The following is a 225,341-nucleotide window of genomic DNA, read 5'->3' on the forward strand; positions in this document are numbered from 1 at the left end:
CTCGGCGCGCTTGGCCGACATCTGGCGCTTGTCGCTGGCGGCGAACAGGCGCTGGCGGTGCAGCTCGCGCAGGTTCTGCGCGGTGCGGGCGCGCGACTCGGCCCATTGCAGCACCGGCACCACCTCGGTGGCCAGGCGCTCGCGCTCCTTGAGCCGCAGCTGGTACTGCTGATAGCTGTTGACGCGGTTGGCCAGGTCCGAGAGCTGGGCCTGGGTGTGCGAGAGCTCGTGCGCGGCCTGCTCGACCTCCTTGAGCAGGCTTTGCTGGTGGCTGCGTGCCTGGTCGTAGCGGTCCAGCACCTCCTGGTCGCCGAAGACCTCGAACACCAGGCGCAGCAGCTCCTTGGGCGAGAGCTCGCACAGCCGGTCGGTCTGGCCCTGCTCCAGCGCCAGCACGCGGCCGATCGCGCGGGTCAGGCCGGCGGCCTCCAGGCGGCGCTTCCAGGCCTCGATGCCCAGCCAGTCCTTCTCGGCCTTCTCGGCCAGCGCCTCGATCTCGTGCACGCCGTCCAGCATCACATAGCGACGCTGCCAGTCGCCGCCGTGGCGCTCGATGCGGCAGGCCAGCGTCACCTGGTCGGAGTACAGCAGCGAGCTGGCGAAGGGGCGCGAGCTGTTCTGGCGGCCGCGCGCGCGGTTGTCCACCAGCGCGCGCAGCCAGGCCGTCTCGGCATTGGCGTGGCGCGCATAGGTCTTGTACGTGCGGCCGCCCGAGCACTCCAGGCCCAGCAGGGTGCGCATCGCGTCGAGCAGCGTGGTCTTGCCCGAGCCATTGGGGCCGGCAATCGTGATGATGGCGCCGTCCAGCGGCATCGAGACGCGCTGGCAGTAGTCCCAGTGCAGCAGTTCCAGAGATTGCAGATGAAACATAGATGGGGTCAGGTCTCGCTGTCGAGTTCGGCTTGTTCGCCGGCCTGCAGCCGGGCGACCAGGGGCGCGGCGGCCGGGTCGGTCGAGCGGGCCAGCACATCGGCGAGCGCGCCGTCGAGGATGCGCGGCGCCAGCGTGTCGTAGTCCAGCAGCAGGTCCAGCAGCGGGCCTTCGGCGATGTCCTCGCCGCGGCGGATGATGAAGCCGTTGCGCTCCAAGAGCTTCAGGTTGGAGTCCAGCCGCATCTTCTTGCCCAGCTGGTTGCCGAAATCGGCCAAGAGGCTGCGGTAGGACACGGTGGGCGAGACGCTGGCGGCCAGCGGCAGCGGCTTGTCGGTGGCGAAGAACTCGCCCTGCCCTTCCTCCTTGGCCTCGGCCCGCGCCACCTGGCGCTGGCGCTTGGGCAGCACGATCAGCGACCACAGCACGATCAGCAGCGCGACGCCGTCGCGCGGCAGGTCCAGATTGTTATTGGCCGCCAGGCCGGTCTCGCCGAACACCGAGACCTCGGCCGGGCGCAGCATCGCGACGCTGATATGGTCGGCATAGAGGTTGTCGATCACCTTCAGCCCGACCTGGGCCAGCCGGTCGCCCAGGGCGGCCCACAGCTCGGTGTCGATCAGCGCACGGCGCACCAGCGCATGGTTGCGGGGCAGCCAGCGGCGCGCGATCAATTGCGCCGCCAGGTGGGCGGCATCATCCAGGGCTTGGCTCATGAGGAAGAGGCTTCTTTCGGGGAATCGGGGGCCGGGTTGTAGAGCACGCCGCGGCTCATCCACTTGACGAATTCATCGCTGGTCTCGCCCTGCTCGGCCGACCAGCGCACGCGCCAGGGCTGGCGCGCCATATCGCCGGTGGCGCCGCTGAGGTGCTGGGCCTGCGGGTCGCCCAGCAGCGGCAGCAGCTGGGCGCGGTAGGCGCTGCGCGCATAGCTGCCGCCCAGCACGGCCGGGGCCACGTCCTGCTCCAGCGCCTGGCCCGGCTCGCCGGCGGCCAGCCAGCGGGTCAGCAAGGCCTGCAGCTCGCCCATCTCGGGCGGCAGGCTCAGCACCGCCAGCTGGCCCGGCGGGGCGGCCTGGCCCGGCGGCAGCGGCTCCAGCTCCTTGGGCTTGGGCCGGTCGCGCTCGAACTCGGCCTCGGCCAGGTCCAACAGCTCGTGCTGGGACACCAGCACCGGGTGCACCGGCCGCGAGAGCGCGCCCAGCGACAGGTTTTCGAGGAAGGGCACGTTCTGCAGCCAGCGCCGCACATCGGTGGTCGTGATGCCGGTGGAGCCCAGGGTGACGCGCTGGCGGTCGGCCTGCTGCAGCGCGCGGTTGAACTGGCTGGCCATCGCCAGCAGCCGCGCCTGGGCCAGGCCCAGCTCGCGCGCCAGCCGTTCCAGCCGCGCATTGCCGTCGGCCTCGGCCTGCTCGATGATGGCCTTCAGCGCCTCGCTGGCCCGCTCGACCAGCTTCAGCGCGCGCTCGAAGCGCTGGCGCGCGCGCCGCAGATGGAATTCCGAGCCGCTGGCGATCGCATCGGCGAACTCGTCGTAAAGCCGCGAGAGCTGGGCCTGCAGATGGTGCAGCTGGGCCGGGTCCAGGGTGCCCATCTGGTGGGCACCGGCCACATTCGCCAGCAAGGCCGCCAGGTCGGCGTCCTGCTCGGCCGCCTGCGTCAGCGGCGACAGCAGGCCCAGCAGGCGCTGCGCCAGCGGCGTCACGCTGTATTGCTGGTTCGAGCCGTCCCAGGCCAGCAGCTCGGCCTCGCGCAGGCGCTTGAGCACCAGCTCCAGCGCCTCTTCGCGCAAGCTGTGGAAATGGCGGTTCAGCGTGTCGCGCGCCACGCGCGACTCTGGCAGCGCCATCAGCTCCATGAACACCCAGACCCGCAGGCGCACCAGGGCCGCCGGCCCATGGCACAGCGCCCGCAGCGCGGCCAGCAGGCCCTCGTTGCGCTCCAGCTGCCACCACAGCAGCGCCTCGGTCGGCGCGGATCCCTCGCGGAAATAGTCTTCGAAGCGCAGCTCGACGGTGTCGTCGGCGGCGCTTGCCTCGTGATCGGTCATGGCGGGATTATCCCAGGGCCAGCAGCGGCCTCCTCCGCCACCTCCTCCAGCACCCAGTCGACGAAGGCCCGCACCGCCGGATGCTCGGCCAGTTCGTCGCGGCAGGCCAGCCACATGGTCTTGTGCCCGTCCGCGCCGCCGGTGCGGCCGGCCCGCGCGGCGGGCTCCTGCGCCAGCGCCCGCAGCGCACCGTCGCGCAGCCAGGGCGCCACCAGCGAGCGCCGCACCCAGGCCACGCCCAGGCCCAGCAGCGCGGCCTGCACCAGCAGCAGCGCGTCATTGAAGCCCGGCCCCTCGGCCGGCGGCAGGCGCGCGGCCGTTGCCGGGCCGGCTGCGGAAGCCTCAGCGCCCTCATCGTCGCAGCGCTGCAGGCGCAGCGGCCAGGGCTCCGACAGCAGGCGCAGACGCTCGCCGGCCGGCCACAGCGCCGGCTCTGCGCCATGGCGGGCCAACCAATCCGGCGTGGCCACGGCCACCACCGCGTCGCTCCACAGCGGCCAGCAGCGCAGGCCCGCGCGCTCGAACTGGCCGAAGCGCAGCGCCACCGCGCTGTGCAGCGGCGGCAGGCTCTGCATCGCATAACCGGTGTGCAGGGTCAACTGCAGCTGCGGCTGCCGCGCGAGCAGACGCGGCAGCCGCGGCAGCAGCCAGGTCGCGGCCAGCGAGGGCAGCGTGAACAGGGCCAGCGGCTCGGAACGCGGCGAAAGGACAGCCGCCGGATCCGGCGCTGCGCGGCCGCCCGGCGACGGGCCCAGCCGGTGCAGCTGGGCCAGGGGTTCGGCCAGGCGCTGGCGCAGCGCCTCGCCGGCCGCGCTCAGGCTCAGTTTGGGACCGCTGCGCTCGAACAGCGGCAGGCCGTGCCAGTGCTCCACGGCCTGCACCGCCCGGCTGATCGCGCTGTGGCTCAGATGGCGCTCGGTGGCGGCGCGGGTGAAGCTGCCCAGGCGCGCGGCCGCCTCGAAGGCCTGCAGCGCGCTCAGCGGCGGCAGCGAACGGCCGGGCAAGGAGGTCGAAGACCTTGGCGACTCGGACGTCTTTGTGGTGGAGGGTTTGCGGGCAGGCATGGGTGGCATTGTGCATATGACGCACGATCACCGCGCTTCCAATCCGTTTTTCATGCGACTTACTCACAGAAAGAATCCGCCCCATGAAACCTTCCGAATGGCTGCTGGCCGCCTTCGTCGCCGCGATCTGGGGCCTGAATTTTTCCTTCATCAAGCTTGGCGTCGCCCACATCGACCCGCTGCTGCTGGCGGCGCTGCGCTTTGCGCTGGCGGCCTTCCCGCTGCTGCTGTGGGTCGCCCGGCCGGCCATCGCCTGGCGCTGGCTGATCGCCTATGGCCTGGCCTTCGGTGTCGGCACCTGGGGCGGGGTGAGCTGGGCGCTGCGCTCCGGGCTGGCGCCGGGGCTGGCGGCCTGGCTGCTGCAAAGCAGCGCCTTCCTGACACCGCTGCTGGCCTGGCTGTGGCTGGGCGAAGCCCTGAGCCGGCGCCAGCGCCAGGGCGCGCTGGTCGCCGGCCTGGGCTTCGTCCTCGTGCTGCTGTCCTCGGCCGGGCCGGGCAGCACGGCGCTAGGCCTGGCCCTGATGCTGCTGGCGGCCGCCAGCCTGAGTCTGGCCAATGTGATCGTGCGGCGCTCGGGTGCCCGGGCCATGCTGGCGCTGATGGTCTGGTCCAGCCTGTTCGCGGCCCCGGCGCTGCTCGCCCTGGCCGTCGCCACCCAGGGTCTGGCGCCGCTGCAGGCGCTGCCGGCCCAGCTGCTGTCACAACCGATCGCCCTGCTCTCGCTGGCCTTCCAGGTCTACCCCAGCACGCTGTTCGGCTACTGGGTCTGGAACACCCTGATCGCCCGCCACGGTGCCGGCACGGTGGCGCCGGTGGCCCTGCTGGTGCCGGTGTTCGCGCTGGCGTTCTCGGCGCTGATCTTCGGCACCCGACCCGGCCCGGGCCAGAGCCTCGGCATGGCGCTGATTGCCGTCGGCCTGGTGCTGGCCGCGACGCGGTGGCGCTGGCCAGGTACGGCCGGCAGGCTGGCCGGTGCGCCGCCTCAGCCCTGATCCCAGCCCAGCTCCGCGGCCTCGGCCACCAGTTGCAGCATCTTCGCGCGGTCCAGCGCCGTCCCTTCGCGCAGTTCCAGCGTCGCCATCTGGTATTTGCCGCCTGGCCTCAGCCGCGGCTCGATATGGCGCAAGCGCTGACCCTGCCAGAAGCCGAACAGCAGGCGCTGCGGCTCGATGCGTATCAGCAGCACCGGCTCATCGGCTGCATTGAAGTAGACGAGGTGGCCCCACTTCAGCCGCTCCTGCAGCTGCGGGGCGCTCTCGTGCACCACCGCGCGCAGCGCTTCGGCATAGACGCGCTGCCAGCTGCCGGCTTGATGGCAGGCGATGTACTCGTCGGGCGTTTTGGCGGCAGTCAAGATCATCGGCGTCATGCTCCGATCCCCCTCCATCAATCCGTCTTGGCTTCGTCCTTCTTGCCCACCAGGCTCTGGAACCAGCCCAGATACTGCTTTCTGAAGCTCAGCGGCGGGTGGAGCGGGTCGAGCAGCGCATTGCCCGGGGTCTGGCCGGCCTGCGCATCGCTCGAATGCTCGCGCATCTCGTCGTCGAAGCGCTTGATCCCGCCCTCGGCACCGACGTTCTTGGCCGAATGCAGATCGGCCTTGATCTCGAACAGCTTACTGATCAGAGGCAAGGACAGCCCGGCCGCCAGCAGCGTGCCCACCAAGCCGCCCACCGGACCGCCCACAAAAGCCCCCAGCGGCCCCAGGCTGAGCAGGCTAGCCGCACTGACGCCGGTCACCGCCGCGTTCAGATAGCCACCACCGGCCGCCATCTCGCCGGCAAAGCCCGCAGCGCCACCCAGAACGCCGCCCAGCAAACCACCCAAGGGCCCCAGCGACAAGGTCGCGAGCCCGCTGGCACCCAGCATCGCGGCCGTCATGCTGCCCAGCGGCAGCTGTTCCGATCCGCCAAAACGGGTGTCGAAGGTCTTGTAGTGCGACAACTCATGTCCGACGGTGAAATTCAGCTGATCCTCATCCTTGCCTCTGAGCAAGCTGCCTTCGATCGACACATCGTTGCCGCTGGCGTTATTGCCGCGGCCTTCGGCATCGTAGAAATTGAGCTGGGCGGGGTCGATGCCCATGCGCTCGGCAATCGCCTGCAAGCGGCGCAAGTCCTCGCCCTCGAATTTCTTCCCTTTGCGAACACATTGGGCCACCGCCTGCACCGTGCTGCCGGGCGCCGGCTGCCGCAGCCGCGCCATCTGCCGCGCTTGCGCGGCCACACGCGGGCCGGCTGCCGGCCTCGGCTCGCTGCGGTCTTGATGAAAAGTGCGAGCTCCCCGCACTGCTGCGGCCGGCTGCATAGGGGCATGGGGGCTGGCAGAGACGGGGCGTCGGGACGCATGCATGGGCGGATTCTGAGCAGCCTCGCCCGCCTCGTCCATCAGCAATTTGCTGATCCACGCCGCAGCCGAGATGCGCTGGGGTGCCGCCCCGCCGCTGCTATCCTTCCGCGATGAATTCGCCCGACCACCACAATTCCCAGCTCAGCACCGACAACATCCACGCCGACCGCCGCTTCGGCGTCGAACATGGCGGCGTGCACAAACCCATCCACACCTCGGTGCAGTACGGCTTCGAGCGCGTCGAGGACCTGATCGGCGTGTTCCAGGGCACGCTCAAGGGCGGCTTCAACTACGCCCGCCAGGGCACGCCGACCACGGCCGCGCTGGAGGCCAAGATCACCGGGCTGGAGCAAGGGATTGGCACGGTGAGCTTCGCCACCGGCATGGCGGCGATCACCGCGATCTTCATGACACTGCTGCGCGCCGGCGATCACATCGTCTCCAGCCGCTATGTGTTCGGCAACACCAACAGCCTGCTCGGCACGATGGAGGATCTGGGCGTGGCGGTCAGCAAGGTCGACGCCGGCTCGGTGGCCGCCGTCGAGGCCGCACTGCGGCCCGAGACCCGCCTGGTCTTTGTCGAGACCGTCTCGAATCCCGGCACGCTGATTCCGGATCTCGAAGGCATAGGCGCGCTGTGCCGCGAACGCGGCCTGGTCTATGTGGTCGACAACACCATCACCTCGCCGGCCCTGTTCCGCCCGGCCGCCGTGGGCGCCAGCCTGGTGATCAACTCGCTGACCAAGACCATTGCCGGCCATGGCGACGCGCTGGGCGGCGCGGTCACCGACACCGGGCTGTTCGACTGGCAGGCCTATCCCCATATCTTCCCCGCCTACCGCAAGGGCGACCCCAGGCAATGGGGCTTGCAGCAGATCCGCAAAAAGGGCCTGCGCGATATGGGCGGCACGCTGTCCTCGGACAACGCCCACCGCATCAGCGTCGGCGCCGAGACCCTGAGCCTGCGCGTGCGCCAGAGCAGCGCCACCGCGCTGGCACTGGCGCAATGGCTGCAAGCCCATCCCAAGATCGCCGCCGTGCACTACCCGGGCCTGGCCTCGCACCCGCAGCACGAGCGCGCGGCGCGGCTCTTCAAGGCCGGCTCCTGGCTGCTGAGCTTCGAGCTGCGCGACACGGCCGCGCTCAACGAGGTGCTGAACCGCCTGCGGCTGCCGATCAAGGCCACCGGCCTGGGCGACACCCGCACGCTGATCATCCCGGTCGCGCCGACCATCTTCTGGGAAGCCGGCGCCGCCGTGCGTGCCGAGATGGGCATTGCCGACGGGCTGGTGCGGCTCTCGGTGGGCCTGGAGGACGAGGCCGACCTGATCGCCGACTTTGCGCAGGCGCTGGGCTGAGACTGTGGCAGGCCTGCGCCGCATCCCGCTCCTCGCCGCCCTGCTGCTGGCCGCCTGCGCCCACCCGCCGGCGCCGCAGACCGCGACGATGAGCTTCTTCGTCACCAGCCTCGGCCCGGGCCGGGGTGCGGATCTGGGCGGCTTGGAAGGGGCCGATGCGCATTGCCAGGCGCTGGCCACGGCGGTGGGTGCGGGCCAGCGGAGCTGGCGTGCCTATCTGAGCCAGCAGTCCAATAAGCAGCAGCCCAGCATCGATGCGCGCGACCGCATCGGTACCGGCCCCTGGCACAACGCGCGCGGCGAGCTGATCGCCGCCAACCTCGATGAGTTGCATGGCGCGGGCAACCGCATCGGCCGCGACACCGCGCTGTCCGAGCGCGGTCAGCCCACCCCGGGCCGCTGGCACGACATCCTGACCGGCACCCGTGCGGACGGCACCGCCCCCTCGCCGCTGGACCCCGACCTAACCTGCAAGAACTGGACGAGTGCGGCCGATGACGGCGCCGCCCTGGTCGGCCACCACGACCGCGCCAGCGCGATCAAGGAGTCCTGGGCCACCTCCTGGCTGTCGGCCCACCAGAGCCGCGGCTGCAGCGCGGCCAAGCTCTCGGAGCTGGGCAGCGGCGGGCTGTTCTACTGCTTCGCCAAATAGGCGGGCGACAGCAAAAGTCCGCCAAGCCTCAGACCGTCTCGCCCAGATGGGCCAGCGCTCTGGCGCGAACCCGCGCTCGTGCACGCTCAAGCTCAGCCAGTTCGGCCTGCAGCGTCTCGGCCGCCACCTCGTCGCCAAGCCGGCCCTGGCAGGCCAGCGCCGTGCGCAGCGCCAGCAGACGCAGGCTGGAGCCCGGCTGGGCGCCATCGGGAGCCAGCAGGGGCTGCAGCAGGGACATGGCCTCCGAGGGTCGGTCGCGCCGCAGCAGCAGATCCGCCAGCGCCGCCTCGGCGGACATCTGGTAGTAGCGAGTGCCCTGCTCCTCGGCCAGCGCCAGGCAGTGGCGCAGCAACGGCTCGGCATCGTCCAGACGACCCGCGAGCGACAGCAGATCACCCAGATTGAGCATCAGGACCATGCGGCGGTAGGCCCCCAGCCGTTGGTCGTCCAGAAAGCCGAGCACATGGCTGGCATGTCGCTGCGCACAGGCCTGCGCCGCGCGGATCGCATCAGCCTGTGGCGCGCCGGCCGCCAGTTCAGCATGGGCGCTGACGACAGCGCTGAACAGATTGGCATAAGCCTGGTGCAGCGCCTCGGGCAGTCCCGACTCACGCGCCAGCGACAGCGCTTGCATATGCAGCATTTCGGCTTCGTCAAACTGACCCAGACGTGCATGGACATGGGCCGCGCAACTCAAGGCGCCGGGCAAGGCCTGATGCTGGGCCGGGTCGTCCTGTGCCAAGGCCAGGCCCCGTAGCGCGTGTGGCAGGGCTGCGTCCGCCAGTCCCAGCTCCGACAGCGCGAAAGCCGCGAAGCCCAGGGCCCGGATGCATTGGCGCCGCAGCGCAGCGAGGTCGGCGGCCAGCCCGGCCGCTTGCAGCGCCGGCCGGGTGACGCCGGACAGATCGCCCTGGCGCCAGCAGGCGGTGGCCTGCAGCAGCAAGGCTTCGACGCGCTGTGCTTCACTGAGATCGCGCCGCGCCAGCAAGGCGTCGAGCTGGTCCTGCAGGCGCTGCCAATGCTGGTCCTGCAGGCTGCTCTGCGCCCGCGCCAGCCACTCGGCCGCGCTGTCGCCGTCGGCGGAATCGGGCGCGCTGCGGGGATCCATGGAGCCGAGCGTAGCATCGGCGGCCGTGCCGCTGACCTCGCCGCCCGCACAATCATCACGATGAAAACCCTGCTGCTGCGCATGGCCATCATCATGGTTCAGCCGGCGCGCGGACCCAGACCGGAAGAAATAGAGGAAGGCTGGCAAGTGAAGTTGCTTGCAATTAAATCGCACACGATTTAATATTCATCCATGGCACGCAACACCACTTCTTCCACCGCAGTCATCAAGTCGACGCCGCAGCAACAGCCCAAGGCCGTGCTGCTGGACCAGCAGCTGTGCTTCGCGCTGTACTCGACGATGCTGAGCTTCAACAAGGTCTATCGCGAGTTGCTGAAGACACTGGACCTGACCTATCCGCAATACCTGGTGATGCTGGTGCTGTGGGAACGCGATGGCCTGACCGTCGGCGAGATCAGCGAGCGGGTGTTCCTGGAGTCACCAACGCTGACCCCGCTGCTCAAGCGCCTGCAGGCCGCCGGCCTGATCGACCGGGCCCGTTCGGCCGCCGATGAACGCCAAGTGCTGATCACGCTGACCGAGCCAGGCCGGGCGCTGCAGGCCAAGGCACAGGCGATCCCGCAATGCATCGCGACGGCCGCCGACACGCCGCTCGCCGAGATCAACGAGATGCGCGACCGGCTGCTGGCGCTGCGCGGCCGCATGCTCAGGGCCGGCGGCTGAGCCCGGCCACCCGACTTTTCTTCTTTCTCTCTCACGCCAGACACCACGGACGAAGCTGAACGATCCGAACTCACAACAAATACATCGCACACGATTTAATTTCCAACAATCAATAACTCCTCCCTGCCCCCTCCTCACCCACCACACCAAGGAATTGCCATGAAAGCCCTCGCCAAGCAACTGATCGCCCTGTCCACGCTGAGCCTCGCCGCTGGTGCCGCACTCGCAGCCGGCACGCCGCCGGCTGCGGCCCAGCCCAGCGGCAGCTATGTCACGACCCAGCAAGGCGTGCAGCTGTACTACAAGGACTGGGGTCCGCGCAACGGCCAGCCCGTCGTGTTCAGCCACGGCTGGCCGCTGAACTCGGACAGCTGGGAAGCGCAGATGCTGTTCCTGGCCGACCAGGGTTACCGCGTGATCGCCCATGACCGCCGTGGCCATGGCCGCTCCAGCCAGCCCTGGGAAGGCAATGACATGGACCACTACGCCGACGATCTGGCTGCCGTCATCAACGCGGTGGATCTGAAGGGCAAGAAAGCCGTGCTGGTGGGTTTCTCCACCGGCGGCGGCGAGGTGGCCCGCTATATCGGCCGCCATGGCACGGGCAAGGTCGCCAAGGCGGTGCTGGTCAGCGCCGTGCCGCCGCTGATGCTGAAGACGGCGGCCAATCCCGGCGGTCTGCCGATCGAGGTGTTCGACGGCATCCGCGCCGCGCAGACGGCCAACCGCGCCCAGCTCTACAAAGACATCCCGACCGGCCCCTTCTACGGTTTCAACCGCCCCGGCGCCAAGGTATCGCAAGGCCTGATCGACAACTGGTGGCTGCAAGGCATGCAAGGCGGCCACAAGAACACCTATGACTCGATCAAGGCCTTCTCGGAAACCGACTTCACCGCCGATCTGAAAAAGTTCGATGTACCGACCCTGGTGATCCATGGCGACGACGACCAGATCGTGCCGATCGACGCTTCCGGCCGCGCCTCGGCCAAGCTGGTCAAGAACGCCCAGCTGATCGTCTACCCGGGCGCACCGCACGGCCTGACTGACACCCACAAGGATCGCGTCAACCAGGACCTGCTGAACTTCATCAGGAACTGAGGCTTCAAGGCGAGTCCGGCGAGCCGGCGCCGCGCTTTTTGCGGGCGCCGGCCTTCTTCTCGGCAGCAGCCTCCTGCCCCTGCACCCAGTCCAGAAACTCCGAGTACCACAGCCTTGAGTTCTGCGGCTTCAGCACCCAGTGGTTCTCGTCGGGGAACCACAGCAGCCGGGCATCGACACCGCGCGCCTTCAGGGTGTTGTAGTAGGCCAGGCCGTTGCAGTCGGGCACGCGGAAGTCGCGAGCACCGTGTATCACCAGCGTGGGCGTTTGCATCTGCTGCGCGAAGCTGGCCGGGCTTTGCGCGAGCACGCGGGGCAGGTCTTGCCAGTACAGCGCGCCGAGATCGCGCGGACGCTCCGGGTAGGAGTCGGCGCTGAAGGTCGCGATGCGGTCGAACACGCCGGCATGACAGACATAGCTGCGGTAGCGGCCGGGCTTGATGTGGCCGTTCATCCACGCGACCATGAAGCCGCCATAGCTGCCGCCGGTGGCCGACAGGCGCTTCGCATCGGCCCAGGGCTGGGCCAGCAGCCAGTCGCTGCCGGCCTCGATGTCCTGCAGCTCCAGCTGACCCTGGCGGCCCATGATGCTGTTGCGGAACTCGAAGCCGAAACCGCTGGAGCCGTGGTAGTTGACCTGGGCCACGACATGGCCGCGCGAGGCCAGCACATGGGGGTTCCAGCGGTAGCCGAAGGTATCGCCGGCAGCCGCGAACGGGCCGCCGTGGATGACCTGCATCAGCCCGTGCTTGCGGCGCGGATGGAAGTCCACCGGCAGGGTCAGCCACATCTGCACTGGCTCGCCGAGCGCGCCGCTGATCTGAACCTCGCGCAGCTCGCCAAGCTTGCGGCGGGCCAGCAGCGCGTCATTGAAGCGATCCAGGCGCTGCGGCGGCTCGCTACTGCCCGAGAGCCGGCGCGCATGCAGGCGCACCGGATGATGGGCGCTGTCGCTGGCCGTGAGCAGCAAATCACCGGCCACATCGAAACCCTGCACCCAGCCACCCTCGGCAACGACACCAGGCGCGCCACCGGCCAGCGGCTGACGCCACAGATGGCAGCGGCCGCGCTGCTGGGCCGTGAACAGCAGCGCGGCACCGTCCCCGGTCCAGCGCAGCGGCGCGTCGACATGCAGGTCCAGGCCCGACTCATCGTTGGCGATCAGGCGCCAGCCCGGTTTGGCGCGGCCGCCGCAATCGACCACGGCCAGCTGGGCCAGCGCCTTGTGGCTGCGGCCGATATGGGCGGCGGTGAAGGCCAGCGCCCGGCCATCGGGCCGGTAGCGCGGCGCGCCGAAGTCCCAGGCCGGGTCGTCGGCCAGGGCCCTGACCCGTCGGCTGGCGATCTCGATCTCGGCCAGGGCCTGGCGGTTGCCCAGCAGCTGGACGGTGGCCGGGTCATGGGCGAAGGCGATGCGGCGGCCATCGGGACTCGCGTCATAGACCTCGTTACCGCCGGCATCGCGGGGCAGCTCCAGGCCCGTGCCCTCGAACAGATCGCTGATGCGGCCGCTGCCGACATCGAGAAGCAGCAGGTGCAGCACCCGGCCCATCGGCAGGTTGTCGTCCCAGTAGCGGTAATAGGCCTCGCTGGTCGCGTAGCCGCTCTCCTTGCGCTCGCTGACCTCGGTCTTGTAGCGGCGGGCCTGGGCGGCGGCACCTTTCAGCTCGGGCCAGACCCAGGCGGCAAAGACGATGCGCCGGCCGTCGGCCAGCCACTTGAAGGACTCAATGCCCGGCGCGAAATTGCTGATGCGGCGGGCCTCGCCGCCGTCGGCGTCGATCAGATAAAGCTGCGGGCTCAGGTCTTTGCTGCCCTGCTGCTCGCGGCGGGCCAGGAAGGCGATCTGCCCGCCGCTGGGCGACCAGGCGGGCGCGCCGTCCTTTTCGCCGCAATGGGTCAGTGCGCGCGGCGGGGCGCTCGCGTCGGTGGGCATCAGCCAGAGCTGGCTGCTGGACTTGTTCGCGTCCATATCGCTGCGGGTGACGCTGCAGACCAGGCGGCGGCCATCGGGCGCGAGCGATGGCGCCCCGATGCGCTCGAAGCGCCAGAGGTCGTCGACGCTCAGCGCCGGCTGAGTTGCGGAGAGTCTGAGCGCGGGGGGTTTGGGCATCCCTGCAGTGTCGCAAACCCTGGCGGCCGGCGCTGGCGTTGCCGAGGGATGACAGTGCGATCCGTGGATCAGGTCGCCGATCGACCGCCGCAGCGATGCGGCAGCCTGGCGGTCAGCAACTGTTCGTTTTTGCAACGAAGCATTGCGACAAGGCCTGACTTCACTGACTATTGGCCGTCAAACACGATCGCGAGATTTCGGCTTCAGGGAGGCGACGTGCAAGGATGGAGCGCAAGCTCGGCGCGCGCGAACGCGCCTGCAGCGGCCGCTGGCCCCGGTGACGAGGCCACGGCCTTTCTGCTGAACCAGCCCGCCGGGCGCGCAGAGCGCCGGCGGGCGCTGGCCGTGCTGCTGGTCTCGCTGGTCTTGTTCTGCGTGGTGGCGCCACAGGCCAAGCTGAAGCTACCAGCGGTCGTGGCCTTCATGCCGATCTATGAGTCGGCCCTCGTGATCATCGATCTGATCACGGCGGTGCTGCTGTTCGGCCAGTACCGCATCCTGCGCTCACCCGCCCTGCTGCTGCTGGGCAGCGGCTATCTGTTCAGCCTGCTGCTGACGGTCGGGCATGGGCTGACCTTTCCCGGCATGTTCACGCCCACCGGTCTGCTGGGCGCGGGGCCACAGAGCACGGCCTGGATCTATATGTTCTGGCACAGCGGTTTTCCGCTGTTCGTGCTGGGCTATGCGCTGCTCAAGCGCGCCGCGCCGCTGCCCTCGCCTGCCTATGGCCGCATGGCCCTCGCGGTGCCGCTGCTGGCCACACTGGTGGCGCTGGGCCTGATCGCGCTGGCGACAGCCGGGCAGGCGGCGCTACCGGCCATCATGAGCGGCAACCAGTACACCGCAGCGATGCGGGGCACGGTAGCCAGCGTCTGGCTATTCAGCCTGGTGGCCCTGCTGGTGCTGTCGCGGCAGCGGCCTTACACGGTGCTGGACCTGTGGCTGGTGGTGGTGCTGAGCGCCTGGCTGTTCGATATCGCCTTGTCGGCCATGTTCAACGGCGGCCGCTACGATCTGGGCTTCTATGCCGGCCGCATCTTCGGCCTGCTCGCCTGCGGCGTGGTGCTGCTGGAGCTACTGCTGGAGAACGGCATGCTCTACGCCCGCCTGGTCCAGGCGCATCAGGACGAACACCGCAAAAGCGTCGAACTTGCCGCCGCTCGCGACGCGGCCCAGGCCGCCACGGCGGCCAAGAGCCTGTTCCTGGCCAGCATGAGCCACGAGATCCGCACGCCGATGAATGCCATCATCGGACTGACCCATCTGGTGCTCGAGACCGATCTGCGGGCGCGCCAGCGCGATCTGCTAAGCAAGGTACAGACATCGTCCCGGGCCCTGCTGACCCTGCTCAACGACATTCTCGACTACTCGAAGATCGAGGCCGGCAAGGTGGTGCTCGAACGCGAGGAGTTCAGCCCCGAGGAGACGATAGAGAATGTCGGCCATCTGTTCTCGGCCCGCATCGAAGAGGCCGGCCTGGAGCTGTTCTTCGAGATCGGCGAGGACATCCCGCAGCGCCTGTGCGGCGATGCGCTGCGTCTGACCCAGGTGCTGAACAATCTGGTCGGCAATGCGATCAAGTTCACCGCCCGCGGCGAGATCGTGATCGGCGCCGAACTGGTCTCGCGCAGCGAGACCCAGATCCAGATCCAATTCAGCGTGCGTGACACCGGCATCGGTCTGCCCAAGGCCCAGGCCGAGCGCCTGTTCCAGGCCTTCGAGCAGGCCGACAGCAGCGTCACCCGCCGCTACGGCGGCACCGGCCTGGGCCTGGCGATCTGCAAGCGCCTGGTGGTATTGATGGGTGGCGATATCTGGGTGCGCAGCACGCCCGGTGAAGGCAGCTGCTTCAGTTTCACGGCCAATTTCGAGCCGGCCAGCGAGGCCGCCGAGCGCATCGACCTGCACCGCATCCACGGCATGCGCACGCTGATCGTCGACAGCCAGCCCACCGCGCGATTGATACTGCAGCAGATCTTGCAAAGCTGGCGTTTCCAGGTAGGCACCGCTTCATTCACCGACGACGCGCTGTTGAAGCTGCGCCGCACCGACCGCCGGGCCCCCTACGAGTTGCTGCTGCTCGACTGGAAGACCGCCGGCCTCGAGCTGGTGCAGCAGGCACGACAGATCGCGGGCGAGCATGGCGGCCGACCACTGGCGGTGCTGATCATGGTCGGCGCCCAGCAGCGCGAGCAGATGCTGGAGGAGATCGACGGCGACGCGGCCGGCATCGGCATCGTGCTGAAGCCGGTCACGCACTCGCGGCTGTTCGAGGCGGTACTCGAATTGCAGCATGGCCAGACGGCACCGCCGCCGGCCCAGGGCATCGGGGAGTCGAGTTTTGCAGAGCTGCTGCGGCCGCTGCGCGGCGCGCGCGTGCTGCTGGCCGAGGACAATCTGGTCAACCAGCAGGTGGCCTGTGCCTTCCTGGAGCTGGGAGGTCTGGAGGTCACGGTGGCCAACAACGGCGAGGAGGCCGTTGACTGGATCAAGCGAGCGGCCTTCGACATCGTGCTGATGGACATGCAGATGCCGGATATGGACGGTATCCAGGCCACGCGCGTGATCCGCAGCCTGCCGCAGGCGGCCCGTCTGCCCATCATTGCGATGACGGCCGCCGCACTGGACGAGGACAAGCAGGAGTGCCTGGCCGCCGGCATGAATGCCCACGTCTCCAAACCCATCGACCCGCGCCAACTTGCGCGCACGCTGCTGGATTGGGTACCGCCGCTGGACCATGACCAGCAAGACCGGGCCGGTGGCCGATGAGCAGGCATCGCTGCGCAAACAACACTCGCGCCGGCCCCGCCGGCCTCATGCCGCCCGGCCATGGTAATTTCGCCCCTGCGCGGACGCTGGCGCGTCCACCTGGGGCATGAATCAATGATGCTGAACACTCGGAATCTGGTCTTGGCCTGTGCAGCGATGGGCTTGCTGGCGCTCGGCCTAGTCGGCTGGCAGCTGACCCAGCGCCCGCTCGCCACGCCAGGCAGCAGCAGCGATTCGGGTCTCGTGACCCCGGCGCCGGCCCGGCCTGCGGTCGACCCGCCGGCCACGAGCGCGACACCCGCATTGCCTCCAGTGCCGCCCGCATCTGCGACGATGGCCGCAGAGACAAACGCCCCAGCCCCGAAGACACCGAACACCCCGACCGCCGCCAAAGCCGCGCCCCCGGCCCCCCCGCGCACGGCCGCCACGGCAAGCCCGGCGATCAAGCACCGGGTCGCCGCCCAGGCCACGCGGCCGCCCATCCTGCCCAACGAGGTGGACAGTGTGGTGGCCAAGACCTTGGGGCCGAAGGCGCTGGCTCGCTACTTTTATATGGAGCCGCTGGCACGCCGCTTCGTCGCCAGCGTCGACAAGCTGGGCGAGAAGCAGCCACCAACCTCGCAATGGCTGCTGCGACCGGCCCGTGGCGAGCTGCGGCTGAGCCCTGCCCGCAAGGCTCAGGACGGCCGTGTGATCGCCGCCGCCAACAGCCAGCGCTATGCAGACTTCCTGCGCTGGTTCGAGCGCACGGACAACGCCCGCCTGCTCTCGCTGTATGCCCGCATGTATCCGCTGCTGCAGCAGACCTATGTGGAGCTGGGCCATCCAGAGGGCTATTTCAATGACAGGCTGATCGCGGTGATTGACCAGATGCTGGCCACGCCGCTGCAAAAGAGCGCGCTCAGGGTCAAGCCGGCCAGTCCCGAGACCCTGGCCGCCGCCGCGCGCACGCCGACCACGCCGCGCTACGAGATCGCCGATCCGGCACTGGAGGCGCTGAGCACCGGGCAGAAGATGATGCTGCGCATCGGCCCGGCTCAGGCGGCGCGGCTCAAGATCAAGCTCAAGAGCTTGCGCGCCGGTCTGCTGCGGCTGGGGCGCTGAATGCCGAGCTGGCGCGTCCTCGCCCTGCTGCTGGCCGCCCTGCTGCTGCAGGCCTGCAGCACGGTCAAGCTGGCCTACAACCAGGCGCCCACGCTGTTGTACTGGCGCCTGGACAGCTATCTGGACTTCAACGACGAACAGGCGCCGCAAGTGCGCGAAAGCCTTCAACGCCTGCAGCTACGGCATCGGCGCGAGCAGCTGCCGCGCTATGCAGAGCTGCTGCAGCGCGTGCGGCCCCTGCTGGCCGAGCCGATCGCGGCCGAGCAGGCCTGCGCCATCGTCGAGCAGGGGCGCAGCCTGCTGGGCGAGCTGGCCGAGCCAGCGCTGGATACGCTGGCGTGGCTGGCCGGCGATCTGAGCGCCGAGCAGCTCAGGCATCTGGAGCGCAAGCAGAGCACCGCCAATCTCGAGTGGAAGCAGAAGTGGGTGGACATTCCGGCCGAGCAGCTGGCGAGCCTGCGCTACGAGCAGGTGCTGTCGCGCAGCGAGATGCTGTACGGCAGCCTGGACGAGGCGCAGAAGAACGCGATCCGCGCCGGGCTGGCGTCGGCGGTGTTCGATCCGCAGCGCAGCTATGCCGAGCGGCTGCGCCGCCAGCAGGATCTGCTGCAGCAGTTGCGCCGCATCAAGACCGAGCAGCTCGCCCCCGAGCCGGCGCGCGCACTGCTGCGGGCCTGGCTGCAGCGCGTGACGGTCTCGCCCGACCCGGCCTACCAGCGCTACCAGCAGGCGCAGATCCGCGAGGGCTGCAACACCTTCGCACGGCTGCACAGCGCCACGACACCGGCTCAGCGGGCCCGGGCGCAGCAGACGCTGAAGAGCTACGAAGACGACTTCCGGCAGCTGGCCGCAGCAGCCTGAGACGGCCTCATGAGCCCTGTTTGGGGCTCGCCGAATCGATGCTGCTTCCGTATGCTCGCGCCAGCAGGTCAACAGGGAGCATGCAGATGGCCACTCGCCCCGGCTACAACAGCGCACAGCTGGCAATCGAACTCGACGGCAAGGTCGCCGGCCCGGTGCAAAGCCTGCAAATGCCCGCCTACCGGCTCGAACCGGTGGTCGCACCGATAGGCCCGGACCGCCGGCCGGCGCTGGGCAATAACACCCATATCGAGCCGATGCAGGCCGAGTTCGAACCGCTGCAGGCGCAGGCCCTGCTCGATTGGGCGCTCTCGCTGCCCGAGCACAGGCCTGCCGAGTTGGCCGGCGCCGCGCTGGTGCTGGACCAGAACGGCAAGCTGCAGCGCCGGGTCGAATGGCGCGAGGGCCTGCTGACCGAGCTGCGGCTGCCCATGCTGGACGCGACGTCCAAGCAGCGCTTTGGCATCGGCATCAGCTGGCAGCCCGGCAGCGTGGTCTATGCGAAGCCGGACGGCTCGGCCAGGCTGCCCGCCAGTCCGCGCGGCAAGGGGCCGACGCTGGCCAACTTCCGCGTCTCGGGCCTGCCCTTCGACGCCAGCTTCATCACCCGCGTCGGGTTGCCGACGGTGACGAGCAAGATAGTCGAGGACGGCTTCGGCAGTTTCCGCCCTCCCCGTCCCAGCTATAAGCGCATCGATCTGGGCGAGCTGACCCTGGAGTTCTCGGCGCGCTCGCGCGACGCGGTGCTGGCCTGGGTGCAGAAGATCATCGACGACGGCCGCATCCTCGAGGAGGAGTATCTGGACATCGTCATCGACCTGCTCGATGCGGCGATGAAGAAGGTGCTGCTGAGCCTGCGCCTGTCGGGCTGCGGCCTGCTGGCCTATGAGGAAGCCCGGCTGGAGAGCATGGCCGACCAAGCAGCGACCGTGACGCTGCGCCTGAGCATCAGCGAGCTGCAGCTCAAGCTCGGCAGCTGAGCCGGCGGTTCAGCCCAGACACTGCCCGCTGCGCCGCTCGGTGGCCGGCAGGGCCAAGCCGGGCAGTTCCAGCGCATAGTGCAGCGACAGCAGCTGCCAGCCTTCCGGGCCGAGCTGCCACTGCATGCTGTTGACACCGCTGTAGTCGGGCCGGGCCTGGGCCGGATCGCGGCGGGTCTCGACCACGCTATAGACCTGGGCATGGGCGCCATAGCGGCGCTGCTCGCGGTGGATCTCGCACTCATGCATGGCCGGCCCCGGCCGGGGTTTCAGCAGGGCCAGAAACTGCGGCGCCGACCAGGCGCGCGTCTCGGTGCTGGCGGCGCGCAGGGTCTGGCCGAACACCATGGCCTGCGGATGCAGCAAGGCGCTCATGCGAGCGACATCGGCGCCCTGGTCCACACCGTGGCCGAAAGCGCGCCACAGCGCGCCGACCTGGGCGTCCAGCGCCGCCTGGCTGTGGGCCTGCGCGGCCGGGCCCAGCGCGGCCAGCACCGCCGGCCAGCTGACCCGGTACATATGGGCCAGGCCTGGGGCGCCGCCAGCCAGCGGCCGGGTCGAGGCAAACAGCAGCCACTGGCCGTCGGCGCTGACCGAGGGGGTGAACTCGAAATCGGGCCCGTTGATCGGCGCCGGCAGGCGCAGCGCCGGGCCGAAGCCGGCGCCGACCCGCTCGGCCAGGTAGAGATCGCCACCCGCGCTGCCGGCGCGGCGGCTCCACCACAGCGCATGACGGCCGTCCGGCGTCAGGCTGAAGTCGCTGTTGAGTTCGCCCTCGTTGATCGGCGCCGGCAGGGCCACGGGCGCGGCGCTGCCGGACTCGACCGCATAAACACTCAGCTTGGCCGGCCCGCCGGCGCGGTAGGAGGCGAAGTACAGGCGCTCGCCATAGCGCTCCGGGCCCAGCTCATAGGCCGGGCTCTGCCAGGCCTCGGCCAGCCGGGTCGGCGGGCCGGCCCAGCGGCCATCGACCAGGGAGACCTCGTACAGATCGAGCTGGCCCAGCGCAGCGCCGGCGCCTTGCGTCGGCCGGTCCGAGACAAAGCTCAGGGTCTTGCCGTCGGCGCTCAGATGGGGGTCGGAGTCGCGCCAGCGCGGGTCGGCAAACGGCAGGGGCTCGGCGGCCCGCCAGCGCTCCCCGTCGCGCTTTTGGGTGTAGATCTGCGAGTCCTTGAAGCCGGCGGCCGAGCGGGCGAACACGCGGGTGTCGCCGCGCTCCTGCAGGTTGTAGGCCTGCAGTCCGCTGCTGCCCAGATCGCCCAGATCGATGATCTCGACGCTCAGCGTCTGGGCCTGTGCGCCGGCCAGCGCCAGCCAGGAGGACAACACAAGGAAGGCGTAGCGTGACATCGGGATGATCAGAGAGTGGGCCAGCGCGCGATGCTAGCCAGGGCCGCAGGCTCGACCGGCGCCATCCGACCAAGCCCGGCCGGCGTCGGACGAAGCGGGCTATCGCACCGACGAAAGCGTCTTGGCCGTCGCCGCCGGCGTGGCCAGGCAGCCCAGCCCCGCCAGCGTGGCCTCCACCGCCTGGTCCAGCGGCGTGTGCGGCTCATGGCCCAGCACCGCGAGCAGTCGGGCGTTGCTCATGCGCACCGGCTGCCGCCACAGATAGCGCATCTCGCGCAGCTCGCGCAGAAGGCCGACGAAGGGGGTGGCCAGCGCGACCAGCCACCAGGGGAAGGCGCGCAGCTGGGGTGCGGCGCCGCCGTGCCGGACCACCGCCGCGCGGATCGCTTCACCCATCTGCCGGCCGTCGGCGTCCCAGTGGCCGGCCATATGGAAGCTGGCGAACGCCGGCAACTCGGCGCGGCGCTGCAGCAGCTCGACCATGGTCGCCGCAACATCGGGCACATAAGACCATTGGTGACCGACACCCGTAGCACCCGGCAGACTGACGGTTGTGACCGTACGGCCTGGCTTGACCAGCCCCTGCGCGAACCAGCTGTTGCCGACCCTGGGACCGAAGAAATCGCCGGCCCGCACGATGATGACGCGACAGCGCCCACCCTCGGCAGCCGCCTGCAGCCGCCGCTCCAGCTCGACACGGATCGCGCCCTTGCGCGTCTGGGGCCGCTGCGGTGCATCCTCGGCCAGCAGCGGGAAGGCATCAGGGCCGTAGTTGTAGACGGTGCCCGGCAGCACGATGGTGGCGCCCTGGGCCTGGGCGGCGGCGATGGTGTTGTCCAGCATCGGCAGCACCAGCTCGGCCCAGCGGCGGTAACCGGGCGGATTGACCGCATGGACGATCACCGCGCAGCCCTGCGCGGCGGCCATCACGTCCTCGCGCTTCATCGCATCGCCGCGCAGCCAGGTGATGCCATCGCGCTGCTCGGTGGCCTGGGCCGCACCGCGCTGCAGCGCCCGCACCTGCCAGCCCCGGTTGCGCAGCTGGCGTGCGACCTCGCCGCCGATGCCACCGCTGGCACCCAGCACCAGCACCGTGTTGTCGTTCCTGCTCTTTGCCATGCCCATCTCCTGAAAACCTGTTGCGATGGCCACAGTCTCGGCGGCCCTGCGCTTTAATGGAATTAGCGAACACAAGCGAGCGGCTATACATTTATGTATGGATCAAGAGATTGGCTGGGAGCTCTACCGGACTTATCTGAGCGTGCTGCAGCAGGGCTCGCTGTCGGGCGCGGCACGGGCGCTGGGCATCGCCCAGCCCACCGTCGGCCGGCACGTCGAGGCGCTGGAAAAAGCCCTGGGCCTGCCGCTGTTCACCCGCTCGCAGCTGGGCCTGCAGCCCACCGAGGCGGCGCTGGCGCTGCGGCCCCATGCCGAGGCGATGAGCAGCCATGCGGCGGCGCTGCAGCGCGCGGCGGCCAGCCAGGGGGTGGAAGGCGGCATCCAGGGCACGGTGCGCATCACGGCCAGCGAGGTGATGGGTGTCGAGGTGCTGCCGCCGATACTGGCGCGGCTGCAGACGCAGCACCCGGCGCTGACCATCGAGCTGCTGCTGAGCAACCAGCTGCAGGACCTGCTGCAGCGCGAGGCCGATATCGCGGTGCGCATGACCGCACCGCAGCAGGCCCAGCTGATCGCGCGCCGGGTCGCCCCGGTGGAGTTGGGCCTGCATGCCCATCCGCGCTATCTGGACGCCCAGGGCACACCGGGCTCGCTGGCCGAGCTGGCCCGGCACCGGCTGATCGGTTTCGATGTCGAGACGCCCTTTGTGCGCGCGGCCCGCAAAAGCATCGGCATTCCCTGGCAGCGCGAGGCCTTCCGGCTGCGCAGCGACAACGATCTGGCCCAGCTGGCGCTGATACGGGCCGGTGCCGGCATCGGCATCTGTCAGGTGGCACTGGCCCGGCGCGAGCCGGCGCTGCAGCGGCTGCTGCCCGATCAGCTGTCTTTTGTGCTGGAGACCTGGGTCGCGATGCACGAGGACCTGCGCGCGAGCCCGGCCTGCAAGCTCACCTTCGAAGCGCTATGCCAGGGCCTGGCGCCGCCTGTGCAATCTCCTGCGCCGCCGCATTGAGCAGCTCGCGCAGCCAGCGCTGGCCGGGGTCCAGCTCGTGGCGCGCATGCCAGAACCTGGCCGATCGCGATGCCGACCAGCTCGAAGGGCAGCTCGCGGCTGGCCAGCTGGGGCGAGAAGCCGGCGGCCGGCACAAAGCTGCTGGGCAGCACGGTCAGCAGATCGCTCTGGCGCACCGTCAGGCCGGCGGTGAAATAGCTGTTGACCGTCATCACGACCTCGCGCTCGCGGCCGATCAGGGCCAGCGCGTCGTCGACAAAGCCGCGCGCGCGGCCGGCGAAGCTGACGCGCAGATGCTGGGCCTGGCAATAGGCGTCCAGGGTCAGCGCGCCCGGCGCGGCCAGCGGGTGGTCCCCGCGCATCACGCAGAGGTACTCGGTCGCATACAGCGGCGCCAGCCGTATCAGCTCGGCCTCGCCCTGGGCCGCCAGCAGGCCCGGCAGCTCGGGGAAGAAACCGACCGCCACATCGGCCCGGCCCTGCTCCAGCATCTCGCGCGGGTCGCGCGAGGTCAGCGGCACGATGCGCAGCGCCACCCGGATGCCCTCGCGCTGGAAGCGCTTGGCCAGGGCCGGCACGAACAGCGCGGCCGTCGCGTCGGCCATCGCCAAGGTGAAGGCGCTGCCCGGCTCGCGGGGGTCGAAGGCCTGGGGTTCGAAGGCGCGCTGCAGATGGCCCAGCGCGGTGCGCACGATGGGCCATAGCACCTCGGCATGCTCGGTCGGCACCATGCCCGAGGAGGTCGGGATGAACAGCTCCTCGTTGGTGGCCTCGCGCAGCCGGCGCAGCGCATTGCTGACCGCCGGCTGGGTGATGGCCAGCCGGGCGGCGGCCCGGGTCACATTGCGCTCCTCCATCACCACATCGAATACCCGCAACAGGTTCAGATCGAGGGTGCGGAAGTTCAGGGGGCGTGGATTCGACATGTCCGGATGCTAAATCCATCACGGGCCATTCGCGCCAGTGATACCGCGATTCGGATTCGCAATTGGCGGCCTCTACGTAAAAACCGCAATATTCGCTCCATGGATACGGAGCGCTTGTGCTCCCTCCATACGCAAGAAGGGAAACACCATGTCCACCACCAGCCTCAACCTGCCGCTTCATGTGATGCCGTCCGACGTCGCCCGCGCCCACAGCGCCCAGGCTTCCGGTGCCCGCCTGATCGCGGCCGGATCGGCGGTGTGGCGCTTCCTGAGCGCCATCGGCGAAGCCCGCGGTCGCCAGACCATCGAAGAGCTGATCAAGAGCACCGAGATCACCCGTCCCGAGCTGTCGGCCGCGCTGCGCCGCGCCAACAACGGCAACTGGTCCTGAAGCGACAAGGGCGGCGCTAGACTGGCTGCATGCGCAGCCCGTTGCCCCGCCCTGCCGCCTCCGGGCCACTGGAGGCTTGAACCATGGCCTACGGCGCCATGGTCGGCACCGCCAGCTACCGCTTCGCCGATCTGCGCGAGCTGCTGGCCAAGGCCTCGCCGGAGCGCTCGGGCGACCAGCTGGCCGGCATCGCCGCCGAGAGCGCCCGCGAACGGGTCGCCGCCCGCTTTGCGCTGGCCGACCTGCCCTTGACACGCTTCCTCAGCGAAGCCGTGATCCCCTATGAACAGGACCAGCTGAGCCGGCTGATCATCGACGGCCACGACGCGGCCGCGCTGGCCCCCATCGCCCATCTGACGGTCGGCGGCCTGCGCGACTGGCTGCTGTCCGACGCCGCCACGCCCGAGGTGCTGGCGGCCCTGGCCCCGGGACTGACGCCCGAGATGGTCGCGGCGGTCAGCAAGCTGATGCGCAACCAGGACCTGATCCTGGTGGCCAGCCGCTGCCGGGTCGTCACCCGCTTTCGCTCGACCCTGGGCCTGCCCGGCCATCTGGCGGTGCGGCTGCAGCCCAACCACCCGACCGACAGCCCCGCCGGCATTGCCGCCAGCATCCTCGACGGGCTGATGCACGGCGCCGGCGATGCGGTGATAGGCATCAATCCGGCCGCCGACAGCGTGCCGGCGCTGTGCCGGCTGCTGCACCAGCTCGACGAGCTGATCCAGCGCCACCAGATCCCCACCCAGAGCTGTGTGTTGAGCCATGTCAGCAACACGCTGCAGGCGATCACGCTGGGCGCGCCGGTGGATCTGGTGTTCCAGTCGATCGGCGGCAGCGAGGCCTGCAACCGCAGCTTTGGCGTCGACATCGCCCTGCTCGACGAGGCCCATGCAGCCGCCCGCGCGCTGGCGCGCGGCACGGTCGGCGACAACCTGATGTACTTCGAGACCGGCCAGGGCAGCGCGCTGTCTGCCGCGGCCCATCACGGCGTCGACCAGCAGACGCTGGAGACCCGCGCCTACGGGCTGGCACGGCGCTACCGGCCGCTCCTGGTCAACACCGTGGTCGGCTTCATCGGGCCCGAGTACCTGTTTGATGGCAAGCAGATCATCCGCGCCGGCCTGGAGGACCATTGCTGCGGCAAGCTGCTGGGCCTGCCCATGGGCTGCGACATCTGCTACACCAACCATGCCGAGGCCGACCAGGACGATATGGACAATCTGCTGGTGCTGCTGGCCAGTGCCGGTGTGAACTTCATCATGGGCGTGCCAGGCGCCGACGATGTGATGCTGAACTACCAGAGCAGCTCCTTCCACGACGCCCTGTTCCTGCGCCGCCTGCTCGGGCTCAAGCGCGCGCCGGAGTTCGAGGCCTGGCTGCAGCGCATGGGCATCAGCGGCAGCGACGGCGCGCTGCTGGCGCCGACCGCGCACCCGCGCCTGATGCCTCCACAGGGCTGGGCATGAACGGGGACGACGAGCCCTGGGCCGAGCTGCGCCGCCACACGCCGGCCCGCATCGCGCTGGGCCGCAGCGGCAGCAGCCAGCGCACCGCCGACTGGCTGCGCTTCGCGGCCGACCATGCCCAGGCCCGCGATGCCGTGCATCTGCCGCTGGACGAGGCCGTGCTGCGGGCCGGTCTGATCGAGGATGGCTGGCCCGCGCCGCTGCTCGTGCACAGCCGCGCCGGCACACGCGCCGAGTATCTGCGCCGGCCCGATCTGGGCCGCCGGCTCGACGCGGCCGATGCCGCCGCGCTGCATGCACGCGCCGACGCGTCGGTCGAGCTGGCCCTGATGCTGGGCGATGGTCTGTCGGCGGCCGCGCTGCAAGCCCATGCCCGCCCGCTGCTGCGGGCGCTGCGCGAGGCCCTGGCGCAGCGGCTGAGCATCGCGCCCCCGGTGCTGGCCCTGCAGGCCCGTGTCGCGCTGGGCGACGAGATCGGCGCGCTGCTGCAGGCCAAACTGGTGCTGGTGCTGATCGGCGAGCGGCCGGGCCTGAGCTCGCCCGACAGCCTGGGCGCCTATCTGACCCATGGGCCAGCGGTCGGCCGCCACGACGCGCAGCGCAACTGCGTCAGCAATATCCGCCCGGCGGGTCTGGCGCCGGCGCTGGCGGCTCAGCGCCTGGCCTGGCTGATCCAGGCCTCGCTGCGGCGCGGCCTCAGCGGCATCGCGCTGAAGGACGATAGCGAGGCGGCGCTGATCGCGGGTCAGCCATAAAGGCCGTCAGCTCGGCTCCCGCGTGATCGCGCTCGCGCTCACGACCCGGTTGCGGCCGCTGCGCTTGGCTTCGTAGAGCGCCTCATCGGCCTGGCCATAGGCGGCATCGAAGCTGCTGCCGCGCGGCAGACAGGCCACGCCGAAACTGGCACTCACCGCATGGCCACCCGGCAGGCCGAAGTCGTGGCCGGCCACCTTGCGGCGCAGACGCTCGGCCAGCGCGACCGCCGCCTCGCAGCCATCATCGCGCAGCAGCACCGTGAACTCCTCGCCGCCGACCCGGCCGATATCGGCACCGGGCGGCACCTCGGCCTGCAGACAGGCGACCACGCCGCGCAGCACCGCATCGCCGGTCGGGTGGCCAAAGCCGTCGTTGACGCGCTTGAAGTGGTCGATGTCCAGCACGATCAGCGCCACACCATGCTGTGTCAGATAGCGGTTGGCGCGCTCGATGATGGCCGCGCGATTCAGCACACCGGTCAGCGAGTCGTGGGTGGCGCGGTACTCCAGCTCGCCGGCCAGCTCATGCAGGCGCTGGTTGAGCCGGTTCATCTCCAGCTCCTCGCGGTCGCTGCGGCGCACCAGCCGGCGCGTCTCGCGCAGCAGCCGCTCATAGGCCAGGATCAGCTCGCCCAGGGCCTGGTGGTGCCAGGCCCGCTCGTCGGCATAGGCATCGCGGGCCGCCGCCAGCGCGCGGATCTCCAGCTCGAACAGATCGTCCTCGGGCTGCGGCATGCGGTACATCATCGTCGTCGCGCCCAGCTGCTGACGCGCGTTCACACCGTGCCCACCGGCTGCATCACGAACGCGATGGCCGGGAAGTCATCGACCAGTTCCTGGCCGAATTCGTGGATGGTGTCGTCCTCGGCGTCGTGGAACCAGTGCAGAGTCACCCGGTTGCCGCCGGCCTCCACCGCTTCGGCCAGCGCCTCGATGATGTTGAACAGCATCTTGGTGCTGGAGCTGTTGAAGTAGGCCAGCGCGATATTGACGGTGATGGTGCGCTGCTTGCAGGAGCCCAGGTAGGCGCGCAGCTGGCGGATGATGTCGCCGTAGAAGGCGGCCGCGTTCTCGGGATAGGACTCGCCGCGCAGGCTCAGCACGCCCTCGTCGAAGCGGAAGTCCACCTCGGGCGAGCTGGGGCTGGCGGCGATATAGAGGGTGTTCTCCATGCCTGGGTTCTCGTGGTGGGGAATGGAAGCGGGCATCAGATGACCGCCCGCAGGGAGAGGACCAGGGTGTCGGGCCGCTCGTCCAGGGCTTCGATGCTGAAGGCCAGCGGCTCGCTGGCATCGCGTGCCATGGTCAGGAAACCCATGCCCGCGCCCTTGCTGCCCTCGGGCGTCTCGGCGCGCAGGCCGTCGCGGTAGGCCTTCTTGATCTCGTCCAGGGTCATGCTGCGCAGGCGCTCCAGCTTCTCGCGCAGCGCCTCGGCCACGCCGGCCTCGACCGGGTTGGCGCACAGCAGCAGGTAGCGGCCGTCGCGCTCGCTGATGCAGACCGAGCCGTGGCGCAGCTCGCGCTCGGTCTGGCTGCCGGGGGTCAGCGCGTCGGCCGAGTAGTGGATGATGTTCTGCGCCATCTCGATGAAGGAGGAGAACAGCTTGCGCCGTGTCGGCCCATCGACGCCGCTGACCTCCAGCTGCAGCTTCACCGCCTCGGCCATCGCCGCGATGATGTTCTGCGAGAAGTAGCCGACGTAGTAGAAGATCACCCGGTGGCGCTGCGCCAGGTCGAAGAAGGCTCCGTACTCTTGCACGATGGGAGCGGGGGAAGACATGATGACAAGGACTCCTAGACGCGGAAACAGAAGAAGCTGAGGTCGTCGCGGCGGTGGTGCGGGCCTTGCCAGGCCTGCAGCGCGTCCAGCAGCGCACGGTTGATGTCGGCAGCGGGCCGTTCGCGCTGCGCCAGCAGCAGCTCGCGGATGCGGCGCTTGCCGAAGGCGATGGCCTTGGGGCCGCCGATCTGGTCGATCAGGCCGTCGGTGGTGACGAAGACCAGGCTGCCGGGCTGCAGCGGCACGCAGCGGTTGGTCCAGGCGAAGTCGATATCGCTGTCCACATAGCCGACGCCCTTGCGCTCGCCATCGATCATCTCGACGCCGGCCTGGCCCGGGTTCAGCAGGAACAGCGCGGTCTTGGCACCGGCGAAATGCAGGCTGCGCGTGCCGGCGTCGAACCAGAAGCAGGCCGCGTCCATGCCGTCATCCGAGCCGGGCGTCTCATCCTGGCCGTCCATCTGGCCCAGCATCTGCTTGATGCTGCGGTTGACGCTGGCCAGCAGCCGCGCCGGGTCGCGCGGGCCATGCTGCTCGATCGCCTTGGACAGCGTGATCGAGGCGATCAAGGTCATGAAGGCACCGGGCACGCCGTGGCCGGTGCAGTCGGCCACGGTCGCGAACCAGCCTTCGGGCATCGCGCTGAACTGGTAGAAATCTCCGCCCACCACATCGCGCGGCTCCCACACCAGGTCGGCGTCCAGCCGGGTCTGGGCCAGGGCCTCGCGCGAGGTGCGCAGCATCGAGCGCTGGATCACGCTGGCGTACTCGATGCTGTGCATGATCTGGCGGTTGCGCGCCTCCTGCATATCGGCGACCACGCGCATCAGCGGCAGGCCCTGGCCGACCCCGGCGAAAACGCCGTCGCGGGTGATGATGAAGCCGTCGGTCAGCGCCTTCTCGCCGAAGGCCACGGCACGCTGGGTCAGCTCCTCGATGGCCATGCCGGCGTCCACCACCAGCGGCTCCTTGTCCATGAAGGCGATGCAGCTCTTGCGGTTGTAGAGCTCCCGATGAAAGGGCTTGCTCATCTGCGAGAGAAAGATATTGCGGTTGATCAGCCCGATCGGCTGACCGCCCTCCACCACCGGCAAGCTCATCAGCTCGCGGTGCCGGGTGAACACCTCCATCACCTGCTCGTTGTTCTGATCGGTGCCAATGGCCGGCACGTCGATGCACAGATCGCCGGCACTGGGCTGGCGGAATCTGGGGCGGCAGTCTTGCAGATAGGAGGCGGCAGCGGCGTCGGGCATGGCGGGCGCAGAGAAGCACAAGCCCGGGATGCTAGGCAGAGCAGATCACATGGCTGTGACAACTCGTCACAAACTCGGCGCTACTCGCCGCAAGCCGCACTTGCGTGACCAATGTCGCAGCCCGGCCGCCCGGCTGCGGCGCCCGCGCAACGCTTCAGTGCAGCGCCGACAGGAACTGCTTGAGCTCGGGCGTTTGCGGCGCACCGAAGATCGCCTCGGGCGGTCCCATCTCGTGGATGCGGCCGGCATGCATGAAGACCACGCGATCGGCCACCTTGCGCGCGAAGTTCATCTCGTGCGTGACCATCAGCAAAGTCATGCCCTCGTCGGCCAGGCTCTCGACCACGCGCAGCACCTCGCCGACCAGCTCCGGGTCCAGCGCCGAGGTGATCTCGTCGCACAAGAGGATGCTGGGCTGCATCGCCAGCGCGCGCGCAATCGCGACACGCTGCTGCTGGCCACCGGAGAGCTGGTCCGGGAAGGCCTCGAACTTCTCGGCCAGGCCGACCCGCTCCAGCAGCTGGCGGGCCTGACGCTCGCCCTCGGCCGTGCCCTGCTTCTTGACCAGGCTGGGCGCCAGCATCACATTGCGGCCCACGCTGAGATGCGGGAACAGATTGAAGCTCTGAAAGATCATGCCCACATGCTGGCGCAGCTCGCGCATCGCGCGCGCATTGCCATGCAACAGCGGCAGGCCGTCGACCAGCAGCTCGCCCTGCTGGAACTCCTCCAGCCCGTTGACACAGCGCAGCAGCGTGCTCTTGCCCGAGCCGCTCTTGCCGATGATGGCGATCACCTCGCCGGGCTCGACCTCCAGATCGATGCCCTTGAGTACCTCGTTGGCGCCGTAGGACTTGCGCAGCGCGCGGATGCTGGCGGCGGGGGTGTGATCAGTGCTTGTTGACATTCAATTTCCTCTCCAGCGAGCGGGCATAGAAGCTCACCGGGAAACACAGCGAGAAGTACATCAGCGCGACGCAGCTGTAGACCAGAAAGGGCTGGAAGGTGGCATTGCTGATCATCGTGCCGGCCTTGGTCAGCTCGACAAAGCCGATCACCGAGGCCAGCGCCGTGCCCTTGATGACCTGGACCAGAAAGCCCACCGTCGGCGCGATCGCCATGCGGCCGGCCTGCGGCAGCACGATGTGGCGCAGCTGCTCGCCAAAGCTCATCGCCAGGCTTTGCGCCGCCTCCCACTGCCCCTTGGGCACGGCACGCACGCAGCCCTGCCAGATCTCGGCCAGGAAGGCGCTGGTGTAAAGCGTCAGCGCCAGCGCGGCAGCCGTCCAGACCGAGGTCTCGAAGCCCAGCAGCGCCATGCCGAAATAGGCCAGGAAGAGCTGCATCAGCAAGGGCGTGCCCTGGAACAGCTGCACATAGCCGCCCACCAGGGCCTGGGCGCCGGGCCAGCGCGCGGTGCGCGCCACCAGCAGCGCCAGGCCCACCAGGCCGCCGCCGACAAAGGCAATCAGCGACAGCACGACGGTCCAGCGCAAGGCCATCAGCAGATTGCGGACGATGTCCCACAGACTGAACTCAACCACGGCGATGTCCTCCAAAAAGGAAACGTGGCCCCAGCCAGTTCAGCAGGCTGCGCAGCGCGATGGCCAGCAGCAGATAGATGGCGGTGGCGACGATGAAGGACTCGAAGGCGCGGAAGTTGCGGCTCTGGATCAGGTTGGCGGCGTAGCTCAGCTCCTCGGTGGCGATCTGGCCGCAGACGGCCGAGCCCAGCATCACGATGATGATCTGGCTCACCATCGAGGGCCAGACCCGGCGCAGCGCCGGCGGGAGCAGCACATGGAGGAAGACCTGGGCCCGGCTCAGCGCCAGGCTCAGCCCGGCCTCGGTCTGACCGCGCGAGGTCGACGCGATGCCGCCGCGCACGATCTCGCCGGCGTAGGCGCCCAGATTGACCACCATCGCGATCACCGAGGCGGTCTCCGGCGTCAGCTTGACGCCCATCGCCGGCAGGCCGAAGAACACAAAGAAGAGCTGGACGATGAAGGGCGTGTTGCGGATCGCCTCCACATAGCCGGTCGCCAGCCAGCGCAGCGGCGCCGGCCCGTCCAGCCGCGCCCAGGCGCAGGCCACGCCCAGACCCACGCCCAGCAGCGCCGCGATCGTGGTCAGGCCCAGGGTCCAGGCCACCCCGGTCAGCAGCAGCCGCCATTCGGCCAGCACGGCCAGGAAGTCAAACGTGATCACAGCGGCAGATCACCGGCGCCACGGCCCAGCCACTTCTTGGACAGGGCCTCGATGCTGCCGTCCTTCTTGGCCGTCGCGATGATCTCGTTGACCTTCGCCAGCAAGGCGTCCTCGCCCTTGGCCACGCCGATGAAGCAGGGGCTGTCCTTGAGCAGCAGCTTGTACTCGGCGCCCAGCTGCGGATTGCGCTGCGCCATCAGACCGGCGGCCGAGGCGCTGGTCGCGATCAGCTGGGTCTGGCCGGCCACATAGGCGGCCACCGTCGCGTTATTGTCCTCGAAGCGCTTGATCTGCAGGCTGGCCGGCGCCACCTTGCCCAGCTCCTGGTCTTCCATCGCGCCGCGCGTCACCGCGACGGTCTTGCCGGCCAGATCCTCCCAGCTCTTGACCGCCATGGCCTTGGGGCCGAACACGGCCTGGTAGAAGGGCGCATAGGCGGCGCTGAAATTGATCACCTTCTCGCGCTCCGGGTTCTTGCCCAGGGTCGAGATCACCAGATCGGCCTTCTTGGTCTGCAGATAGGGAATGCGATTGGCGCTGGTGACCGGCACCAGCTCGAGCTTGACGCCCAGCTTGGCGGCGATCAGCCGGGCCATCTCGATGTCCAGGCCTTGCGGCGCCATATCGGTGCCGACGAAGCCGTAGGGCGGGTAGTCGGTCGGGACCGCGATATTGATCTGCTTCTTGGCCAGGATGCCGTCCAGCGCGGTCTGCGCCTGGGCCGACAATGCACCAAAAAGTGTCGCGAGGGCCAGGCTGGTGTGCAAAAAGGGGCGGCGTTGCATGCAATGGACTCCGGGTTGGTGATGACTGTCACAAGCTTGTGCAAAACCCATGCCACGGCTTTGGATTTTTTGAACGCTGTGATCAATCGCCGCCAGCCTCCGGCGCCGCCGCAAGGCCCACACTGAAGCCATGGCCTCAACCCGACTTCCCACCTACTTCCTGTCCCATGGCGGCGGCCCCTGGCCCTATATGGACGGCCCCTTCCGCGAGAACTTCCATCAGCTGGAGGCCTCGCTGAAGGCCATCCCGGCCGAGCTGGGCAGCAAGCCTCGCGCGGTGCTGATGATCTCCGGGCACTGGGAGGCGCAGCAGTTCAGCCTGATGGCGGCCGAGCGGCCGACCATGGTCTATGACTACGGCGGCTTCCCGGCGCACACCTATTCGATCCGCTACCCGGCACCGGGCGACCCGGCGCTGGCCAGGCAGGTCAAGGCCTTGATCGAGCAGGCCGGCCTGCCCAGCGCGCTGGACGCGCAGCGCGGCTTCGACCATGGCGCGTTCACGACCCTGTTCCCGATGTACCCCGAGGCCGGCGTGCCCGTGGTGCAGCTGTCCATGCTGCAGGGCTACGACCCGGCCATCCATCTGGCGCTGGGCCGGGCGCTGGCGCCGCTGCGCGACGAGGGCGTGCTGATCATCGGCAGCGGGCTGAGCTATCACAATCTGCGCGCCTTCGGCCCGGCGGCCAGGACGGCCTCGGGCCAGTTCGACGCCTGGCTGCAGCAGACCCTGTTGCAGACCCCGCCGGCCGAGCGCAGCGCGCTGCTGACGCAGTGGAGCGCGGCGCCGGCGGCCCGCCAGGCCCATCCGCGCGAGGATCACCTGATCCCGCTGATGGTGGCGGTCGGCGCCGCCGAGCAAGAAGCCGGCGCGCTGATCTATCACGAGAGCGCCTTCATGGGCGGCGTCACCGCCTCGAGCTTCCGCTTCGGCGCCCTGCCCGGCTGAAGCCGGGCTCAGGCCAGCGAGCGCTGCATGAAGCGGGCCTCGGGCCCGAAGCTGGCCAGCTTGGCGGCCAGCGTGGCCGAGAGCTGCTGCAGCGAGGCATAACCCTGGCGCTGCCAGAAGGTCTCGGCCCCCTGCACGGCCACCAGGCCCAGGGTCTTCAGGCCCAGATCGCCGGCCCGGCGCTCCAGATGCTCGACCAGGCGGCGCGCCAGCCCCAGCGAGCGGCCGGCCGGCGCCACGGCCAGGTCGTGCAGATACAGCAGGCGCGGCTCGGCCGGCAGCTGCAGGCTTTGCGCATTCAGCGCCGGCAGGCTGTCATGGCACAGCGGCAGGCCCACCAGATAGGCCAGTGGCTGCTCGCCGCGCCAGGCCATCCAGCAGGTCCGGTAAGGCTCGGCGGCGCGCAGCTTGGCCGCGAAGGCCTGCGCATCTTCCAGAAAATCGGCGCCATAGCACTGCGCCTGCAGGGCCAGCACCGACGGCACATCGGCCGCCGACAGCGGGCGCAGAACAATCTCAGACATTGAAGAGAACCAGTAACTGCCCGCTAAGCGGCGTGAAGATCAGCACAAAGCCCAGCACATTGACGATCACCGTCAGCCAGAACAGGCGTAGGAACTCCGGCTTGTTGGATTTGTGGCGCAGGATGTGCTGGGCCAGCAGCGCACCGGGCCAGCCGCAGGCCAGGGCCAGGCCATGCAGCGTGCCCTCGGCAACCCGCCACTGGTTCAGGCGCGCGGCCCGCTTGTCGCCGGCGTAGACGATGAAGGTCGCCAGGCTCATCGCCAGATAGGCACCCCACAGCGCACGCGGCAGCTCGAAGGCCAGCTGGCAGATCAGCACCAGCGCCGCAAAGCCCGGCACCAGCCACAGGCTCAGGCCACGCCGGGCCTCGCGCCGCGAGCGCTCGCGCTCCAGCGCGGTCGGTCCGGCCGGGGCCGCCGGCTTGGGCTCCAGGCTTTGCACCTTCAGCGCGCGCGGCTTGCCCTGGGCGTCCTCGCCCGGCTGATAGCTCAGGCGTTCGCCAACAAACGGCCGGCGTGCGCGCAGCCCAAAGGCCTTGATATGGACGAAGAGCTTGGCCCCCCCGGCGTCCGGGGCGATGAAGCCATAGCCCTTGGCGTCGTCCCACTGGATCAGTTTTCCGTTCGCTCGCATCACGCTGTCATTAAAAAAGCCCGCTGACGCGGGCTCTTGCCTTGCGGGAGTCTAGCTCCGTTCAGCGGCCAAAACCGCTGCGGCGCGGTGCGCCGGCCGGCGGGCCGTTGCGCTTGGCACCCGGGCCGCCGGGACCGCGGCGATCGCCACCGAAGGAGGGACGCTCACTGAAGCCGGCGCCACCACGCGGCTCGAAATTGCCACCGCTACGGGGGGCAAAGTCGCGGGCGGTGAAGTTCGGCTTGTTGCCGAAGCTGGGCTTGCCGCCAAAGGCCGGCTTGTCGCCATAGCTCGGGCGGTCGCCACGCGGAGCGAAGTTGCGGTCGGCATTGTTGCCACGGAACTCGCCGCGCGGCTCGAAGCCTTCCGAACGCGGGGCCGCATCGCGGTGCTGGAAGGGCTTGCCGCCTTCACGGGCGAACGAGGGCTTGGGGCCGTCACGATGGAAGGGCTTGCCACCACCAAAGGTCTTGCCGCCGCCACCGAACTTGTTGCCCCAGGCCGGGCGGGCGCCACGGTCCTCGAAACCACCACCGGCACCGGCCGGACGCGGCGGGAAGATGCGCGGTTCTTGCGTCTTCGGCTCCAGGCCGGCGATCTGCGCCACCGGGATGGTCTGGGTCGTGAACTGCTGAATGCGGCGGATCATCGACACATCGTCACGCACGGCCAGCGTCACGGCCAGGCCGGCGCGGCCGGCACGGCCGGTACGGCCGATGCGGTGCACATAGTCCTCAGCCTTCATCGGCAGACCGTAGTTGATCACGTGGGTGATGGTCGGCACGTCGATGCCGCGGGCGGCGACATCGGTGGCCACCAGCACGCGCACTTCGCGACGGCGCAGCGCCATCAGCACGCGGTTGCGACGGCCTTGCGGCATGCCGCCGTGCAGCGGCGCGACCGAGTGGCCGATCTCCTGCAGGCGCTCGGCCAGCCAGTCGGCGTCGCGCTGGGTCGAGGTGAACACCACGGCCTGGTCCAGCTCGGGCTCGGCCAGGATGGCCTCCAGCAGCTGATCCTTGTGGTTGTTGTTGTCGGCCCAGTGCAGGCGCTGGGTGATGTTCTCGTGGGTGTCGGTGTGCGAGGCGACATCGACGCGCAGCGGGTCACGCAGCAGGTCATGGGCCAGGCGGCCGACGTGGCCGGCGAAGGTGGCGCTGTACATCACGGTCTGGCGGGCCGCCGGGATGCGCTCGGCGATCACCTTGATGTCGTCGATGAAGCCCATGTCCAGCATGCGGTCGGCTTCGTCGAGCACCAGCATCTCGACATTGTCGAGCACGGCCTTGCCGGACTGCAGATGGTCCAGCAGACGGCCGGGGGTGGCGATCAGGATGTCCAGCGGGCCGGACAGCTGCTTGATCTGCAGCGCGTAAGGCATGCCGCCCAGCACGGTCGACAGCTTCAGGCCCGGCACATGGCGGCCGTAGGTCTGGGCGGCCTTGGCCACTTGCATGGCCAGTTCGCGGGTCGGGGTCAGCACCAGGATGCGGGGGCCGAAGATCTTGCCCTTTTCACGGCGGGTGTTGTTGTCACCGCGGGTGTCCAGGATCTTCTGCAGCGCCGGCAGGATGAAGGAGGCGGTCTTGCCCGAGCCGGTGCGCGAGGACACCATCAGGTCCTGGCCGTTGAGGCCCGGCGGGATCGCCTGGGCTTGCACTTCGGTCGCGGTTTCGTAGCCGGAGTCTTTCACGGCGCGCAACAGGGACTCGTGCAGGCCTAGATTTTCAAAGCTCATATCTTCTTTCAACAAAGCCGTGCCCTGCCCCGGTCTTGGCGGGACAACAGCACGCGCCTGCCGCGCCAAATCAATAGGGCGCGGTCAAGCCAGTAAAGTCGCTGGGAGAAAGCTCGCGTCGCACACCTTTTTTTCGCGCGGCTCAACAAGAAATGAGCCAGGCCTGGTGCGGCGCCGGGGAACAGTCATAGCGACGGCATCGCCGCCGACCGAACCCGAAGGGTGCTCAGCGCGTCGCATGAAGCCCGGTGGCGATCACCGGATACGGCCTGAACGTGGTCAGAGGAGACGAACGAACCGTTGCAGACAGCGCTGCAACGAAGCCGCGACTATAGCACGCTAGGGAAAATACTAGCAAGCGCGGCTTGACTATTTGTTGGCGGGGCGGCGGTTCGCGTGAAGATCACACGCCGCCCCGCGCCATCACATCAGCTCGATCAAGGCCACCAGCGCCTGCATGAAGCGCTGCAAGGCCTCGCCACCGAGCAGCTGCAGGCTGAGGTCGCCGTCCAGACCGCAGGCCGGCATTTCCGGCCAGCTGTCCTGCAGCGCCAGCATCGCGCTCTCGATGCCGCCCTGGGCGAGCAGCTGCAGCAGCGGCAGGCCATGGGTCTCCTCGCCGGCCACCAGGCCCAGGCGCTGCTCCAGCAAGGCCTCGCCCCAAGGCAGTTCCAGACTGATCAGGCCGACGCCGCTCACGCGCAGATCCAGGCCGGCGCCGGCCGCATCGCTGCACAGCAGCAGCGGGCTGCGTGAGTCCTCGCGCCAGCGCGCCGCCTGCGAGCGGCGTTCGGCCAGGCCGGTGGCGGCCGACAGCTGCACACAGGGCAGACCGGCGGCCTGCAGCCGCGCGGCCAGCAGGGCCAGACCATCATCCCACTGGCTGCAGACCACCAGCTTGCTCACCGCCCCGGCCAACAGTTCGCGCGCCAGCGCCAGCACCGCCTCCAGACGCGGCGCCGGCCCCTCGGCGGCCGCGTCGGCCAGCGCCGGGCTGATCGCCAGACGGCGCAGCGCCTGCAAGCCGCGCAGCAGCTGGAGCTGCTCCGCATCGGCCAGATAGGCACTGCGCTGCCAGCGCGCGACGCTGCGACGCAGCGGCGCCAGCAGCGCGGCCTGCAAGCCTTGCTGCTGCGCACTCAAGGGCTGGGCCCGCAGCTGCACCAGCGCCGGCGGCAACGCCAGCTCGCTGCCGGCACGGCTGAGCATCACCCGCTCCAGGCTTTGCGCCAGCCGAGCCGGTGCGGCCAGGGCCAGCAGCTGACCCTGGGCATCGTGGCGCAGATGACGCTCATGCAGGGCCGCCAGCGCACCGCTGCGGTTGTGGTCGAGCAGCTCGACCAAGCGCAGCAGGGTGGCTGGCTGCTCCTGCGGCAGCTGGCTGGCCAGCAACAGCAGGAAACCTTCCGGCAGCTGCTGCAGCCGGGCCACCGCGCCCTCGCCCAGGCGCTGGGCCTCGTCGACGATGACCAGCTCGGGCGCCCAGGCCTGCAGCGGGGCCAGGTCTTGCTCGAGCGCGCCCAGGGCGGCGATCTTGATCTCGGCCGGCGCCTGCCATTGCTGGGCCCGCTGCGCGGCATCGCCCCACACCAGGCTCGCGCTGCGCATGCTCAGCGACTGCGCCTCCGCGAGCCAGCGGCTCTGGGCCGACTCGGCGCACAGCAGCAGCACACGTTCGACGCCGAAATGGCGCTGCATCAGCTCGGCCGCAGCCAGACCGGTCGGCTGCATGCCCAGCTGCAGATCGTCGGCCACCAGGGCCCGGCCGGCACAGGCCGCGAACAGGGCGGCTTCCAGCTGATGCTGGGGCAGCGGCAGTTTCAGGAGGCTGCGCAGGTCTGGGCTGGCCATGCCTTGCTGATAGGCCTCGGCCAAGCGCAGCATGCGCTGGCGGGCGTCGCGGCCCTCGGCCAGCTGAATCCACACCGCATCGTCGACACGCAGCTCATGCCCATGTTGGGCGGCCAGTGCCAGCAGGCCCGGCAAGGCATCGCCCTGCTGATCCTGCGGCAGCGCGATCAAGGCCTCGGCGGCCTGGCGCAGCGCAGCCGGGCAGTGGCGGCCGGCATGCCAGTGCAGCTGGCGACGCAGCCCGTACTGCAACCACAGCTCGCTGTGCTCGGTCTGCCAGCCCTCGACCAGCGCGGCCTGGCCCTCGGCATCGTCCTGGAGGGCCAGCAGCGCAAAGCCCAGATGCTCGCAGCTGCCGTGCTGGGCATAGCCCGCGCAGCTGCAGCTGGCCGCCGACACCCCGCCGCCACGCAGCAACACCTGCCAGCGCTGGCCGGTGGCCAGCAGCTCGACCTGCAGCGGGCTGCCGAACCAGGGGCCTTGGCGATGCAATGCAAAGCGGGCCGGCAGGGCCGGCGGCGGTGCAACAGGCGCGGGCGCTGCAGGCTTGCGGGCCACCGGCTTGGCCGCTGCCTTCTTCTTGGCGACGGGCTTGATCGCCTCCACGACCGGCTCGGGCGCCACGGGCGGCTTGGCCACTGATTTTTTGGCCGCAGGCGTCGCCGCGACCTTCTTGGCTGGCGCAGCCTTTTTTGCCGGAGCGCTCACCGCGGGCTCGACTGCGGCGGCCTTCTTGACGGCGGCCTTTTTGACAGCGACCTTTTTTGCCGGTTCCTTCTTTGCGGCCGCTTTCTTTGCGGGCGCAGCCTTGGCCGCAGGCTTCTTGGCCGCAACGGGCGCCGGCACCGGTTCGGCCTTCTTGACCGTCTTCTCAGCGGCCGCCTTCGCAACCGCCTTCACGGTCTTGGTCGCGGCTTTGCCGGCCGTTTTGACCGGCGCGGCCGGCGTCTTCTTCGCAGCCGGCTTCTTCTCGATGGCTGCGGCTTTCTCAACCGTTTTCACGGCTGTGGTGGTCTTCTTGGCAGCTGTCTTGCCGGCAGCGGTTGCCGCCGTCTTCTTAACCGGCGCCGTCTCGGCAACAACAGGGGTGGCGGCGCTCGCGGTGCGGCGCGTCTTCGGTGGCGTGGCCATGGCTATGAATGAGGTTCAGGGTTGGACGGCAGAGCTGCCATCGTGATCGGGACGGAGCATGCGCGCCGGGCACCAGCCGCGCAAGCTGTTGAAGAAAGCCAGCGCCTGGGCGCGGGCCAGATCGGTCTTGAGCAGCCGGGCTTCATGCAGACGGCCCTGCTGCAGCAGTTCTTCGCGCAGCACGCCGGGCAGCAGCCCGGCCGCCAGGCGCGGCGTCAGCCAGCGGCCATCGAGCTGCAGCGCGATATTGCCGAAGGTGCATTCGGTGAGCTCGCCGTCGGCATTCCACAGCAGCATATCGAAGGCCTCGGCCGGCTTGACCGCCGCAAAGGCCTCATAGGCCTCGCGGCGGGTGGTCTTGTGCTGCAGGAATTCGGCGCCCGGGCCATCGGTCGTGATAGCCGACGCCGCCAAGGCCAGCGTCACCGGCAGCGCTGTCGGCGCCAGCGGGGCGATCTCGGTGACGACACGCCCCTGCGCATCGCTGCTCAGCCGCACCCGCCACTGGCCTTGGCCATGGCTCTCGGCCAGCCGGGCCAGTGCCTCGCGCACCGCGCCCTGCGACAGCCGCAGGCCGAAGTGCTGGGCCGTTCGCTGCAGACGGGCCAGATGGCCGGCCTGGCGGGGATAGTCGCCCTCGGACAGCAGCAGGGTTTCGAGCGCCGCGATCGGGCGCTGGGCGCGCAGCAGGAAGCGGGTCTTGGCGCGCCACTCGGCCACCTCGGCGGCCGGCTGCGAATCCAGCGTGATGCCGCTGCCGATGCCGCATTGCAAGGTGCCGTCGGGCCGCTGCTCGACCGTGCGGATAGGCACATTGAAGGTGGCCGCCCCGCCCGGCTGCAGCAGGCCCAGCGCGCCGCAGTACCAGCCGCGTGCCTCGGGCTCCAGCTCGGCAATGATCTGCATCGCCCGCACCTTGGGCGCGCCGGTGACGCTGCCGCAGGGGAACAGTGCCGCAAACAGCTCGGACAGCTTCAGGCCCGGGCGGCTGACGGCGGTGACCGTCGAGGTCATCTGCCAGACGGTCGGCAGACCGTGCAGCTCGAACAGACGCGGCACCCGCACCGAGCCCAGGCTCGCGACCCGGCTCAGATCGTTGCGCAGCAGGTCGACGATCATCAGGTTCTCGGCGCGTTCCTTCTCGCTGGTGCGCAGATAGGCTTGCGCGGCCTCGTCGCTGGCGCGGTCATGGCCGCGCGGCGCCGTGCCCTTCATCGGCTGGGCCCCGAGCAGCCAGGTGTGGCGGGTATCGGGCAGCGGCCGCCAGTCGAAGAACAGCTCGGGCGAGACACTGGCCACGCCCTGCCCGCTCGCGCCGCGCAGGAACAGCGAGAAGCCGCCCGGCTGGGCCGCATGCAGGGCCAGGAACAAGTCAGCCAGATCAACGCCCTCCGCCAGCGCGGCGTTCAGGCGGGTCGTCAGATTGACCTGGTAGCAATCGCCGCTGCGTATCCATTCGCGGATGCGCTCGATATCGGCACGCGAGCGGGCGTCGTCCTGGCGGTCCAGCCAGTCGCCGCAGAGTCGCCCCGCAGCGCCGGCCTCGGGCCAGGGCCGGGGCGCTTCGGTGTACACGGCGAACTCGGCCAGCGGGCCACCCGCCGCATGGGTCTGTAGCGCGCCGTCAAGCGCGCCGGCCGCCTCGTAGCGCAGGCCGCCCAGCACCCAGGCGCCGGCGCGCGCGGCCGCATGGGCGGCGTCCAGCACCGCCGGCAGTTCGGCCGCGCTGGCGGCGCGCAGCCAGCGCTCGGGCGGGGCGTCAAAAGCGCCACGCAGACGTTCGCCGTCCTCTCGCGCCAAGGGGTGGCGCGGGAAGTCAAAAGCGGCCCAGAGCACGGAGCGCTCTCAGAGGCTCAGCAGATGCTCACGGTAATAGACCAGTTCGTCGATGGACTCGTGGATATCGGCCAGCGCGGTGTGCGCCTGGGCCTTCTTGAAGCCCTCGATGATGCCGGGCTTCCAGCGCCGCGCCAGCTCCTTCAGCGTCGACACATCCAGATTGCGGTAGTGGAAGAAGTCTTCCAGGCTGGGCATGTAGTTGGCCAGGAAGCGGCGGTCCTGGCAGATGCTGTTGCCGCACATCGGCGACTTGCCGGCCGGCACATACTGCTTCAGGAAGGCAATCACCTCGGCAGCGGCCTGCTCTTCGCTGACGGTCGAGGCCTTGACCCGGTCGATCAGGCCGCTCTTGCCGTGCGTGCCCTTGTTCCAGTTGTCCATCGCGTCCAGCGTCGCGTCGCTCTGGTGGATCGCGAACACCGGGCCCTCGACGCGGGTCGTCAGATTGGCATCGGTGACGACCACGGCCACCTCGATGATGCGGTCGCGGTCGGGGTAGAGACCGGTCATCTCGAGATCGATCCAGATCAGGTTTTGTTCGTGGCTGGCCAGGGTGGCGATATCACTCATTGGGATTCCTCGTCTTTGTCGGCGCATATTGTCGCAGCCCTACACTTCAGTCCATGTTCCCGTCCCAACTCCCTCCCATTCACCCGACCGCGCTGAGCCTGATCTTTGCCGCCGCGCTGCTGCTGTCGCTGGCGCTGAAGCTCTGGCTGTCGACCCGCCAGGTGCGCCATGTGATGCGGCACCGCGACCAGGTGCCGGCCGCCTTTGCCGCCACCGTGCCGCTGGCCGCGCATCAAAAGGCCGCCGACTACACGGTGGCGCGCAGCCGTTTCGGGCTGCTGGCGATGGCCTTCAATGCCGCCGTGCTGCTGGGCTGGACCCTGCTGGGCGGGCTGGACGCGCTGAATCTGCGGGTCTATGCATGGGTGGCGCCACACTGGGGCGGCATGGCCTACCAGCTGGCGCTGCTGCTGGCCTTCAGCGTGATCGGCGCACTGCTGGACCTGCCCTTCGAGCTTTACAACACCTTCCGCATCGAGCAGCGCTTCGGCTTCAACCGCATGAGCTGGCGGCTCTATCTGGCCGACGCCGCCAAGAGCGCGCTGGTCGGCGCGCTGATCGGCCTGCCGATCGCGGCGCTGATCCTGTGGCTGATGGGCGCGGCCGGCGGGCTGTGGTGGTTGTGGGCCTGGGGCGCCTGGATGGGCTTCAATCTGCTGATCCTGGTGCTCTACCCCACCGTGATCGCGCCGCTGTTCAACAAGTTCGAGCCGCTGGCCGATGAGGGGCTCCGCAGCCGGGTCGAGGGCCTGATGCAGCGCTGCGGCTTTGCGGCCAAGGGTCTGTTCGTGATGGACGGCAGCCGCCGCTCGGCCCATGGCAATGCCTATTTCACCGGCATCGGCGCGGCCAAGCGCGTGGTCTTCTTCGACACGCTGCTGCAGCGCCTCAGCGGTCCCGAGGTCGAGGCGGTGCTGGCCCATGAGCTGGGCCATTTCAAGCACAAGCATGTGCTCAAGCGCATGGTCCTGATGTTCGCCTTGAGCCTGGCCGGCTTTGCGCTGCTGGGCTGGCTGTCGCGCCAGCTGGGCTTCTATCTGGCCTTCGGCGTGCAGCCGAATCTGGCGGCGCCCAATGATGCGCTGGCCCTGCTGCTCTTCATGCTGGTGCTGCCGGTGTTCGGCTTCTTCTTCACGCCGCTGGCCAGCCGCCTGTCGCGCAAGGACGAGTTCCAGGCCGATGCCTATGCCTGCGCCCAGGCCAGCGGCGCCGATCTGGCCGCCGCGCTCTTGAAGCTGCACGAGGACAATGCCGGCACCTTGACGCCGGACCCGGTCTACGCGCGCTTTTACTACTCCCACCCGCCGGCCAGCGAACGCCTGGCCGCGCTGCAGACCCCATGACCATGAATCTTCTTCTTGCCCAATGCACGCCCCAGCGCGAGGCCCTGCCGCTCGAACAGCTGGCCGACTGGCTGGCGCAGACGCCCGGCTGGGCTGCCGACACCGAGCACAAGGTGATCGGGCGGCGCTTCGATTTTGAGAACTTCTACCAGACCATGGCCTTCGTCAACGCGGTGGCCGAGATCGCCCATGCGCAGGACCATCATCCGGAGATGATGGTCGGCTTCGATGCCTGCACCGTCAGCTTCAGCACCCATTCGGCGCAAGGCCTGACCCCCAACGATTTCATCTGCGCCGCTCAAGTGAGTGCCCTGCCCGAGGCCACGGCCGGATGAGCAAATTCAACGCGCTGGACCTCGGTCTGGTGGTGCGTGGCCATGGCCGGCACTACATCGTCGAAGACGCCGACGGCCGTCGCCTGGTCTGTCATCCGCGCGGCAAGAAGAGCGACTGCGTGGTCGGCGACCAGGTGCGCTGGGCACCGTCGGGCTCGGACGAGGGGGTGATCGAGGCCGTCGAGCCGCGCCGCAACCTGCTGTTCCGACAGGACGAGTGGAAGACCAAGAGCTTCGCCGCCAATCTCGATCAGCTGCTGATCCTGGTCGCGGTGGAGCCGGTGTTCAGCGAGAGCCAGCTGTGCCGCGCACTGATCGCGGCCGAGAGCGCCGGCATCGCGGTGCGCATCGCCTTGAACAAGACCGACCTGCCGGGCACCGAGCAGGCCCGCGAACGCCTGCTGCCCTACCGCGAGATGGGGCTGGAAGTGATGGAGGTGGCGCTGAAGGCCGACCCGGTCGGCTCCAGCGCCCTGCTCTCGCCCTGGCTGGAGGGCAAGCGCACCTTTGTGCTGGGGCCTAGCGGCACCGGCAAAAGCACGCTGATCAATCTCTTGATCCCCGATGCCAAGGCGCAGATCGGCGAGATCTCGCAGGCGCTGAATTCGGGCCGGCACACGACGACGACGACACAGTGGTACTGGGTCGACGCACAACGCCAGACCGCGCTGATCGACTCACCGGGCTTCCAGGAATTCGGCCTGCAGCAGATCACGGCCGAGCAGTTGCCGCTCTTGATGCCCGATCTGCGCAAGCATGCCGATCATTGCCGCTTCTACAACTGCACCCATCAGCATGAGCCCGACTGCGGTGTGCGTGCCGCAGCCGCAGCCGGCCTGATCAGCCCCTCGCGCTTTCGGATCTACGGCGAGATTCTGCAGGAGCTGGGCGCCAAGCGCTGGTAAGGCTCAGGGCTCCAGCCGCGGCTGCGAGGGCTTGACCTCGCGCACCTCGACATCGACGACCTCGCCCATGGTCCTGGCTGCGGTCCCACGGCGGAACTGCTGGCGCGCACGGGCAAAGCCCGAGACATCGATGACGGGCTTGCGGCCCCGCACCAGACTCCACAGCATCAGGCCCAGCATCGTCACCAGGGCCACGGCCATCAGGCCCAGCACCAGCACGACAGTGGCGACCGCGAGCAGCAGACGCAGGGCAAACGTAACAACAGCAGACAGCAAAACCTATCCTTTACGAAGTCAACCGCGGCCGACAAAGGGCATCTTCGTCGCCATCACGGTCATATTCTGCACATTGGCCTGCAGCGGCAGGCCGGCCATATAGAGCAGCGCGCTGGCCACATGGGCCACATCCATTGTCGCCTCGACGGCGATCTCGCCGTTGGCCTGGCGCACGCCCTGGGTCATAGGCCGCGCCATCTCGGTCAGCGCATTGCCGATGTCGAGCTGGCCGCAGGCGATGTCGAACGGCCGGCCGTCCAAGGACAGCGATTTGGTCAGCCCAGTGATCGCATGCTTGGTCGAGGTATAGGGGGCGGAATTGGGACGCGGCGCATGGGCCGAGATCGAGCCGTTGTTGATGATGCGGCCGCCCTGGGGCTGCTGGGCCTTCATCAGACGAAAAGCCGCCTGGGCGCAGAGAAAGCTGCCGGTCAGGTTGACATCGACCACCGCCTGCCATTGCTCGAACGGCAACTCGTCGATACAGACGCCGCGCGCGGACATGCCGGCGTTGTTGAACAGCAGATCGAGCCGACCGAAGGTTTCACGGATGCGCTCAAAGGCCTGGGCCACCGCCTGCGGCTGGCTGACATCGGTGGGCAGCAGCAGATAGCGCTCGGGCGCCGCCGCGGCGGTTTCCTCCAGCGCCTCCATACGCCGGCCCAGCAGGGCCACGCGGTAGCCGGCGCCGGCCAGGGCCTGGGCGCAGGCCCGGCCGATGCCGCTGCCGGCGCCGGTCACGGCGGCGAATTTTTGCGTTGGAGCTGTCATCGCGAAATCGATCAGGCTTGCGGGATTGCAGGGCCAGATGATGGCATCAATTGAAATCCGGTGCTGCCGGCGCCCTCAGGGATTGGCCAGCACACCCAGGCAGCGCGCCGCCTGCATCAGCTCATGATCGAGCGGCACCAGGCGGCTGGCCCCGGCCACATCGGCCAGGCTCACGGCCACACAGCGATCACCCTGCAGGGCCACCATCTGACCATGGCGGCGCTGCAGCACCAGCTGCGCCGCCTGCACGCCGAAGCGGGTGGCCAGCACCCGGTCGAAGGCGGTCGGTGCACCGCCGCGCTGCAGATGGCCCAGCAAGGTGTAGCGCAGCTCGGCCTCGGGGCCCAGGCGCGGGGCCAGGTCTTGCATCAGCCGCTGACCGACCGTCTCGCCCGCGCCCGCGCTCTCGCCTGCGGCGGCGAGCTTGACGCCCTCGGCCACGCAGACCAGCGCATAGCCCTGCTCGCGGCTGCGCCGCTCGCACAGCGCGGCCAGCGCCTGGCCGTCATAGCCGAGCTCGGGCAGCACGATGGCGTCGGCACCGCCGGCCAGTCCGCCCTCCAGCGCGATCCAGCCGGCATGCCGGCCCATGGTCTCCAGCACCATCACCCGGCCATGGCTGCGCGCCGTGGTGCCCAGCCGCCCCAGCGCGTCGGCCACCACCGCCACCGCGCTGTCAAAGCCGAAGCTGCGCTCGTTGTGCATCAAATCGTTGTCTATGGTCTTGGGCACGCCGACCACCGGCACGCCCAGACGCGCAAAGCGCTCGGCGATCGTCATCGTGCCATCGCCACCGACGGCCACCAGCACCTCGATGCCATGGCGCTGCAGGCAGTCCAGCGCCCGGGCCGAGCAGTCGGCACCGCCGGCGCCGAAATAGGCAAAGGGATCGGCGCGGTTGTGGCTGCCCAGCACGGTGCCGCCCTCGTTGATCAGGCCACGCAGCCGGGCGGCGTCGAGCGGCTGCACCCGATCTTCCAGCAGGCCCAGAAAACCCTGCCGTATGCCGCTGACGCGCACGTCGCCGGCCTCGGTCAGCGCCAGGGTCAGCGCCCGTATCACCGCGTTCAGGCCCGGGCAGTCGCCGCCACCGGTCAGAATTCCCACATGCATGTCATCACTCCCAGGAATGGGTCCATGCTGCCACGTCAGGCGCTACATTTGTAGCCGTAGCCCCGGAGACCCGCGAGTGACAGAGTTCAGCCCCATCAGACCCCTTCCCCCTGGCCAGCCTGCCGGCGCCGGCAAGCTGCTCTATATCGAGGACAACCCGGTCAATCAGCTGGTGGTGCAGGAGTTGGTGGCGCAGCGTCCGCTGCTGCAGTTGGTCTGCGAAGAGGATGGCGGCCGCGGTCTGGCGCGCGCACGGACCATGCAGCCGGACCTGATCCTGCTGGACATGCAACTGCCCGACTTCAATGGTTACGAGGTATTGCAGCAGCTGCGCGCCGACGCGCAGACCGCTGCCATCCCCTGCATCGCGCTGTCGGCCAATGCGATGCCCGAGGACATCCGGCGCGCCCGCGAGGCGGGCTTCACCGACTACTGGACCAAGCCGATCGACTTCAAGGCCTTTCTGAGCGGGCTGGACGCCCGCTTCGGCAAGGCTTGAACCCGCCCCCCGCCTGATCCGGGACGATCAGGCCGGCAACAGACCCCGGCCCCGCAACATCGGCGCCACCACCGCATCGCGGCCCCGGAAGGCGCGGTAGGCCTCGCGCGGCTCGCGGCTGTTGCCACTGGCGTAGATATGGTTCAGCAGGGCCTGCGCGACCTGGGGATCGAAGGGGCTGCCCGCCTCGACAAAGGCCTCGTAGCCATCGGCATCCAGCACCTCGGCCCACATATAGACGTAGTAGCCGGCGGCATAGCCGCTGCCGGCGAACAGGTGCTGGAAATGCGCCAGCCGGTGGTTCATGCCGATCGCGGCCGGCAGGCCGTAGGCCGCCATGGTCCGGGCCTCGAACTCGGTGATGTCCGGGCCCTGCTCGTCGGTCAGCGAATGCACGGCCATGTCGACCAGGGCGCTGGCGGTGTAGCGCACCGTCTCATAACCCTGGTTGAAGAGCTCGGCGGCCTTCAGCTTGGCCAGCAGCGCGTCAGGGATCACCGCGCCGGTCTGGTAGTGGCGGGCGTGCTTCTTCAGCACCTCGGGCTCGCTCATCCAGTGCTCGAACAGCTGCGAGGGCAGCTCGACGAAGTCGCGCAGCACCTGGGTGCCCGACAGGCGCTCGTACTCGACATTGGACAGCAGGCCGTGCAGGCCATGGCCGAACTCATGGAACAGCGTGCGGGCGTCGTCGAAGCTCAGCAGCGTCGGCTCACCGGGCGCGCCCTTGGCGAAGTTGTTGTTGTTCAGGATGACCGGGATCGCGCCGATCTCGTTGCGGGCCTGCCAGCGCAAGGCATTCATCCAGGCGCCGCTGCGCTTGGTGGCACGGGCGAAGTTGTCCTGCAAAAAGACGCCGCGCGGCGCGCCGTCGGCGCTCTGCACCTCGTAGACCTTGACATCGGCGTGATAGCCGGCGACCTCGGGCTTGGCGACGAAGCGCAGGCCGAACAGACGGCCGGCGCAATCGAACAGCGCCTGCACCATCGCATCCAGCGGGAAGTAGGGCTTGACCTCGGCCTCGTCGAGATCGTAGCGGGCCTTGCGCACCTTCTCGGCATAGAAGCGCCAGTCCCAGGCCTGCAGCTCGAAACGGTGGCCCATCGAGACCATCATGCCCTCCAGCAGCTCGCGCTCGGCCTGAGCCGCAGCCTTGGCCGGCTCCCAGACCTGGGTCAGCAGGCCTTGCACCGCCTCGCGTGTGCCGGCCATGGTGTCGGCCAGCGCATAGTCGGCATAGCAGGCATGGCCATGCAGGCGCGCCTGCTCGTTGCGCAGGCTCAGGATTTCCTGGGCCACCGCACGGTTGTCGGTCTCGCCGGCTTTCTCCCCGCGGCCGACCCAGGCGCGCCAGGCCTGCTCGCGCAGATCGCGGCGTTCGCTGAAGGTCAGGAAGGGCACGATGTGCGAGCGCGACAGGGTGATGGCATGAACGCCCTCACCCAGGCCACGATCGACGGCGGCCTGGCGCGCGGCGGCGCGCACGAAGTCCGGCAGACCGGCCAGTTCCTCATCCCCCTGCAGCAGCAGCTGGTAGCCGCTTTCGTCGGCCAGCACATTCTGCGCAAACAGCGTGTGCAGCTCGGCCAGGCGCTCGACCACCTGGGCATAGCGGCGCTGCGACTCGCCCTGCAGCTTGGCGCCGGCACGCACAAAGTCCAGATGCACACGCTCCAGCAGGCGCAGCTGCTCAGGCGCCAGGCCCAGGGCCTGGCGCTCGGCATGCAGCGCGTCCACGCGCTTGAACAGCTCGGCATGCATATAGACGGCATTGCCGTGCGCGGCCAGCGGGGCGGCCAGCGCACGCTGGGCGGCCTGCAGCTCGGGCGAGGTGGCCGAGGCGGCCAAGGTGTAGAACAGATGCTCGAGCCGGGTCAGCAGGCGGCCGCTGCGGTCGAACGCCGCCAGGGTGTTCTCGAAGCTCGGCGTGGCGCTCTGCTGGGCGATCGCATCAAGCTCGGCGCGGTGCTCGGCCAGCGCCGCCTCGAAGGCCGGCGCGAAATGCGCGGCCTCGATCCGGGCAAAAGGCGGCAGGCCGTAGGGGGTGTTCCAGTCTTGCAGCAGGGGGTTGCTCATGCCTTGTCTCACTGTGATGACGGCAGGGGTGGCGCCGCCATGGTGTTGTTGGGGTGGCGCGATTGTAGAAACGGCGCCAGCCCGGTGGGGGTGGCGCCGTTCAAAGACCGTGCGGTCCGGTGACTTTTTTACTTCAAGCCCAGTTCCTTCTTGACGGCGATCTCGTCGGCCTCGTCATAAGGCTTCTTGCTGCAGTCTTCCTTCCAGTCGTCGACCTTGTCCAGATGCGCTTCGGCGCGGGCCTGCAGGGCCTGGGTGTCGGCATTGTGCTTCTCGACCTTGGCATCGAAGGCCTTGGCGTCGGCGCTGTACTTGGTTTTGCTGGCGTTGAAGGCGTCGATCTTGGCGTCGTGCGCGGCCGCCTTGGCCTTGTAGTCGGCCAGCACCTTCTCGGCGTCCGGGCGTTCCATCTTCGGCAGCTGGGCCTTGATCACTTCCTGGCCCTTGATCAGCTCTTCGCGTTCGGCCTTCAGCTCGGCGCCGGTAGCGGTCAGCGCCGCGCCCTGCTGGGTCAGCTCTTCCTTGGACTTGACCATCTCGGCACGCTCCTGGGCATTCGCGGCCTGGGCGGCCTTGATCTCCTTGGCGTCGGTCTCGTTCTTGTCGAAGGTCGTCAGGCAGGCGCGCAACTCGTCGCGCGTCATCAGCTTCTGCTTGGGTTTTTCGACGACGGGGCGGCTGACCTTGTTGTTCTTCGGGTCGACCTTGGCGTTCGGATTGGCCGTCTGGGCCAGCGCCAGCGCGGGCAGCAGGGCGGCGACGCAGGCGGAAAGCAGGAATCGTTTCATGGCAGGACTCTTCAGCGCGGGGGGTGAACACAGCGGCACCGGCTCGGCGGCGCCAGGGCGGCATCATGCCATGCTGGGCAACAAGCCCGATAATCCGCCGCTTTGCCGCTCCCGAGACTCCCGCCATGGCGCTCAAAGCCACCATTCACAAAGCTCTTGTGCAGATCGCCGACATGGACCGCCATGTCTACGGCGACCACAACCTGACGATTGCGCGCCATCCTTCGGAGACCGACGAGCGCATGATGATCCGCGTGCTGGCCTTCGCGCTGCACACGCCGGCCGATGATCTGAACGGCCGGCTCGAGTTCACCAAGGGCCTGTCCGATGTCGATGAGCCCGACCTCTGGCAGCTCAGTCTGACCGGCGAGGTCCTGCACTGGATCGACCTGGGCCAGCCCGATGACCGCCGCCTGATGAAGGCCCATGGCAAGGCCAACAAGGTCACGGTGATCGGCTTTGCCAGCAGCACGCCGGTCTGGTGGGCCGGCATCGAGAACAAGCTGACGCGCGCGCCGCGCCTGTCGGTCTGGCAGATCCCCTACGAACAGTCGCAGGCCCTGGCCCGGCTGGCCGAGCGCAGCATGCAGCTGCAGGTCAGCGTGCAGGACAGCGGCATCTATGTCTCGACCGCGCAAGCCTCGGTCGAGATCACCCCGATCGCCTTGAAGGTGGCCACCGAATGAAGGCACTGCTGTTAGCCTGCGGGCTTGTTCTGACTTCCTTGCACACCATGGCACAAGACACGGACCCCTACCAATGGCTTGAAGAGGTGCAGGGCGAGCGCGCGCTGGCCTGGGTGCGCGAGCGCAATGCCCAGAGCCTGAAGACGCTGCAGGCGCGGCCCGAGTACGCCGGCATCCGCCGCGATCTGCTCGATGTGCTGAACGCCAAGGACCGCATCCCCTTCGTCAGCCGCAAGGGCGACTGGCTCTACAACCTCTGGCAGGACGAGCAGCACAAGCGCGGCCTGTGGCGCCGCACCAGCTTGGCCGAGTACCGCAAGCCCGAGCCCAAGTGGGAGACCGTGCTGGACCTCGACGCGCTGGGCCAGGCCGAGGGCGAGAGCTGGGTGTTTGCCGGCGCCAGCTGCCTGGCGCCGGACTACCGGCGCTGCCTGCTGTCGCTGTCGCGCGGTGGCGCCGATGCCCGTGTGGTGCGCGAGTTCGACCTGGTCGACAAGCGCTTCGTGGCCGGCGGCTTCACGCTTCCCGAGGCCAAGAGCCAGGTCGAGTGGATCGATGCCGACACGATTTACGTCGGCACCGACTTCGGCCCCGGCTCGCTGACCGACTCGGGCTATGTGCGCATCATCAAGCGCTGGAAGCGCGGCACGCCGCTGAGCGAGGCCAGGACCGTGTTCGAGGGGGTGGCCAAGGATGTGGCGGTGTCGGTCAATGTCGACCAGACACCGGGCCATCCCCGCACCCTGTTCACCCGCGCGTTGGATTTCTACAACCAGCGCAGCTTCCTGCTGCAGCGCGAGGACAAGCTGCTCGCGCTGGACCTGCCCAGCGATGTGCAGGAGCAGTTCTGGGGCGCGCGACTGATCCTGAGCCTGCGCAGCGACTGGAGCGTCGGTGGCCAGACCTACCCGGCCGGCGCGCTGCTGCTGACCGACGCGGCCGCCTATCTGCGCGGCGAGCGGCGCTTCCAGACCCTGTTCACGCCGACCCCGACGCGCTCGCTGGCCGGCTACAGCCTGACCCGCTCGCACCTGATCCTGAACATCTCGGACCAGGTGGCCAGCCGCCTGGAGGAATGGGACTTTTCCGGCGAGCAGCCCAAGCACCGCCCCGTGCAGGCGCCCTTCCCCGGCACGCTGAGCCTGGCCAGCCTCTACGACAGCGAGCTACCCAAGGACGAACTGGGCGACCGCTACTTGCTGAACTACGCCGACTTCCTGACCCCCGACACCCTGTTCTTGGCCCGGGCCGGCAGCGATGCACGTGAGGCGCTGAAGAGCCGCGAGCCCAAGTTCAAGTCCGAGGGCATGCGGGCCGAGCAGTTCTTCGCCAAGAGCCGCGACGGCACCGAGGTGCCCTACTTCGTGATCTGGCCGGCCGACGCCAAGGCCGACGGCAAGAACCCGACCCTGCTTTACGGCTACGGCGGCTTCGAGGTGTCTATGCAGCCCTGGTACTCGGGCGGCTTCGGCCGCGCCTGGTACGGCAAGGGCGGCGTGCTGGTGCTGGCCAATATCCGCGGCGGCGGCGAGTTCGGCCCGACCTGGCACCAGGCCGCCACCAAGGCCAACAAGCAGCGCAGCTACGACGATTTCATCGCGGTGGCCGAGGACCTGATCGCACGCAAGATCAGCAGCCCGCGCCATCTGGGCATCATGGGCGGCAGCAATGGCGGCCTGCTGGTCGGTGCCACGTTTGTGCAGCGCCCCGAGCTGTTCAATGCGGTGGTCTGCCAGGTGCCGCTGCTGGACATGCGCCGCTACCACACGCTGCTGGCCGGCGCCTCCTGGATGGCCGAGTACGGCAACCCGGACGATGCGGCCGAGTGGGCCTTCATCTCGAAGTACAGCCCCTACCAGAACGTCAAGCCGGGCGCGAAGTACCCCAAGGTCTTGTTCACAACCTCGACCCGCGACGACCGCGTCCACCCCGGCCATGCGCGCAAGATGGCGGCGCTGATGCAGGCCCAGGGCCATGAGCTGCTGTATTACGAGAACATCGAGGGCGGCCACGGCGGCGCGGCCGACAACGAGCAGCGCGCCACCTTGCAGGCGCTGGAATACAGCTATCTGTGGCAGCAACTGGGGCGCTGATGAGCATGCTGGATATTCGTCACGAGGAGCGCGCCCAGCGCTTCGAAGCCCGGGTCGACGGGCTGAGCTGCGAAGTCGACTATCTGCGCGAAGGTGAGCGGCTGATCATCACGCACACCGGCACCGATGCGGCGCTGCGCGGCCGCGGCCTGGCCGGCCAGATGGTGGCCCATGTGCTGGCCTGGCTGGCGCCGCAAGGCCTGCAGCTGGTGCCGGCCTGCAGCTATGTGCAGACCTATCTGGCCCGACATCCGCAGTGGCAGCGGCTGTGCGAGCCGGCCGCCGTGCAGGCGGTCTTGAACTTCTGGTTCGGTGCGCTCGGTTCGGCCGAGGAGGGCCAGGTCCGCAGCGTCTGGTTCCAGAAGAACGAGGCCTTCGATGCCGAGATCGTCCAGCGCTTCGGCGCGACGCTGCAGGCGGCCCAGCAAGGCGGGCTGAGCCACTGGCAAGCGACGCCGCTGGGCCGGCTGGCCCTGATCGTCGTGCTGGACCAGTTCAGCCGCAATGCATTCCGGGGTCAGGCCGCCGCCTTTGCCGGCGATGCGCTGGCGCTGCAGCAGGCCCTGGGCCTGCTGGACAGCCCGGCCTATGCCCGCCTGAGCAGCCTGCAGCGCTGGTTCGTGTTGATGCCGCTGGAGCATGCCGAGGACCTGGCCCTGCAGCAGCGCTGCGTGCGCGAGTTCGAGGCCTTGGCGGCCGACGATGGCCGCCTGGCCGGCGCGCTGGACTATGCGCAGCGCCATCTGGACGTCATCGCCCGCTTCGGCCGCTTCCCGCATCGCAATGCGGCGCTGGGCCGCAGCAGCACCGCCGCCGAGCAGGACTATCTGGCCCAGCCCGGCGCCGGTTTCTGAGCCCGCTCAGGCCCGCTCCTTCTCCTGCAGCAGCCGCCACATCACCTTGCCCGAGCCGGACTTGGGCAGGCTGGCGACGAACTCGACCAGGCGCGGCACCTTGTAGGCCGCCATATGCACGCGCGCCCAGCCGATGAGGTCCTCGGCCGTCGTGCCCTCGGCGCCGGCGCGCAGCACCACCACGGCCTTGACGGTCTCGCCGCGGTAGGCGTCGCGGGCCGCGATGATGCAGGCCTCCTGCACGGCCGGGTGCTTGTAGAGCAGCATCTCGACCTCGGAGGGCCAGACCTTGTAACCGCTGGCGTTGATCATGCGCTTGAGCCGGTCGGTGATGAAGAAATAGCCCTCCTCGTCCATGCGGCCCAGATCGCCGGTGCGAAAGAAGCGCTTGCCGTCGATCTCGACAAAGGCCGCCGCCGTCGCCTCGGGCTGGCGCCAATAGCCCTTGAACACCATAGGCCCGTGGCTGATGATCTCGCCGACCTCGCCGAGAGGCATCTCCTCCAGCGTCACCGGATCCACCACCCGCGAATCGACACCGAAGATCGGAATGCCCAGGCATTGCAGCTTGGCCCGCTCGGGCGGGTTGGCATGGGTGGGCGCGGCGGTCTCGGTCAGGCCGTAGCCTTCGGCAAAGGTCAGGCCGAACTCGTCGCGCAGCCGCTCGGCCACCGCCTGCGGCATCGCCGCTCCACCGCCGCTCAGATAGACCAGGCTGGTGAGATCGAAGCTCTGGTAATTGGGGCTGCCGAACAGATCGATGATCATGGTCGGGATGCAGGTCCAGTGCGTGACCTGGTGGCGCGAGATCAGCCGCCCGGCCAGCTCACGGTCCCAGCGCGGCATGATCACCAGGCTCATGCCCTGGTAGATCGGGCCCAGCACGCCGTACAGCAGGCCGGTGATGTGGAACATCGGCACCACGGCCAAGCCCACCGACTCGGGCGAGGCATAGCCCCAGAGCCCGCCGCCGCAGGCATTGGCCATCAGCGTGCGGTTGCTGTGCATGCAGCCCTTGGGCAGGCCGGTCGTGCCCGAGGTGTAGGGCAGCAGGGCCAGGTCGTCGGGGCCGGCGCTGTGCGGCCCCGGCACCAGGCCGGCCGCCAGCGCCTCGGTCCAGCGCGTCACGCCGGCAGGCGGGGTCGGGTCAGCCATCAGCCATTGCTGCAGGGCCGGGGCCAGCGCCAGTTCGGCGTCGACACCGGCCTCGGGCAAGGCCTCGGCATAGCGAGTCACCAGCATGGCCTGCAGACGCTTGGCCGGCGGCAAGGCGGCGTTGGCCGCATCGACCACGGCGGCCAGGTCGGCGCTGCAGATCACGACCCGGGTCTCCGGATCGCTGATGTAGTGGCCGAACTCCTCGGCCCGGTTCATCGGATTGACCGGCACGACCACCGCATCGGCCCGGTTGATCGCGTAGAACGCGATCAGGAACTGCGGGCAGTTCTGCATGAACAGCGCGACGCGATCACCTTTGCCCACACCCTGGGCCTGCAGCCAGCCGGCCAGCGCCTCGGCCTGGCGCCTGAGTTCCGCATAAGTCATCGAGCGGCCGCAGAAGAGGGTCGCGGCCTTGTCGGGGTAGCGGGTCGCCGCCACCTCCAGATTGAACCAGAGCGAGGTCCGGGGAATCTCCAGCCGGCACGGCAGGCGCCGTGGCCATGACAGATGCTGGTGGGTGTGGGGCGCGGGCGGATCGGCGGCGGTCATCGGGAAGTCTCCATCGGCGGGTCGAGCGCATCTTGTCGCGCCCGGGCCGGCGGGCTTGTCACCCGAGCGACAAGCGCGCCGCTGATGTGCGGCACATCCACTCGCGGGGGTGCCAACAAGCGCGGCCATCGCGCATCAATAGAATGCCGGGCAACGCCTATGAAGCGCAACAGCTATGGCCCGGGCTCGCACGGGCGCCACATCTGCACTGATCTGCACTGGAGTGCCATGTCTTGCCCCATCTCTGTGAGCCGTCGCGACTGGCTGTGTAGCGCCGCCGCTGCGGCGTTCGCCGGCGCCGCCCAGTCCAGCACCGAGGACAAGGTGCTGCTGAGCATAGGCGGCAAGCTCGGCCGCCCCGACCGGGACGGGCGTGCGCTGTTCGACATGAAACGGCTGCAGGGTTTTCCGCAGCACAGCCTGACGCAGAAGACGCCCTGGTATGCCGGCCCGCGCAAGTTCAGCGGCCCGCTGCTGCGCGAGGTGCTGGCCGCCGCCGGGGCCCAGGGCCAGAGCATCGAGGCCATCGCCATCAATGACTACAAGGTGACGATCCCGATGGACGACGTCAGGCAGCATGATGTGATGCTGGCGCTGCTAATGGACGACCGGCCGATGCCGCTGCGCGACAAGGGCCCGCTGTTCATCATCTACCCCTTCGACAGCGATCCCCGCCTGCGCACGAGCATCTACTACGCCCGCTGCGCCTGGCAACTCAAGGCGCTGGAAATCCGTTGAGCGCGGCCGCCACCGTCCCGCGCAGGCAGCGCCGGCTGCGCCTGCTGCTGGCCTCGATGGGTGTGCTGCTGGTGATGGCCTTCGGCGCCGTCGGCCTGCTGCAGTCGCGCCAGTTCGAGCTGCTCAACACCACCAGCCGCTACCAGGGCGACTATCTGGTCTGGAGCCTGTTTCAGTTCGAGGTCGAGTACCTGAAGCTGCGCCTGGCGCTGACCCAGGCGCGGCAGGACCGCAGCCCCGAGGCGGCCGAGCAGGCGGCGCAGCGCTACGAGATCTTCGTCAGCCGGCTCAGCCTGATCGAGGGCGAGTACGCGGCCAAGGTGCTCAGCGCCAACCCCGACTACCAGCGCACCCTGGAGCGCACCAAGGCCTTCGTGCAATGGGCCGATGCGCTGCCGCTGAACGCGGCGCTGATCCAGCAGCAGGCGCCGAGCATGCAGCAGCTGCTTGATCGCATGGACGGCCTGGCCGATGCGATCCGCGAGCTGTCGCTGACGGCCTCACACCATGTGGCCAACCAGGTCAGCGGCCGCCATGAGATGGTGCGCTCGCAAAGCAGCCTGAGCCTGTGGCTGACCGCGCTGCAATGCCTGCTGTCGCTGGGCGTGGCCCTGATCGTGATCCGCCAGTTCCGCAGCCTGGACCGCCATGGCCGCGAGCAGGAGGCGCTGGCCGAGACCCTGCGCCAGGCGCGCCAGGAGGCCGAGGCCGGCAGCCGCGCCAAGAGCATCTTCCTGGCCAATATGAGCCATGAGCTGCGCACACCGATGCATGGACTCATGGGCATGCTGAGCCTGCTGCAGGATGGCCAGCTGCAACCCGCCCAGCGCGAGCAACTGCAGGCCGCCCATGAGTCGGCCCGCCATCTGCTGGCCATCCTCAACGACGTGCTCGATGTCTCGAAGATGGAGGCCGGTGGCATCACGATACAGCCCGAGCCGATGCAACCGGCCCGGCTGGTGCAGGAGCTGGAGGAACTGCTGTGGCCGCAGGCCAGCGCCAAGGGGCTGGATCTGAACCTGCGCCTGGACGCCGAGGTGCCGGCCTGGGTCAGCGCCGACCCGACGCGGCTGCGCCAGATCCTGTTGAACCTGCTCAGCAATGCGATCAAGTTCTCCGAGCGGGGTCGGGTCGGCCTGCGCGTCAGCAGCACGGCCGAGGCCCTGGTCTTCGAGGTCAGCGATACCGGCCTGGGCATGGACGCCGCCACCCAGGCCAAGCTGTTTCAGCGCTTCAGCCAGGGCGATCAGACGCGCTCGCGCCGTTTCGGCGGCACCGGCCTCGGCCTGGAGATCTCCCGCAATCTGGCCCGGGCCATGGGCGGCGATATCGAGGTACGCAGCGAACCCGGCCGCGGATCGGTGTTCACGGCCCGGCTGCCGCTGCCGCCCTGCCCGGCTGCGGCCGAGGCGCCCGCGCCGCCCCCGGCCGCCATGGCCGCGCCGGCACGACGGCTGCGCATCCTGGTCGCCGAAGACCACCTGACCAATCGCAGCTTCCTCGAAGCGGTGCTGGAGCGGCTGGGGCATGCGGCGGTGTTCTGTGAGAACGGCTTCGATGCGCTGCAGCAGCTCAAGGCCGCCGACTTCGATCTGGTGCTGATGGACCTGCACATGCCGATGATGGACGGCTACCAGGCCGCCCGGGCGATGCGTGAGTTGCCCGGGTCGAAGTCACGCACCCGCATCATCGCGCTGTCGGCCGATGCCTTCGAGGAGTCGCGCGAGCGCGCGCTGCAGGCCGGCATGGATGGCTTCCTGGCCAAGCCGGTCGGCATCGCCGCGCTGGCCGCCCTGCTCGACGAGGAGGCGCGCGCGCTGCCGACAGCGCCGGCGCTACCGGACACCGGCTTCGATGACAGCGTGCTGCTGGAGCTGCGCCGCAGCCTGCCGCCAACCAAGATCGCGCCGCTCTACCAGACCTTTGTGCGCGGGGTGCCGGCCAGCCTGCAGCGCCTGCAGGCGGCCGGCGCGGACGTCGCCCTGCTGCGCGCGGAGGCCCATGCCTTGAAGGGCGCCAGCGCCAGCCTGGGCCTGATCAGCGTGACTGCGGCCGCGCGCGAGCTGGAGCTGCTGGCCAAGTCGGGCAGTGCCGATGCATCGGCCTTGCAGAGGGCGGTTCAGGCCCTGCTGAGCGCCATGCAGCGCAGCGCCGAGCTGTGTGCCCGGCGCGGCCTGGGCTGAATCAAAGCAGGATGGGCTCCGGCTCCAGCCGGATGCCGAAGCGGCCGTAGACGCTCTCCTGGATCGCGCGCGCCAGCGTCACGACCTCGGCCCCGCGCGCCTGGCCGCGATTGACCAGCACCAGGGCCTGGCGCTCGTAGACCGCCGCATCGCCGACCGACTTGCCCTTCCAGCCACAGGCGTCGATCAGCCAGCCCGCCGCCAGCTTGACCGTGCCATCGGGCATCGGGTAGTGGACGATGCCGGGGTCGCGGCCGATGATGTCACGGCACTGCTCTTCGCTGACCACCGGGTTCTTGAAGAAGCTGCCGGCATTGCCGATGCGGGCCGGGTCGGGCAGCTTGGCGCTGCGAATCTCGCAAACCCAGTCGAAGATCTGGCGGGCGCTGGGCGCGCTGATGCCGGTCTCGGCCACCTTGCGCTGCAGATCCAGATAGTCGATATGCGGATGCCAGGGTTTGGGGCAGCGCAGTCTGACCTTGGTGATGACGCTTTTGCCGGCCAGGCCACCAAAGCCGGTTTGCTTGAACACGCTGTCGCGGTAGCCGAAGCGGCAGACCGAGGCCGGCAGGTGCACGGCACGGCCGGTCACCAGGTCCACCGCATCGAGGCTGTCGAAGCGATCCTTCAGCTCGATGCCATAGGCGCCGATGTTCTGGACCGGCGCGGCGCCGACCGTGCCGGGGATCAGGGCCAGGTTCTCCAGCCCCGGATAACCCTGCTCGATAGACCAGCGCACCAGCTCATGCCAGGGCACGCCGGCGCCAGCCTCGATAATCCAGGCATCATCCCGTTCTTCCAGCAGGCGCAAACCAGGAATCTCGATCTTCAGCACCACGGCCTCGATATCGCGCGTCAGCACCATATTGCTGCCGCCGCCCAGCACGAACTTGGGCGAGCGGCCCAGGCTGGGGTGGTCCACCACGCGGCGCACATCGGCTTCCGAGCGGATGCGCACCAGCTGGCGGGCCACAGCCGGCAGGCCGAAGCTGTTGTAAGGCTTCAGATTGACGTCACGCTCCAGCAGCCATGCCGGTGCGGTCGGCCCGTTAGGGGGATTTACAGCTTGTTCCTGCATGGCAGAATTTTCACCGATCGAGAGGCCGAACCCGGCCCCTCACCCCAACAGCAGACAAATAAACATGCCCAGCTTTGATACCGTCCTCGAACCCGATATGGTCAAGATCAAGAATGGCGTCGACAACAGCGCCAAGGAGATCGCGACACGCTTCGATTTCAAGGGCACCGGCGCCCGCATCGAACTGAAGGACAAGGACAAGGAAATCCAGGCCTTTGGCGACAGCGAGTTCCAGCTCGAACAGATCGAGGCCGTGCTCTACGCCAAGCTGACCAAGCAGGATGTGGTCATCAGCTTCCTCGACAAGGCCGAGAAGATCGAGAAGCTCGGCGGCGACAAGGTCAAGCAGGTCTACAAGATCAAGGACGGCATCGAGTCCGAGCTGGCCAAGAAGATCGTCGCCGCCGTCAAGAAGAGTGCGCTGAAGGTGCAGGCCTCGATCCAGGGCGACACCGTGCGCATCACCGGCAAGAACCGCGACGATCTGCAGGTCGCGATCGCGATGCTGAAGAAGGACATGGCCGACACGCCGCTGTCCTACAACAACTTCCGGGACTGAACGCGTGCCGCCGCCCCGCGCCGCCGCCCTGTTCGCCCTGGTGCTGATGGTCGGCGCGGCCTGGGGCCAGAGCGTCAGCTTCAACGGCAGCCTGGGCGCCCAATCGGCCCTGCTGCTGATCGACGGCGAGGCGCGCACCGTGGCGCTGGGCCAGAGCGTGCGCGGCGTCAAGCTGCTGGCGCTGGAGGACGGTCGCGCCACCGTCGAGTTCGGCGGCCGGCGCCAGACCCTGGTGCTGGGCGCCTCCCCCGGCCGCATCGGTGACGGCAAGGCCGCCACGGGCGCGGGCCGGCAGATCGTGCTGGCCTCGGGGCCCGGTGGGCATTTCGTCGCCCAGGGCAGCATCAACGGCCAGACCACGCAGTTCCTGGTCGATACCGGCGCCACCAATGTTGCGATCGCCCAGAGCGAGGCCGAACGCTTGGGCCTGAAGTTCCGCGAAGGCCGCCGCGTGATGACACAGACCGCCAACGGCACGGTGCCGGCCCATCTGCTGCAACTCGCCTCGGTGCGCGTCGGCGAGGTCGAGGTGCGCAATGTCGACGCCATCATCCTGCCCGGCCAGATGAGCCATGTGCTGCTGGGCAACAGCTTTCTGACGCGCTTTCAGATGCGCAGGGAGAATGATGTCATGACGCTGGAGTTGCGTTACTGAGGGCCCCCTCGCCTGCGGGTGGGATCAGGCGGGCGAGGCATTGGCGGAACGTATGATTACCACGATGCGTCAGCCAACGATTGCCCCCATGCCTTGTGCCAGTCAGACCCGGTCCCGCTCCAGTCAGCGATGGCCGCAGCGCCGACTTGCCGGCCTGCTGCTTGCAGGTCTGAGTCTGGTTTCCCAATCCTGCCTGGCCAACGCTGGCAAAGCTGCCGCCTTCTACGAAGATGCCCTGAGCCGCTACCAGCGCAAGGACATGGCCGGCGCCATCATCCAGCTGAAGAATGCCTTGCAGCAGGACAAGAATCTGCTGCCGGTGCAGGTGCTGCTGGGGCGGGCTTTGCTGGCCAACGGCGATGCGGCCGGCGCCGAGATCGCCTTCGGCGAGGCCTTGCGCCTGGGTGTGGACCGCAGCGAAATCGCCCTGGCACTGGCTCAATCGCTGGCGGCCCAAGGCAAGCCTGGCCAGGTGCTGGAGCGAACCGAACTCAAGCCTGACGGCCTGCCTCCGGCACTGCGGCAGAGAATGCTCCTGCAGTACGCCTCGGCCCATGCCGACCGGGGTGATATCCGCGCCGCTTTCATGGTGCTGGAAGAGGCGCGCGGCATCGACCGGAACAATCTCGAGGTCTGGTTACTGGAGGTGCCGCTGCGCGTGCGGGCGCGGCAACTCGATGAAGCCCTGAAAGTGGCCGAGGGCGCCGTGCGCCTGGGACCCAATTCGGCCGAAGCACACTATCAGAAAGGCACGGTTTTCCACGCTCGCGGAGATATCGCGGCTGCCATGGCAGCGTACGACCAAGCACTGCGGGTCGACGCCGCGCACATCGATGCCCGCCTGGCACGGGTCGGCGTGCAGATCGACCAGGGCCGTCGCAAGGAAGCGGCCATCGATCTGGGCAAGCTGCTGGAACTGGCGCCCGAGGATCCGCGCGGCCTCTACCTGAAGGCCCTGCTGGCACGCAGCAGCGGCGATATCGCCGCATCCAACGCCGCCCTCAACCGTGTCACATCGCTGCTCGACCCGGTGCCGATCGAATTCATCCGCTACCGCCCGCAGATCCTGATGCTCAATGGGCTGGCGCACTTCGCGCTCAACGAGTATCTGAAGGCCCTGCCCTATCTGGAGGCTGCACACCGGGCGATGGGGCCTAGCCCGCTGGTCAAGCTGCTGGCACAGATCTACATCGACGAGAACAAGCCCGAGCGTGCTGCCGAGGTGCTGGAGCCCTATCTGCGTGCCCAGCCTGCCGACAGTCAGGCCCTGGCCATGTATGCCTCGGTGCTGGTTTCACAAGGGCGCCATGCCAAGGCGACCTCGATGATGCAGGACGCCCTGCGTGGCAACGATTCGGCCGAGTTCAGGACCGTCTTGGGCCTGGGACTGCTGCAGAGCGGCCAAACGGCCAGCGGTCTTGCCGAGCTCGAAGCCGCATTGAAGAAGGATCCACGCCAGTTGCAAGCCGGCATGGCACTGGTCAGTCGCCATCTGGGCAGCAGGCAATTCAAGAAGGCGGGCCAGATCGCCGACCAATTGGTCAAGCACCACCCGAAGAACCCCAGCGTCTGGACGCTGTCGGGCATCGCCAAGCAGCGCGCCGGTGACTTTGCCGGCGCACGCACCGCCTATCAGAAGGCCCTGAGTTTGGACGCGGAGCTTCTGGAGCCGAGATTGGGGCTGGCACGGGTGGAGCTGGCCTCGGGCAAGCTGACCGAGGCTGACGCACAACTCAAGACCTTGCTGAAGGCCGACGAGCGCAATGCCGACGTGCTCTTCGAAATGGCAACCCTGTCGGAACTGAGGCGCCAGCCCGAAGACGCCTTGCGCTGGCTGGAGCGGTCGGTCGAGGGCAATGGCCCCGGCGCCTTGAAGGCCCAGCACGCGCTGGTCGCCTGGCATCTGCGGGCCGGTGATGCCGCAGCCGCCTTGGCGGCCGCCAAGCGCCTGCTGGGTCGCACGCCCGACGACGTCAAGGCCCTGAACGCCTACGCCCAGGCTCAGTTCCTGGGCGGCGATATTCCCGGCATGCGCAGCACCCTGACGACGGCCGCGCGCAAGGCCGGCTTCGATAGCGGCCTGCTCTTGAGCGTGGCCGAGCTGCAAATGACGGCCAACGACCCCAATGCTGCCGTCTACACGCTGGAGAAAGTGCTGTCTACCGAGCCTCAGTCGACGCGGGCGCTGGCCATGAACTCCAGCGCCGAATTGCTACGGGGAGATCTCGTCAAGGCCGAGAAGAGCGCCCGCCAGGTCCTGCAACTGCAGCCCCGTGCGGCGATCGGTCACAACCTGATGGCCGACATTCATATGGCCCGCGAGCAGCCCGGCCCGGCACAGGAATCCTTGCGTCGCGCCCTGGAGCTCCAGCCCAATAGCACCCATCTGCTGCGGCTGTTCCGTGTGCTCGCGGCACAGGATGGCGGCAAACCCGCGATCCAGCTCGCCGAGCAATGGCTGAAAAGCAAGCCCGGGGACCTGGTCGTGCGCAAGGCACTGGGCGATGCCCAGGCGCGCACCGGCGACTTTGCTGCAGCGCAACGGTCTTATGAGGCGGCCTTGAAATTGAGGCCCGAAGACGCAGAAGTCTTGAACAACCTGGCCAATGTGCAGTTGCGCCTGGATCAGCCGGCGGCAGCGGTCAAGACCGCCGAAGCGGCGCTGCAGCAAGCGCCCCGCAATCCGCTGGTCATTGACACGGCCGGTTGGGCCTATCACCGCCTCGGGCAGAACGAGCGGGCGCTTCAGCTGCTGCGGGATGCCCGTCTGCGCGAGCCGGACAACCCCGAGATCCGCTACCACTTGGGCGTGGTGCTTGCCGCGCTGGGTCGAAAAGCAGAAGCCCGTGAGGAGCTCCAGATGGCGCTCAAGGGCTCGCTCTCGGCCGACATCCGCGCCGCAGCCCTGCCGCTGCTCCAAACCCTCAAATGAGGGGGCACTTGACTGTCAAAAAAGCTTACATTCCTGCCATGGGAAACCCAGGCACCGACGCTAAGTGCCTGTCAAACCTCAGAATCGTGTGCTTGGCCTGTTTTTTGCTCTACGTCAGCCATGATTCTTTTTCAAGCTGATTGCGTTCCGGAGACATCTATGACGGCAAAAAAACCTCTGAAATGCCTGGCCTTGCTCGCCTTGCTTGGCGCCGGCTTTGCCGCACCGGCATTTGCAGCGGACTCCTGGACATGGAAAGCCAGCACCTGCACGCAGACTGCCAGCGGGAGCACGGTTGCAGGCCCCAACGGCAATGTCAGCAATATCGGCAATGCCTATGGCTGCGGCGCCACCTCGGGCGTTGTTGTCAACAACGCAACCCTGACCGGCTGGTCGACTACCGGATTCAGCGGCGCGAGCAGCTCAAGCTACGACAAGGCTTCGGTGCGCAGGTATGACGGCGTCGAGTTCGGCATCGTCAACGACTACAACGAAACCAGCAGTGGCGGTCAGCACTCGGTGGACAACAACACCCATACCGACTCTCTGCTGATCAAGTTCGATTCGGCGGTCGCGCTGAACGCATTGAACATCGGCTGGCGCACGAACGACGCCGACATCACCATCCTGCGCTATGTCGGCGCCGATGCCCCGAACATCCAGGGCAAGACCACGGCCGACATCAAGGCCGACATTCTTGACGGCAACGGCCAAGGCTGGGAATTGGTGGCCAATGTCTTTGATCTGGCCGTATCGACCAACACCAACAGTCCCAGCGCGACCTTCAATAACAATGCGGACGCCAGCAAGAACAAGAGTTCCAGCTGGTGGCTGATCAGTGCCTTCAATTCGAATCTGGGCGGAGTGGCCGGCGACGGTAACAAGGATTACTTCAAGCTGTTCTCCTTTGCTGGCGCTGGCAAGCAGGAGCCGTCGACCGGCATTCCGGAGCCGGCGTCGCTGGCATTGGCAGCGGCGGCCTTGCTGGCCCTGCGTGTGTCACGGCGCTCCTCACGAGCCTGAGCCAAGCACCCCAAACAAAGCGCCTCTTGCAGGCGCTTTGTTCGTTTTGGACCGCCCAGCGGGGTTTTGTCCCTGCCGAGACAGCTGTAAATCGAACGCTCGTGCTAAAAAGCAGCAAGTATTCGAGGAGACAGCATGGACCTGAACTTCACCCCCGAGGAACTGGCCTTCCGGGCCGAGATCCGGCAATGGGTGGCCGAGAACCTGCCCAAGGACATCAGCCACAAGGTGCACAACGCCTTGCGACTGTCCAAGGACGATATGCAGCGCTGGGCCAAGATTCTTGGCAAGAAGGGTTGGCATGGCTGGGCCTGGCCAAAGCAGTTCGGCGGGCCGGGCTGGAATGCCGTGCAGCGCCATCTGTTCGAGGAGGAATGCGCGCTGGCCGGAGCGCCACGAGTCGTCCCCTTCGGCCCGGTGATGGTGGCGCCGGTCATCATGGCTTTCGGCTCGCCCGAGCAGCAGCAACGCCATCTGCCCGGCATCATGAGCGGCGAGGTCTGGTGGAGCCAGGGTTATAGCGAACCGGGTTCGGGGTCGGATCTGGCCTCGGTCAAATGCAGGGCCGAGCGCCAGGGTGACAAGTACCTCGTCAACGGCCAGAAGACCTGGACCACGCTGGGCCAGTACGGCGACTGGATCTTCTGCCTGGTGCGCACCGACACCTCGGTCAAACCCCAGGCCGGCATCAGCTTTTTGCTGATCGACATGAAGTCGCCCGGGGTCACCGTGCGGCCCATCATCATGCTGGACGGCGAGCATGAGGTGAACGAGGTGTTTTTCGACAATGTCGAGGTGCCCGCCGAGAACCTGGTCGGCGAGGAGAACAAGGGCTGGACCTATGCCAAGTACCTGCTGGCCCATGAGCGCACCAATATCGCCGATGTGAACCGCGCCAAGCGTGAACTCGAGCGCCTCAAGCGCATCGCCAAGAGCGAAGGTATGTTCGAGGACCAGCGCTTTCGCGACCACATCGCACTGCTGGAGGTCGACATCGTCGCGCTGGAGATGATGGTGCTGCGGGTGCTGTCGGCCGAGAAGAGTGGCAAGCAAAGCCTGGATGTCGCCGGCCTGCTGAAGATCCGCGGCAGCGAGATCCAGCAACGCTATACCGAGCTGATGATGCTGGCGGCCGGGCCTTTCGCCCTGCCCTTCATCCAGGAAGCGATGGAGGCCGGCTGGCAGGGCGACCATATCGGCGCCGCCCATTGCGCGCCGCTGGCCAGCCACTACTTCAACTATCGCAAGACCACCATCTACGGCGGCTCCAACGAAGTGCAGCGCAATATCGTCGCCCAGACGGTGCTCGGCTGAAAGAAAGGACAGAAGATCATGGATTTCGACTTCAATGAAGACCAGGAATCGCTGCGCGACGCCGTGCGCCGCTGGGTCGACAAGGACTATGACTTCGCTCGCCGCCACGCCAGCGTCAAGGCCGGCGGGTTTTCCAGGCCAGCCTGGGAGGGCCTGGTCGGCCTGGGCCTGAGCGCCTTGGCCGTACCCGAGGCGCAGGGCGGCATGGGTTTCGGTCCGGTCGAGGCCATGGTGGTGATGGAAGAGCTGGGCCGCGGCATCGTGATGGAGCCCTATGCCCAGGCTGCGCTGATCGCGCCGGCCGTGCTCGCCCACGCACCGGCCGAGCTACAAGCGGCCTGGTTGCCCAAGATCGCTGGCGGCGAGGCCCTGATCGTGATGGCTCATCAGGAGCGTGGCGCCCGCTACCGCTTCGATCAGCCAAGCACCCGCGCCGACGGTCTGCACCTGTCGGGCGCCAAAAGTCTGGTGCCGGCCGGTGACCAGGCCGATGCCTTCATCGTCCCGGCGCTGAGCCAGGGGGACCTGGCCCTCTACCTGGTTGAACGCAGCGCGGCCGGCGTCTCGACCCGCCCCTACAGCCTGCAGGACGGCTCGCGCGCCGCCGATCTGACGCTCATCAACACACCCGCCACGCTGCTGGTCGGCCCCGAGCAGGGCCTGGCCATGCTGGAGCAGGCCATCGATATCGGCATCGCCGCGCTGTGCGCCGAAGGCGTCGGCGCGATGGAGAAGCTGGTCGCGATCACGGCCGAGTACCTGAACACGCGCAAGCAGTTCGGCGTCGTGATCAGCAGCTTCCAGGCCCTGCGCCATCGCATGGCCGATGTGAAGATGCAGCTGGAGCTGGCGCGCTCGATGAGCTATTTCGCGACGCTGAAGCTGGGCGACGAGCCCGCCTCGCGGCGCCGGGCGCTGTCGCAGGCCAAGCTGCAGCTGGGCCAGTCCCTGCGCTTCGTCGGCCAGCAATGCATCCAGCTGCATGGCGGCATCGGCGTCACCGACGAGTACATCGGCAGCCACTACTTCAAGCGCCTGACGACCATGGAAATGCAGTTCGGCGACAGCCTGCACCACCTCGGCGAGGTCAGCGCCCGCATGCAGGACACGGCGGGCGTCTTCGCCTGAGGCGGGCTGGCGGCCTGATGCCCGATTCCTCGATCTGCGATGTGGCCGGCCTGATGGTCGGCCACCATACCGACCACCGCCGCCCGACCGGCTGTACCGTCGTGCTATGCCCGCAAGGGGCCACCGCCGGCGTCGATGTGCGCGGCGCCGCGCCCGGCACCCGCGAGACCGATCTGCTGGCGCCCGAGAACACCGTGGACCGGGTTCATGGCCTGCTGCTGGCCGGCGGCAGCGCCTTCGGTCTGGACGCCGCCAGCGGCGTGATGCGCTGGCTGGCCGAGCGTGGCCACGGTGTCGCGGTGGGACCCGCGCGTGTGCCCATCGTGCCGGCCGCCGTGCTGTTTGATCTCTGGCTGGGCGATCCGGCGATCACCCCCGATGCGGCCTCGGGCTATGCGGCCTGCGAGGCCGCCAGCTCGCGAGCGCCGGCCGAGGGCTCGGTCGGCGCCGGCACCGGTGCCACGCTGGGCAAGCTGCGCGGTATTGCGCACGCGATGAAGGGCGGCATCGGCACGGCCTCGGTGACGGTCGGTGGCATCACCGTCGGCGCTCTGGTGGTGGTCAATGCGATCGGTGACATCATCGACCCGGCCAGCGGCCAGTTGATCGCCGGCGCGCGCGGCGACGACGGCAAGCCGCTGGGCATGCTGCAGGCGATGCTGCGCGGCGAGTTGCCCGCCGTGCCGCTCAGCGGCACGGCCACCACCCTGGGCATCGTCGCGACCGATGCCAGCCTGGACAAGGCAGCCGCCAAAAAGCTGGCCCAGATGGCACACGACGGCCTGGCCCGCACGATCAACCCGGTCCACACGGTCAGCGATGGCGATGTGATCTTCTCGCTGGCCACAGGCACGACGGGCGAACGCGGCGACCTCCGCCTGCTCGGGCCGCTGGCGGCCGAGGTCACCGCCCGCGCGGTCCTGCGCGCGGTGCGGGCCGCGACCGGCCTGCCCGGCCTGCCGGCTGTGGCCGAGCTGGCCGGATAATCGGCCCATGCGTCTGTCACAAATTCTATTTTCCCAAGGCTTCGGCACCCGCCGCCTGTGCGCCGGTCTGATCTACAACGGTGAGGTCAGCGTCAACGGCGAGCTCATCGAGGACGCCGATGCCGAATTCGAGACCGAGGGCCTGGAATTCGTCGTCAGCGGCAAGACCTGGCCCTTCTACGAGAAGGCCCTGATCCTGCTGAACAAGCCGGCCGGCTACGAGTGTTCCCAGAAGCCCAAGCACCATCCCAGCGTGATGACCCTGCTGCCCGGGCCGCTGCGCGAGCGCAATGTGCAGCCGGTCGGACGGCTCGACGAGGACACCACCGGCCTGCTGCTGCTGACCGATGACGGCAGCCTGATCCACAAGCTGACCAGCCCCAAGCACCATGTGCCCAAGATCTACGAAGCGCAGTGCAAGCACGAGGTGACGCCGGAGCAGGTCGCGCGGCTGCTGGCCGGCGTCGAACTGCATGAGCCGGATCCGGCGCCTGGCAAGCCCGCGCGCAAGGCCGAGCAGGCGCGCGCGGAAGGTGCCGAGGCCTTCGATACGGCGGCGGGCACCCACGGCCTGCGTCTGACCCTGATCGAAGGCAAGTACCACCAGGTCAAGCGCATGGTCGCGGCGGTCGGCAATCGGGTTGAGGCCCTGCACCGTCCGCAGTTCGGCGCGCTGACCTTGCCGGCCGATCTGAAGCCCGGCCAGTGGACCTGGGTCAGCAGCCCGAGCCTGATCACCCCCTGAGTTTCCCTAGGCTTTGCGGCGGCCGCACCACGCTTGCGGGTTCCTCCTAGGATGTTTGTCATCGGCGATCTGTAGAATCTAGGGATTGATGCGGCGAGCGCCTTGCTTGCCGCCACCCGTCCTAGAGCACCCAGCAAGGGTGCCGCGTCCTGGCTGTATGACACAGACGATCAGAGTGGAGCCCACGAGGGGCCGAGGGAATAACGAAGCGAGGGCCGACATCACCGCGCAGGTGGCGTCGGAGCGCCTCGCATCGCTGTACGAGATGACCATGGCCCCGACGCTGGCGGGCCTGCTGTTCAGCTGCTTCCCGGTCATTTTTCTGTGGCAGCACCTGCCCCGCCCGCTGCTGCTGGGCTGGCTGGCCGCGCGGCTCGCCATCGGCGGTCTGCGTTGCCTGGACGTGCTGCAGTTTCGCCGTGCGCGGCCGGCCTGCGGCGACAGTGCCCGCTGGCAGCTGCGCTATATGGTCCTGCTGGCGCTGGACGCGCTGAGCTGGGGGGCGATGGGCTGGCTCTTCCACAACCCGGCCGTGCCGGACCTGGACGGCATCATCCTGGCCTCAATGGTGGGGCTGGGCGCCGTCGGGCTGTTCTCGCTGGGCAGCGTCTGGCGCGCCCATCTGCTGTTCTCCGTGCTGGCCTTCGCGCCGCTGATGGCCTACCACCTGAGCCTGGGCACGCCGGCCGGCCTCTTCGTCAGCGCCGGCCTGGGGCTGTTCCTGGCCCTGACCCAGCTCGAGTCGCGCCGCGCCGAGGCCCGCAGCATCGAGCTGCTGCGCCTGCGCTTCGAGAACGCCTGGATCGCCGAGGAGCGCCAGCAGGCCCTGCAGTCGGCCGAACGCGACAGCAGCAGCAAGAGCCGCTTCGTTGCGGTGATGAGCCACGAGATCCGCACGCCGCTCAACGGCATCCTGGGCATGACCCAGCTGCTCGAGCGCTCGGCGCTCGACGCCCAGCAGCGCGAGCAGATCGATATCGTGCGCCGCTCGGGCCGCCATCTGCTGACCCTGGTCAACGACATCCTGGATCTGTCCCGCATCGAGTCGGGCAAGCTGGTGGTCGAGTCCGGCCCGGTGCTGCTGCGCGAGGCGGTCGACGATGTCTGCCGCCTGCTGTCGGGCAGCGCACGCGAGAAAGGCCTGGCCTTCGAGCTCAGCCTGAACCCGGCCCTGCCGGTCTGTGTGCAAGGCGATGCCGACCGCATCAAGCAGGTGCTGCACAACCTGGTCGGCAACGCGATCAAGTTCACCGAGCGCGGCCGGGTCGCGGTCGAGGTCAGCACGGTGCTGGACATGCGCGCCGGCACCCTCTTGCGCTTTGCGGTGCGCGACACCGGCGAAGGCATCGCACCCGACCAGATGGAGCGGGTCTTCGCGCCCTATGAGCAGGTGTTGCGGGGCGATGGCGCCGCGCCGCGCCGCCAGGAGGGCACCGGCCTGGGCCTGACGATCTCGCGCGAGCTGGCCCGCGCGATGGGCGGCGATCTGCGCTGTGCCTCGATGCCCGGTCAGGGTTCGGTGTTCGAGTTCACGCTGCCGCTGCAGGTCTGCGCGGCGCCCGAGAACAGCCAGCCGCCAGCCCCGACCGAGCTGCCGCAGCTGGCCGGCCGGGTGCTGCTGGTCGACGACAGCGCCGTCAATCTGCTGGTCGCCTCCAGCATGCTGGAGCGCTGCGGCCTGGTCGTCGATCAGGCCGAGAACGGCCTGCAGGCGCTGGAGCGGCTCAAGAGCGCCAACTACGACCTGGTGCTGATGGACTGCCAGATGCCCGAGCTCGACGGCTTCGAGACCACGCAGAGCTGGCGCGCCCATGAGCGGCGCCAGGGGCTGACCCGCCTGCCCATCGTCGCACTGACCGCCAGCGCGGTGAACAGCGACCGCGACCGCTGCCTCGAATGCGGCATGGACGACTACCTGGTCAAGCCCTTCGAACTGGATGACTTGGCGGCGATGGTGCAACGCCATCTGCGCGCGCCCGCTCTGGCCTAGGCCTGCGTAGATAATCCCTGGATGCATGTCTTTCGCGGCTTCCACCATCCCGGCATCGCGCCCGCCTGTGCGCTGACCATCGGCAATTTCGACGGCGTGCATCGCGGCCATCAGGCCATGCTGGCACTGCTGAAATCGGAAGCCCTGCATCGCGGTCTGCCGACCTGTGTGCTGACCTTCGAGCCGCATCCGCGCGACTTTTTCGCCGCCAAACTGGGCAAGCCCGAGCTCGCGCCGGCCCGTATCGCGCCGCTGCGCGACAAGCTCAGCGAGTTGGAGCGCTGCGGCATAGACCAGGTCGTCGTGCTGCGTTTCGATGCGTCGCTGGCCTCGCTGAGCGCGCAGGACTTCATCCAGCAGGTTCTGCAACAGGGCCTCGGCGCCAGGTACGTGCTGGTGGGCGACGATTTCCGCTTCGGTGCCAAGCGCCAGGGTGACTACGCCACGCTGGACGCGGCCGGCCAGCGCATGGGCTTCGATGTCGCCCGCATGATGAGCTACGAGGTTCATGGCCTGCGCGTGTCCAGCTCGGCGGTGCGCGAGGCGCTGAGCCAGGGCGATATGGAGGCGGTCGCCAGCCTGCTGGGCCGGCCCTACTCGATCTCGGGCCATATCGTGCATGGCAAGAAACTGGGCCGGATGCTGGGCGAATCGGCGGCCGGCGCGGCCGATGGTTTTCGCACGCTGAACCTGCGCTTTCCGCATGACAAGCCGGCCGCCAAAGGCATTTATGCGGTGCGCACCCATGGGCTGGCGCAGGGGCCGCTGGACGGCGTGGCCTCGCTGGGCGTGCGGCCGACCATCGAGCATGCCGGCCGGGTGCTGCTGGAAGTGCATTGCCTGGACTGGCCGGCCGAGCTGGGCTCCGACGGGGCCTACGGTAAACTCGTGCGCGTGGAACTCCTGCACAAACTGCGCGACGAAGCCCGCTACGAGGGGCTGGACGCCTTGACGGCCGCGATCCGTCAGGACGTGGACGAGGCGCGCGCCTACCTGGCGGGCCATGTGGCAACCCATGCCTCGCTGCGCCGCCAGACCACGCGCGACCGAATTTGAAGCGCTGAGCGCGCCCCCACCTCTCAGCCTGTGCCCCCCGGCACACCTCCGATTTGCAGGCTCACGCCTGCCCCTGACTGCCGCCTGCCATGACCGACGCCACCAAACCGGATTACCGCGCCACGCTGAACCTGCCCGACACCCCCTTCCCGATGCGCGGCGACCTGCCCAAGCGCGAGCCGGGCTGGGTCAAGAGCTGGGACGAGAAAGGCGTGTACAAGCGCCTGCGCGAGTCGCGCTGCGGCGCGCCCAAGTTCGTGCTGCACGACGGCCCGCCCTACGCCAACGGCCAGCTCCATGTCGGCCATGCGGCCAACAAGATCCTCAAGGACATGATCGTCAAGGCGCGCCAGCTGGCGGGCTTCGATGCCGCCTACATCCCCGGCTGGGACTGCCACGGCCTGCCGATCGAAAACCAGATCGAGAAGACCTTCGGCCGCGGCCTGCCGCGCGACGAGGTGCAGGCCAAGAGCCGCGCCTACGCGACCGAGCAGATCGACCAGCAGCGCACCGACTTCAAGCGTCTGGGCGTGCTGGGTGACTGGGAGAACCCGTACAAGACGATGAACTTCGCCAACGAGGCCGGCGAGATCCGCGTGCTGAAGCGCCTGTTCGAGCGCGGCTTCGTCTACCGCGGCTTGAAGCCCGTCTACTGGTGCTTCGACTGCGGCTCCTCGCTGGCCGAGTTCGAGATCGAGTACGCCGACAAGCAGAGCCCGGCCGTCGACGTGGCCTTCCTGAGCGCCGAGCCGGCCAAGCTGGCCGCCGCCTTCGGCCTGCCCTCGCTGGCCAAGGACGCCTTCACCGTCATCTGGACGACCACGCCCTGGACCATCCCGGCCAACCAGGCGCTGAATCTGAACCCCGAGCTGAGCTACGCCCTGGTCAACACGCCGCGCGGCATCTTCATGGTGGCCGAGGCCCTGGTCGAGAAATGCCTGGCGCGCTGGAAGCTCGAGGGCCAGGTGCTGGCCACGACGCTGGGCAAGCAGCTCGACCTGCTGAAGTTCAAACATCCGCTGGCCCATGTCGACGCCGGCTATGACCGCGAGAGCCCGATCTACCTGGCCGACTACGCCACCGCCGAGGACGGCACCGGCGTGGTCCATTCGGCGCCCGCCTACGGCCTCGATGACTTCAACTCCTGCGTCGCCCACGGACTGGCCTTCAAGGACATCCTGAACCCGGTGCAGGGCAATGGCACTTACGAGGCCGAGCTGCCGCTGTTCGGCGGTCAGCACATCTGGAAGGCCAATCCGCTGATCGCGCAAGCACTGGAAGACGCCGGCCGCCTGCTCTCGCACAGCAAGATCACCCACAGCTATCCGCACTGCTGGCGCCACAAGACGCCGGTGATCTACCGCGCGGCCGCACAGTGGTTTGTGCGCATGGACGAAGGCGACGGTGTCTTCACCGTCGACAAGGCGCCCAAGACACTGCGCCAGACGGCGCTTGAAGCGATCGCCGCGACAAGCTTCTATCCCGAGAACGGCCGCGCTCGTCTGCACGACATGATCGCCGGCCGGCCGGACTGGTGTATCTCGCGCCAGCGCAGCTGGGGCGTGCCGCTGCCGATCTTTCTGCACAAGGACAGCGGCCAGCCGCATCCGAACACGCTGGAGTTCATCGAGCGCGCCGCGCAGCTGGTGGAGACCGGTGGCGTCGAGGCCTGGTCCAAGCTGGACTCCGCCGACTGGCTGGGGGCCGAGGCCGAGCAATACAGCAAGGGCAGCGACATCCTCGACGTTTGGTTCGACTCCGGCTCGACCTTCCAGCATGTGCTCAAGGGCAGCCATGCCGGCGCGGCGCACGAGAGCGGCCCCGAGGCCGACCTCTATCTGGAAGGCCATGACCAGCATCGCGGCTGGTTCCACTCCTCGCTGCTGATCGCCAGTGCGCTATACGGCCGCGCGCCCTATCGCGGCCTGCTGACCCATGGCTTCACCGTCGACGGCAACGGCCGCAAGATGAGCAAGAGCCTGGGCAACTACATGCCGCTGGCCGAGTCGGCGCAGAAGTACGGCGGCGACATCCTGCGCCTGTGGTGCGCCTCGACCGACTACTCGGGCGACCTCGCCATCGACGACAAGATCCTCGCCCGCGTCGTCGATGCCTACCGCCGCATCCGCAACACCCTGCGCTTCCTGCTGGCCAACACCAGCGACTTCGATGCCAAGAAGGACGCGGTGCCGCTGGCGCAGCTGCTGGAAGTCGACCGCTATGCGCTGGCGCGCGCGGCCGAGCTGCAGGCCGAGATCCTGGCGCACTACGAGCGCTACGAGTTCCACCCGGTGGTGGCCAAGCTGCAGGTCTACTGCTCGGAAGACCTGGGCGGCTTCTACCTCGATGTGCTGAAGGACCGGCTCTACACCACCGCCCCCGGCAGCCTGGCGCGCCGCTCGGCACAGACCGCGCTGTGGCAGATCACCCAGGCCATGCTGCGCTGGATGGCGCCCTTCCTGAGCTTCACGGCCGAAGAAGCCTGGGCCATCTTCGACGGCGGCCATGCCGACGGTTCGATCTTCACCGAGACCTACTGGCAGTTCGAGGGCACAGACAGCAGCCTGATCGCCAAATGGGACCGCATCCATGCAATCCGCGATGCGGTCAACAAGGCCATCGAGGAGGTGCGTACCGCCGGCGGCGTCGGTTCCTCGCTGCAGGCCGAGGTCAGCCTGGGCGTCAACCCGCAAGACCTGGCCCTGCTGCAAAGCCTGGGCGAGGACCTGAAGTTCGTGCTGATCACCTCGGCTGCCAGCCTGGTGCCGGCCGATGAACTCAGCGTCGCGGTCACGCCGTCGAGCCAGGCCAAGTGCGAACGCTGCTGGCATTACCGCGACGATGTCGGCGCCAACCCGGCCCACCCGACGATCTGCGGCCGCTGCGACAGCAATCTCTACGGCACGGGCGAGCCGCGCAGCGTCGCCTAAGCAAGCAGAAGGGGCGCCGCGGCGCCCCTTCTTGTTTCCAGACCCCGGTCGGTCAGGGGAAGGCAGGGACGTTGGGCTCCAGGCCCTCGAAATGCGCCTCGGGATGGGTGCGCTCCAGCAGTTGCTCGATCTCGGTGACGCGCGAGCGCGGCACATCGACCATCAGCAGATACTGGCCGGCCTCGATGGCCTTGTCGAACCGCGTCAGCCGCCGGCTGGGGGTCGAGCTGCCTATCATGCTGGACGACCAGGTGCCCAGCACCGCGCCGATGCCGGCCAGCGCAATCACGATCAGGGCCGGCGGTGCGGTGCCGGCCAGCACATAGGCGCCGACGACGCCCAGGGCCGCACCGAGCCCGGCGCCCAGCAGCAGGCCGGTCTGGGCCGCCTCGACCAGGTCCGAGGTCTGCAGCACATTGGCCGCATGCAGGCCGCTCATATCGGCACCCTCACGGGCGACGAAATGGATATGCGGCTCGCTGATGCGGGCCAGCAAGAGCTCGTTCATGGTTTTGACCGCGCTGCCTTGATCCGGCAGCAGCCAGTAGATGCGTTTGCGCATAAGGACTCTCCTAGAGGCGTTTGAGTGCACGAGGTCGATGTCTGCGGCAGCAGGGCGCGTCGCATGGCACGGCCAGAGCTTTCTTCTACTCCTGTTTGCCGGCGCAATCAAGCCAGCGGCTACAGTAGCGGCCTGCATTCCCGCCCCGACCCACTCTTCATGACCAAGTCCTCTTCCTCGCCCCGCCTCATCCAATGGCTGGGCATCGCCCTGCTGATCATCGTGCTGGACCAGTTCAGCAAGACCCTGATCCTGGGCCATTTCCAGCTCGGCGACAGTCGCCATGTGACCGACTTCTTCAACGTCGTGCGGGTCCACAACACCGGCGCGGCCTTCAGCTTCCTGGCCGGCGCCTCGGGCTGGCAGCGCTGGTTCTTCGTTGGGCTGGGTGCGGTGGCCACCGTCTTCATCACCGTGATGCTGCGCCGCCACGGCCACCAGACCCTGTTTGCCTGGGCGCTGTCGCTGATCCTCGGCGGCGCGATCGGCAATGTGGTTGACCGCCTGCTGCACGGCTATGTGGTGGACTTCATCCAGCTGCACTGGGGCGGCTGGTACTTCCCGTCCTTCAACGTGGCCGACAGCGCGATCACGGTCGGCGCCGTGCTGCTGATCTGGGACGAGATCCGGCGCGTGCGCAAGGGCTAGCCCCGCTACACATCTGCTCGCGTCTGGCCTAGGCTCGCGCCATGAGCACCAGCGACGAGCCGGCCGAGACCTCGGCCTTTGACATCCAGCTGCGCACCCTGCGCTTTAGCGACCCGCTGCGCTGGCTGGCGGCCGGCTGGCGCGACTTCATCCGTGCCCCCGGCATCGGCCTGTTCTACGGCTTTTGCTTCATGGCCATGGGCTGGACCCTGCTGAAGGTCTACGAGCATGCGCCGGCCTACACGCTGGCGCTGTCGGCCGGCTTTTTGCTGATGGGGCCTTTTATGTGCCTGGGCCTGTACCAGGTCAGCATGCGGCTCGAGCGCGGCGAGCAGCCCGACTTTGCCGACTCCATCCTGGCGTGGGAAGCGCGACTGTCGCAGCTGGCGATCTTCGGCGGCGTGCTCTTGATCCTGGAAATGCTGTGGGGCCGCGCCGCGCTGGTGATCTTCGCGGTCAGCTTCGACGGCATGCCCGATCTGGCCGGCTCGCTGGCCAAGTTCCTCGACCCCGAGAATCTTGGTTTTGTCGTCACCTATCTGGGCGTCGGTGCGGTCTTCGCGGGCCTGATCTACGCGGTCAGCGTGGTCTCGATCCCGATGCTGCTGGACCGGCCGGTCGATGCGGTCACCGCCGGCCTGACCAGCCTGCGCCTGGTGCTGAGCCAGACCGGCGTGATGTTGCTGTGGGGCGGCCTGATCACCGTGCTGGTGCTGCTGGCCCTGCTGCCCTGGTTTGCCGGGCTGCTGGTGGTCGGGCCGGTGCTGGGCCATGCCAGCTGGCACGCCTACCGCGCCGCCGTGACGGACTGAACAAGCCGGCACAAATTCTTCATCTCCGCAGCATCCGGCTCACGCCACAATGGAGGGCGTTGCCCTCCTCCTCCGGCCCCTGCCGCCCATGCTTGATTTCTCCAGCTTGACGCATTACGACTGGCTCGATGTGCCCATGTGGGTCTTCGATCCCGAGCGCCAGCGCAATCTCTGGGCCAATGCAGCGGCGCTGAGCTTCTGGAAGGCCGAGAGTGCCGAGGAATTCCTGTCGCGCGACTTCTCCGACACCACGCCCATGGTGCGCGAGCGCCTGGCGGTCACCGCCGCCGACCACGCCCAGGACAAGATCGTGCGCGAGCAATGGACGCTCTACCCCAAGGGCCAGGCCACCACGGTGCTGCTGGTGTCGCGCGGTATTCGCACACCGGACCGACGCCAGGTGATGCTGTTCGCCGCCGACGCGCTGCCCACCGGGGTCGACAAAAGCATGTTGCGCGGTGTCGAGGCCTTGCAGCACACCTCGGTGCGCATCGCGATGTTCAGCCTGAAGGACGGCAGCGTGCTGATGCGCAACCCGGCCGCCGCCAGCTGCTTCGGGGGCCTGGCCGAGGAGCGCGGCAGCAAGGCCTTCATGGCGATGTTTCCCGAACCCGAGCTGGCGCGGCGCATCTTCGCCCAGGTGCAGCGTGGCCAAACCTTCAGCGCCGATCTGGAACTGCTGACCAGCAGCGGCCGACGCTGGCACGGCGTCGACGCCCGGCCGATGCGCGACCCGGTCACCGGTGAGCTGGTGATGCAGTTCAATGCCCGCGACATCGCCGATCTGAAGGCCTCGCAGGCCGCGCTGGAGGCCGCCCGCGAGGTGGCCGAGGCGGCCAGCCAGGCCAAGAGCAGCTTCCTGGCCAATATGAGCCATGAGATCCGCACGCCGATGAACGGCGTGCTGGGCCTGACCGAGTTGGTGCTGCAGACCGAGCTCAACGAGCGCCAGCGCAAATTCATCGAGCTGGCCCATACCTCGGCCAAGGGCTTGATGGTCATCATCAACGATCTGCTGGACGTCGCCAAGATCGAGGCCGGCCGCGTCGTCATCGACAGCCAGCCCTTCTCCTTGCACGACTGCCTGCGCGAGGCCCTGCATCCGTTGCTGCTGCATGCGCACGAGAAGAGCATCTCGCTGCATGCCAAGGTACAGCCGGGCGTGCCGCAGCGCGTGCTGGGCGACGCGCTGCGGCTGCGCCAGGTGCTGGTCAATCTGGTCGGGAATGCGCTGAAGTTCACCGAGAAGGGCGAGGTGCGGCTGGAGGTCCTGCGCCTGGACGAAGACAGCGCGCCGGCCCCGCTGCGCCTGCGCTTCTCGGTGCATGACACCGGCATCGGCATGACGCGCGAGCAGATCGCCCAAGTCTTCGACCCCTTCACCCAGGCCGACGGCAGCATCACCCGGCGCTACGGCGGCACCGGCCTGGGCCTGACCATCGTGCAGCGCCTGGTGGGCCTGATGGGCGGCCAGGTCGCGGTAGAGAGCCAGCCCGGCACCGGCTCCTGCTTCAGCTTTGAGCTGGCCATGGCCCGCCTGCCGACGCCCGAGTCGGCGGCCAGCTCACCCTCATCCCTACCCTCGCCCCTGCCCTCAGACCAGCAGCACGCCTGAGCCTATGGTCGTGCGGGCCTCGAGCTCGCGGTGCGCCTGCACCACATCAGCCAGCGCATAACGCTGCTCGACATGGATCTTCACCAGGCCGCTGCCGACGACCGAGAACAGATCATCGGCCATCGCCTGCGTGGCCTCGCGCGTGGCCAGGTGGGTGAACAGGGTCGGCCGGGTCACATAGAGCGAACCCTTGGCGGCCAACTGGCCCAGTTGCACCGGCGGCGCAAAGCCCGAGGCATTGCCGAAGCTCACCAGCAGGCCGAAGGTCGCCAGGCTGTTCAGCGAGCCCTCGAAGGTGTCCAGGCCCACCGAGTCGTAGACCACCTTGACGCCCTTGGCGCCGGTGATCTCGCGCACCCGCGCGGCGAAGTCCTCACGCCGGTAGTTGATCGCATGGCTCGCGCCCGAGGCCAACGCCAGCGCGCATTTCTCATCCGAGCCGGCCGTCGCGATCAGCTGCAGGCCCAGCGCCTTGGCCCATTGGCAGGCGATCAGACCGACACCGCCGGCGGCGGCATGGAAGAGCACGAAGTCGCCGGCCTGCAGACCGCCCTGCGGCAGGGTACGGCGCAGCAGGTATTGCGCGGTCAGGCCTTTGAGCATCATCGCGGCGCCGGTCTCGAACGAGATGGCGTCCGGCAATCGCACCACGCAGCGCGCCGGCATCACCCGCGCCGTGCAGTAGGCGCCGGGTGGCTGGCTGGCATAGGCGGCGCGGTCGCCAACGCTCAGATGCGTGACGCCCTCGCCCACCGCCTCGATGACACCGGCGCCCTCCATGCCCAGGCGGGCCGGCAGCGGCAGCGGGTAAGCGCCATTGCGGTGGTAGACGTCGATGTAGTTCAGGCCGCAGCCCTGATGGCGGATGCGGATCTCGCCGGGCCCGGGCTCGCCGACCTCGATATCGACCAGCTGCATCGCCTCCGGTGCACCAGGCTGCAGGATCTGGACGGCTTTTTCGCGACGGCTCATGCGCTCTCTCCTCAACGTCAATGGATGAATTCCGCTATCGTGCCAGCCTTTGCCCGATCTTGCCCGCGCCTCCCATGCTGACCCCGCGCCTTGCCCTGATGCTGACCCTGCCGCCGCTGCTGTGGGCCGGCAATGCCGTGGTCGGCCGGCTGATGGCCGGCAGCGTGCCACCCTTGCTGCTCAACGCGATGCGCTGGAGCCTGGTCTTTGTGCTGCTGCTGCCACTGGCCTGGCGGCTGCTCGCGCAGCCGCAGCAATGGCTGAGCCGCTGGCGCTATCTGGCGCTCAGCGGACTGCTGGGCATGGGCTGCTACAACGCGCTGCAGTACCAGGCGCTGCGCAGCTCCACAGCGCTGAACGTGACCCTGATCGCCGCCAGCATGCCGGTCTGGATGCTGGCCATCGGCGCGCTGGTCTTCAAGGTGCGGCCCAGCCGCTGGCAGATCGGCGGCGCGCTGCTGTCGCTGATCGGCGTGGCCTTTGTGATCGCGCGTGGCCAGCTCGCCAATCTGGCCCGGGTGCAGTTCGTGCCCGGCGATCTGCTGATGCTGCTGGCGGTGTTCTCCTGGGCGATCTACAGCTGGATGCTGGCGCGACCGCCGGCCCATCTACGGGGCGAGCAAAAGCCCGCCTGGAACTGGGCCGAAATCATGATGTCCCAGCTGATCTTCGGCCTCGGCTTCGCCGGGCTGATGGCCGGCGTCGAGCAGGGCTACACCGCGCAGCCCCTGGTCTGGGGGCCAGGTCTTGCGATGGCCCTGGTCTATGTCGCCATCGGCCCCTCGCTGATCGCCTATCGCTGCTGGGGCCAGGGCGTGGCCGAGGCCGGGCCGGCGATGGCCGCCTTCTTCGGCAATCTGACGCCGGTGTTCGCGGCGCTGATGTCTACCGCGCTGCTGGGCGAATGGCCGCAGTGGTACCACGGCGTCGCCTTCGCGCTGATCGCGGCGGGCATCGCGGTCTCGGGGCGGCGCTAAGCGGCGGTTAAGCGGCGGCTAAGCGGCGGATCGCCCCCCAAGCTAGAACCGCGCCGGCAGGCCTCGCCATGCCTAGAATCAGCAGCTGCAACTACAACGGGGGCTCTCGATGACAAAGCATAAATACTCGTGGCTGGCCTTGGCCTGCGGTCTGGCACTGGCGGTCCCGCTGCAGGGCCTGGCGCAGGAACTCGGCAAGGGCGGCTCCAAGGCCACCGGCGGCGTCGGCCCCGATGGCGCCCAGGGCGCCTCGGCCGAGCTGGAGAAATGCGAGGCCCCCAAGGGCACGATCGCGGTGGTCGAGCCGCAGTCGGCGCTGTCGGTGGCGCTGCAGCGCTATCAGCTGGGCTCGCCCACCAGCGTGATCCGCATGCTGATCCAGCAGTCCAACTGCTTCCAGGTGGTCGAGCGCGGCATGGCGATGCAGAACATGATGCAGGAGCGTGCATTGGCCCAGTCCGGCCAGTTGCAGGCCGACCAGAACATCGGCAAGGGCCAGATGGTGACGGCCGATTTCCTGGTCACGCCCAATGTGGTGTTCAGCGAGAACAATGCCGGCGGCATCGGTGGCGGCCTGCTGGGCGCCTTCGGCGGCAATGCCGGGCGACTGATCGGCGGCATCGTCGGCGGGCTCAAGTTCAAGCAGGCCCAGACCAGCCTGCTGCTGGCCGACTCGCGCTCCGGCATCCAGGTCGCGGCGGCCGAGGGCAGCGCCGAGAAGGCCGATTTCTCGCTGGGCGGCGCGCTGTTCGGCGGCGGTGGCGGCGCGGCGCTGGGCGGCTATTCCAACACCAATGAGGGCAAGGTCATCGTCGCCTCCTTCATCGACAACTGGAACAACATCGTCCGCTCGATCCGCAACAACCCGTCCTTGATACAGGCCCGCGCCGGCGAGGCCTCGCAGCGCAATGCCGCCACCAGCGTGCAGGCCGGCGCGGCGGCCGAGGGTGATGTGATGGTGCCCAAGATCGGCGGGGCCAAGGTGTTGCGCCAGCCGCGCGAGGGTGCGCCCGAGTTGCAGACCCTGGCACGCAGCGACGAGGTGCTCTACCTCGGCGAAGAGCGCGATGGCTTCCTGAAGGTGCAGTCGGGCAAGGGCGAGGGCTGGATCAAGAAGGTGCTCGTCAAGAAGCAGTAACGCCTCCGCCCGGCGATCAGGGGCGCAGCGTCAGCGTGTAGCGCGTCTGGCCGGGCAGGAAAGGCAAGGCCTGACCCTGCAGCCAGGCCTGGTGATCGGCCTGGTAGAACGGCGACAGCGGGTGGCCGGACTGGCCGGCCGGAACGCTCAGAATGCCCCGGGCCTCCTGGCCCGGCGCCACCACCATGCGCTGGGACTGGCCATGCACGCTCTGCTGCACCCGCGGCATATGGCGATCGCCGGCCAGCGGCGTGTCCGGCATGTCCAGCCAGGGGCCCAGCAGCGGCAGGGCCTGGCTCAGCGGATGCCTGATCGCGGCGCGGTTCTGCTCGCCCCAGTTGGCGTCGGCCAGCTGACGGCTGGGCGTGGCATCGAGGATTTTCTTGCGGCTGTCCAGCACCGCCTGCTCCAGCAGGGCCTGCCACGAGGCCTGCGCCTGCGGCAGCGTGTCGGCACGGCGCGCCTGCAGCAGGGCCCAGCCGGGCGTCTCGGGCGCCAGCTTCAGATCGCGCAGGCGCAGCTGGCGCGACTCCAGCAGGGCCGCCAGCGGCGCGAACAGCTGTTCCAGCACCTGCTCGCGCCAGCCGCGCAACAGCCGGTAGCCGACCGCATCCGGACTGGCCGCTGCGGCGCTGCGCTCGATGGCGGCGCGGTAGTCGGCCAGGCCATGCTGCTGCACGAACGCCGGCGTCAGCACCTCATCGAGCAGCAGCCGGCGCCAGCGCTGCAGGAACAGCGCGCGGTGGTCGAGCTGGATCGCATGCAAATCGGCCTCGCCCAGCTTGGGCTTGGCAAACAGGCCGTCGCGGATCTGCTGGCCGCGCGCGCCGAGGTCGTAACCGCCCTCGCCGATCAGGGCCAGGGCCGCACCGCCGACCGTGCGGGCATTGGCGGTCCAGAGCCGGCCTTCGGAAGGATCGACCAGCCGGGGCCAGGCGGCGTCGCCAGCGCCGAGGTAGCCACGCCAGCCCTGGCGGCCATCGCTCCAGTCCTGCGGCACATTCAGATCGTCCAGCTCGCGTTTGGGCAGCGCGCCAATCAGGGTCCAGCCGATGCGGCCGGCGGCATCGGCCACCAACAGGTTCTGCGCCGGCAGGCCGGCGCCCTGTGCCAGCTGCATGGCTTCGTCAACCGAGGCGGCGCGCTCCAGCCCCATCAGGCGCAGATTGAGGCCCTCGACATCATGAGCCACCCAGCGCAAGACATGGCCCTCGAAGGGCGCCGCCAGGCGCGGGCCCCAGATCGTTTCCTGCACCTCCTGCTCGACCGTCGCACCACCCGCCACCTCGATGCGCTCGAGATGGCGGCTCAGCGGCAGCTCGCCCTGCGGGCTTTGGTAATGGGTGCCGGCGGCGTTGAGCTTGAGCAGCACGACATCGGCCCAGTCGGCCGTGGCATTGGTGAAACCCCAGGCGACGGCGCCGTTGCTGCCGGCCACGATGGCCGGGGTGCCCGGCAGGCTGACGCCGCTGACCTGATGCGCCCTGCCAGCCTCGGTCCAGCGCAGCTGAGCCTTGAACCAGATCGCCGGCACGCGCAGGCCCAGGTGCATATCGTCGGCCAGAATGGCCGCACCATGCGGGCTCAGCGCGCCGCTGACGGCGAAGTTGTTGCTGCCGATGTCGCGGCTGTCCTGCAGCCCGCAGTCGCCCCGGCAAGCCAGTTTGGCGGCGCGCAGCGCCTCGGGCAGCGGCGTGGCCGGCACCGCCACCGGCTGCACACGGCTGCCGTCGATCGCGGCCTGCCAGTCGCTGCTGTGCTGGGTCAGGAAGGCATACCAGTCGGGGGGCACACTGTGCTTCAGCACGCCCATCGCCAGATCGTCGCGGCCCTGCGAGGACTGCAGATCCAGATACATGCTGTAGATCACCAGCAGCGAATCGGTGCTCTGCCAGGGCCGGGGCTGCTGGCGCAGGATCAGGTACTCGAAGGGCCGCGCGCCCATGGCGGCCAGGCCCTCGTTGACACCGGCCGTGTAGGCGTCGAGCAGGCTGCGCTGCTCGAGCGGCAGGGCCGCCAGCGCCACCGCGGCGCGGTGGCGGAAGCGGTGCAGCCGGCGTCCCTGGTCCAGCGGCAGCGCCTTGGCGCCGAACAGCGCGGCCAGCTCGCCGGCCGCGTTGCGCCGCATCAGGTCCATCTGGAAGAAGCGCTCCTGGGCATGGCTGTAGCCCAGGGCCCGCGCCGCGTCGGCGCGGTTGGCCGCACTGATGCTGAGGTAGCCGCGCTCGTCGCGTGTCAGCTGCACTGCGGCGCTGACCGCGCTGCGGGCCTCGCCCTCGTAGCTTGGCAGGCTGGCGCGCAAGGCCAGCCAGGCGGCCAGCGCGATCAGCAGCAGCAGGGCCAGCAGGCCCAGCAGCAGTCGGCGCAGCCAGCGCATCAGAAGGTGCCGGGGTAGGCGCCGCCGTCGAGCAGGATGTTCTGCCCGGTCAGATAGCCGGCCTGGGCGCTGCACAGCATCGCGCAGATCGCGCCGAACTCGGCGGCCGAACCGAAGCGCTGGGCCGGGATGGTGACGCGGCGCTTGGCCGCCATCTCCTCGGCCGAAACACCGCTCTTGGCCGCGCCGGCCACCATGGTCTTCTGCAGGCGCTCGGTATCGAAGGCGCCGGGCAGCAGATTGTTGATCGTCACATTGCGGCCGGCGATGCGGGCCTGGCGGGCGATGCCGGCGACAAAGCCGGTCAGGCCCGAGCGCGCGCCGTTGCTCAAGCCCAGCACATCGATCGGCGCCTTGACCGCGCCCGAGGTGATGTTGACGATGCGGCCGAAGCCGCGCTCGCCCATGCCGTCCACGGTGGCCTTGATGAGCTCGATCGGGGTCAGCATGTTCGCGTCCAGCGCGGCGATCCATTGCTCACGGCCCCAGTCGCGGAAATCGCCGGGCGGCGGGCCGCCGGCGTTGTTGACCAGGATGTCCACCTGCGGGCAGGCCGCCAGCGCGGCCGCGCGGCCCTCGGCGGTGGCGATGTCGCCGGCCACCGTGCGCACTTCGACGGCGGGGTTCAGTGCCCGCAGCGCCGCGGCCGTGGCCTCCAGCGTCTCGGCGCCGCGCGCCGTGATCACCACATTGACGCCCTCGCCCACCAGGGCCTCGGCGCAGCCGCGCCCCAATCCCTTGCTGGCCGCGCACACCAAGGCCCAGCGGCCATTCAGTCCGAAATCCATTGTGTTTTTCCTATCGCCATTTGGTCAGCAGCCAGACGCCACTCATCACCAGGACTGTACCGACCGCCACCCAGGGGGTGAAGGGTTCGCCGAGTATCCACACGCCCATCAGGATGGTGGACATCGGCCCGATCATGCCGGTCTGCGCCGCCATCGTCGCACCGATGCGCTCGATCGCCATCATCACCATCAGCACCGGCGCGAAAGTGCAGGCGGTGGCGTTCAGCAGCGACAGCCACAGCACCTCGGGAGCCAGGCTCGCCAGCGAGCCCAGCGGGCGCAAGAGCAGGAACTGCGCGATGCACAGCAGGCAGGCCACCGTGGTCGCCAGCCCGGTCAGGCGCAGCGCGCCCAGGCGCTTGACCTCCTCGCCGCTGTAGACCAGGTAGAGCGCATAGCTCAGCGCGCTGCCGAACACCAGGGCCGCGCCCAGCAGCACATCGCTGCCCTGCAACTGCAGCTCCTGGCCGAACACCAGCAGCACGCCGGAATAGCTGACCGCCAGCGCGATCAGCTGGCGGCCGGTGACCCGGCGCCGGAACAGCACCCAGCCCAGGAAGAGCACGATGGTCGGGTTCAGATAGAGGATCAGGCGCTCGAAGCTGGCGCTGATATAGGCCAGGCCGGCGAAGTCCAGAAAGCTCGCCAGGTAGTAGCCCGAGAAGCCCAGGCCCAGGATCACCAGCCAGTCGCGCCGGGTCAGCGGGGGTTTGCCGCGACCGGCCCACCAGCTCAGGACCAGGAACAGCGGCAGCGCGAACACCATGCGCAGCATGATCAGGGTCACCGCATCGACACCGTGGCGATAGGCCAGCTTGACGATGATGGCCTTGCCGGAGAACGCGATCGCGCCCAGCGAGGCCAGCAGCAGGCCGGGCCAAAGCAATGGGGCGGAGCGCGGCGCGGCGCGGCTGGCGGAACTATCGGACATCAGCCGCAGATTCTAGGGCCCCACCGCCTGCAACAAACGAAACGCAGTCAGCGGCGCGATGCAACGCCGCTGATACCGCGAGCGCCCAAAGTCCAAAGCTTGCTGACGAGGGCCTGCGCCGCAGCGCGGGGCACTTCAGCCTACCATCTGAAAGAGGCCAAAGCCATGACCGCGACCTTCACCGCAACCTTGCGACAGCTGCTCCAGCGCCGCTCGGCCAAGCCCGTGGGCCTCAGTGCTCCCCCGCCTCCTGAGCCCTGGGACAGCGCGGCTGTCGATGCCTGCGAAACCAGGCCGATGGTGTTCTTCGACAAGCACCCGGCAAACGGGTCGCGCGCCCCGCAGCAACGTCACTGATTTCGCCGAGGCCACCCCATGACAAAATTCTTGCGATCATGCTGCTTGCAGCCACCTTGCTCGCCTTGGCCCTGCAATCGGTGCCCCCCGTTACCGCCGCGGCGGTCTCGACGGCAGTGCCGAGCTCAACGGACGTTGCCCCGATGCCTGCCCCCGAGGAGCCGTTCGACACCACACCGATCAGTGCCGTCGAAACCGTGGGCGCCGCACGAGGCGATTGACTGTCTACCGGGCTGAGACCGGTAGCACCGGCTCAGCGCCAGAATTTGCCGTCCGGGCCGATGATGGCCAAGTCTGCATAGTCCAGGCCGGTGTGGTCCGTGCTGCTGAACTGCAGCTCCAGGCCGCCCAGATCGTATTTGCCGAGCCCGTCGAGCGCGCGCACCAGGCTGGCGCGGCTGAGGTCCTTGCCGGCCTTGCGCAGGCCGGCCACCAGCACCTTGGCGGCGGCGAAGCCCTCCAGATTGGAGGGGGTCAACTCGGCCAGGCCGGCGGCCTTGGCCAGTTCGTGGGCCTCGCGGATCATCGGCGTGTTCAGCGAGCGCTCGGACGGGAAGACCTGGCTGACGATGACGCCACGGCCGAGCTTGTCCAGCCGTTTGACGAAGCCTGCCGAGGCATTGTTGGACAGCGTCGCCACCTGCGCATTCGAGCCGGCGGCGCGCAGCGCCTGGATGCCCTCGACCACCGTGTCGCCCGAGCCGATGAAGAGCAAGGCCTGCACATCGGCCTTGGCCAGCTGCGCCATCAAGGGCACCAGATCCGGCTTGACGCGCGGGAACACCAGATGGGCGACCGCCTGCAGCTTGGCCACCTGCAGGCCCTTGAGCGCACCGGTGGCGGCATCGGCACCAAAGCTGTCATCGACCTGGGCCAGCGCGATGCGGCTGACCCCCATGCCGACCAGATGCTGGATCGCGCGCTCGGCCTCGCGCTGGTAGGTCGCGCGCACGTTGAAGACGTAAGGATTGACCGGCTTGTGCAGCAGCATCGCGCCGGTCGACGGCGCGACCAGGGCCAGCTTGTGCTCGGCCAGCAGCGGCAGGATGGCCTGGCTGTGCGGCGTGCCGCGGTTCAGGAACAGCGCGAGCACGCCCTGCTCGATCAGCTTCTTGGCGTTCTCGGCCGCCAGCGGCGGTTCGAACTTGTCGTCCAGCGAGATTAGCTCGATGCTCTGGCCATTGATGCCGCCGGCGGCATTGACCGAGTTCAGATAGAGCTTGGCGCCATCGGTCGTCTCCTTGACCCCGGCCGCCACCGGCCCGCTGAAACCGGCGGTCTGGCCGATCTTGATCTGGGCCCAGGCCCCGGCCGTCAGTCCCAGACCGCAGCACAGGGCTATCGCAACAGAACGCAGGCGCATGGGTGTCTCCCTTTTGATTGGGGGCGATTGTGGCAAAGCCGCTCGACATCCAGCCGCGCAAAAGCGGGCTAAATGTGAGCAATTGGTCACGCCGGCCAGTGGCGGGCCAGCAGCGGCGCCAGGTCTGGCTCCGCCTCGATGCGCCGCAGCAGCGCATGGAAATCGGGCCGCTGCTTCGCCAGATGCGCGCGCGCGCCCGACCAGCGCGACACCACCACGGCCATGAAGTCCAGCGCACCGGTGCGCTCGCCGTTCAAAAAGGGGGCGGCCGGAAACTGGTCGGCAAAGATCTCCCACTGCCGATGCAGCTGGGCGCGCGCGCCGCGCTGGATGCGCTCGCGGGTGTCGGCATCGGCCTCGGCACACACGCGTTCGGGAAAGTCGATCACACCGATGCTCGCATAGCAGTTGGCGGCGATGAAGACCAGGCCGCGCAGCGCCTGGGCCCGTGCCGCCGGCTCGCTCGGCAGCAGCCCGGCTTCGGGATGGACCAGGCCCAGATGGATCAGGATGGCGGCGCTCTCGCTGAGCACGCCGCCGTCCGGCAGCAGCAGGGTCGGGATCTGCAGCAGGGGATTGTGGCGGCGCAGCTCGGCCTGCTCGGAGTCGGGTTCCCAGGACGAGGCGCGGCGCAGCTGCCAGGGCTGGCCGATGCGCTCCAGCGCCATTTCTATCATCGCCGAGCCTGAGCCCGGGCTGCCGAACAAGGTGTACATGGGAGTGCTCTGGCTGCGTACCGACGCGGCCGAGCTTACCCGATCAGAGCCAGGCGCCCAGCAGCAAGGCTCCGCCCGAGCTCAGCAGCAGGGCCGGCGCCAGCCATAGCGGCCGCCAGGTCGCCAGCGCCACCACGGCCAGCGCGGCCAGGGTCAGCTGGGCGCCCCATTCGGTCCAGGCGATGCCGCTGTCCGGGCGCGGCCAGACGGTCAGCCACGAGAACGCGAACGCCAGCAGCGCCAGCGCACGCAAGCCGCGGCGCCAGGCCGGGCTCGGCGCCTGGCCCAGCGCGTCCTGATGGTGGCGCTCCATCGCCAGGCACAGCGCGGCGAACGCGGCCAGGCAGCACAGCAAGGGATGCAGCAGAAACAATGGCGATGACATCAGGCGCCCTCCATCTGGCCGGCGGGGCCAGGTCTTGCCCGGAGGGCCGCAGCCGGCCGGCACTTCCAGGCCAGGCAGCCCAGCAGCGCCGCGCCGCTCAGAAAGGCCAGATCGATGCCCAGCAGCATGCCGTCCGGCAGTGCGCGGGCATGCAGCACGTCGAGCAGCGGCAGGCCGGCAAAAGCCAGCGCGCCCAGCCCGAACACCAGGCGCCAGCCGCCACCCGCCATCGCGATCAGCAGGCTGGCGCCCCAGACCGCGAAGAACACCTTCAGCTCCGCATCGGGCCGCTGCGCCAGCCCCAGCGGCAGCAGCCGGTTGGCATAGCAGAAGCCCGCCATCGCCAGCGGCAGACCGGCGATGGCCGCGATATTCAGCAGCGCGACCAGGCGATGGCCGAAGCCCAGCCGGGCCGGCCCGCGGCGCTCGGCCTCGGCGCGGCGCTTGACGCACCACAGCACCAGGCCGGTCGCGATCATCGCGCTGCCCAGCAGGCCGAAGCCGAACAGCAGCCAGCGCAGCGGCAGGCCGGCAAAGCGGGCGATATGCAAGCCGTAGAGCACGCCATAGGTCTTGGCGGCCGGCGCATCGGTGTCGGCCAGGTGCAGGCGTGCGCCGCTGCCGGCATCGAAGACCTGGCGCGGGCTGCGGTACTGCAGCCGGTCGCCCTCATGGCGATTGAACTCCACCAGGGTCTGGCCGCCCTCGCGCAGCAGCGAGACCGCCTCGATGCGGCCATCGGGCCACTCGACCCGGGCCTGGCTCAGCAGCCGCTCCCAGGCGCCCTCCCCCAGCAGCGGCAGGGGCTCGGTCTCGCCCGGTTTCGGCGTCAGGCCGCGATTGCGCGGCAGCGGGTCGCCGGCCAGCTCGCTGAAGTAGGCGCCGCTGTTCTTGCCATAGGCCGCCGCGATGCCCGAGGGCATGTAGAGGCTGTGCAGTGTCATCAGCCCGCTGAAGGTGATCAGCAGATAAAAAGGCAGGGCCAGCACGCCGCTGACATTGTGGGCATCGAGCCAGGCCCGCTGGGCCGCTTTCGCGCCGGGCCGGAAGGTGAAAAAATCCTTGAAGAAGCGCCGGTGCGTGACGATGCCGCTGAGCAGCGCAACGAACATCAAGAGCGTCGCCAGCCCGACCAGCCAGCGCCCCTCCAGGATCCAGCGGCTTTGCTGGGCCGAGCGCAGCTCGAAATGGAAGCGGTAGAAAAACTCGCCGGCGCCGAAGGTGGCGCGCGCCTCGACCGGCGCGCCGCTGGCTGGGTCCAGCCAGCGCTGCTCGAACCTGGCACGCTGCCCCGGCTTGGCGGGATCGGGCGCCTCGCGCCAGCTTAGCGCGGCCACCGGCCGGCGCTCGTCCGGCAGGCTCAGGCGCCAGCTCTGCGCGGCCGGCGCCAGCCCGTGCAGGCTGGCCTCGGCGCGCGCCAGCGAGGCCGCGTCCAGCGGCTGGGCCGGGCCCAGCCCATGCAGCTCGGGCCGGCTCCAGTGGTTGAGCTCCAGCTTGAAGAAAGCCAGCGTGCCGCTCAGAAAAATCGCGAACAACAGCCAGCCCAGCACCAGGCCGGCCCAGGTGTGCAGCCAGGCCATGGCCTGGCGGAAGCCCTCTTTGGCACCATCGGCTCGCATGGTCAGAAGCGGTATGCGAGGGTGGCGTTGACGGTGCGGCGCTGGCCGTAGAAGCAGTCGCCGCGTGCCAGGCATTGGGTGATCTGCACCTTGTCGGCCAGGTTCACCGCATTCAGGCTCAGGCGCCAATCGCCCTGCTCATAGGCCAGCATCGCATCGAGCAGGGTCGAGGACGGCGTGTCGATCAGCGGCGTGCCGGACCAGGAGCCGCCGACATGGCGCAGCCCGGCGCCAGCGCTGAAGCCGCTGCGCCCGCCCAGGCTGAAGTGCTGGGTCAGCCAGACCGAGGCGCTGTGCTTGGCTATGCCCGCCACCGGCTGGCCTTGATCGGCGCCATTGCTGCGCGAGATCTTGGCGTCGGTATAGGCATAGCCCAGGGTCCAGTCCAGATGGCCGGCCAGGCTGCCGGCGCTCTCCAGCTCCAGGCCGCGCACCCGCACCTCGCCGAGCTGCAGGCTGTTCAGCGGATTGGCCGGGTCGGCGGTCTTGCGGTTGGTGTCGCGCAGATCGTAGACCGTGGCGCTGGCCGAGATGCGCCGCTCCAGCGGCTGCCATTTGACGCCGGCCTCCCATTGCTTGCCGACCTGGGGCTTGTACGGCGTGCCATAGGCATCGAGCCCGCCCAGCGGCTGGAAGGATTCGGAATAGCTCAGATAGGGCGACCAGCCGCCCTCACCCAGGTACAGCAGGCCGGCGCGGTGGCTGGTGGCCCGGTCCTCGGTCTTGGCGTCGCGCCGTCCGCTGTGGCTGTCGGTCTTGGCATGGTCGCGGCGCAGGCCCAGCACCGCGACCCAGCGCTCGTCGAACTTGGCATGGTCTTGCAGATACAGGCCCAGCTGCTGCTGGTCGACCGGCGGCGCCGCCGTGGTCGTGGTCGGTGCGGTGAAATTGCCATAGACCGGCCGGTAGGCATCGATGGCCGGCGCACGGGCCCGGAAGGCGCGCGAGGTGCTCCGGTTCTTCTGTGCGTCCAGCCCGATCAGGGTCGTGTGCTGCCAGCGGCCCAGCTGCAGCCGGCCCTCCAGCTGGGTGTCCAGCAAGGCCATCGTGCCACCGTTGAGGTTCCAGACCAGATCGCGCTCCAGCGTGCGGCCGTCGGTGTTGAAGACCGGCCGGCCGGTCGCGGTGAAGCTGGTGTAGATGGTGCGGTAGTCGACCGCGCTTTCGGTGTAGCGCAGGTTCTGGCGCAGGGTCCAGGTCTCGTTGAAGCGATGGCTGAACAGATAGGCGAGCGAGTCCTGGTCGCTGTCGTAGGCGTCCCAGCCGGGCTCGCTGATGAAGGTCGAGGTCGGGATCTGACCATGGGGCGGGTTGCCCAAGCGGGTGCCCTGCCAGGGGAAGAAACCGATCAGCGAGCCGCTCTTGTCGCGCTGGTGCAGCGCCTGCAGGGTCAGCGAGGTGGCGGCGCTGGGCTGCCAGCTCAGCGAGGGCGCCAGCACCAGGCGGTCATCGCCCACATGATCGACCTGGCTGCCGCTGTCACGCTTGACCGCCACCAGCCGGTAGGTCCATTGCCCGGCGGCGTCGATGGCGCCGCTCAGGTCGGCCGCGATCTGCCGGCGCTCGAAGCTGCCCAGCTGAAGCTGCACTTCGCGTCGCGTCTGGGCCTGCGGGCGCTTGGACACCAGATTCAGCACCCCGCCGATGCTGCCCTGGCCGTACAGCACCGAGGCCGGTCCGCGCACCAGCTCGACCCGCTCCAGCGTGTAGGGGTCGGGTCTTGCCGTGTTGTAGGTGCCGTAGCTGCGCAGCAGCCCGTCCTGGTACTGGCTGACGCTGCCGCCGCGCGCGGTGAAGGAGTCGACCCGGCTGTCGAAATAGGACGAGACGATGCCGGCCGCATAGGCGGTGGTCTGGCGCAGCGTGGTCGCGCCCTGGGCCTCGATCCGGTCGGCCGTGATCACCGAGATCGCCTGTGGCGTCTCGATCAGCGGCGTGTCGGTCTTGCTGGCGCTGCTGGCACGGCGCGCGACGAAGCCGCTGACCGGGCCGCTGGCGCTCTCCTTGCTGCCCTGCACGCGCACGACCGGCAAGGTGTTGGTCTCGGCGGGCTCGCTGGTCTCGGGTTTGGCCTGGGCCCAGGCGGCCTGCGCCAGCAGCGCGGCCAGGGGCAGCAGACGGGGAATGGTGTGGGTGTTCATGGTGAGCGGGTTGTTTTGATTCAAAGCCAGCGCGGCAGCAGCACCGCCGCGCCCAGCGGCAAGGCCGGGCCCAGGGTCCAGGCCCAGGCGCGCAGCGCGCTGCGACAGGCAAAGGCCGTCATGAAGGCGCAGGCATAGGCAATGAAGGCCAGCATCACGCCGCCGACCGTGGCCTCGCTGCGCGCGATGCCCAGCGCCGGCAGATAGACGGCGCAGACGGCCGCGACCGCAGCGGCCTGCAGATAGCCGCCGCCCAGCGCGGCCAGCGCGCGGGAGGCGACGCCGACGCGGTAGCGCCAGCTGACCAGGGTCTTGGCCATCGCCTCAGAAGCGACCGCGCAGTGTCAGCATCACGCTGCGCGGGTCGCCGTAGTTGGGATAGTCGAGATTGGCCCAGTAGCTCTCGTCCAGCGCATTGCGCAGCGACAGGCCCAGGCTCAGCCGGTCATTGAGACGGTAGCTGGCATGCAGATTGACCAGGGCATAGGCCTTCTGCTCCACCGTCACCGCGCCCAGCGTCGGATGCGGGATGTTGTAGCCGGTGATCTGGCTCTGCCAGTTGAGGCCACCACCAACGGTCAGGCGTTCCCAGGCGCCGGGCAGGCGGTAGCTGGTGGACAGCTGCAGCTCGTGCTTGGGCAGGTTGGCATAGATCAGGTCGTTCTTGTGGCGCGTGATCTTGGTTTGCGAGAGCCCGGCATTGAGGGTCCAGCCGGGGCTCAGCTGGCCGGCCACATCGAACTCGAAGCCGTGGCTCTTGGTGCCGTTGACGCCGATCTGCGGATAGCTGCCGTCGGGCAGTTTGAAGCTGTCGGGCATCGACATATCGCGCACCGCGTAGTTGTCCTGCTGGGCTTCGAAGACGGCGAAGGACAGGTTCAGGCGCTTGTCCAGCAGCTCGGCCTTGATCCCCATCTCCTTGCTGGAGCCCAGCACCGGCGCCAGCAGGTTGTCGGTCTTGTCGCGCGCGTTCTGCGGCTTGAAGATGTCGGTGTAGCTGGCGTAGAGCGAGAACTCGCTGTTCAGGTCGTAGACCAGGCCGATATAGGGCGTGACCTCATCGCTGATCTTGTAGGCGCCGGTGGTGGCCGTGTAGCGGCCGCTGGTGTTGTAGGCGTCGGTCCGGGTTTCCCAGTCGTTCAGCCTTGCGCCGGTGATCAGCGCCAGATCGTCGCGCAGCCGCCAGCGCGCCGACGCGAACAGGCCCAACTGCTCGGTCGTGCCGATGCGCGAGGCGCCGGTGCGGCCGTAGGTCGGCACCGGTGCCGAGCCGTCCCAGGTGTAGATATTCGGGATCGCATAGCTCCAGCCGGCCACCGAGCTGAGCGTCGGCGTGTTCGTCTCGGTCTTGAAGTAGCTCGCGCCCAGCATCAGCTCATGCTGACGGCCGAACAAGGCGAACCGGCCATTGGCATAGATGTCCAGGCTGTCGCGCGTTTCCTTGCTCTCGCCGACGCCGGCCAGCAGGCGCAGACCGGCACCGGTGACCGGATCGGGATAGCCGTCGCCATAGGTGCGCAGGCTCATCGAATCGCCCTTGCTGCGGTTGTAGATGGCCTTCAGCGTCCAGTCGGCGCCCAGGCGCTGATCCAGGGTCGCATAGGTGGTACCCGACTGGCGCGACCAGCGGGTCCAGCTCGGCGAGAAGCTGGTCGAATGCGGCAGCCTGGCCAGCGAGCCATCGGCGGCAAAGCGGGGAATCGTGCCCCAGATCGGCGCCTCGGGCACGTTGTCCTGGTTCTGGTTGCCGAGTTGCACCGTGGTGCCGGGTAGCAGATCGGCCTCGACCACGCCCAGATAGCTGGTCTTGCGCTCGCTGTAGCGGTCGCGGAAGCTGTCGCGCTGCTGCAGCGCGGTGACGAAGCGGCTGCGCACCCGGCCATCGGCCGTCAGCGGCAGGTTCAGATCGCCCTCCAGGCGGCGCTGGTTCCAGGACCCCAGGCTCGCGGCCACCGAGGCCTCGAAGCCGCGCTGGGCGCGCTTGCGCAGCATATTGACCGTGGCCGAGGGATTGCCGGCGCCGCTGAGCAGGCCGTTGGCGCCGCGCAGGACCTCGATGCGCTCGTACAGCGCGGTGTCGTACTCCTGGTTGGTGCCGCCGCTATAGGTCGGCACGCCGTCGACCTGGAAGTCGGTGATCTGGAAGCCGCGCGCATAGTAGAGCGGGCGCTGCGTGTCGTAGAAGGTCACATTGATGCCGGTGACGTTCTGCAGCACCGCATCGATGCTGGTCAGCGACTCGAGCTCGATGCGCTCGCGGTCGATGATGCTGAGCGACTGCGGCGTCTCGCGCGCGCTCAGGCCCAGCTTGCCGGTGGCGGCCGTCAGGGTCTTGCGAGCACCGTTCACGACGACCTTCTCGAGCTTGCGGCCGCCCTGGCCCGCTTCGGTATCGGCATCGGTATCAGCGGCGCGGGCCGCGCCCAGCGACAACAGGGCCAGGCTCAGGGCCACAACGACGGTTTTCTTTTTGTGATCAGGGTAGGACATCGGGACAGGATTTCAGGAAGATCGGTCGCGCAGCCGGCAAGGCTGCGCCAGCGCGCCCGGCGGGCGCGTGCTGCACAAAGGGTCGGTGGGCTTACTTCGCCGGCGTCGCGGCCGGCGGCAGCGGCGGCGACTCCAGGCCTTGCGGCAGGCTGAAGCTCAGCGTGGTCACATAGACGCCGACATCGAATTTCTGGCCGGCGCGCTCGACACCGCCCTTGTCGGTGTGCTTGGCCTCCAGCGCGTAGGCGCTCTTCCACGGCAGACCGACGCTCAGCACGCCGCTCTTGTCGGCCTGCACCTCGCGCGACCAGCCCGACGCGGCCACCACCTCGACCTTGGCCTCCGGCAGCGGCTGGCCCTTGTAGAAGACCTGGAACTGGCCCGGCTGGCCGGTCGGCACCAGGTCCAGGGTCAGCTGGGGGGCGCGGGCCGCGAAGTCGCCGACCCAGCGGGCCGCCGGCACCCAGACATGGCGCTCGATCTTGTCGCCCTGCTTGCGCTCCCAGGACGGATAAGCCAGCTCCTGCGCGATCAGCGACTCGCCGGGGATGGCCCGGGCAGCGATCGCAAAGCCATTGGCCTGCTTGCTCAGCGCGGCCGGCTGCTCGCCCTTGGCAGTGATCAGGCTGGCGGTGGGCTGAACGAATTTGTCCAGCATGCCCGGCGAGGTCTCGCGCAGATTGTCGGCAAACTCGCCCAGATACAGGCGGGCGCCGGCGGCGTCCTGCTCGATCCAGATCTGGTGGGCCTGGGCGCCGGCGGCAGCGGCCAGCAGGACGGTGGCCAGCAAGGCCTTGCGCTTGTTGATGCTCAACATCGGTGAGGACTCCTCGATTACGAAAGACAGGGCCCGGCCGGCCTGCGATGGGCAGGGGCGGCATGGGCGGGCATCCGGGAGAGCTGGCGGGCCGTGAACACGGCGGCTGGCGGGCACGAGCCCGGGCTGCGCTCGGCAGCCGGGTCGGCGGGCATGGGTTTATTCGCGCAAATGCGAATGATTATTATTGTAAAGCGCCAGAGCAGAAATCACAATCGGCTTGGGGCCGGCGTTGCCATCAGGCTGCAGCCGGCCACCCCGGCCCGAGCAAGCGCTGCAGCAACTCGCCCACCGAGCGGATCTCCCGGCCGAAGGGCAGCGCGCCGACGCCGCGGAAGAACAAGCCCTTGGCCAGGTCGCCACGCAGCGCGGCGGCCAGCTGGTTGTCGATGCAGAACTGGCCCCAGCCCGGCAGCCCGTCGCGCAGCCCGCATTGGGCCAGGCAGTCGAAGGCCTTGGTGCAGCGGCTCTTGGCATGGGCCACCGCCTGCAGGCGCGGCTCGGCGCGCAGATAGTTCTTCAGCCAGGGCGTGGCGACCGCGCGCGCCGGCAGGCCGGCCACGCTGGTGAACTCCAGCATCTCGTCCTCGCCGGCCTCGGCCAGCACGCGCTTGAACCCGGGATGGGCATCGCACTCCTGGGTGACCGCGAAGGGTGTGCCCAGCTGCACGCCGGCCGCGCCCAGGCCCTGCAGGCGCCGGATGTCGGCATGGCTGCGCACGCCGCCGGCCGCGATCAGCGGGATCCGGCCGGCCAGGCCGGCCTTCTCGAAGAAGGCCAGGCACTCGGGAATGGCACGCTCGAAGTCGAAGCGCGGATCGTTCAGATCCGCCACCCGGGCCGCGCCCAGATGGCCGCCGGCCAGGCGCGGATGCTCGATCACGATGGCGTCCGGCAGGCGCTTCTTGCGCTCCCATTTCTTGACGATCAGCTGCACGCCGCGCGCATCGCTGAGTATCGGAATCAGCAAGGTGTCGGGATGGTCCTGGGCCAGGTCCGGCAGGTCCAGCGGCAGGCCCGCCCCCACCACCACCGCATCGATGCCGGCCTCCAGCGCCGTCTTCACCGAGGCCGCGTACTCGCTGACCGCGCGCATCACATTCAGCGCCAGCAGGCCGCGCCCGCCGCTGCGCGCGCGGGCGCCGGCGATCTCGCGCCGCAACGCCTCCAGATTGGCCGCATCGATGGCCTGCTTGGCGGCCGCGCCGGCATGCTGTCCCTCGGTGCGCGCCATCAGGTCGGGGTGGTGGCGGCGCAGGTCCACCGAGCTGAGCGTGCCCACGGCACCAGCCGCCGCCACCGCGCCGGCCAGGCCCTGGGCGCTGATGCCCACCCCCATGCCGCCCTGCACGATGGGCAGCAACTCGCGGCCGCGCAGGCGCAGCGGCCGCAAGCCGCTGTGCTGCAGCAGCGCGTGGAAGAAGGGGGTGATCGGATCAAGCTCGGGCATGGTGGGCATTCCTGGGGCGGACAGGGCGCCACGCTAAGGGCCCGCAGGCCGTGCATAGTTGACAAAAATCAGCCCACCCGCAGTTCGTTACCTCAAGCCGGCCGCCGTGCCGCCGATACAGCGGCGTGCCAGACCGTCCGGGAGCAGTAACAGGAGACGAGACATGGCCCGAACGGACAAGAGGGACAACCGATGCGATACCCCGATAGCGTGGCCAAGAGCGCCGAATACCTGCGCCTGGCCCTGCCCCTGATGACCAAGCAGCGCAGCGCGCTGCATCCGCACAGCTATGCGGTCTGGTACGAGTTCGTCAGCGGCCGCAACCCGCGCCTTGCCGAGGCCCTGGCCGAGCAGACCCGTGACGGCCTGGGGCTGACCGAGGCCCAGACCGCCACGCTGTACCAGCACCATGTGGCCCAGCCGGGGCTCAATGCGCAAGAGGCCCAGCGCGTCAGTGACAGCCTGAGCCGGGTGCTGGACAACATGGCCAGCTCGGCCGCCCATGCCGGCGACCAGACCGCGCGCTTCGACCAGTCGCTGCTGCTGTGGAGCAGCCAGCTGCTCGACGCGGCCCAGGACGAACAGGCCGAGCTCTTGCAGGCGCTGATGGCCGGCACGCGCGAGATGCGGGCGGCCATGGCCCAGCTGCAGCAGCGCCTGGACGCCAACCAGGCCGAGATCGCCGCGCTGCGTCACGAGGTCAGCCAGGCGCGCAGCGAGGCCCTGGTCGACGCGCTGACCGGCCTGGGCAACCGCCGCGCCTTCGAGCAGCAGCTGGCGCAGTGCCTGAGCCACGCGCATGCCGAGACCGCCGCGCCCTGTCTGGTGCTCGGCGATATCGACTTCTTCAAGAAGGTCAACGACAGCTACGGCCACTCCTTCGGCGACCAGGTGCTGCGCGCGGTGGCCGACAGCCTCAAGAGCGCGGCGCCGCAGCCGCATCTGGTGACCCGCGTCGGCGGCGAGGAATTCGCGCTGCTGCTGCCCGCCAGCAATCTGCTCGAAGCCCAGCAGCTGGCCGAACAGCTGCGCAGCAAGATCGCCGCCAGCCGCATCCGGCGCGGCGCCGGACCGACGGCCGCACCGCTGGAGCGCGTCACGCTATCGCTGGGCGTCACCCAGCTGGCCCGCGGCGAGAGCGCCAACGACTTCTTCGAGCGCGCCGACCGCGCGCTCTACGCCTCCAAGCGCAGTGGGCGCAACTGCGTGACGGTGCTGGCGGCCAAGGCGGCCTGAGTTCGCGGGGACAGGTCTTGCCTGTATCGCAGAGCCCGCGCTGCGCAAGCCCTCACGGTCAACGCTTGAGCGACCCGAGAGCCGCAACCGGGATGCCTTCGTCACGCCGCACCGAACCCACCCGGGCCGACCAGGCCGCCGAGCTGCCACAGCGCGAAGCCGGCCAGCGCCACGGCGCTGGCGCGCTGCACGCGGCGCTGCCAGCGCGTGTCAAAGCGCTGGCGCAGCCGCCCGACCCCGGCGCTCAGCGCCAGCCACCACAGGGCCGAGCCGACAAACACCCCCAGCACCACCAGGCCCGGCGAGGCCGAGGCCGAGCGCGCCGACAAGGCCCCGAAGACCGCGATGAAGGAAAAGATGGTCGCCGGGTTGGACAGGGTCAGCAGCACCGTGCCGGCGAAATAGCGCCACAGGCTGTGGCCCGACAAGGCCGGCCGGGCGCTCAGCTGCGCCGCCGGCGCGCGCCACAGACCCCAGGCCATATAGAGCAGAAAGGCCGCGCCGCCCAGGGCCAGCGGCAGCCGTGCCGCCGCCAGCGCGTTGATCACCGCACCGACGCCATAGGCGCCCACCGCGCCATACAGCGCATCGGCCACGGCCGCGCCCAGGCCGGTGGCCAGGCCGGCCTGCGGGCCCTGCTGCAGGCTGCGCTGAATCGTCAGCAGGCCGATCGGGCCGACCGGTGCGGCGATCGCCAGACCGATCAGCAAGGCCTGGAGAAAAAGGGTCAAGGTGCTGGTGAAGTCCATGCCCAGCACTGTAGGATCAGCGCAGGCGACGACCAAGCCGCAAATTCAGGCGGACTCGCGGCGACACCGACAATTTTTAAGGTCAGCATGGGTGTTTCCTTGCAACTCGATGAGAAAGCCTGGCTGCTGCTGCAGGCCTTGCAATCCGATGGCCGAGCGCCGCTGAAGACGCTGGCGGCCGCGACCGGCCTGTCGATCCCGGCCACCGCCGAGCGCCTGCGGCGCCTGCAGGAGGCCGGCGTGATCAGCGGCATCCATGCCGAGCTGGACCCGCTGGCCGTCGGCTACGCGGTGCGCGCCATCATCGGCATCACCGCGGCCCAGCCGGCCAAGGCCAAGCTGCTGGCCAAGCTCAGGACCATGGCCGAGGTGCTGGAGTGCCACCATGTGACCGGCGCCGACTCCTATGTGATGACGGTCGTCGCGCCCGGCATGGCGGAACTGGAGGCCCTGATTGCCCGCATCAACGCCTACGGCGAGACCCGCACCGCCATCGTGATGAGCACACCGATCCCGCGGCGCGGCCTGCAGCCCTGTGCGGCTCAGGGCAAGCCCTGACCCCCTTGTTTCCCACATAATCGCCCCATGTCACGCGCCCATGCTCCAGGCACAACCGGTGGTCCGGGCCTCGCCGTCCTGATGCCCATCGAGAGGCTGCAGCCTTGATACGCCTGGCCAAGTCATCGCTGCGCAATGCCGTCGTGATGGCCCTGGTAGCCGGCCTGCTGGTGCCCACCGGCGCGGTGCTGCTGTTCGAGAGCAATGCGACGCGCCGGGAGGCGATGGAGGACCTCAGGCGCGATCTGTCGCGCGTGGTCGAGATCCTGGCGCTGTCGTTGTCGGAGCCGATCTGGCAGGTCTCGCCCGATCTGGCCGAGCCGATGATCAAGGCCCAGGTCGACGACCCGCGCTTTGTCGCGGTGCTGGTGATCGAGCCCTCCTCGCCCAAGCCTTTTGCCGAGTTCCAGCGCGAGGTCGCGGACCGCAGCCTGACGCTGAGCCAGACCCGGCCGGTGCTGCGCGACGGCCGCGAGATCGCCCAGATCACCGTGACGATGAGCGCCGCGCCGCTGCTGGAACGCAAGCGCGCCGACATGCTGCAAAGCCTGCTGCGCAGCGGCCTGACACTGACGCTGTCGCTGGCGCTGATCCTGATCGTGATGCAGCGCCGCGTGCTGCAGCCGATGAACCGGCTCAGCCAGGCGGCCGCCAAGCTGGCCGCCGGCAAGCTCGACCAGCCGCTGGAGCAGACCCTGGACATGGGCCGCGACGACGAGATCGCCCGCGTCGGCAAGGCGATGGAGCGCATGCGCCAGGCCCTGCTGGCGGCCTTCGACGAGCTGCGCCAGCATGCCAGCACGCTGGAATACCAGGTGGCCCAGCGCACCGCCGAGCTGACGGCGGCCAATACCGAGCTGACCCAGGCGATGGCGAACCTGAAGACCGCGCAGCGCGAGCTGGTCGAGTCGGAGAAGCTGGCCTCGCTCGGTCGCTTGGTGGCCGGCGTCGCGCATGAGCTGAACACGCCGCTGGGCAATGCGCTGACCGTCGTCTCGGCGCTGGAAGACCGCTGGGGCAAGCTCGAGGCCATGCTCAGCAACAGCGTGCCGATGCGGCGCAGCCTGCTCGAAGAGCTGGCGCGCGACACCCGGCGCGGCCAGGACATCCTGCAGCGCAATGTGCAGAAGGCGGCCGATCTGGTGCGCGATTTCAAGCAGGTCGCGATCGACCAGACCACCGACTCGCGCCGCGACTTCGATCTGGCCCAGGTGGTCGAGGATGTGCTGGTGATGGTGGAGCCCAGCTTCAAGCACACGCCCTATGCGATCCGCACCGATTTGTGCACGGGTGCCGCGATGAACTCCTATCCGGGCGCGCTCGGCCAGGTGCTGACCAATCTGCTGATGAACGCGCTGGTGCACGGCTTCGAGGGCCGCGAGACCGGGCTGGTGCAGGTCAGCTGCCGCACGCTGGACGCCGAGATGGTGGAGCTGCTGGTGGTCGACGACGGCGTCGGCATGGACGAGTCGGTGCGCCGCCGCATCTTCGACCCCTTCTTCACGACCAAGCTGGGCACCGGCGGCTCGGGCCTGGGCATGCATATCGTGCACAACATCGTCACCAATGTGCTGGGCGGCCAGATCGAGGTCCTCAGCACGGTCGGTGCCGGCACCCGCACCGTGATCCGCCTGCCCCGGCTGGCCCCGCAGCGCGCGGCCGTCGAAGGCGCCTGATCCTGGGTTAGGCGGATCAGCGTTTCAGCGCGAAGCGGCGGCCGAGGCCGGCTCGGCTACCGCCTCGCTGTGCGCGCCGATGTCGTGCTTCTCGCCGCCCAGATCAATGTCGCCTCCCTGGCTCAGGATGAAAAGCGCGAGCGCGGCGAAGGCGGCGAAGCCGGCAATGATCTTCCACATGTCTCAATCCTCTGTTGATGAACGAGACGATTCTTGCGGGCTTTGCTGACAGCCAGCTGAGTTCAGTCCCATGGCCACTGCTGCCAGCCGCCCTGCCCGTCGCTGCAGCGCAGCTGGTGCTCAAGGGTCTGGAAGTTGACATGCAGGCTGGCCTCATGGACGCCGTCGGCACGCCAGCGCAGGGTCAGGTCTTGATCGTCACCGCTGCAGTCGAAGCTGCCGCCGAAGGCCGGGTGGCTGTTGCGCAGCCGTATCAGCGCCAGCAGGCGCTGCACGACCGGGCGCTGCAGATCGGCGGCGATCTCGGCCTCATCGTAGCGATGGCGGTTGATGTCGCGCCCGACCCCGCTGCGCGCCAGCAGCGCCATGTCGTTGTGGCCGGCCAGCAGGCCGACGTAGTAGACCTGCGGCACACCGGGCAGGAAGAACTGCAGCGCGCGGGCCAGCAGGTAGCGCGTGTCGTCGCGGCCCAGCGCGTCGTAGTAGCTGCAGTTGACCTGGTAGAGGTCCAGATTGGAGGCGGCCGCACCGGTGGCCTGGCGGCTGGTGCCGCCGCTGTTGAGATGGATGCGTTCGACCAGCGCGTCCAGCTCCGCCGGTGGCACCAGACCCGGCTGCCCCTCCCGGTCGCCGGCCTCGGCACCGATGTCGATGATGCCGATGCCGTCATGCGTGTCCAGCACCGTCAGCGCATTGCTCGGCCGCAGGGCGATCCAGCGCCGCAGCGGCGCGGCCGTGCCGAAGAAGAAGGCATGCAGTATCAGCGGCGGCAGCGCGAAGTCGTAGACCCAGTCGACCCGGGCGGCGATCTCGATCTGGCGCCGGTAGTGGGCGTGGATCTCGACCAGCACCTCGATGCCCAGCGCGCGTGCGCGGCCGGCAAACTCGGCAATAAAGTCGAAGGTCTGCGGCATCATGAAGCAGCTGGCACCGGCCTTCTTGATCGCATAGCCGACCGCATCCAGCCGCACCATGCGCACGCCGTTGCCGGCAAAGGTCTGCAGGATGCTGTCCAGGTAGGCCCGGCCCTGGGGATGGTGCACGGCAATGTCGATCTGGGCCGCGGTGAAGGTGGTCCAGAGGACTTTCTTCTGGCCGTTCTGCAGCGTGACCGTGCTCAGCGGCAGGCCCGGGCGCGGCCGGTAAACGGCCAGCAGATCCGCCTCGCTGGCGCCCTGCGGGAACACCGCATCCAGGCTCAGGAACAGGCCGGCATAGGGTGAGGCATCACCGCGCGCCGAATAGTCGAGGAACTGCGGCGAGGCGCTGGACATATGGTTGACGATCACATCGCCCATCACGTCCATCACCTCGGTCAGTGCCTTGATGTCGGTCCAGTCACCCAGGCGGGGGTCGACCCGGGTGTGATCGATCGGATCGAAGCCGGCGTCGGCACCATCGATCGCATGGAAGAAGGGCAGCAGGTGCACGCCACCGAACAGCCCGCCCAGCGCGCCGCCGGGCGCCAGCAGCGCGCGCAGGCGCTGCAGGTCGCGGCCATCGAGCCGGCCGCCGAGGCGGTCGACATAGGTAATCAGTTGGACTTGGTTTTTCATCGGTTTGAAGCGGTTTTTGGTTCGGCCGGCGAGGTCTGCACGCGCAGCACCGCGATGGCGGCGCACACCAGCAGCGCGCCGGCCAGGCGGATCACGTTGTCGGGCTGGCCGGCGAGCAGACTGCGATAGATCAGCGGCAGCGTCAGCATCTGGATCAGCATCGGGATCACGATGAACATATTGAAGATGCCCATATAGACCCCGGCGCGCTCCGGTGGGATGCTGCCGGCCAGCAGCACATAGGGGTTGCCCATGATGCTGGCCCAGGCCAGGCCCACGCCCAGCATGGGCAGCAGCAGCAGCCAGCGGTTCTGAATTTCCGGGATCGTCCACAGCCCGATGCCGGCCAGCACTAGGCACAGCGCGTGCACGCGCTTGGGGCCGAAGCGGCGCGTGAACGGCACCATCGCAAAGGCCGCGAGAAAGGCCACGAAGTTGTAGAAGCCGCCGATCTGGCCGTTCAGCAGACCGGCATCGCGAAAGCCCTGCGACAGCGGGTCGCTGCTGCCAAACATCGTCAGCGCCAGCGAGGGCACGATGTAGATCCAATAGCACATCATCGCGTACCACTGGAACAGCTTCATCCACCACAGCTGGCGCATGGCCCGCGGCATCTCGCGCAGCGCATCCCAGATCTCGGACAGCGCCGCAGCCAGGCCGCGCGGCTGGCCGCGCAGCCTCGCGATCTCCTCGGCCGGCAGCGCCAGCTCGGGCACGGTGCGCACCGACCACCAGACCGTCGTGACCGAGAACAGCGCTCCTATCATGAAGGCCGCCACGGTGATGCGCGGGATGTTGTTGCCGGCCAGGGCGTCCTTGTCCATGCCCAGCAGCACCAGCAGGGTCGGCGCCAGATAGGCCAGCGTCTGGGCCAGCCCGGTGAAGGCGCTCTGCGTCAGAAAGCCCAGCGAGTGCTGGCTGCGGTCCAGGCGGTCGGAGACATAGGCGCGGTAAGGCTCCATCGTCACGTTGTTGGCCGCATCGAGTATCCACAGCAGCCCGGCGGCGAACCACAGGGTCGGACTGAAGGGCATCACCAGCAGGCCCAGGCTGCACAGCAGCGCACCGATCAGGAAGTACGGTGTGCGCCGGCCCCAGCGGGTCACGGTGCGGTCGCTGAAAGCCCCGACCAGCGGCTGCACCAGCAGGCCCGTCATCGGCCCGGCCAGCCACAGCAGCGGCAGGCTGGCCTCGTCGGCGCCCAGATACTGGTAGATCGGGCTCATATTGCTCTGCTGCAGACCGAAGCTGAACTGGATGCCGAAGAAGCCGATGTTCATATTGACGATCTGCCAGAACGTCAGGCGTGGTTTGATGAGGCTCATGCGCACGCCCCCTGGCCCAGACGCTGCCGCCATGGCAGGAAGAAGGCATCGTCATCGGGAATCGGGCCGCGCTGGCCGCACAGCGCCGCCGCATAGCCGTTGGCCAGCGCCAGCGCGCGGTCCGGCGGCAGGCCGCTCAGCGTGGCCGCCATCAGCATGGCCGAGAAGCCGTCGCCGGCGCCCACCGTGTCGGCCAGCCGGGGCACGGCCACGCCGGCGCCCTCGGCCAGCAAGCCTCCCTCGGCATCGAAGGCCGCATAGCCGGCCGCGCCCCGGGTCAGGATCAGGCGCTGCAGGCCGAAGCGCTGCATCAGGCCGCGTACCGCGTCGCCCAGCGCTGCGGCCGGCCCCAGCGGGTCCGGGGCCGGCCCGGCCGGCGCGCCAAACCAGCCCAGCAAGCGATCCAGCTCCTCGTCGTTGACCTTGAGCCAATCGGCCCCGGCCAGCGAGAGCGCGGCCAGCTCGGGCGTGTCGGTGCCGCGGCGCAGGTTCAGGTCCAGATAGACCAGGCCGCCCAGCGCCCTCACCGTCCGGGCCTGCTCAAGAATGCTCAGGCGCGAGCGTTCGCCCCGCAGGGCCAGCGTGCCGAAGCAGAAGAAGCGCGCGTGCAGCGCCGTCAGCAGGGCCGGCGCCGGCTCGATGAAGTCCCAGGCCGCGGGCGCATGGATATGAAAGCTGTGGCCGCCCTCGGTCTCGCTGACCGTGACCCGGCCGGTCGGCCGGCTCGCATCCTGCTGCACACCCGCCAGGCCCATGCCGAAGCGCGCCAGGCTGGCGAGGACGGCCCGGGCACCGGCATCGCCCGCGCCCACGCGGGTCAGCAGCAGCACGCGATCCCCGCCCAGCAAGGCGGCCAGCGAACGTGCCAGATTGAAGGGGGCGCCGCCCGCCACCTGGCGATCGTGGAATTCATCCACCAGCGCTTCGCCGGCGACAACGACAGCCACGCGGGCCAGGTCTGCGGTCAGGATGGGCATGTCTGCGGCGTTCAGAAGCTGTACTTCAGTGTGGCGCGCAGCGTACGCCCGTTGAAGGCCCGCGCGGCATGCCCGTCGCCCTCGATCTCGGTATAGGCCAGCTTGTCGAAGAGATTGTTGGCCGAGACCGAGAGCAGGGTCTGCTCGTTGAACTGGTAGTTCACGAAGGCATTGACCAGGGTGTAGCCCTTCATCCGTATGGTATTGGCATCATCGCCATAGGACTTGCCGGAGCCGATCAGGGTCGCGCCGAGCTCCAGATCGCCAAAGCTGTAGCTCGGCGCCAGCTGATAGACGAAGCGGGCCTGGCGGCGCGGCTGCCGGCCGACCGCGGCCGCATCGCTGGAGGCCTTGATCTTGGCGTCGGTCAGGGTGGCGCCGCCGTTGATGCGGAAATTGCCCTGCGCATAGGCAGCCTCCAGCTCCAGGCCGCTGGCCTCGTATTTGTTGGCGCTGAAGGTCTGCGTCGTGAGCTCGTAGTTGCTTTCCTTGGTGCGGGCGCTGAACAGCGTCGCGAACAGGCTCAGCCCCTGGGCACGCCATTTGATGCCGCCCTCGAACTGATCGATCTCGTTGATGCTGATCGGCACCGAGCCATCCAGCGGATTGCCATAGAGCAGGCGGTCGGCGCTGAAGGCCGCGCCCTTGCTGATGCGGCCGAAGGCGGCCAGATTGCGGCCGATCGCGTAGTTGGCGCCCAGCGAATAGGCGTTGTGACTGAGCTTGTAGCGGATGTTCTTGCGGCTGGCCTCATCCCAGGTTTGCGTCACATTGTTGCCGGCCAGCGTGTAGCCGCGCGCCTTCTGCTCGTCACGCCGCAGGCTGACGTCCAGGATCAGCGCACCGAGCTCGACGGTGGCCGCCGCATAGGGCGAAGTCTCGGTGTAGTCGACATCCCAGTTGCGCACACAGCAGCCGCCCCAGGTGGTCCAGCCCAGTGCCACCGGTGCGCTGCTGGGCTGGCCGTTGGCATCCACCACCTGGGCGTTCTCGCCGTCCATCGTCAGCTTGTACTGGTTCCAGAACCATGTCTGCGCCACCGTCTGGCGGCCATAGAACAGACCGCCGACCAGGGTGGTCTTGGCCGTGCCGAGCTGCAGCACCTGGCTGAGCTTGAGATCGTTGAAGGTGTTGTCGAAGTTGTCGAGCGCGCTGTTGAACAAGGTGCCGGTGAAAGAGGCGGCCGCTCCGTTGCCACCGTTGTCGGCGGGGAACAGCGCCATGAAGCGGCCCGAGTTGCTGGCCGTGCGGAACTTCTCGTCGATGCGCAGGCCGCCTCCCAGATCCAGGCCGGCCTCGAAGCCGAGCGCCAGGCTCTTGACGCGCAGGCCGTCGCGGGTCTGGCTGGTGCTGAGGCCGCCGTCCTTGTTGTAGCCGGTGTCGCTGGGCAGGCTGGCGGTGAGGAAGAAGGCCGTGCGCGGGTCGATGCCGGGGATGGTGCGGATAGTGCCGTTGCTGACGGTCACCGGCACCGGCATGAAGGATGGCGTGCGGTCGTTCAGCGCCTTCAGACTCAGGCGCAGATAGCCGGCATCGATCTTCTGGGTGATGCTGGCCTTGATCTGCCCGCCCTGCTCCAGCGTCCGGCCGCTGGGGCGGCCGCCTTCGCCGACGCGCTGGAAGCCGCCGATATGGAAACTCGTGCCATTGCCGAGGCGGCCGCCGTAGTCGGCATCAATGCGCCACAGCCGGGTGTCCAGACCGGCCGTCAGGCCGATCGCCCCGCCCGCTTCGGCGCCGGTCTTGCTGATGAAGTTGATGATGCCGCCGGGCGAGTTCGAGGCCAGGGTCGAGGCCGAGCCGCCGCGTATCACCTCCAGCCGGTCGGTGCTGTAGTCGACGCGCAGGAACTGGTCGGCGGTGCCGAAGGCGATGTCGCCAAACAGCAGCACCGGCAGGCCGTCCTCCTGCATCTGCACATAGCGCGAGCCGCCGGCCGACAGCGGCACGCCGCGCACCGTGATATTGGCGTTGCCCTCGCCACCGCTGGACTCGGCACGCAGACCGGGAACGCCGCGCAGCAGTTCGGCGGCGTTGGTGGCGCCGCTCTTTTGCAACTGCTCCCCATCCATGCTGGAGACCGAGACGCTTTGCTGCATCTTGCTGCGCAGGGTCGAGGTGCCGGTGATCACGACCTGATCGAGCTTCAGGCCGTCGACGGCCGGCGGCGCATCGGCGGCCGCCGGGCTCTGGGCCCAGGCCGGCAGTTGCAGCACGGCCAATGTGACGGCGGCCAGCACCGGGCGGGTCCGCGGCGCGGCGCGGGCGGGAATGGGGGCGTTGTGCATAGTGTCTCCGTGGGGTGCCGGCCGGGACCCGTGCCCTTGTGCCGGTTGTTATTCGAGACCGCCGGGCCGCTCGCGCCATGCTGGGGCCAGATGCACCGTTGCCGTCTCGTTGGGCACCATTCTGGTTTTATTGCAATCGATTGCAAACAAGGGAAAACGCTTACTATCAGGCATTGAATGCCAGTCATTCAGAACTTATTGCAATCGATGGTCAAACCGTGCTACGGCGCACGATCAGCTCGACATCGAGGGTGCGCGAGCTGGCCCGTTCGCCACGCAGCTGCGCCGTCAGCGCGGCCACCAGTTCGGCGCCCGCCTCGGCCACCGGCTGATGCACGGTGCTCAGCGGCGGCTCGCAGTAGGCGGCCAGCGGCATGTCGTCATAGCCGACCACGGCCACGTCCTCGGGCACGCGCCGGCCCTGGGCGCGCAGCACCTGAATCGCCTGCAGCGCGAGCAGGTCGCTGCAGGCGAGCACCGCATCCACGTCCGGCATCTGTGGCAGCCAGCGCTCCAGCACCGCGCGAGCGCCGACCGGCTCGAAGGGCAGCGCCAGCTCCAGCGCGGCATCGGGGCTCAGGCCGGCCTCGGCCAGCGCCTGGTGATGGCCCTCGCGGCGCAACCAGACCTCGGGCAGTTGTGCATCGCCGAGGAAGGCCAGCCGCCGCCGGCCCAGGCCCAGCAGGTGGCGGGTCGCCTGCAGCCCCCCGGCGCGGTTGTCGCCGCCGACGCTGCAGTACAGCTGCTGCGGCAGCGCCCCACCCCACACCACCAGCGGCAGTTGGCGTGCGGCCAGCGCGTTGAGCTGATCGTGGTGACGCCACTGGCCGATCATCAGCACCGCGATGGCCTTGCCGGAATCGTAGAATTGCGCGGCCAGATCCAGGTGCTCGGCATCGACGCGCGACAGCAGCATGTCGTAGCCCTGGTCGGTCAGCGCGTCGGCAATGCTGCCGATCAGGGCGAGGAAGAAGGGGTCGGAAATGTGCTGGCGCGAGCTGGCCTCGTAAGGCAGGACCACCGCCACCGTGCGGTTCTTCTGCAGCCGCAGGTTCTGCGCGCCCAGATTGATCGAGTAGTTCAACGAGCGCGCGAGCTCCGCCACGCGCGTGCGCGTCTCGTCATTGACCAGCGAACTGCCGTTGAGCGCGCGCGACACGGTCGAGACCGAGACACCGGCCAGCCGCGCAATATCGGCCATCTGCAGGCGGCGCTGTTCGGCCGGGCTGTTTGCTTTCTTTGAAGGGCGCTCGGACATGGGCGGGGATTGTGCCGCAGCAAAAAAAGAGCGGCCCGCACAGTCCGTGTCAAAACGGCTGCGAAGGGCGCCAAGAGCAAAGCGCTCCGAGTTTCTCGGAGCGCTTTTGTTTGGGCGCGCGCGAGGTGTCCATTGGAGCGTATTGCGTGACGGTGGGCTGAACAGCCGAAGCCTTGTGTCGGACCGCAACAAACACTGGCACCGGCATCACATAGCTAGCTTTTGCAACATTTGCTGCCCACCCAGCACCGCCAGTGCCCGTTTGACGTTGTAGGCCAGTGTCGCCAACGCGATCTCCGCGCCGGCCCCCGTCAGGCCTCGCATCAGGAAGCGGGGCTTCTCGAAGATGTGGAACTTCAGGGCCGCAAACGGGTGTTCGACGGTGCAGCGGCGCAGCCTCATCGCCTGGGGTGTAGCGCGCTGGTGGATGCGCTGCAATGCCTCTTCGTAGAGATGGCGACTGAGCGTGCGCCGTGGGGCCTGCGTGCAGCGCGCCTTCATCGCGCAAGCGCCGCAATCGCCGGGCTGCGCTGCATAGATCACGACCTTACCCGCCCGATGCAACTGCTTGCGCTGCAGCAGTTTGTCTGCCGGGCAGACGTAGGCGTCAGCCTGTGCGTCGTAGGTGAAGCGGCCTTGGTCGAACAAGTCCCCCTCGCCCTGGTTGTTGACCGCGCGCTTGACGGGGACATGCACCCGCACGCCTTGATCCTCCAGCGCCTGCGCCTGTTCGCCATTGGCATAGCCCGCATCCGCCACCAGCTTGAGCTCCGTGCCGCCCAGGGTCTGCTGCGCCGATTCGCCCATGCGCTGCAGGCAGCCGTTGTCACCCGCCTGCGCGTTGACCTCGTGGGCCACGATCAGGGCATGCTCGGCGTCGACGGCGGTCTGTACGTTGTAGCCCGGGCCCTTGCCCTTGAGCACTACAGCCTCGGGCTCGGTGCTCACGTAGCGCTGCTTGTCGCTGTCCACCTTCGCCAGCTCGGCCTGCTGTAGCTGCAGCCGCGCCAGCGCCTGGCGCAGCGCCTGAGCGTCCAGCTCCGCCTCGCCTTGCTGCTGGTCGGCCGCCTCCAACTCCTGCAGGTACTGCGCAATGCGCTGCTCCAGCTTGGCCTGCAGTTCGGCCCGCTGGACCTCGTCCAGGATGGCCTTGCCGCTGGCCACGGCCTGGAACTTCGTCCCGTCCACGGCCACCCACTCTCCGCGGATCAGACCGGCTTCGGCGCAAAAGCGCACGAACTCGGCCCCGGCTCGGCGTAGCGGCTGCGCGTTGCAGCGACGGAACTCGGCAATGGTCTTGTGGTCGGGCGTGAGCCGGTGCAGCAGCCACATCAGTTCGATGTTGCGCTGGCACTCCCGCTCCAGACGCCTCGATGAGCGCAACCGATTGAGGTAGCCGTACAGGTACAACATCAGCAGGTCCGCCGGGTCGTACGGCGGGCGGCCTGTGGCCTTGCTGTGGGCTCGAGCAAAACCCAGCGCCTTCAGGTCCAGCCGCGCCACGAACGCCGCGATCACCCGGCACACATGCTCCGGTCCGATCAACTCGTCCAGCGACACCGGAAACAGGCTGCCCTGGTCTCGACTCTGTCCTTGCACGTAGCCCATAAGAACAATGCCCTGCAACTTGCGTTGCAGGGCATTGTCTTCAGGCCTTCAGCTTAGCGTCAGAGTATTGACACGGACTGCGCAGGCCGCTCTCCTCACTTCAGACGGTCAGACCATCTCAGTCGCGGGCGTAGATGTCCACGTCCTTGGTCTCCTTGACGAAGATCATGCCGATCACGAAGCTCATGCCGGCGATCACGATCGGGTACCAGAGGCCGTGATAGATATTGCCGTTCTGCGCCACCATCGCGAAGGTGATCGAAGGCAGCATGCCGCCGAACCAGCCGTTGCCGATGTGGTACGGCAGGCTCATCGAGGTGTAGCGGATGCGGGTCGGGAACATCTCGACCAGCATCGCGGCGATCGGGCCGTAGACCATGGTCACATAGATCACCAGAATGGTCAGGATCGCCACGACCAGCGGCTTGTTGACCTTGGCCGGATCGGCCTTGGGCGGGTAGCCGGCGGCCTTCAGCGCATCGGCCAACTCCTTCTTGAAGGCGGCGATGTTCTTCTTGCTGGCGTCGTCGAAGCTGTAGCCGTCGGCGGTGCGGGTGGCGTTCAGCGAGCTGACGACCTTGTCGCCGATCTTGATGCTGGCGACGGTGCCGGCCGGGCCTGCAACCGTCTCGTAGCTGGCGGCCGACTGTGCCAGCGCACGCTTGGCGATGTCGCAGGAGCTGGCGAAGTCCACTTCCTTGGCGACCGGGCTGCCCTGGAAGGAGCAGGCGGCCGGATCCACCGTCACGACGATCTGGGCCGTCGCCTGGGCGCGGGCCAGGTCGGGGTTGGCGGCGGCGGTCAGCGCCTTGAACAGCGGGAAGTAGGTCACGATGGCCAGCAGCAGGCCGGCCATGATGATGGGCTTGCGGCCGATCTTGTCAGACAGCGTGCCGAACAGCAGGAAGAAGGGCGTGCCGATGATCAGCGAGACCGCCACCATCACATTGGCCGTCGAGCCGTCCACCTTCAGCACGCTGGTCAGGAAGAACAGCGCATAGAACTGGCCCGAATACCAGACCACGCCCTGGCCGGCGACCAGGCCGAACAGCGCCAGCAGCACGATCTTCAGGTTCTTCCACTGGCCGAAGGACTCGGACAGCGGCGCCTTCGAGGTCTTGCCCTCGGACTTCATCTTCTGGAAGGCCGGCGACTCGTTCATCGACAAGCGGATCCAGACGCTGATGGCCAGCATCACGACCGAGAGGATGAAGGGCACGCGCCAGCCCCAGTCGGCAAAGGCTTCCTCGCCGATCAGGGTGCGGGTGCCCAGGATCACCATCAGCGACAGGAACAGGCCCAGGGTCGCGGTGGTCTGGATCCAGGAGGTGTAGGCGCCACGCTTGCCCTGCGGCGCATGCTCGGCCACATAGGTGGCGGCACCGCCGTACTCACCGCCCAGCGCCAGACCCTGCAGCATGCGCAGCAGGACCAGGATCACCGGGGCGGCCACGCCGATGGTGGCGTAGGTGGGCAGGATGCCGACGATGAAGGTCGACAGGCCCATGATCAGGATGGTCACCAGGAAGGTGTACTTGCGGCCGATCATGTCGCCCAGCCGGCCGAACACCAGCGCGCCGAAGGGGCGCACGATGAAGCCGGCGGCAAAAGCCATCAGCGAGGCGATGAAGGCCGCCTGCGGATCCAGGCCCGAGAAGAACTGCTTGGCGATGATGGCCGCCAGCGAGCCATAGAGATAGAAGTCGTACCACTCGAACACCGTGCCCAGTGAGGAGGCGAAGATGACCTTCTTCTCCTCCCGGGTCATCGGTGTCTTGGCGGTCGATACTGCGCTTGCAGTGGCCATGATGCTTGTCTCCGATATGTTGCGAAGGACCACCGACCGGTGATCCATGGCGCGACTATCGGAGCCGGCTCTGACCCTCGTCTGACGCGGCGCTGAACGCTGGCTGACGAAACCCGCTGCAACCCTAGGTTTTCATTTCTCGATGTGAGATGAGAGCCCTGGGCAGGGTAAGCACCGAGACGGGCTCAGTGGCGGCGCACGACGCCGGCGCGCTTGGCTCCGGCCGCTTCCCAGGCGCCGCTGGCAAACCAGGGATCGCCCTTCAGATAGGCGGCCAGCATCGGCAGCGCGTCCAGGCCCCAGAACAGCCGCCCGTCCACGGCGATCGTCGGCACCCCGAACACACCCGCCTTCAGCGCCTGCTCGGTGGCCTGGCGCAATTGCTCCTTGATCACCTCGCTGCCCGGATCGCGGGCCGGAGCCAGGTCTTGCGTCAGCGCGGCCAGGCGCTCGGGGTTGACGGCATCGGCACCGGCCGAGCGCCAGACATGGTGCAGGATCTTCTCGACCACCAGCCGATTCGGCGTGCCCAGCGGCTGCGCGCCGCAGGCCCAGGCCAGGCGCAGCAGCGGCAGCGGGTTGAAGGGATGCTGGGCCGGCGTGTCCAGCGGGATGTTCAGCTGGTGGGCCAGCCAGGCCACCTGGCGGAAGGTCCATTGGCGCTTGCTCTCGATCTCGGCCGGCCCCTTCTGGCCGATCGCATGCAGCAGGGCCGCGAACAGCACCGGCCGGTACTCGACCGTGTAGCTGCAGCCCACCAGCGCCTCCGGCAGGCGGTCGAAGGCCAGGGCCGCATAGGGCGAGACGGGGTCGAAATAAAAGGTCAGGTGTTTCATCAGGGGCCGTCCGTGGAGGCTGCTGCGGTGAAGATGCCCTGCTCGATCAGCGCGGCGCGGCGCTCGGGCAGGCGGGCCAGGATGGCCAGGCGGGTGGCGTCGTCGGCCCTGGACCAGGCCGCGATCTCGGCAATGGTGCGCGCGCAGCCCTCGCACCAGCCGCTCGCCTCATGCATCTTGCAGACATTGCTGCAAGGCGACGGGACGCTGGAAACAAGCACGGCGTTCATATCGCTGCCTGCACAGGCAAGACCACATCGATCACCGGCGCCTCGGTCAGCGCCGCCAGCTCGGCCGGCGTCATCTTGAACACGCCATTCGGATGGCCGGCGGCGGCCCAGATCACGTCGAAGCGGAACAGCTCCTGGTCGACGAAGAGCAGCGGCGCGGCCGCCCCCTCGATGGGCGCGAAACCCAGCGGCGAGACGCCGCCGATGGAAAAACCGGTGCGCGCCTTCACATAGTCGGCATCGGCGCGGCCCAGCGGGCCGGTCAGTTCCTTGAGCTTCTTCTCGTCCACGCGCCGGTCGCCCGAGGCGATCACCAGCACCGCCTGCTCGTCCGTCTTGCGGCGAAACACCACCGACTTGGCGATCTGACCCAGGCTCACGCCCAGCGCGTCGGCCGCCTCCTGCGAGGTGCGGGCGGCCACCTCCAGCCATAGCGGCGCGTGGGCATGCTGCCTGGCGGCCAGCGCGGCGCTGACGCGCAAAAAGCCTTCGGGGCGGACGGGATCGGGGGTTCTTGCTTGCATGCGCCGCATTGTCGCGCAGCTCGCGGGCGGCGCCTCGCGCCGGTTCAGCCGCCGTGATCGAAGAAGGCGTGGCCGCAGTGCTGGCGCTTGGCGTCATACATGGCCGCATCGGCGCTTCTGAGCAAGGCTGCGCTGCTGCTGCCGTCGCCCGGGTAGAGCGCGATGCCGATGCTGGGCTTGATCTGCAGGGTCAGCGCGCCGATGCTCAACGGTGCGGACACCGCGTCAAAGAGCTTGCCCGCCAGCGCGCTCAGCTGCGGCCGGCCCAGCGCCGGCCCCATGCGCAGGCAGGCAAACTCGTCGCCGCCCAGGCGGCTGAACATGTCCTCGCTGCGCACCACCCGGGCCAGGCGCAGAGCCACCACCTTCAGCACCTCGTCACCAACCTCATGGCTGTGCTGGTCGTTGATCTGCTTGAAGTCGTCCAGGTCCAGATAGAACAGCGCCAGCGTGATGTCCGGCGACTCCAGATGGGCCAGCGCATGGTCCAGGCGCTCGCTGAAATAGCGCCGGTTCGGCAGGCCGGTCAGACCGTCGTGCATGGCCAGATGGCGTGCCTTGCGTTCCTCGTCCTGGGTGCCGGCCAGTTCGGCGCGCGCCGAGGCCAGCGCGCTCTGCGCGTCGAACAGCTGCAGCTCCAGCGCGCCGCTGCGGGCCAGTTCCTGGAGCAGCGTCGCATGCAGCTGATCCAGCGCGGCCGCGCATTCCAGCACGCCGGCCTGGACCTGGCTCGCGCGCACCGGTGCGCTCAGCAGCGTGCGCACCGTCAGGCGCTCGCCGACCAGCGCCCTCAACCTGAGCTTCACCGCAGCGAACAGCTCGTCCCAGTCGCACAGGCGGATGTCGCCCACCGGCGCCGCCCGGGCGCCATCGCCTTGCAACAGGTCCGGCATCGCCTGGCGATACTCGGGACGCGCAAAGCGCGGGCTGGAACCTTCGGAACTAAGCATCGACATGACTCCAGACAGTGATCGAAGAACGGAGCACAGCGCCTGGCGCCGCCCTCGACGGAGACACAGCGGCCAACGCCGGTATTGGGCAAAGCCCGTCGCACAGCGTCTGTGCGCCACCGCACACAGGCCGCGCCGGCGCTGCGGCAGGGCAACACCTGGTGAAGCCCGGTGAAGCAAGCCTAGAGCTGGGCCGCATAAGACCGCCGATCCGTGCCATAGCAGCTGCAGGCGGCCGCTTCCAGGCCGGGCCTGTCCAGCACCGTCAGCTCGCCGCGGCGGTAGCTGATCAGGCCCTGGCGCTGCAGCACGCCCGCCGCCACCGTGATGCCGACCCGGCGCACGCCCAGCATATAGGCGAGGAACTCATGGGTGACATGAAAGCGCACCGCGTGGGCGCGGTCCTGGCTCATCAGCAGCCAGCGCGCCAGCCGCGGCGCGATCATATGAAAGCGCAGGCAGGCCGAGGCGGTGGCCAGCTGGGCCATCAGCACATACAGATAACGGTCCAGGCTGCGCTGCAGCGCCGGGCTGTCCGCCAACTCGCGCCGGAACGGCGCCACCGCGACCCGCCAGGCAAGACCCGGCCCCTGCACCAGGGCGCGCAGCGGCGAGGTCGCCACGCCCAGGGCCAGATGCACGCCCAGCATGCCTTCGCGCCCGACCATGCCGACCTCCAGCCCCGGGTGGTGATCGACCTGGGTCACCAACGAGATGAAGCCGTCGACCGGGAAGTAGACATGACGCGTCGGCGCGCCGTGCTCACACAGCACCTCGGCCAGCGCCAGCTCGACCGGCTCGCACAAGGCCTGCAGACGCAGGCGGCCCTGCTGAGGCAGTTCGGCGATCAGATGATTTTCGGCAGACATGCGTGGCAGATTCCAGGTGGAGGTCTTGCCGCCAGCATGCGCAGCGCAGTGGGTGCGCGTCTGTACGTTGCCGAACCTTGGCACGGGTGCGCTGTCGCACAGACCGTAGGGTCGCTCGGCTCTAGCCTGGGGGCAGAACCTGAGGAGCTCATGCGCCTATTCAACATCGAACACAGCCGCCGGGCCTATCGAGCCGATTTCGCCCTCTACGGCCTCTCCTGCCTGCTGCTGTCGGCCATCTTGCTTCTGGCCGGCCCGCCCGAGCAGAGCCTGCGTTTGCTCGGGCTCGCGGTGGCCGGACTGGCGGGCTGGACCCTGCTCGAATATGTCTTGCATCGCTTTGTGCTGCACGGCCTGCCGCCCTTCAAGCGCTGGCATGCCGAGCATCATCGCCGGCCCCGCGCGCTGATCTGCACGCCGACCCTGCTCAGCGCCACGCTGGTCGTTTCACTGGTGTTCGTTCCGGCCCTGTTGCTGGGCGACTGGTGGCAGGCCTGCGCGCTGACCGTCGGCCTGCTCAGCGGTTACCTGATCTATGCACTGACCCATCATGCGCTGCACCACCACGGCCGCTCCGGCCAAAGCTGGCTGCAGCGGCGCCGGCTTTGGCATGCGCTACATCACGGCTCCGGGCATACGCTGCAGCACCAGCCCGGGCACTACGGCGTGACCAGCGCGTTCTGGGACCATGTCTTCGGCAGCGCCGAGAACCCGCGCTGAGCGGCGGGATGACGCGCTCAGCTGGCCTTGCGGTCGGGCAGCAGGCGGTCGTACTCGGCTTTGACCACCGCATAGCACTCGCAAGTGCGCGACTCCAGACCGGTGCGATCCAGCACCGAGATGCGGCCGCGCGCGTAGCGGATCAGGCCGGCCTTCTGCAGCTTCAGCGCGCCCTCGGTCACGCCCTCGCGGCGCACGCCCAGCATATTGGCGATCAGCTCCTGGGTCATCACCAGCTCGTTGCCGTCCAGCCTGTCCAGGCTCAGCAGCAGCCAGCGGCACAGCTGCTGGTCCAGCGAATGGTGGCGATTGCAGACGGCGGTCTGCGCCATCTGCGTGATCAGGGCCTGGGTGTAGCGCAGCAGCAGATGCATCACCGGCCCGGCGCGGTTGAACTCATCCTTCATATGCTGCGAGTGCAGCCGATAGCCCTGGCCGGCGCTCTGCACCACAGCGCGGCTGGGCGTCGAGCCGCCGCCCATGAACAGCGAGATGCCGACCAGGCCCTCATAGCCCACCACCGCGATCTCGGCCGAGGCACCGTCTTCCAGCACGTAGAGCAGGGACACGATGGCCGTGGTCGGAAAGTACACATGGCTCAAGGTGCCGCCGGACTCGTAGACCACTTCGCCCAAGGGCAATTCGACCGCTTCGAGCAGCGGCTGCCAGCGCAGCCACTCCGCCTCGGGCAAGGCAGCCAGCAGGCGGTTGTGGCGGGGATCGGGCGCTGAGGCCATCGGGAACTCCATGCAAAGCAAGAGACCCGACGCTGTCAGGCCCTGATTTGACTATACGCAGTCGCTCCCGATTGATATGTACGCTATCGAACATAGTGAGCAGCCATGTGGGCCAGCGCACAGACGACGCCGCGGCCAGCGGCTAAAAACACAGACCCTGCACGGCCGGCACGGTGCCCCAGGACGCGACACGGCGCTTGGTCCTACACGGGACGGGGCCGGCCGTCCGACAGACGGCCACGGCCGCGCTGCCTACGATGAAACACGCCACGGGCCCTGCTCGCGGCCCTCTTGCGAGAGCGCCAGCGGCGCGCTCGTTTCTGCCACACGATTGCCGTCGGGCCCAGCAAGCCCGGCGGGCGGAGCCTTCGATGAACACACCGAACTGGAGCACCTCGTCCTATGGCGACAGCACCGACACCTCGCCGATGGAGCTGTCCTCGCTGGGCGAGCACCTGAGCCTGTGCCGCCGCATGAGCGGCCGCCTGTTTGGCCTGCGCTGCGGCGCCGAGCTGCTGCACCGCTTCGTCGCCGCACGCCTGGTCACCAGCCTGGTGCTGCTGGCCGCCCTGATCGCCGCCAGCACCCTGCTGTATTGAGCGCGGTCATGGACAGGGCGCCGTCCGAGCTGCTGCGCCTGCTCCCCGCCGCCCCGGCGGCGCTGCTGGCCATGCAGGACAGGGACGACGGCGCGCTGCAGCCACCGATACGCGCCGAGCTGTTCGGGCCGCAGCGCTTCGCCCAGCATGGCCGCAGCCTCGGCGACACCCATCAGGCCACCCGGGGTGGCGCCGGCGCCGCGAGCTTCTTCCCACGCCTGCGCAGCAATATCAGCGTGCTGCGTCAGGCCCGCCATTACATCGGCGCGCAGGCCGCCAGCGGCTACGACATCAGCCCGGCGGCCGAATGGCTGCTTGACAACTTCCATCTGATCGAGGCACAGATCAAGGAGATCCATGAGGGTCTGCCGAGCCGCTATTTCCGCGCGCTGCCGCTGCTGATCGCCGAGCCGCTGGCCGGATTGCCGCGCATCTACGGCGTGGCCTGGGCTTTTGTCGCCCATACCGACAGCGCCTTCGACGCCGAGCTGCTGCAGGCCTTTTTGAAGGCCTACCAGGAGACCCGCGAGCTGACCCTGGGCGAGACCTGGGCCCTGCCGACCACCTTGCGCGTCGTGCTGATCGAAAACCTGCGCCGCCTGGCCGAGCGGGTCGCGACGCAAAAGGCCGCGCGCGAACTGGCCAATCTGTTCTGCGACCGGCTCGACGCCTGCAGCCTGCACGCGCTGGACCAGCTGCATCGCACGATGCAGCGGCGCGGCGTCGGCCCGGTCTTCCTGGCCCAGCTGGCGCTGCGTCTGCACGACCGCAGCACGGTGGACCAGGGCCATGTGCAGGGTTGGCTGCTCGACTGGCTGCACCGCGCCCTGCCCGACCCTGCCGCGTTGCAGGCCCAGCTCAGCGCCGACCAGACCGCCGACAACCTCAGCGTCAGCAACGCGGTCAACTCGCTGCGCGCGATTGCAGCGGCCGACTGGCCCGAGCTGATCGCCCACACCAGCAGCCTGATGCGACTGATGCTGGGCGCCCCGGTGTTTGCCGCCGAGCACAGCCAGACCCGCGACCAGAGCCTGCACCGCATCGAGCGCCTGGCCAGGCGCAGCGGCCGCAGCGAGCTGTCGGTGGCCAGGACCCTGCTCGACCTGATGCGGCTGGCGCCTGGCGGGCCGACCAGTGCGCCGGCCGCCGCCGGCTACTGGTTGCAAGGCGCAGGCCGGCCGACCCTGCTGCGCGCGCTGGGCCTGCGCGAGCCGGGGCTGCTGGCCTGGCGCAGCGGCGTGCGCCGGCTGCGCCTGCCGTTGTATCTGGGCACGCTGGCGCTGGGCACGGTGGCCCTGGTCGGCGCGCTGCTGCCCAGGTCTGCGCTCGAGCCCGGGTGGCTACTCTGGCTGGGTCTGGCGCTGATGCTGATCCCGGCCTCCGAGGCCGTGGTCGCCCTGCTCAACCGCATGGTCAGCGAATCGCTGCGGCCTCAGCACCTGCCGCGACTGGCATTGGCCGAGGGCATCCCGGCCGAGCATCGCGTGATGGTCGTGATCCCGGCGCTGCTGGGCGAGCCCGGCGCGATCCGCGCGCTGGCCCAGCGCCTGCAGCTGCATCATCTGGCCAACCCGGAAGCCCACGCCCAGTTCGCGCTGCTGAGTGACTGGGGCGACGCCGAGCAGCAGCATGTGGACGGCGACGAGGCGCTGCTGAGCGAGGCCGCGCAGCAGATGCGCGCACTCAATCTGCGTCATCCGGCCGCGCCGGGGGCGCCGCCGCGCTTTTTGCTGCTGCATCGCGGGCGCCGTTTCAGCGCCAGCGAGCAGCGCTGGATAGGCTGGGAACGCAAGCGCGGCAAGCTCGAAGAGCTGGTCCAGGCGCTGGCCAGCGGCGACGCCGCCGCCTTCATGCCGCTGGGCGAACTCACCCAGATCGCCGCCGACACCCGCTACATCGTCACGCTGGACAGCGACACCGGCATGCCGCCCGGCCGCCTGCGCGAGCTGGTCGGCGTCGCGGCCCACCCGCACAACCAGCCGCGGCTGGACGCCAGCGGGCAGCGGCTGCTGGGCGGCTACGGCATCCTGCAGCCGCGCGTCGTGACGCCGCTGCCGGCCGAGCGCGACTTCACGCCCTATCACTGGCTGTTCGCCGGCCGCAGCGGCATCGACCCCTACAGCGCCGCCAGCTCCGAGGTCTATCAGGACCTGTTCCACGAGGGCACCTTCACCGGCAAGGGCCTGCTGCATGTGCACGCCGTCCACGCGCTGCTGGCCGGGCGCCTGCCCGAGGGTCAGGTCTTGAGCCATGATCTGCTGGAGGGCTCGCTGGCGCGCTGTGCGGCGGTCAGCGACATCACGCTGATCGAGGAGGCGCCCTTTCACGCCGATGTGGCGGCCTCGCGCGTGCACCGCTGGACCCGCGGCGACTGGCAGCTGCTGCCGCTGCTGCTGAAACCGGGCCGCTACCGGCTGCGCGCGATCAACCGTTGGAAGATGTTCGACAACCTGCGCCGCTCGCTGGTGGCGCCGGCCGCGCTGGCGCTGCTGCTGCTGTCGCTGGCCGGCCTGGTGCTGTCGCCGGCGGCCGCGCTGACCCTGGTGCTGGCGGCCTTCACCGCCGGGCCGTTGCTGGGCGCGCTGGCCGGCCTGGCGCCCAGCCGTGACGATCTGGCGCTGGGCCACTTCTACCGTCAGGCCATGCTGGAACTCGTGCGCGCGCTGGCCGGCGGCCTCTGGCATCTGAGCCAGCTGCCGCAGCAGGCGCTGCTGGCGCTGGATGCGATCACACGCTCGCTCTACCGCACGCTGATCAGCCGGCGCAAGCTGCTGCAATGGACCACCGCAGCGGCCGCCCAGGCCGCCGCCAAGACCGGCCTGCTGGAGAGCCTGCGCCAGCACTGGCGTGCACCGCTGCTGAGCCTGCTGCTGCTGGGCGCGCTGCTGCTCAGCGGCCGCACGCCCTACCCTGCGCTGAGCCTGGCGCTCGGCCTGCTGTGGTTGGGCGCGCCGCTTGTCAGCTGGTGGGTCAGCCGGCCACGGCGCCGTGCCGCCACGCGGCCGGCCGCCGAGCAGGCCTATCTGAGCGGCGTCGCGCGCGACACCTGGCGCTTCTTCGAACGCTGCGTCGGCCCGGAGGACCTGCATCTGCCGCCCGATAATCTGCAGACCCTGCCGCACGAGATGCTGGCCCACCGCAGCTCGCCGACCAATTTCGGCCTCTATCTGCTGAGCGCCGTCTGCGCCCGCCAGTTCGGCTGGATAGGCACCGAGGAGCTGCTCAAGCGCCTGGAAGCCACGCTGGCCAGCATGGCCGGCCTGCAGCGCTACCACGGCCATTTCCTGAACTGGTATGACACGCAGACCCGGGCGCCGCTGCTGCCGATGTATGTGTCCAGCGTCGACAGCGGCAATCTCTGCGGCCATCTGCTGGCGGTGTCCCAGGCCTGCCTGGAGCTGGCCCAGGCCCCTTACGATGAGGGCCCCGCGCGGCGCGCGCTGGCCGCCTCGCGGCTGCGGCTGCGTGCGCTGCTGCCGGCGGACTCGCCACTGCTCATCGAGACCCACAAGGCCGAGAGCTTCGAGCTGCTGATGCAGGCACACATGGCAGCCGAGCCGCTGGCCTGGCTGCTGGCCGACCACCTGGCCACGCTGCGCTCGATGGAGCTGGACCGCCAGGCCATGCTGCTGGGCAGCGACGACGGCAGGCTGCGCCTGCGCGCGCTGGCGCGCGACTGCGAGGTGCTGGCCTGGGAGGCCGACTTCAAGTTTCTCTACAGCGACAAGCGCCAGCTCTTCCATATCGGTTTTCGCGTCGCCGAACAGCAGCTCGACGAGGGCTTCTTCGACCTGCTGGCCTCGGAGTCGCGCCTGACCAGCCTGCTGGCGATCGCCAAGGGCGATGTGCCGGTGCGCCACTGGAGCGCGCTGGGCCGGCCCTTCTACGCCCAAGGAACGGCGGCGGGCCTGCGCTCGTGGTCGGGCTCGATGTTCGAATACCTGATGCCGGGCCTGGTGCTGGACGAGCCACAGGGCAGCGCGCTGCGCGAGGCCTGCGAGGCGGCGGTGCAGGAGCAGATCGATTTCGGCGCGCTGCACGGCACGCCCTGGGGTGTGTCGGAGTCGGCCTATGCCGGCAGCGACCACACGTTGGCCTACCAGTATGCGCCACAGGGCGTGCCGCGGCTGGCGCTGCGCCGCACTCCGCCGGACGAACTGGTGATCGCGCCGTATGCGACGGCGATGGCCGCCCCGCTGGCGCCGCAGCGCGCGCTGCAGAACCTGCAGCGGCTGGAGTCGCTGGGCGCGCGCGGCCGCTACGGCTTCATCGAGGCGCTGGACTTCACGCCCTCGCGCCGCACCGGCGCGGCCGCCTTCATGCCGGTCAGCACCTTCATGTCGCACCACCAGGGCATGAGCATCGTCGCGCTGGCCAATCTGCTGCTGGGCGGCGTCGCGCAGCGCTGGGGCATGGCCGACGCCCATCTGCAGGCGGTGGCCTCGCTGCTGCACGAGAGCGCGCCGCGCGAGGTCTCGCGGCTGGCCGCGCCGGACCCGGGCCCGCCGCCGCTGGCCGCCACCGAGCGCAGCGCCGGCCTGCTGCGCGAGGTGCTGCCGGGCATGGCGGCGATCGCGCCGACACATCTGCTGTCGAACGGGCGCTACAGCGTCTCGCTGCGCGCCAACGGCGCCGGCAGCAGCCACTGGGGTCGCCAGGGCATCAGCCGCTGGCGTGACGATGCGCTGCGCGATGCCTATGGCAGCTTCTTCTATCTGCGCCGCCGGCCAGGCGCCGCGCCGGTCTCGCTGAGCCAGCACCCGGCGCCCGACCCGGCCGCGCAGTACCAGGCGCTGTTCCATGCCGACCGGGTCAGCCTGTCGGCCGACTGGCCCGATCTGCAAAGCCAGATCACGGTCTGGGTCAGCCCCGAGGACGATATCGAGTTCCGCCAGGTCGAGCTGCGCAATACCGGCGACAAGCTGCTGGAGATCGAACTGATCTCGGCCTTCGAACCGAGCCTGGCCGAGGCGCGCGCCGACGAGGCGCACCCGGCCTTCGGCAATCTCTTCGTGCGTGCCGAATGGCGGCCGGCCCAGCAGGCGCTGTGCTTCGAGCGCAAGCCGCGTTTGGCCACCGAGCGCGGCCTGCATGCCGCGCATTTCCTGACCCATACCGAGCATGCGCTGCTGGGCCTCAGCGGGCAGACCGACCGCGCGCTGTGGCTGGGCCGCAGCCGCGCGGTCAACCGGCCGCTGGCCCAGCTGCGGCCGCTGCCGGCCAGCGGTGACACGCTGGCGCTGGAGACCGGGCTGGACCCGGTCTGCGCCTTGGGCGTGAGTCTGCGCATCGCGCCGCATGCCAAGGCGGTGCTGACCTTCGCGACCGCGGCCAGCGACGATGCCGGCGTCCTGCATGCGGTGATCGACAAATACCACCAGCAAAGCCATGTGCAGCGCGCGTCGCTGATGTCGGCCACCCTGGCCGGTATCCGGCTGCGTGCGCTGCGCATCAGCCCCGAGCATTTCGCGGCGGTGCAAAGCCTCAGCACCGCGCTGCTGCTGAGCCTGACCCGGCCGCTGGCTCTGCCGGGCGTGTGTGACCGGCGCCTGCTGTGGCGCTTCGGCATCTCGGGCGACCGACCGCTGATACTGGTGACGGCCGGCGTGATGGCCGGTGTGGGCCTGCTGCGCACGCTGGCCCAGGCGCTGCGGCTGTGGGCCTGGGGCGGGCTGGCCTGCGATCTGGTGGTGGTCAATGCCGAACCGGTGTCCTACCAGATGGCCTTGCAGCGCGAGATCGCCGCGCTGCGCGAGCGCCATGGCAGCGAGGGCAGCCATGCCCATGTCAGCACCAGCGCCAGCACCGGCTTCCATCAGCTGCGCGCCGAGGAGCTGTCGGCCGACGAGCTCAGCACCCTGCAGCAGCTGGCCCGGGTGCGCCTGCACGCCGATGGACGGCCGCTGCTGCACCATCTGCAGGTCTGGACCACCCAGCATGAGCAGGCGCTGGCGGCCCGCCAGGAGGTCTCGGCCTCGGCCCTGGAAGTGGCCAGCGGCGGCCCTGCACAGCCGGCGCGCGGCAGCTTCGCCCAGGGCGGCGAGGAGTTCCGCTTCGAGGTCGATGCCGCGATGCGGGCACCGCGACCCTGGATCAATGTGCTGGCCAACCCCGAGTTCGGCTGCCAGGTCTCCGAAGGCGGCGGCGGCCACAGCTGGGCGCGCAACAGCCGCATGAACCAGCTGACCGCCTGGTCCAACGATCCGCTGGCCGACCCGCCGTCCGAGTGGTTCCTGCTGCAGGATCTGCGCAGCCTGGAGGTCTGGAGCACGGCAGCCGGCGCCTGGGGCGACCAGAGCGTGGCCTACCGCGTCGCCCATGGTCAGGGCTACACCCGCATCAGCCACCGGCGTGGCGATCTGGAGGTCAGTGCACTCTGGTGCGTCGACCCGCAGCTGGCCGTCAAGCAGCTGCAGCTGCGCATCACCAACCGCGGCGCCCAACGCCAGCAGCTGCGCCTGATCGGCATCGCCGAATGGATGATGGGCGCGCAGCGCAGCGACCGCGGCACGGTGCACACCGCGCTGCACAGCCAGCGCCTGCCCGACGGCCCGGACGGCGCCTGCAAGCTCAGCGCGCTGCTGGCTACCCAGCCCGAGCGCTCCGGCGGCCTGGGCGAGGGCACGGCCTTTCTGGCCCTCGCCGGCCCGCCCGATGCGCTACCCGACTGGAGCTGCGACCGGCGCGAGTGCTTCGATGCGCGCGGCCGGCTGGTGCTGCCCGATCACTTCGGCCAGCGCAGCGGCGCCGGCCTCGACCCCTGCGCGGCGCTGGCCGTCACGCTGGACCTGCCACCCGGCCAGACCGAGCAGCGGACCTGGCTGCTCGGCTGGGCCGAGACGCCGGACGCCGCACGCCAGCTGGCGGCGGTGGCGGCGGCCGTGCCACCCCAGCAGCGTCTGGACGCGCAGCGGCGCGACTGGGACGCGCTGCTCGGTGCCGCCCGCGTGAAGACCCCCGATCCGCTCTTCGATGCGCTGGTCAATCGCTGGCTGCTCTACCAGGCTGTGTCCTGCCGGCTGTGGGCCAAGGCAGGCTTCTACCAGGCGGGCGGCGCCACCGGCTTTCGCGACCAGCTGCAGGACGCGATGGCGCTGGCCTGGGCCGCGCCGCAGCTGCTGCGCGAGCAGATCCTGGCCTGCGCGGCGCGCCAGTTTCCCGAGGGCGATGTGCAGCACTGGTGGCATGCCCCCGGCGGCGCCGGCGTGCGCACGCATTTTTCCGATGACCTGCTGTGGCTGCCCCATGCCTGCGTCCACTATCTGCGCGCCAGCGGCGATGCCGCGCTGCTGGAGCAGCGCCTGCCCTTCCTGGAAGGGGCGGCCATCCCCGAGGGCGCCGAGGACGCCTACTACACCCCGGCCGTCAGCAGCCACAAGAGCTCGGTCTACGAGCATGCGGCGCTGGCGCTGGATCGCAGCCTGCAGGTCGGCGTGCACGGCCTGCCGCTGATGGGCAGCGGCGACTGGAACGACGGCATGAACCGGGTCGGCCACCAGGGGCGCGGCGAATCGGTCTGGCTGGCCTGGTTTGCCTGCCGCATCGTGGCCGACTTCGCGCCGCTGGCGCGCGAGCGCGGCGACACCGAGCGCGCCGAGCGCTGGGAGCGCGCCGCCGCTGGCTGGCGCGCCGCGCTGGCCGGTCCGGCCTGGGACGGCCAGTGGTACAAGCGCGCCTTCTTCGACGATGGCCAGCCGCTCGGCTCGGCCGCCAATAGCGAGGCCCGCATCGATCTGATCGCCCAGGCCTGGGCCGTGCTGTCCGGTGTCGAGGGCGAGCCGGGCCGCGCGCAGCAGGCCATGGCCTCGGCCCACGCCCTGCTGGTCGACGCCGAGGCCGGGCTGATACGGCTGCTGGACCCGCCGCTGGCCCATGCCGACCCCAGCGCCGGCTATATCCAGGCCTATCCTCCGGGCGTGCGCGAGAACGGCGGCCAGTATTCGCACGCCGGCATCTGGGCGCTGATGGCCCAGGCGCGGCTGAACCGGCCCTCCGACCTGCCCTACCAGTACTTCTGCCATCTGAGCCCGGCCCACCGGGCCGCCCATCCGCAGCAGGGCCCGGTCTATGGCCTGGAGCCCTATGTGATGGCCGGCGATATCTACACCCAGCCGCCCTATATCGGCCGCGGCGGCTGGAGCTGGTACACCGGCGCGGCGGCCTGGCTGCACCGCGCGGCGCTGGAGGCCATCTTCGGGCTGAAGCTGGAGGCCCAGAGCCTGAGCTTCTCGCCCTGCCTGCCGGCGCACTGGCCCGAGGCCGAGCTGACCTTGCGACGCGATGGACGGCAGATGCGCTTCATCCTGCTGCGCGCCACGCCGGAGCAGGCGCGGGTGGCGGCGGCCGCGGCCGGGGCCACCCTCATTGACGAGGGCCAGGTCCTGCGTTGGCAAGACCTGGCCCCCGAGACCTGCTTCGTGCTGCCGCTGACGCCTATCGCGGCTTGATCGCGCCGGCCTCGTCCGACAGCAGGATCTCGACGCGGCGGTTCAGCTGGCGGCCGTCGGCGCTGTCATTGCTGGCCACCGGATAGGCCTCGCCATAGCCCTGGGAGCGAATGCGCTCGCGGCCCACGCCCTGGTCGACCAGGGCCATGCGCACCGCGTCGGCGCGCCGCGCCGACAGGCCCTGGTTGGTGCTGTCGCTGCCGACGCTGTCGGTATAGCCCTCGACCATCGCGGTGCGCTGCGGATACTGCTTCAGGAAGCCGACCAGCTTCTCGACATTGCGCATGCCGCCGGGCTTGAGCTCGGCGCGGTTGGTGTCGAACAGCACATCGCCTATCGTGATGACCAGACCGCGCTCGGTCTGCAGCGCGTTCATCTCCTTGAGCTGAGCCTCCAGCTGGGCGTTGACGGCGCGGGCATCCCGGGTCTGCTGCTGGGCCATCGCGGCCTGGCGCTGCGCGGCATCGGCCTGTTGCATCGCCGCATTGGCATTGCGCTGGGCGTTGTCGGCTTCGTTGGTGCGCGCGGCCAGGCGCGAACGGTCGCGCTCGGCGGTGGCCAGGCCCAGGGCCTGCTCGGCGCCCTTCTGGCCGGCGGTCTCCTGCGCGATCGCGATGCGCTGCTTGGCCAGGTAGGACCAGTGGTCCACCTCGCTGGGCTTGTCCTTGCGGGTCCAGGCGTCGCTGGCCTTGTTCAGCGCGTCGCTGGCCTGGCGCATCTCGACGCCGGCCAGCTCGCCGACCTTGGGATTTTGCTGCGCCGCGCGGTAGTCGCGGCGGGCCTCCTCCAACCTTGCGTTGTCGGCCGGCAGGCTGCTGCAGCCCATCAGCACGCTCAGGGCCGCCAGGCTCAGCAGGGACAGGGAATGCTTGCGGGCAATGTTCATGACGGGCTCCTCGGGGTTATGGGTGCAGGCTGCATGACCGGTGTCTTGCGGCCCATCTCCTCGCGCAGCACGCGGTTGCTTTCCTGCAGCTCATCGGCGGTCTTGCGGGCCTTGGCGGCGCGGCTCTTGGCCTCGGCCAGGCGGGCGTCCACCTCCGACTGCTGGGCCATCTGCAGCGCCTGATCGTGGTCCTTGGCGGCCAGCGCGGCCTGGGCGCGCTCCAGCTTGGCGCGTGCCATGCGCAGCTCGGCCGGGGCCAGTTCGGCGGCGCCGGCACCGTCGGCGCGGGTCAGTGCGGCGCTGGACAGCGCCAGCTCGGCGTTCGGAGGCGGCGTGCTGGCGCAGGCCGCCAGTGCCAACAGCGCCAGCGCGCCGGGTACGGCCCGAAGGCCAAGAGAGCGTGTCATCGCAAATCCTTTCGTTGAAGGCGGCGCGCCGGGGTCGGGCGTCCGTGAGCGATCAGGCTGGACGCTTTCACGCGCAGGGTCCGTGCGTTGACGCACATAGCGCGTGGACGCGGCACCGTCCTACAGCGCCGTGGCCGCACGGCCGGGTCGGCCACGGCGAAAAGCCGTCAATCGGGGACGCCCGGCGCGGCGCCCATGGCTTAGAGTGCAAGGGCGGCCCTGCGGCGCCGCCGATCAGCAGCGATCTACCGGAGGCGATCATGACGATGAAGCCCGCCCATCCCGCCCGGCGCCGGCTCTTGCGCCGGCTGGCCCTGCTGGCGCCCGCGCTGGCCCTGCCCCCGGTCGCCCAGGCCCAGCCGGCACCGACGCTCAAACCCATCCCATCCACCGGCGAAACCATCCCGGTGCTGGGCCTGGGCAGCTGGATCACCTTCAATGTCGGTGACGATGCGCAGGCGCGCGCCGGCTGCACGGCGGTGATGCAGGCCTTTTTCGCGGCCGGCGGGCGGCTGATCGATTCGTCGCCGATGTACGGCTCCTCGCAGCCGGTGATCGGCCAGGGTCTGGCGGCGCTGGGCCCGGCCGCCGCCTCGGTGTTCGCGGCCGACAAGGTCTGGATCGGTGCCGGGGCGCGCGGGCCGGCCCAGATCGAGGCCTCGCGCCGGCACTGGGGCGTGGCCCGCTTCGACCTGCTGCAGGTGCACAACCTGCTGGCCTGGGAGGCCCATCTGCCGCAGCTGCAGACCCTGAAGGCGAGCGGGCTGCTGCGCTATGTGGGCATCAGCACCTCGGAGGGTCGGCGCCATGCCGAGCTGGAGCGCATCATGCGCAGCCAGCCGCTGGACTTCATCCAGCTCAGCTACAACCCGCTGGACCGCGAGGCCGAGGCGCGGCTGCTGCCGCTGGCCCAGGAACGCGGCATCGCGGTGATCGCCAACCGGCCGTTCCGCCAGGGCGAGCTGCTGCAGGCCCTGGCCGCTGAGCGCCTGCCGCCCTGGGCCGGCACCGAGCTGGGCTGCAGCAGCTGGGCCGAGCTGGTGCTGAAGTTCATCGTCTCGCACCCGGCCATCACTTGCGCGATCCCGGCCACCAGCCAGGTCGAGCATCTGCGCCAGAACATGGCCGCCGCCAGCGGGCCCATGCCCGATGCGGCCCAGCGCCGGCGCATCGCCGAGCTGATCGCGGCGCTCTGAGCATGGCCGAGTGGTGGGCCGTCTGGTGGAGTTACGGCTTGTCCGACTTCCTGATGTTCTCGCCGGCCGCCTATGCCCGCCTGTTCGAGCGCTACAACGCCGCCGTCTGGCCCCTGCAGCTGCCGGTGCTGGCGGCCGGCATGGCGCTGCTGCTGAGCCCGCTGAGCGCCGCACGCTGGCCACTGGGGCTGCTCGCAGCGGCCTGGCTGTGGGTGGCCTGGGCTTTCCACTGGCAGCGCTATGCGCAGATCAACTGGGCGGCGTCCTGGTTCGCCGCCGGCTTTGCCTTGCAGGCCCTGCTTCTGGCGCTCGCGACGCGGCGCCCGGCGCCCTTGCCACGGCGGCGCTGGCCGGGCATGGCTTTGATCGCCTGGGGCCTGCTCGCCCAGCCGCTGCTGGGCTTGGCGCTTGGCCGCAGCTGGCGCGGCGTCGAGCTGTTCGGCCTGGCCCCGGATCCGACCGTGCTGGCCAGCTTGGGCCTGTTGCTCATGCGCCCCGGTCCCTGGTGGCTGTGGCCGATCCCGCTGCTGTGGTGCGCGATCAGCGGCGCGACGCTATGGACCCTGAAGGCGCCCGAGGCCCTGCTGCTGCCGGCGGCGGCCCTGCTGAGCCTGCTCACATCGCTGGGATCTAGGCGCCCAGCGTCCCGCTGACCCGACCCAGCGTCGCCCGCGCGCCCGCCAGCGCCTGCAGGCGCTCGCGCAGATAGTCGGCCAGCCGCACATGCTGGGCCAGCACGACGTTGAAGCGCAGATGCGGGTCGGGCGCGGCATCGGCGCGGAAGGTGGCGCCGCGCGCCAGCAGTATCTTGTTGCGGTAGGCGTCCTGCACCAGCAGATCGACGTCCACACCCTCCGGCACCCGGCCCCACAGGAACAGCCCGCCCTCGCCGGGCTTGGGGTCGAAAGCAATGCCGGCGGCCGCGAGCTGGCGCGAGGTGCTGTTGCGCGCCGTGATCAGCTGACGCTGCAGACGCTCCAAATGCTTGCGCCAGCGCCCGGCCGCCAGCAGCTCCAGCAGCACATACTCGTTGAGCGCCGGCGTCGTCAGCACCGTGTAGATCTTCTCGCGCAGCAAGGCCTTCAGCAGCGCCGGCTCGGCCGCCAGATAGCCCAGGCGCAGCGCCGGGCTCAGCGCCTTGCAAAAGCTCGAGTAGTAGATCACCCGGTCCAGCCCCGACAGCGCCGCCAGCCGGGTCGGGTGGCCGGGGTGGAAGTGGCCCTGCACATCATCCTCGGCGATCAGCAGGCCGTGGGCCGCAGCCAGCATCAGCACCTTGTGCAGATTGGCCGGGCTGCTGCCCCAGCCGGTCGGGTTGTGCAGCACGGTCTGGATGAAGAGCAGACGCGGCCTGTGCGTGCGGCAGGCAGCCTCCAGCTCGTCCAGATCGAGGCCGTCGGGGCGGCGTGTGATAGGCACCACGCGCAGCCCGGCCTCGCGCAGCCGGCCGAACATCAGGAAGTAGCCGGGGTTCTCGACCAGCACCGTATCGCCCGGCTGCACAAAGGCACGGCAGATCAGATCGATGGCCTGGGTGCCGCCATAAGTGGTCATCACGCGGCCGGCATCGACCGCCAGCCCCTGGCCGCGCAGCAGCATCGCGATGCGCTCGCGCAGCTCGGGCAGGCCTTGCGGCGGGCAGCGGGTGGCCATGCCGGCCGTGCTGCGCGCCAGTGCCCGCTGCACCGTCACCGCCGGCACGGCATCCGCCAGCCAGGAGGCCGGCAAGGCCCCGCTGCTGGCCAGCAGCACGCCGGCACGCTGGTCGCTGGCCTGCTGGGCCAGCCAGACCGGCTCCTGCTCCTCGCCGGCCTCCAGCGCCGCCGGGTCGGGCAGCTGCACGCGCGGCTCGCAGACGAAAAAGCCGGCCGTGCCACGCGAATCGATGCTGGCCGAGGCCACCAGCCGGTCATAGGCGCTGATCACGGTCTGCGGGCTGACCGCCAGCTGCTGGGCCAGCTGGCGTATCGACGGCAGCCGCGCCCCGGAAGGCAGCTGGCCGGCCGCGATCAGCGCGCGCAGCCGCGCCTCGATCTGGTCGGCCAGGGCCATCGTGGAGTTGCGGTCGATCGAGAACATGGGGCCAGTTTAGGGGCTGCGCAGCAGCGACAGGGCCAGCAGCAAGAGGGTCGCGGCCATCAGCAGATTGAAGGCGCGGCGCTGCCGAGGCTCGGCCAGAAAGCGCCGGATCGCGACACCGAACAGCGCCCACATCGAGTTGCAGGGGAAGCCGATGGCCCAGCCGATCAGCCCCACCAGCAGCGCGCCCTGCACCGCGCCCAGGCCGACCGGCATGAAGACCGAGGCCAGCGTGATGGCCTTGATCCAGCTCTTGGGGTTCAAGGCCTGGAACAGCACCGCCTGCGCAAAGCTCAAGGGCTCCGCCGGCCGGCCCTGGGCCGCCGAGACGCCGCTGAGCTGCCAGGCCAGATAGACCAGGTAGAGCACGCCGGTGACGCGCAGCACGGCGTGGGCCTGCGGATAGGCCAGGAACAGGCTGCCCAGCCCCAGGCAGCACAGCAAGGTCTGGGCGAACACACCGACATTGATGCCCAGAATGGGCGCCAGGCTGCGGCGATAGCCGAAGTTCGCGCCCAGCGCGGTCAGCATCACATTGTTCGGGCCGGGTGTGCTGGACATCACCAGGCAGTAAGTCATCAGGGGCAGCAGATCGCTGAGCATCGGGCGGGGCTCCAGGAAGGGAAGCCCGAGCTTAGGGACGCGGGGCCGGCGGGCCCAGATACAACGGGGGCCGACAGCTCAGTTGCTGTACCGGTCCTTGGACCCACACAAGCCCGCCAAGACCAGCTGCGTGATCAGCGCCTCGGCCGCGTCATAGTCCCCCTCCTCCAGCACCGGCTTGCCCAGCAGGATCGCAAACTGCGGGCCGAGATCGGCATAGGCTTGGGTGCTGGCCCAGATTGTGAACATCAGGTGGCGGAAGTCCAGCTTGGCGACCAGGCCCTGGCGGGCCCAGCGCTCGAAGGTCTTGACATCGGCGTTCAGCGCCGGCAGCACCTGGGCCTCGATCGCGTCACGAAAGCGCGGTGCGCCGGCCATCACCTCGCGGGCGAAGACCTGGGAGCCGGCCGGGCGCTCGCGCGAATAGCGCAGCTTGGCGGCGATGTACTCGCGCATCGCGGCTTCCGGGTCGGTGCCCGAGACGATGCCGGCCATGCGCGCCAGCCACTCGGCCAGCACCTCGTCGAGCACCTTGCGGTAGAGCTGCTCCTTGCTCGGGTAGTAGTACAGCAGGCTGTGGCGGCTGATGCCGACGGCGGCGGCGATGTTTTCCAGCGACGCCCCCTCGAAACCATATTGCGCGAACTGGCGTTCCGCTTCGGCACAGATGGCCGCCTCCTTGCGCAGCCGCGCCGCACGCGGCTGGGGCACGAGCTCCTCGCTCGCTGCCGGGCTTGGTGCATCGGTGGATTTCTGACTTGTATTGCGCGCCGTGCTGGTGCGCCGCGCCTTGGATTCGGTCATTGCTGGCATGACGGGATTGTCGACGCGGCTATCTCAACACAGGACGGTGGTCGCGACCCGAGGGAATTTACCGACTGGTGATTTTTTACGTGTTAGTAAATTATCTGCACACCCAGCACCCGGAGCCCGAGATGGACACCAACACGCCAGGCATTGCCGCCGGCCGACTTGCCGAGGCCGATTACGCACTCAACTTCAGCGACGCTCATCCGCCGCTGAACCGCAGGCAAGCGCTGATCGAGGCCGAACGCTGCTATTACTGCTACGACGCGCCCTGCATCACCGCCTGCCCCACCGGCATCGACATCCCCAGCTTCATCCAGCGCATCGCGCAGGAGAACAATCGCGGTGCGGCCCAGGCCATCCTGGAGGCCAATCCGCTGGGCGGCATGTGCGCCCGGGTCTGCCCGACCGAGATGCTGTGCGAGCAGGCCTGCGTGCGCAACACGAATGAAAGCAAGCCGGTCGAGATCGGCCTGCTGCAACGCTTCGCCACCGACGCCTTCTTTGCCAAGCCCGATGCGAAACCGCTGTTCACGCGGGCGCCGGCCACCGGCAAGAAGGTCGCCGTGGTCGGTGCCGGGCCGGCCGGGCTGGCGGCGGCGCATGGGCTAGCGCGACGCGGGCATGAGGTGCTGCTGTTCGAATCCCGCCCCAAGCTGGGCGGCTTGAATGAGTACGGCCTCGCCACCTACAAGACCACCGAGGGCTTCGCGCAGAAGGAGGTCGACTGGCTGCTATCCATCGGCGGCATCACGGTCAAGACCGGCCAGCAATTGGGGCGTGACATCACGCTGAACCAGCTGGCGGCCGAGTTTGATGCGGTGTTCCTGGGTCTGGGCCTGGCCGGCGTCAATGCGCTGGGCATCACGGAGCCGCAATGCGAGGGAGTGCGTCCCGCGGTGGACTTCATCGCCGAGCTGCGCCAGTCCAGCCCGGCCGAGGTCAGGGTCGGCCAGAAGGTGCTCGTGATCGGAGGCGGCATGACGGCGGTGGATGCCTCGGTGCAGAGCAAGAAGCTCGGCGCGCGCGAGGTGACCATGGTCTATCGCCGTGGTGTCGAAGGCCTGAGCGCCTCGGGTTACGAGCAAGAGTGGGCACAGAAGAACGGCGTGCTGCTGCGCACCTGGGCCGCGCCCAAGCAGATCCTGGCCGTGAACGGCCGGGTGACGGGCGTGCAGTTTGCGGTGACGGCGCTGCGGGACGGCCAGCTGGTCGAGACCGGCGAGCTGTTCACCCTTGAGGCCGATATGGTGCTGAAGGCCATCGGCCAGAGCTTTGTGCCGGCCGGTGTCGAACTGGAACTCAAGAGCGGGCGCATCGCCACCGATGCTGCCGGCAAGACCAGCCACGTCAAGGTCTGGGCCGGCGGCGACTGCCGCTTTGGCGGGCGCGACCTGACGGTCGAGGCCGTCGAACACGGCAAGCAAGCCGCGATCTCCATCGACTCTTTCCTGCGGAGCTGAACCATGGCCGACATCAGCAGCAACTTCCTGGGCATCCAAAGCCCGAACCCCTTCTGGCTCGCCTCGGCCCCGCCGACCGACAAGGAGATCAACGTCACCCGCGCCTTCGAGGCCGGCTGGGGCGGCGTGGTCTGGAAGACCCTGGGCGAGGACCCACCGGTGGTCAATGTGTCCGGCCCGCGCTACTCGACGCTGATGAGCCAGGACCGTCGCGTGATCGGTCTGAACAATATCGAGCTGATCACCGACCGGCCGCTGCGCACGAATCTGGAAGAGATCCGTCGCGTCAAGCGCGCCTGGCCGGACCGGGCCATGATCGTCTCGCTGATGGTGCCCTGCACCGAGGAGAGCTGGAAGGCCATCCTGCCCATGGTCGAGGATACGGGGGCCGACGGCATCGAGCTGAACTTCGGTTGCCCGCATGGCATGAGCGAGCGCGGCATGGGCTCGGCCGTGGGCCAGGTGCCCGAGTACATCCAGATGGTGACGGCCTGGTGCAAGCAGTATTCCAAGCTGCCGGTGATCGTCAAACTGACGCCCAACATCACCGATGTGCGCCATCCGGCCCGCGCGGCCAAGGCCGGCGGCGCCGATGCGGTGAGCCTGATCAACACCATCAACTCGGTGATGGGCGTGGACCTGGACCGCATGGTGATGAACCCCAGCACCGACGGCTGGGGCTCGCACGGCGGCTATTGCGGCCCGGCGGTCAAGCCGATTGCGCAGAATATGGTGGCCGAGATCGCCCGCGATCCGCTGACCGCCGGGTTGCCGATCTCGGGCATTGGCGGCATCACCACCTGGCGCGATGCGGCCGAGTACATCGCGTTGGGCTGCGGCACCGTGCAGGTCTGCACTGCGGCGATGGTCTACGGCTTCAAGATCGTGCAGGAGATGTGCTCGGGCCTGTCGAACTATATGGACGAGAAGGGCTACGCCAATATCGACGCGATGATGGGCCTGGCCGTGCCGACGGTGAAGAACTGGAACCAGCTGAACCTCAACTACGTGGAGAAGGCGGTCATCCATCAGGACAGCTGCATCCAGTGCGGCCGCTGTCATGTGGTCTGCGAGGACACCTCGCACCAGGCCATCTTCGCCAGCAAGGACGGCAAGCGCCATTTCGAGATCAACGAGGCTGAATGCGTGGGCTGCAATCTCTGCGTCTCGATCTGCCCGGTGCCGGACACGATCACGATGCGCCGCGTGATGCCCGGCGAGATCGATCTGCGCACCGGACAGCCGGTCAGCGGCGAGTATGCGAACTGGACCACCCATGCGAACAATCCGATGCGTGTCAACGGCTGATAGGGGCTGAGCCCAGCGGGTTTTCCGCATGGCGTGGGCCACCTATTGGCACAAACATAGGCACAAAGATTGCTCCCTTCACAAGACCGAATCCTAGAGGAGAGAAACGCATGAGCACCAGCACCAGCGCCATCAAGGGCGCGCCCACCTCGGCCGGCAATCCGCTGGCCAATGACGATCTGCTGCCGACCCCGGCCGCCCACCGTACCTGGGCCTGGAAGGACTATGCGGCGCTGTGGGTGGGCATGGTGGTCTGCGTGCCGACCTACACGATGGCCAGCTCGATGCTGGACCAGGGCTTCTCCTGGCAGATGGCGGTATGGCTGGTCTTTGTCGCCAATCTGATCGTGCTGATCCCGATGGTGCTGATCGGCCGGGTCGGGCCCAAGCACGGCATTCCCTTCCCGGTGCTGGCCCGCGCCTCCTTCGGTGTCAAGGGCGCGAACCTGCCGGCCGTGCTGCGCGGCCTGGTGGCCTGCGGCTGGTTCTCGATCAACTGCTATTTCGGCGCGCTGGCACTGCATGGCTTTTTGAATGTGCTGGGCATGAATCTGGCCGGCCCGGCCGCCGGCGAGACCATCAGCAGCTCGCAGTTTGCCTGCTTCCTGGCCTTCTGGGCCCTGCACATCTGGTTCATCTGGAAGGGTCCGGAGTCGATCCGCAAGCTGGAGGTGATCGCCGCGCCGCTGATGATCGCGGCCTCGCTGCTGCTGGTCGTCGTGCTCCTGATGAAGGTGCCGGCCGGCCAGCTGTTCGCGCTGCCGGCCAAGGTGGTCGAGGGCGGGCCCAAGACCTGGGCCGCGCTGACCGGCCTGGTCGGTTTCTGGGCCACGCTGGCGCTGAACATCCCCGACTTCACCCGCTTCGCGAAGAGCCAGAAGGATCAGGTGCTGGGCCAGGCCATCGGCCTGCCGATCCCGATGGCGCTGTTCTCGATGGTCGGCGTGATCGGCTTCTCGGCCTCGGCGATTCTCTACGGCAAGGCGCAGCTCTTCCCCGACGGCCTGCTGACGCAGATGGGCCCGGTGGCCGCCGGCGTCGGCCTGTTGGTGATCCTGCTGGCCAATCTGACCACCAATGTGGCGGCCAATCTGGTCTCGCCGTCCTATGACTTCAGCCAGGTCGCGCCGAGCAAGATCAGCTTCCGTATGGGCGGCATCATCGCCGCGCTGCTGGGCCTGCTCTTCATGCCCTGGAAGCTGCTGGCCACCTCGGGCGGCTATCTCTTCACCTGGCTGGGCGGCTACGGCACCTTGCTGGGCGCGATCGCCGGCATCCTGCTGGTGGACTACTACCTGATCCGCAAGACCGAGCTGAAGATCGGCGATCTCTACGCACGCGGTGGTGCCTACGAGTACAGCGGCGGCTGGAATATCCAGGCCCTGATCGCCTTCGCGCTGGGCGTGCTGCCCTGCCTGCCGGGCTATCTGGCCGTGTCGGGCGTGATTGCGAAAGACAGCCTGCCGCCCCTGCTGCTGAGCCTGTTCGACTTCGGCTGGTTCTTCAGCCTGGCCGTGGCCGGTGCCTACTACTATCTGACGGCGCCCAAGCAGCGCTAGGAGACAAGACATGAGCAGCAGCCTGTTGATACGGGGCGGCACGGTGGTCAATGCCGACCGCGAGTTCGCCGCCGATGTGCTCTGCATTGACGGCCAGATCGCCGCCGTCGGCCCGCGCGCGCAGGCCCAAGCACCGATGGGCTGCGAACGCCTGGATGCCACAGGCCAGTACATCCTGCCAGGCGGCATCGACCCGCACACCCATATGCAGCTGCCCTTCATGGGCACGGTGACGATGGATGACTTCTTCACCGGCACGGCCGCAGGCCTGGCCGGGGGCACGACGTCCATCATCGACTTCGTGATCCCGAATCCGCAGCAGCCGCTGATGGAGGCCTACCAGCAGTGGCGTGGCTGGGCCGAGAAATCGGCGGCCGACTACGGCTTCCATGTCGCCATCACCTGGTGGAGCGAGTCGGTCCATGCCGAGATGGGCCGGCTCGTCAAGGAAGAAGGCATCAACAGCTTCAAGCACTTCATGGCCTACAAGAACGCCATCATGTGCGACGATGAGACCCTGGTGAACAGCTTCAAGCGCTCGCTGGAGCTGGGCGCGATGCCCACGGTCCATGCGGAGAACGGCGAGCTGGTCTTCCTGCTGCAGCAGGAGGTCGCCAAGATGGGTATCACCGGCCCCGAGGGCCACCCGCTGTCGCGCCCGCCCATGGTCGAGGGCGAGGCGGCCAACCGCGCGATCGCGATTGCCGATGTGCTGGGCGTTCCCATCTACATCGTGCATGTCTCCTGCATCGAGTCGGCCGAGGCCATCGCCCGCGCCCGCGCGCGCGGCCAGCGGGTCTATGGCGAGGTGCTGGCCGGCCATCTGCTGATCGACGACAGCGTCTACCGCCACCCCGATTTCGCCACCGCGGCGGCCCATGTGATGAGCCCGCCCTTCCGCCCCAAGATCCACCAGGACTTCCTGTGGCGCGGCCTGCAAAGCGGCCAGCTGCACACCACGGCCACCGACCACTGCACCTTCTGCGCCGAACAGAAGGCCGCCGGCCTGGAGAATTTCGCAAAGATCCCGAACGGCTGCGGTGGCATCGAAGAGCGCATGGCGGTGATCTGGGACGCCGGCGTCAACACCGGCCGGCTGACGCCCAGCGAGTTTGTCGCGATCACCTCGGCCAACACCGCCAAGCTCTTCAACCTCTACCCGCAAAAGGGCTCGGTCAGCGAAGGCGCCGATGCCGACCTGGTGCTGTGGGACCCGCAGGGCACGAAGACCATTTCGGCCAAGACCCAGCTGAGCAAGGGCGACTTCAATATCTTCGAAGGTCGCACGGTGCGCGGCATCCCGAGTCACACGATCAGCCAGGGCAAGCTGGTTTATGCCCGGGGCGAGTTGCGCGCGGTCCAGGGTGCGGGCCGCTATTTGAAGCGCCCCGCCTTCGGCCCGAATTTCCAGGCGGTCAAGGCGCGGGCGCAAGACCTGGCCCCGAGCGCCGTCGCGCGTTAGTCAAGGAGCAGTACCGATATGGACATGAAGACCAAACCCGCTGGCGCCGAGAAACTGGCTGATCTGCGCGTCAATGGCGAGCGCCTGTGGGCCTCGCTGATGGAGCTGGCCCGGATCGGCGCCACCGAGAAAGGCGGCGTCTGCCGCCTGGCGCTGACCTCATTGGACAAACAGGGCCGCGACCTGGTGATCGGCTGGGCCAAAGAGGCCGGCATGACGGTGACGGTCGACAAGATCGGCAATGCCTTCATGCGCCGGCCCGGGCGCAACAACGCCCTGCCCCCGGTGATGACCGGCAGCCATATCGACACCCAACCGACCGGCGGCAAGTTCGATGGCAACTACGGTGTGCTGGCCGGCATCGAGGTGGTGCGCACGCTCAACGACCACGGCATCGAAACCGAGGCGCCGATCGAGGTGGCCTTCTGGACCAATGAGGAAGGCTCGCGCTTCGTGCCGGTGATGATGGGCTCGGGCGTGTTCGCCAAGGCCTTCACGCTGGAGCATGCTTATGCGGCCACCGACACCGAGGGCAAGAGCGTCAAGGACGAGCTGGCACGCATCGGCTATATCGGCCCCGAGGAACCGGGCGACCACGCGATCGGCAGCTATTTCGAGACCCATATCGAGCAGGGTCCGGTGCTGGAGGATCACGACAAGACCATAGGCGTGGTCACCGGCGTGCTGGGCATCAAATGGTATGACTGCACCGTCACCGGCATGGAGGCCCATGCCGGACCGACACCGATGGCGCTGCGCAAGGATGCGCTGCAGGTGGCGACGGTGCTGATGCAGGAGGTGGTGGCCACCGCGCTGCGCTACGGCCCGCACGGCCGAGGCACGGTGGGCATGGTGCAGGTGCACCCGAACAGCCGCAATGTGATTCCGGGCCGGGTCAAGTTCAGCATGGACATGCGCAACAGCACCGATGCGCTGGTCGATGCGATGGACGCCGATATCCGCAAAGCCGCGGCCGAGCTGAGTGCGAAGACCGGCTTAGCAATCCAGATCGAGCTGGTCTCGCACTACCCGGCCGCGCCCTTCCACGCCGATTGCGTGGCGGCCGTGGCCAAGGCGGCCGAGGCGCTGGGCTACTCGAACATGCCAACCGTCTCGGGCGCCGGCCATGACGCCGTCTATATGGCGCGGCTGGCGCCGGCCGGGATGATCTTCATCCCCTGCAAGGACGGCATCAGCCACAACGAGATCGAGGACGCCAAGCCCGAGCACATCACCGCCGGCTGCAATGTGTTGCTGCATGCGATGCTGGAGCGGGCCCTGGCGCCCTGAAGCCAGCTCCAGCCCGACTCAGTCGCGCCCGCCGCCCTTGCCGTGGCCACGGCCCGGGTGGTCGTCGCGGCGACCGTCATGGCGGTCATGGCGGTCATCTCGGCGACCGTCGCCGCGACCATGGTCGCGGTCGCGGTGGTCGTGATCGCGGCGGTAGCGCGGCGCGTATTCGTTGCGATACCAGTCGTCACGAACGAAATAGACCGGCCGGCCGCAGGCCTCATAGCGGCCGCAGTGTTTGCGCCAGTTCTTCTGATGGCCGGGCGGCACCCGCAGATAGACCGGCTCATAAACCATCCGGGGTGCCCGGTGTATCACGACCGGCTCGGCATAGATCACGCGCGGCCGGGGGTAGTTGCCGATGTCGATCTGGCCATAGAAGCCGGGTTGCCCCAGGCTGATGGAAACGCCGACATCGGCGGCCTGGGCGCTGCCAATGGCGGCGAGCGCCAGACCGGCGGCGAGGATCAGATGTTTCATCGCGGGACTCCTTGTTGTAGATATGCGTGACTGCTCAACGCCCGGGGCGCTGGGCGGATGACAGCAGAAACCTTCGGAAACATCGCTGACAAAGCCCGGACCTCTGCCTTATGGACGAGGCCCGGGCCGTGCCTAAGGCCGCACTTGCCGCCACAATGCAGCTTAGCCAAGAATCCACGCCACAACCGCCAGGAGAGTGTTCATGCCCAAAGCCCCCGTCGCCAGCACCCCACACGCCTTTGCCCACACGCTGAGCGAGTTCACCACGCCCTCGGGGCGCAGCGGCCGCTACTACTCCCTGCCCAAGCTGGCCAAGAAGTTCCCCAATATCAAGCGCCTGCCGATCTCGCTGCGTATCGTGCTGGAGTCGGTGCTGCGCAACTGTGACGGCAAGAAGGTCGCGCCCGAGCATGTGGAACAGCTGGCCAACTGGCAGCCGGTGGCCGAGCGCAGCGACGAGATTCCCTTTGTCGTCGCCCGCGTCGTGCTGCAGGACTTCACCGGCGTGCCGCTGCTGGCCGATCTGGCCGCGATGCGCAATGTCGCCGCCGCTGCCGGCCTGGACCCCAAGCGCATCGAGCCGCTGGTGCCGGTGGACCTGGTGGTCGACCACTCGGTGATGATCGACCATTACGGCAACAAGCGCGCCCTGGACCTGAATATGAAGCTGGAATTCGAGCGCAACCGCGAGCGCTACGAGTTCATGAAGTGGGGCATGCAGGCCTTCGACACCTTTGGCGTCGTGCCGCCGGGCTTCGGCATCGTGCACCAGGTCAATCTGGAGTATCTGGCGCGCGGCGTGCACAAGACGGGCAACAAGGGCGAGAAGGTCTACTACCCCGACAGCCTGGTCGGCACCGACAGCCACACGACGATGATCAACGGCATCGGCGTGGTCGGCTGGGGCGTCGGCGGCATCGAGGCCGAGGCCGGCATGCTGGGCCAGCCGGTCTACTTCCTGACTCCGGACGTGGTCGGCTTCGAGCTGACGGGCCGGCTGCGCGAGGGCGTCACCGCGACCGATCTGGTGCTGACCGTCACCGAGATCCTGCGCAAGGAGAAAGTGGTCGGCAAGTTCGTCGAGTTCTTCGGCGAGGGCACCGAGAGCCTGGCCGTGCCGGACCGCGCGACGATTGCCAATATGGCGCCGGAGTACGGCGCGACGATGGGTTTCTTCCCGGTCGACGACAAGACCCTGGACTATTTCCGCGGCACCGGCCGCAGCAAGGCCGAGATCGAGGCCTTCGAGGCCTATTTCAAGGCGCAGGACATGTTCGGTGTGGCCCGCGCCGGCGACATCGACTACTCCCAGGTCGTCAAACTGGACCTGGGCGCCGTCGTGCCCTCGCTGGCCGGCCCCAAGCGCCCGCAGGACCGCATCGAGATCACCGATCTGGCAGACAAGTTCACCGAGCTCTACAGCCAGCCCACGGCCGCCAATGGCTTCAACCAGCCGGCCGAGAAGCTGGGCCAGGTCTTCAAGACCACCGGCGGCCTGGATGTGAGGAACGGCGATGTGCTGATCGCCGCGATCACCTCCTGCACCAACACCTCCAACCCCAGCGTGCTGCTGGCCGCCGGCCTTTTGGCCAAGAAGGCGGTCGAGGCCGGGCTGAAGGTGCAGCCGCATATCAAGACATCGCTGGCCCCGGGTTCGCGCATCGTCACCGAGTACCTGGAGAAGGCCGGTCTCCTGCCCTATCTGGAGAAGCTGGGCTTCAATCTGGCCGCCTATGGCTGCACCACCTGCATCGGCAATGCCGGTGACCTGACCCCCGAGCTTAACGAGACCATCACCAGCAACGACCTGATCTGCGCCGCCGTGCTGTCGGGCAACCGCAATTTCGAGGCCCGCATCCATCCGAACCTGAAGGCCAACTTCCTGGCCTCGCCGCCGCTGGTGGTCGCCTACGCGATTGCCGGCAATGTGACGGTGGACTTGATGACCCAGCCCTTAGGAAAAAGTACAGGCAAGGGCAAGAAGGGCCGCGACATCTTCCTCGGCGACATCTGGCCGAGCAGCGACGAGATCTACGCGCTGATGAAGTACGCGATGAACCCCAAGGCCTTCCGCGAGAACTACGAGCAGGTGGACAAGAAGCCCGGCAAGCTGTGGCAGCAGATCGATGGGGTCGCGGGTCAGGTCTATACCTGGCCCAAGAGCGGCTATATCGCCCAGCCGCCCTTCTTCGAGGGTTTCACCCAGACGCCGGTCTTCACCGCAGCAGGGGTTTCGGGCGCCCGCATCATGGCCTTGTTCGGCGACTCGATCACGACCGACCACATCTCCCCGGCCGGCGCGATCAAGGACAGCTCACCGGCCGGCCAGTATCTGCAGGGCCTGGGCGTGGGCAAGGCCGACTTCAACAGCTATGGCTCGCGCCGCGGCAATCATGAGGTGATGATGCGTGGCACCTTCGCGAACGTGCGCATCAAGAACCTGATGATCCCGGCCAAGGAAGACGGCAGCCGGGTCGAGGGCGGCCTGACCCTGCTGCAACCCTCGGGCGAGCAGGCCTATATCTATGACGCGGCGATGCAGTACATGGCCGCCGGCACACCCACCGTGATCTTCGGCGGCGAGGAGTACGGCACCGGCTCCAGCCGCGACTGGGCCGCCAAGGGCACTCAGCTGCTGGGCATCAAGGCCGTGATCGCACGCAGCTTCGAGCGCATCCACCGCTCCAATCTGGTCGGCATGGGCGTGCTGCCGCTGCAGTTCAAGCCGGGCGTCAGCTGGGAGAGCCTGGGCCTGAAGGGCGACGAGCTGATCGACATCCAGATCCCCGGCGAACTGGCGCCCCAGCGCGACGCGACGCTGGTGATCACCCGCGCCGACGGCAGCCGGCAGGAAGTGCTGCTGACCTTGCGCATCGACACGCCGATCGAGGTCGACTACTACCGCCATGGCGGCATCCTGCCCTTTGTGCTGCGCCAGCTGCTGGCGGCCTGACACCGGTCCATCAAGCACTGGAACGTTTTTTCGGGCCGGCAAACGCCATCGGCGCGCTGACAGCTTTTACAGATTGACGCCGCCGAGCGGCGACTCCTAGGATGCCGGGTCTGGGTGCGGTCGGTCTTGGCCGACACCCGAGGTCAGATCCGGCATGTGAGAGGAGTCCTGCTCATGCCCAGCGCGCTGGTCCCCTTGCTCGAAGCCGTGCCATCGCCACCTGCCGAGGTGGCGGACGGCATGGTCGATGCGCGCTGGCAGGCGCGGCAGCTGGCGCAGGCCCTGCACGATGAGCTGGCCCAGCTGCTGAGCCTGGCGTTGATGCAGCTCGATGCGGCGCGCGAACCCGACCTGCCGCGCGCGCTGCAGGCCCAGCAGCGTGCCTACGAGCTGGTCAAGCAGGCGCTGCAAGCCACCCGGGATGCGGTGACCCTGCTGCAGCCCGAGCCGGTCGATGATCTGCCGGCCGCGCTGCGGACCCTGGTGCAGCAGCTGGGCGAGCGCACCGGTCTGAGCATCCAGTTCAGCTGCGCGCTGGGATTGCCCCGGCTGCCCGAGCCGGTCAGCGCCGGCCTGCTGGCGGCGGGGCGCGAGCTGCTGGCCAATGCCTGCAAGCATGCCGGCGGGGTTGCCATCCATATCGCGCTGGCCCCTCAGGGTCAGGGCCAGGGCGTGACCCTGATCGTGCGCGACCAGGGCCTGGGCTTCGATCCCCAGCGGGCCCAGGCCGCCGCGATCGCGGCCGGCCACGGCTATGGCCTGCCCCGCCTGCATGCGCGCCTGCGGCTGCTGGGCATGAGTCTGAGCCTGCGCACCGCACCGGGCCAGGGCGTGCATGCCCAGGTCTGCTGGCCACGCCAACCCGAAGAGGACGAGTCATGACTATCCGCGTCATAGTCGCCGACGATCACCGCATCGTGCGCGAGGGCCTGGTGGCCCTGCTGCAGCGCGAGGACGATATCGAGGTGATCGCCGAGGCGCGCGACGGCATGGAGCTGGTGCGCCAGGCCCGCGAGCTGCAGCCCGATGTGGTGCTGATCGATCTGTCGATGCCGCGCATGAACGGGGTCGAGGCGATCCGCCGCATCCGCGCCGAGCCGCTGCGCTGCAAGCTGCTGTGCCTGTCGGTGCATGAGCAGCCGCAGCAGGTGCTGGCCGCGCTGGAGGCCGGCGCCTCCGGCTATGTGCTGAAGGAGAACTCCTTTGACGAGCTGGCGCGCGGCGTGCGCCGGGTGATGGCCGACCAGATCTATCTGAGTGGCGAACTGGTCGGTCTGGTGCTGCAGGGCAGCCGTCGGCCGGCCGAGGCCGGCGAGCTGGCCCGGCTGACGCCGCGCGAACGCGAGATGGTGCAGCTGCTCTCCGAGGGCTACACGGCCCAGCAGATCGCCCAGCAGCTGCATCTGAGCGCCAAGACCGTGGCCACACACCGCGAGCATGTGTTCGCCAAGCTGCAGATCCAGGGCATTGCCGAGCTGACCCGCTTCGCGCTGCGCGAGGGTCTGAGCTCGCTGGATGCCCAGCCGCCGCGCGGCTGAACACCATCCGGCGCCGCCACCCTCAGCATTTTTCCTAGCGGCAAACCCGCAGCCCTGATGGGCTTGCCTGGGCAGCAGCCCCGGCCTGATGGTTTGCCCCATCAGCTCCAGGCTGATGCAGATTCAGCCGGCGGACTATGGCGCGGTGCCGGGTCTTGACCTACCTTCTGACTCAGAGACATCAAGGACACAGCCACCATGATCGACGCCGCCCTGGGCCAGTTGGCCGGGCAACTCAACGAACATCTGCGCCGGCGCTTCCAGGTCAGCGAGGATCTGGCCGTGCTGTCGAATCTGCATGAGCAAAACGGCGCGCTGGTGCCCCTGGTGGCCAACAAGCTGGTGCTGTTCCTGGCCGGCATCGAGCGCGACAGCGTCGCCCACCGCAGCGGCCATGGCCAGAACCTGGGCCTGGCGCCGGGCCAGCTGCAGATGCCGGCACCGGTCTATCTGAACCTGCTGGTGATGTGCGCGGCCAACTTCAGCGGCGCCAGTTACCCGGAAGCGCTCAAATTCCTGTCCGGCGCGATCAGCTTCTTCCAGACCCGGCCGGTGCTGGACCAGCACAACACACCGGGGCTGGACAAGCGCCTGGACCGGCTGGTGCTGAACATCGAGAACCTCAGCAGCTCCGAGATGCACAGCCTCTGGGGCATCCACAGCGGCCGCTACCTGCCCTCGGTGCTGTACCGGGTGCGGATGATCAGCGTCGACGGCCAGCACATCGACGCCCGCGAGCCGCTGGTGCGTGAGCTGGACGCGCGCGGGCTGCCCTCATGAGCTCGCTGCGCTACACGCTGCTGGCCAGCGCCCGGGTGCGTCACGGCTATTTCGCCGATGGCCTGGCCCGGCGCCTGCGCTTCACGCCCGACGCCGACACGCAGGCCGCGATGCGCGCCCATCAGCTGCTGCTGCGTAGCAACGGCCACGCCCTGGCCCTGCATGCGCCCGAATCGGCGCTGGCGCTGCTGTGGGCCGCGCGCGCGCCGCAGGCCCTGTGCTTCACGCTGAGCTGCGAGGACCCCGGCTTTGAGCTCTATACCGAGCCGGGCGCACTGCCGCTGCTGGCGCTGCCGCTGTTCACCGACGCGGCCCGCGACGAAGCCGCCTGGCGCGCCGGAATCGGCGGCGCGGTCGAGCTGCAGCTGCAGGCCCGCCGCACGGTCTGGAAATATCTGCTGCTGGGCGATTGGCAGGAGCACCGCCTGCAGCTGGTCGATCCCGCCGCCGAGGTGCAGTTCGAGGCCCCCGGCGCCGAAGCCCTGCCCGATGGCCGTGCGGCCATCGTGATCCGCTCGCGCTCGGCGCTGGCGCTGGCCGAGCGTTCGCCCTATCGATTTCAGTTGCGTGATGCGGCCAGCCAGCCGCCCAAGCTGCTGATGCCGCGCCTGCCGGTGGCCGCCCCGCGCGGCCTGCAGCGCGAGCTCAGGCCCCAGGGCGGCAGCACCGCCGTCACCGAAATTTTTGTCAGTCGCTGACCCAACCAGGAGAACCAGATGGGTGTGATGAAAACTCCGGGCGTTTACATCGTCGAGAAAAACGCCTTTCCGAACTCCGTGGTCGAGGTGGCCACCGCCGTGCCGGCCTTCATCGGCCACACGCAGATCGCCGACAACCGCAACAAGCCGCTGGCGATGAAGCCCTGGCGCATCAGCTCGATGGCCGAGTACCACCAGTACTACGGCTTCGGGCCGGTGCCACGCTTCAATATCGTCGAGAACACCGACCCCTCGGCACTGGATGACTTCAAGGCCGGCGGCAAGGGCTATGTGCTGCAGCAGCCGGCCGGCAAGGACGGCGGCAGCTACTTTCTCTACAGCGCGCTGCGCCACTTCTTCCAAAACGGCGGCGGCCCCTGCTACATCGTCTCGGTCGGCACCTATGAGCAGGACCTGGACCTCGACAAGTTCAAGGCCGGCATCGACGAGCTGCTCAAGGAGCAGGAGCCGACCATGCTGGTGATCCCCGAGGCGGTGCGTCTCAAGGAGGAATCGGCCTGTATCGACCTGCAGCAGGCCATGCTGGCGCACTGCGGCGACAAGATGCGCAACCGGGTCGCCATCCTCGACATCTGGGGCGGCGACAAGCCGCGCAGCGATCCCGGCGGCGATCCGGTGGCGCGCTTTCGCAATGATCTGGGCATCAACTTCCTGGACTTTGCCGCCGCCTACTACCCCTGGCTCAACACCACGGTGGTTGGCGACAAGGATCTGAGCTACGAGAACATCCTCAGCATCGATGTGCTGAAGACCCTGCTGCGGCAAGACCTGGCCCTGCCCGACACCCTGCCCGACAACGCGCCGGCCAAGCTCAAGGAGCATGCCCAGGCGGTCGACGACATCAGCAAGGACTGGGCGGCCGACCCGCGCCAGCTCAGCGAGGACGCAATCCTGACCCACAAGACCCTGCTGAACAAGACCCTGGCGGCCACCAGCGCGCTGTTCAACACCATCATCGCCGAGGCCCGCAGCAAGCTCAATCTGCTGCCGCCCAGCGCTGCGATGGCCGGCGTCTACACCATGGTGGACAACACCCGCGGTGTCTGGAAGGCGCCCGCCAATGTCAGCCTGGCCGGCGTGATCTCGCCCACCGTCAGCGTCTCGGCGGTCGACCAGGAGGAGCTCAATGTCACCACCCAAGGCAAGAGCATCAACGCGATCCGCGCCTTCATCGGCGAAGGCGTGCTGGTCTGGGGTGCCCGCACACTGGACGGCAACAGCCTGGACTGGCGCTACATCAACGTGCGCCGCACCATGATCATGCTGGAGGAGAGCTGCCGGCTGGCCGCCAAGGCCCTAGTGTTCGAGCCCAATGTGGCCAATACCTGGGTCACGATCAAATCGATGATCCAGAACTTCCTGACCAGCATCTGGAAGCGCGGCGGCCTAGCCGGTGCCTCGCCCGAGGACGCCTTCAGCGTCCATGTGGGCCTGGGCGAGACGATGACGCCCGACGACATCCTGGAGGGCATTCTGCGCGTGACCGTGCTGGTGGCCATGGTGCGGCCGGCCGAGTTCATCGAGATCACCTTCCAGCAGCAGATGCAGAAGTCCTGAGCTGCGCCCCACACTAAATCGCGGAGATCAATATGGCTGATGACGGCTCCAAACAATCGACCAATGTCTGGCCCCTGCCCAAGTTCTACTTCCAGGTGAAGTGGGACGCGAACGTGATGTCCTTCGAGGAGGTCTCGGGGCTGGACATCGAGGCCCAACCGATCGAGTACCGCCACGGCGACAGCCCGGTGTTCTCGTCGCTGAAGATGCCCGGGCTCAAGAAGCACGGCAATGTCACGATGAAGAAAGGCGTGTTCAAGGCGGACAACAAGTTCTGGGACTGGTTCAACCAGATCAAGATGAACACCATCAAGCGCGTGCCCGTCACGATCAGCCTGCTCGACGAGGAAGGCAAGCCGACCATGGTCTGGACCCTGTCGAACGCCTGGCCCACCAAGATCACCGGCACCGATCTGAAGGCCGAAGGCAACGAGGTCGCGGTCGAGACCATAGAGATCGCGCATGAAGGCCTGACCATTGCCAACGCCTGATCATCGTGACGCGCCGTGAGCGATCCTGTCATCCCCAAGCCGCCGCCGCTGCCGCCACCGCCGCAGCAGCGGCCACGGCTGCAGCTGCCGCCGCGGCTGGATCTGGGCATCTCCGCAGCCGGCACCGCAAGGGCCGCGGTCACCACGGTCTGGGACCCGCCGGCCAGCCAGGCCAGCTACCCGCCGGTGGCCTTCTACTTCTCGGTGCAGATCGACGGCCGCAGCGGCGACTGCTCCTTCCAGGAGGTCTCGGGCATCAGCCTGGCGATGGAGCTGGAGCCGCTGGTGGAAGGCGGCGAAAACCGCTTCATCCATCAGCTGCCCAAGGGCATCAAGCAGGGCACGCTGCGCCTGCAGCGCGGCCTGGCGATGAAGAACACCGAGCTGGTCGCCTGGTGCCGCCAGGTGCTGGAGGGCGATCTGGGCCGGCGCATCGAACTCAAGCCGGTGCAGGTCAGCCTGCTCGACGAGATGGGTCAGCCGCTGTGCGTCTGGTCCTTCGAGAACTGCTATCCGGTCGGCTGGGATATCGAGGCTTTCAATGCCGACAAGAACGAGGTCGCGATCGAGCAGATCGAGCTGGCCTACCAGACCTGTGTGCGCATGAAGTAGGCAGCCAAGGAGCGAGGCGATGACGATAGAGGTCAGGCAGATGGTGATCAAGTCCAGCGTCGGGCCGGACGAGGCGCGCCCGCAAGACCAGGTCGCGCTTGACCCCGAGACCCTGGCGGAGCTGAAACAGGAGATCCTCAACGAGTGCCGGGCCTGGCTGCAGGAGCAGCTGCAGCAGCAACGCGAGCGCTAGCCATGATCCCCGCCTCCGGCCAAAGGCAAGCCCTGACCCTGACCCGCTGCACCGTCAGCCAGTCCGGCTCCATCATGGTGGATCGCGGCGTCAACTACGCCTTGCAGATCAATCCCGCCGAGTTCAGCCACCAGCGCACCATCCGCTACAACACCAAGCGCGTGGTCGGCCAGATCGGCTCGCCGATGCGCTTCTCCGGCATCGACCCGGACGACATCAGCTTCACCGCCACCTTCGACGGCACCGGCGTCGTGCCGATAGGCCCGGGCCAGCCCATCGAGGTGGCCGACCAGATCGAGGCGCTGAACCGCGTGATCTACACCTACCGCGGCGAGGCCCATGAGCCCAACCATGTGCAGATCCTCTGGGGCACCATGGTGTTCTACGGCCGGCTCTGCAGCATCGGCCTGCAGTACACGCTGTTCAAGCCCAGCGGCGCGCCGCTGCGCGCCAGCGCCGAGATGGACTTCGTCGGCTTTCTCAGCGCGCCCGAGGCCGAGCGCCGCGCCAACCGCTCCAGCCCCGACCTGAGCCATTCGGTCGAGGTGCGCGAAGGCGACACCCTGCCGCTGCTGTGCCACCGCATCTACGGCGACAGCCGCTACTACCCCGAGGTCGCGCGCTTCAACGGCCTGCGCGAGTTCCGCCGCCTGCGGCCGGGCCTGCGCCTGCACTTTCCGCCGCTGGCCTGAGGAACGATCGCCATGCCCGCCTCCCCCAGCGCCAGCGCCGAAGGTCCGGTCCGCCTGGTCGTGCAAAGCGAGGGCACCGAGGTGCAGGAGCAGCTGCGCATCCTCTCGCTGACGGTGCGCCACGCGCTCAACAGCCTGCCCTGGGCCCGCCTGGTGATCGACGACGGCGACATGCCCGGCAACAAATACCCGGTCAGCGACGGCGCGCTGTTCACGCCCGGCAGCGCCATCGTGCTGCGCGCCGGCTATGGCGACAGCGACGCGCAGATCTTCAGCGGCATCGTCGTGCGCCACAGCCTGAAGATCAGCGGCGACAACCACAGCCGCCTGATCGTCGAATGCCGCGACAAGGCCTGCAAGATGGCCATCGGCCGCGTCAACGCCAAGTACCAGGACCAGACCGACAGCGACATCATCTCCGGCCTGATCGCCGCCGCCGGCCTGCAGGCCGATGTGCAGAGCACCGAGGTCCAGCAGGCCGAGCTGCTGCAGTACGACTGCAGCGACTGGGACTTCATGCTGGCGCGCGCCGACGCGATGGGCCTGCTGGTCGCGGTCGAGGATGGCAAGATCACGGTCAAGCCGCCCGATGCCTCGGCCGAGCCGGCGCTGTCCGTCACCTGGGGCGTTGATCTGATCGCGCTGCAGGCCGATATCGATGCGCGCAGCCAGCTCAAGGCCGCCCAGGCCCATGCCTGGGATCCGGCCCAGCAGGCCGTGGTCGAGAGCAGCGCGGCCGCGCCGCTGGCGCTGAACGCGCAGGGCAATCTGAGCGGCGCCACCTTGGCCGAGGTCGTCAGCCCGGACAGCTATCGGCTGCAGAGCAGCGCCGCCCTGCCCCAGGCCGCACTGGAGCAATGGGCCAAGGCCGCCCAGCTGAAGGCGGCGCTAGCACGGGTGCGCGGCCGCATGAGCTTCCAGGGCAGCGCGCTGGCCAAGCCGGCGACCCTGATCGCGCTGGCCGGCGTCGGCGCGCGGGTCAACGGCCCGGTCTTTGTCAGCGCGGTCCAGCACGAGATCCACGACGGCGAGTGGCTCAGCGAGGCCGAGTTCGGTCTCGACCCCGACTGGCATATGCAGCGCCCCGATGTGATGGCAGCGCCGGCCGGCGGCCTGCTGCCGGGCATCCACGGCCTGCAGATCGGCGTCGTGATGAAGCTCGACGCCGACCCCGGCGGCGAGCAGCGCATCCAGGTCAAGCTGCCGGTGCTGCAGACCGCGACCGAAGGCATCTGGGCGCGGCTGCTGCAGCTGCATGCATCCAGCGGCTTCGGCGCCTTCTTCCTGCCCGAGGTCGGCGACGAGGTCATCGTCGGCTTTCTGAGCGCCGACCCCAGCCATCCGGTCGTGCTCGGCAGCCTCTACAGCAGCAGCCGCAGCCCGCCCTACGAACTGGCCGCCGAGAACGACACCAAGGCCTTGGTGACCCGCTGCAAGCACCGGCTGGTGTTGGACGAGAAGGACAAGATCATCACGCTGACGACCCCGGCCAACAACCAAATCGTGCTGGACGACAAGGACAAGAGCATCCTGATCAAGGACCAGAACGGCAACAGCATCAAGCTCAGCAGCGACGGCATCGCGCTGGACAGCCCCAAGGACATCAAGCTGACCGCCAAGGGCGGCATCACGCTGGACGCCGTCAACGCGATCGAGCTGACGTCCAAGGCCGACATCAAGGCCGCCGGTCTGAACATCAGCTGCGAGGCCCAGGTCGGCATCACGGCCAAGGGCGCGGCCACAGCCGAGCTCTCGGCCTCGGGCCAGACCACGGTCAAGGGCGCGATGGTGATGATCAACTGAAGCCGACCAGGACAGCCATGCCGCCCGCCGCCCGCCTCACCGATATGCATGCCTGCCCGATGGTCACGCCGGGGCTGCCGCCCATCCCCCATGTCGGCGGTCCCATCGTCGGCCCCGGCGTGCCCACCGTGCTGATCGGCAAGATCCCGGCCGCCGTGGTCGGCGACAACGCGGTCTGCGTCGGCCCGCCCGATGTGATCGTCAAGGGCTCGGCCACGGTGCTGATCGGCGGCAAGCCCGCCGCCCGCATCGGCGACAGCACGGCCCATGGCGGCAGCATCGTGCTGGGCCTGCCTACCGTGCTGATCGGGGGCTGACGATGAGCTTTCTGGGCCGGGGCTGGAGCTTCCCACCGCGCTTCTCGGCGCGCAGCCGGGGCGTCGAGATGGTCGAGGGCGAGGCCGATATCGCCGAGAGCCTGCGCATCCTGATGTCCACCCATGTCGGCGAGCGATTGATGCAGCCGGCCTATGGCTGCCGGCTGCGCGAGCTGGTCTTCGAAGCCGCCAACGAGCAGACCCTGACCGAGCTGCGCGACATGCTGGCCAAGGCCATCCTGTTCTTCGAGCCGCGCATCACGCTGGAGTTCGTCGATGCCCGCATCTCCGACCTCGAACCCGCCTGCCTGGAGCTGAGCCTGCACTACAGCGTGCGCAGCACCAACACGCGCCACAACCTCGTCTACCCGCTGTATCTGCAGCAGGCCACCAGCCCGATGCGGGCCGATTGACGCCATGGCAACGACCGGCACCCAGCAAAGCGAACGCCAGGCGCCGGCCCTGCGCGCCGGCTATCTGCTGCCCGACGAGCTGAGCCTGGCGCAGCGCCTGCGCCTGTCGCTGGCCCAGGCACGCGGGCTGCGCTTTGTCGAGCCCTTCGGCTCGCCGGCCGGCGACTGGGGCGAGCTGCTGGGCCAGGATCTGAGCCTGCTGCTGGCCGATATCGCCGCCTACCCGGCCGAGGTCCATGAGGCCCGTGCGCTGGAACATCTGCCCTGGCTCGATCTGGACGCGCGCTGGCAGCGCTGCTGGGCCCTGGTCGGGCAGCTCGACCACTGGTGCCACGGGTTGGACGCCCATCAGTTCAGCGCCCCGCTGGCCGCCAGCCTGCAGACCCTGATCGCGCAAGAGCTGGCCCCGCTGCTGCGTCAGGGCCTGCAGCGCTTCGAGGTCCAGCGCCTGGCACTGGCGCGCCTGCATCCGGCCTGGACCGGCGCGCCCGAGGGCGAGCCGGAGCCCGACACCTCGCTGCTGCTGCGCCAGCTCTGGGTGGGCCTGTGCCGCGCGCTGCGACGCCTGCGCAAGCTGGCCCAGGAGCAGCTGGCCGACAGTCTGTGCACCCAGACCCATGAGCCGGCCGTCGGCCTGCTGCTGACGCTGCTGCAGCTGCTGCAGCAAAGCCGCGCACCGCTCAACGACTTTCCCGAGCGCTTCAAGCATTTCTACCATCGCGAGCTGCTGGGGCTGGGCACGCGGCCGGCCTTGCCCGAGCGGGCCCATCTGCTGCTGGAGCGCGCGCCGGGCCACACCACGCTGAGCCACGGTGTGCTGCGCCTGCCGGCCGGCACGCGCTTTGGCGCCGGCAAGAATGCCCAGGGCCAGCTGATCGAGTTCGCGTCCAGCCATGAGCTCTGGCTGGGCGATGCCCGTGTCGAGGCCCTGCTGAGCCTGCGCCTGGAGCACGACCCGCTGATCTCGCCGGAACGCGAGTTCGGCTACGCCAGCCGCAGCAAGGCCCAGCGCCTGCCGGTGCTGATGGACGGCCCGGCCAGCTGGCCGATGCTGGGCGTGCAGACCCGGCCGCAGGCCGCCGATATCGACAGCGGCGCCGATGCCGAGCTGGGTCTGGCCATCGCATCGGGTCTGCTGGCGCTGCGCGAGGGCGAGCGCGAGATCCGTGTGCGCCTGCACGCCGACGCGCAAGACCCCGCGCCGCCGGATCTCGAGGGCTTGCAGCAGGCCTACCGCCGCCTGGCCCAGATCGAGGCCCAGCAGCATCCGCCGCGCGAGCGCGCCGGTCTGCGGCCCGCGCCACCGGACGAAGAGCGGGCGATGGCCGCCGCGACGCTGGCCCGCGGCGCGACGGCGGGCAGCTCGCTGATGCTGTGTTTTCTGCTCGCACGCTGCCTGGCCACCGAGCAGCCGGCGCTGCTGGCCCAGCGCCTGGGCCGGCTGTTCGCGGTCTGGCTCTGCGGCGCCGCCGAGCTGCGCGAGGCCGATCTGGCGGCGCTGCGCGTGCATGCGCGCCGGGTCTTGCAGGCCAAGGAGGCCGGCGAAGCCGCGGTCGATGACCCGCTGTCGCTGATCTATGGCCGCCGCCCGCTGGAGCGCTCGCTGGTGTTCGACCGCGTGTTCCGCGGCCTGTGGCGGGCCCGGCTCAGCACCGAGCAGGGCTGGCTGGCGGTGGACGAGGTGTTTGCCGAGCGCGGCCCGGGCGGCGCGGTCGAGCTGAGCCTGCGCCTGCGGCCCGAGCAGCCGGCCATCGTGGCCTGCCAGGCCGCCCTGCATGGCCCGGACTGGCCGGCCCTGCCGGTGCTGCAGCTGCAGCTGCAGCCGCAGACCCGGCTGCATGCCTACAGCCTGTTGCAGCAGCTGCCGCTGCACAGCATCGCGCTGGCGGTGAAGGTGCGCGGCCTGCGCCAGCTCTGGCTGCACAACCAGCTCGGCCGGCTCGACCCCAGCAAGCCCTTCGCGCCCTTCGGACCGCTGCCCGACGCCGCCTCCTATCTGGTGCTGGGCAGCCCCGAGCTGGTGGCCAAACCGCTGCAAGGCCTGCGTCTGCATCTGCTGTGGGCCGCGCTGCCCGGTTGCGGTGGCGGTTTTGCCGAGCACTACCGCGGCTATCCGGGCGACTGGAGCAACCCGGTGTTCCGTGCGCGCTGGTCGCTGCTGGCCAATGGCCGCTGGCAGGCGGCCCAGGGCGAGGCCACCGCGCTGTTCGACAGCCTGAGCGGCCAGCGTCGCATCGCGGCGCGGCGCACGCTGGCGCTGGACGCCACCGAACTCAAGCGCTGGCACCGCGCCGAACCACCCGGCCAGCCGGGGCAGAGCGGCGAGTTCAGCCTGGCCAGCCGCCAGGGCTTTTTCCGCCTGGGCCTGGCCGAACCGCCGGCGGCCTTCGGCCATGCGCTCTACCCGCAGCTGATGACCGAGGTGCTGAGCCACAACAGCCGGCTCAAGCGCGCCCGCGAGCCCGAGCCGCTGCCCCGGCCGCCCTACACCCCGCAGCTGGAGCAGCTCAGCGTCGACTACGAAGCCAGCGAGCTGATCGGCCTGCTGACGGCCGAGGCCGAGCAGCCCGGTGCCAGCCAGCTGTTCCAGCAAGGGCCGTTCGGCCGGGAGCGCTTGCTGCCCGGGCAGCGCGGCCACCACTGGCTGCCGCGCCTGCAGGCCGACGGCCAGCTCTTCATCGGTCTGCGCGCCAGCGAGCTGCAGGGTCCGCTATCCCTGCTGTTTAGGCTGCGCGCCGAACAGGCCGCCGATGCGCCCGACGCGCAGCGCCCACGGCTGCGCTGGGCCGCCTGGTGCGGCGATGCCTGGCGCTGGCTGGACCCGCAGCGCCTGCTGCACGACGGCACCCAGGGCCTGCTGCGCAGCGGCCTGATGGTGCTGGACCTGCCGGCCGATCTGAGCCGCGGCTGCCCGGCCCTGCCCGGGCCCGAGCTGTTCTGGCTGCGCCTGAGCGCCGACTGGGGCTTCGAGCTGCTGGCCGGCTTCCAGGGCGTGCAGGCCCAGGGTCTGGAAGTGCTGCGGCTGGGCGCGGCGCCGCCGGGCGAGCCGGCGCTGCCGCCGGGCCGCATCAAGAACAGCCTGCAGCCCATCGCCGGGCTGGGCAGCGTGCGCCAGGTCGACGGCGCCTTCGGTGCGCGCGCGGCCGAGGACGACGCCGCGCTGCATGTACGCGCGGCCGAGCGCCTGCATCACAAGGGCCGGGCCGCGACGGTCTGGGATGTCGAACGCCTGGTGCTGGACGCCTTCCCCGAGGTCATCAAGGTGCGCTGCCTGGGCAGCCGAGGCGCGCTGCGGGTGGTGGTGGTCGCGGCGCCGCCGCCCGACGCGCCGGCCGATGCCGCGCCACGGCTGGACGCGGCGACGCTGGCTCGCATCCAGGCCTACCTGAGTGCGCGCAGCAGCCCGCACCTGAGCCTGACGGTGCGCAACTGCGCCTATGCCCGGGTACAGCTGCGCTGCGCGCTGAGCCTGGTGGCCGGTGTGCCGGCTGGCAGCACGCTGCGCCGTCTCAATCTGGACCTGCTCGACTATCTGTCGCCGTGGCGGCCAGGCGGACGCGGCGTGCAGTTCGACTGGCGCCTGCATGCCGAGGAACTGGAGGCCTTTGCCCGCGCCCGGCCCGAGATCGCCTCCATCGGCGCGATCTCGCTGCTGCACATCACACAGGACGATGCCGGCTGCTACCGGCTCGGCGACAGCGCCAGGCTGGGCAGCCGCGAGATCGCGGCCAGGCGCGGCTGGACTCTGCTGCTGCCGATGCGCCGCCATCTGCTGGAGCTGCAGACCGAGCCCGGCGAGCGCCGCGCCCGTGTGACCGGGCTGGCGCGGCTGGCGCTGGGCAGCAGCTTCATCATCGGCGGGGGTGTCAAACCATGACACGCAGGAACCGCGAGACGCTTAAGAACTATTTCCGCGAGGGTCAGCTGCCCAACGAGGACCATTTCGCCGACCTGATCGACTCCATGCTCAATATGAGCGACGAGGGTTTTCGCAAGACGGTCGAGCGCGGCGAGGAGATCTATGCGCCGGTGGGTCATGACGCGCTCCTGAGCTTTCTGCGCGACCAGAACCCCGACAGCGTGCTGTGGCGCGTGGCGCTGAGCCGCGCGCGCGATCAGCTGCTGCTGCAGCGCGGTGGCTCGGCCGGCGACGGCGCGAGCGCGCCGCTGCTGTGCCTGGACGCCGACCAGGACGGCGGCCAGCGCGTGGGCATAGGCACGGCCGACCCGCAGGACATGCTGGACGTGCAGGGCACGGTGCGCAGCAGCGGCCGGCGCGGCAGCGACTTGCGCAGCGCGCCCGAGCCGCTGCTGGCCAATGGCCAGTGGCAGGACCTGACCGACGATCTGCAGGGCTGCCAGGGCTTCGAGGTGATAGCCGGTGTCGGTCAGAAGGGCTCGGGCCGCTTCGCGCTGCTGCAGGCGGTGGCGCTGAACACCTACAACCCCAGCTGGGGCTGGCTGGATTTCTTCAACCGCAAGCGCGGCATCCGCAGCACCCAGGCCTTCTGGGGCCGGCGCTGCGACCGCCTGCAGCTGCGCTGGCACGGCGGTGACGACAAGGACACCAAGAGCGTCAAGAGCGGCCGCGATGCCAGCTATCGGCTGCAGATACGCACCGGCTGCGACTTCGGTGACAAGTGCCTGATCAACGCCCAGCTGACCCAGCTCTGGTTCGATCCCCATATGGAGGAATGTCAGCGATGAGCGCCGCGCCGCAGACCATTGCGCGCAAGTCGCCGCAACAGCAGCAGACGCCCGGCGGCCCGGCGCTGGACTTCGAGGCCTTGCGCAGCGCCGGCATCGCGCTGGCCCAGGCCGCCAGCGGCCAGCTGTGGACCGACTACAACCTGCACGACCCCGGCGTCACCCTGCTGGAGGCGCTGTGCTACGCGCTGACCGAGGATGTCTACGGCGCCCAGCAAAGCGTGCCCGAGCTGCTGGGCTGGCCCGAGGGCCAGGTCTTGCCCGAGCGCCATGGCCTGCACCAACCGGAGCGTATCCTGCCCTGCCGGCCCATCACCGCGGCCGACTACCGCCGTGCGCTGCTGGCCCGCTGCCCCGGCGCCCTGCAGCTGCGGCTGCAGCCCTGCGAGCAGAGACTGCCCGGGCTGTGGCGCCTGGCCCTGCTGGCCCAGGAGAGCCAGATCGACGCGGCCCAGCGCGCGTTCTGGTCGCTGCGCAACCTGGGCGAAGACCTGGACGGCGCCGTGCGGCGGCTGCAGCCCCGGCCGCACCGCCTGGCCTTCGAGATCGATGTCCAGGGCCCGCGCGAGCTGGCCGAGCTGCTTGGCGAGATCGCGCAGCGCGCGGCCGATTTCATCGCCGCGCGGCCGCGCTGGCGGCCGGCCGACACAGCGTTGGACCCGGCGCTGCGCTTCGACGGTCCAGCCCTGCCCCAGGGCTGGATCAGCGACGCCGAGCTGCAGCGCGGCGAGCAGTCGCTGCTGTACTTCAGCGATCTGGTGCTGGCCCTGCAGGGCATCGAGGGTCTGGCCTCGGTGCGGCGCCTGCAGCTGCTGGGTGAAGGCGATGGGGCGGCCGAGCCAGACGCCGACGCCGTGCCCTGGGGCGATGAGGCGGGCGCGCTGTGCCTGCAGTGGCCGCGCCGCGCCGAAGACTTGATGGACTGGGTGGTCTGGCGCGGTACGGCGCGCGAGACCCTGCCCGAGCAGAATCTGCTGCGCCGCCTGGCCCAGCTGCAGGTGGCCCACGAGCACCCGCTGCCCGGCCTGAGCCAGGCGACGCTCGGCACTGCGGTGGCTGAGGTGGCACCGCCCGAGCACCCGCCCTACTATCCGGCCCTGCTGCAGCTGCCGGCGATCTATGCCCATCCCGAGAGCCTGGGCGAGCAACGCCACCGCAGCCACAGCCGCGCCGGCCAGCACGCCCAGTGGCTGGCCTACACGGCGCTGCTGGAGCAGTGGCTGGCCCATGGCCAGGCGCAGCGCCAGCGGCTCGGTGCGCTCTACAGCCTGGCGATTGAAGCAGCGCCGAGCTATTGGTGGCAGCCTCTGGGTGAGTCGCATCTGGAAGGCTTGACAGCGCTGCAGCTGCAGACGCCCGCCGAACAGCTGACGGCCCTGCAGGCCGAGGACGATGCGCTGGAGCGGCGCGGCCGCGTGCTGGACCAGTTGCTGGCCCTGCACGGCGAGGCCCTGCCGCAGAGCGGGCTGCGCGGCCTGCCCTGCTACTTCAGCCCCGGCGGCTTCGAGCAGCATCTGCTGCGTCTCAAGCAGACGCTGGCGGCCGGCATCGAGCGCTTCACCCGCGAGCGCCATGCCGGCTTCGACTACAGCCGGCCGAGCTTCGGCCTGATCGGTAACACCGCGCCGCTGCAGGAACGCCTGAGCCTGCAGCTGGGTTTTGCCGAGCACCACAGCCGCTCGCTGACGGCACCGCTGCGTGAGCGGGGCTTGAGCGTGAGCGAAGACACCGAGCCGCCCAAGGTCTTGCGGCAGCCCGGCCCGGGCCTGAGGCCCATGCAGCTGTTCGCCGACGCGCCACGGCGCGAAGACCTCGCCGACAAACCCTTATGGAAACCCGGCGACCGCCTGGATCCCGCGCTGCTGCGCTGCGCCGTCCATGCCAGCCGCTACCAATGGCAAGAGCAAAGCAAGCTGCTGTGGCTGGGCCCCGACGAGCAGCAGCGCTGGTGGCCGCTGGGCCGGCAGGCCGATGCGGCGGCCGCGCAAGACCTGGCCCTGGCCCTGCACGGCTTTGCCTGCGGCCTGCAGCTGCGCTGCGAGGGCCTGCATCTGCTTGAGCATCTGCTGCTGCGCCCCCAGGGCGAGGTGCCCCTGCCCCCCGATGTGCCGGACGACTTCTATGCGCAGCAGCTCAGCGTCGTGCTGCCGGCCTGGACCGCGCGCGGCGCCGACCCGCGCTTTCGGACCCTGGCCGCGCGGACCGTGGCCGAGCTGGCGCCGGCCCATCTGCAGACGCACTGCCTGTGGCTGCAAGCCGAGGCGCTGCAAGCCTTCGAGCTGGCCCTGCAGGGTTGGCTGCTGGCCAAGCGGGCGCTGTGCGAGGGCCTAGCTGGCGACGACAGCGGTGTACAGGACCCGGCCGCGCAACGCCGGCTGGACTCGCGCGCCGCCGTGCTGCGCCGGCTGCTGTGGCAGCAGATCTCGGGCGAGGCCCCGCCATGAGGGCCGTGATCGACAGCCTGGTCTGGGATGCCCGCTTCGCCAGCGAGGGCCTGGCCTGGCAGCAGCAGGAGCGCCTGCGCCGCTTTCTGCGCGGCCCGGGTCTGCGCACGCTGCAGGCGCGCCTGCAGGCGCAGATGCCGGCCGAGGGCCGGGTGCTGCACATCGACAGGCTGGAACTGGACCTGGGCCGCTTCACACCCGATGCGCCGCTGCGGCAATGGGCCGAGCGCCTGGACGGCGCGCTGCTGCAGGCCTTGCAGCGCCTGCCCGGCAGCAGCCGCTCGCGCGACGCCCATGAGCTGGCGCAGTTCAGCCACTATCTGCAGCAGGGCGCACTGCCCTGGTCGGCACGTTCGGCGCAAGACCTGGCCGGCTGGCTGGCGCGGCTGGCGCGCCGCCATGGCCCGGGCCTGTGGGAGGCCTTGCAGCGCCTGGCACCCGGCGAGCAGGTGCTGCAGAGGCTGGCGCTGATCACGCCGCATGGCGGGCTGCAGGCCTTGATCGCCGTGCGTGCGCCCGAACTGGCCGCCGCACTGGAGCTGCTTGATGCGCAGTGGCTGAACCCGCTGCAGGCACGGGGCCGCCTCAGCCTCTACCAGCGCCAGCGCCTGCAGCAGGCGCTGCGGGTGGCCGGGCTGCGTGCGCTGTGGGGCGGTGCGACGCTGGCCGGGCCACGGCTGCAGGGACTGATCCAGGCCCTGATCCAGGCCCATGCCGAGCTGCTGGGCCCGGCCTGGGCGGCGCTGGCCAACGGCCTGCCCCGGCCGACGCGCCCCCGCTCGGCGCTGGCCCGGCAGCTGCTGCAGGCGCTGTGGCCCGACAGCGTCGATGAGCACTCGCCCACCGTGACGCCGCAGCAGCGCCGCCGCAGCCCGCTGCTGGCCGCCGCGCTGGCGCAGCTGGACGAGGCCTTGAACAGCGGCCGCGCCCAGGACGGCGCAAGGCTGCAGCGCCTGCTGCTGGGCCTGGCTGAGCAGCTGCCGCAGGAGCTGCCGCTGCTGCTGCGCGCCTGGGCCCGCGAGGGCCGGCGCCGGCGCGGCTGGGCGGCCAGCCTGGCGCCGGCCAGCCTCGGGCTGGTGATGCATCTGATGCAGGCCTCCGAGCCCACTAGCGCCGCCGCGATCTTGAGGGTGCCGTCCAGCGCGCCGAGCTGGATGGAGTCGCTGCGCCAGTTCGCGCTGCGCATGCTGGCGCGCCCGGGCAGCCCGCCGCTGACCCTCAGCGCTCTGCAGCAGCATCTGCTGGACCACAGCCTGCAGACCCTGGCCGAGACCGGCCGCCTGCCGCAGACCCATGCCGGCTGGCAGGCGCTGTGGCAGCAGGGCTGGCAGCGCCTGCAGCAGGACGACGCCGGGCCGGCCGCTACCGCTACCGCGACCGAGCCCGCGCCGGACTGGGGCAGCCAGCTCGACGCCTTGCTGGCCGCCGCGCCGCAGCGCTGGAGCGCGACCCAGCGCCTGCAGTTCAGCCGCCTGCTGGAGCGCGAATCCGATGCCGAACGCTGGCTGGCCCGCTACCGCCCGGCCCAGCGCTGGGTCTTGCTGAACCAGGCGGCCGGCCGCGAGGCGGCGACCTTGCAGGCCTGCAGCGGCCTGCTGCAGCGGGCCTTGCAGGTGCTGCAGCCGCAGGCCAAGGCGGCCGAGACCGAGCGCCAGCACTGGCGCTGGCTGCTGCGCCCCTTGCTGATCGAGGGCCAGGCGCCCCGGCCCGAGACCCTGGTGCGCCGCTGGGCGATGCAGCTGCACCGCGCGCTGCCACAGGGCTCGCTGGCGCGCTGTTTCGCACGGCTGGACCGGGTGCTGGCGGGCCTGAGCGCCTGGGCCGACCCGGTGCTGGCGCGGCTGCGCCGGGGCCTGCGGCGCGCGCCCAGCCGCGCCGAACACTATGAGCTGGGTTTGCGGGCGGATCGGCCCGCAGCCGTGCCGGCGGCAAGACCCGACCCCGTCGATGCCGACAGCCCGATCTATATCGCCGATGCCGGCCTGGTGATGCTGGCCGCCTATGCCGAGCGCCTGTTCGGCCGGCTGGCGCTGCTGGAGGCCGGGCGCTTCAAGAGCCCGGCCGCACAAAGCCTGGCGGTGGCCGCGCTGGGCTATCTGGCCGCCGGCCATGAGATCGGTCATGGGGTCGGCAGCGAGGCCCAGCAAGTGCTGGCCAAGCTCTTGTGCGGCGTGCTGCCGGCCCAGGTGCTGGCGGCGCCCGAGCCGCTGGGCGAGGAGCGGCGCGCGCTGCTGGACGCCTTGCTGGGCGCGGTGATTGCGCACTGGAAGGCGGTAGGCAACACCTCGGTCGAGGGCCTGCGCCAGAGCTTTCTGCGCCGCGGCGGCCGGCTCACTCGCAAGCCCGGCGATGCGGATGAACAGGCCTGGCGACTGCTGGTCGAGCCCAAGCCCTTCGACCTGCTGCTGGATCGTCTGCCCTGGTCGTTCTCGACGATCAGATTGCCCTGGATGACAGGAGTGCTGCATGTCGACTGGCGCTAGCACCGCATTGCAGGCCCGGGCCTTGGCGCTGGAGCTGGACTGGCTCGGCCAGGTCCTGAGCCTGCGCCTGGAACAGCACTTCCAGCAGAGCGAGGCCGGTTTCGAGGCCGCGCCGCCGCCACCCGGTCTGCCGCCGGGCAGCGAGCTGGCGCGTCTGGTCGAGAGCTTGCAGCTGGGTCCCGCCGAGCGGGCGGTGCTGGCCCTGGCCCTGCTGCCGCATCTGCGCCCGGCCGCGCTGGACCTGCTCTTCATGCGCAACAGCAATCTGGAGCGCGGCTTCACCGAGTTCGGCGGCATCAAGGGCCAGGCCCATGGCGGCTTTCTGCCGACCGGCGAGACCGCCGCCTTTCTGATCGCCGGCGAGGACTTGCAGCGCCGCATCGCGCTGCTGGCGCTGTTCGATGCCGAGCATGGGTTCGCGCGCCAGGGCCTGCTGAAGCTGGACAACCCGGCCGGCGGCGAGCCCCAGCTCAGCGGTGCGCTGCAGCTCAGCGCCGAGGCGCTGCAGCGTCTGACCACCGGGGTCTGGCACAAGCCCGACTACAACGCGCAGTTCCCGGCCAAGCTGATCACCAGTCCGCTGGGCTGGGACGATCTGGTGCTGGCGCCCGAGGTGATGGACGAGGTGAACCAGGTCTGCACCTGGATGCGCGAGGGCCAGCGTCTGATGCAGGACTGGGGCCTGGCGCGCACGCTCAAGCCCGGCTACCGGGCGCTGTTCTACGGCCCGCCCGGCACCGGCAAGACCCTGACCGCCACGCTGATCGGCCAGGCCGCGCAGGTCGATGTCTACCGCATCGATCTGTCCATGGTGGTGTCCAAATACATCGGCGAGACCGAGAAGAATCTGGCCCGGGTGTTCGACCAGGCGCAGAGCCGGCGCTGGGTGCTGTTCTTCGACGAGGCCGACGCCTTGTTCGGCAAGCGCAACAGCAATAACCAGAGCGCCAACGACCAGCATGCGAACCAGGAGATCGCCTATCTGCTGCAGCGGGTCGAGGACTTCCCCGGCACCGTGATCCTGGCCTCGAATCTGCGCAGCAATATCGACGAGGCGTTTGCGCGGCGCTTCCAGTCGATGATTTATTTCCCGCTGCCCGATGCCGAGCAGCGGCTGCGGCTGTGGCGCGGCATGCTGGCGCCGCAACGGCTGTCGGCCGAGGTCAAGCTGGACGAGATCGCCGAGCGCTACGAGCTCTCCGGCGGCGCGATCGCCAATGTGCTGCGCTACGCGGCCCTGCTGGCGCTGCGCCGGCACAGCGAGCAGATCAGCGCCGCCGAGCTGCGCCAGGGTCTGGTCAAGGAGCTGCGCAAGGAAGGGAGGACCTTGTGAAGCGCCGCTACCTGCTTTGCGTCCTGCTGCCGGCCTTGATCGCGGCATCGGCGGCCGAGGCGCCGCTCAGCGCCCCCGCCAGCGCCCCCTCCACCGCGCCCATCAGCGCGCCGGCCCCGGCCGCCTCGCGCGCGCTGAGCCAGTTGCAGGAGCCGCTGCAACTGGACAACGCCGCGTTCCGTCTGCCCGCGGCCCTGCTGGAGCGCCCCTATCGCCGCCCGCTACATGCCCAGGGCGGCCGTCCGCCCTATCGCTTCGAGCTGGCCGACGGGGCTCTGCCCGAGGGCATCGCGCTGTCCCCGCTGGGGGTCTTGCAGGGCACGGCCGACAAGCCGGGCAGCCACCGCTTCACGGTGCGCCTGATCGACGCGCTGGGCGAGCAGACGCAGCAGCGCTATCTGCTGGCGGTCGTGCAGGCCCGGCCCAAGGCAGCGGCTGCGGCCGCCAGCGCGGCGAGTGGCCCCAAGCCGCTGATGACATTGTCGGCCGAGGACGTGCTCGCGCTGCCGCCGGCACGGCCGCTGGCCCAGGCCTACCGGCTGATGCCGGCGGTGCTGGACATCCTGCTGCCGGCCGAGAGCGTCGAGGACGGCAGCCTGCCCGCGCCGCAGGCCGAGCCGGCGGCCAGCGCGAGCCAGACCGGGAGTGCTGGCGGGAGTGCGGGAGGCGGCGCTGCGGCCCTGCCCCCACTGCCGGTCAACCTGGGCACGGAGCAGGCCGAGCAGCTGAAGCTGCTGCTCAAGCCGCTGACCGCGCTGGAGTACCCGACGCGCGAGACCTTCGAGGCCGCGCTCGATGCCCGGCTCTGCGCCTACAGCCGCATGCTGAGCCTGCAGGCCGCCGCCAAGCAAGGCCTGACCCCGCCCAGCGAGGCCCAGTTCGCCGCCGCCTGCCCGCCCGACTGGGCGGCCGTGGCCAAGGCCAAGCCCGCCAGCGGCCCGCCCAGCTGGCAGCAGCTGCCGCAGACCATCATGCCGGCGGCGCTGCGCCACTGGCTGGTCGAGGCGGCCCGGCACGAACATGAACTCAAACTCGACCCGCCCATCGTCTGGGACGGTGCCGGCTGCGGCTGCGTGCGCGAGGATCTGTCGGGCCAGGTCTATGGCTTTTATCCGCTCTGGTGGGCCGAGGGCAAGGCGCAGCAGATCGACTTCAGCCTGCTCAGCCGCATCAGCGTGCTGGGCCTGCCCTTCGGGGATGATCTGGCACCGGACGCCCACGAGCGCTGGACCCTGGCCCAGACCAATTTCATCCGCACCGCGCAGCGCCACGGCACGGCGCTGGACCTGGTGATCTATCGCAATGACTGGCGCTTTCTGCAGGTGCAGCCACCGGCCGCTCGCGAGGCCCAGATCGAGCAGGCCCTGCTGCAGCTGCCGCAGCAGGCGCGCCGCCTGATCGACGCACCGCTGCCCGACTGGCTGTCGCGCGCCAAGGCCTGGCTACCCGGTTTCGGCCAGACCCAGCATCTGGGCGACGGCATCACGATCTTCTTCGACGAGCTGCCGCCGGCCGGCGCCCAGCCGCTCTGGCGCCAGGCCTTCAAGGACTTCCATCGCCGCTTCGTGCTGGCGGTGATCGAGCAGCTGCGCGCCAATCCCAAGCGCCGGTACGCGCTGAATCTGGTGGTCGGCGACCGCCAGCTCAGCGAGCCGGGCGCCGTGGCCGGCCTGTTCGAGTTGCTGAAGGCGGCCGAGGACCCGCATCTGATCAATGGCCGCATCGAGGAAAGCACCGCCGTCTACAGCAGCGCCACCAACGTCACGCTGCGCGTCATCGTGCTGCTCAGCGAGCCCAGCGCGCTGAGCAAGAAGCAGCTGCGCGGCCGCATCGAGGCCGAGCCGGCGCTGCAGGGCATAGACCGGCGCATCTTCCTGCGCAAGCTCATCCCGATGATCTCCATCGGTATGCCGGAGGCCGAGAGCCAGCAGTTCGCCGACGATCTGGTGTATTTCGAGGACAACTTCGGCGGCGTCGGCTTCTGGCCGCTGCCGATGGCCGGCGAGACCGTCAGCCCCGGCATGAGCGCGGCGCTGCGCACCGCCTTCAGCGGCGCCGCCGCCGACAGCGCGACCCGGCCGATCTGCGATTGGGCCTGCGAGAACCGCTGGCCGCTGCGCGCGCTGTTCCATCTGCTGCTGCTGACCGGCGCGATCTGCCTGGCGCTGCTGCTGTGGAACTGCGCCTGGCGCGCGCGCTGGGGCCGCTATCTGCCGCTGGGCGGCATCCCGGTGGTGCTGGTCGGCGCGCTGCTGCTGAACTGCGACCCGCAGCTGCGCCCCCTGCGCGACGGCACCGGCCTGATGTGGACCGTGATCGCGATCCTGTTTGTCGCGGCCCTGTGGGCCGTGCTGAAACCGAAGGTGGAGAAACCATGAAAACCCTCGCCGCACCGAAGAGCCAGACCGCACAACGCGCTGCCGCCGCCCATGCCGGACATAGCGGTGCCTCAGCCGCCTCAGCCGCCTCGAGCAGCCCGCGCCAGAGCGCCCAGGGCGCCCAGATCGCGCAGCTGCAGGCCCTGGGCACCGGCGCGCCGGTGCAGCGGGTCGAGGGTGACCGCAAGACCAAGGGCTTCAACCGCGGCAAATCACACTCGACCACCACGCCCAGCGGCAAGGTCAAGTCTCACAAGCCCGGCAAGGGCCGCGAGGAAGACCCGCGCAAGAGCGCCGCCAAGAACCGCCGGCGCGACCGCATGCTGGCGGCGAATGTGGCGAATTCGCAGAACAAGTAGGACCGTCAAGCCTCGAATCGCTTGCCCTTCTGAAACAGAGAACTTGCAAAATCATGGCCGACAAGACGACAGCGCATCGGCTCGACGCCGATCACAGCAGGCAAGCGCAAACGCCGGCGGCCATGGACCACCCCCAGGCGCTGAGCGGCCCGGCCGCACCTTCGAGCAGCCCACGCCAGCAAGCCCAGCAAACCCAGATCTCCCAGCTTCGCGGCGCGGCGCAGCAGGGCCGCGCTGATGGCCTGCCGCCGTCGCTGCAACAAGGCATCGAGGCGCTGTCGGGCGTCGACATGTCGGATGTGCGGGTGCATCGCAACTCCGGCAAGCCCGCCCAGCTATCGGCCCTGGCCTATGCGCAGGGCAAGGACATCCATCTGGCTCCGGGTCAGGACGCCAACCTGGCCCATGAAGCCTGGCATGTCGTGCAGCAGCGCCAGCAGCGGGTCAAGCCGACGACCGAGATCGGTGGGCAGGCCGTCAACGACAGTCCGGCGCTGGAGCGGGAGGCTGACCGTATGGGCGCCCAGGCCAGCCGGCAGGGTGCGAAGGCGACGCCGGGGCAAGGCGGTGTCCAGCTCAAGAAGGAGCCAGGCGGGCTGATTCGGCAACTCGTGCGCCAGTACAAAAAGGGCAGCGGCCAAGGCGGACGCGGCGGCGGTGGCAAGCCGCAGATCCACAAACGCCACAAGCCCGAAGACGAGCGACAGCGCCGCGAGGCCATCGGTCGCCACCACGCGCGCACCCATCCCGTCGCACCGCCTCGGCGCCGTGGCGGCGCGCAAGGCCCAGGACAAGCACCGCATCACCAGCCGCCGCAACATCAGGGCCCACCCCCACAAGGGCAACCCGGCGGCGGCCAAGCGCCGCCCGTCGTTGTCCACAACCCTCCTCCGCATGTAGCCATCGATATCGGCGAAGAGGATGCCCAGCCTCCCCAAGGCCAGCGCCAGCCCGGTGGCTGGGCCGGCGTCGGGCGGCGGATCGGCAAGAAAGCCACGCGGGGGCGCACCTTCGGCGACACCGCGAACATGGTCGGCACGATGGGCGGGCTGCTGTCGGACGTCAGCAGCATTGCCTCGGGCACGATGACCGCGATAGGCGGTGCCGGCGTCGCCATCAATGGCCTGACGCTTCTTGTCAATGGGCTCAAGGAGCACGGGCGCGCAGGCACGGCCGCAGAGCGCCGAGAGGCAATGTACGGCGTCGCGTCGGGTGTATTCAATCTTGCCAGCGGTGTCTACGGGTTGGTGGCAGGCATCAGCGCGCTGGCCGACGCCAGCAAGCTCTCGACCGTGAGCGGTCTGATCTCGGCCGGCGCCTGGGCGCTGAGCGAGGCCACCAATGTGGTGGCCCAGCTCGACACGATCATGCAGATCAAGAGTGAGGACAAGCCCCTGCGCGCCTACCTCAAGCCCTTGGCGTCCATGCTGGCCTCGCTACTCAAGTGCACCGGCTCGGCGGTAGCGCTTTACGCCGGCCTTGCCAAGGCTCTTGGCGATGAGAACAAGGACGCGGGGATGGCGGCCAATGTCCTGATGATGCTGGGCATCGCCATCAGCGTGATACACGGCATCATCAAGCTGATCATGATCTGCAAAAAAGAGCTCGGGAACCCGCAGCCCGGGCAGGATCATGAGGACGGCGGCGGACCTGGCCACGATGCCTTCGACCTCGGCAATATCGTGTGAAGCCATGTTCGCCAACAAAGCCGACGCCAGGACACCATCCAGCAAGGCCGACCGGGGCCCGGTCGCTGCGCTGCAACTCGACCACCCGCGCAGTACGAACGGGCAGGCGCTCCTGCAGTCCTTGCACCGAGCCGTGCATGACTGTGCCGATCAGGAATTGGCAAAGCATGGGCAAGGAGCCGACGATTGCCCCTACATCTCGGCCTGGTTCTCGCGCCATGCCGGCGACAGCGAGGCCAGGTTGCGCCAGGCCGCACACCGCTATGCGCCGAAGTCGGCCGGCGCCCGCAGTGATGCAGACTTCATCGAGCAGGTTGTTGATCGTGTGCGCCAGGGGCTGCAGGCCAATCTCGCCAATGGCTCGCTCAGCGGCGTACCGGCGGAACTGCCGCAGGATCTGGAGGCTCGCCAGCCCAAGCAGACGAAATCCGCCATGCCCGGCCGCCCCGTGCTTCAGCGCTGCGGCAGCACCGAAGAGGATGCGCCGCGTCAAGGCCATCCACTGGCGCAAGTCCGGATCCGCGAGCGCCGCTATCAGCAGGATCCAACGCCCGAGAACCTGGACGCATGGGATCGTCAGCTGAGAGCCGATGTCGGCATTCGCTTCAGGACATTGCCCCTGCAACAACAGCAGGAGGTCACGGCCACCCATAAGCGCATCGCGGCGCAGCGACGGATTCTCCAGGCCGACGAACGCCGGGAGCGTGCGCAAGCCCTGCGCGAGACCTTGGGTCGGACCGACACCTCGTCAACGAAAATGGGTGTGCCGAACGCCCGGATCATTCGCGACTACACCAGCCCGGACACCGGCAAGGCCGAAGCCTTCTTCAACAAACCCCTTCGCGAGCTCGATGCAACGGAAGAGCAGGCTGCCGCCATCACATCGCTGCAGAACTCGCTGCTGATGAGTCCGATCTACTCGGACGGTGACCTGTGGCGCGGCACCGGCCATCTGATTGGTGGCGCCGAGGCGGCCACGGTGCGGCAAGACGAGCGTTATCGTGAGCCAGGCTTTCTGTCGACCTCGCGCAAACGCTCGATCGCCGAGGGTTTCGGCAAAGGCCGCGGCCCTAGCCAATACATGATTCGCATACGCCGCCACAAGTCAGGGCGCGAGATCCTCAGCCTGGGCGGCGACGAATATGGCGGCGGGGAGGAGGAAATCCTCTTTCCGGCCGGCTGCACCTTCCGCTACCTGGGCTATAGCAAGACGGATCGCTGCCATGACTACGAAGAAGGCTGAGCCCAATGAAAACGCACGCCGACAGTTCAAGGCCTAAATGGCGGCCACATACAGCGGTCGCCGAGCAGCAGCCGCAAGGCGGCGCAAGTTCGGCCGCCATCGGGCGGCGGCAACAAAAGCAAGGCGAGCAGATTGCGCAACTGCGACTGACCGCCTCCGGCCCGAATCGTCGCGGCCTGCCATACACACTCAACCCGATTCAAGGGCGATGGGTGGTGAGCAAGACACTCGGGAGATTCGATGCCGAGGAAGGCTACGTCTTGAAGGAGGGCGAGCGCTGGGAGGACGAGCAGGATAGGCTGAGTTCATCAATGGAGACGAACGAAAGCTCGGTCGGCAGCGGAGAAGAAACACGGCCCACGATGCCGATACCGGACAGCACGGTGATCGACATCGGCAACAGGCATCAGCAGCAGGATCCGCTGAGCCTGCCCCAGGTCTCGTCGCTGATCAAGACGACCAACAGCGCCATCGTGAATGTCCAGCGTCTCGGCGAAGGGTTGGCAATGGACAGTAGTGAATCCGTCGACAGCCCCCGCCAGCAATCGAACACACAGTCGATCACCAAGAGGTCCTCTCTGCATCTTGGCACTCTCGATATCGAGAACGGCGAACACCAGGGACAGGATCAACAGCAGCGCCGCGGCCCGCGTCGCAAGCCGCTGACACTGGCCCGCTTCGTCTCAGGCATCGGCGCGCCGCTGATCGAGATCGGCGCTCTGCTTGCAGCCGCAATTGGTACGACGCTGGATGCAACCGGCAAAGGCCCGGCCTTCTTCACCGGCGTCGCCATCATCATCATTGCCGGCCTGAAAGCGATTGCCGACGACGTCAAGAAGAACGAGGACGACCCCAGGACCTGGGGCGGACGTGTGCTTCACACCGTGGGCGCGCTGACACCGTCGCTGATGACCATACCGATAGGCATCGCAGGCACCAAGTACGGCACCGACACGATGAACGTGCCCGTGGCGACCTGGTTGCCGTTTGCCATCGGGGTGATCGCCATCCTGATGGTGCATCTGGTCAAGCTGATCAAGTGGATCAGTCGATCATGAGGGCTGCTCAGCCGAGCTTGGGCGGAGCGGCGAGATCCGCCAGGGACTGCCCCTCCCGCGCCAGCAACTTCTCCAACGCCGGCAGCAGCGGCCCCAGCCGCTCCTCGATCGCCTCACGCACCGTGTCCACAAAAACCTGCGTCTGCCGCTCGATCTCGATGTTCAGACCTGAGCCCACCTCCTTGTCGCCGAAGGTGGTCATGCGCAGGGTTTCCGGGATCAGCCAGACCTCGAACCAGCCGGCGCCGCCGGGTTCGCGGTGAGCTTCGGCGACGGTCAGGCTGGCGCCGTTGATCGCGATATAGCCCTTGGCGAAGATGTAGCGCATCCAGGGCGCGGGCACGGCGATGCGCAGCACATGGTTGTTCTCGGGCCGGCGGATCTCGGCCACCGTGGCCATGAAGTCAACATGGCCGGAGAGCGGGTGGCCGCCGATCTCGGCACCGTCGCGCGCGGCGCGCTCGACATTGATGCGGCTGCCCTGGCGCAGGCCGGCCAGCGTGGTCAGGTTCAGGCTTTGCTGCATCACATCGAAGTCGGCCCGGGTATCGCCCTGCAGCGCGGTGACGGTCAGGCAGACGCCGTCGCTGGCGACGCTGGCGCCGATCTCCAGACCGTGGCAGAAGCCCGGCGGGAACTCCAGCGAGAAGCTGCGCAGGCCGGGCTTGTCGGTGATGGCGGCGACTTCGGCGATGCCTTGAACAATGCCGGTGAACATATCAGTGCGTCGCTTTCAAAGATGGCGCGAGAAGGTCTCGGCCGAGAAGCCGACCGTCAGGCGGCCGTCGTCCCATTCGATGATGGGGCGCTTGATGACGCTGGGCTGGGCCTGCATCAGCGCGGCCGCGCCAGCGGCGTCCGCCGCAGCGGTCTTGGCCGCCTCGTCAAGCTTGCGCCAGGTGGTGCCGGCACGGTTGAGCACACGCTCCCAGCCCAGTTCCTTGAGCCAGCGCTGCAGCTGCTCGGGCGGCACGCCGGCACGCTTGTAGTCGTGGAAGTGGTAGCTCAGGCCCTGATCGTCCAGCCAGGCGCGGGCGCGCTTCATCGTGTCGCAGTTGGGAATGCCGTAAACAGTAATCATGGGGCGGGAAGTTACCATGAAGCCATGATCGACTGGCTCGACGAGGCTTCTCTCGACTTTCCGCCCTCCTCCCGCGCGCTCGGCCCCGACTCGGACGCGCCGGGTCTGCTGGCCGCCGGCGGCGACCTGAGCCCGGCGCGGCTGACGGCCGCCTATGCGCGCGGCATCTTTCCCTGGTACGGGCCGGACCAGCCCATCCTGTGGTGGGCGCCGGACCCGCGCATGGTGCTGCAGACGCGGCACTTTCGCCTGACCCGTTCGCTGCGCAAGACGATTGCCCGCTTCGTGCGCACGCCCGGCTGCGAGATCCGCGTCGACAGCGCGACGCCGGCCGTGCTGCGCGCCTGCGCCGAGGCGCCGCGCGAGGGCCAGAACGGCACCTGGATACTGCCCGAGATGCAGGCCGCCTATGCACGCTGGGCCGCGCAGGGCACGGTGCACAGCGTCGAGACCTGGGTCGACGGCGAGCTGGTCGGCGGGCTCTACGGCGTCAACCTGGGCCGCATGTTCTTCGGCGAATCGATGTTCATGCGCGCCACCGATGCCTCCAAGATCGCGCTGGCGGCCCTGGTCTGCCTGTGCCGCCAGCACGGCATCCCCTGGATCGACTGCCAGCAGAACACCCGGCACCTGGCCTCGATGGGGGCCGCCGAGGTGGCTCGGTCCGAGTTCGAAGCCCATCTGCGGCAGTTTGTTGGGCAGTCCTCCCCACAATCCTGGGTCTTCCGGCCCGCGCTATGGGACTGGCTGCAGGCAGAATCGGCCCCAGCCTCAACCACCCTCAAGCCCGCCACGTCGTGACCCATCCCAAAGAGCTACCGCTGTCGCAGCTGCAGTTCTACGCCACAGCGCCCTACCCCTGCAGCTATCTGCCGGACCGCCAGGCGCGCTCCCAGGTCGCCACGCCCAGCCATCTGATCCATGCCGACGCCTACTCGGGCCTGGTCGAGGCGGGTTTCCGACGCAGCGGCCTGTTCACCTACCGGCCCTACTGCGACGGCTGCAAATCCTGCGTGCCGATGCGCATCCCGGTGGCGGCCTTCCGGCCCTCGCGCAGTCAGCGCCGCGCCTGGAAGCAGCATGGCGACCTGAGCGTGCAGGTGATGCGTCTGGGCTTCAGCGAAGAGCACTACCAGCTCTATCTGCGCTACCAGGCCGGCCGCCACTCGGGCGGCGGCATGGACCACGACAGCATCGACCAGTACACCCAGTTCCTGCTGCAAAGCCGCATCAACTCGCGCCTGGTCGAGTTCCGTGCACCGGCCGCGCCGGGCGAGGAGGAAGGGGCGCTGAAGATGGTGTCCATCCTCGATGTGCTCAGCGACGGACTCTCGGCCGTCTACACCTTCTACGAGCCCGATGAGGCCGCCAGCTACGGCAGCTACAACGTGCTGTGGCAGATCGCGCAGGCCCGTGAGCTGGGTCTGGCCCACCTGTATCTGGGCTACTGGATCGCCGAAAGCCAGAAGATGGCTTACAAGGCCCGTTTCCGTCCGCATGAGCTGCTGCGCGACGGCCAGTGGCAGGTCGCCGAGACCTGATACCAGCCTCGCCCGCTTGGCGCGATGCGCACAACTGGCCTCATTTCGGTATTTCAATTTACCAGAACTTACATACCAATTAAGGGTTAACTACGATACCAGCATTCGTATTGGTATCTAAAGTCCGTCTCACTACGGGGGCATGAGCAGTCCGCTTCTTGTAGCTGCAAGCCGATGGCGCCCACGCGCCTGGCTATGGTCAAGACCATTGCGCAGCAGTCACAAGCGCATCGAACGCGGGAGACGTTCATGGATATGCGAACCCTGGGGCTGGGCCTGTGCGGCCTGCTGCTGAACAGCAGCGCGCTGGCGCTGGACTGCAGCCCCCTGCCGGACTGGACAGCGACCGGTATCTACACCGCCGGCCAGCAGGCCCGCGACCAGGGCCGCGCCTACAGCGCCAACTGGTGGAACCAGGGCGCGGCACCGGCGACCAACGCCGGGCCCTGGCAGGTCTGGAAGCTGCTGGGCAGCTGTGATGGTGGTGGTGGCGGAGGCAACAAGCCCCCCGTCGCCAGTTTCAGCAACCAGATCAGCCGGCTGAGCGTCAGCTTCGATGCCAGCGCCTCCAGCGATGCCGACGGCAGCATCAGCGCCTGGCGCTGGGACTTCGGTGACGGCGCCACGGCGGCGGTCGCCAAACCCAGCCACCGCTATGCCCGCGCGGGCACCTATGCGGTGAGCCTGACCGTCACCGACAACCAGGGCGCCAGTGCCAGCCGCAGCACCAGCCTGACCGTCTCCAGCATCGCCCGCGACCCGGTCACCGGCAAGTACACGCTGGCGCTGGCCGATCTGCTGGCCAGCGAGGCCGCGCTGACCGACAGCGCGCTGTTCCGCGCGGTCAAGGCCTCGGTCGCGACCCGGCCCAATAGCGTGGTCGCGGCCGTCGCGCCGGGCCTGGCCGGCAACCCGGACAACGTCAAGCGGGTCGAGCGCCTGCTGGGCGCGGCGCAATGGGAGTTCCTGTTCCCGCTGCGCCACCCCTCCTACACCTACACCGGCTTGTTGCAGGCCATCGCCAAGTTCGGCGGCGTCTGCGCCAGCTACACCGATGGCCGCGACAGCGACGCGATCTGCCGCAAGACCCTGGCCACGATGTTTGCCCACTTCACCCAGGAAACCGGCGCGCACGACCGCAATCACGCCATCCCCGAGTGGCGCCAGGCGCTGTACTACCTGCGCGAATCGGGCTGCAGCGAGGACGGCTACGGCTGCCCCTACAACAATGAATGCCGGCCCGAGACCTGGCAGGCCCAGGTCTGGCCCTGCGGCAAGGACGCCCAGGGCCGCTACAAGCAGTACTTCGGCCGCGGTGCCAAGCAGCTCTCCTACAGCTTCAACTACGGGCCCTTCTCGGACGCGATGTTCGGCGATGTGCGGGTGCTGCTGAACGCGCCCGAACAGGTCGCCGACACCTGGCTCAACCTGGCCTCGGCGGTGTTCTTCCTGGTCTACCCGGCCTCGCCCAAGCCCAGCATGCTGCATGTGCTGGACGGCAGCTGGCAGCCCAATGCGGCCGACCTGGCGCTGGGCATACGGCCCGGCTTCGGCGCCACCACCAACATCATCAACGGCGGCATCGAATGCGGCCAGGGCGCCGAGAAGCCGCAGTCGCTCAACCGCATCGCCTACTACCGCCAGCACGCGGCCGCGCTGGGCGTGCCCATCGGCGCCAATGAAGAGCTCGGCTGCGCCCAGCAAAAGCGCTTCGAGGTGGGCGGCGCCGGCGCACTGAACATCTATTGGGACCAGGACTGGTCCTACCGCGCCGACATGCCGGAGGGCAAGACCTTTGCCTGCAAGACGGTCGGCTACCAGACCGCCTACTCGGCGCTCAAACCCGGCGACTACCAGCGCTGCGTCGAGAAGTATTTCGACGTGATCGTCCAGCCCTAGCCCGCAACACCAGCCCCGTCTTACCCGATCCGCCCCGTGCCAGAAAGGCACAGGGGTCAGGTCTTGCTCGTCCGTTCATTTCCCCTCATGCAAGGAGTCATCCCATGCGTTCTCCCCAGCTACTCGTGATGCTGATGGCCGGCGGCCTCAGCCCCCTGGCCCTCGCCTATGACTGCGCCAGCCTGTCCGACTGGAGCGCCGCGGCCGTCTACACCGGCGGCCAGAGCGTCAAGCACAACAACGCCGCCTACCAGGCCAAGTGGTGGACCCAGAACAACTCGCCGGCCACCAATTCGGGCCAGTGGGATGTCTGGAAACCGCTGGGCGCCTGCGATGGCGGCACGGTCAACCAGCCGCCGGTGGCCAGCTTCAGCGCTGCGGTCCAGGGCCTGAGCGTGACCGTCAACGGCAGCGCCTCCAGCGACCCGGACGGCAGCATCGCCGCCCATGCCTGGAGCTTCGGCGACGGCGCCACGGCCAGCGGCGCCACCGCCAGCCGCACGTATGCGGCGGCCGGCAGCTACACGGTCACGCTGACCGTGACCGACAACAAGGGCGCCAGCGCCAGCCGCGCGCAGCAGCTCACGGTGACCAGCGGCCCGGTCAACCAGCCACCGACCGTGGGTCTGAGCGCGCCGACGGCCGGCGCCAGCCCGACCGCCGGCGACGCGGTGACCCTGGCGGCCAACGCTGCCGACAGCGACGGCAGCGTCGCCAAGGTCGGCTTCTATGTCAACGGCGCCCTGGTGGCCGAGGACACGAGCGCGCCCTTCAGCGTCAGCTGGACGGCCCGCGCAGGCGTCGCCGACATCGTCGCCCGCGCCACCGACGACAAGGGGGCCAGCACCGACAGCACCGCCCTGCGCATCACGGTGCGCGGCCAGGTGGTCGGCGAGGAGCGCTGCCGCCCCGAGGGTCTGGCGACCACGCCGGGCACCGCGCCGGCCTACTGCAAGGTCTATGACGAGCAGGGGCGCGAAAAGATGGGCGCTGACAAGCCGCGCCGCGTGATCGGCTACTTCACCAGCTGGCGCACCGGCAAGAACGGCCAGCCGGCCTATCTGGCCTCCAGCATCCCCTGGGGCCAGCTGACCCATATCAACTACGCCTTCGCCCATGTGGACGCAAGCCACAAGGTCTCGATCGGCAACGCCGCCGACCCGGCCAATGCCGCCACCGGCTTGACCTGGCCCGGCGTGGCCGGCGCCGAGATGGACCCGGCCTATGCCTACAAGGGCCACTTCAATCTGCTCAACAAGTTCAAGAAGCAGCACCCGCAGGTCAAGACCATGATCTCGGTCGGGGGCTGGGCCGAGACCGGTGGCTTCTTCAACGCCAGCGGCCAGCGCGTCGCCAGCGGCGGCTTCTACACGATGACGACGAACGCCGACGGCACCGCCAACACGGCCGGCATCAGCGCCTTCGCCGACTCGGCCGTGGCCTTCATCCGTCAGTACGGCTTCGACGGCGTGGACATCGACTACGAGTACGCGACCAGCATGAAGGACGCCGGCAACCCGGACGACTTCGCGATCTCCAACGCGCGCCGCGCCCATCTGCTGAAGAACTATGTGCTGCTGATGAAGACCCTGCGCGAGCGGCTCGATGCCGCCGGCCAGCAGGACGCCCGCCACTACCTGCTGACGGTGGCCGCACCCTCCTCGGCCTATCTGCTGCGCGGCATGGAGAACCACCAGATCACGCCCTATCTGGACTACGTCAACATCATGAGCTACGACCTGCACGGGGCCTGGAACCAGTTCGTCGGCCCCAACGCGGCGCTCTACGACGACGGCAAGGACGCCGAGCTGCAGGCCTGGAGCTACTACACCGCGCCCCAGTACGCCCGCATCGGCTATCTGAACACCGACTGGGCCTATCACTACTTCCGCGGCGCGCTGCCGGCGGGCCGCATCAATATCGGCGTGCCCTATTACAGCCGCGGCTGGAAGGATGTGGTGGGCGGCACCAACGGGCTGTGGGGCCAGGCGCCCCAGGCCGACCAGAGCAAGTGCCCGGCCGGTACCGGCGGCGGCACGGTGCAGAAATGCGGGGCCGGGGCGGTCGGCATCGACAACCTCTGGCATGACCTGGACGTCGGCAACCGCGAGGTGCCGGCCGGCTCCAACCCGCTGTGGCATCTGAAGAACCTGGCCGAGGGCCGGCCCGGCAGCTATCTGGCCGCCTATGGCCTGAACCCCGCCACCAATCCGGCCGACCAGCTGATCGGCAGCTATGCCCGCCACTACGACCCGACCCTGGTCGCGCCCTGGCTGTGGAACGCGCAGAAGAAGGTCTTCCTGTCGATCGAGGACGAGCAGTCGCTGGGCGTCAAGGCCCAGTATGTGGCGGACCGCGGCATCGGCGGCGTGATGTTCTGGGAGCTGGCCGGCGACTATGGCTGGAACGCCCAGCGCGGCGAATGGGGCATGGGCAGCACGCTGACGACCGCGCTCTACAACAAGTTCAAGACCGCCACGCCCTATGGCAACACCCTGACCGCGCCGGGCCAGCCGGCCCTGCCCGCCGAGGTGCTGGACATCGGCTATGCGATCTCGGGCTTTGCGCTCGGCGATGCCAACTACCCGATCAACCCGACGCTGACGCTGACCAACCGCACGGGCAGCACGCTGCCCGGCGGCACCGAGTTCAGCTTCGATGTGCCCACCGCGATCCCGGCCACCCTGACCGACCAGAGCGGCTTCGGCCTGACGGTGGTGCAAAGCGGCGCCAATCCGGCCGGCCACAACATCGGCGGGCTGGCCAAGGACTTCCACCGCGCCAGCTTCAAGCTGCCCGGCTGGCAAAGCCTGGCCCCGGGCGCCAGCGTCCAGGTCAAGCTGAACTACTACCTGCCGATGCCGCTGCCCAGCAACTGGGTCGTGAGCTTCGGCGGCAAGAGCTACGGCCTGGCCCAGGAAGCCCGCCGCGGCACCCAGCCGGCCACGGCCGCTGCCGCTGCCGCTGCCAGTAACAAGACCTCGACGCTCAAGCGCTGAGCCCTTTCCCTTACCCAAGGACATCACCCATGAAGAACGCCTATCGATTGATCGCCCTGGCCGCCGCAATGGCCGCCGGCTCGGCCCAGGCCTATGACTGCAGCGCGGTGCCGGCCTGGACCGCCGCCGACATCTACACCGGCGGCAAGCTGGCCCAGCAGAACAACAAGGCCTACCAGGCCAAGTGGTGGACCCAGAACAACTCGCCGGCCACCAACTCCGGCACCTGGGACGTCTGGAAACCGCTGGGCGACTGCGACGGCAATCCGCCCGTCGACACCACACCGCCCAGCGTGCCCGCCGGCCTGAGCGCCACCGGCGCCACCAGCACCAGCATCAGCCTGAGCTGGCAGGCCTCGACCGACACCGGCAGCGGGGTGGCCGGCTACGAGCTGCTGCGCGGCGCCAGCCTGATCGCCTCGCCCACCGGCACCAGCCACACCGACAGCGGCCTGAGCGCCGGCACCGCCTACAGCTACACGGTGCGGGCCAAGGACCGCGCCGGCAATGTCTCGGCCGCCAGCGCCGCGCTGCTGACCAGCACGGCCAACGGGGCCTGCGCCGCGCCGCCGGCCACGCCCGCCGGACTGAACGCCAGCAGCACCAGCAGCAACAGCGTCAACCTGGCCTGGGGCGCGGTGGCCGCCGGGCCCAACTGCACGGTGCAGTACCGCGTGCTGCAGGGCTCAAGCACGGCCGCCACCGTGGCCAACCCGGCCGCCAGCGTCACCGGCCTGAGCCCCGACACCGCCTACAGCTTCAGCGTCGTGGCCTTCAACCAGGCCGGCGCCTCCCAGCCCTCGGCCGCGATCTCGGTGCGCACCCAGGAGCTGGGCGGTGGCGACAAGACGGTGCTTGGCTACTTCGCGCAATGGGGCATCTACGGCCGCAACTACCTGGTCAAGAACATTGACACCAGCGGCTCGGCCCAGCACCTGACCCATATCAACTACGCCTTCGGCAATGTGCGCAACAACCGTTGCGAGGTCGGCGTGACCCAGGCGGTCAACGAGAACACCGGGGCCGGCGGCGATGCCTTTGCCGACTACACCAAGGGCTTCAGCGCGGCCCAGAGCGTGGACGGCGTGGCCGACCGCTGGGACCAGCCGCTGCGCGGCAACTGGGGCCAGCTGAAGAAGCTCAAGACCAAGTACCCCAAGCTCAAGGTGCTGATCTCGCTGGGCGGCTGGACCTACTCTCGCGGCTTCTCCGAAGCCGCAAAACCCGAGAACCGCGCCGCCTTCGTCAAGAGCTGCATCGACGCCTATATCAAGGGCGATCTGCCGCGTGTCGAGGACGCCGGCGGTGCCGGCGCGCTGGCCGGTGTGTTCGACGGCATCGACCTCGACTGGGAGTATCCGAACGCCTGCGGCCTGGCCTGCGGCAAGCCCGAGGACCGCGAGAACTTCACCGGCCTGGTGGCCGAGTTCCGCCGCCAGCTCGACGCACTGCGCCCGGGCCTGCTGCTGACCATGGCCGCGCCGGCCGGCATCGACAAGATCCGCGCCTTCGACCCCGGCCAGGCCCATCCCTATATGGACTTCATCAATGTGATGACCTATGACTTCCACGGCAGCTGGGAGGCCAGGACCAATTTCCATTCGCCGCTCTACGGCAGCACGGCCGACCCCTCGACCGGCGATGTGCGGTTCTACAACACCGACGATGCGCTGCAGGCCTATCTCGCCCAGGGCGTGCCCGCCACCAAGCTGAACCTGGGCATCGGCTTCTACGGCCGCGGCTGGACCAATGTGCCCAATGTCAACAACGGCCTCTACCAGAGCGGTGTCGCGGCACCGGCCACCTGGGAGCGTGGCAACGAGGACTACAAGGTGCTGAAGAGCCTGGCCTGGCCCAGCTTCGTAGACCCGCAAAGCCGCGCCCAGTGGATCTACAACGGCACGACCTTCTGGAGCTTCGACACCCCGGTGCAGATCCGCGAGAAGATGGACTACGTCAAGTCACGCGGCCTGGGTGGCGCCTTCTTCTGGGAGTTCAGCGGGGATGATGCCCAGGGCAGCCTGACCAAGGCGATTGGCGAGGGGCTCAAGTAAGCCCGCAAGACCGCGCGTGGCCCGCACGAGCGGGCCACGCGCACTCGCTCACTCGATGCGCGAAGCCCAGTAGTGCGGACGCTTGCGATGCGGCGCGATGGCGATCACAAGCAACTCACCCGGCGAGGCCCGATACACCACATTGAACGGAAAGCCCCTGACCAAGATGCTGCGCGCGCTCTTGAACGATGGCGCACCACCAAGAGGATGATTCAAGGCGCGATCCAGCGCCGCCTGCACGGCGGCCTGAAATCGCAGCCCGGTGCCGGCACGGGCCTCCGAGTAGTAGGCGACTTCCTTCAGCAACTCAGCCTCTGCCGCCGGAAGAAAGCGCAGCTTCATCAGCGCCGTCGCAAGGCTCAGCGGGCGATGCGGCTCGCCTTGGCAAAGACTTCTGCCGCATCGATGGCGAGGACTTCGCCGCTGTCGTACTGAGCCAGCCGACGCTCGATTTCGGCCTCCCAGGATGCGTGGAGTTCGGCGGCAGCAGGCTCGTTGAGCGAGACCAGCAGCTGGTCGACCAGGCGTTCACGATCCGCAATCGGCAAGGCCCGCCCGCGCATCACGAGTTCAGAGACAGGGTCTGACATGGCGTCTCCCGAAAGCATGCCGGCAGTTTAACGCTGCGGCAGGCCCAGCCGCTTCAAGGTCTCCTCGGCAATGGCCAGGCAGCTGGTCAGGCCGGGGGACTCGATGCCCAGCAGATTGATAAGGCCGGGCACGCCGTGGCGCTCGGGGCCGTCGATGCGGAAGTCCGGTGCGGGCTCGCCCGGGCCATGGATCTTGGGCCGCACGCCGCTATAGGCCGGGGCTAGCGCGCCGTCGGGCAGGCCCGGCCAGAAGCGCCGCACATCGGCATAGAAGGCCTCGGCCCGGGCCGGGTCGACCTGGTAGTCGATCTGGCCTGGATCGCTGACTTCGTCCAGCCACTGCGCGTCCGGTCCGAAGCGGGCCTGGCCGCCCAGGTCCAGGCTCAGGTGCACGCCCAGCCAGGCGTCCTGCGGCAGCGGATAGACCAGGCGTGCAAACGGCGCCTTGCCCTGCAGCGAGAAATAGCTGCCTTTGCTGAAATGTGCGGTCGGCACATGCGCGGCATCCAGGCCCTCGGTCTGCGCGGCCAGCCAGGGCGCCGACAGGCCCGCTGCATTGACGACGATGGGGGCCAGCAGCTCCATCGTGCCGCCATCGTCGGTGCCAACCGTCAAGACCTGACCCTCGGGCGTTAGCCGCAGCGACTGCACGGCCGAGGCCAGGCCGACCGCGCCGCCGGCGCGCTCCAGATCGCCCTGCAGGGCCAGCATCAGGCCGTGGCTGTCGATGATGCCGGTCGAGGGCGACAGCAGGGCCGCCTCGCAGCGCAGCGCCGGCTCCAGGGCCTGGGCTTCCTCGCGCGCCAGCCAGCGCAGATCGTCAACGCCGTTGCGCGCACCCTTGGCGGCCAGCGCTCGCAGCCCCGCCACCTGCTCGGGCCCGGTGGCCACGACCAGCTTGCCGCAGCGGCGGTGGGCGATGCCGTGGCTTTCGCACAGCGCATAGAGCTGCTGCTTGCCGGCCACGCAGAGCCGCGCCTTCAGCGAGCCCTCGGGGTAATAGAGCCCGGCATGGATGACCTCGCTATTGCGCGAGCTGACCCCGGTGCCAATCGCCGTCTCGCGCTCCAGCACCAGGGTCTCGAGCCCGCGCATGGCAAGCGCCCGGCCCACGGCCAGGCCGACAACACCGGCCCCGACCACCACCGCATCGACCTTGTCCATCGCTTTATTCCCCGTGTAGTTCCTTGTGATCGCCGCGTTCGATGGCGTAGGCGATGACGGCCGCCGCATCGGGCGTGAAGCCGCTCAGCGAGCCGGGTTCCAGGTCCAGGAACTCGGCCACCTCGCCGTCCTGATTGACCGGCCGGAACTCGGCCGGCAGGCGCAGATTGAAGACATGCAGGACCTCGTCGTGCAGACCCTGGGCGGTCAGCCGCACGGTGCGCAAGGCACCGCCGGGCCGCAGCGCAGCGGACAGCGCCGCGTCGACACCGGCCTCCTCCCACAGCTCGCGTCGTGCGCAAGCCAGCGGTTCCTCGCCGGCGGCCAGGCCGCCGGCGGCCAGATTGTCCAGCAGGCCCGGGTCGGTCGGCTTGCTGAGCGAGCGTCGGCCGCACAGCATGCGGCCATCGGGTCGCCAGCCATTGATGTGCACGGCCCGGCTCATCAGACCGAAGAAGCGGAATGCCGCGCGCTCCATGCGGAACAGCTCGGTGCCGCGCGCGCTACAGGGCTCGGCCAGCGGTGCCTCACAGGCAAAGGCCTCGCCGCGCCAGCCCTGGATCGCGCCCTGGGCCCGCAAGGCCTCGGCGGCGGCCTGCATCACAGCGGACAGGTCGGCAGCGCCTTCCCAGCGCAGCTCCTGGTCGGTCAGCCGGGCACCGGGCAGCAGCGGCAGCACCCGCGCCGCCCGCTCGGGGCTGAGCCAGCCCAGCGCCTGTTCGCCCAACCGAAAGCGCAGCCAGTCCGAGGGCAGCGGCGGCAACACCGGCTCAGACATCGAGCCGCGCCTGGCCACCCGGCTCGCGCAAGCGCGTCTGCGCCAGCACGCCGGCCGAGTCGAGGATGGGATAGGCGATCGAGCAGATATGGCTGTTGATGCGCTTCAGGTCGGTGATCAGGTCCAGATGCAGCGAGCTCGTGCCTATGCTCTGCATGGTGTTGTCCTGCAGCCGCGCGATATGGGTGGCCGCGTACTCGAGCTCGAGATCGCGGAACCGCGCCTTCTCCTCCAGCAGCTTCTGCGCATCGCGCACATGGCCGTCGAGGAAGACGCTCATGCCCAGGCGCAGATTGGCCAGCAGGCGCTCGTGCATATGGGCGATCTCGGCCATGCCGGCCTCGGAGAAATTGCGGCCCTTTCGGATCTTCTTGTCCTCGATGTCCTCGAGGATGCGCTCTATCGTGTCGCCGATCTGCTCCATATTGATCGTGAACGAGACGATGTCGGTCCAGCGCCGCGCCTCGCGCTCGGACAGGGCCTCGCGCGAGATCTGGGTCAGGTAGAACTTGATGGCCGAGTAGAGCTCGTCGACCGTGTCATCGAGCTTGCGCAGCTCGCTTGACAGCTGCGTGTCGTCGTTCTTGATCACCGGCAGGATGCCGCGCAGCATGGTCTCGACCACATCGGCCTGGTGCAGGGCCTCGCGGGCCGCGCAGCTGATCGCCAGCGCCGGCGTGGTCAGGGCCATCGGGTCCAGATGGCGCGGCCGGCTCGATGCGGCCGGCGGCGGCGTCACCATGAAACGCTCCAGCAGCTTGGCCATCGGCGTCACGAAGGCGATGAAGAGCAGGGCCATCAGGATGTTGAAGCCCAGATGCAGCGCGATCACCTGCTGGTGCACGGTCGGCAGCCACTGCTGCAGCTCGATATGGATCATCGGCAGCAAGGGCACGACCACCGCGCAGGTCGCCAGCTTGAAGATCAGATTGCCCAGCGGCAGGCGGCGCGTCGAGACATTGGCCTTGGCGGTGGACAGCACGGCCAGCACGCCGCTGCCGACATTGGCCCCCATCACCAGGCCCATCGCCAGCGTCGCCGGCACCATGCCGGACTCGGCCAGGGTCGCGGTCAGCAGCACGACGGCCAGGCTGGAATAGGACATCACGGTCAGCAAGGCGCCGACCAGGATCTCCAGCATGATCTCGTTGGGCAGGGCCACCAGCAGCGCGCGCACCGCCGGGCTCTGGGTCAGCGGGCCGGTGCTCGCGACGATCAGCTTCAGCGCCAAGGTGATGATGCCCAGCCCGATCGCCACCCGGCCGATGCGCCCGACCGTGGTCTTCTCCTGCGAGATGAAGAGCACCACGCCGGTGAAGATCAGTGCCGGCGACAGCCAGGACAGATCGAAGGAGAACACCACCGCCATCAACGCGGTGCCCATGTCGGCGCCCAGCATCACGGCCAGCGCCGAGGCGGTCGACACCAGGCCCTGGCCGACAAAGGAGGCGACGATCAGGCAGGTGGCCGTGCTCGACTGCACCAGGGTGGTCACGCCCAGGCCGGCACTCATCGCGAAGAAGCGGTTGCTGACGCTGCGCGCCAGCACCTCGCGCAAATTGGCCCCGAAGATGCGCAGGACACCGGTGCGCACGATGTAAGTGCCCCAGACCAGCAGCGCGATGGCTGCCAATAGATTCAACAGATGCAACATAGGCGATTGATTCTGCTTGAAGCCCCGGCCCCTTCCCGACACAGGCTGTTGCATTGCGCACAAACTTTCATATTTGGCAGCGCAATTCCGCGCCCGGTTGCAAATGAGAATAGTTCCTGTTTAAATAAATACCTATCGCCAGCCCTCCAGCCAGCCCTTCGCAGCGCCGTGACCGTCACGGCAGGATACGGATGGCCCATGCTGGTTCCCCCCGCCCCTCATTTGTCCGGCAGCGCAGCCGCCCGATCACGCTGGCGCGGCAAGCAGCTGCTGGGCCTGCTGATCGTCGGCGCCGGCCTGGCACTGGGCCTGTTGCAGCTCTGGCAGGGCCTGGCGCCGAGCCCGGCGATGCGCACCGCGCTGGGCGCCGGCGGCATGGCGGCGCTGGCCACCGCGCTAGGCGTGCTGCCGATGCTGTGCGCCCGCGCGCCCGGCCGGCGCAGCCATGACGCCCTGCTGGGCTTTGGCGCCGGCGTGATGCTGGCGGCCTGCTGCTTCTCGCTGCTGGTGCCGGCCCTGGCCGCGGCCGGCCGCCTGGGCCATGGCAGCTGGGCCAGCGCGGTCGGCATCGGCGCGGCCCTGCTGGCGGGCGCGGCGTTGATCATGGGCGTCGAGCGCCTGTTGCCGCACCAGCACGGCGGTGCCGGCACGGCCGGCGAGTCGCGCCGCGAGCGCGGCCTGTGGCTGTTCGCCATCGCCATCGTGCTGCACAACATCCCCGAGGGCCTGGCCATCGGCGTTGCAGCGGCCGGCACCGACGCGGCGCGCGCCACCGCGCTGGCCACCGGCATCGCGATCCAGGACGTGCCCGAGGGTCTGGTGGTGGCGCTGGCGCTGCAAAGCCTGGGCGTCGGCCGCTGGCGGGCGGCGGGCATCGGCGCGGCCTCGGGGCTGGTGGAGCCGCTGGCCGCCGTGGTTGGTGCCACGCTGCTGGGCCTCAGCGCGGCGCTGCTGCCCTGGGGCCTGGCCTTCGCGGCCGGCGCGATGCTCTTTGTCGTCAGCCACGAGGTCATCCCCGAATCGCACCGCCAGGGCCATGAGCGCCATGCCACGACCGGCCTGCTGATCGGCTTCGTGCTGATGATGGTGCTCGACACCGCCCTGGGATAAGTCAACCAAGCCACAACCATGAACCAAGCCACCCCCAACACCTGGACCCAGCTGACCTTGCAGGGCAACGCGCTGTTCGAGCGCGGCGAGCATCTGCGCGCCATCCTGGCCTACGAGCAGGCGCGCAGCCTCGCGCTGGCCTGCTTCAACGACTGGCCGGACGGCGAGGACGCGGTGGCCGCCGTGGTCGTCAGCACCTTGAACCTGGCCGAGGCCCAGGCCCGCGCCGGCGCGCTGGACGAGGCCGCCGAGCTGCTGGCCAGCGTGCACGCCAGCCTGCTGCGGGCCAGCCGCAACAGCGGCCTGCATGTCTCGCTGCGCGAGGCCGCGACGCGACACCTGCGCGAGACCCAGGCCGCGCTGCTGCGCTTCGAGGCCCAGCACGGCGCCCATGCCGAGCTGCAGCGCTGCCTGTGCACGGACTGCTACGCCGAGCTGCACACCAGCCCCGCCCGCACGCTGCACTGAGCCCCTAGCCCGCATGACCGCCGCTTCCGACCATATCGCCGACATCCAGTCGATGGGCCTCAAGGCCACCGTGCCGCGCATCAAGATCTTGCGCATCTTCCAGCGCACCGCCCAGCGCCATCTGAGCGCCGAGGACGTCTACAAGGCCTTGCTGGCCGAAGGTGCCGACATCGGCCTGGCCACCGTCTACCGCGTGCTGATGCAGTTCGCCCAGGCCGGCCTGCTGTCGCGCCATCACTTCGAGCCCGGCAAGGCGGTGTTCGAGCTTGACGAGGGCAGCCACCACGACCATCTGGTCTGCCTGAACTGCGGCCGGGTCGAGGAGTTCGTCGACGAGGAGATCGAGCAGCGCCAGCGCGAGATCGCGCTGCGCCACGGCTTCGAGCTGCAGGACCATGCGCTGGCCCTGTATGGCTACTGCTCCGCGCCGCAGTGCCAGGGCACGGGGCGGTAGCGGCCGGCATGAGGGCGCGCCGCCCAAGAAAAAAGCCCCCGAGGTCGATGACTTCGGGGGCTTGATCTGGTGGGCGGTGCAGGGTTCGAACCTGCGACCCCTGCCGTGTGAAGGCAGTGCTCTACCGCTGAGCTAACCGCCCGGTATCTGGGGCGCAACGACCGGTTCAGAATGGGTGACCCCGATACGATTGCCGGAGTCATTCAATATTCTGGTGGGCGGTGCAGGGTTCGAACCTGCGACCCCTGCCGTGTGAAGGCAGTGCTCTACCGCTGAGCTAACCGCCCGGTCTGGTCGTTCAACAAACTCTTGGAAGAATTCGTTAACCGGGAAGCCCGCGATTATGCCATGGCTTTATCGTGGCAATCAAGCCGCTTGCCAGATTCTTTTGCCGCCGCTGGCCTTGTCGAGTTCGGCCAGCACCTTGTCATGGGCCTGCAGCTCGGCCTCGCTGGCCTGCAGCACCGGCAGCGCGAAGCGGCTCAGGTCAACCGCCTCGACCCGCAGCTCGCCCGGCTGGTTCGAATGGCTGCTGCCACCCTCGTCGATCACCAGCGAATCCTGCCCGCGGGTCAGGCGGATATAGACCTCGGCCAGCAGCTCGGCATCGAGCAAGGCGCCGTGCAAGGTGCGGCTGGAGTTGTCGACTTCCAGGCGCCGGCACAGCGCGTCCAGCGAATTGGCCTTGCCGGGGAACATATCGCGCGCCATCAGCAAGGTGTCGAGCACGCTGCCGACATGGTCGGTGATCGGCGGCTTCTTCAGGCGCTTGAGTTCGGCATTGACGAAGCCGATGTCGAAAGGCGCGTTGTGGATCACCAGCTGGGCGCCGGCCAGGAAGTCCAGCAGCTGATCGGCCACCTCGGCGAACTTGGGCTTGGTCGAGAGGAATTCCTCGGTCAGCCCGTGCACCTTCAGCGCTTCCTCGTGGCTGGCGCGCTCGGGGTTGACGTAGATATGCAGGTTGTTGCCGGTGAGCTGGCGGTTGACCATCTCGACGCAGCCGATTTCAACCAGACGGTCGCCGCCCTCGGCATACAGGCCGGTGGTTTCGGTATCGAAGAAGATTTGACGCATGAAGAAAACTCAGTTGGCTTGGCGGCGGCTGGCCCAGAGCCAGATCAGCCCACCGGCCGCGATCATCGGCAGCGACAGCCATTGTCCCTGACTCAGATTGAAGGCCCGCAGGCCCAGGAAGTCGTCCGGCTCGCGGAAGAACTCGGCCAGGAAACGCATCAGCCCATAGCCGATCAGGAAGACGCCGGACACCTGGCCGGTCGCGCGCGGCTTCTTCGCATAGAACCACAGCACGACGAAAAGCAGCAGGCCTTCGCCGAGGAACTGGTAGAGCTGCGAGGGATGGCGCGGCACGCCACCATCGCCGGCCTGCGGAAAGATCATCGCCCAGGGCAGGCTGGGGTCGGCCGCCCGGCCCCACAGCTCGCCATTGATGAAGTTGCCGATGCGCCCGGCCGCCAGACCGGTGGGCACGCAGGGCGCGATCAGGTCTGTGACCTCGAAGAACTTGCGGCCGCGCAGCCTGGCAAACAGCGCCATCGCGACCAGCACACCGAGCAGGCCGCCATGAAAGGCCATGCCGCCCTTCCAGACCGCCAGCACCTCGCCGAGGTGGTGCAGGTAGTAGTCGGGCTTGTAGAACAGCACATAGCCCAGCCGCCCGCCCAGCACCACGCCCAGCACGCCGAAGAACAGCAGATCGTCGACATCGCGCTTGGCCCAGCCGGCCGCCGCGAACTGCGGCTGGCGCACTTTCAGATTGGCCAGCCAGAGGAACAGGCCGAAGGCGGCCAGATAGGTCAGGCCGTACCAATGCACGGCCAGCGGGCCGAGGCTGATGGCGATGGGGTCGAACTGGGGGTGGACCAGCATGGCGTAAGCACCTCTTGAAGCAAGCCGCGCATCATAGTGGGCGGGCCAGGCAAGCCTGGATATGCTGGACAAAACGGCGCACCGCCGGCCCGGCATCGGGGCGCCAGATCAGGCTGGTCTCGCAGACCGGCACCCTGCCGGCCACGCGCTTGTAGACCACGCCGCTGCGCTGCAAGCCCATCACCGACTCCGGCACCCAGGCCGCGCCCATGCCGGCAGAGACCAGGTTGACGATGGTCTGCATCTGTATCGCCTCCTGGGCGATCACCGGGGCGGCCTGCTGATCGCGGTAGAAGGCCAGCACCGCATCGAACAGCGAGGGCGCTATTTGTCGCGGGAAGATCACCAGCGGCAGCGCCAGGATGTCGGCGGCCGCCAGCTGCGCTTTGGCGGCCAGCGCCTCCTCGGCGCTGAGCGCCAGCACCATGGGCTCGCGGGCGATGCCCAGGGCCTCGAAGCCGGCCGGCAAGGCGCCCGGCGCATGGATCACGAAGCCGGCGTCCAGATCCTCGCCAGCAAACTGCTGCAGCTGCACGTCCAGTGTGGCCTCGCGCAGGCTCAGCAGGATGTCGGGCTGCTGCTCGCGAAAAGCGCGCAGCCAGCGCGGCAGCTCGCCGAAACCGACGGTCGAGACAAAGCCCAGCCGCACCCGGCCGCGCTGGCCCTCGGCGGCCGCGCGCACCAGGGTGCCCAGTTGTTCGGCCTCGAGCAGCAGGCGCCGCGCCTGCGGCAGCAAGGCCTCACCGGCCGGGCTCAGCCGCACCGAGCGGCTGCTGCGCTCGAACAGCGGCGCGCCCAGCGCCTGCTCCAGCTTCTGGATCGCCTGGGTCAGCGGCGGCTGAGTCATGTGCAGGCGCAAGGCCGCCCGGCCGAAATGCAACTCCTCCGCAACGGCAAGGAACTGGCGCAGGCTTCTGAGCTCAATCATTTCTTCAGAACATATCAATCATCATTGAATAATATATTTGATAAACGATCAACGGCCGCGCAAACTGCAGCAATTCTGAGGAGACACCCATGTCAGCGATCAACCGCCGTTCCAAAAACATCACCGAGGGCGTGGCCCGCGCCCCGAACCGCTCCATGTATTACGGCATGGGCTACCAGGAGAGCGACTTCGGCAAGCCGATGATTGGCATCGCCAACGGCCATTCGACGATCACGCCCTGCAACTCCGGCCTGCAAAAGCTGGCCGATGCCGCCGTGCTCGGCCTGAAGGCCGCCGGCGCCAACCCGCAGCTCTTCGGCACACCGACGATCTCGGACGGCATGGCCATGGGCACCGAGGGCATGAAGTACTCGCTGGTCTCGCGCGAGGTGATCTCCGACTGCGTCGAGACCTGCGTCGGCGGCCAGTGGCTGGACGGCGTGATGGTGATCGGCGGCTGCGACAAGAACATGCCCGGCGGCATGATGGGCATGCTGCGCGCCAATGTGCCGGCCATCTATATCTACGGCGGCACCATCAAGCCCGGCCACTACAAGGGCCAGGACCTGAACATCGTCAGCGTCTTCGAGGCGGTCGGCCAATTCTCGGCCGGCAAGATGAGCGAGGAAGACTTCTGCCAGATCGAGAAGCGCGCCATCCCCGGCAGCGGCTCCTGCGGCGGCATGTACACGGCCAACACCATGAGCTCGGCCTTCGAGGCGCTGGGCATGAGCCTGCCCTACTCCTCGTCGATGTCCAATGTCGAGGACGAGGTGGTCGAGAACACCAAGCGGGCGGCGAACTATCTGGTCGAGGCCGTCAAAGCCGACCTGAAGCCACGCGACATCGTCACCAAGAAGGCCATCGAGAACGCCGTGGCCGTCATCATGGCCACCGGCGGCTCGACCAATGCGGTGCTGCATTTCCTGGCCATCGCCCATGCGGCCGAGGTCGAATGGACCATCGATGACTTCGAGCGCATGCGCAAGAAGATTCCGGTGCTCTGCGACCTGAAGCCCAGCGGCCAGTTCCTGGCGGTGGATCTGCACAAGGCCGGTGGCATCCCGGCCGTGATGAAGGTGCTGCTGAAGGCCGGCCTGCTGCATGGCGACTGCATCACCATCACCGGCAAGACCGTGGCCGAGAACCTGGCCGAGGTGCCCGAGCTGCGCGCCGACCAGGCCGTGATCCGCGACGTCAGCGCGCCGATCTACGCCCAGGGCCATCTGGCCATCCTGAAGGGCAATCTCTCGCCCGAGGGCGCGGTCGCCAAGATCACCGGCCTGAAGACCCCGGTGATGACCGGCCCGGCCCGGGTCTTCGAGGACGAGCAATCGGCCCTGGCCGCCATCATGGCCAACAAGATCGTGGCCGGCGACATCATGGTGCTGCGTTATCTGGGCCCCAAGGGCGGCCCGGGCATGCCCGAGATGCTGGCCCCGACCGGCGCGCTGATCGGCCAGGGTCTGGGCGAGAGCGTGGGCCTGATCACCGACGGCCGCTTCTCCGGCGGCACCTGGGGCATGGTGGTCGGCCATGTGGCGCCCGAGGCCTATGCGGGCGGCGTGATCGCGCTGGTGCAGGAGGGCGACAGCATCACGATCGATGCGCACCAGCTCAAGCTGGAGCTGCATGTGGATGCCGCCGAGCTGGCGCGCCGCAAGACGCTGTGGAAGCAGCCGGCGCCGCGCTACACCCGCGGTGTGCTGGCCAAGTTCGCGAAGACCGCGTCGAGCGCCAGCTCGGGCGCGGTGCTCGACCTGTTCGAGTAAAGAAGTGTGCGAGAGCGGCGCCGGCTATTTGCGGCGCTGCTTCTCGCTCTGGCCCAGCGCTTCGAGCGAGCGCTCGCGGCGCGCTTCCTTGCGCTGGTCCATGCGCTGCATGGCCTTCTTCTGCGTGTAGCCGCTGGCATCGGCCCAGAGCCACCACAGCACGGCCAGGCCGAAGGGCGCCAGCACCCACAGCCAGCTCCACTCGCTGACCGGCGCCACGCCCACCAGTTTGAGCAGCAAGAGCACGACACCGACGGCCATCAACAACATCACACGACTCCTTTGATCCATGCCGCCCCATAAAATCGCTGGCGGGGCTATGCTGTCAGCACTGTAGTGCAGATTGCACCGACCAGCCCTTAGAGATTGTTGAGCCGAAAGGAAACCATGAAGTCCTCTCTGATTGCCCTGGCCACGCTGGCCGCCACCCTGGCCGCCCCGGCCGCTTTTGCCAACGCCGAACTGGCACAGAAGAAGAACTGCATGGCCTGCCATGCGACCGACAAGAAGCTGGTCGGCCCGTCCTACAAGGACGTCGCGGCCAAGTACGCCAAGGACAAGGACGCCGTCAAGAAGCTGGCCGAAAAGATCATCAAGGGCGGCTCCGGCGTCTGGGGCCCTGTGCCCATGCCCGCCAATGCCCAGGTCAATCCGGCCGAGGCCGAGGAGCTGGCCAAGTGGGTGATGACGGTCAAGTGATCGTCGTCCAAGCGTCATGAAAAAAGCCCCGCACTGCGGGGCTTTCTCTTTTGGCGCTGCGAGTTCAGTAGGCCTGCCCCAACTGCTCAAGAATCGCGGGATTTTCCAGCGTCGAGGTGTCCTGCGTGACGCTCTCGCCCTTGGCCACCGAGCGCAGCAGGCGGCGCATGATCTTGCCGCTGCGGGTCTTCGGCAGGTTGTCGCCGAAGCGGATGTCCTTGGGCTTGGCGATCGGGCCGATCTCCTTGGCCACATGGTCGCGCAGCTGCTTGGCGATGGCCTTGGCCTCGTCGCCGGTCGGGCGCGGGCGCTTGAGCACGACAAAGGCGCAGATCGCCTCGCCAGTGGTGTCGTCGGGCCGACCCACCACGGCCGCCTCCGCGACCAGCTCGGTGCAGCTGACCAGGGCCGATTCGATTTCCATCGTGCCCATACGGTGGCCGGACACGTTCAGGACATCGTCGATGCGACCGGTGATCGTGAAGTAGCCGGTTTCGGCATCGCGGATCGCGCCGTCGCCCGCCAGGTAATAGCCCTTGAGCTCGGCCGGGTAGTAGCTCTTCTTGAAGCGCTCCGGGTCGCCCCAGATCGTGCGGATCATCGAGGGCCAGGGCTTCTTGACGACCAGGATGCCGCCCTGCCCGTTGGGCACGTCGTTGCCCAGCTCATCGACGATGGCGGCCGTGATGCCCGGGAAGGGCAAGGTGCAGGAGCCCGGCACCAGCGGTGTGGCGCCCGGCAGCGGCGTGATCATGTGGCCGCCGGTCTCGGTCTGCCAGAAGGTGTCGACGATGGGGCAGCGACCGCCACCGATGTTTGCGTGGTACCACTCCCAGGCGGCCGGGTTGATAGGCTCGCCGACCGAGCCGAGCAGGCGCAGGCTGCTCAGGTCATAACGCTTCGGGTGCACGGCCTCGTTGCTCTCGGCCGCCTTGATCAGCGAGCGGATCGCGGTGGGTGCGGTGTAGAAGATCGTGACCTTGTGTTTCTCGATCATCTGCCAGAAGCGGCCGGCATCCGGGAAGGTCGGGATGCTCTCGAACACGATCTCGGTGCCGCCCAGGGCCAGCGGGCCATAGGTGATATAGGTGTGGCCGGTGACCCAGCCGATGTCGGCGGTGCACCAGAAGATGTCGTCGGGCTTCAGATCGAAGGTCCACTTGGTCGTCAGCGCCGCATGCAGCAGATAGCCGCCGGTGCTGTGCTGCACGCCCTTGGGCTTGCCGGTCGAGCCCGAGGTGTAGAGCAGGAACAGCGGGTGCTCGGCCTCGACCCACTCGGGCGCGCAGTCGCTGGACTGGCCGGCCACGATCTCGTGCAGCCACTGGTCGCGGCCGGCGACCCAGCCGATCGCACCGCCGGTGCGCTTGTAGACGATCACATCCTTCAGGCTCGGACAGCTGTTGTCGGCCAGGGCCTCGTCGACGATGGCCTTCAGCGGCAGGGCCTTGCCGCCGCGCTGCTGTTCGTCGGCGGTGATCAGCATCACCGCGCCGGCGTCCTGGATGCGGTCGCGCAAGGATTGCGCCGAGAAGCCGCCGAACACCACCGAATGCGTCGCGCCGATGCGGGCGCAGGCCTGCATCGCGGCCACGCCCTCGACCGACATCGGCATATAGATGACGACCCGGTCACCCTTTTTCACGCCACGGCTCTTCAGCGCATTGGCCAGCTGGGACACACGGGCCAGCAACTCGTTGTAACTGACCTTGGTGACATCGCCGTTGTCGGCCTCGAAAATGATCCCGGTCTTGTCGCCCAGGCCGGCCTCGATATTGCGGTCCAGGCAGTTGTAGGAGACGTTGAGCCGGCCGTCCTCGAACCACTTGAAGAACGGCGCCTCGCTGTCGTTGAGCACCTGGGTAAAGGGCGTCTGCCAGCTGATCAGCTCGCGCGCCTGGCGGGCCCAGAAGCCCTGGTAATCGGCCTCGGCCTCGGCCACCAGGGCCTGGTAGCCGGCCATGCCTTTGACATGGGCCTGGGCCTGCCAGTCGGCGCTGGGCAGGTATTGCTTGTGACTCTGTGTCATCGCTATGTCTCCTCGGGCATCCAAGATCGCTGATCGCTGGGTCAGGACTGTGCGTGCAGTCTCTGACGAAGCGCTTACTCTAACCCCGTAACCGGGCGTGATCGGCCCGCGATGCGGGTTCACCCCGGGGCCCTAGAATCGCCCGCTACCGAACCCTTGAGCCGTCCCCCATGAGCACACGCCGTCTGCGCCCCCTGCCCAATCTGATCTTTGCCAGCCGCTGGCTGCAGCTGCCGCTCTACCTGGGCCTGATCCTGGCCCAGGGCGTCTATGTCTTCCAGTTCTGGACCGAGCTGGTGCACCTGATCGAGGCGGCCTTCGGCAACCAGGACGCGCTGGCCATGCTGGTCAAGAGCATTGGCTACAAGGCCACCGTGATCAAGGATGCGGCCGGCGTGGTGACCGGCTACGAGCCGATCGCCAAGCTCAATGAAACCATTCTGATGCTGGTCGTGCTGGGCCTGATCGACGTCGTGATGATCTCCAATCTGCTGATCATGGTGATCATCGGCGGCTACGAGACCTTTGTCTCGCGCATGGGCCTGGAAGACCACCCCGATCAGCCCGAGTGGTTGAGCCATGTCAATGCCTCGGTGCTGAAGGTCAAGCTGGCCACCGCCATCATCGGCATCTCGTCGATCCATCTGCTGAAGACCTTCATCAATGCCGACAACTACACCGAGAAGACCTTGATGTGGCAGACCCTGATCCACATCGCCTTCCTGTTCTCGGCCATCGCGATCGCCTACACCGACAAGCTGCTCAACGCCAATCACAGCGCTTCGGGCAAGCACTGACCCCGCTCAGGGCTGCGGCTGATCGGCCGGCAGCTCGGCCTTGGACGGCTGGCGCTGATGCAGCGCCGCCTTGGCCAGCAGATTGGCCGAGACCGGCGCGGTGATGAAGATGAACAGCGTGATCAGCAGCTCGTGCAGGCCGTGATCACCCTGGGCCCAGTGGATCAGCAGGCTGGCCAGCAGCACGCCGCCAACGCCCAGCGTGCTGGCCTTGGTCGGCGCATGCAGGCGCATGAAGAAGTCCGGGAAGCGCAACAGGCCGATCGCGCCCACCAGCGAAAACACCCCGCCTATCACCAGCAGTGCGGCGACCAGGGCTTGCAAGGTCCAGTGCAGCTCGTTCATCGTCATCACTCCATCACATCGCCACGACTCAGATAACGCGCCAGCGCCACGGTCGAGGCAAAGCCCAGCAGCGCGATCAGCAGCGCCGCTTCGAACAGCAGCTCGCTGGCCTGGCGTATGCCCATCAAGATCACCAGGCCCAGCGCGTTGACATACAGGGTGTCCAGCGCCAGCACGCGGTCAGTGGTCGTCGGCCCCTTCAGCAAGCGCCAGCCGCACAGCAGCAGGGCCAGGCCGACGGCCGCGCTCGCGAAGTCCAGCGCCCAGGCGATCAGAGGCAGGTGTTCCATCATGCGAAGATCTCCAGCAGCGGCCGCTCGTAGCGCGATTTGATTTCGGCGGCCAGCGCGAGCGGGTCGCTGCAGTCCAGTGCATGGACCAGGATCTCGTGGCGCTCTTCATCGACCACGCAGGACACCGTGCCCGGCGTCATCGTGATGATGGAAGCCATCAGCGAGATCGCGCCCGGCTGGCGCAGCGCCAGCGGCACCGGCACCCAGGCCGGCTGCGGGCGGGCCGCCGGCGACAGCACCAGACGCGCCACCACCAGATTGGACATCACGATGTCCCACAGCACGATGAACACCAGACGCAGCGCCAGGCCGGGCTTGCGAAGGCGCAGCGCCGGCCCCAGAAAGCCCAGCAGCAAACGCGGCAGCAGCAGGCCCAGCAGGGCGGCGGTGATCAGCTGCGGCAGGGCCAGGCTTTGCTGCAGCAGCAGCCAGACCGCCGCCAGCAGCAGCGACAGCAGCGGGTGGCTCAGCCATTTCTTGTCAGGCATCAGCGGGCCTCCTTGGGCTTGTCGATCCGATAGGGTCGGGTCGTCTGCGCCGCCGCCCCGCCCTGCTCACCCAGCACCGCCTGGGCATAGGCGGCCCGGTCCATCAGCTGCAGCGCCGCCGCCTCGGTATAGCGCTGGATCGGGGCGGCCGCCACGCTCATCAGCACACTGGCCCCCAGCAACGCGCAGGTGGCCAGCACCAGCTTGGGACTGCTGCCCGAGTGGCCGCCATCGGGCAGGTCACTGCGCACATGCCAGAACAGGATGCTGCCGGCGCGCGCCAGGCCCACCAGCGTGAAAAAGCCCACCCCCAGCACCACGGCCCAGAAGCCGACGGCCCAGGCATGGCCGCTGGCCGACTCCAGCAGCATCAGCTTGCCGATGAAGCCCGGCAGCGGCGGCAGACCGGCGGTCGAGGCCGCCGCCAGCAACATCATCAGGCCCAGCAAGGTCGGCTGGGCCAGCGGCGAGGCCGGCACCAGCTGACCCTCGGCATCGCCGCGCTGCGCCGCCACCAGCTCGGCCAGCAGGAACAGCGCCGCGATCACCAGCGTGCTGTTGAGCATGTAGTAGAACGCCGCGCCCCAGGCCGCCGCGCCGTAAAGCCCCAGGCCCGCCAGCACCGTGCCCACCGAGGCCACCGTCAGCCAGGCCACCAGGCGCGCCAGCGTGCGAGCTGACAAGGCGCCCATCACGCCGACCGCGCTGGTGGCCAGCGCCATCGGCAGCAGCACCGGCTCCACCGTCAGCGCCGTGGCGCCGCCGCTGTCGCCGAACACCACGCCATGCACGCGCACGATGGCATAGACCCCCACCTTGGTCATGATGGCAAACAGCGCCGCCACCGGCGGGCTGGCCGCCGCGTAGGTGGCCGGCAGCCACATCGCCAGCGGCATCAGCGCGGCCTTGAAGCCGAACACAACCAGCAGCAGCAGCGCGCCGACCCGCAGCACGGCGGCATCGGGCGCGCCCACCTGGGGCACGCGCAGCGCCAGATCGGCCAGGTTCAAGGTGCCGGTCTTCGCATAGATCAGGGCCACGCCGATCAGGAACAGCGCCGAGGCCGCCAGGTTCAGCACCACATAGTGCAGGCCGACCCGGAAGCGCTCCCGCCCCTGGCCATGCACCATCAGCACATAGCTGGCGATCAGCAGCACCTCGAAGAACACAAAGAGATTGAACAGATCGCCGGTCACGAAGGCGCCGTACAGCCCCATCAGCTGGAACTGGAACAGCGCATGGAAGTAGCGGCCATGGGCGTCCCAGCCGCCGCTGGCATACCAGAGCACCGGCAAGGCCACACAAGCCCCCAGCAAGAGCATCATCGCGCCGAGCCGGTCCACCAGCACCATGATGCCGAAGGGCGCTGGCCAGTCACCGACCCGGTAGGCGATCAACTCACCGCCCGCAGCCCGCTGCACCAGCGCGGCCGCGATCAGCAGGCCCAGCGCGGTCGAGGCCAGCGCCAGGCGGCGCGCCCACAAGAGCTTGTGGTGGCCGTGGCCGGCATCGCCACCATGGTCGCCGAGCAGCAACAACAGCACGGCCGTGGCGGCCGGCAGCAGCACCGGCAGTATCGGCAGATGCAGATCGATCCAGCTCATCGCGACCCGCCTTTCGCGTCGGGTCGCGCATCGACATGGTCGCTGTCATTCTCATGCCGGCTGCGCAAGGCCAGCTCGATCACGAAGCCGGTGGTCGCAAAGCCGATCACGATGGCCGTCAGCACCAGGGCCTGGGGCAAGGGGTCGGCCACGGCCGTCCCCTTGCTGAGGATGGGCGGCGCGGCGCTCCACAGCCGCCCCATCGCGAAGATAAAGACATTGACCGCATAGCCGATCAGGCTCAGGCCCAGCACCACCGAGAAGCTGCGCCCGCGCAGCAGCAGATAAATGCCGCAGGCGGTGACCCAGCCGATGCCGCTGGCCAGCAGGAATTCCATCGAGATCGTCATGCCCTCGCCCCTCGCGCACTGGCCGTGCCGCTTGCCTTGCTCGCCGAGCCCAGCACCGACAGCATCAGCAGCGTCGATCCCACCACGGTGATATAGACCCCCAGATCGAACAGCGCCGCCGTGGCCAGCGGCAGCTCGCCGAGCAGCGGCACGGTCGGGTGGCCATGGGCGCTGCTCAGGAAGGGCCGGCCGAACACAAAGGCGCCGACGCCGGTCAACCAGGCAATGCCCAGGCCCGCGCCTATCCAGCGCACAAAGCGCCGCCCGCCCCCGGCGCGCAGCAGGCTCTCGGCGCGCTGCTGGCCCTGGGCCATGTATTGCAGCAGCAGGGCCACCGCGGTGACCAGGCCGGCGACAAAGCCGCCGCCCGGCAGGTTGTGGCCGCGCCAGAAGATATAGGCCGACAGCAGCAAGGCCAGCGGCAGCACCAGGCGCGCGACGACGCGCAGCATCAGCGGCTCGCGCGCATAGCTCCAGGGCCGACCCTCGGCATCGGCCTTGGGCTTGGCGACCCGGAATCCGTCCAGCAGAGCCAGCACACCCACCGCTGCAATGCCCAGCACGGTGATCTCGCCAAAGGTGTCATAGCCGCGGAAGTCCACCAGGATCACATTGACCGCATTGCTGCCGCCGCCGCCCGGCAGCGACTGCTCCAGGAAGTACCACGAGATCGACTCATGGTTGCGGGTCAGCATCAGCCAGGCCAGCCAGCCGATGCCGCCGCCGCCGGCGATGGCCAGCAAGGCATCGCGACCGCGCCGCAGCCGGCTCGATTCGACCGGACTGAGCTGCGGCAGCAAGGCCAGGCCCATCAGCAGCAGCGCGGTCGAGACCACATCGACCGAGAGTTGGGTCAGCGCCAGATCGGGCGCCGACAGCGCCAGAAAAGCCAGCGAGCAGATCAGGCCCACACCGCCCACCAGCACCACCGCGACAAAGCGCTGGCGCTGCATCACCAGCAGGGCCGCGCCCAGCACGATCAGCAGCAGCCACACCCCCACCGCCAGCGGCGGCGCGGCCAGCAATTCCCTATCACCGGTGGCCAGGCCCTGCCCCAGCAAGGCCCAGGCCGACAGGCCCACGGCCAGCGCCACCATCCAGGCCGCATAGCGCTGCAGCGAGCCGTTCTCCAGCAGCGCGGTGCCACGCCCGGCCAGGCCGATCAGCCCGTCGATGACCGCATGGAACAGGGCCTTGGCACTGAGGGGCCCCGGCAGATAGCGGTGCAGCCGTCCGCCATGGCTGAGCCCGAAATACAGCAGCGCGCCGCCGGCCACCGCGACCGCGCTCATCAGCAGCGGCAAATTGAAGCCATGCCAGAGCGCGAACTCGAAGGTCGGCGCCGGCGCGCCGAGCATGCTGCTCGCCGCCAAGCTCACCAGCGGGCCGGCAATCCACATCGGCGCCAGGCCTACGGCCACACAGATCGCGACCAGCAGCGCCACCGGCGCCTTCATGCCCAGCGGCGGCTCATGCGGATGCGGGTTCGGCAAGTCCCGCGCCGGACCGTTGAAGAACACATCGTGGACCAGGCGCAGCGAATAGGCCACCGAGCACAGCCCGCCCAGCGTGGCCAGCAGCGGAATCGCCCAGGACAGCGGGCCCCAGAAATCGGCCTGCAGGGCCTGGTCCAGCATCAGCTCCTTGGACAGGAAGCCGTTGAACGGCGGCAGGCCGGCCATCGCCGCCGCCGCCAGCAGCGCCAGGCTGCCGACCCAGGGCATGGCCTTCATCAGGCCGCCGAGCCGGCGCATGTCACGGGTGCCGCACTCGTGGTCGACGATGCCGGCCGTCATGAACAGCGCGGCCTTAAAGCTGGCGTGGTTCAGGATATGGAACACCGCGACCACCGCCGACATCGGCGAGCCCAGGCCGATCAGAAAGGTGATGAAGCCCAGGTGGCTGATCGTCGAGTAGGCCAGCAAGCCCTTCAGGTCATGCTTGAAGAGGGCCACGAAGGCCGCGAACACCATGGTCGCCAGGCCCACCGAGGCCACCACCGTCTCGAACAGCGCCGAGCCACTACCGATCACCGGGTACAGCCGCATCATCAGGAACAGGCCGGCCTTGACCATGGTCGCCGAATGCAGATAGGCCGAGACCGGCGTCGGTGCCGCCATCGCCTCGGGCAGCCAGAAGTGAAACGGCAGCTGGGCGCTCTTGCTGAAACAGCCCACCAGAATCAGGGCCAGGGCCAGCGGATAGCGAGAATCGGCCTGCACCAGCGCGCCCTTGTCGAGCATCTGAGAGAGCTCGTAAGTCCCGGCGATCTGGCCCAGCACGATGACGCCGGCCAGCAAGGCCAGGCCGCCGCCACCGGTCACCGCCAGCGCCATGCGCGCGCCCTGGCGGGCCTCCTCCTTGTGGCCCCAATAACCCACCAGCAGAAAGGACGAGATGCTGGTCAGCTCCCAGAACACCACCAGCAGCAGCAGGTTGTCGGACAGCGCGATGCCCAGCATCGCCGCCATGAAGAGCATCAAGAGGCTATAGAACTTGCCGGCCGGGTCCTCGCGGTGCAGATAGTAGGCGCCGTAGAGCACGATCAGCAGTCCGATGCCGGTGATCAGGCCGGCGAACAGCAGGGCCAGGCCGTCGAGCCGCAAGCCGATATTCAGGCCTATGGCCGGCACCCATTCGGCAAAGCCCAGCAAGACCTGACCCTCGAAGACGGCCGATGCGGCCGAGGCCAGCAGGCCCAGCGCTGCGGCGGTGATCAGGCCGGCGGCCCAGGCCGGAGCCTGACGGAAGGAACTGGCCCGGCCCAGCCAGAAGCACAGGCCGGTGCCGAGAAGAAGGGGTAGCAGGACAACCGTGGCGAGCAGGTTCATCGTGTCGTCAGAGTGGGTGGCTGGGGCGGCTCTCGGCGAGACCTGCCCCGGGACGCTCTAGGCGCGCGCGATCAATCCAAAGCGGCCGATTGTAGGAGTACTCAGCGCATGAGCTTAGGCCCAGCACCATTGCCCGCGCCGAGGAGCGATGGTAGAAGCTCAGTCGGCGCCTGGAGCGCTGACAACAAAGGGAGAGATATGAAAGAAAATGCAGAACGAACCCGCCCCTGGAATCGGCCATGGGCCCTGACACTGGCGGCGGCGCTGAGCATGAACCTCGGGGGCTGCGCCACCATCACCCAGGGCGTGAAGCAAAACATCGCACTGCGGCTGCAGACTGAGGCCGGCGAGCCGGTCACGAACGTCAGCTGTGAACTCGCCAACAAGCTGGGCCGCTGGACCGTGCAGGCCCCCGGCAGCGTCGAGGTGAAGCGCTCGGAGGGGCCGCTGATGATCTCCTGCGAAAGCCCTGAGTGGGTGATGGCCGAACAGCTCAGTGCCGAGTCGGACAGCAGCTTGGGCAAGGCCGCCGGAAAGGGGGCGGCCACGGGCGCCGGCATCGGCCTCCTGGCAGGCGCCCTCGCGACACCGGCGATCATCTTTACCGGACCTATGTTGATGCTGGCCGGCGCGAGCATCGGCGCCATTTACGGCGGCGTCGCCGGTGCCGTCACCGACGGAGCCAGTGGCGCGGCCTTCGAGTACGCACCCGAAATCACGGTCAAGCTCAAGCCCCGACCCGCCGCCACGGTCGCTGCCCGCTGAAAGCCTCGCCCGGGGGGCAGGTCTTGCCTTCATCCGGGGTTCATGCCCCTGGGCTATGCTGCCGGCATGCTCACCAACGACTGGTACACCTTGGACACCAGCAGCCCATGCGCACGCTTGCGGCTGCGCGGTGCCTGGCGCATGGTGCATCTGGCCGAGATTGAGCGGGCCTTGCGAGAGTTGCAGCTGCCCCAGGCGCTGAGCGTCGATGCGGCCGAGCTGGCCGAGATCGACTCGGCGGCCGCGCTGGTGCTGCTGCGCGCGCTGCCGGCGCAAGCGCGCTGGCAGGCCCTGTCCGAGGTGCCGGCGCGCATCATCGAGCGGGTGCGCGAGCACCTGCAGGCGGCAGCAGCGCCGCAGCCGACGCCCCCGCCGACGGCGCTGGCCCAGCTCGGTCGCCAGACCCTGGCCTTGCGCGAGCTGCTGCTGGGCCATCTGAACTTCTTCGGCGCCACGATGGTGGCGCTGGGCGAGGCGCTGCGGCGGCCGCAGCTGTTGCGCCTGCGCGAGCTGACCGTGCAGGTCGAGCAGACGGGGCTCAACGCCGTGCCGGTGGTGGCCCTGGTGACCTTGCTGATCGGCGTCGTGATCGCCTATCTGCTGGGCCTGCAGGCCGAGCAGTACGGGGCCAATATCTTTGTCGTCGACGGCGTCGCGATCGGCGCGACGCGCGAGTTCGCGCCCATCATCGTCGCCGTCATCGTCGCGGGCCGCTCCGGCGCCTCCTTCACCGCCCAGCTTGGCGCGATGCGGCTGACCGAGGAGACCGATGCGATCCAGACCCTGGGCCTGTCGACCATGCAGGTACTGGTGCTGCCGCGCGTGCTGGCCCTGATGCTGGTGCTGCCGCTGCTGGTCTTTGTCGGTGATGTGATGAGCATTGTCGGCGCGATGGCCATCGCCGATCCGATGCTGGGCATCACGCCCGGCGCCTTTCTAGCACGGCTGCGCGAGTCGCTGGACCTGCGCCATGTGCTGGTGGGCCTGTCCAAGGCGCCGGTGTTCGCGCTGGTGATCGCGGTGATCGGCGCCCGCATGGGCATGACGGTGGGCAAGGACACCCGCGCGGTCGGCGCGGCCACCACCTCGACCGTGGTGCAGGGCATCGTCGCGGTGATATTGCTGGACGCCGGCTTTGCCATCCTCTTGCAGAGCCTGGGCTGGTGATGGCGAGCGAGCCCGTCATCGAAGTCCGCGACATCGTCACCCGCTTTGGCGTGCAGACGGTGCATGACGGCGTCAGCTTCACGGTCGAACGCGGCACCCTGGTCGGCATGATTGGCGCCAGCGGCACCGGCAAGTCGGTACTGCTGCGCGAGATGATAGGTCTACAGCGACCGACGGCCGGCCAGGTGCGGCTGCTGGGCACCGAGATGTGGAATGCGCCCGCCGACGAGCTGGCCGCCGTGCGACGGCGCTTCGGCATGATGTTCCAGGACGGCGCGCTGTTCTCCTCGCTGACGGTGGCGCAGAATATCGCGGTGCCGCTGACCGAGCACACGACGCTGGACCCCGCCACCATCACCGCCCTGGTCGCGCTGCGCCTGCACCAGGCCGGCCTGCCACCGGAGGCCGGGGCCAAGATGCCCAGCGAGCTCTCGGGCGGCATGCGCAAGCGCGCGGCGCTGGCCCGCGCGATCGCGCTGGAGCCCGAGATCCTGTTCCTGGACGAGCCGACCTCCGGGCTGGACCCGATCACCGCGCGCGCCTTCGACCGCCTGGTGCGCTCCCTGGTCGATGATCTGGGCCTGACGGTCTTTCTCGTCACCCACGATCTGGACACCTTGCTGGGCTCGGTCGACCGGCTGATCGCGCTGGCCCGATCCAAGGTGCTGGCCGACGGGCCGGTACAGCAGGTGATGGCCATCGATGACGAATGGCTGCGCGAGTATTTCTCGGCACGGCTTACTGTTGAAGGAGCACAAGACAATGGAAGCTGAAGCCCGCTACACCCGGGTCGGCGCGATCGTGCTGGCCCTGCTGGCGGCCCTGATCGTCGCGGTGCTGTGGCTCAGCAAGGTCGGCGGCCAGGGCGATTTCAAGCGCTATGCGATCCACTTCGAGCAGCAGGCGCTGGACGGCCTGCAGGTCGGCGCCGATGTCTCGCTGCGCGGCATCAAGATCGGCCGGGTCGAGGACTATTCGCTGGCCACCAGCAAGTTCAACCGGGTGCGGGTCGAACTGCGGGTCGACGGCCGCGCGCCGGTATTGACCAACACCGTGGCCGTCGTGACCCGCAACTTCGTCACCGGCATCGCCGCGATCACGCTGATCACGCCCGAGCCGCCCGGCGAGCCGCTGGTGCAGGTGGCCGAGGGGGAGACCGTCCCGCTGATCAAGGAAGGCCGCTCCGATCTGGATGTGATCACCGGCCGGGTCCAGCAGGTCGGCGAGATGGCCGCGACGACGCTGTCCAGCGTCAACCAGCTGCTCAGCAGCGAGAACCGTGACGAGGTGATGGCGACGATACGCAATCTGCGCCAGCTCTCGCAAGGCCTCAACAGCCGGCTCGGCGCACTGGATCGCACGCTGGCGCAGACCGGCGCGGCGGCCGAGAGCGTCGGCCAGGCCGCCACTCAGCTGAGCGGCTCGGGCGAGCGCATCACCGCGGTGGTCGAGCGCATGGGCAGCCGCCTGGACGGCACGCTGACCGAGACCGAGCGCACCCTGGTCGAGGCGCGCCAGGCGCTCAACCAGGCGGCCAAGGCGGTCGAGGCGTTGCAGACCCAGTCGGTCGCGACCGCGCGCCGGCTCGAGGACACGGCCAGCGGCGTCGACGACCAGCTGAGCGTCGCGATGTCCGAGCTGCGCCTGTCGATCGACGCGGCCACCCGCGTGTTCGACCGCCTGCGCGATCCGCGCGCGGCCCTGCTGGGGCCGAGCGCACAACAACTCGGCCCCGGAGAGAAAAAGCCATGAGCGCCACCCATGAAGAAGGCCATCTGCGGCGCCGGCTGCTGCTGGGCCTGGGCCTGTCGCCGCTGCTGAGCGCCTGCGTCTCGGTGGGCGGCGGCGATGCGCCCTTGCAGGCCCTGTATCGCCTCCATGACGAGGGCGCCGGCAGCGCCGAACGACTGCCCGCCCCGCTGGTCGGCGCGCTGCTGATCCAGCAGTTGCCGGCCAATGCGATGGCCGACACGGTGTCGATGGCCTACTCGAAGCGAGCCCATGAGTTCGCCTTCTACCAGCAGGGCAGCTGGGTGGAGCAGCCGGTGCGCCAGGTACCGCGCCTGCTGCAGCAGCGCCTGGAGGCGCGCGGCATTGCCGGCGCGGTGGGCCTGCTGGGCGACCCGATGCGCGCCGACTGGCTGCTGACCGTGGGCATCTCCAGCCTGCATCACGAGGTCAGCAGCGAGCCCGGCAGCGCGAAGCTGGCGCTGACCCTGGAGCTGTTCGACCGCCGCAGCCGCCAGCGCGTCGCGCGCCGGCGTTTCGACGCCGAGGTGCCCGCCAGGAGCGCCAGCGCCGCCGGCGCCGCGCAGGCGCTGTCGCAGGCGCTGAGCCAGAGCTTCGATGCGCTGCTGCCCTGGCTGGAGACCGAGCTGGCGCGGGCGGCCAAGGTCAGCCCGCCCGCAGCACCGGTACCGGCCGGCTGAGCGCAAGCAGGGGGAAAGCTGGCCTCGCTAAAATCCCGCCAGCCTTACAAACCCGGACCCGCCTCATCATGACCACCGCGATCAAGCACGACGACCTCGTCGACAGCGTGGCTGCCGCCCTGCAGTACATCAGCTACTACCACCCGACCGACTACATCCAGCACCTGGCCCGTGCCTATGAGCGCGAGCAGAGCGCTGCCGCCAAGGACGCGATCGCGCAGATCCTGACCAACTCGAAGATGTGTGCCGAAGGCCGCCGCCCGATCTGCCAGGACACCGGCATCGTCAATGTGTTCCTGAAAGTGGGCATGGAGGTGCGCTTCGAGGGCTTCCCCGGCTCGCTGGAGGACGCCGTCAACGAGGGCGTGCGCCGCGCCTACAACCATCCCGACAACAAGCTGCGCGCCTCGGTGCTCAACGACCCGCTGTTCGAGCGCAAGAACACCAAGGACAACACACCGGCGGTGATCAGCGTCAGCATCGTGCCCGGCAATACCGTCGATGTGATGGTGGCCGCCAAGGGTGGCGGCTCGGAGAACAAGAGCAAGTTCGTGATGATGAATCCGAACGACAACCTGGTCGACTGGGTGCTGAAGACCGTGCCGCAGATGGGCGCCGGCTGGTGCCCGCCGGGCATGCTGGGCATCGGTGTCGGCGGCACGGCCGAGAAGGCCATGCTGATGGCCAAGGAGTCCTTGATGGACGACATCGATATGTACGAGCTGCTGGAACGCGGCCCGCAGAACAAGCTCGAAGAGCTGCGCATCGAGCTCTACGAGAAGGTCAACGCGCTGGGCATCGGCGCCCAGGGCCTGGGCGGCCTGACCACCGTCTTGGACATCAAGATCAAGACCTACCCGACCCATGCCGCCAGCAAGCCGGTCGCGATGATCCCGAACTGCGCCGCCACCCGCCACGCCCATTTCGTGCTTGACGGCTCCGGCCCCACGTATCTGGAAGCGCCCAGCCTGGACCTGTGGCCCGACGTCAAATGGGCGCCCGACTACAACAAGAGCCGCCGCGTCGACCTGAACGCACTGAGCCGCGAAGAGATCGCCAGCTGGAAGGCCGGCGACACCCTGCTGCTGAACGGCAAGATGCTGACCGGCCGCGATGCCGCGCACAAGCGCATCGCCGACATGCTGGCCAAGGGCGAAAAGCTGCCGGTGGACTTCACCAACCGCGCGATCTATTACGTCGGCCCGGTCGATCCGGTGCGCGATGAAGTGGTCGGCCCGGCCGGCCCGACCACCGCCACGCGGATGGACGGCTTCACCCGCATGATGCTGGAGAAGACCGGCCTGACCGTGATGATCGGCAAGTCGGAGCGCGGCCCTGTGGCGATCGACGCGATCCGCGACAACAAGGCCGCCTACCTGATGGCCGTCGGCGGCTCCGCCTACCTGGTCTCCAAGGCCATCAAGGCCGCCAAGGTGCTGGGCTTCGAGGACCTGGGCATGGAAGCGATCTACGAGTTCGACGTCACCGACATGCCGGTCACGGTGGCCGTCGATTCGAACGGCACCAACGCCCACGACACCGGCCCGGCCGAGTGGAAGGAGCGCATCGCCTCGGGCAAGGCGGTGAAGATTCCGGTGGCGGCGGGCTGAGCCCGGCCGCAGCAACCTCCGCCCTCTGACGAAGCCACCGCCCAGCGGTGGCTTTTTTTGTTGTCTGTCCGAAGCCGGATGCGCTTCTTCAGTCCGTCAGCGGCTCGAAGAACTCAAACGCGCTGCCGCGATTCTTGGCGCGGTACATCGCGGCATCGGCATGGGCGATCAGCGTCGGGCCGCTCATGCCGTGCTCGGGGTAGAGCGCGATGCCTATGCTGGGCGTGACGCGAAACTGCGTCGCCCCGAGCCCGACAGGCGAGCCTATCGCCTCGCGGACCATGGCCGCGATGCGCGCCACGGCCTCGCGGCCCGAGGGATTGATCAGCAGGTAGAGGAACTCATCGCCGCCGTTGCGGCAGACGGTGTCCTCGTCGCGTGCGTTGCGCATCAGGCGTTCCGCCACGGCCGTCAGCACGGTGTCGCCGGCGGCATGGCCATGGGTGTCGTTGACGAGTTTGAAGCGATCCAGATCGAGGAACAGCACGGCGAGCAACCAGCCGTGGCGCTCGGCCCCGGCAATGGCCTGCGCCAGCCTATCGTCGAACAGCGTGCGGTTGGGCAGGCCGGTCTTCTGGTCATGCATCGCGAGCTGGCTGGCCGTGCGCTCGGCGTCGCGGGACAGGGCCAGCGCCGCCTCCGAGTCGGCCAGGGCCAGGCGGGAGCGGCTCAGGGCATGTTCCACCGCCTGGACCTCATCCACCCCATCGCTGAGGTTGTCGGCCAGCTGCTGCAGATCGTCGGCGCAGCCCTGCACCCGCTGCTCGACGGCCAGACCGTGCTGCAGCGCCTGGGCGGCCGGCAGCATCGAGGCCCCGTCCGCGATATGCGCTTTGGCCAGCTCGTTGGCCGATCCCAGGTCCTCGGCGCAGGCCTGAACCTCGGCCTTGACCTCATGGCTCTGGCCCAACGCCGTGTTCAGCACATGCCGCACGCGCGAGGGCTGGGCCGCGGCCGGTGACGGCGGAAGGCGGGCGGGCTTGTCCAGCTCTCTGGCTTTGGTGCGATGCGTGATCTTCATCCCACCACAGTAGTCGCCGGCGTCCGGGGCGTCTGTGGGGCAGCGCACAGAGCGCAGCCCCGGCGGGAAATGCCTGCCTGAGGCTTAGCATGGTCTGCACGCGCGGGCGGGCCTCGCCACCCCCTTGCTTGGGCGCCCCCCTTGGCGGGATGGCGGCCGGGCGCTCCTTCGGCGACGATGCCGCCAGGGAGGTCGCCAGCAAGGCGGCGCGGCGCAGCACGATGAATCGGCGGACCGCAGCCAGAACCTCCCGCTGCGCCATGGGAGGGCGAACGATGTGGATTTCCAAGTATTGGTACGAGAAGCTGCCGGCGCTCTATGCGGCAGCGGCTCTGCTGAGCCTGGCCTTGCTGGGCACGCCGGCGGCCTTCAGTGCGACGCTGCTGATGGCAGCGGCGGCGCTGACCGCCTGGTGGCGCTACCAGCACCGCCGGCCGGACTGAGCCGGCCGCCAGCTCAGGCCAGCCGGAACACCTTGACCAGCGCGCTCAGGCGCTCGGCCTGCTGGCTCAGGCTTTGCGCCGCCGCCGTGCTCTGCTCGACCAGCGCGGCGTTCTGCTGCGTCACCTCGTCGAGCTGACCCACGGCCAGGCTGACCTGCTGGATGCCGCCGCTTTGCTCGCCGGTGGCCACCGAGATCTCGCTGATCAGGCCCGAGACCCGCTGCACCTGCGTGACCAGCTCGCCCATGGTCTGGCCGGCCTGCTGGACCTGGCGCGCGCCGTCCTCGACCTTGTCGACGTTCTCGCTGATCAGGCTCTTGATCTCGCGCGCGGCGGCGGCCGAGCGCTGCGCCAGCGAGCGCACCTCCGAGGCGACGACCGCGAAGCCGCGACCCTGCTCGCCGGCACGGGCCGCCTCGACGGCCGCGTTCAGCGCCAGGATATTGGTCTGGAAGGCGATACCGTCGATCACCGAGGTGATGTCGGCGATCTTCTTGCTCTGCGCGCTGATCGCATCCATCGTGCCCACCACCTGACCGACCGCCGCGCCGCCCTGGCTGGCCACACCGCTGGCGGTGGCCGCGAGCTGGGTGGCCTGGCGGGCCGACTCGGCATTGTGCTGCACGGTCGAAGTCAGCTGATCCATCGACGAGGCGGTCTGCTGCAGGCTGCTGGCCTGGTGCTCGGTGCGGCTGGACAGGTCCTGGTTGCCGGCCGCGATCTCGCTGGAGGCCAGCGCGATGCTCTGCGCCGACTGGTTGACATCGGTGACCAGCGCCCGCAGCGAATCGCGGGTGCGCTGCAGCGCCGCCATCATCGAGCTGCTATCACCGGGCGCCACCGGCACCTCGGCCAGCAGATCGCCGCCCGCCACCCGCTCCAGCACCTGGCGCGCCACGGCCGGATCACCCCCCAGCTCGCGCTGCACGCAGCGGCGCAGGCTGACGAGAAAACCGATGCAGACCGCCAGGCTCAGCAGCGCCAGGCTCAGCACGGTCCAGCGCGCCGAACTCATCGCGGCGGCGGCTTCCTTGCGCGCGCCTTCCTTGTCGGCACCGGTGATCTTCTTGAGCTCCAGCAGCTCTGCGCGCAGTTCGCGCCAGGCCGGGGTCTCCTGCTTGTTCAGCAGCGCGGCCGCAGCGGCGGCATCCTGTTGCACCTGGGCCAGCACCTGCTGCTGCATCTCGGCCAGGCGGCTGCGCAGGGCGGCCATCGCACGCAGCTTGCCCAGTTGCTCGGGCGAGGCGGCGGCCTCGGCCGCGCCGGCCGCCTTGTCATAGGCCTTGGCGGCGCCATCGAGGTTCTCATAGGCCTTCTTGTTGGCCGGGTCCAGGACGATATTGCGCAGCGCCTGGCCCATCTGCAGGCCCTGGGCATACATCTCGTTGACCTCGGCCGACAAGGCGTCTTCATGCCTGAAGTAGTCGCCCAGCTGGCGCTCCACCGAGTAGGTGCCGACGCTGACGGCCGCGCCCAGCACCAGCACCAGGCCGGCCGGCACCGCCAAGGACAACATCACCCGCTGCATGAATCGCATAACCATCCTTTGTCGACAAAGAAGGGATGGTAGGCAGCGGCTCCAGGTTCAGGGCGGTGTCACAGGCGCCGAATCGGCACTATTGCGCGCTTGGTGCACAACCCGCTGCGGGAACGGGATCTCGATGCCCAGCGCATCGAACAGGCGCAGGATGGCCAGATTGACCTGGGAGCGCACGCCCAGCTGACCGTTGTGCGGATCCTCGATCCAGAAGCCGATCTGCAGGGTCAGCCCGTCGGCCGCAAACTCGCGCAGCAGCACGCCGGGCGCCGGGTCATGCAGCACGCGCGGCACCTTCATGATCTCCTCGACCATGCGCGGCATCAGGGTCTCGACATCGGTGCCATAGGCCACCTGCACGGTCGTGACCACCGAGACGCGCGGATCGGCCAGCGAGGAGTTCTCGACCCGCTGTGTGATCAGCATCTCGTTGGGCACGACCGACTCGCGGCCGTTGAGCGCGCGTATCACCGTGTAGCGGGTCTTGATGTCGCTGATGCGGCCCTCGAAGCCGTCCACCATCACCATATCGCCGATGCGCAGCGAGCGCTCGGCCAGGATCACGAAGCCGCTCACATAGTTGGCCGCCAGCTTCTGCAGGCCCAGGCCTATGCCCACGCCGATCGCGCCGCCCAGCACGCCCAGCGCGGTCAGGTCGATGCCGGCCGCCGTCAGCGCCAGCAGCAGGCCGACGAAGATCAGCAGCGAGCGGGTCAGGTTGACGCCGATCTTGCGCAGCGACAGATCGGTGGTCACATTGCGCAGCAGCCGCGCCTCGATCACCGAAGAGACCCACAGCGCCAGCACCATCACCAGCACCGCGCTGAGGCTGCCCTCGATCAGCGCGCGCAGGCTGACCTGGCTGGCGCCTATCTTCCATTTGATGTCGTCGAGCTCCGCCATCAGCACCGGCAGCAGGCCGGTGATCCACAGGATGGAGCCGCCCCAGGCCAGCCAGGAGACGGTGCGCTCGATCAGCTTGACCCAGCCCGAGCTGGGCAGCGCCGCGCTCAGCACCCGCACCGTCAGCCGTATCACCGCCAGCGAGATCAGCACCGGGATCACGACCTTGAACACCGCCACCGGCACGCCCAGCAGCGGCAGCGCCCGCCGCGCGCCCCAGGCCAGCGCCAGCGCCAGCAGCGGGAACAGCACACCGTCGAACAGCTGGCGGCCGAACAGCACCGAGGGCGGCTGGGGCTGGCGGCCGCGCAGGCGCCAGACCACCAGCCAGGCCAGGCCCAGGCAGGCCAGCACCAGGGCCAGCTCGGTCAGCGCCGCGGGCTGCAGCAGGGACGCCAGCAGCGTCTGCAATTCGTCAAAAGTCAGGGGATGATGGTTCATTCGTCGGGGCGGCCGCCAAGTGGCGCCGCATCATAAAAGTCGCGCCGGGCTCAGACCCCGGCCAGCACGCGCAGATGCACGCCGACGCTGCGCGCCAGCGCGCCCAGGTGGTAGCCGCCCTCCAGGCAGGAGACGATGCGGCCCTGGGCATGGCGCTCGGCCAGCTCCTTGATGCGCCAGGTGATCCACTCGTAGTCGGCCTCGACCAGGCCCAGCTGGCCCAGATCGTCGTCGCGGTGGGCGTCGAAGCCGGCCGAGATGAAGATCATCTCGGGCTTGAAACGCTCCAGCGCCGGCATCCACATCGCCTCTATCATTTCGCGGATCTCGCCGCCGCGGGTGTAGGCCGGCACCGGCACATTGATCATGTTCTCGCCCTTGGGCACGGCGCCGCAATAGGGATAGAGCGGGTGCTGGAAGATGCTGACCATCAGCACGCGCTCGTCGCCGGCCAGGATGTCCTCGGTGCCATTGCCGTGGTGCACATCGAAGTCCACCACCGCGACGCGCTGCAGCCCGCGCACATCGAGCGCATGGCGGGCCGCGATCGCGACATTGTTGAAAAAGCAAAAGCCCATGCTCTGGTCGCGCGTCGCATGGTGGCCCGGCGGGCGCACCGAGCAGAAGGCGTTCTCGACCTGGCCGTCGATCACCAGATCGGTGGCCTGCACCGCCGCGCCGGCGGCGCGCAAGGCGGCCGACCATGTGTGGGGGTTGGCGATGGTGTCGGGGTCGATGGCACGCGACTCGCCCGTGGCGGCCAGCGACTCCAGCGTGTCGCGCAGCTGAGCCACATAGCCATGGGTATGGGCCAGTTCCACGTCCGACAGGCGCACGCTCGGCGCCTCATGGCGCTCCAGCGCGACATCCAGGCCGCTGCCGATCAGCCAGTCCTCGATCGCGTCCAGGCGCTGCGGGCATTCGGGATGGCCGGCGCCCATATCGTGGCGGCGGCAGTCGGGGTGGCTGAGGTAGGCAGTGGGCATGCAGGAGGGCGCGGCAGTCAGGATGGCGCGGCGTGTTTTGAGTTAATGTCCGAGCATGAGCGACCAAGCCACCAAGCACCAGCTGTTCCAGCAACTCAAGACGCTGCAGCACCAGATTAGCACGATCATCCGCGGCAAGCCGACCCAGATCCGCGACTGCGTGGCCTGCCTGATCGCCGGCGGCCATCTGCTGATCGAAGACCTGCCCGGGGTCGGCAAGACCACGCTGGCCCACACCCTGTCGGTCTCGATGGGGCTGCGCTTCTCGCGCGTGCAGTTCACCTCCGACCTGATGCCCTCCGATCTGCTGGGCGTCTCGGTCTACGAGCGCGAGCGCGGCGGCTTCGCCTTCCACCCCGGGCCGGTGTTCGCCCAGGTGCTGCTGGCCGACGAGATCAACCGCGCCGGCCCCAAGACCCAGAGCGCGCTGCTGGAGGCGATGGAGGAGAACCAGGTCAGCGTCGACGGCCAGACCCATGCCCTGCCCCAGCCCTTCTTCGTGATCGCGACGCAAAACCCCAGCGAGCAGCTCGGCACCTACCCGCTGCCGGAGTCGCAGCTGGACCGCTTCCTGATGTGCATCTCGCTGGGCTATCCGGACGAGAAGGCCGAGCGCGAGCTGCTGATGGGCCAGGACAGCCGCGAGGCGATCCGTGCGCTGGCTGCGGTGATGCAACCCGGCGAGCTGCTGGCGGCCCAGGCCGCCGTGCGCGAGATCCATGCGGCGCCGGCCCTGCTGGACTATCTGCAAGCCCTGCTGGCCGCGACCCGCTCGGGCCAGTGGTTTGTCGAAGGCCTGAGCCCGCGTGCCGGCCTGGGCGTGCTGCGCGCCGCGCGCGCGCGCGCCCTGCTGGACGAGCGCGACTATGTCTCGCCCGACGATGTGCAGGCCATCCTGCCGCAGACCATTGCCCACCGTCTGCGACCCAAGGCCGGCAGCGGCCGCGGCGCGCGCGAGCAGGTGCGGGCCATGATCGAGTCCATCCCGATTCCCTGAGCGCTGACATGGTGCAGTCCCTCCGACGCCGCGCCCGGGCCTGGTGGCAGGCCCGCCATCCGCTCAGCGACACCCACCAGATGGGCCAGCGCAATATCTACATCCTGCCGAGCCGGCCGGGGCTGTTCTATTGCATCACCCTGGTCGTGCTGCTGCTGGCCTCGATCAATGACCAGCTGAGCCTGGGCTATCTGCTGACTTTTCTGCTGGCCGGCGCGGGTTTTGCGTCGATGCACGCCACCCACGCCAATCTGCGCGGCCTGAGCCTGGACCTGAAAGGCCCGCAGCCGGTCTTTGCCGGCGACGATGTGCAGCTGGAGGTGAGGCTGCACAACAGCGGCCGGGCACGCTATGGCATCGGCATTCAGGTCCGGCAAGGCAAGGAGGCGGAGCCGGCCTGGGCCGATGTGCCGGCGCTGGGCCACAGCCTGCTGCAGCTGCGCTGCCCGGCGGCCACGCGCGGCCTGATGCAGCTGCCGCAGCTGCGCGTCTCGACCCGTTTTCCGCTCGGCCTGTTCGGCGCCTGGAGCATCTGGCGGCCGGCGGCCCGGGTCTGGGTCTATCCCCGGCCCGAGCAGCCGCCGCCGGCCCTGCCCGGCCAGGCGGCCAGCAGCGGCGAGGGCCAGCGCGCCGCGACGCTGATGGTGCGCGGCCAGGACTTCGAGGGGGTGCGCCCCTACCGCCAGGGCGATTCGATCAAGCAGGTGCTGTGGAAGAAGGCCGCCAGCGCCCCCGACGGCCAGCTGCTGGTGCGCGAGACCCTGGCGCCGGCCAGCCGCCAGCGCTGGCTGGACCTGGCCGACACCGCCGGCCTGGACTGGGAGGCACGGCTCTCGCGCCTGAGCGCCTGGGTGCTGCTGGCCGAGCAGCTGGGCCAGTCCTATGGCCTGCGCCTGGGCGGGCAAGAACTGGCCCCCGATCATGGGCCGGCACAGCGCCAGGCCTGTCTGGAGCTGCTGGCGGCCGCTCCGCTGGAGCCGCTGCGATGAGTGCCCGACAGGACTTGATGGCCAAGCTGCGGCACCTGCCGCGTGAGACCCGCGACACCTTCTTCCTGCTGTTCGCGATCGCCGCCACCGCCCTGCCCCATGCCAGCCATCTGCCGCTGTGGTGCACGGCGCTGACCGGCCTGATGCTGCTGTGGCGCGGCCTGCTGGCCTGGAACGGCCAGGCACTGCCCGGGCGCTGGAGCCTGAGCCTGCTGCTGCTGGTGACGGCCGGCCTGACCCTGCTGACCCACCGCACGCTGATCGGCCGCGAGGCCGGCATCACGATGCTGGTGATGCTGATGGCGATGAAGACGCTGGAGCTGCGCGCGCGCCGCGATGCCTTCGTCGTGTTCTTCCTCGGCTTCTTCCTGGTGCTGACCCAGTATCTGTACTCGCAGTCGCTGCTGACCGGGCTGTGGACCCTGGTCAGCGTCTGGGCCCTGCTGAGCGCGCTGGTGCTGGCCCAGATGCCGGTGGGCCAGCCCAGCCTCAAGCTGGCCGCGACCCAGGCCGCCCGCACCACCGCGATGGGCCTGCCGGTGATGGTGCTGCTGTTCCTGCTGTTCCCGCGCATCGCGCCGCTGTGGGGCATCCCCAGCGACTCGGTGGGCCGCACCGGGCTCTCCAACGAGATGGAACTGGGCGCGATGTCGGAGATTGCCAACGACGAGAGCATCGCGATGCGGCTGCGCTTCGAGGGCCCGGCGCCGCCGCCGCAAGGCCTGTACTTCCGCGGCCCGGTGCTCAGTCGCTTCGACGGCCGCAGTTGGCGGCCGTTGCCCGGCAATAACAACCCCTTCATCAGCCGCGCGCCGGCCCCTCGGGTGCGGGGCCAGGTCTTGCGCTATGAGCTGACGATGGAGCCGCTGCGCCTGAGCGTGCTGCCGCTGCTGGAGAGCAGCCCCGAGGCCCCCGGCAGCGAGATGGATGTGCAGGGGCTGCTGCTGCGCCGCAGCATCGACCTGCAATGGCTGGCACCGCGGCCCATCACCGAGCGCCTGCGCCTGAACCAGCAGGCCTATCTGGACTATGACAGCGGCCCGCTGCAGCCGACCCTGGGCCTGCAAGCCTATCTGGAGCTGCCCCAGGGACTGAACCCGCGCACCCTGGGCTGGGCGGCCGAGCTGCGGCGCCGCCCCGAACTCGCCGGCCTGGACGAGCAGGCCTATGCGCCGGCCATGGTGGCCGCCGTGCTGCGCCATATCACCACGGCCGAGTTCATCTACACGCTGGCCCCGGGCCGCTACGGCGAGGTGACGCCGCATCTGATCGACGAGTTCTGGTTCGACCGCCGGCTGGGCTTTTGCGAGCATTTCTCGGCCGGCTTTGTCGTCGTGATGCGGGCGCTAGGCATTCCGGCCCGCATCGTCACCGGTTTCCAGGGCGCCGACCGCGAGCTGCAGGACGGCTATCTGGTCGTGCGCAACAGTCAGGCCCATGCCTGGGCGGAGGTCTGGCAGGCCGGGCGCGGCTGGGTGCGAGTGGACCCGACCGCCGCGGTGGCGCCGGACCGCGTCAATCTGGGCCAGGCCCTGAGCCCGCCGCCCGGCGCCTTCGCCGGCGCGCTGGGCCAGGTCAATCCGGCCCTGTGGCAGGGCTTGCGCGCCATTGCCCGGAGCTGGGAGCAGCTCAACAACCGCTGGCAGCAGTATGTGCTGAACTACTCGCGCAACGACCAGTTCGATCTGCTGAAGAAGCTGGGCTGGCGCAGCCCCGACTGGCAGTCGCTGGGCCAGCTGGTCGGCGCGCTGATCGGCCTGCTGGCCGGCGCCGGCGCGGCCTGGGCGGCCTGGCAGGCCCGGCCGCACGACGGCTGGAGCCGCCAGCGCAGCGCCATCCTGCGCGAGCTGCGCCGGCTCGATATCGCCGCCGCCGCCCACCAGGCGCCGCGCCAATGGGCCGCCCTGCTGCGAGCCCGTCACGGCGCGGCGGCCGAGCCGCTGGCACGCCAGCTGCTGGCGCTGGAGCTCGCGCGCTATGCGGCCGGCAGCACGGCGAAGGCCGCGAACACGGCCGGCTGGCTGAACCGCTGGCGCTGGCTGCGCGAGTTCCGTGCCGCAGGCCGTATGCTGCGGCACCAGACCATGAAGACCTCCTGATGTTGTTGCGTGCCCTGACCCTTGCCCTGATCACCGCCGCGCTGGCCGGCCCGGCCCAAGCCACCAAGAAGAAACAAGCAGCACCGCCGCCCGCCGCCGCGCTCTACGGCGAGCGCGAAGACCTGATGCGCTTCGCCAGCGAGCAGGCCGCACTGCTGGGCTGGAACGAGGCCGGCCTGCGCCGCCTGCTGTCCCAGGCCCGCAAGCTGCCCACGGTGCAGCGCCTGATCATGCCGCCGCCGGCCGGCACGGCCAAGGACTGGGCCGCCTACCGGGCCCGCTTCGTCGAGCCGCGCCGGCTGCAGGCCGGCCTGGCCTTCTGGGCCACCCATGAGGCCGCGCTGGCGCGGGCCGAGGCGCAGTACGGCGTGCCGGCCGAGCTGATCGCCGGCCTGATCGGCGTCGAGACCTTCTACGGCCAGATCACCGGCGGCTTTCGCGTGCTGGACGCGCTGGTGACGCTGGGCTTCGACTTCCCGCCGGGACGGCGCGACCGCAGCGAGTTCTTCCGCGCCGAGCTGGCCGAGTTCCTGAAGCTGTGCCAGCGCGAGGGGCTGGACGCGGCGACCGTCAAAGGTTCCTACGCGGGCGCAATGGGCTGGCCGCAGTTCATGCCCAGCAGCTGGAACAAGCACGCGATCGATTTCGATGGCGACGGCCACGTCGACCTGATCGCCAACCCGGTCGACGCGATCGGCTCGGTGGCCCACTACCTGGCCCAGCATGGCTGGCGGCCCGGCATGCCCACCCATTACACGGTGGCGGTACCGGTCGACACCGTCGAGCGGGCCCGCCTGCTGGCGCCCGACATCCTGCCCAGCTTCAGCGCCGCCCAGTTCGCCGAGGCCGGTGCCGAGCTCTCGGAGGCCGGCCGCGAACACCAGGGCGCGCTGGCCCTGGTCGAGCTGCAGAACGGCACGGCCGCGCCCAGCTATATCGCTGGCACCGCCAACTTCTATGCGCTGACCCGCTACAACTGGTCCAGCTACTACGCCTATGCGGTGATCGAGCTGGGGCGCACGCTGCGTGGCTTCAGGGACAGCGCTCAAAAACCCTGATCGTCGGCGCCCGAAAGGCCCACCTCGCGCTCGACCACCGCCGTGCGCTGCCAGTAGCGCCGCCCCAGCTCGCGCTGGCATGAGGGCTCGGGCGCATCGCTGCGCCAGCGCAGCGCGCCGCAGTCGGCCGAGTTCCAGACCGGCACGCCGCGCGCCTGCAGCCGTGCCAGCACGGCCGGGGCCGGATGGCCAAAGCGGTTGCGATAGCCGGCCTGCACAAAGGCCTGGCGCGGCGCCACCGCGTCCAGGAAAGCCGGCGTCGACGAAGTCTGGCTGCCATGGTGGGCCAGCATCAGCAAGTCGCTGGGCAGCTGCGGCAGGCCCAGCAGGCTCTGCTCCTGGGCCGCCTCGATATCGCCGCTCAGCAGGACGCCGCGCGCGCCGGCCCGCACCTTCAGCACACAGGACAGCGCATTCGGTTTGACGGCCTCGCGCCGGTAGTCGGCCGGCTGCGGGTGCAGGATCTCGAAGTCCACGCCGTCCCAGCGCCAGCGCAGGCCCCGCTCGCAGCGGCGCTGCGGCGCGCCTGCCGCCAGCAAGACATGACCCTCGTCCAGCGAGCTCAGCAGCGCGCGCACCGGCAAGCCGGCCAGCAGCGCGGCGGCGCCGCCGACATGGTCCTGGTCGCGGTGGCTCAGCAGCAGCAGGTCCAGTTCGCGCACGCCCAGCGCCCGCAGCAGCGGCAGCAGCACCCGCTGGCCGGCATCGGCCTGGGGCGTGTACTGCGCGCCGCTGTCGTAGAGCAGGCTGTGGTTGGCGGTGCGCAGCAGCACGGCCGTGCCCTGGCCGACATCGGCGGCCAGCAGCTCCAGCTGGCCCGGCGCCGGGCGCGGCACGGCCGGCCACAGCAGGCCCAGCGCCAGCGGCAGGCCCAGCAGCCGCGAACCCCAGGGCAGCGGCAGCACCAGCAGCAGCGCCGCCAGCAGGCCGCAGACCTGGGCCCATAGCGGCGCCACCGGCACATGCCAGACCGCCCAAGGCAGGCCGGCCAGCCAGCGCAGCCACAGCATCAGCCCCTGCAGGCACAGCACGGCCAGGTCCCACAGCAGCGGCACCAGGCTGCCGGCCAGGGCCAGCGGCGTGATCAGCAGGCTGACCACCGGGATCGCGACCAGATTGGCCAGCAGGCCGACCGCCGAGATCTGCTGGAAGAACAGCAGGGTCAGCGGCGCCAGACCCAGCGTGGCGACCCACTGGCTGTGCAGCGCCGCGCCGAGTTGAGCGCGCCAGCCCGGTGGCAGCAGGCCGGGCCCGCTGGCCATCAGCAGGCCGACCGCGACAAAGGACAGCCAAAACCCCGCCTGGCTGATCGCCCAGGGATCGATGGCCGTCACGACGCAGGCCGCCAGCAGCAGGCTCAGCGGCCAGGGCCAGCGCAGGCCCAGCTGGCGCAGCAGCGCCAGCGTCAGCAGCATCCAGACCGTGCGCTGGGCCGGCACACCCCAGCCCGAGAACAGCGCATAGGCCAGCGCCACCCCGACGCCGGCCCACAGCCCGGCACGCGGCGCGGGCAGCCACAGGCAAGACCTGGCACTGCGACACCACAGCCCGGCCACCGCCCAGCCGGCGGCCCAGGCAAACATCGTGATGTGCAGACCGCTGATCGCGACCAGATGGCTGATGCCGGTATCGCGGAACAGGCTCCAGTCGGTGCGCGTGATCGCCGCCTGCTCGCCCAAGCTCAGTGCCACCAGCACGCCGGCGGCCCCGGGGTCGGGGACATGGCGCTGGATCGCATCGCGCAGGCGCTGGCGCCAGCGGTCGATGCGCCAGGCACCGCCGGCCTCCAGCAGCCGATGGCCGCCGGGCCGCAGCACGCCGGTGGCGCGCAGCCCCTGCTCGAACAGCCAGAGCTCGTAGTCGAAGGCATGGGGGTTGGAGAGGCCGTGCGGGCGGCGCAGCCGCACCAGCAGCTGCCAGTGGTCGCCGGCCCGCCAGTCGGGCAGCGGCACACCCGGCTGGGCATAGGCGCTCAGCAGCAGGCGCGGCGGCACCTGAGGCTCGGCGCTGCGCTGCGGGTCCTCGGCCCGCTCGACCATGAAGACGAAGCGCCGCCCCGGCAGGCCACCCTGGCCCTGCACCGCCTGCGGCAGCGAGGCGATGCGACCGCTGAGCAGCAGGTCGCGCCCCTCCCAGGCGGCCGGCAAGGCCTGATCGAGCCGCTGCTGGGCCCGCCAGGCGCCCTGGCCGAAAGCCAGCAGGCCCAGGCTCAGCGCCAGCAGCAGGCCGCGCGGCCAGGCCCGGGGTCTGAGCAGCGCGAGCCCGGCCAGGGCCGCTGCAAGCAGCAGCACCGCCGCCAGCTCGCGCGCCTCGGGCAGGCGCGCGCACTGCTGCAGCGCCGCCAGGCCGGCCAGCCAGGCCAGCAGCGCCAACACGGCCGAATGCGGCGTGCGCCATGCGTCAGGCATCCGCTTCCTCCCTGGAAGCTCGGTGTAGGATTCGCGCCAACTTTCTAAACCTTTTTACCTGCCGTGAGTAGCCCCCGATGAGCACAACCGTCTATGAGCGTCTGAAGAACCTGGGCATCGAGTTGCCGCCCGTGGCCGTGCCGGTGGCGGCCTATGTGCCCTATGTGCGCAGCGGCAATCTGGTGTTCCTGTCCGGCCATATCGCGAAAAAGGACGGCAAGCCCTGGGTCGGCAAGCTCGGCCTGGACACCGATACCGCCACCGGCAAGGCGGCTGCCCGCGCCATCGCGATCGACCTGATGGGCACGCTGCAGGCCGCCGTCGGCGATCTGAACAAGATCACCCGCATCGTCAAGCTGATGAGCCTGGTCAACAGCACGCTGGAGTTCACCGAACAGCATCTGGTGACCAATGGCGCCTCGGAGCTGTTCGCCGAGGTTTTCGGCGAGCGCGGCGCCCATGCGCGCAGCGCTTTCGGTGTGGCCCAGAACCCGATGGGGGCCTGCGTCGAGATCGATCTGGTGGTGGAAGTGGACGCGGACTGATCAATGTTCCTGACCGCCTCGAAACTGCCGGCGCGCGTGCTGGCCTTTGTCTGCCTGGCCAGCTTCGGCGGCGTCGCGATCGCGCTGATCGCCCAGCATGGCTTCAACGTCAAGCCCTGCCCCTGGTGCGTGATGCAGCGGGCCCTCTTCCTGCTGCTGGGCGCGGTGGCCGGCCTGGGCTGGCTGCTCAAGAGCAGCGCTGCGCTGCGCAAGCTCTCGCTGGGCGCGGTGCTGCTGCTGTCGCTGGCCGGCCTGGCCTCGGCCTACTACCAGCATGAGGTGGCCTCCAAGCTGGCCTCCTGCGATATGACCCTGGCCGACCGGGTTGTCACCGCGCTGGACCTGGAGACGCTGTGGCCCGATGTCTTCATGATCACCGCCTCCTGCGCCGAGGCCGCCGCCTACCGGCTGCTGGGCCTGCCTTATGAGTTCTGGAGCGCCCTGCTGTTCGCTACGATCTTCGTGGCCGGCGTGCTGGCATTGCGGCGGCGCTGAGCCCGGCCTCATGCGCTCACGATGCCGCCGCTGACCCCCGCCGAGGTGCTGAGCATGGCGCGCCGCGCCGGCGCAGCCTGGCTGGCCGACGGGGCGCCCAGCATGGGCGCGGCCATCGCCTACTACACCTTGTTTTCGCTGGCGCCGCTGCTGCTGATCGTCGTGTCCGTGGCCGGCCTGGTGTTCGGCGCCGAGGCCGCGCGCGGCGAGATCTATGGCCAGTTGCAGGCGCTGCTGGGCAGCGCCGGTGCGCTGGCGGTGCAGGGGCTGCTGGAGAGCGTCAACCGGCCCGGTGGCAGTCTGCTGGCCACGGTATCGGGGCTGGTGCTGATGCTGATCGGCGCGACCTCGGTGTTCGCCGAGTTGCAGAGCACGCTGGACCGCATCTGGCGCGTGCCGGCCCGGCCTCTGAACGGGCTGTGGGCGCTGCTGCGCGCGCGCCTGCTGTCCTTCGGGCTGATCCTAGGTTTCGGATTTTTGCTGATGGTCTCGCTGCTGATGGGTGCGGCGCTGTCAGCGCTGCACAAATGGTGGTCACCGCTGCTGGGCGGCTGGGATGATCTGATCCTGGTGATCGATCATCTGCTGAGCTTCGGCCTGATGACGGCGATGTTCGCGCTGATCTACAAGATCATGCCCAGGGCACGGGTGGCCTGGGTCGATGTGTGGGTCGGTGCGGTGGTGACGGCCGCGCTGTTCAGCATCGGGCGCAGCCTGATCGGCCTATATATCGGCAGCACCGCGATCAGCTCCGGCTTCGGCGCGGCCGGCTCGCTGGTGGTGCTGCTGATCTGGGTCTACTACTCGGCGCAGATCTTTCTGCTGGGCGCCGAGTTCACCTGGGTGTTTGCCCACGCGCGCGGCTCGCGCCGGCATCTGCCGATGCCGGCCTGATCAAGCCGTCTGCGGCTGCAGCAGCAAGGCGCACCAGGCCCCGTCGACCAGGGCATACAAGGCCCGCACCGCGCGCGGCTTGGGGCCTACCGGCCGGCTCAGCCGCGCCGCGCAGAGCTGGGCCGCGCGCCGCAGTGCGGAGACCTCCGGGCGGTTGCCGTGGCAGTGTTCGCGCGCCACCACCAGGCCGGCGTCCTGAAGCGTCGACCCATCGGAAAACTCGACGCGCGCACGCACGACGATGCTGGCGGGTGTGCTCAGCAGCAGATCCACATCGAGCGCCGGTTCGGCCTCGGCACGCTGCGGGCTGTTCATGATCCTGTTCATGCAGCGATGCTAGGCAGGCCGCGCGCCTGCCCCTGTCGGGCCACGGCGCGGCTGCATGTAGGACAAGGCCGCATTGCCTGGGCGGGCCGGCGTCCTACAGGGCCAGGCGTCGCCCGCCGATGCCCGCCGCGCCGGACCAGACCTAGAGTCGAGCCATCCAAGCCACGCCAAGGACTCGACATGATCAAGTGGGCCCTCATCTTCGCCCTGATCTCGGTGATCGCCGGGGTACTGGGCTTCAGCGGCATCGCCGCCGGCGCCGCCGGCATCGCCAAGCTGCTGTTCTTCGTCTTCCTGCTGATCTTCGTCGTGCTGCTGGTGCTGGCGATGCTGGGCGTCGGCGCGCTGCGCAAATAGACGCGGGCCCCCGAGGAGCTCTGCATGCATCCCCGGCCCGGCCCGCGCATCACCGTGCTGCTTGCGGGCCTGGCACTGGGCCTGAGTCTGAGCTTCGGCGGCTGCGCCACCCGCGCCCTGCCCGCGCGTGCCGACGCACCGCCGCCCACCGCCAAGGCCGGAAAGGTCGCGGCCCGGCTGACGGTCAGCGGCCAGCGCGGGCGTCTGGGCCAGGCCCAGCGCGAGGCGGTGCTGCGAAAGATCGGTAGTCAGGGCAGCGCCTCGCTGCTGCACCGCCATCTGGCCGCGCAGACCGCCGTCGATGACGATGTCCATCTGCATGCGGGCAATGAGGCCCGCTTGCTGCTCGACGGGCCAGCCACCTTCGCCGCGATGTTCGAGGCCATCGAGCGGGCCCGCCACAGCATCCTGCTGGAGAGCTATATCGTCGAGCACGACGGGGTGGCCCAGCAGCTGGCCGCGCTGCTCAAGCGCAAGCGCGCGCAAGGCGTGCAGATCGCCGTGATCTATGACGCGCTGGGCTCGATAGGCACCGACCCCGCCTTCTTCGAAGCGCTGCGCGAGGCCGGCATCGCGGTCTGCGCCTTCAACCCGGTCAACCCCTTGCAGCGTCCGGGCTACTGGGACATCACGCACCGCGACCACCGCAAGATCCTGGTGGTCGACCGCGACGTCGGCTTCACCGGCGGCATCAATATCAGCGCGGTCTATTCATCAGGCTCATCAGGTTCATCGGGCTCGTTCGGCCGCAAGCGCAGCGACTCTGCCAAGGAGCGGGGCTGGCGCGACACCCAGATCCGCCTGCGCGGCAGCGCGGTGCCGGCGCTCGATGACTTGGTGCGCAGCACCTGGGTGGCTCAGGGTTGCAAGGAGGCGCTGCCCGCGCTGACGCCGACGCCGGCCGCCGCCGCCGGCGAGCAATTGCTGCGGGTGATCCCGTCCACGCCCGACGACGAGTTCAACAAGATCTACGTGATGCTGCTGACCGCGATCGACAGCGCGCAGCGCAGCGTCTACCTGACGATGGCCTATTTCGCGCCGGGCGAGGACATGGTGGCGGCGCTCAGCGATGCGGCGCGGCGCGGCGTCGATGTCCATCTGCTGCTGCCCTCGGTCAGCGACTTCGCGCCGGTGCTGCACGCCGGGCGTGGCTACTACGAGCGGCTGCTGGAGGCCGGGGTCAAGATCCATGAGCTGCAAGACGCGGTGCTGCATGCCAAGACGGCGGTGATCGACGGCGTGGTCTCGACCGTGGGCTCCAGCAATATGGACTGGCGCAGCTTCACCGGCAATAACGAGGTCAATGCCGTCGTGTTTGGCGAAGACTTCGGCAACGCGATGACCGGCATGTTCCGCCGCGACCTGGCCGCTGCCCAGGCCATCGAGCTGCAGGCCTGGAAGAACCGCCCGCTGTGGCAGCGCGCCCGCGAGACGCTGGCGCAGTGGTTCGAGCGCTGGTGGTGACGGGGCAATGGGGCCTGGTCCTACACGCCCAGCCGCCCTTCTCCGATGGCCCGGCCGGGGCGGTCTTTCTAGACTGAAGCCATCGGATCAGGGACACCCAGCACGTCGTTCCGGCCGACCGCCCTCCTCTGAAACAGACGAAAGGATTCACCATGAACTGGGACCGCATCGAAGGCAACTGGAAACAAGTCACGGGCAAGGTCCGTGAGCAATGGGGCAAGCTCAGCGACGACGATCTCGACGTCGTCGCCGGCCGCCGCGACCAGCTCAGCGGCAAGATCCAGGAGCGCTACGGCATCGCCAAGGATGAGGCCGAGAAGCAGCTCGCCAGCTGGGAGCGCGGCGTCAACGACAGCTGGTTCAAGTGAGCCCTGATCGCACCCGCACAGCCCCGACCGCAAACCGCAAGGAGAACTCCATGAACGAAAGCAATACAGCGCTGGGCAGCAATGCCGGCCATAGCGTCGAACAAGCGGCCGCGCTGGCCGCCAGCAAGGCCGAGGAGGCGCTGCGCAGCACCCAGCGTGCCAGCAACGGCGCTCTCGACCATCTGCAGGGCCGAGTCCATGAACTGGGCCAGACCGTGCCCGGCGCCCTGGGCAATGCGGTCAGCCATGCCGAGGAGCTGGCGCGCCGCGGCCTGGAGAAGGCACGCCTGGCCAGCGCCGAGGTGCGCGATCAGGTCAGCCGCGGCAGCGAGCGCTCGGTCGCCTATATCCGCGATGAGCCTGTCAAGTCCGTGCTGATGGCCGTGGCGGCCGGCGCGGCGCTGGCCGTGATCGCGGGCTGGGCCAGCCGTTCGCGCAGCCAGCACTGAGCAGGCAAGCGGCGGGGCCACCGGCGATGATTCATCCTTTGATTGGCTTGGTGGCCACCCGGCCGGAGCTGCTGTCCGAGCATCTGGGCGCCTACGCCCAGCTGGCGACGGCCGAAAGCATCGAAGCGCTCGCGCAGCTGCGCCGGCGCAGCCTCTGGGCCGCCGCGCTGTTCGCCAGCCTGGTGCTGGGCCTGGGCCTTAGCGGCGGTGCGCTGATGTTGCTGGCGGTCGTGCCGCTGGCCGAGATGCCGATGCCGGCCTTGCTGGCCGGCGTCGCCGTCGCGCCGTGGCTGGCGGCCGGTCTGTGCTTCTTGATGCTGCAGGGCCAGCCACCGTCCCGCCTGTTCCCGTTGCTGCGCCAGCAGTTGCAGCTGGACGGTGCGGTGCTGCAGGAAGCGGGCAAGACCTCATGAGCGCCGAGATCGCGCTGCAAAGGCTGGCGGACTCGCGACTGCGCCTGCGCCAGGCCATGGGCGGCGACCGCCGCGACGCCGAGCAAGCCAGGCAAGCTGCCGGCCGCCCGCTGCCCCGGCTGAGCGCGCTGTGGCGCTGCTGGCGCCGGCGTTTGCGCAGCTCGCCGCTGGCCGACGCGGCACTGACCGGCCTCCAGGCCGTCTGGCAACATCATCCCTGGCGGCGTCCCGCCGAAGCGGCATGGCTGCAAGCGCAAGCATCGCTGCTGCCCACCGTGCGGCGCTATCCACTGCTCACCGTGGGACTGGTCGCGCTGGGCAGCGCCGCCTTCGTGGCCAGCAAGCCCTGGCGCTGGGGCGTGGTCAAGCACCGCTTCGGCTCACGGCCGCTGGGCGCCTGGTTGTGGACGCAGCTGCGGCGGCTGCCGCTCGAAGCTTTGTTGGCCCAACTCCTGTTGATGACGGCGGCCGCCAGGCCGGCCGCTGGCACTGCGGACGGTGCCGACCCGCAAGAGCCCAAGCGCTAGGCGAAGAAGCCCAGATCGCGCTCGCTGTAGTTGGCGATCTGCGGCAGCAGGCGCGGCAGCTCGCTGGCGGACACGCCCATCCAGCTGGCCAGCGTGGCGGCCAGCTGGTCGACCGAGCGGGTCGGCAGCAGCCGGCCCTGGCCGACGTCGTCGGGCCCGTTGATCGCCACCACCGGCGCCTGGCCCCAGCAACGCCCGCCCCTGACCGCGCCACCCAGCACGAAATGATGGCTGCCCCAGCCATGGTCGGAGCCGTCGCCATTGCTGGTCAGCGTGCGGCCGAAGTCCGAGGCGGTAAAGCTGGTCACCTGCTCGGCCACGCCCAGCTCGGCGGTGGCGGCATAGAAGCTGGCCAGCGCATCGCTGACGCGGCCCAGCAGCAGCGGGTGCTGGGTCGGCAGCAGATCATGGTTGTCAAAGCCACCCAGCGAGACGAAGAAGACCTGGCGGCTGACCCCGAGGCTGGCGCGCGCGGCGATCAGCCGGGCGACCATCTGCAGCTGGGTGGCCAGACTGTTCGTCGGGTCGAAGGTGGTGCTCAGCGCCGGCAGGCTGCTCATCGCAGCTGCGACGATGGACTGGGCATTGACCGAGCGTGCGACGACGCGGTTGAGCTCCTGCTCCATCCAGTGGCTGCGCTCGGCCGTGATCAGGCTGCGCAGGGCATCGGCGCAGGCCTGCGAGCCGTACAGCGGCTTGCTCACGCCATTGATTGCGACCGCGCCGCCGCTGGACATCTGGTACTGCACCGCCTGCTGGCCCGACATGAAGACCGCGTTGCCGGAGACATTGATGCAGGTGAAGGTGGCGTTGCCATTGGCGGACAGGAACTGGTCGCCCAGGCGCCCGCCCCAGCCGCTGGTCGCGCCCTCGGGCATGCTGGACTGCCAGATGCTGGACTGGTCGTTGTGCGAGAACAGCTTGGGCGGCAGCGGCACGCTCCTGGCCTTGTACTGGGCCAGCGTGGTCGGCTGCACCAGGGTGCCGACATTGAGCAGCAGGCCCAGCTTGCCGGCATCGTACAAGGCCTTCATCCGGCCCAGCTGCGGCGCGAGCGCCAGCTGGCGGCCATCGGCCAGCGGACTCAGCGCGGTGGCGGCGAGCTGATCGCGCGGCGTCGCGATGGCACCGCGCAGGCTCTGGTAGGCCTGATGGCTGGCCGGGTCGTAAGGCACAACGGTGTTGGCCTGGTCGTTGCCGCCATGCAGGAAGACGCAGACCAGGGCCTTGTAGTCGCCCGGCGCGGTGGCGGCCGCCGCCTCGCCGATGCCGGCCAGGCTCAACGCCCAGGGCGCGGCGGCGCCGGCCACACCCAGGGCCGAGGCGCGGCGCAGGAACTCGCGCCGCTGCAGTTGATGGATCTTGCTGTGATGCATGCGATGCCTGCCTACTTCTGGATCTGGTATTCGGGGCTGGCCATGACCAGCAGCACGGCGGCCTGCACCCGGTTGAGCTGGCGGGCCTCGGTGTCGACCTTCATCGTCGCCAGCGCGGTCGCGATGGTCGCCTTGGTCGCGGCGCTCAGACCGTCGCCGGCCAGGCGCAGCGCGACGCGCTCGACCAGGGCCGGCGCATCGGCCGCCAGCGCCAGTTCCTCGGTATAGACCGACTTGAGCTCGCCGATGCCGTTGGCCACGACACCTTGCATGAAATTCAGATAGCCGGCCACCGTGCTCTCGTTGCAGAGCTGGAACTCCGGCGCGGTGATGCCGTTGCTGCCCAGCTGCGAGTTCGGCGGCACATAGCCGGGGCGGAAGAAATTGAACACCGAGGGGCTGCGCAACGGGCTCTGGCCCAGCCGCGTGGCCGGGTTGGAGGTGTCGCCGACATTCCACAGATCGGTCGGCGAGCTCAGGCCGAAGCTGCGGCCCCACTGGATGAAGCGCTGCAGCGGCTCGCGCAGCCGGCCGCTGGACGGCGCGCTGCCGACATTGCGGGCTTCCTCGTCCAGCAGCACGGCGGCGATTACCGCCTTCATATCGCCGCGCTGGCCCGTGCCGTTGTTGTTGAACACGCCGGCCACCCGCCGCACATAGGCCGGGCTGGGGTGCGAGCAGACCAGGCGCTGGATCAGCTGGCGGCCGATGAAGGGGCCGACATTGGGATGGTTGGCCAGGGTGTCGAGCGCGATCTTCAGC

At 68.9% G+C, this 225,341-nt stretch carries 201 protein-coding genes, 2 tRNA genes and 1 pseudogene (2 of these 204 running past the window's edge); 109 read left to right on the forward strand and 95 right to left on the reverse strand.

All coding sequences use genetic code 11. From position 1 onward, the window contains the following. The 4 genes in view from O5M90_RS04690 to O5M90_RS04705 are tightly spaced (at most 8 nt apart) and all read right to left on the reverse strand, a layout consistent with a single transcriptional unit that may run on beyond the window. Positions 1-870, reverse strand: partial view of an ATP-binding protein gene (locus O5M90_RS04690; RefSeq protein WP_269840172.1) — the 5' end (the start) only. The gene continues 1,950 nt to the left of window position 1, outside the view; the window shows 870 of its 2,820 coding nt (coding positions 1-870); the start codon lies at positions 868-870; its stop codon lies off the left edge, out of view. Between the two features lie 8 nt (positions 871-878). Then, positions 879-1,586, reverse strand: a complete 708-nt coding sequence (locus O5M90_RS04695; RefSeq protein ID WP_137942149.1) for a hypothetical protein — start codon at positions 1,584-1,586, stop codon at positions 879-881. Beyond that, on the reverse strand, positions 1,583-2,920 hold the full coding sequence (locus O5M90_RS04700; protein WP_269840173.1) for a hypothetical protein: 1,338 nt from the start codon (positions 2,918-2,920) through the stop codon (positions 1,583-1,585). The genes O5M90_RS04695 and O5M90_RS04700 overlap by 4 nt, the downstream gene beginning before the upstream one ends. Continuing rightward, the gene (locus tag O5M90_RS04705; protein WP_269840174.1) at positions 2,917-3,924 is read right to left on the reverse strand and encodes a LysR family transcriptional regulator; all 1,008 of its coding nucleotides are present in this window, start codon (positions 3,922-3,924) and stop codon (positions 2,917-2,919) included. Before O5M90_RS04705 ends, O5M90_RS04700 begins: the two co-directional genes overlap by 4 nt. A gap of 143 nt (positions 3,925-4,067) precedes the next feature. Between O5M90_RS04705 and O5M90_RS04710 the strand changes: the two genes are divergently transcribed. Further along, positions 4,068-4,976, forward strand: coding sequence for an EamA family transporter (locus O5M90_RS04710; RefSeq protein WP_269840175.1), 909 nt, complete (start codon positions 4,068-4,070; stop codon positions 4,974-4,976). On the opposite strand, the gene O5M90_RS04715 is transcribed toward O5M90_RS04710, so the two are convergent. Together O5M90_RS04715 and O5M90_RS04720 are read right to left on the reverse strand one after the other, a co-directional pair. Continuing rightward, positions 4,967-5,344 carry a DUF1801 domain-containing protein gene (locus tag O5M90_RS04715; protein ID WP_269840427.1) on the reverse strand — a complete coding sequence of 126 codons (378 nt, stop codon included), beginning with the start codon at positions 5,342-5,344 and terminating at the stop codon, positions 4,967-4,969. The two genes, O5M90_RS04710 and O5M90_RS04715, sit on opposite strands and share 10 nt — an antisense overlap. Positions 5,345-5,370: 26 nt before the next feature. Next, entirely contained in the window at positions 5,371-6,210 is an 840-nt protein-coding gene (locus O5M90_RS04720; RefSeq protein ID WP_269840176.1) for a hypothetical protein, read from the reverse strand. A 233-nt stretch (positions 6,211-6,443) separates the two neighbouring features. Here O5M90_RS04720 and O5M90_RS04725 point away from each other — a divergent pair, with 233 nt between their 5' ends. Together O5M90_RS04725 and O5M90_RS04730 are read left to right on the forward strand one after the other, a co-directional pair. Continuing rightward, complete coding sequence (locus tag O5M90_RS04725; protein ID WP_269840177.1) at positions 6,444-7,691, forward strand: cystathionine gamma-synthase family protein; 1,248 nt, start codon at positions 6,444-6,446, stop codon at positions 7,689-7,691. Between the two features lie 4 nt (positions 7,692-7,695). Beyond that, a complete protein-coding gene (locus tag O5M90_RS04730) occupies positions 7,696-8,343 on the forward strand; it encodes a hypothetical protein (RefSeq protein ID WP_269840178.1) in 648 nt (215 codons plus the stop codon). Positions 8,344-8,371: 28 nt separating this feature from the next. On the opposite strand, the gene O5M90_RS04735 is transcribed toward O5M90_RS04730, so the two are convergent. Continuing rightward, a complete protein-coding gene (locus tag O5M90_RS04735) occupies positions 8,372-9,451 on the reverse strand; it encodes a tetratricopeptide repeat protein (protein WP_269840179.1) in 1,080 nt (359 codons plus the stop codon). Between the two features lie 60 nt (positions 9,452-9,511). Between O5M90_RS04735 and O5M90_RS04740 the strand changes: the two genes are divergently transcribed. The 3 genes from O5M90_RS04740 to O5M90_RS04750 all read left to right on the forward strand — a co-directional run bounded on the left by O5M90_RS04740 (position 9,512) and on the right by O5M90_RS04750 (position 11,233). Beyond that, complete coding sequence (locus O5M90_RS04740) at positions 9,512-9,634, forward strand: hypothetical protein (protein WP_269840180.1); 123 nt, start codon at positions 9,512-9,514, stop codon at positions 9,632-9,634. A gap of 9 nt (positions 9,635-9,643) precedes the next feature. Next, positions 9,644-10,135: a MarR family winged helix-turn-helix transcriptional regulator gene (locus O5M90_RS04745; RefSeq protein ID WP_269840181.1), complete on the forward strand. Its 492-nt coding sequence runs from the start codon at positions 9,644-9,646 to the stop codon at positions 10,133-10,135. A 159-nt stretch (positions 10,136-10,294) separates the two neighbouring features. Next, positions 10,295-11,233, forward strand: coding sequence for an alpha/beta fold hydrolase (locus O5M90_RS04750; RefSeq protein ID WP_137942139.1), 939 nt, complete (start codon positions 10,295-10,297; stop codon positions 11,231-11,233). Between the two features lie 4 nt (positions 11,234-11,237). On the opposite strand, the gene O5M90_RS04755 is transcribed toward O5M90_RS04750, so the two are convergent. Beyond that, positions 11,238-13,346, reverse strand: coding sequence for a dipeptidyl-peptidase 5 (locus O5M90_RS04755; RefSeq protein WP_440401841.1), 2,109 nt, complete (start codon positions 13,344-13,346; stop codon positions 11,238-11,240). A 216-nt stretch (positions 13,347-13,562) separates the two neighbouring features. Between O5M90_RS04755 and O5M90_RS04760 the strand changes: the two genes are divergently transcribed. The 4 genes from O5M90_RS04760 (at position 13,563) to O5M90_RS04775 (ending at position 19,060) form a co-directional block, all read left to right on the forward strand. Then, positions 13,563-16,115 (forward strand): response regulator, encoded by a 2,553-nt coding sequence (locus O5M90_RS04760; RefSeq protein WP_269840182.1) that lies wholly within the window; start codon positions 13,563-13,565, stop codon positions 16,113-16,115. A gap of 117 nt (positions 16,116-16,232) precedes the next feature. Next, positions 16,233-17,219 (forward strand): DUF3014 domain-containing protein, encoded by a 987-nt coding sequence (locus O5M90_RS04765; RefSeq protein WP_440401842.1) that lies wholly within the window; start codon positions 16,233-16,235, stop codon positions 17,217-17,219. Then, a complete protein-coding gene (locus tag O5M90_RS04770) occupies positions 17,220-18,080 on the forward strand; it encodes a DUF6279 family lipoprotein (RefSeq protein WP_269840184.1) in 861 nt (286 codons plus the stop codon). It abuts the gene before it with no gap. A gap of 86 nt (positions 18,081-18,166) precedes the next feature. Beyond that, positions 18,167-19,060, forward strand: a complete 894-nt coding sequence (locus O5M90_RS04775) for a hypothetical protein (RefSeq protein WP_269840185.1) — start codon at positions 18,167-18,169, stop codon at positions 19,058-19,060. Positions 19,061-19,069: 9 nt separating this feature from the next. On the opposite strand, the gene O5M90_RS04780 is transcribed toward O5M90_RS04775, so the two are convergent. Both O5M90_RS04780 and O5M90_RS04785 read right to left on the reverse strand, forming a co-directional pair. Continuing rightward, a complete protein-coding gene (locus O5M90_RS04780) occupies positions 19,070-20,410 on the reverse strand; it encodes a hypothetical protein (protein WP_269840186.1) in 1,341 nt (446 codons plus the stop codon). A 99-nt stretch (positions 20,411-20,509) separates the two neighbouring features. Continuing rightward, a complete protein-coding gene (locus tag O5M90_RS04785) occupies positions 20,510-21,529 on the reverse strand; it encodes an SDR family oxidoreductase (RefSeq protein WP_269840187.1) in 1,020 nt (339 codons plus the stop codon). Between the two features lie 97 nt (positions 21,530-21,626). Here O5M90_RS04785 and O5M90_RS04790 point away from each other — a divergent pair, with 97 nt between their 5' ends. Beyond that, on the forward strand, positions 21,627-22,541 hold the full coding sequence (locus O5M90_RS04790) for a LysR family transcriptional regulator (protein WP_269840188.1): 915 nt from the start codon (positions 21,627-21,629) through the stop codon (positions 22,539-22,541). Positions 22,542-22,609: 68 nt separating this feature from the next. Here O5M90_RS04790 and O5M90_RS04795 read toward each other — a convergent pair. After that, a pseudogene (locus tag O5M90_RS04795) lies at positions 22,610-23,467 on the reverse strand (LysR substrate-binding domain-containing protein); the annotation flags it as partial. Positions 23,468-23,615: 148 nt separating this feature from the next. On the opposite strand from O5M90_RS04795, the gene O5M90_RS04800 reads away from it, so the two are divergent. The 3 genes from O5M90_RS04800 (at position 23,616) to eutC (ending at position 26,079) form a co-directional block, all read left to right on the forward strand. Next, positions 23,616-23,858: a hypothetical protein gene (locus O5M90_RS04800; RefSeq protein WP_137942129.1), complete on the forward strand. Its 243-nt coding sequence runs from the start codon at positions 23,616-23,618 to the stop codon at positions 23,856-23,858. An 83-nt stretch (positions 23,859-23,941) separates the two neighbouring features. Continuing rightward, positions 23,942-25,324, forward strand: a complete 1,383-nt coding sequence (locus tag O5M90_RS04805) for an ethanolamine ammonia-lyase subunit EutB (protein ID WP_269840190.1) — start codon at positions 23,942-23,944, stop codon at positions 25,322-25,324. Next, a complete protein-coding gene (eutC, locus tag O5M90_RS04810; RefSeq protein WP_269840191.1) occupies positions 25,321-26,079 on the forward strand; it encodes an ethanolamine ammonia-lyase subunit EutC in 759 nt (252 codons plus the stop codon). The genes O5M90_RS04805 and eutC overlap by 4 nt, the downstream gene beginning before the upstream one ends. Before the next feature lie 6 nt (positions 26,080-26,085). Here eutC and O5M90_RS04815 read toward each other — a convergent pair whose 3' ends face one another. From O5M90_RS04815 to O5M90_RS04850, 8 genes are all read right to left on the reverse strand, one after another. Beyond that, the gene (locus O5M90_RS04815; RefSeq protein WP_269840428.1) at positions 26,086-26,814 is read right to left on the reverse strand and encodes a GGDEF domain-containing protein; all 729 of its coding nucleotides are present in this window, start codon (positions 26,812-26,814) and stop codon (positions 26,086-26,088) included. 41 nt (positions 26,815-26,855) lie between these two features. Then, a complete protein-coding gene (locus tag O5M90_RS04820; protein ID WP_262970744.1) occupies positions 26,856-27,251 on the reverse strand; it encodes a DUF1987 domain-containing protein in 396 nt (131 codons plus the stop codon). A 35-nt stretch (positions 27,252-27,286) separates the two neighbouring features. After that, a complete protein-coding gene (locus tag O5M90_RS04825; protein WP_137942126.1) occupies positions 27,287-27,859 on the reverse strand; it encodes a SiaB family protein kinase in 573 nt (190 codons plus the stop codon). 14 nt (positions 27,860-27,873) lie between these two features. Further along, a complete protein-coding gene (locus O5M90_RS04830) occupies positions 27,874-29,112 on the reverse strand; it encodes a SpoIIE family protein phosphatase (protein ID WP_269840192.1) in 1,239 nt (412 codons plus the stop codon). 154 nt (positions 29,113-29,266) lie between these two features. Continuing rightward, complete coding sequence (locus tag O5M90_RS04835) at positions 29,267-30,019, reverse strand: amino acid ABC transporter ATP-binding protein (protein ID WP_262970560.1); 753 nt, start codon at positions 30,017-30,019, stop codon at positions 29,267-29,269. Then, the gene (locus tag O5M90_RS04840) at positions 30,003-30,656 is read right to left on the reverse strand and encodes an amino acid ABC transporter permease (protein ID WP_269840193.1); all 654 of its coding nucleotides are present in this window, start codon (positions 30,654-30,656) and stop codon (positions 30,003-30,005) included. Before O5M90_RS04840 ends, O5M90_RS04835 begins: the two co-directional genes overlap by 17 nt. Next, positions 30,649-31,317, reverse strand: coding sequence for an amino acid ABC transporter permease (locus tag O5M90_RS04845; RefSeq protein ID WP_269840429.1), 669 nt, complete (start codon positions 31,315-31,317; stop codon positions 30,649-30,651). Before O5M90_RS04845 ends, O5M90_RS04840 begins: the two co-directional genes overlap by 8 nt. Beyond that, positions 31,317-32,105, reverse strand: coding sequence for a transporter substrate-binding domain-containing protein (locus tag O5M90_RS04850; RefSeq protein ID WP_269840194.1), 789 nt, complete (start codon positions 32,103-32,105; stop codon positions 31,317-31,319). Before O5M90_RS04850 ends, O5M90_RS04845 begins: the two co-directional genes overlap by 1 nt. Positions 32,106-32,235: 130 nt before the next feature. Between O5M90_RS04850 and O5M90_RS04855 the strand changes: the two genes are divergently transcribed. Next, entirely contained in the window at positions 32,236-33,054 is an 819-nt protein-coding gene (locus tag O5M90_RS04855; RefSeq protein WP_269840195.1) for a DODA-type extradiol aromatic ring-opening family dioxygenase, read from the forward strand. Between the two features lie 8 nt (positions 33,055-33,062). Here the strand turns inward: O5M90_RS04855 and O5M90_RS04860 are convergent, their stop codons facing one another. The 4 genes from O5M90_RS04860 to O5M90_RS04875 all read right to left on the reverse strand — a co-directional run bounded on the left by O5M90_RS04860 (position 33,063) and on the right by O5M90_RS04875 (position 38,440). Beyond that, positions 33,063-33,578, reverse strand: coding sequence for a GNAT family N-acetyltransferase (locus O5M90_RS04860; protein WP_269840196.1), 516 nt, complete (start codon positions 33,576-33,578; stop codon positions 33,063-33,065). Continuing rightward, entirely contained in the window at positions 33,571-34,212 is a 642-nt protein-coding gene (locus O5M90_RS04865) for a cold shock and DUF1294 domain-containing protein (RefSeq protein WP_269840197.1), read from the reverse strand. Before O5M90_RS04865 ends, O5M90_RS04860 begins: the two co-directional genes overlap by 8 nt. A gap of 61 nt (positions 34,213-34,273) precedes the next feature. Continuing rightward, positions 34,274-35,950 carry a DEAD/DEAH box helicase gene (locus O5M90_RS04870; RefSeq protein WP_137942117.1) on the reverse strand — a complete coding sequence of 559 codons (1,677 nt, stop codon included), beginning with the start codon at positions 35,948-35,950 and terminating at the stop codon, positions 34,274-34,276. Between the two features lie 423 nt (positions 35,951-36,373). Then, positions 36,374-38,440, reverse strand: coding sequence for a helicase-related protein (locus O5M90_RS04875; RefSeq protein ID WP_269840198.1), 2,067 nt, complete (start codon positions 38,438-38,440; stop codon positions 36,374-36,376). On the opposite strand from O5M90_RS04875, the gene O5M90_RS04880 reads away from it, so the two are divergent. Beyond that, complete coding sequence (locus O5M90_RS04880) at positions 38,433-38,978, forward strand: hypothetical protein (RefSeq protein ID WP_269840199.1); 546 nt, start codon at positions 38,433-38,435, stop codon at positions 38,976-38,978. The two genes, O5M90_RS04875 and O5M90_RS04880, sit on opposite strands and share 8 nt — an antisense overlap. Here the strand turns inward: O5M90_RS04880 and O5M90_RS04885 are convergent. Beyond that, positions 38,948-40,768 (reverse strand): chorismate-binding protein, encoded by a 1,821-nt coding sequence (locus tag O5M90_RS04885; protein WP_269840200.1) that lies wholly within the window; start codon positions 40,766-40,768, stop codon positions 38,948-38,950. The two genes, O5M90_RS04880 and O5M90_RS04885, sit on opposite strands and share 31 nt — an antisense overlap. A 9-nt stretch (positions 40,769-40,777) precedes the next feature. Beyond that, the gene (gene orn, locus O5M90_RS04890) at positions 40,778-41,341 is read right to left on the reverse strand and encodes an oligoribonuclease (protein ID WP_137942116.1); all 564 of its coding nucleotides are present in this window, start codon (positions 41,339-41,341) and stop codon (positions 40,778-40,780) included. A gap of 53 nt (positions 41,342-41,394) precedes the next feature. Here orn and O5M90_RS04895 point away from each other — a divergent pair, with 53 nt between their 5' ends. Genes O5M90_RS04895 through rsgA form a run of 3 tightly spaced genes read left to right on the forward strand, consistent with a single transcriptional unit; the run spans position 41,395 to position 43,924 of the window. Next, positions 41,395-42,684 (forward strand): M48 family metallopeptidase, encoded by a 1,290-nt coding sequence (locus O5M90_RS04895; protein ID WP_269840201.1) that lies wholly within the window; start codon positions 41,395-41,397, stop codon positions 42,682-42,684. A 2-nt stretch (positions 42,685-42,686) separates the two neighbouring features. Next, positions 42,687-43,019, forward strand: a complete 333-nt coding sequence (locus tag O5M90_RS04900) for a 4a-hydroxytetrahydrobiopterin dehydratase (RefSeq protein ID WP_269840202.1) — start codon at positions 42,687-42,689, stop codon at positions 43,017-43,019. Further along, positions 42,974-43,924, forward strand: a complete 951-nt coding sequence (gene rsgA / locus O5M90_RS04905; RefSeq protein ID WP_440402508.1) for a ribosome small subunit-dependent GTPase A — start codon at positions 42,974-42,976, stop codon at positions 43,922-43,924. Before O5M90_RS04900 ends, rsgA begins: the two co-directional genes overlap by 46 nt. A 3-nt stretch (positions 43,925-43,927) precedes the next feature. Here rsgA and O5M90_RS04910 read toward each other — a convergent pair whose 3' ends face one another. From O5M90_RS04910 to O5M90_RS04920, 3 genes are all read right to left on the reverse strand, one after another. Further along, entirely contained in the window at positions 43,928-44,200 is a 273-nt protein-coding gene (locus O5M90_RS04910) for a hypothetical protein (RefSeq protein WP_137942112.1), read from the reverse strand. A gap of 18 nt (positions 44,201-44,218) precedes the next feature. Beyond that, on the reverse strand, positions 44,219-44,971 hold the full coding sequence (locus O5M90_RS04915; RefSeq protein WP_262970551.1) for an SDR family oxidoreductase: 753 nt from the start codon (positions 44,969-44,971) through the stop codon (positions 44,219-44,221). A 75-nt stretch (positions 44,972-45,046) separates the two neighbouring features. Next, positions 45,047-46,084 carry a 6-phosphofructokinase gene (locus O5M90_RS04920; protein WP_137942110.1) on the reverse strand — a complete coding sequence of 346 codons (1,038 nt, stop codon included), beginning with the start codon at positions 46,082-46,084 and terminating at the stop codon, positions 45,047-45,049. Between the two features lie 76 nt (positions 46,085-46,160). Here O5M90_RS04920 and O5M90_RS04925 point away from each other — a divergent pair, with 76 nt between their 5' ends. Next, on the forward strand, positions 46,161-46,583 hold the full coding sequence (locus O5M90_RS04925; RefSeq protein ID WP_269840203.1) for a response regulator: 423 nt from the start codon (positions 46,161-46,163) through the stop codon (positions 46,581-46,583). Between the two features lie 27 nt (positions 46,584-46,610). Here O5M90_RS04925 and O5M90_RS04930 read toward each other — a convergent pair whose 3' ends face one another. Next, entirely contained in the window at positions 46,611-48,656 is a 2,046-nt protein-coding gene (locus tag O5M90_RS04930; protein WP_269840204.1) for a M3 family metallopeptidase, read from the reverse strand. A gap of 128 nt (positions 48,657-48,784) precedes the next feature. Continuing rightward, positions 48,785-49,444, reverse strand: a complete 660-nt coding sequence (locus O5M90_RS04935; RefSeq protein ID WP_137942107.1) for a hypothetical protein — start codon at positions 49,442-49,444, stop codon at positions 48,785-48,787. A gap of 125 nt (positions 49,445-49,569) precedes the next feature. On the opposite strand from O5M90_RS04935, the gene O5M90_RS04940 reads away from it, so the two are divergent. Genes O5M90_RS04940 through O5M90_RS04950 form a run of 3 tightly spaced genes read left to right on the forward strand, consistent with a single transcriptional unit; the run spans position 49,570 to position 53,077 of the window. After that, positions 49,570-50,130 carry a YaeQ family protein gene (locus O5M90_RS04940; RefSeq protein ID WP_262970548.1) on the forward strand — a complete coding sequence of 187 codons (561 nt, stop codon included), beginning with the start codon at positions 49,570-49,572 and terminating at the stop codon, positions 50,128-50,130. A 47-nt stretch (positions 50,131-50,177) separates the two neighbouring features. Next, positions 50,178-52,223 carry a prolyl oligopeptidase family serine peptidase gene (locus O5M90_RS04945; protein ID WP_269840205.1) on the forward strand — a complete coding sequence of 682 codons (2,046 nt, stop codon included), beginning with the start codon at positions 50,178-50,180 and terminating at the stop codon, positions 52,221-52,223. A gap of 5 nt (positions 52,224-52,228) precedes the next feature. Further along, positions 52,229-53,077: a DUF924 family protein gene (locus tag O5M90_RS04950; RefSeq protein ID WP_269840206.1), complete on the forward strand. Its 849-nt coding sequence runs from the start codon at positions 52,229-52,231 to the stop codon at positions 53,075-53,077. A gap of 6 nt (positions 53,078-53,083) precedes the next feature. Here O5M90_RS04950 and O5M90_RS04955 read toward each other — a convergent pair whose 3' ends face one another. Next, positions 53,084-54,787 carry a long-chain fatty acid--CoA ligase gene (locus O5M90_RS04955; RefSeq protein ID WP_269840207.1) on the reverse strand — a complete coding sequence of 568 codons (1,704 nt, stop codon included), beginning with the start codon at positions 54,785-54,787 and terminating at the stop codon, positions 53,084-53,086. A gap of 228 nt (positions 54,788-55,015) precedes the next feature. Here O5M90_RS04955 and O5M90_RS04960 point away from each other — a divergent pair, with 228 nt between their 5' ends. Further along, the gene (locus O5M90_RS04960) at positions 55,016-55,525 is read left to right on the forward strand and encodes a molybdopterin-dependent oxidoreductase (protein ID WP_269840208.1); all 510 of its coding nucleotides are present in this window, start codon (positions 55,016-55,018) and stop codon (positions 55,523-55,525) included. Then, positions 55,522-57,708 (forward strand): ATP-binding protein, encoded by a 2,187-nt coding sequence (locus tag O5M90_RS04965; RefSeq protein WP_262970543.1) that lies wholly within the window; start codon positions 55,522-55,524, stop codon positions 57,706-57,708. Before O5M90_RS04960 ends, O5M90_RS04965 begins: the two co-directional genes overlap by 4 nt. Before the next feature lies 1 nt (position 57,709). On the opposite strand, the gene murB is transcribed toward O5M90_RS04965, so the two are convergent. After that, a complete protein-coding gene (gene murB / locus O5M90_RS04970) occupies positions 57,710-58,786 on the reverse strand; it encodes a UDP-N-acetylmuramate dehydrogenase (protein ID WP_269840209.1) in 1,077 nt (358 codons plus the stop codon). A 64-nt stretch (positions 58,787-58,850) separates the two neighbouring features. On the opposite strand from murB, the gene O5M90_RS04975 reads away from it, so the two are divergent. The 11 genes from O5M90_RS04975 (at position 58,851) to ileS (ending at position 74,104) form a co-directional block, all read left to right on the forward strand. Continuing rightward, positions 58,851-59,345, forward strand: a complete 495-nt coding sequence (locus O5M90_RS04975; protein ID WP_137942101.1) for a YajQ family cyclic di-GMP-binding protein — start codon at positions 58,851-58,853, stop codon at positions 59,343-59,345. 4 nt (positions 59,346-59,349) lie between these two features. After that, entirely contained in the window at positions 59,350-60,000 is a 651-nt protein-coding gene (locus tag O5M90_RS04980) for a retropepsin-like aspartic protease family protein (protein WP_262970542.1), read from the forward strand. Positions 60,001-60,088: 88 nt separating this feature from the next. Then, positions 60,089-62,932 (forward strand): XrtA/PEP-CTERM system TPR-repeat protein PrsT, encoded by a 2,844-nt coding sequence (prsT, locus tag O5M90_RS04985; RefSeq protein WP_269840210.1) that lies wholly within the window; start codon positions 60,089-60,091, stop codon positions 62,930-62,932. 120 nt (positions 62,933-63,052) lie between these two features. Continuing rightward, entirely contained in the window at positions 63,053-63,955 is a 903-nt protein-coding gene (gene xdp1 / locus O5M90_RS04990) for an exosortase-dependent surface protein XDP1 (RefSeq protein WP_137942099.1), read from the forward strand. Between the two features lie 135 nt (positions 63,956-64,090). After that, on the forward strand, positions 64,091-65,269 hold the full coding sequence (locus O5M90_RS04995; protein ID WP_269840211.1) for an acyl-CoA dehydrogenase family protein: 1,179 nt from the start codon (positions 64,091-64,093) through the stop codon (positions 65,267-65,269). An 18-nt stretch (positions 65,270-65,287) separates the two neighbouring features. Beyond that, a complete protein-coding gene (locus O5M90_RS05000) occupies positions 65,288-66,397 on the forward strand; it encodes an acyl-CoA dehydrogenase family protein (RefSeq protein ID WP_269840212.1) in 1,110 nt (369 codons plus the stop codon). A 17-nt stretch (positions 66,398-66,414) separates the two neighbouring features. Continuing rightward, positions 66,415-67,383, forward strand: a complete 969-nt coding sequence (locus O5M90_RS05005) for a P1 family peptidase (RefSeq protein ID WP_269840213.1) — start codon at positions 66,415-66,417, stop codon at positions 67,381-67,383. A 7-nt stretch (positions 67,384-67,390) separates the two neighbouring features. Next, a complete protein-coding gene (locus O5M90_RS05010) occupies positions 67,391-68,128 on the forward strand; it encodes a pseudouridine synthase (protein WP_137942095.1) in 738 nt (245 codons plus the stop codon). 271 nt (positions 68,129-68,399) lie between these two features. After that, positions 68,400-70,118 carry an ATP-binding protein gene (locus tag O5M90_RS05015; RefSeq protein ID WP_269840214.1) on the forward strand — a complete coding sequence of 573 codons (1,719 nt, stop codon included), beginning with the start codon at positions 68,400-68,402 and terminating at the stop codon, positions 70,116-70,118. 21 nt (positions 70,119-70,139) lie between these two features. Further along, positions 70,140-71,174: a bifunctional riboflavin kinase/FAD synthetase gene (locus O5M90_RS05020; protein WP_269840215.1), complete on the forward strand. Its 1,035-nt coding sequence runs from the start codon at positions 70,140-70,142 to the stop codon at positions 71,172-71,174. A gap of 89 nt (positions 71,175-71,263) precedes the next feature. Beyond that, positions 71,264-74,104 carry an isoleucine--tRNA ligase gene (gene ileS / locus O5M90_RS05025; protein WP_269840216.1) on the forward strand — a complete coding sequence of 947 codons (2,841 nt, stop codon included), beginning with the start codon at positions 71,264-71,266 and terminating at the stop codon, positions 74,102-74,104. A gap of 52 nt (positions 74,105-74,156) precedes the next feature. Here the strand turns inward: ileS and O5M90_RS05030 are convergent, their stop codons facing one another. Further along, on the reverse strand, positions 74,157-74,666 hold the full coding sequence (locus O5M90_RS05030; protein WP_137942091.1) for a DUF1269 domain-containing protein: 510 nt from the start codon (positions 74,664-74,666) through the stop codon (positions 74,157-74,159). 159 nt (positions 74,667-74,825) lie between these two features. Between O5M90_RS05030 and lspA the strand changes: the two genes are divergently transcribed. From lspA to O5M90_RS05045, 3 genes are all read left to right on the forward strand, one after another. Further along, positions 74,826-75,314, forward strand: coding sequence for a signal peptidase II (lspA, locus tag O5M90_RS05035; RefSeq protein WP_137942090.1), 489 nt, complete (start codon positions 74,826-74,828; stop codon positions 75,312-75,314). Between the two features lie 41 nt (positions 75,315-75,355). Beyond that, positions 75,356-76,126: a DUF2189 domain-containing protein gene (locus tag O5M90_RS05040; RefSeq protein ID WP_269840217.1), complete on the forward strand. Its 771-nt coding sequence runs from the start codon at positions 75,356-75,358 to the stop codon at positions 76,124-76,126. Between the two features lie 88 nt (positions 76,127-76,214). Beyond that, positions 76,215-77,741: a hybrid sensor histidine kinase/response regulator gene (locus O5M90_RS05045; RefSeq protein WP_269840218.1), complete on the forward strand. Its 1,527-nt coding sequence runs from the start codon at positions 76,215-76,217 to the stop codon at positions 77,739-77,741. Here the strand turns inward: O5M90_RS05045 and O5M90_RS05050 are convergent. Further along, positions 77,721-78,713 (reverse strand): quinone oxidoreductase family protein, encoded by a 993-nt coding sequence (locus O5M90_RS05050; RefSeq protein WP_269840219.1) that lies wholly within the window; start codon positions 78,711-78,713, stop codon positions 77,721-77,723. The two genes, O5M90_RS05045 and O5M90_RS05050, sit on opposite strands and share 21 nt — an antisense overlap. Positions 78,714-78,787: 74 nt before the next feature. Between O5M90_RS05050 and O5M90_RS05055 the strand changes: the two genes are divergently transcribed. Together O5M90_RS05055 and O5M90_RS05060 are read left to right on the forward strand one after the other, a co-directional pair. After that, a complete protein-coding gene (locus O5M90_RS05055) occupies positions 78,788-79,690 on the forward strand; it encodes a DMT family transporter (RefSeq protein WP_269840220.1) in 903 nt (300 codons plus the stop codon). 109 nt (positions 79,691-79,799) lie between these two features. Further along, positions 79,800-80,828, forward strand: a complete 1,029-nt coding sequence (locus tag O5M90_RS05060; protein ID WP_137942086.1) for a CsgG/HfaB family protein — start codon at positions 79,800-79,802, stop codon at positions 80,826-80,828. 16 nt (positions 80,829-80,844) lie between these two features. On the opposite strand, the gene O5M90_RS05065 is transcribed toward O5M90_RS05060, so the two are convergent. The 3 genes from O5M90_RS05065 to O5M90_RS05075 are packed head-to-tail and all read right to left on the reverse strand — an operon-like array spanning position 80,845 to position 84,924. Then, on the reverse strand, positions 80,845-83,205 hold the full coding sequence (locus O5M90_RS05065; protein WP_269840221.1) for a penicillin acylase family protein: 2,361 nt from the start codon (positions 83,203-83,205) through the stop codon (positions 80,845-80,847). Beyond that, positions 83,205-83,993 (reverse strand): SDR family NAD(P)-dependent oxidoreductase, encoded by a 789-nt coding sequence (locus O5M90_RS05070; RefSeq protein WP_269840222.1) that lies wholly within the window; start codon positions 83,991-83,993, stop codon positions 83,205-83,207. Before O5M90_RS05070 ends, O5M90_RS05065 begins: the two co-directional genes overlap by 1 nt. Before the next feature lie 10 nt (positions 83,994-84,003). Beyond that, complete coding sequence (locus tag O5M90_RS05075) at positions 84,004-84,924, reverse strand: DMT family transporter (protein ID WP_269840223.1); 921 nt, start codon at positions 84,922-84,924, stop codon at positions 84,004-84,006. Between the two features lie 165 nt (positions 84,925-85,089). Between O5M90_RS05075 and O5M90_RS05080 the strand changes: the two genes are divergently transcribed. Further along, positions 85,090-85,281: a hypothetical protein gene (locus O5M90_RS05080; RefSeq protein ID WP_269840224.1), complete on the forward strand. Its 192-nt coding sequence runs from the start codon at positions 85,090-85,092 to the stop codon at positions 85,279-85,281. Between the two features lie 253 nt (positions 85,282-85,534). On the opposite strand, the gene O5M90_RS05085 is transcribed toward O5M90_RS05080, so the two are convergent. The 9 genes from O5M90_RS05085 to O5M90_RS05125 form a co-directional block, all read right to left on the reverse strand. Next, complete coding sequence (locus O5M90_RS05085) at positions 85,535-86,644, reverse strand: ABC transporter substrate-binding protein (protein WP_269840225.1); 1,110 nt, start codon at positions 86,642-86,644, stop codon at positions 85,535-85,537. Between the two features lie 86 nt (positions 86,645-86,730). After that, the gene (locus tag O5M90_RS05090) at positions 86,731-87,360 is read right to left on the reverse strand and encodes a glutathione S-transferase family protein (RefSeq protein ID WP_269840226.1); all 630 of its coding nucleotides are present in this window, start codon (positions 87,358-87,360) and stop codon (positions 86,731-86,733) included. A 43-nt stretch (positions 87,361-87,403) separates the two neighbouring features. Then, complete coding sequence (locus O5M90_RS05095) at positions 87,404-87,745, reverse strand: DUF3325 family protein (RefSeq protein ID WP_137942075.1); 342 nt, start codon at positions 87,743-87,745, stop codon at positions 87,404-87,406. Further along, positions 87,745-89,364, reverse strand: a complete 1,620-nt coding sequence (locus O5M90_RS05100) for a PepSY-associated TM helix domain-containing protein (protein ID WP_269840227.1) — start codon at positions 89,362-89,364, stop codon at positions 87,745-87,747. The genes O5M90_RS05095 and O5M90_RS05100 overlap by 1 nt, the downstream gene beginning before the upstream one ends. A 2-nt stretch (positions 89,365-89,366) precedes the next feature. Then, entirely contained in the window at positions 89,367-91,505 is a 2,139-nt protein-coding gene (locus O5M90_RS05105; RefSeq protein ID WP_269840228.1) for a TonB-dependent siderophore receptor, read from the reverse strand. Between the two features lie 20 nt (positions 91,506-91,525). Continuing rightward, a complete protein-coding gene (locus tag O5M90_RS05110) occupies positions 91,526-91,825 on the reverse strand; it encodes a hypothetical protein (protein ID WP_269840229.1) in 300 nt (99 codons plus the stop codon). A 4-nt stretch (positions 91,826-91,829) separates the two neighbouring features. Next, entirely contained in the window at positions 91,830-93,995 is a 2,166-nt protein-coding gene (locus tag O5M90_RS05115) for a TonB-dependent siderophore receptor (protein WP_269840230.1), read from the reverse strand. Between the two features lie 91 nt (positions 93,996-94,086). Next, entirely contained in the window at positions 94,087-94,812 is a 726-nt protein-coding gene (locus O5M90_RS05120; protein ID WP_269840231.1) for a DUF4198 domain-containing protein, read from the reverse strand. A gap of 238 nt (positions 94,813-95,050) precedes the next feature. Continuing rightward, positions 95,051-96,262: an NAD(P)H-dependent flavin oxidoreductase gene (locus O5M90_RS05125; RefSeq protein WP_269840233.1), complete on the reverse strand. Its 1,212-nt coding sequence runs from the start codon at positions 96,260-96,262 to the stop codon at positions 95,051-95,053. Positions 96,263-96,454: 192 nt separating this feature from the next. On the opposite strand from O5M90_RS05125, the gene O5M90_RS05130 reads away from it, so the two are divergent. Next, on the forward strand, positions 96,455-97,498 hold the full coding sequence (locus tag O5M90_RS05130; RefSeq protein WP_137942068.1) for a GGDEF domain-containing protein: 1,044 nt from the start codon (positions 96,455-96,457) through the stop codon (positions 97,496-97,498). A gap of 101 nt (positions 97,499-97,599) precedes the next feature. On the opposite strand, the gene O5M90_RS05135 is transcribed toward O5M90_RS05130, so the two are convergent. Next, complete coding sequence (locus O5M90_RS05135; protein ID WP_269840234.1) at positions 97,600-98,247, reverse strand: LysE family translocator; 648 nt, start codon at positions 98,245-98,247, stop codon at positions 97,600-97,602. An 87-nt stretch (positions 98,248-98,334) separates the two neighbouring features. Here O5M90_RS05135 and O5M90_RS05140 point away from each other — a divergent pair, with 87 nt between their 5' ends. Together O5M90_RS05140 and O5M90_RS05145 are read left to right on the forward strand one after the other, a co-directional pair. Further along, a complete protein-coding gene (locus O5M90_RS05140; protein ID WP_171018178.1) occupies positions 98,335-98,805 on the forward strand; it encodes an Lrp/AsnC family transcriptional regulator in 471 nt (156 codons plus the stop codon). 104 nt (positions 98,806-98,909) lie between these two features. Beyond that, positions 98,910-100,481, forward strand: a complete 1,572-nt coding sequence (locus tag O5M90_RS05145; protein ID WP_262970517.1) for a sensor histidine kinase — start codon at positions 98,910-98,912, stop codon at positions 100,479-100,481. 24 nt (positions 100,482-100,505) lie between these two features. On the opposite strand, the gene O5M90_RS05150 is transcribed toward O5M90_RS05145, so the two are convergent. The 13 genes from O5M90_RS05150 to O5M90_RS05210 all read right to left on the reverse strand — a co-directional run bounded on the left by O5M90_RS05150 (position 100,506) and on the right by O5M90_RS05210 (position 114,889). Next, on the reverse strand, positions 100,506-100,661 hold the full coding sequence (locus O5M90_RS05150) for a hypothetical protein (protein ID WP_171018177.1): 156 nt from the start codon (positions 100,659-100,661) through the stop codon (positions 100,506-100,508). 62 nt (positions 100,662-100,723) lie between these two features. Further along, positions 100,724-102,217, reverse strand: a complete 1,494-nt coding sequence (gtfA, locus tag O5M90_RS05155; protein ID WP_440401846.1) for a sucrose phosphorylase — start codon at positions 102,215-102,217, stop codon at positions 100,724-100,726. Beyond that, positions 102,214-103,542, reverse strand: coding sequence for an MFS transporter (locus O5M90_RS05160; protein WP_262970516.1), 1,329 nt, complete (start codon positions 103,540-103,542; stop codon positions 102,214-102,216). The genes gtfA and O5M90_RS05160 overlap by 4 nt, the downstream gene beginning before the upstream one ends. Further along, positions 103,539-104,519 (reverse strand): PfkB family carbohydrate kinase, encoded by a 981-nt coding sequence (locus tag O5M90_RS05165; protein ID WP_440401847.1) that lies wholly within the window; start codon positions 104,517-104,519, stop codon positions 103,539-103,541. Before O5M90_RS05165 ends, O5M90_RS05160 begins: the two co-directional genes overlap by 4 nt. Positions 104,520-104,530: 11 nt before the next feature. Then, positions 104,531-106,807, reverse strand: coding sequence for a TonB-dependent receptor (locus O5M90_RS05170; RefSeq protein ID WP_269840238.1), 2,277 nt, complete (start codon positions 106,805-106,807; stop codon positions 104,531-104,533). Positions 106,808-107,018: 211 nt separating this feature from the next. Next, positions 107,019-108,065 (reverse strand): LacI family DNA-binding transcriptional regulator, encoded by a 1,047-nt coding sequence (locus tag O5M90_RS05175; protein ID WP_269840239.1) that lies wholly within the window; start codon positions 108,063-108,065, stop codon positions 107,019-107,021. 207 nt (positions 108,066-108,272) lie between these two features. Continuing rightward, the gene (locus tag O5M90_RS05180) at positions 108,273-109,673 is read right to left on the reverse strand and encodes an IS1182 family transposase (RefSeq protein WP_262968893.1); all 1,401 of its coding nucleotides are present in this window, start codon (positions 109,671-109,673) and stop codon (positions 108,273-108,275) included. 118 nt (positions 109,674-109,791) lie between these two features. Then, on the reverse strand, positions 109,792-111,480 hold the full coding sequence (locus O5M90_RS05185; RefSeq protein WP_262970511.1) for an MFS transporter: 1,689 nt from the start codon (positions 111,478-111,480) through the stop codon (positions 109,792-109,794). 185 nt (positions 111,481-111,665) lie between these two features. After that, the gene (locus O5M90_RS05190) at positions 111,666-112,316 is read right to left on the reverse strand and encodes a 2-hydroxychromene-2-carboxylate isomerase (protein WP_137942061.1); all 651 of its coding nucleotides are present in this window, start codon (positions 112,314-112,316) and stop codon (positions 111,666-111,668) included. Next, positions 112,316-112,546, reverse strand: coding sequence for a DUF1289 domain-containing protein (locus O5M90_RS05195; protein ID WP_137942060.1), 231 nt, complete (start codon positions 112,544-112,546; stop codon positions 112,316-112,318). The genes O5M90_RS05190 and O5M90_RS05195 overlap by 1 nt, the downstream gene beginning before the upstream one ends. Beyond that, positions 112,543-113,070 (reverse strand): YbaK/EbsC family protein, encoded by a 528-nt coding sequence (locus O5M90_RS05200; protein WP_137942059.1) that lies wholly within the window; start codon positions 113,068-113,070, stop codon positions 112,543-112,545. The genes O5M90_RS05195 and O5M90_RS05200 overlap by 4 nt, the downstream gene beginning before the upstream one ends. 44 nt (positions 113,071-113,114) lie before the next feature. Continuing rightward, positions 113,115-114,020: a GGDEF domain-containing protein gene (locus O5M90_RS05205; RefSeq protein WP_269840240.1), complete on the reverse strand. Its 906-nt coding sequence runs from the start codon at positions 114,018-114,020 to the stop codon at positions 113,115-113,117. Positions 114,021-114,202: 182 nt separating this feature from the next. Then, positions 114,203-114,889, reverse strand: coding sequence for a Crp/Fnr family transcriptional regulator (locus tag O5M90_RS05210; RefSeq protein ID WP_262970509.1), 687 nt, complete (start codon positions 114,887-114,889; stop codon positions 114,203-114,205). Between the two features lie 150 nt (positions 114,890-115,039). On the opposite strand from O5M90_RS05210, the gene O5M90_RS05215 reads away from it, so the two are divergent. Further along, positions 115,040-115,609 (forward strand): sterol desaturase family protein, encoded by a 570-nt coding sequence (locus O5M90_RS05215; protein ID WP_262970508.1) that lies wholly within the window; start codon positions 115,040-115,042, stop codon positions 115,607-115,609. A gap of 17 nt (positions 115,610-115,626) precedes the next feature. Here O5M90_RS05215 and O5M90_RS05220 read toward each other — a convergent pair whose 3' ends face one another. Next, positions 115,627-116,346, reverse strand: coding sequence for a Crp/Fnr family transcriptional regulator (locus tag O5M90_RS05220; RefSeq protein WP_262970507.1), 720 nt, complete (start codon positions 116,344-116,346; stop codon positions 115,627-115,629). Positions 116,347-116,717: 371 nt separating this feature from the next. On the opposite strand from O5M90_RS05220, the gene O5M90_RS05225 reads away from it, so the two are divergent. Beyond that, positions 116,718-116,945 carry a hypothetical protein gene (locus O5M90_RS05225; protein ID WP_137942055.1) on the forward strand — a complete coding sequence of 76 codons (228 nt, stop codon included), beginning with the start codon at positions 116,718-116,720 and terminating at the stop codon, positions 116,943-116,945. Between the two features lie 8 nt (positions 116,946-116,953). Continuing rightward, positions 116,954-125,392, forward strand: coding sequence for a GH36-type glycosyl hydrolase domain-containing protein (locus O5M90_RS05230; RefSeq protein ID WP_269840241.1), 8,439 nt, complete (start codon positions 116,954-116,956; stop codon positions 125,390-125,392). Here the strand turns inward: O5M90_RS05230 and O5M90_RS05235 are convergent. Together O5M90_RS05235 and O5M90_RS05240 are read right to left on the reverse strand one after the other, a co-directional pair. Further along, entirely contained in the window at positions 125,379-126,278 is a 900-nt protein-coding gene (locus tag O5M90_RS05235) for an OmpA family protein (RefSeq protein WP_137942054.1), read from the reverse strand. The genes O5M90_RS05230 and O5M90_RS05235 overlap by 14 nt on opposite strands. Continuing rightward, a complete protein-coding gene (locus O5M90_RS05240; protein ID WP_269840242.1) occupies positions 126,275-126,685 on the reverse strand; it encodes a DUF4398 domain-containing protein in 411 nt (136 codons plus the stop codon). The genes O5M90_RS05235 and O5M90_RS05240 overlap by 4 nt, the downstream gene beginning before the upstream one ends. Positions 126,686-126,945: 260 nt before the next feature. On the opposite strand from O5M90_RS05240, the gene O5M90_RS05245 reads away from it, so the two are divergent. Both O5M90_RS05245 and O5M90_RS05250 read left to right on the forward strand, forming a co-directional pair. Next, complete coding sequence (locus O5M90_RS05245) at positions 126,946-127,881, forward strand: aldo/keto reductase (RefSeq protein ID WP_332909484.1); 936 nt, start codon at positions 126,946-126,948, stop codon at positions 127,879-127,881. Positions 127,882-127,883: 2 nt separating this feature from the next. Then, positions 127,884-128,534, forward strand: a complete 651-nt coding sequence (locus tag O5M90_RS05250) for a DUF6064 family protein (protein ID WP_269840243.1) — start codon at positions 127,884-127,886, stop codon at positions 128,532-128,534. On the opposite strand, the gene O5M90_RS05255 is transcribed toward O5M90_RS05250, so the two are convergent. From O5M90_RS05255 to O5M90_RS05265, 3 genes are all read right to left on the reverse strand, one after another. Beyond that, a complete protein-coding gene (locus tag O5M90_RS05255; protein WP_269840244.1) occupies positions 128,512-129,960 on the reverse strand; it encodes an aminotransferase-like domain-containing protein in 1,449 nt (482 codons plus the stop codon). The two genes, O5M90_RS05250 and O5M90_RS05255, sit on opposite strands and share 23 nt — an antisense overlap. 9 nt (positions 129,961-129,969) lie before the next feature. Continuing rightward, the gene (locus tag O5M90_RS05260; protein WP_269840245.1) at positions 129,970-130,563 is read right to left on the reverse strand and encodes a LysE family translocator; all 594 of its coding nucleotides are present in this window, start codon (positions 130,561-130,563) and stop codon (positions 129,970-129,972) included. Positions 130,564-130,641: 78 nt separating this feature from the next. Beyond that, positions 130,642-131,367: a TetR/AcrR family transcriptional regulator gene (locus O5M90_RS05265; RefSeq protein WP_269840246.1), complete on the reverse strand. Its 726-nt coding sequence runs from the start codon at positions 131,365-131,367 to the stop codon at positions 130,642-130,644. A gap of 131 nt (positions 131,368-131,498) precedes the next feature. Between O5M90_RS05265 and O5M90_RS05270 the strand changes: the two genes are divergently transcribed. From O5M90_RS05270 to O5M90_RS05290, 5 genes are all read left to right on the forward strand, one after another. After that, positions 131,499-132,833 (forward strand): NAD(P)-dependent oxidoreductase, encoded by a 1,335-nt coding sequence (locus O5M90_RS05270; protein WP_269840247.1) that lies wholly within the window; start codon positions 131,499-131,501, stop codon positions 132,831-132,833. Between the two features lie 3 nt (positions 132,834-132,836). Continuing rightward, a complete protein-coding gene (gene preA, locus O5M90_RS05275; RefSeq protein ID WP_269840248.1) occupies positions 132,837-134,141 on the forward strand; it encodes an NAD-dependent dihydropyrimidine dehydrogenase subunit PreA in 1,305 nt (434 codons plus the stop codon). Between the two features lie 110 nt (positions 134,142-134,251). After that, positions 134,252-135,700 carry an NCS1 family nucleobase:cation symporter-1 gene (locus tag O5M90_RS05280; protein ID WP_269840249.1) on the forward strand — a complete coding sequence of 483 codons (1,449 nt, stop codon included), beginning with the start codon at positions 134,252-134,254 and terminating at the stop codon, positions 135,698-135,700. Between the two features lie 10 nt (positions 135,701-135,710). Beyond that, positions 135,711-137,162 carry a dihydropyrimidinase gene (hydA, locus tag O5M90_RS05285; protein ID WP_269840250.1) on the forward strand — a complete coding sequence of 484 codons (1,452 nt, stop codon included), beginning with the start codon at positions 135,711-135,713 and terminating at the stop codon, positions 137,160-137,162. A gap of 18 nt (positions 137,163-137,180) precedes the next feature. Continuing rightward, on the forward strand, positions 137,181-138,452 hold the full coding sequence (locus tag O5M90_RS05290) for a Zn-dependent hydrolase (protein WP_269840251.1): 1,272 nt from the start codon (positions 137,181-137,183) through the stop codon (positions 138,450-138,452). Between the two features lie 18 nt (positions 138,453-138,470). Here the strand turns inward: O5M90_RS05290 and O5M90_RS05295 are convergent, their stop codons facing one another. Beyond that, positions 138,471-138,932, reverse strand: a complete 462-nt coding sequence (locus tag O5M90_RS05295; RefSeq protein WP_269840252.1) for a hypothetical protein — start codon at positions 138,930-138,932, stop codon at positions 138,471-138,473. A gap of 202 nt (positions 138,933-139,134) precedes the next feature. On the opposite strand from O5M90_RS05295, the gene acnA reads away from it, so the two are divergent. The 23 genes from acnA to O5M90_RS05410 all read left to right on the forward strand — a co-directional run bounded on the left by acnA (position 139,135) and on the right by O5M90_RS05410 (position 168,693). Next, a complete protein-coding gene (acnA, locus tag O5M90_RS05300; RefSeq protein WP_269840253.1) occupies positions 139,135-141,885 on the forward strand; it encodes an aconitate hydratase AcnA in 2,751 nt (916 codons plus the stop codon). Between the two features lie 174 nt (positions 141,886-142,059). Then, on the forward strand, positions 142,060-142,767 hold the full coding sequence (locus O5M90_RS05305; RefSeq protein WP_269840254.1) for a sensor histidine kinase: 708 nt from the start codon (positions 142,060-142,062) through the stop codon (positions 142,765-142,767). After that, a complete protein-coding gene (locus tag O5M90_RS05310) occupies positions 142,764-143,423 on the forward strand; it encodes a response regulator transcription factor (protein ID WP_137942041.1) in 660 nt (219 codons plus the stop codon). Before O5M90_RS05305 ends, O5M90_RS05310 begins: the two co-directional genes overlap by 4 nt. 198 nt (positions 143,424-143,621) lie before the next feature. Further along, positions 143,622-144,203 carry a DUF4255 domain-containing protein gene (locus tag O5M90_RS05315; protein WP_269840255.1) on the forward strand — a complete coding sequence of 194 codons (582 nt, stop codon included), beginning with the start codon at positions 143,622-143,624 and terminating at the stop codon, positions 144,201-144,203. Next, complete coding sequence (locus O5M90_RS05320; RefSeq protein WP_269840256.1) at positions 144,200-144,901, forward strand: hypothetical protein; 702 nt, start codon at positions 144,200-144,202, stop codon at positions 144,899-144,901. Before O5M90_RS05315 ends, O5M90_RS05320 begins: the two co-directional genes overlap by 4 nt. Positions 144,902-144,919: 18 nt before the next feature. After that, the gene (locus O5M90_RS05325) at positions 144,920-146,479 is read left to right on the forward strand and encodes a phage tail sheath family protein (RefSeq protein WP_137942038.1); all 1,560 of its coding nucleotides are present in this window, start codon (positions 144,920-144,922) and stop codon (positions 146,477-146,479) included. A 32-nt stretch (positions 146,480-146,511) separates the two neighbouring features. Beyond that, a complete protein-coding gene (locus O5M90_RS05330) occupies positions 146,512-146,970 on the forward strand; it encodes a phage tail protein (RefSeq protein ID WP_137942037.1) in 459 nt (152 codons plus the stop codon). Positions 146,971-146,985: 15 nt separating this feature from the next. Beyond that, the gene (locus tag O5M90_RS05335; protein ID WP_262970493.1) at positions 146,986-147,582 is read left to right on the forward strand and encodes a phage tail protein; all 597 of its coding nucleotides are present in this window, start codon (positions 146,986-146,988) and stop codon (positions 147,580-147,582) included. A 19-nt stretch (positions 147,583-147,601) separates the two neighbouring features. After that, positions 147,602-147,775, forward strand: a complete 174-nt coding sequence (locus O5M90_RS05340; protein ID WP_171018176.1) for a DUF5908 family protein — start codon at positions 147,602-147,604, stop codon at positions 147,773-147,775. A 2-nt stretch (positions 147,776-147,777) separates the two neighbouring features. Continuing rightward, a complete protein-coding gene (locus tag O5M90_RS05345) occupies positions 147,778-148,467 on the forward strand; it encodes a CIS tube protein (RefSeq protein ID WP_137942036.1) in 690 nt (229 codons plus the stop codon). A gap of 12 nt (positions 148,468-148,479) precedes the next feature. Then, entirely contained in the window at positions 148,480-150,270 is a 1,791-nt protein-coding gene (gene vgrG, locus O5M90_RS05350; RefSeq protein ID WP_269840257.1) for a type VI secretion system tip protein VgrG, read from the forward strand. A 17-nt stretch (positions 150,271-150,287) separates the two neighbouring features. Then, positions 150,288-150,587 (forward strand): PAAR domain-containing protein, encoded by a 300-nt coding sequence (locus O5M90_RS05355; RefSeq protein WP_137942034.1) that lies wholly within the window; start codon positions 150,288-150,290, stop codon positions 150,585-150,587. Positions 150,588-150,589: 2 nt separating this feature from the next. Continuing rightward, a complete protein-coding gene (locus O5M90_RS05360; protein ID WP_269840258.1) occupies positions 150,590-151,000 on the forward strand; it encodes a GPW/gp25 family protein in 411 nt (136 codons plus the stop codon). A gap of 4 nt (positions 151,001-151,004) precedes the next feature. Beyond that, positions 151,005-154,877 carry a hypothetical protein gene (locus O5M90_RS05365; RefSeq protein WP_269840259.1) on the forward strand — a complete coding sequence of 1,291 codons (3,873 nt, stop codon included), beginning with the start codon at positions 151,005-151,007 and terminating at the stop codon, positions 154,875-154,877. Then, positions 154,874-155,707 (forward strand): hypothetical protein, encoded by an 834-nt coding sequence (locus tag O5M90_RS05370; RefSeq protein ID WP_269840260.1) that lies wholly within the window; start codon positions 154,874-154,876, stop codon positions 155,705-155,707. Before O5M90_RS05365 ends, O5M90_RS05370 begins: the two co-directional genes overlap by 4 nt. Continuing rightward, complete coding sequence (locus O5M90_RS05375; protein WP_269840261.1) at positions 155,704-158,151, forward strand: hypothetical protein; 2,448 nt, start codon at positions 155,704-155,706, stop codon at positions 158,149-158,151. Before O5M90_RS05370 ends, O5M90_RS05375 begins: the two co-directional genes overlap by 4 nt. After that, positions 158,148-160,634, forward strand: a complete 2,487-nt coding sequence (locus O5M90_RS05380; RefSeq protein WP_440401852.1) for a contractile injection system tape measure protein — start codon at positions 158,148-158,150, stop codon at positions 160,632-160,634. The genes O5M90_RS05375 and O5M90_RS05380 overlap by 4 nt, the downstream gene beginning before the upstream one ends. Then, the gene (locus O5M90_RS05385) at positions 160,618-161,967 is read left to right on the forward strand and encodes an ATP-binding protein (protein ID WP_269840264.1); all 1,350 of its coding nucleotides are present in this window, start codon (positions 160,618-160,620) and stop codon (positions 161,965-161,967) included. Before O5M90_RS05380 ends, O5M90_RS05385 begins: the two co-directional genes overlap by 17 nt. Beyond that, positions 161,964-164,345, forward strand: coding sequence for a putative Ig domain-containing protein (locus tag O5M90_RS05390; RefSeq protein ID WP_269840265.1), 2,382 nt, complete (start codon positions 161,964-161,966; stop codon positions 164,343-164,345). Before O5M90_RS05385 ends, O5M90_RS05390 begins: the two co-directional genes overlap by 4 nt. Then, positions 164,342-164,704: a hypothetical protein gene (locus tag O5M90_RS05395; RefSeq protein WP_269840266.1), complete on the forward strand. Its 363-nt coding sequence runs from the start codon at positions 164,342-164,344 to the stop codon at positions 164,702-164,704. The genes O5M90_RS05390 and O5M90_RS05395 overlap by 4 nt, the downstream gene beginning before the upstream one ends. Before the next feature lie 122 nt (positions 164,705-164,826). After that, complete coding sequence (locus tag O5M90_RS05400; RefSeq protein ID WP_269840267.1) at positions 164,827-166,392, forward strand: eCIS core domain-containing protein; 1,566 nt, start codon at positions 164,827-164,829, stop codon at positions 166,390-166,392. 4 nt (positions 166,393-166,396) lie between these two features. Further along, positions 166,397-167,635 (forward strand): ADP-ribosyltransferase, encoded by a 1,239-nt coding sequence (locus O5M90_RS05405; protein ID WP_269840268.1) that lies wholly within the window; start codon positions 166,397-166,399, stop codon positions 167,633-167,635. Between the two features lie 5 nt (positions 167,636-167,640). After that, positions 167,641-168,693 (forward strand): hypothetical protein, encoded by a 1,053-nt coding sequence (locus O5M90_RS05410; protein WP_269840269.1) that lies wholly within the window; start codon positions 167,641-167,643, stop codon positions 168,691-168,693. A gap of 7 nt (positions 168,694-168,700) precedes the next feature. On the opposite strand, the gene O5M90_RS05415 is transcribed toward O5M90_RS05410, so the two are convergent. Beyond that, positions 168,701-169,411, reverse strand: coding sequence for a riboflavin synthase subunit alpha (locus O5M90_RS05415; RefSeq protein ID WP_269840270.1), 711 nt, complete (start codon positions 169,409-169,411; stop codon positions 168,701-168,703). A gap of 15 nt (positions 169,412-169,426) precedes the next feature. Continuing rightward, positions 169,427-169,774 (reverse strand): ArsC family reductase, encoded by a 348-nt coding sequence (locus tag O5M90_RS05420; RefSeq protein WP_137942021.1) that lies wholly within the window; start codon positions 169,772-169,774, stop codon positions 169,427-169,429. A 24-nt stretch (positions 169,775-169,798) separates the two neighbouring features. Between O5M90_RS05420 and aat the strand changes: the two genes are divergently transcribed. The 5 genes from aat (at position 169,799) to O5M90_RS05445 (ending at position 178,267) form a co-directional block, all read left to right on the forward strand. Next, entirely contained in the window at positions 169,799-170,575 is a 777-nt protein-coding gene (gene aat, locus O5M90_RS05425; RefSeq protein ID WP_269840271.1) for a leucyl/phenylalanyl-tRNA--protein transferase, read from the forward strand. Further along, positions 170,572-171,315 carry an arginyltransferase gene (locus O5M90_RS05430; protein ID WP_269840272.1) on the forward strand — a complete coding sequence of 248 codons (744 nt, stop codon included), beginning with the start codon at positions 170,572-170,574 and terminating at the stop codon, positions 171,313-171,315. Before aat ends, O5M90_RS05430 begins: the two co-directional genes overlap by 4 nt. A gap of 249 nt (positions 171,316-171,564) precedes the next feature. After that, complete coding sequence (locus O5M90_RS05435; protein WP_440401853.1) at positions 171,565-173,214, forward strand: glycoside hydrolase family 19 protein; 1,650 nt, start codon at positions 171,565-171,567, stop codon at positions 173,212-173,214. A gap of 104 nt (positions 173,215-173,318) precedes the next feature. Further along, the gene (locus O5M90_RS05440) at positions 173,319-176,213 is read left to right on the forward strand and encodes a chitinase C-terminal domain-containing protein (protein WP_440401855.1); all 2,895 of its coding nucleotides are present in this window, start codon (positions 173,319-173,321) and stop codon (positions 176,211-176,213) included. 29 nt (positions 176,214-176,242) lie between these two features. Continuing rightward, a complete protein-coding gene (locus O5M90_RS05445; protein ID WP_269840276.1) occupies positions 176,243-178,267 on the forward strand; it encodes a glycosyl hydrolase family 18 protein in 2,025 nt (674 codons plus the stop codon). 48 nt (positions 178,268-178,315) lie between these two features. On the opposite strand, the gene O5M90_RS05450 is transcribed toward O5M90_RS05445, so the two are convergent. The 5 genes from O5M90_RS05450 to O5M90_RS05470 are packed head-to-tail and all read right to left on the reverse strand — an operon-like array spanning position 178,316 to position 182,453. Beyond that, entirely contained in the window at positions 178,316-178,609 is a 294-nt protein-coding gene (locus tag O5M90_RS05450) for a type II toxin-antitoxin system RelE/ParE family toxin (protein ID WP_269840277.1), read from the reverse strand. Positions 178,610-178,626: 17 nt separating this feature from the next. Then, a complete protein-coding gene (locus tag O5M90_RS05455; RefSeq protein WP_262970477.1) occupies positions 178,627-178,857 on the reverse strand; it encodes an addiction module protein in 231 nt (76 codons plus the stop codon). Between the two features lie 27 nt (positions 178,858-178,884). Further along, positions 178,885-180,021 (reverse strand): NAD(P)/FAD-dependent oxidoreductase, encoded by a 1,137-nt coding sequence (locus O5M90_RS05460; protein ID WP_269840278.1) that lies wholly within the window; start codon positions 180,019-180,021, stop codon positions 178,885-178,887. Between the two features lie 4 nt (positions 180,022-180,025). Then, complete coding sequence (locus tag O5M90_RS05465; RefSeq protein ID WP_269840279.1) at positions 180,026-180,799, reverse strand: NUDIX hydrolase; 774 nt, start codon at positions 180,797-180,799, stop codon at positions 180,026-180,028. Further along, the gene (locus O5M90_RS05470; RefSeq protein ID WP_137942014.1) at positions 180,792-182,453 is read right to left on the reverse strand and encodes a Na/Pi cotransporter family protein; all 1,662 of its coding nucleotides are present in this window, start codon (positions 182,451-182,453) and stop codon (positions 180,792-180,794) included. The genes O5M90_RS05465 and O5M90_RS05470 overlap by 8 nt, the downstream gene beginning before the upstream one ends. Before the next feature lie 198 nt (positions 182,454-182,651). Here O5M90_RS05470 and O5M90_RS05475 point away from each other — a divergent pair, with 198 nt between their 5' ends. The 3 genes from O5M90_RS05475 to fur are packed head-to-tail and all read left to right on the forward strand — an operon-like array spanning position 182,652 to position 184,485. Further along, positions 182,652-183,563: a ZIP family metal transporter gene (locus O5M90_RS05475; RefSeq protein ID WP_440401858.1), complete on the forward strand. Its 912-nt coding sequence runs from the start codon at positions 182,652-182,654 to the stop codon at positions 183,561-183,563. 18 nt (positions 183,564-183,581) lie between these two features. Beyond that, positions 183,582-184,031, forward strand: coding sequence for a hypothetical protein (locus tag O5M90_RS05480; protein ID WP_137942012.1), 450 nt, complete (start codon positions 183,582-183,584; stop codon positions 184,029-184,031). A gap of 13 nt (positions 184,032-184,044) precedes the next feature. Then, entirely contained in the window at positions 184,045-184,485 is a 441-nt protein-coding gene (gene fur, locus O5M90_RS05485) for a ferric iron uptake transcriptional regulator (RefSeq protein WP_269840281.1), read from the forward strand. Positions 184,486-184,552: 67 nt separating this feature from the next. On the opposite strand, the gene O5M90_RS05490 is transcribed toward fur, so the two are convergent. The 5 genes from O5M90_RS05490 to O5M90_RS05510 all read right to left on the reverse strand — a co-directional run bounded on the left by O5M90_RS05490 (position 184,553) and on the right by O5M90_RS05510 (position 187,303). After that, positions 184,553-184,627 (reverse strand) — tRNA-Val (locus O5M90_RS05490). Positions 184,628-184,697: 70 nt separating this feature from the next. Continuing rightward, positions 184,698-184,772 (reverse strand) — tRNA-Val (locus O5M90_RS05495). A gap of 79 nt (positions 184,773-184,851) precedes the next feature. Next, a complete protein-coding gene (gene dnaQ / locus O5M90_RS05500; protein WP_137942010.1) occupies positions 184,852-185,562 on the reverse strand; it encodes a DNA polymerase III subunit epsilon in 711 nt (236 codons plus the stop codon). Positions 185,563-185,571: 9 nt separating this feature from the next. Next, a complete protein-coding gene (gene lgt / locus O5M90_RS05505; protein WP_269840282.1) occupies positions 185,572-186,375 on the reverse strand; it encodes a prolipoprotein diacylglyceryl transferase in 804 nt (267 codons plus the stop codon). Positions 186,376-186,406: 31 nt separating this feature from the next. After that, entirely contained in the window at positions 186,407-187,303 is an 897-nt protein-coding gene (locus tag O5M90_RS05510; RefSeq protein WP_269840283.1) for a LysR family transcriptional regulator, read from the reverse strand. Between the two features lie 89 nt (positions 187,304-187,392). On the opposite strand from O5M90_RS05510, the gene ilvD reads away from it, so the two are divergent. After that, entirely contained in the window at positions 187,393-189,075 is a 1,683-nt protein-coding gene (gene ilvD / locus O5M90_RS05515; RefSeq protein WP_269840284.1) for a dihydroxy-acid dehydratase, read from the forward strand. A gap of 24 nt (positions 189,076-189,099) precedes the next feature. On the opposite strand, the gene O5M90_RS05520 is transcribed toward ilvD, so the two are convergent. Beyond that, positions 189,100-189,345, reverse strand: coding sequence for a TIGR04438 family Trp-rich protein (locus tag O5M90_RS05520; protein ID WP_262970470.1), 246 nt, complete (start codon positions 189,343-189,345; stop codon positions 189,100-189,102). Positions 189,346-189,462: 117 nt separating this feature from the next. On the opposite strand from O5M90_RS05520, the gene O5M90_RS05525 reads away from it, so the two are divergent. After that, a complete protein-coding gene (locus O5M90_RS05525; protein ID WP_137942005.1) occupies positions 189,463-189,774 on the forward strand; it encodes a c-type cytochrome in 312 nt (103 codons plus the stop codon). A 64-nt stretch (positions 189,775-189,838) separates the two neighbouring features. Here O5M90_RS05525 and acs read toward each other — a convergent pair whose 3' ends face one another. Further along, positions 189,839-191,803, reverse strand: coding sequence for an acetate--CoA ligase (acs, locus tag O5M90_RS05530; RefSeq protein WP_269840285.1), 1,965 nt, complete (start codon positions 191,801-191,803; stop codon positions 189,839-189,841). 170 nt (positions 191,804-191,973) lie between these two features. Here acs and O5M90_RS05535 point away from each other — a divergent pair, with 170 nt between their 5' ends. Continuing rightward, the gene (locus O5M90_RS05535) at positions 191,974-192,600 is read left to right on the forward strand and encodes a TIGR00645 family protein (RefSeq protein WP_137942003.1); all 627 of its coding nucleotides are present in this window, start codon (positions 191,974-191,976) and stop codon (positions 192,598-192,600) included. Between the two features lie 6 nt (positions 192,601-192,606). Here the strand turns inward: O5M90_RS05535 and O5M90_RS05540 are convergent, their stop codons facing one another. Genes O5M90_RS05540 through O5M90_RS05565 form a run of 6 tightly spaced genes read right to left on the reverse strand, consistent with a single transcriptional unit; the run spans position 192,607 to position 198,511 of the window. Next, on the reverse strand, positions 192,607-192,945 hold the full coding sequence (locus O5M90_RS05540; RefSeq protein WP_262970468.1) for a Na+/H+ antiporter subunit G: 339 nt from the start codon (positions 192,943-192,945) through the stop codon (positions 192,607-192,609). A 5-nt stretch (positions 192,946-192,950) separates the two neighbouring features. Continuing rightward, positions 192,951-193,238, reverse strand: coding sequence for a K+/H+ antiporter subunit F (locus tag O5M90_RS05545; protein ID WP_440401859.1), 288 nt, complete (start codon positions 193,236-193,238; stop codon positions 192,951-192,953). Next, on the reverse strand, positions 193,235-193,726 hold the full coding sequence (locus tag O5M90_RS05550; protein WP_269840286.1) for a Na+/H+ antiporter subunit E: 492 nt from the start codon (positions 193,724-193,726) through the stop codon (positions 193,235-193,237). The genes O5M90_RS05545 and O5M90_RS05550 overlap by 4 nt, the downstream gene beginning before the upstream one ends. Beyond that, the gene (locus O5M90_RS05555; protein ID WP_269840287.1) at positions 193,726-195,330 is read right to left on the reverse strand and encodes a monovalent cation/H+ antiporter subunit D; all 1,605 of its coding nucleotides are present in this window, start codon (positions 195,328-195,330) and stop codon (positions 193,726-193,728) included. Before O5M90_RS05555 ends, O5M90_RS05550 begins: the two co-directional genes overlap by 1 nt. Continuing rightward, entirely contained in the window at positions 195,327-195,680 is a 354-nt protein-coding gene (locus O5M90_RS05560) for a Na+/H+ antiporter subunit C (RefSeq protein WP_269840288.1), read from the reverse strand. Before O5M90_RS05560 ends, O5M90_RS05555 begins: the two co-directional genes overlap by 4 nt. Continuing rightward, the gene (locus O5M90_RS05565; protein WP_269840289.1) at positions 195,677-198,511 is read right to left on the reverse strand and encodes a monovalent cation/H+ antiporter subunit A; all 2,835 of its coding nucleotides are present in this window, start codon (positions 198,509-198,511) and stop codon (positions 195,677-195,679) included. The genes O5M90_RS05560 and O5M90_RS05565 overlap by 4 nt, the downstream gene beginning before the upstream one ends. Before the next feature lie 198 nt (positions 198,512-198,709). Between O5M90_RS05565 and O5M90_RS05570 the strand changes: the two genes are divergently transcribed. The 6 genes from O5M90_RS05570 to O5M90_RS05595 all read left to right on the forward strand — a co-directional run bounded on the left by O5M90_RS05570 (position 198,710) and on the right by O5M90_RS05595 (position 204,482). Beyond that, positions 198,710-199,276 (forward strand): hypothetical protein, encoded by a 567-nt coding sequence (locus tag O5M90_RS05570; protein ID WP_269840290.1) that lies wholly within the window; start codon positions 198,710-198,712, stop codon positions 199,274-199,276. 66 nt (positions 199,277-199,342) lie between these two features. Continuing rightward, positions 199,343-200,443, forward strand: a complete 1,101-nt coding sequence (locus O5M90_RS05575) for an MlaE family ABC transporter permease (protein WP_269840291.1) — start codon at positions 199,343-199,345, stop codon at positions 200,441-200,443. Next, positions 200,443-201,216, forward strand: a complete 774-nt coding sequence (locus O5M90_RS05580) for an ABC transporter ATP-binding protein (protein ID WP_269840292.1) — start codon at positions 200,443-200,445, stop codon at positions 201,214-201,216. Before O5M90_RS05575 ends, O5M90_RS05580 begins: the two co-directional genes overlap by 1 nt. After that, complete coding sequence (locus O5M90_RS05585; RefSeq protein ID WP_269840293.1) at positions 201,206-202,195, forward strand: MlaD family protein; 990 nt, start codon at positions 201,206-201,208, stop codon at positions 202,193-202,195. Before O5M90_RS05580 ends, O5M90_RS05585 begins: the two co-directional genes overlap by 11 nt. Further along, on the forward strand, positions 202,192-202,872 hold the full coding sequence (locus O5M90_RS05590) for an ABC-type transport auxiliary lipoprotein family protein (RefSeq protein WP_269840294.1): 681 nt from the start codon (positions 202,192-202,194) through the stop codon (positions 202,870-202,872). The genes O5M90_RS05585 and O5M90_RS05590 overlap by 4 nt, the downstream gene beginning before the upstream one ends. A 68-nt stretch (positions 202,873-202,940) precedes the next feature. After that, the gene (locus O5M90_RS05595; RefSeq protein WP_269840295.1) at positions 202,941-204,482 is read left to right on the forward strand and encodes a fumarate hydratase; all 1,542 of its coding nucleotides are present in this window, start codon (positions 202,941-202,943) and stop codon (positions 204,480-204,482) included. 88 nt (positions 204,483-204,570) lie between these two features. On the opposite strand, the gene O5M90_RS05600 is transcribed toward O5M90_RS05595, so the two are convergent. Further along, positions 204,571-205,503, reverse strand: coding sequence for a GGDEF domain-containing protein (locus O5M90_RS05600; protein ID WP_269840296.1), 933 nt, complete (start codon positions 205,501-205,503; stop codon positions 204,571-204,573). 275 nt (positions 205,504-205,778) lie between these two features. Here O5M90_RS05600 and O5M90_RS05605 point away from each other — a divergent pair, with 275 nt between their 5' ends. Then, positions 205,779-205,946: a hypothetical protein gene (locus tag O5M90_RS05605; RefSeq protein WP_171018171.1), complete on the forward strand. Its 168-nt coding sequence runs from the start codon at positions 205,779-205,781 to the stop codon at positions 205,944-205,946. A 13-nt stretch (positions 205,947-205,959) separates the two neighbouring features. On the opposite strand, the gene O5M90_RS05610 is transcribed toward O5M90_RS05605, so the two are convergent. The 3 genes from O5M90_RS05610 to O5M90_RS05620 all read right to left on the reverse strand — a co-directional run bounded on the left by O5M90_RS05610 (position 205,960) and on the right by O5M90_RS05620 (position 209,813). Continuing rightward, entirely contained in the window at positions 205,960-207,462 is a 1,503-nt protein-coding gene (locus O5M90_RS05610) for a methyl-accepting chemotaxis protein (protein WP_440401860.1), read from the reverse strand. A gap of 69 nt (positions 207,463-207,531) precedes the next feature. Then, complete coding sequence (locus tag O5M90_RS05615; RefSeq protein WP_262970460.1) at positions 207,532-208,827, reverse strand: mechanosensitive ion channel family protein; 1,296 nt, start codon at positions 208,825-208,827, stop codon at positions 207,532-207,534. Positions 208,828-208,877: 50 nt separating this feature from the next. Next, the gene (locus tag O5M90_RS05620) at positions 208,878-209,813 is read right to left on the reverse strand and encodes a histone deacetylase family protein (protein WP_137941989.1); all 936 of its coding nucleotides are present in this window, start codon (positions 209,811-209,813) and stop codon (positions 208,878-208,880) included. 55 nt (positions 209,814-209,868) lie between these two features. Between O5M90_RS05620 and O5M90_RS05625 the strand changes: the two genes are divergently transcribed. Genes O5M90_RS05625 through mltB form a run of 4 tightly spaced genes read left to right on the forward strand, consistent with a single transcriptional unit; the run spans position 209,869 to position 214,956 of the window. Continuing rightward, on the forward strand, positions 209,869-210,810 hold the full coding sequence (locus O5M90_RS05625) for an AAA family ATPase (protein WP_137941988.1): 942 nt from the start codon (positions 209,869-209,871) through the stop codon (positions 210,808-210,810). An 8-nt stretch (positions 210,811-210,818) separates the two neighbouring features. Next, positions 210,819-211,799 carry a DUF58 domain-containing protein gene (locus O5M90_RS05630; protein ID WP_269840297.1) on the forward strand — a complete coding sequence of 327 codons (981 nt, stop codon included), beginning with the start codon at positions 210,819-210,821 and terminating at the stop codon, positions 211,797-211,799. Beyond that, the gene (locus O5M90_RS05635; RefSeq protein WP_269840298.1) at positions 211,796-213,898 is read left to right on the forward strand and encodes a transglutaminase family protein; all 2,103 of its coding nucleotides are present in this window, start codon (positions 211,796-211,798) and stop codon (positions 213,896-213,898) included. The genes O5M90_RS05630 and O5M90_RS05635 overlap by 4 nt, the downstream gene beginning before the upstream one ends. Further along, positions 213,898-214,956 carry a lytic murein transglycosylase B gene (gene mltB / locus O5M90_RS05640; RefSeq protein ID WP_269840299.1) on the forward strand — a complete coding sequence of 353 codons (1,059 nt, stop codon included), beginning with the start codon at positions 213,898-213,900 and terminating at the stop codon, positions 214,954-214,956. Before O5M90_RS05635 ends, mltB begins: the two co-directional genes overlap by 1 nt. Here the strand turns inward: mltB and O5M90_RS05645 are convergent. Further along, on the reverse strand, positions 214,944-217,364 hold the full coding sequence (locus O5M90_RS05645; protein WP_269840300.1) for a DNA internalization-related competence protein ComEC/Rec2: 2,421 nt from the start codon (positions 217,362-217,364) through the stop codon (positions 214,944-214,946). The genes mltB and O5M90_RS05645 overlap by 13 nt on opposite strands. A gap of 77 nt (positions 217,365-217,441) precedes the next feature. Between O5M90_RS05645 and O5M90_RS05650 the strand changes: the two genes are divergently transcribed. From O5M90_RS05650 to O5M90_RS05660, 3 genes are read left to right on the forward strand one after another with little or no spacing between them, the layout of a single operon-like run. Then, positions 217,442-217,909, forward strand: a complete 468-nt coding sequence (locus O5M90_RS05650) for a RidA family protein (RefSeq protein ID WP_137941985.1) — start codon at positions 217,442-217,444, stop codon at positions 217,907-217,909. Between the two features lie 3 nt (positions 217,910-217,912). Then, positions 217,913-218,404 (forward strand): disulfide bond formation protein B, encoded by a 492-nt coding sequence (locus O5M90_RS05655; RefSeq protein ID WP_269840301.1) that lies wholly within the window; start codon positions 217,913-217,915, stop codon positions 218,402-218,404. A gap of 21 nt (positions 218,405-218,425) precedes the next feature. Then, positions 218,426-219,298: a YihY/virulence factor BrkB family protein gene (locus tag O5M90_RS05660; RefSeq protein WP_269840302.1), complete on the forward strand. Its 873-nt coding sequence runs from the start codon at positions 218,426-218,428 to the stop codon at positions 219,296-219,298. Here O5M90_RS05660 and O5M90_RS05665 read toward each other — a convergent pair whose 3' ends face one another. Continuing rightward, entirely contained in the window at positions 219,299-219,625 is a 327-nt protein-coding gene (locus O5M90_RS05665; RefSeq protein ID WP_262970455.1) for a hypothetical protein, read from the reverse strand. 180 nt (positions 219,626-219,805) lie between these two features. Between O5M90_RS05665 and O5M90_RS05670 the strand changes: the two genes are divergently transcribed. The 6 genes from O5M90_RS05670 to O5M90_RS05695 all read left to right on the forward strand — a co-directional run bounded on the left by O5M90_RS05670 (position 219,806) and on the right by O5M90_RS05695 (position 223,203). Next, positions 219,806-219,982: a DUF1328 family protein gene (locus O5M90_RS05670; RefSeq protein WP_266008619.1), complete on the forward strand. Its 177-nt coding sequence runs from the start codon at positions 219,806-219,808 to the stop codon at positions 219,980-219,982. Positions 219,983-220,006: 24 nt separating this feature from the next. After that, the gene (cls, locus tag O5M90_RS05675; protein WP_269840303.1) at positions 220,007-221,446 is read left to right on the forward strand and encodes a cardiolipin synthase; all 1,440 of its coding nucleotides are present in this window, start codon (positions 220,007-220,009) and stop codon (positions 221,444-221,446) included. Positions 221,447-221,598: 152 nt separating this feature from the next. Next, the gene (locus O5M90_RS05680) at positions 221,599-221,814 is read left to right on the forward strand and encodes a CsbD family protein (RefSeq protein ID WP_137941979.1); all 216 of its coding nucleotides are present in this window, start codon (positions 221,599-221,601) and stop codon (positions 221,812-221,814) included. Positions 221,815-221,864: 50 nt separating this feature from the next. After that, positions 221,865-222,263, forward strand: coding sequence for a hypothetical protein (locus O5M90_RS05685; RefSeq protein ID WP_262970452.1), 399 nt, complete (start codon positions 221,865-221,867; stop codon positions 222,261-222,263). A 26-nt stretch (positions 222,264-222,289) separates the two neighbouring features. Further along, a complete protein-coding gene (locus O5M90_RS05690) occupies positions 222,290-222,676 on the forward strand; it encodes a hypothetical protein (protein ID WP_269840304.1) in 387 nt (128 codons plus the stop codon). Beyond that, positions 222,673-223,203: a hypothetical protein gene (locus tag O5M90_RS05695; RefSeq protein ID WP_269840305.1), complete on the forward strand. Its 531-nt coding sequence runs from the start codon at positions 222,673-222,675 to the stop codon at positions 223,201-223,203. The genes O5M90_RS05690 and O5M90_RS05695 overlap by 4 nt, the downstream gene beginning before the upstream one ends. Here O5M90_RS05695 and O5M90_RS05700 read toward each other — a convergent pair. Then, on the reverse strand, positions 223,200-224,579 hold the full coding sequence (locus O5M90_RS05700) for a DUF1501 domain-containing protein (protein ID WP_269840306.1): 1,380 nt from the start codon (positions 224,577-224,579) through the stop codon (positions 223,200-223,202). The two genes, O5M90_RS05695 and O5M90_RS05700, sit on opposite strands and share 4 nt — an antisense overlap. Positions 224,580-224,590: 11 nt before the next feature. After that, positions 224,591-225,341, reverse strand: the 3' end of a protein-coding gene (locus tag O5M90_RS05705; protein WP_269840307.1) for a DUF1800 domain-containing protein. Its footprint extends 950 nt past the window's final position; the window shows 751 of its 1,701 coding nt (coding positions 951-1,701); the start codon falls outside the window, past its right edge; the stop codon is at positions 224,591-224,593.

It is taken from the genome of Paucibacter sp. M5-1, from assembly GCF_027498415.2.
GTDB lineage: Bacteria > Pseudomonadota > Gammaproteobacteria > Burkholderiales > Burkholderiaceae_C > Roseateles_E.

Coding starts and splice junctions, on each gene's coding strand:
- O5M90_RS04695 (WP_137942149.1), bottom strand. CDS start 1,586: ATGAGCCAAGCCCTGGATGATGCCGCCCACCTGGCGGCGCAATTGATC.
- O5M90_RS04700 (WP_269840173.1), bottom strand. CDS start 2,920: ATGACCGATCACGAGGCAAGCGCCGCCGACGACACCGTCGAGCTGCGC.
- O5M90_RS04710 (WP_269840175.1), top strand. CDS start 4,068: ATGAAACCTTCCGAATGGCTGCTGGCCGCCTTCGTCGCCGCGATCTGG.
- O5M90_RS04715 (WP_269840427.1), bottom strand. CDS start 5,344: ATGATCTTGACTGCCGCCAAAACGCCCGACGAGTACATCGCCTGCCAT.
- O5M90_RS04725 (WP_269840177.1), top strand. CDS start 6,444: ATGAATTCGCCCGACCACCACAATTCCCAGCTCAGCACCGACAACATC.
- O5M90_RS04735 (WP_269840179.1), bottom strand. CDS start 9,451: ATGGATCCCCGCAGCGCGCCCGATTCCGCCGACGGCGACAGCGCGGCC.
- O5M90_RS04740 (WP_269840180.1), top strand. CDS start 9,512: ATGAAAACCCTGCTGCTGCGCATGGCCATCATCATGGTTCAGCCGGCG.
- O5M90_RS04745 (WP_269840181.1), top strand. CDS start 9,644: ATGGCACGCAACACCACTTCTTCCACCGCAGTCATCAAGTCGACGCCG.
- O5M90_RS04750 (WP_137942139.1), top strand. CDS start 10,295: ATGAAAGCCCTCGCCAAGCAACTGATCGCCCTGTCCACGCTGAGCCTC.
- O5M90_RS04755 (WP_440401841.1), bottom strand. CDS start 13,346: ATGCCCAAACCCCCCGCGCTCAGACTCTCCGCAACTCAGCCGGCGCTG.
- O5M90_RS04765 (WP_440401842.1), top strand. CDS start 16,233: ATGCTGAACACTCGGAATCTGGTCTTGGCCTGTGCAGCGATGGGCTTG.
- O5M90_RS04770 (WP_269840184.1), top strand. CDS start 17,220: ATGCCGAGCTGGCGCGTCCTCGCCCTGCTGCTGGCCGCCCTGCTGCTG.
- O5M90_RS04775 (WP_269840185.1), top strand. CDS start 18,167: ATGGCCACTCGCCCCGGCTACAACAGCGCACAGCTGGCAATCGAACTC.
- O5M90_RS04780 (WP_269840186.1), bottom strand. CDS start 20,410: ATGTCACGCTACGCCTTCCTTGTGTTGTCCTCCTGGCTGGCGCTGGCC.
- O5M90_RS04785 (WP_269840187.1), bottom strand. CDS start 21,529: ATGGCAAAGAGCAGGAACGACAACACGGTGCTGGTGCTGGGTGCCAGC.
- O5M90_RS04790 (WP_269840188.1), top strand. CDS start 21,627: ATGGATCAAGAGATTGGCTGGGAGCTCTACCGGACTTATCTGAGCGTG.
- O5M90_RS04800 (WP_137942129.1), top strand. CDS start 23,616: ATGTCCACCACCAGCCTCAACCTGCCGCTTCATGTGATGCCGTCCGAC.
- O5M90_RS04805 (WP_269840190.1), top strand. CDS start 23,942: ATGGCCTACGGCGCCATGGTCGGCACCGCCAGCTACCGCTTCGCCGAT.
- eutC (WP_269840191.1), top strand. CDS start 25,321: ATGAACGGGGACGACGAGCCCTGGGCCGAGCTGCGCCGCCACACGCCG.
- O5M90_RS04815 (WP_269840428.1), bottom strand. CDS start 26,814: ATGCCGCAGCCCGAGGACGATCTGTTCGAGCTGGAGATCCGCGCGCTG.
- O5M90_RS04820 (WP_262970744.1), bottom strand. CDS start 27,251: ATGGAGAACACCCTCTATATCGCCGCCAGCCCCAGCTCGCCCGAGGTG.
- O5M90_RS04825 (WP_137942126.1), bottom strand. CDS start 27,859: ATGTCTTCCCCCGCTCCCATCGTGCAAGAGTACGGAGCCTTCTTCGAC.
- O5M90_RS04830 (WP_269840192.1), bottom strand. CDS start 29,112: ATGCCCGACGCCGCTGCCGCCTCCTATCTGCAAGACTGCCGCCCCAGA.
- O5M90_RS04835 (WP_262970560.1), bottom strand. CDS start 30,019: ATGTCAACAAGCACTGATCACACCCCCGCCGCCAGCATCCGCGCGCTG.
- O5M90_RS04850 (WP_269840194.1), bottom strand. CDS start 32,105: ATGCAACGCCGCCCCTTTTTGCACACCAGCCTGGCCCTCGCGACACTT.
- O5M90_RS04855 (WP_269840195.1), top strand. CDS start 32,236: ATGGCCTCAACCCGACTTCCCACCTACTTCCTGTCCCATGGCGGCGGC.
- O5M90_RS04860 (WP_269840196.1), bottom strand. CDS start 33,578: ATGTCTGAGATTGTTCTGCGCCCGCTGTCGGCGGCCGATGTGCCGTCG.
- O5M90_RS04865 (WP_269840197.1), bottom strand. CDS start 34,212: ATGCGAGCGAACGGAAAACTGATCCAGTGGGACGACGCCAAGGGCTAT.
- O5M90_RS04870 (WP_137942117.1), bottom strand. CDS start 35,950: ATGAGCTTTGAAAATCTAGGCCTGCACGAGTCCCTGTTGCGCGCCGTG.
- orn (WP_137942116.1), bottom strand. CDS start 41,341: ATGAGTGATATCGCCACCCTGGCCAGCCACGAACAAAACCTGATCTGG.
- O5M90_RS04895 (WP_269840201.1), top strand. CDS start 41,395: ATGTTCCCGTCCCAACTCCCTCCCATTCACCCGACCGCGCTGAGCCTG.
- O5M90_RS04900 (WP_269840202.1), top strand. CDS start 42,687: ATGAATCTTCTTCTTGCCCAATGCACGCCCCAGCGCGAGGCCCTGCCG.
- O5M90_RS04915 (WP_262970551.1), bottom strand. CDS start 44,971: ATGACAGCTCCAACGCAAAAATTCGCCGCCGTGACCGGCGCCGGCAGC.
- O5M90_RS04920 (WP_137942110.1), bottom strand. CDS start 46,084: ATGCATGTGGGAATTCTGACCGGTGGCGGCGACTGCCCGGGCCTGAAC.
- O5M90_RS04930 (WP_269840204.1), bottom strand. CDS start 48,656: ATGAGCAACCCCCTGCTGCAAGACTGGAACACCCCCTACGGCCTGCCG.
- O5M90_RS04935 (WP_137942107.1), bottom strand. CDS start 49,444: ATGAAACGATTCCTGCTTTCCGCCTGCGTCGCCGCCCTGCTGCCCGCG.
- O5M90_RS04940 (WP_262970548.1), top strand. CDS start 49,570: ATGGCGCTCAAAGCCACCATTCACAAAGCTCTTGTGCAGATCGCCGAC.
- O5M90_RS04945 (WP_269840205.1), top strand. CDS start 50,178: ATGGCACAAGACACGGACCCCTACCAATGGCTTGAAGAGGTGCAGGGC.
- O5M90_RS04950 (WP_269840206.1), top strand. CDS start 52,229: ATGCTGGATATTCGTCACGAGGAGCGCGCCCAGCGCTTCGAAGCCCGG.
- O5M90_RS04955 (WP_269840207.1), bottom strand. CDS start 54,787: ATGACCGCCGCCGATCCGCCCGCGCCCCACACCCACCAGCATCTGTCA.
- O5M90_RS04960 (WP_269840208.1), top strand. CDS start 55,016: ATGTCTTGCCCCATCTCTGTGAGCCGTCGCGACTGGCTGTGTAGCGCC.
- murB (WP_269840209.1), bottom strand. CDS start 58,786: ATGCAGGAACAAGCTGTAAATCCCCCTAACGGGCCGACCGCACCGGCA.
- O5M90_RS04975 (WP_137942101.1), top strand. CDS start 58,851: ATGCCCAGCTTTGATACCGTCCTCGAACCCGATATGGTCAAGATCAAG.
- prsT (WP_269840210.1), top strand. CDS start 60,089: ATGCCTTGTGCCAGTCAGACCCGGTCCCGCTCCAGTCAGCGATGGCCG.
- xdp1 (WP_137942099.1), top strand. CDS start 63,053: ATGATTCTTTTTCAAGCTGATTGCGTTCCGGAGACATCTATGACGGCA.
- O5M90_RS04995 (WP_269840211.1), top strand. CDS start 64,091: ATGGACCTGAACTTCACCCCCGAGGAACTGGCCTTCCGGGCCGAGATC.
- O5M90_RS05000 (WP_269840212.1), top strand. CDS start 65,288: ATGGATTTCGACTTCAATGAAGACCAGGAATCGCTGCGCGACGCCGTG.
- O5M90_RS05005 (WP_269840213.1), top strand. CDS start 66,415: ATGCCCGATTCCTCGATCTGCGATGTGGCCGGCCTGATGGTCGGCCAC.
- O5M90_RS05010 (WP_137942095.1), top strand. CDS start 67,391: ATGCGTCTGTCACAAATTCTATTTTCCCAAGGCTTCGGCACCCGCCGC.
- O5M90_RS05015 (WP_269840214.1), top strand. CDS start 68,400: ATGGCCCCGACGCTGGCGGGCCTGCTGTTCAGCTGCTTCCCGGTCATT.
- O5M90_RS05020 (WP_269840215.1), top strand. CDS start 70,140: ATGCATGTCTTTCGCGGCTTCCACCATCCCGGCATCGCGCCCGCCTGT.
- ileS (WP_269840216.1), top strand. CDS start 71,264: ATGACCGACGCCACCAAACCGGATTACCGCGCCACGCTGAACCTGCCC.
- O5M90_RS05030 (WP_137942091.1), bottom strand. CDS start 74,666: ATGCGCAAACGCATCTACTGGCTGCTGCCGGATCAAGGCAGCGCGGTC.
- lspA (WP_137942090.1), top strand. CDS start 74,826: ATGACCAAGTCCTCTTCCTCGCCCCGCCTCATCCAATGGCTGGGCATC.
- O5M90_RS05040 (WP_269840217.1), top strand. CDS start 75,356: ATGAGCACCAGCGACGAGCCGGCCGAGACCTCGGCCTTTGACATCCAG.
- O5M90_RS05045 (WP_269840218.1), top strand. CDS start 76,215: ATGCTTGATTTCTCCAGCTTGACGCATTACGACTGGCTCGATGTGCCC.
- O5M90_RS05050 (WP_269840219.1), bottom strand. CDS start 78,713: ATGAGCCGTCGCGAAAAAGCCGTCCAGATCCTGCAGCCTGGTGCACCG.
- O5M90_RS05055 (WP_269840220.1), top strand. CDS start 78,788: ATGCTGACCCCGCGCCTTGCCCTGATGCTGACCCTGCCGCCGCTGCTG.
- O5M90_RS05060 (WP_137942086.1), top strand. CDS start 79,800: ATGACAAAGCATAAATACTCGTGGCTGGCCTTGGCCTGCGGTCTGGCA.
- O5M90_RS05065 (WP_269840221.1), bottom strand. CDS start 83,205: ATGCGCTGGCTGCGCCGACTGCTGCTGGGCCTGCTGGCCCTGCTGCTG.
- O5M90_RS05070 (WP_269840222.1), bottom strand. CDS start 83,993: ATGGATTTCGGACTGAATGGCCGCTGGGCCTTGGTGTGCGCGGCCAGC.
- O5M90_RS05075 (WP_269840223.1), bottom strand. CDS start 84,924: ATGTCCGATAGTTCCGCCAGCCGCGCCGCGCCGCGCTCCGCCCCATTG.
- O5M90_RS05080 (WP_269840224.1), top strand. CDS start 85,090: ATGACCGCGACCTTCACCGCAACCTTGCGACAGCTGCTCCAGCGCCGC.
- O5M90_RS05085 (WP_269840225.1), bottom strand. CDS start 86,644: ATGCGCCTGCGTTCTGTTGCGATAGCCCTGTGCTGCGGTCTGGGACTG.
- O5M90_RS05090 (WP_269840226.1), bottom strand. CDS start 87,360: ATGTACACCTTGTTCGGCAGCCCGGGCTCAGGCTCGGCGATGATAGAA.
- O5M90_RS05095 (WP_137942075.1), bottom strand. CDS start 87,745: ATGTCATCGCCATTGTTTCTGCTGCATCCCTTGCTGTGCTGCCTGGCC.
- O5M90_RS05100 (WP_269840227.1), bottom strand. CDS start 89,364: ATGCGAGCCGATGGTGCCAAAGAGGGCTTCCGCCAGGCCATGGCCTGG.
- O5M90_RS05105 (WP_269840228.1), bottom strand. CDS start 91,505: ATGAACACCCACACCATTCCCCGTCTGCTGCCCCTGGCCGCGCTGCTG.
- O5M90_RS05110 (WP_269840229.1), bottom strand. CDS start 91,825: ATGGCCAAGACCCTGGTCAGCTGGCGCTACCGCGTCGGCGTCGCCTCC.
- O5M90_RS05115 (WP_269840230.1), bottom strand. CDS start 93,995: ATGTCCTACCCTGATCACAAAAAGAAAACCGTCGTTGTGGCCCTGAGC.
- O5M90_RS05120 (WP_269840231.1), bottom strand. CDS start 94,812: ATGTTGAGCATCAACAAGCGCAAGGCCTTGCTGGCCACCGTCCTGCTG.
- O5M90_RS05125 (WP_269840233.1), bottom strand. CDS start 96,262: ATGCCCGAGCTTGATCCGATCACCCCCTTCTTCCACGCGCTGCTGCAG.
- O5M90_RS05130 (WP_137942068.1), top strand. CDS start 96,455: ATGCGATACCCCGATAGCGTGGCCAAGAGCGCCGAATACCTGCGCCTG.
- O5M90_RS05135 (WP_269840234.1), bottom strand. CDS start 98,247: ATGGACTTCACCAGCACCTTGACCCTTTTTCTCCAGGCCTTGCTGATC.
- O5M90_RS05140 (WP_171018178.1), top strand. CDS start 98,335: ATGGGTGTTTCCTTGCAACTCGATGAGAAAGCCTGGCTGCTGCTGCAG.
- O5M90_RS05150 (WP_171018177.1), bottom strand. CDS start 100,661: ATGTGGAAGATCATTGCCGGCTTCGCCGCCTTCGCCGCGCTCGCGCTT.
- gtfA (WP_440401846.1), bottom strand. CDS start 102,217: ATGAAAAACCAAGTCCAACTGATTACCTATGTCGACCGCCTCGGCGGC.
- O5M90_RS05160 (WP_262970516.1), bottom strand. CDS start 103,542: ATGAGCCTCATCAAACCACGCCTGACGTTCTGGCAGATCGTCAATATG.
- O5M90_RS05165 (WP_440401847.1), bottom strand. CDS start 104,519: ATGCCCATCCTGACCGCAGACCTGGCCCGCGTGGCTGTCGTTGTCGCC.
- O5M90_RS05170 (WP_269840238.1), bottom strand. CDS start 106,807: ATGCACAACGCCCCCATTCCCGCCCGCGCCGCGCCGCGGACCCGCCCG.
- O5M90_RS05175 (WP_269840239.1), bottom strand. CDS start 108,065: ATGTCCGAGCGCCCTTCAAAGAAAGCAAACAGCCCGGCCGAACAGCGC.
- O5M90_RS05180 (WP_262968893.1), bottom strand. CDS start 109,673: ATGGGCTACGTGCAAGGACAGAGTCGAGACCAGGGCAGCCTGTTTCCG.
- O5M90_RS05185 (WP_262970511.1), bottom strand. CDS start 111,480: ATGGCCACTGCAAGCGCAGTATCGACCGCCAAGACACCGATGACCCGG.
- O5M90_RS05190 (WP_137942061.1), bottom strand. CDS start 112,316: ATGAAACACCTGACCTTTTATTTCGACCCCGTCTCGCCCTATGCGGCC.
- O5M90_RS05195 (WP_137942060.1), bottom strand. CDS start 112,546: ATGAACGCCGTGCTTGTTTCCAGCGTCCCGTCGCCTTGCAGCAATGTC.
- O5M90_RS05200 (WP_137942059.1), bottom strand. CDS start 113,070: ATGCAAGCAAGAACCCCCGATCCCGTCCGCCCCGAAGGCTTTTTGCGC.
- O5M90_RS05205 (WP_269840240.1), bottom strand. CDS start 114,020: ATGCTTAGTTCCGAAGGTTCCAGCCCGCGCTTTGCGCGTCCCGAGTAT.
- O5M90_RS05210 (WP_262970509.1), bottom strand. CDS start 114,889: ATGTCTGCCGAAAATCATCTGATCGCCGAACTGCCTCAGCAGGGCCGC.
- O5M90_RS05215 (WP_262970508.1), top strand. CDS start 115,040: ATGCGCCTATTCAACATCGAACACAGCCGCCGGGCCTATCGAGCCGAT.
- O5M90_RS05220 (WP_262970507.1), bottom strand. CDS start 116,346: ATGGCCTCAGCGCCCGATCCCCGCCACAACCGCCTGCTGGCTGCCTTG.
- O5M90_RS05225 (WP_137942055.1), top strand. CDS start 116,718: ATGAACACACCGAACTGGAGCACCTCGTCCTATGGCGACAGCACCGAC.
- O5M90_RS05230 (WP_269840241.1), top strand. CDS start 116,954: ATGGACAGGGCGCCGTCCGAGCTGCTGCGCCTGCTCCCCGCCGCCCCG.
- O5M90_RS05235 (WP_137942054.1), bottom strand. CDS start 126,278: ATGAACATTGCCCGCAAGCATTCCCTGTCCCTGCTGAGCCTGGCGGCC.
- O5M90_RS05240 (WP_269840242.1), bottom strand. CDS start 126,685: ATGACACGCTCTCTTGGCCTTCGGGCCGTACCCGGCGCGCTGGCGCTG.
- O5M90_RS05245 (WP_332909484.1), top strand. CDS start 126,946: ATGACGATGAAGCCCGCCCATCCCGCCCGGCGCCGGCTCTTGCGCCGG.
- O5M90_RS05250 (WP_269840243.1), top strand. CDS start 127,884: ATGGCCGAGTGGTGGGCCGTCTGGTGGAGTTACGGCTTGTCCGACTTC.
- O5M90_RS05255 (WP_269840244.1), bottom strand. CDS start 129,960: ATGTTCTCGATCGACCGCAACTCCACGATGGCCCTGGCCGACCAGATC.
- O5M90_RS05260 (WP_269840245.1), bottom strand. CDS start 130,563: ATGCTCAGCGATCTGCTGCCCCTGATGACTTACTGCCTGGTGATGTCC.
- O5M90_RS05265 (WP_269840246.1), bottom strand. CDS start 131,367: ATGACCGAATCCAAGGCGCGGCGCACCAGCACGGCGCGCAATACAAGT.
- O5M90_RS05270 (WP_269840247.1), top strand. CDS start 131,499: ATGGACACCAACACGCCAGGCATTGCCGCCGGCCGACTTGCCGAGGCC.
- preA (WP_269840248.1), top strand. CDS start 132,837: ATGGCCGACATCAGCAGCAACTTCCTGGGCATCCAAAGCCCGAACCCC.
- O5M90_RS05280 (WP_269840249.1), top strand. CDS start 134,252: ATGAGCACCAGCACCAGCGCCATCAAGGGCGCGCCCACCTCGGCCGGC.
- hydA (WP_269840250.1), top strand. CDS start 135,711: ATGAGCAGCAGCCTGTTGATACGGGGCGGCACGGTGGTCAATGCCGAC.
- O5M90_RS05290 (WP_269840251.1), top strand. CDS start 137,181: ATGGACATGAAGACCAAACCCGCTGGCGCCGAGAAACTGGCTGATCTG.
- O5M90_RS05295 (WP_269840252.1), bottom strand. CDS start 138,932: ATGAAACATCTGATCCTCGCCGCCGGTCTGGCGCTCGCCGCCATTGGC.
- acnA (WP_269840253.1), top strand. CDS start 139,135: ATGCCCAAAGCCCCCGTCGCCAGCACCCCACACGCCTTTGCCCACACG.
- O5M90_RS05305 (WP_269840254.1), top strand. CDS start 142,060: ATGCCCAGCGCGCTGGTCCCCTTGCTCGAAGCCGTGCCATCGCCACCT.
- O5M90_RS05310 (WP_137942041.1), top strand. CDS start 142,764: ATGACTATCCGCGTCATAGTCGCCGACGATCACCGCATCGTGCGCGAG.
- O5M90_RS05315 (WP_269840255.1), top strand. CDS start 143,622: ATGATCGACGCCGCCCTGGGCCAGTTGGCCGGGCAACTCAACGAACAT.
- O5M90_RS05320 (WP_269840256.1), top strand. CDS start 144,200: ATGAGCTCGCTGCGCTACACGCTGCTGGCCAGCGCCCGGGTGCGTCAC.
- O5M90_RS05325 (WP_137942038.1), top strand. CDS start 144,920: ATGGGTGTGATGAAAACTCCGGGCGTTTACATCGTCGAGAAAAACGCC.
- O5M90_RS05330 (WP_137942037.1), top strand. CDS start 146,512: ATGGCTGATGACGGCTCCAAACAATCGACCAATGTCTGGCCCCTGCCC.
- O5M90_RS05340 (WP_171018176.1), top strand. CDS start 147,602: ATGACGATAGAGGTCAGGCAGATGGTGATCAAGTCCAGCGTCGGGCCG.
- O5M90_RS05345 (WP_137942036.1), top strand. CDS start 147,778: ATGATCCCCGCCTCCGGCCAAAGGCAAGCCCTGACCCTGACCCGCTGC.
- vgrG (WP_269840257.1), top strand. CDS start 148,480: ATGCCCGCCTCCCCCAGCGCCAGCGCCGAAGGTCCGGTCCGCCTGGTC.
- O5M90_RS05355 (WP_137942034.1), top strand. CDS start 150,288: ATGCCGCCCGCCGCCCGCCTCACCGATATGCATGCCTGCCCGATGGTC.
- O5M90_RS05360 (WP_269840258.1), top strand. CDS start 150,590: ATGAGCTTTCTGGGCCGGGGCTGGAGCTTCCCACCGCGCTTCTCGGCG.
- O5M90_RS05365 (WP_269840259.1), top strand. CDS start 151,005: ATGGCAACGACCGGCACCCAGCAAAGCGAACGCCAGGCGCCGGCCCTG.
- O5M90_RS05370 (WP_269840260.1), top strand. CDS start 154,874: ATGACACGCAGGAACCGCGAGACGCTTAAGAACTATTTCCGCGAGGGT.
- O5M90_RS05375 (WP_269840261.1), top strand. CDS start 155,704: ATGAGCGCCGCGCCGCAGACCATTGCGCGCAAGTCGCCGCAACAGCAG.
- O5M90_RS05380 (WP_440401852.1), top strand. CDS start 158,148: ATGAGGGCCGTGATCGACAGCCTGGTCTGGGATGCCCGCTTCGCCAGC.
- O5M90_RS05385 (WP_269840264.1), top strand. CDS start 160,618: ATGTCGACTGGCGCTAGCACCGCATTGCAGGCCCGGGCCTTGGCGCTG.
- O5M90_RS05395 (WP_269840266.1), top strand. CDS start 164,342: ATGAAAACCCTCGCCGCACCGAAGAGCCAGACCGCACAACGCGCTGCC.
- O5M90_RS05400 (WP_269840267.1), top strand. CDS start 164,827: ATGGACCACCCCCAGGCGCTGAGCGGCCCGGCCGCACCTTCGAGCAGC.
- O5M90_RS05405 (WP_269840268.1), top strand. CDS start 166,397: ATGTTCGCCAACAAAGCCGACGCCAGGACACCATCCAGCAAGGCCGAC.
- O5M90_RS05410 (WP_269840269.1), top strand. CDS start 167,641: ATGAAAACGCACGCCGACAGTTCAAGGCCTAAATGGCGGCCACATACA.
- O5M90_RS05415 (WP_269840270.1), bottom strand. CDS start 169,411: ATGTTCACCGGCATTGTTCAAGGCATCGCCGAAGTCGCCGCCATCACC.
- O5M90_RS05420 (WP_137942021.1), bottom strand. CDS start 169,774: ATGATTACTGTTTACGGCATTCCCAACTGCGACACGATGAAGCGCGCC.
- aat (WP_269840271.1), top strand. CDS start 169,799: ATGATCGACTGGCTCGACGAGGCTTCTCTCGACTTTCCGCCCTCCTCC.
- O5M90_RS05435 (WP_440401853.1), top strand. CDS start 171,565: ATGGATATGCGAACCCTGGGGCTGGGCCTGTGCGGCCTGCTGCTGAAC.
- O5M90_RS05440 (WP_440401855.1), top strand. CDS start 173,319: ATGCGTTCTCCCCAGCTACTCGTGATGCTGATGGCCGGCGGCCTCAGC.
- O5M90_RS05445 (WP_269840276.1), top strand. CDS start 176,243: ATGAAGAACGCCTATCGATTGATCGCCCTGGCCGCCGCAATGGCCGCC.
- O5M90_RS05450 (WP_269840277.1), bottom strand. CDS start 178,609: ATGAAGCTGCGCTTTCTTCCGGCGGCAGAGGCTGAGTTGCTGAAGGAA.
- O5M90_RS05455 (WP_262970477.1), bottom strand. CDS start 178,857: ATGTCAGACCCTGTCTCTGAACTCGTGATGCGCGGGCGGGCCTTGCCG.
- O5M90_RS05460 (WP_269840278.1), bottom strand. CDS start 180,021: ATGGACAAGGTCGATGCGGTGGTGGTCGGGGCCGGTGTTGTCGGCCTG.
- O5M90_RS05465 (WP_269840279.1), bottom strand. CDS start 180,799: ATGTCTGAGCCGGTGTTGCCGCCGCTGCCCTCGGACTGGCTGCGCTTT.
- O5M90_RS05470 (WP_137942014.1), bottom strand. CDS start 182,453: ATGTTGCATCTGTTGAATCTATTGGCAGCCATCGCGCTGCTGGTCTGG.
- O5M90_RS05475 (WP_440401858.1), top strand. CDS start 182,652: ATGCTGGTTCCCCCCGCCCCTCATTTGTCCGGCAGCGCAGCCGCCCGA.
- O5M90_RS05480 (WP_137942012.1), top strand. CDS start 183,582: ATGAACCAAGCCACCCCCAACACCTGGACCCAGCTGACCTTGCAGGGC.
- fur (WP_269840281.1), top strand. CDS start 184,045: ATGACCGCCGCTTCCGACCATATCGCCGACATCCAGTCGATGGGCCTC.
- dnaQ (WP_137942010.1), bottom strand. CDS start 185,562: ATGCGTCAAATCTTCTTCGATACCGAAACCACCGGCCTGTATGCCGAG.
- lgt (WP_269840282.1), bottom strand. CDS start 186,375: ATGCTGGTCCACCCCCAGTTCGACCCCATCGCCATCAGCCTCGGCCCG.
- O5M90_RS05510 (WP_269840283.1), bottom strand. CDS start 187,303: ATGATTGAGCTCAGAAGCCTGCGCCAGTTCCTTGCCGTTGCGGAGGAG.
- ilvD (WP_269840284.1), top strand. CDS start 187,393: ATGTCAGCGATCAACCGCCGTTCCAAAAACATCACCGAGGGCGTGGCC.
- O5M90_RS05520 (WP_262970470.1), bottom strand. CDS start 189,345: ATGTTGTTGATGGCCGTCGGTGTCGTGCTCTTGCTGCTCAAACTGGTG.
- O5M90_RS05525 (WP_137942005.1), top strand. CDS start 189,463: ATGAAGTCCTCTCTGATTGCCCTGGCCACGCTGGCCGCCACCCTGGCC.
- acs (WP_269840285.1), bottom strand. CDS start 191,803: ATGACACAGAGTCACAAGCAATACCTGCCCAGCGCCGACTGGCAGGCC.
- O5M90_RS05535 (WP_137942003.1), top strand. CDS start 191,974: ATGAGCACACGCCGTCTGCGCCCCCTGCCCAATCTGATCTTTGCCAGC.
- O5M90_RS05540 (WP_262970468.1), bottom strand. CDS start 192,945: ATGAACGAGCTGCACTGGACCTTGCAAGCCCTGGTCGCCGCACTGCTG.
- O5M90_RS05545 (WP_440401859.1), bottom strand. CDS start 193,238: ATGATGGAACACCTGCCTCTGATCGCCTGGGCGCTGGACTTCGCGAGC.
- O5M90_RS05550 (WP_269840286.1), bottom strand. CDS start 193,726: ATGCCTGACAAGAAATGGCTGAGCCACCCGCTGCTGTCGCTGCTGCTG.
- O5M90_RS05555 (WP_269840287.1), bottom strand. CDS start 195,330: ATGAGCTGGATCGATCTGCATCTGCCGATACTGCCGGTGCTGCTGCCG.
- O5M90_RS05560 (WP_269840288.1), bottom strand. CDS start 195,680: ATGACGATCTCGATGGAATTCCTGCTGGCCAGCGGCATCGGCTGGGTC.
- O5M90_RS05565 (WP_269840289.1), bottom strand. CDS start 198,511: ATGAACCTGCTCGCCACGGTTGTCCTGCTACCCCTTCTTCTCGGCACC.
- O5M90_RS05570 (WP_269840290.1), top strand. CDS start 198,710: ATGAAAGAAAATGCAGAACGAACCCGCCCCTGGAATCGGCCATGGGCC.
- O5M90_RS05575 (WP_269840291.1), top strand. CDS start 199,343: ATGCTCACCAACGACTGGTACACCTTGGACACCAGCAGCCCATGCGCA.
- O5M90_RS05580 (WP_269840292.1), top strand. CDS start 200,443: ATGGCGAGCGAGCCCGTCATCGAAGTCCGCGACATCGTCACCCGCTTT.
- O5M90_RS05585 (WP_269840293.1), top strand. CDS start 201,206: ATGGAAGCTGAAGCCCGCTACACCCGGGTCGGCGCGATCGTGCTGGCC.
- O5M90_RS05590 (WP_269840294.1), top strand. CDS start 202,192: ATGAGCGCCACCCATGAAGAAGGCCATCTGCGGCGCCGGCTGCTGCTG.
- O5M90_RS05595 (WP_269840295.1), top strand. CDS start 202,941: ATGACCACCGCGATCAAGCACGACGACCTCGTCGACAGCGTGGCTGCC.
- O5M90_RS05600 (WP_269840296.1), bottom strand. CDS start 205,503: ATGAAGATCACGCATCGCACCAAAGCCAGAGAGCTGGACAAGCCCGCC.
- O5M90_RS05605 (WP_171018171.1), top strand. CDS start 205,779: ATGTGGATTTCCAAGTATTGGTACGAGAAGCTGCCGGCGCTCTATGCG.
- O5M90_RS05610 (WP_440401860.1), bottom strand. CDS start 207,462: ATGTTGTCCTTGGCGGTGCCGGCCGGCCTGGTGCTGGTGCTGGGCGCG.
- O5M90_RS05615 (WP_262970460.1), bottom strand. CDS start 208,827: ATGAACCATCATCCCCTGACTTTTGACGAATTGCAGACGCTGCTGGCG.
- O5M90_RS05620 (WP_137941989.1), bottom strand. CDS start 209,813: ATGCCCACTGCCTACCTCAGCCACCCCGACTGCCGCCGCCACGATATG.
- O5M90_RS05625 (WP_137941988.1), top strand. CDS start 209,869: ATGAGCGACCAAGCCACCAAGCACCAGCTGTTCCAGCAACTCAAGACG.
- O5M90_RS05630 (WP_269840297.1), top strand. CDS start 210,819: ATGGTGCAGTCCCTCCGACGCCGCGCCCGGGCCTGGTGGCAGGCCCGC.
- O5M90_RS05635 (WP_269840298.1), top strand. CDS start 211,796: ATGAGTGCCCGACAGGACTTGATGGCCAAGCTGCGGCACCTGCCGCGT.
- mltB (WP_269840299.1), top strand. CDS start 213,898: ATGTTGTTGCGTGCCCTGACCCTTGCCCTGATCACCGCCGCGCTGGCC.
- O5M90_RS05645 (WP_269840300.1), bottom strand. CDS start 217,364: ATGCCTGACGCATGGCGCACGCCGCATTCGGCCGTGTTGGCGCTGCTG.
- O5M90_RS05650 (WP_137941985.1), top strand. CDS start 217,442: ATGAGCACAACCGTCTATGAGCGTCTGAAGAACCTGGGCATCGAGTTG.
- O5M90_RS05655 (WP_269840301.1), top strand. CDS start 217,913: ATGTTCCTGACCGCCTCGAAACTGCCGGCGCGCGTGCTGGCCTTTGTC.
- O5M90_RS05660 (WP_269840302.1), top strand. CDS start 218,426: ATGCCGCCGCTGACCCCCGCCGAGGTGCTGAGCATGGCGCGCCGCGCC.
- O5M90_RS05665 (WP_262970455.1), bottom strand. CDS start 219,625: ATGAACAGGATCATGAACAGCCCGCAGCGTGCCGAGGCCGAACCGGCG.
- O5M90_RS05670 (WP_266008619.1), top strand. CDS start 219,806: ATGATCAAGTGGGCCCTCATCTTCGCCCTGATCTCGGTGATCGCCGGG.
- cls (WP_269840303.1), top strand. CDS start 220,007: ATGCATCCCCGGCCCGGCCCGCGCATCACCGTGCTGCTTGCGGGCCTG.
- O5M90_RS05680 (WP_137941979.1), top strand. CDS start 221,599: ATGAACTGGGACCGCATCGAAGGCAACTGGAAACAAGTCACGGGCAAG.
- O5M90_RS05685 (WP_262970452.1), top strand. CDS start 221,865: ATGAACGAAAGCAATACAGCGCTGGGCAGCAATGCCGGCCATAGCGTC.
- O5M90_RS05690 (WP_269840304.1), top strand. CDS start 222,290: ATGATTCATCCTTTGATTGGCTTGGTGGCCACCCGGCCGGAGCTGCTG.
- O5M90_RS05695 (WP_269840305.1), top strand. CDS start 222,673: ATGAGCGCCGAGATCGCGCTGCAAAGGCTGGCGGACTCGCGACTGCGC.
- O5M90_RS05700 (WP_269840306.1), bottom strand. CDS start 224,579: ATGCATCACAGCAAGATCCATCAACTGCAGCGGCGCGAGTTCCTGCGC.